Origin of the sequence: Paenibacillus sp. MCAF9, assembly GCF_052114265.1 — a bacterium.
Classification (GTDB): Bacteria; Bacillota; Bacilli; order Paenibacillales; family Paenibacillaceae; genus Pristimantibacillus.
Genome location: NZ_JBFREL010000010.1, coordinates 1 through 203,121, shown reverse-complemented (window position 1 = coordinate 203,121; position 203,121 = coordinate 1). Strand labels below are relative to the sequence as shown.

The 203,121-nt window shown below is 44.9% G+C and carries 167 protein-coding genes, 1 pseudogene and 1 riboswitch; of the genes and pseudogenes, 114 read left to right on the top strand and 54 right to left on the bottom strand.

The window, feature by feature from the left end:
* Positions 1–179: 179 nt before the first annotated feature.
* The 3 genes from AB4Z45_RS18235 (at position 180) to AB4Z45_RS18225 (ending at position 3,088) form a co-directional block, all read left to right on the top strand.
* Positions 180–1,208, top strand: coding sequence for a methionine ABC transporter ATP-binding protein (locus AB4Z45_RS18235; protein ID WP_441910634.1), 1,029 nt, complete (start codon positions 180–182; stop codon positions 1,206–1,208).
* On the top strand, positions 1,198–1,872 hold the full coding sequence (locus AB4Z45_RS18230) for a methionine ABC transporter permease (RefSeq protein ID WP_441910633.1): 675 nt from the start codon (positions 1,198–1,200) through the stop codon (positions 1,870–1,872). The genes AB4Z45_RS18235 and AB4Z45_RS18230 overlap by 11 nt, the downstream gene beginning before the upstream one ends.
* A 226-nt stretch (positions 1,873–2,098) precedes the next feature.
* Positions 2,099–3,088: a cache domain-containing protein gene (locus AB4Z45_RS18225; protein ID WP_076268552.1), complete on the top strand. Its 990-nt coding sequence runs from the start codon at positions 2,099–2,101 to the stop codon at positions 3,086–3,088.
* Here AB4Z45_RS18225 and AB4Z45_RS18220 read toward each other — a convergent pair.
* Positions 3,076–4,863, bottom strand: a complete 1,788-nt coding sequence (locus AB4Z45_RS18220; protein ID WP_076268551.1) for a sensor histidine kinase — start codon at positions 4,861–4,863, stop codon at positions 3,076–3,078. The genes AB4Z45_RS18225 and AB4Z45_RS18220 overlap by 13 nt on opposite strands.
* Positions 4,844–6,100: a response regulator transcription factor gene (locus AB4Z45_RS18215; protein WP_441910632.1), complete on the bottom strand. Its 1,257-nt coding sequence runs from the start codon at positions 6,098–6,100 to the stop codon at positions 4,844–4,846. Before AB4Z45_RS18215 ends, AB4Z45_RS18220 begins: the two co-directional genes overlap by 20 nt.
* A 317-nt stretch (positions 6,101–6,417) precedes the next feature.
* On the opposite strand from AB4Z45_RS18215, the gene AB4Z45_RS18210 reads away from it, so the two are divergent.
* The 13 genes from AB4Z45_RS18210 (at position 6,418) to AB4Z45_RS18150 (ending at position 28,606) form a co-directional block, all read left to right on the top strand.
* On the top strand, positions 6,418–7,347 hold the full coding sequence (locus AB4Z45_RS18210) for a carbohydrate ABC transporter permease (RefSeq protein WP_441881097.1): 930 nt from the start codon (positions 6,418–6,420) through the stop codon (positions 7,345–7,347).
* Positions 7,348–7,358: 11 nt separating this feature from the next.
* A complete protein-coding gene (locus AB4Z45_RS18205; protein ID WP_441881096.1) occupies positions 7,359–8,243 on the top strand; it encodes a carbohydrate ABC transporter permease in 885 nt (294 codons plus the stop codon).
* 150 nt (positions 8,244–8,393) lie between these two features.
* Complete coding sequence (locus AB4Z45_RS18200; protein WP_441910631.1) at positions 8,394–9,857, top strand: ABC transporter substrate-binding protein; 1,464 nt, start codon at positions 8,394–8,396, stop codon at positions 9,855–9,857.
* Between the two features lie 132 nt (positions 9,858–9,989).
* Entirely contained in the window at positions 9,990–11,099 is a 1,110-nt protein-coding gene (locus AB4Z45_RS18195) for a hypothetical protein (RefSeq protein ID WP_441910630.1), read from the top strand.
* 52 nt (positions 11,100–11,151) lie between these two features.
* Positions 11,152–15,774 (top strand): S-layer homology domain-containing protein, encoded by a 4,623-nt coding sequence (locus tag AB4Z45_RS18190; protein WP_441910629.1) that lies wholly within the window; start codon positions 11,152–11,154, stop codon positions 15,772–15,774.
* A 290-nt stretch (positions 15,775–16,064) separates the two neighbouring features.
* Positions 16,065–18,098 (top strand): hypothetical protein, encoded by a 2,034-nt coding sequence (locus AB4Z45_RS18185; protein WP_441910628.1) that lies wholly within the window; start codon positions 16,065–16,067, stop codon positions 18,096–18,098.
* A 64-nt stretch (positions 18,099–18,162) separates the two neighbouring features.
* The gene (locus AB4Z45_RS18180) at positions 18,163–18,810 is read left to right on the top strand and encodes a hypothetical protein (protein ID WP_441910627.1); all 648 of its coding nucleotides are present in this window, start codon (positions 18,163–18,165) and stop codon (positions 18,808–18,810) included.
* Between the two features lie 114 nt (positions 18,811–18,924).
* Positions 18,925–21,150 carry a GH92 family glycosyl hydrolase gene (locus AB4Z45_RS18175; protein ID WP_441910626.1) on the top strand — a complete coding sequence of 742 codons (2,226 nt, stop codon included), beginning with the start codon at positions 18,925–18,927 and terminating at the stop codon, positions 21,148–21,150.
* Positions 21,137–23,191: a hypothetical protein gene (locus tag AB4Z45_RS18170; RefSeq protein WP_441910625.1), complete on the top strand. Its 2,055-nt coding sequence runs from the start codon at positions 21,137–21,139 to the stop codon at positions 23,189–23,191. Before AB4Z45_RS18175 ends, AB4Z45_RS18170 begins: the two co-directional genes overlap by 14 nt.
* Before the next feature lie 287 nt (positions 23,192–23,478).
* Positions 23,479–24,402: a PLP-dependent cysteine synthase family protein gene (locus AB4Z45_RS18165; RefSeq protein WP_441910624.1), complete on the top strand. Its 924-nt coding sequence runs from the start codon at positions 23,479–23,481 to the stop codon at positions 24,400–24,402.
* 1 nt (position 24,403) lies between these two features.
* The gene (locus tag AB4Z45_RS18160) at positions 24,404–25,540 is read left to right on the top strand and encodes a bifunctional cystathionine gamma-lyase/homocysteine desulfhydrase (protein WP_441910648.1); all 1,137 of its coding nucleotides are present in this window, start codon (positions 24,404–24,406) and stop codon (positions 25,538–25,540) included.
* 86 nt (positions 25,541–25,626) lie between these two features.
* Entirely contained in the window at positions 25,627–26,754 is a 1,128-nt protein-coding gene (locus AB4Z45_RS18155) for a copper amine oxidase N-terminal domain-containing protein (protein WP_441910623.1), read from the top strand.
* A 271-nt stretch (positions 26,755–27,025) separates the two neighbouring features.
* Positions 27,026–28,606, top strand: coding sequence for an ATP-binding protein (locus AB4Z45_RS18150; RefSeq protein ID WP_441910622.1), 1,581 nt, complete (start codon positions 27,026–27,028; stop codon positions 28,604–28,606).
* Positions 28,607–28,671: 65 nt separating this feature from the next.
* On the opposite strand, the gene AB4Z45_RS18145 is transcribed toward AB4Z45_RS18150, so the two are convergent.
* Together AB4Z45_RS18145 and AB4Z45_RS18140 are read right to left on the bottom strand one after the other, a co-directional pair.
* The gene (locus AB4Z45_RS18145) at positions 28,672–29,493 is read right to left on the bottom strand and encodes a hypothetical protein (RefSeq protein WP_441910621.1); all 822 of its coding nucleotides are present in this window, start codon (positions 29,491–29,493) and stop codon (positions 28,672–28,674) included.
* A gap of 185 nt (positions 29,494–29,678) precedes the next feature.
* Positions 29,679–30,476, bottom strand: a complete 798-nt coding sequence (locus tag AB4Z45_RS18140; protein ID WP_441910620.1) for an AraC family transcriptional regulator — start codon at positions 30,474–30,476, stop codon at positions 29,679–29,681.
* A gap of 117 nt (positions 30,477–30,593) precedes the next feature.
* On the opposite strand from AB4Z45_RS18140, the gene AB4Z45_RS18135 reads away from it, so the two are divergent.
* From AB4Z45_RS18135 to AB4Z45_RS18110, 6 genes are all read left to right on the top strand, one after another.
* Positions 30,594–31,043 carry an SRPBCC family protein gene (locus AB4Z45_RS18135; protein WP_430055861.1) on the top strand — a complete coding sequence of 150 codons (450 nt, stop codon included), beginning with the start codon at positions 30,594–30,596 and terminating at the stop codon, positions 31,041–31,043.
* Positions 31,044–31,512: 469 nt separating this feature from the next.
* Positions 31,513–32,292 carry a Cof-type HAD-IIB family hydrolase gene (locus tag AB4Z45_RS18130; RefSeq protein ID WP_430055858.1) on the top strand — a complete coding sequence of 260 codons (780 nt, stop codon included), beginning with the start codon at positions 31,513–31,515 and terminating at the stop codon, positions 32,290–32,292.
* 282 nt (positions 32,293–32,574) lie between these two features.
* Positions 32,575–34,338 carry an ABC transporter ATP-binding protein gene (locus tag AB4Z45_RS18125; RefSeq protein ID WP_441910619.1) on the top strand — a complete coding sequence of 588 codons (1,764 nt, stop codon included), beginning with the start codon at positions 32,575–32,577 and terminating at the stop codon, positions 34,336–34,338.
* The gene (locus AB4Z45_RS18120) at positions 34,335–36,125 is read left to right on the top strand and encodes an ABC transporter ATP-binding protein (protein ID WP_441910618.1); all 1,791 of its coding nucleotides are present in this window, start codon (positions 34,335–34,337) and stop codon (positions 36,123–36,125) included. The genes AB4Z45_RS18125 and AB4Z45_RS18120 overlap by 4 nt, the downstream gene beginning before the upstream one ends.
* A gap of 13 nt (positions 36,126–36,138) precedes the next feature.
* Positions 36,139–36,675 (top strand): GNAT family N-acetyltransferase, encoded by a 537-nt coding sequence (locus AB4Z45_RS18115; protein ID WP_441910617.1) that lies wholly within the window; start codon positions 36,139–36,141, stop codon positions 36,673–36,675.
* Between the two features lie 105 nt (positions 36,676–36,780).
* Positions 36,781–37,164: a GNAT family N-acetyltransferase gene (locus tag AB4Z45_RS18110; RefSeq protein ID WP_076268532.1), complete on the top strand. Its 384-nt coding sequence runs from the start codon at positions 36,781–36,783 to the stop codon at positions 37,162–37,164.
* A gap of 228 nt (positions 37,165–37,392) precedes the next feature.
* Here the strand turns inward: AB4Z45_RS18110 and AB4Z45_RS18105 are convergent, their stop codons facing one another.
* Genes AB4Z45_RS18105 through AB4Z45_RS18095 form a run of 3 tightly spaced genes read right to left on the bottom strand, consistent with a single transcriptional unit; the run spans position 37,393 to position 40,645 of the window.
* Positions 37,393–37,914, bottom strand: coding sequence for a GNAT family N-acetyltransferase (locus AB4Z45_RS18105; protein WP_441910616.1), 522 nt, complete (start codon positions 37,912–37,914; stop codon positions 37,393–37,395).
* A 17-nt stretch (positions 37,915–37,931) separates the two neighbouring features.
* The gene (locus tag AB4Z45_RS18100; RefSeq protein ID WP_441910615.1) at positions 37,932–40,091 is read right to left on the bottom strand and encodes an ABC transporter transmembrane domain-containing protein; all 2,160 of its coding nucleotides are present in this window, start codon (positions 40,089–40,091) and stop codon (positions 37,932–37,934) included.
* A 23-nt stretch (positions 40,092–40,114) separates the two neighbouring features.
* A complete protein-coding gene (locus tag AB4Z45_RS18095) occupies positions 40,115–40,645 on the bottom strand; it encodes a hypothetical protein (RefSeq protein WP_441910614.1) in 531 nt (176 codons plus the stop codon).
* 175 nt (positions 40,646–40,820) lie between these two features.
* On the opposite strand from AB4Z45_RS18095, the gene AB4Z45_RS18090 reads away from it, so the two are divergent.
* The 10 genes from AB4Z45_RS18090 (at position 40,821) to AB4Z45_RS18045 (ending at position 52,259) form a co-directional block, all read left to right on the top strand.
* Positions 40,821–41,639, top strand: a complete 819-nt coding sequence (locus tag AB4Z45_RS18090; protein ID WP_441910613.1) for a protein-glutamine gamma-glutamyltransferase — start codon at positions 40,821–40,823, stop codon at positions 41,637–41,639.
* Positions 41,640–41,787: 148 nt separating this feature from the next.
* Positions 41,788–42,468, top strand: a complete 681-nt coding sequence (locus AB4Z45_RS18085; protein ID WP_076268528.1) for a response regulator transcription factor — start codon at positions 41,788–41,790, stop codon at positions 42,466–42,468.
* A complete protein-coding gene (locus AB4Z45_RS18080) occupies positions 42,465–43,841 on the top strand; it encodes a sensor histidine kinase (RefSeq protein ID WP_441910612.1) in 1,377 nt (458 codons plus the stop codon). Before AB4Z45_RS18085 ends, AB4Z45_RS18080 begins: the two co-directional genes overlap by 4 nt.
* A 225-nt stretch (positions 43,842–44,066) precedes the next feature.
* Positions 44,067–44,933 (top strand): AraC family transcriptional regulator, encoded by an 867-nt coding sequence (locus tag AB4Z45_RS18075; RefSeq protein WP_076268526.1) that lies wholly within the window; start codon positions 44,067–44,069, stop codon positions 44,931–44,933.
* Between the two features lie 143 nt (positions 44,934–45,076).
* Positions 45,077–46,030, top strand: a complete 954-nt coding sequence (locus AB4Z45_RS18070) for an ABC transporter permease (RefSeq protein WP_441910611.1) — start codon at positions 45,077–45,079, stop codon at positions 46,028–46,030.
* Between the two features lie 22 nt (positions 46,031–46,052).
* Positions 46,053–46,946, top strand: a complete 894-nt coding sequence (locus tag AB4Z45_RS18065; RefSeq protein WP_076268524.1) for a carbohydrate ABC transporter permease — start codon at positions 46,053–46,055, stop codon at positions 46,944–46,946.
* A 59-nt stretch (positions 46,947–47,005) separates the two neighbouring features.
* On the top strand, positions 47,006–48,655 hold the full coding sequence (locus tag AB4Z45_RS18060; protein ID WP_441910610.1) for an extracellular solute-binding protein: 1,650 nt from the start codon (positions 47,006–47,008) through the stop codon (positions 48,653–48,655).
* Positions 48,656–48,804: 149 nt separating this feature from the next.
* Positions 48,805–49,800, top strand: a complete 996-nt coding sequence (locus tag AB4Z45_RS18055) for an N-acetylglucosamine kinase (RefSeq protein WP_441910609.1) — start codon at positions 48,805–48,807, stop codon at positions 49,798–49,800.
* The gene (locus AB4Z45_RS18050) at positions 49,785–51,089 is read left to right on the top strand and encodes a 6-phospho-beta-glucosidase (protein WP_441910608.1); all 1,305 of its coding nucleotides are present in this window, start codon (positions 49,785–49,787) and stop codon (positions 51,087–51,089) included. Before AB4Z45_RS18055 ends, AB4Z45_RS18050 begins: the two co-directional genes overlap by 16 nt.
* A gap of 183 nt (positions 51,090–51,272) precedes the next feature.
* A complete protein-coding gene (locus AB4Z45_RS18045; protein WP_441910607.1) occupies positions 51,273–52,259 on the top strand; it encodes an oxidoreductase in 987 nt (328 codons plus the stop codon).
* 70 nt (positions 52,260–52,329) lie between these two features.
* Here the strand turns inward: AB4Z45_RS18045 and AB4Z45_RS18040 are convergent, their stop codons facing one another.
* A complete protein-coding gene (locus tag AB4Z45_RS18040) occupies positions 52,330–52,752 on the bottom strand; it encodes a DUF4395 domain-containing protein (RefSeq protein ID WP_076268519.1) in 423 nt (140 codons plus the stop codon).
* Between the two features lie 202 nt (positions 52,753–52,954).
* Here AB4Z45_RS18040 and AB4Z45_RS18035 point away from each other — a divergent pair, with 202 nt between their 5' ends.
* The 11 genes from AB4Z45_RS18035 (at position 52,955) to AB4Z45_RS17985 (ending at position 68,039) form a co-directional block, all read left to right on the top strand.
* Complete coding sequence (locus AB4Z45_RS18035) at positions 52,955–55,570, top strand: SLC13 family permease (RefSeq protein ID WP_441910606.1); 2,616 nt, start codon at positions 52,955–52,957, stop codon at positions 55,568–55,570.
* 26 nt (positions 55,571–55,596) lie between these two features.
* Positions 55,597–57,360, top strand: coding sequence for a CHASE2 domain-containing protein (locus tag AB4Z45_RS18030; RefSeq protein WP_441910605.1), 1,764 nt, complete (start codon positions 55,597–55,599; stop codon positions 57,358–57,360).
* Positions 57,357–59,774, top strand: coding sequence for a FecR family protein (locus tag AB4Z45_RS18025; protein ID WP_441910604.1), 2,418 nt, complete (start codon positions 57,357–57,359; stop codon positions 59,772–59,774). Before AB4Z45_RS18030 ends, AB4Z45_RS18025 begins: the two co-directional genes overlap by 4 nt.
* Positions 59,775–59,794: 20 nt before the next feature.
* A complete protein-coding gene (locus tag AB4Z45_RS18020) occupies positions 59,795–61,258 on the top strand; it encodes a stalk domain-containing protein (RefSeq protein WP_441910603.1) in 1,464 nt (487 codons plus the stop codon).
* Positions 61,259–61,299: 41 nt separating this feature from the next.
* Entirely contained in the window at positions 61,300–62,121 is an 822-nt protein-coding gene (locus AB4Z45_RS18015) for a class I SAM-dependent methyltransferase (protein WP_441910602.1), read from the top strand.
* A gap of 145 nt (positions 62,122–62,266) precedes the next feature.
* The gene (locus AB4Z45_RS18010) at positions 62,267–62,866 is read left to right on the top strand and encodes a TetR/AcrR family transcriptional regulator (RefSeq protein ID WP_441910601.1); all 600 of its coding nucleotides are present in this window, start codon (positions 62,267–62,269) and stop codon (positions 62,864–62,866) included.
* 231 nt (positions 62,867–63,097) lie between these two features.
* Positions 63,098–63,874 (top strand): ABC transporter ATP-binding protein, encoded by a 777-nt coding sequence (locus AB4Z45_RS18005; protein WP_441910600.1) that lies wholly within the window; start codon positions 63,098–63,100, stop codon positions 63,872–63,874.
* A 47-nt stretch (positions 63,875–63,921) separates the two neighbouring features.
* Positions 63,922–64,947 carry an aliphatic sulfonate ABC transporter substrate-binding protein gene (locus AB4Z45_RS18000; RefSeq protein WP_441910599.1) on the top strand — a complete coding sequence of 342 codons (1,026 nt, stop codon included), beginning with the start codon at positions 63,922–63,924 and terminating at the stop codon, positions 64,945–64,947.
* A 79-nt stretch (positions 64,948–65,026) separates the two neighbouring features.
* Positions 65,027–65,827, top strand: coding sequence for an ABC transporter permease (locus AB4Z45_RS17995; protein ID WP_430056209.1), 801 nt, complete (start codon positions 65,027–65,029; stop codon positions 65,825–65,827).
* On the top strand, positions 65,827–66,648 hold the full coding sequence (locus AB4Z45_RS17990; RefSeq protein WP_441910598.1) for an ABC transporter permease: 822 nt from the start codon (positions 65,827–65,829) through the stop codon (positions 66,646–66,648). The genes AB4Z45_RS17995 and AB4Z45_RS17990 overlap by 1 nt, the downstream gene beginning before the upstream one ends.
* A gap of 35 nt (positions 66,649–66,683) precedes the next feature.
* Positions 66,684–68,039, top strand: coding sequence for an LLM class flavin-dependent oxidoreductase (locus AB4Z45_RS17985; RefSeq protein ID WP_441910597.1), 1,356 nt, complete (start codon positions 66,684–66,686; stop codon positions 68,037–68,039).
* A gap of 421 nt (positions 68,040–68,460) precedes the next feature.
* Here AB4Z45_RS17985 and AB4Z45_RS17980 read toward each other — a convergent pair whose 3' ends face one another.
* Positions 68,461–68,658, bottom strand: coding sequence for a sporulation protein Cse60 (locus AB4Z45_RS17980; protein WP_076268509.1), 198 nt, complete (start codon positions 68,656–68,658; stop codon positions 68,461–68,463).
* A gap of 544 nt (positions 68,659–69,202) precedes the next feature.
* On the opposite strand from AB4Z45_RS17980, the gene AB4Z45_RS17975 reads away from it, so the two are divergent.
* Together AB4Z45_RS17975 and AB4Z45_RS17970 are read left to right on the top strand one after the other, a co-directional pair.
* The gene (locus tag AB4Z45_RS17975) at positions 69,203–70,552 is read left to right on the top strand and encodes an asparaginase (protein ID WP_441910596.1); all 1,350 of its coding nucleotides are present in this window, start codon (positions 69,203–69,205) and stop codon (positions 70,550–70,552) included.
* A 20-nt stretch (positions 70,553–70,572) separates the two neighbouring features.
* Positions 70,573–72,807, top strand: coding sequence for an asparaginase domain-containing protein (locus tag AB4Z45_RS17970; protein WP_441910595.1), 2,235 nt, complete (start codon positions 70,573–70,575; stop codon positions 72,805–72,807).
* 173 nt (positions 72,808–72,980) lie between these two features.
* Here the strand turns inward: AB4Z45_RS17970 and AB4Z45_RS17965 are convergent, their stop codons facing one another.
* Together AB4Z45_RS17965 and AB4Z45_RS17960 are read right to left on the bottom strand one after the other, a co-directional pair.
* Positions 72,981–74,465 (bottom strand): glycoside hydrolase family 43 protein, encoded by a 1,485-nt coding sequence (locus tag AB4Z45_RS17965; RefSeq protein ID WP_441910646.1) that lies wholly within the window; start codon positions 74,463–74,465, stop codon positions 72,981–72,983.
* 143 nt (positions 74,466–74,608) lie between these two features.
* Positions 74,609–75,310, bottom strand: a complete 702-nt coding sequence (locus AB4Z45_RS17960; RefSeq protein WP_441910594.1) for a peptidylprolyl isomerase — start codon at positions 75,308–75,310, stop codon at positions 74,609–74,611.
* Between the two features lie 400 nt (positions 75,311–75,710).
* On the opposite strand from AB4Z45_RS17960, the gene AB4Z45_RS17955 reads away from it, so the two are divergent.
* Complete coding sequence (locus AB4Z45_RS17955; RefSeq protein ID WP_441910645.1) at positions 75,711–77,000, top strand: histidine--tRNA ligase; 1,290 nt, start codon at positions 75,711–75,713, stop codon at positions 76,998–77,000.
* Positions 77,001–77,105: 105 nt separating this feature from the next.
* On the opposite strand, the gene AB4Z45_RS17950 is transcribed toward AB4Z45_RS17955, so the two are convergent.
* From AB4Z45_RS17950 to AB4Z45_RS17930, 5 genes are all read right to left on the bottom strand, one after another.
* Positions 77,106–77,603 (bottom strand): MerR family transcriptional regulator, encoded by a 498-nt coding sequence (locus tag AB4Z45_RS17950; RefSeq protein WP_441910593.1) that lies wholly within the window; start codon positions 77,601–77,603, stop codon positions 77,106–77,108.
* Between the two features lie 248 nt (positions 77,604–77,851).
* Positions 77,852–78,328, bottom strand: coding sequence for a glutathione peroxidase (locus AB4Z45_RS17945; protein ID WP_339206340.1), 477 nt, complete (start codon positions 78,326–78,328; stop codon positions 77,852–77,854).
* Between the two features lie 179 nt (positions 78,329–78,507).
* A complete protein-coding gene (locus AB4Z45_RS17940) occupies positions 78,508–78,999 on the bottom strand; it encodes a hypothetical protein (protein WP_441910592.1) in 492 nt (163 codons plus the stop codon).
* Positions 79,000–79,087: 88 nt separating this feature from the next.
* Positions 79,088–80,065: an aldo/keto reductase gene (locus tag AB4Z45_RS17935; protein WP_441910591.1), complete on the bottom strand. Its 978-nt coding sequence runs from the start codon at positions 80,063–80,065 to the stop codon at positions 79,088–79,090.
* Positions 80,066–80,118: 53 nt separating this feature from the next.
* Positions 80,119–80,568 carry a MarR family winged helix-turn-helix transcriptional regulator gene (locus AB4Z45_RS17930; protein ID WP_076268501.1) on the bottom strand — a complete coding sequence of 150 codons (450 nt, stop codon included), beginning with the start codon at positions 80,566–80,568 and terminating at the stop codon, positions 80,119–80,121.
* Positions 80,569–80,772: 204 nt separating this feature from the next.
* Between AB4Z45_RS17930 and AB4Z45_RS17925 the strand changes: the two genes are divergently transcribed.
* Positions 80,773–81,009 (top strand): DUF6953 family protein, encoded by a 237-nt coding sequence (locus AB4Z45_RS17925; RefSeq protein ID WP_441910590.1) that lies wholly within the window; start codon positions 80,773–80,775, stop codon positions 81,007–81,009.
* Positions 81,010–81,233: 224 nt separating this feature from the next.
* Positions 81,234–81,599: an IDEAL domain-containing protein gene (locus tag AB4Z45_RS17920; protein WP_076268500.1), complete on the top strand. Its 366-nt coding sequence runs from the start codon at positions 81,234–81,236 to the stop codon at positions 81,597–81,599.
* 128 nt (positions 81,600–81,727) lie between these two features.
* On the opposite strand, the gene AB4Z45_RS17915 is transcribed toward AB4Z45_RS17920, so the two are convergent.
* The 3 genes from AB4Z45_RS17915 to AB4Z45_RS17905 are packed head-to-tail and all read right to left on the bottom strand — an operon-like array spanning position 81,728 to position 84,977.
* Entirely contained in the window at positions 81,728–82,717 is a 990-nt protein-coding gene (locus AB4Z45_RS17915) for a 2,3-diaminopropionate biosynthesis protein SbnB (RefSeq protein ID WP_441910589.1), read from the bottom strand.
* A 48-nt stretch (positions 82,718–82,765) separates the two neighbouring features.
* Complete coding sequence (gene sbnA, locus AB4Z45_RS17910) at positions 82,766–83,713, bottom strand: 2,3-diaminopropionate biosynthesis protein SbnA (RefSeq protein WP_441910588.1); 948 nt, start codon at positions 83,711–83,713, stop codon at positions 82,766–82,768.
* Between the two features lie 13 nt (positions 83,714–83,726).
* On the bottom strand, positions 83,727–84,977 hold the full coding sequence (locus AB4Z45_RS17905; RefSeq protein WP_441910587.1) for a hypothetical protein: 1,251 nt from the start codon (positions 84,975–84,977) through the stop codon (positions 83,727–83,729).
* 191 nt (positions 84,978–85,168) lie between these two features.
* Between AB4Z45_RS17905 and AB4Z45_RS17900 the strand changes: the two genes are divergently transcribed.
* On the top strand, positions 85,169–85,966 hold the full coding sequence (locus AB4Z45_RS17900) for a YheC/YheD family protein (protein ID WP_441910586.1): 798 nt from the start codon (positions 85,169–85,171) through the stop codon (positions 85,964–85,966).
* 206 nt (positions 85,967–86,172) lie between these two features.
* Here AB4Z45_RS17900 and AB4Z45_RS17895 read toward each other — a convergent pair whose 3' ends face one another.
* Positions 86,173–87,843, bottom strand: a complete 1,671-nt coding sequence (locus AB4Z45_RS17895; RefSeq protein ID WP_441910585.1) for a PucR family transcriptional regulator — start codon at positions 87,841–87,843, stop codon at positions 86,173–86,175.
* 218 nt (positions 87,844–88,061) lie between these two features.
* On the opposite strand from AB4Z45_RS17895, the gene AB4Z45_RS17890 reads away from it, so the two are divergent.
* The 8 genes from AB4Z45_RS17890 (at position 88,062) to AB4Z45_RS17855 (ending at position 98,255) form a co-directional block, all read left to right on the top strand.
* A complete protein-coding gene (locus tag AB4Z45_RS17890; protein WP_339206353.1) occupies positions 88,062–88,823 on the top strand; it encodes an ABC transporter ATP-binding protein in 762 nt (253 codons plus the stop codon).
* Between the two features lie 41 nt (positions 88,824–88,864).
* Positions 88,865–89,719 carry an ABC transporter permease gene (locus tag AB4Z45_RS17885; protein ID WP_441878021.1) on the top strand — a complete coding sequence of 285 codons (855 nt, stop codon included), beginning with the start codon at positions 88,865–88,867 and terminating at the stop codon, positions 89,717–89,719.
* A 57-nt stretch (positions 89,720–89,776) separates the two neighbouring features.
* Positions 89,777–90,862: an ABC transporter substrate-binding protein gene (locus AB4Z45_RS17880; RefSeq protein WP_441910584.1), complete on the top strand. Its 1,086-nt coding sequence runs from the start codon at positions 89,777–89,779 to the stop codon at positions 90,860–90,862.
* A 186-nt stretch (positions 90,863–91,048) separates the two neighbouring features.
* Positions 91,049–92,422 (top strand): allantoinase, encoded by a 1,374-nt coding sequence (locus tag AB4Z45_RS17875; protein ID WP_441910583.1) that lies wholly within the window; start codon positions 91,049–91,051, stop codon positions 92,420–92,422.
* A gap of 28 nt (positions 92,423–92,450) precedes the next feature.
* Positions 92,451–93,737 carry an allantoate deiminase gene (gene allC, locus AB4Z45_RS17870; RefSeq protein ID WP_441910582.1) on the top strand — a complete coding sequence of 429 codons (1,287 nt, stop codon included), beginning with the start codon at positions 92,451–92,453 and terminating at the stop codon, positions 93,735–93,737.
* Positions 93,734–94,960: a pyridoxal-phosphate-dependent aminotransferase family protein gene (locus AB4Z45_RS17865; protein ID WP_441910581.1), complete on the top strand. Its 1,227-nt coding sequence runs from the start codon at positions 93,734–93,736 to the stop codon at positions 94,958–94,960. Before allC ends, AB4Z45_RS17865 begins: the two co-directional genes overlap by 4 nt.
* A 129-nt stretch (positions 94,961–95,089) precedes the next feature.
* The gene (locus tag AB4Z45_RS17860; protein ID WP_441910580.1) at positions 95,090–95,962 is read left to right on the top strand and encodes a hypothetical protein; all 873 of its coding nucleotides are present in this window, start codon (positions 95,090–95,092) and stop codon (positions 95,960–95,962) included.
* Between the two features lie 286 nt (positions 95,963–96,248).
* A complete protein-coding gene (locus AB4Z45_RS17855; RefSeq protein WP_441910579.1) occupies positions 96,249–98,255 on the top strand; it encodes a copper amine oxidase in 2,007 nt (668 codons plus the stop codon).
* A 72-nt stretch (positions 98,256–98,327) separates the two neighbouring features.
* On the opposite strand, the gene AB4Z45_RS17850 is transcribed toward AB4Z45_RS17855, so the two are convergent.
* The 3 genes from AB4Z45_RS17850 to AB4Z45_RS17840 form a co-directional block, all read right to left on the bottom strand.
* Positions 98,328–100,466, bottom strand: a complete 2,139-nt coding sequence (locus tag AB4Z45_RS17850) for a sensor histidine kinase (protein ID WP_441910578.1) — start codon at positions 100,464–100,466, stop codon at positions 98,328–98,330.
* On the bottom strand, positions 100,444–101,160 hold the full coding sequence (locus AB4Z45_RS17845) for a winged helix-turn-helix domain-containing protein (RefSeq protein WP_441910577.1): 717 nt from the start codon (positions 101,158–101,160) through the stop codon (positions 100,444–100,446). Before AB4Z45_RS17845 ends, AB4Z45_RS17850 begins: the two co-directional genes overlap by 23 nt.
* A gap of 185 nt (positions 101,161–101,345) precedes the next feature.
* The gene (locus AB4Z45_RS17840; protein WP_441910576.1) at positions 101,346–101,960 is read right to left on the bottom strand and encodes a PH domain-containing protein; all 615 of its coding nucleotides are present in this window, start codon (positions 101,958–101,960) and stop codon (positions 101,346–101,348) included.
* 273 nt (positions 101,961–102,233) lie between these two features.
* Between AB4Z45_RS17840 and AB4Z45_RS17835 the strand changes: the two genes are divergently transcribed.
* The gene (locus AB4Z45_RS17835; protein WP_441910575.1) at positions 102,234–103,673 is read left to right on the top strand and encodes an amino acid permease; all 1,440 of its coding nucleotides are present in this window, start codon (positions 102,234–102,236) and stop codon (positions 103,671–103,673) included.
* Between the two features lie 76 nt (positions 103,674–103,749).
* On the opposite strand, the gene ytxJ is transcribed toward AB4Z45_RS17835, so the two are convergent.
* The gene (gene ytxJ, locus AB4Z45_RS17830; RefSeq protein WP_076268487.1) at positions 103,750–104,088 is read right to left on the bottom strand and encodes a bacillithiol system redox-active protein YtxJ; all 339 of its coding nucleotides are present in this window, start codon (positions 104,086–104,088) and stop codon (positions 103,750–103,752) included.
* A gap of 243 nt (positions 104,089–104,331) precedes the next feature.
* Between ytxJ and AB4Z45_RS17825 the strand changes: the two genes are divergently transcribed.
* Both AB4Z45_RS17825 and AB4Z45_RS17820 read left to right on the top strand, forming a co-directional pair.
* Positions 104,332–104,907, top strand: coding sequence for a TetR/AcrR family transcriptional regulator (locus AB4Z45_RS17825; protein ID WP_441910574.1), 576 nt, complete (start codon positions 104,332–104,334; stop codon positions 104,905–104,907).
* 76 nt (positions 104,908–104,983) lie between these two features.
* On the top strand, positions 104,984–107,221 hold the full coding sequence (locus AB4Z45_RS17820; RefSeq protein WP_441910573.1) for a YhgE/Pip family protein: 2,238 nt from the start codon (positions 104,984–104,986) through the stop codon (positions 107,219–107,221).
* A gap of 232 nt (positions 107,222–107,453) precedes the next feature.
* Here AB4Z45_RS17820 and AB4Z45_RS17815 read toward each other — a convergent pair whose 3' ends face one another.
* The 7 genes and pseudogenes from AB4Z45_RS17815 to AB4Z45_RS17785 all read right to left on the bottom strand — a co-directional run bounded on the left by AB4Z45_RS17815 (position 107,454) and on the right by AB4Z45_RS17785 (position 114,616).
* A complete protein-coding gene (locus AB4Z45_RS17815) occupies positions 107,454–107,714 on the bottom strand; it encodes an HPr family phosphocarrier protein (protein WP_339206371.1) in 261 nt (86 codons plus the stop codon).
* Complete coding sequence (gene ptsP, locus AB4Z45_RS17810) at positions 107,707–109,440, bottom strand: phosphoenolpyruvate--protein phosphotransferase (RefSeq protein ID WP_441910572.1); 1,734 nt, start codon at positions 109,438–109,440, stop codon at positions 107,707–107,709. Before ptsP ends, AB4Z45_RS17815 begins: the two co-directional genes overlap by 8 nt.
* Positions 109,441–109,445: 5 nt before the next feature.
* Complete coding sequence (locus tag AB4Z45_RS17805) at positions 109,446–110,618, bottom strand: mannitol-1-phosphate 5-dehydrogenase (RefSeq protein WP_441910571.1); 1,173 nt, start codon at positions 110,616–110,618, stop codon at positions 109,446–109,448.
* Complete coding sequence (locus AB4Z45_RS17800) at positions 110,615–111,052, bottom strand: PTS sugar transporter subunit IIA (protein WP_441910570.1); 438 nt, start codon at positions 111,050–111,052, stop codon at positions 110,615–110,617. Before AB4Z45_RS17800 ends, AB4Z45_RS17805 begins: the two co-directional genes overlap by 4 nt.
* 2 nt (positions 111,053–111,054) lie before the next feature.
* Positions 111,055–112,755 (bottom strand): BglG family transcription antiterminator, encoded by a 1,701-nt coding sequence (locus tag AB4Z45_RS17795; protein WP_441910569.1) that lies wholly within the window; start codon positions 112,753–112,755, stop codon positions 111,055–111,057.
* A gap of 183 nt (positions 112,756–112,938) precedes the next feature.
* Positions 112,939–113,085: pseudogene (locus tag AB4Z45_RS17790) on the bottom strand (HTH domain-containing protein); the annotation flags it as partial.
* Positions 113,086–113,179: 94 nt separating this feature from the next.
* Positions 113,180–114,616, bottom strand: coding sequence for a PTS mannitol transporter subunit IICB (locus AB4Z45_RS17785; protein ID WP_441910568.1), 1,437 nt, complete (start codon positions 114,614–114,616; stop codon positions 113,180–113,182).
* Between the two features lie 201 nt (positions 114,617–114,817).
* Here AB4Z45_RS17785 and AB4Z45_RS17780 point away from each other — a divergent pair, with 201 nt between their 5' ends.
* The 28 genes from AB4Z45_RS17780 to AB4Z45_RS17645 all read left to right on the top strand — a co-directional run bounded on the left by AB4Z45_RS17780 (position 114,818) and on the right by AB4Z45_RS17645 (position 146,529).
* On the top strand, positions 114,818–115,927 hold the full coding sequence (locus AB4Z45_RS17780; RefSeq protein ID WP_441910567.1) for an ABC transporter ATP-binding protein: 1,110 nt from the start codon (positions 114,818–114,820) through the stop codon (positions 115,925–115,927).
* The gene (locus tag AB4Z45_RS17775) at positions 115,917–116,735 is read left to right on the top strand and encodes an ABC transporter permease (protein ID WP_076268478.1); all 819 of its coding nucleotides are present in this window, start codon (positions 115,917–115,919) and stop codon (positions 116,733–116,735) included. Before AB4Z45_RS17780 ends, AB4Z45_RS17775 begins: the two co-directional genes overlap by 11 nt.
* Positions 116,719–117,519 carry an ABC transporter permease gene (locus AB4Z45_RS17770; RefSeq protein ID WP_441910566.1) on the top strand — a complete coding sequence of 267 codons (801 nt, stop codon included), beginning with the start codon at positions 116,719–116,721 and terminating at the stop codon, positions 117,517–117,519. Before AB4Z45_RS17775 ends, AB4Z45_RS17770 begins: the two co-directional genes overlap by 17 nt.
* Positions 117,519–118,592 (top strand): ABC transporter substrate-binding protein, encoded by a 1,074-nt coding sequence (locus tag AB4Z45_RS17765; protein WP_441910565.1) that lies wholly within the window; start codon positions 117,519–117,521, stop codon positions 118,590–118,592. Before AB4Z45_RS17770 ends, AB4Z45_RS17765 begins: the two co-directional genes overlap by 1 nt.
* 95 nt (positions 118,593–118,687) lie before the next feature.
* The gene (locus AB4Z45_RS17760) at positions 118,688–119,617 is read left to right on the top strand and encodes a DMT family transporter (RefSeq protein WP_441910564.1); all 930 of its coding nucleotides are present in this window, start codon (positions 118,688–118,690) and stop codon (positions 119,615–119,617) included.
* A gap of 326 nt (positions 119,618–119,943) precedes the next feature.
* The gene (locus tag AB4Z45_RS17755) at positions 119,944–121,203 is read left to right on the top strand and encodes a Glu/Leu/Phe/Val family dehydrogenase (RefSeq protein WP_076268474.1); all 1,260 of its coding nucleotides are present in this window, start codon (positions 119,944–119,946) and stop codon (positions 121,201–121,203) included.
* 33 nt (positions 121,204–121,236) lie between these two features.
* Entirely contained in the window at positions 121,237–122,214 is a 978-nt protein-coding gene (locus tag AB4Z45_RS17750; protein ID WP_076268473.1) for a diaminopimelate dehydrogenase, read from the top strand.
* Between the two features lie 195 nt (positions 122,215–122,409).
* Complete coding sequence (locus tag AB4Z45_RS17745; RefSeq protein ID WP_441910563.1) at positions 122,410–123,195, top strand: tyrosine-protein phosphatase; 786 nt, start codon at positions 122,410–122,412, stop codon at positions 123,193–123,195.
* A gap of 120 nt (positions 123,196–123,315) precedes the next feature.
* A complete protein-coding gene (locus tag AB4Z45_RS17740) occupies positions 123,316–125,424 on the top strand; it encodes an S-layer homology domain-containing protein (protein ID WP_441910562.1) in 2,109 nt (702 codons plus the stop codon).
* Between the two features lie 160 nt (positions 125,425–125,584).
* Positions 125,585–126,352, top strand: a complete 768-nt coding sequence (locus AB4Z45_RS17735) for a YveK family protein (RefSeq protein ID WP_339206390.1) — start codon at positions 125,585–125,587, stop codon at positions 126,350–126,352.
* Positions 126,333–127,025, top strand: a complete 693-nt coding sequence (locus AB4Z45_RS17730) for a CpsD/CapB family tyrosine-protein kinase (protein ID WP_076268469.1) — start codon at positions 126,333–126,335, stop codon at positions 127,023–127,025. Before AB4Z45_RS17735 ends, AB4Z45_RS17730 begins: the two co-directional genes overlap by 20 nt.
* 41 nt (positions 127,026–127,066) lie before the next feature.
* Positions 127,067–128,890, top strand: a complete 1,824-nt coding sequence (locus tag AB4Z45_RS17725; RefSeq protein WP_076268468.1) for a polysaccharide biosynthesis protein — start codon at positions 127,067–127,069, stop codon at positions 128,888–128,890.
* Positions 128,891–128,922: 32 nt separating this feature from the next.
* Complete coding sequence (locus tag AB4Z45_RS17720; RefSeq protein WP_441910561.1) at positions 128,923–129,558, top strand: hypothetical protein; 636 nt, start codon at positions 128,923–128,925, stop codon at positions 129,556–129,558.
* Between the two features lie 41 nt (positions 129,559–129,599).
* Positions 129,600–130,484, top strand: coding sequence for a UTP--glucose-1-phosphate uridylyltransferase GalU (gene galU / locus AB4Z45_RS17715; RefSeq protein ID WP_441910560.1), 885 nt, complete (start codon positions 129,600–129,602; stop codon positions 130,482–130,484).
* Between the two features lie 31 nt (positions 130,485–130,515).
* Complete coding sequence (locus tag AB4Z45_RS17710; RefSeq protein WP_441910559.1) at positions 130,516–131,121, top strand: sugar transferase; 606 nt, start codon at positions 130,516–130,518, stop codon at positions 131,119–131,121.
* Between the two features lie 23 nt (positions 131,122–131,144).
* Positions 131,145–132,044 (top strand): NAD-dependent epimerase/dehydratase family protein, encoded by a 900-nt coding sequence (locus AB4Z45_RS17705; protein WP_441910558.1) that lies wholly within the window; start codon positions 131,145–131,147, stop codon positions 132,042–132,044.
* Positions 132,041–133,243 carry a glycosyltransferase family 4 protein gene (locus tag AB4Z45_RS17700; protein WP_441910557.1) on the top strand — a complete coding sequence of 401 codons (1,203 nt, stop codon included), beginning with the start codon at positions 132,041–132,043 and terminating at the stop codon, positions 133,241–133,243. The genes AB4Z45_RS17705 and AB4Z45_RS17700 overlap by 4 nt, the downstream gene beginning before the upstream one ends.
* Before the next feature lie 3 nt (positions 133,244–133,246).
* Positions 133,247–134,266 carry a polysaccharide biosynthesis protein gene (locus AB4Z45_RS17695; protein ID WP_441910643.1) on the top strand — a complete coding sequence of 340 codons (1,020 nt, stop codon included), beginning with the start codon at positions 133,247–133,249 and terminating at the stop codon, positions 134,264–134,266.
* A complete protein-coding gene (locus AB4Z45_RS17690; RefSeq protein WP_441910556.1) occupies positions 134,266–135,375 on the top strand; it encodes a polysaccharide biosynthesis C-terminal domain-containing protein in 1,110 nt (369 codons plus the stop codon). Before AB4Z45_RS17695 ends, AB4Z45_RS17690 begins: the two co-directional genes overlap by 1 nt.
* A gap of 5 nt (positions 135,376–135,380) precedes the next feature.
* Positions 135,381–136,508, top strand: coding sequence for a non-hydrolyzing UDP-N-acetylglucosamine 2-epimerase (gene wecB / locus AB4Z45_RS17685; protein ID WP_441910555.1), 1,128 nt, complete (start codon positions 135,381–135,383; stop codon positions 136,506–136,508).
* Positions 136,509–136,544: 36 nt separating this feature from the next.
* A complete protein-coding gene (locus AB4Z45_RS17680) occupies positions 136,545–137,588 on the top strand; it encodes a hypothetical protein (RefSeq protein WP_441910554.1) in 1,044 nt (347 codons plus the stop codon).
* A gap of 42 nt (positions 137,589–137,630) precedes the next feature.
* Positions 137,631–138,836 carry a glycosyltransferase gene (locus AB4Z45_RS17675; protein WP_441910553.1) on the top strand — a complete coding sequence of 402 codons (1,206 nt, stop codon included), beginning with the start codon at positions 137,631–137,633 and terminating at the stop codon, positions 138,834–138,836.
* Positions 138,837–138,917: 81 nt separating this feature from the next.
* Positions 138,918–140,183, top strand: a complete 1,266-nt coding sequence (locus AB4Z45_RS17670; protein WP_441910552.1) for an O-antigen ligase family protein — start codon at positions 138,918–138,920, stop codon at positions 140,181–140,183.
* 59 nt (positions 140,184–140,242) lie between these two features.
* Positions 140,243–141,463 (top strand): glycosyltransferase family 4 protein, encoded by a 1,221-nt coding sequence (locus tag AB4Z45_RS17665; protein ID WP_441910551.1) that lies wholly within the window; start codon positions 140,243–140,245, stop codon positions 141,461–141,463.
* A gap of 41 nt (positions 141,464–141,504) precedes the next feature.
* Positions 141,505–142,767: a polysaccharide pyruvyl transferase family protein gene (locus AB4Z45_RS17660; protein WP_441910550.1), complete on the top strand. Its 1,263-nt coding sequence runs from the start codon at positions 141,505–141,507 to the stop codon at positions 142,765–142,767.
* A 3-nt stretch (positions 142,768–142,770) separates the two neighbouring features.
* Positions 142,771–144,189: a lipopolysaccharide biosynthesis protein gene (locus AB4Z45_RS17655; RefSeq protein ID WP_441910549.1), complete on the top strand. Its 1,419-nt coding sequence runs from the start codon at positions 142,771–142,773 to the stop codon at positions 144,187–144,189.
* 183 nt (positions 144,190–144,372) lie between these two features.
* Positions 144,373–144,457, top strand: a riboswitch (cyclic di-GMP riboswitch).
* Between the two features lie 353 nt (positions 144,458–144,810).
* Entirely contained in the window at positions 144,811–145,545 is a 735-nt protein-coding gene (locus AB4Z45_RS17650) for a hypothetical protein (protein WP_441910548.1), read from the top strand.
* Positions 145,546–145,569: 24 nt separating this feature from the next.
* Positions 145,570–146,529, top strand: a complete 960-nt coding sequence (locus tag AB4Z45_RS17645) for a copper amine oxidase N-terminal domain-containing protein (RefSeq protein WP_441910547.1) — start codon at positions 145,570–145,572, stop codon at positions 146,527–146,529.
* A gap of 99 nt (positions 146,530–146,628) precedes the next feature.
* Here the strand turns inward: AB4Z45_RS17645 and AB4Z45_RS17640 are convergent, their stop codons facing one another.
* The gene (locus tag AB4Z45_RS17640; protein WP_441910546.1) at positions 146,629–151,791 is read right to left on the bottom strand and encodes an S-layer homology domain-containing protein; all 5,163 of its coding nucleotides are present in this window, start codon (positions 151,789–151,791) and stop codon (positions 146,629–146,631) included.
* Between the two features lie 151 nt (positions 151,792–151,942).
* Here AB4Z45_RS17640 and AB4Z45_RS17635 point away from each other — a divergent pair, with 151 nt between their 5' ends.
* Positions 151,943–153,448, top strand: coding sequence for an alpha/beta fold hydrolase (locus AB4Z45_RS17635; protein WP_441910545.1), 1,506 nt, complete (start codon positions 151,943–151,945; stop codon positions 153,446–153,448).
* On the top strand, positions 153,444–153,683 hold the full coding sequence (locus AB4Z45_RS17630) for an aspartyl-phosphate phosphatase Spo0E family protein (RefSeq protein ID WP_441910641.1): 240 nt from the start codon (positions 153,444–153,446) through the stop codon (positions 153,681–153,683). The genes AB4Z45_RS17635 and AB4Z45_RS17630 overlap by 5 nt, the downstream gene beginning before the upstream one ends.
* Here AB4Z45_RS17630 and AB4Z45_RS17625 read toward each other — a convergent pair.
* A complete protein-coding gene (locus tag AB4Z45_RS17625) occupies positions 153,676–153,807 on the bottom strand; it encodes a hypothetical protein (RefSeq protein ID WP_256710911.1) in 132 nt (43 codons plus the stop codon). The two genes, AB4Z45_RS17630 and AB4Z45_RS17625, sit on opposite strands and share 8 nt — an antisense overlap.
* A 293-nt stretch (positions 153,808–154,100) precedes the next feature.
* On the opposite strand from AB4Z45_RS17625, the gene AB4Z45_RS17620 reads away from it, so the two are divergent.
* Complete coding sequence (locus tag AB4Z45_RS17620; protein WP_441910639.1) at positions 154,101–154,640, top strand: VanZ family protein; 540 nt, start codon at positions 154,101–154,103, stop codon at positions 154,638–154,640.
* Between the two features lie 94 nt (positions 154,641–154,734).
* On the top strand, positions 154,735–155,916 hold the full coding sequence (locus AB4Z45_RS17615) for an acyltransferase family protein (protein WP_441910544.1): 1,182 nt from the start codon (positions 154,735–154,737) through the stop codon (positions 155,914–155,916).
* A gap of 133 nt (positions 155,917–156,049) precedes the next feature.
* On the opposite strand, the gene AB4Z45_RS17610 is transcribed toward AB4Z45_RS17615, so the two are convergent.
* Positions 156,050–156,934: an AraC family transcriptional regulator gene (locus AB4Z45_RS17610; protein ID WP_441910543.1), complete on the bottom strand. Its 885-nt coding sequence runs from the start codon at positions 156,932–156,934 to the stop codon at positions 156,050–156,052.
* Positions 156,935–157,096: 162 nt separating this feature from the next.
* Between AB4Z45_RS17610 and AB4Z45_RS17605 the strand changes: the two genes are divergently transcribed.
* The 5 genes from AB4Z45_RS17605 (at position 157,097) to AB4Z45_RS17585 (ending at position 164,361) form a co-directional block, all read left to right on the top strand.
* The gene (locus AB4Z45_RS17605; RefSeq protein ID WP_441910542.1) at positions 157,097–158,506 is read left to right on the top strand and encodes an MATE family efflux transporter; all 1,410 of its coding nucleotides are present in this window, start codon (positions 157,097–157,099) and stop codon (positions 158,504–158,506) included.
* Between the two features lie 101 nt (positions 158,507–158,607).
* Complete coding sequence (gene infC, locus AB4Z45_RS17600; protein ID WP_441910637.1) at positions 158,608–159,096, top strand: translation initiation factor IF-3; 489 nt, start codon at positions 158,608–158,610, stop codon at positions 159,094–159,096.
* Positions 159,097–159,361: 265 nt separating this feature from the next.
* Positions 159,362–161,716 (top strand): FdhF/YdeP family oxidoreductase, encoded by a 2,355-nt coding sequence (locus AB4Z45_RS17595; protein WP_441910541.1) that lies wholly within the window; start codon positions 159,362–159,364, stop codon positions 161,714–161,716.
* A 57-nt stretch (positions 161,717–161,773) separates the two neighbouring features.
* Complete coding sequence (gene fdhD / locus AB4Z45_RS17590) at positions 161,774–162,583, top strand: formate dehydrogenase accessory sulfurtransferase FdhD (RefSeq protein WP_441910540.1); 810 nt, start codon at positions 161,774–161,776, stop codon at positions 162,581–162,583.
* Positions 162,584–162,642: 59 nt separating this feature from the next.
* Positions 162,643–164,361 carry an ABC transporter ATP-binding protein gene (locus AB4Z45_RS17585; RefSeq protein WP_441910636.1) on the top strand — a complete coding sequence of 573 codons (1,719 nt, stop codon included), beginning with the start codon at positions 162,643–162,645 and terminating at the stop codon, positions 164,359–164,361.
* A 218-nt stretch (positions 164,362–164,579) separates the two neighbouring features.
* On the opposite strand, the gene AB4Z45_RS17580 is transcribed toward AB4Z45_RS17585, so the two are convergent.
* Positions 164,580–165,227, bottom strand: coding sequence for a YitT family protein (locus AB4Z45_RS17580; protein ID WP_441910539.1), 648 nt, complete (start codon positions 165,225–165,227; stop codon positions 164,580–164,582).
* A 151-nt stretch (positions 165,228–165,378) separates the two neighbouring features.
* Between AB4Z45_RS17580 and AB4Z45_RS17575 the strand changes: the two genes are divergently transcribed.
* From AB4Z45_RS17575 to AB4Z45_RS17550, 6 genes are all read left to right on the top strand, one after another.
* A complete protein-coding gene (locus tag AB4Z45_RS17575) occupies positions 165,379–165,816 on the top strand; it encodes an Lrp/AsnC family transcriptional regulator (RefSeq protein WP_076268444.1) in 438 nt (145 codons plus the stop codon).
* A gap of 30 nt (positions 165,817–165,846) precedes the next feature.
* Positions 165,847–166,950 carry a threonine aldolase family protein gene (locus AB4Z45_RS17570; RefSeq protein ID WP_441910538.1) on the top strand — a complete coding sequence of 368 codons (1,104 nt, stop codon included), beginning with the start codon at positions 165,847–165,849 and terminating at the stop codon, positions 166,948–166,950.
* Positions 166,951–167,075: 125 nt separating this feature from the next.
* Positions 167,076–167,504 (top strand): HIT family protein, encoded by a 429-nt coding sequence (locus tag AB4Z45_RS17565; RefSeq protein WP_441910537.1) that lies wholly within the window; start codon positions 167,076–167,078, stop codon positions 167,502–167,504.
* A 162-nt stretch (positions 167,505–167,666) separates the two neighbouring features.
* Entirely contained in the window at positions 167,667–168,035 is a 369-nt protein-coding gene (locus AB4Z45_RS17560; RefSeq protein ID WP_441910536.1) for a hypothetical protein, read from the top strand.
* A gap of 117 nt (positions 168,036–168,152) precedes the next feature.
* Entirely contained in the window at positions 168,153–168,488 is a 336-nt protein-coding gene (locus AB4Z45_RS17555) for a hypothetical protein (protein WP_441910535.1), read from the top strand.
* Positions 168,489–168,522: 34 nt separating this feature from the next.
* Positions 168,523–168,933, top strand: a complete 411-nt coding sequence (locus tag AB4Z45_RS17550; protein WP_441910534.1) for a VOC family protein — start codon at positions 168,523–168,525, stop codon at positions 168,931–168,933.
* A gap of 215 nt (positions 168,934–169,148) precedes the next feature.
* Here AB4Z45_RS17550 and AB4Z45_RS17545 read toward each other — a convergent pair whose 3' ends face one another.
* Positions 169,149–170,258 carry an ATP-binding protein gene (locus AB4Z45_RS17545; RefSeq protein ID WP_441910533.1) on the bottom strand — a complete coding sequence of 370 codons (1,110 nt, stop codon included), beginning with the start codon at positions 170,256–170,258 and terminating at the stop codon, positions 169,149–169,151.
* 152 nt (positions 170,259–170,410) lie between these two features.
* On the opposite strand from AB4Z45_RS17545, the gene AB4Z45_RS17540 reads away from it, so the two are divergent.
* Complete coding sequence (locus tag AB4Z45_RS17540; protein ID WP_441910532.1) at positions 170,411–171,316, top strand: DUF4275 family protein; 906 nt, start codon at positions 170,411–170,413, stop codon at positions 171,314–171,316.
* Here the strand turns inward: AB4Z45_RS17540 and AB4Z45_RS17535 are convergent.
* The 9 genes from AB4Z45_RS17535 to AB4Z45_RS17495 form a co-directional block, all read right to left on the bottom strand.
* The gene (locus tag AB4Z45_RS17535) at positions 171,294–172,046 is read right to left on the bottom strand and encodes a DUF6843 domain-containing protein (protein WP_441910531.1); all 753 of its coding nucleotides are present in this window, start codon (positions 172,044–172,046) and stop codon (positions 171,294–171,296) included. The genes AB4Z45_RS17540 and AB4Z45_RS17535 overlap by 23 nt on opposite strands.
* A 552-nt stretch (positions 172,047–172,598) precedes the next feature.
* Positions 172,599–173,339 carry an ABC transporter permease gene (locus AB4Z45_RS17530; RefSeq protein WP_076268437.1) on the bottom strand — a complete coding sequence of 247 codons (741 nt, stop codon included), beginning with the start codon at positions 173,337–173,339 and terminating at the stop codon, positions 172,599–172,601.
* Position 173,340: 1 nt separating this feature from the next.
* Complete coding sequence (locus AB4Z45_RS17525; RefSeq protein WP_441910530.1) at positions 173,341–174,069, bottom strand: ABC transporter permease; 729 nt, start codon at positions 174,067–174,069, stop codon at positions 173,341–173,343.
* Positions 174,066–174,977 (bottom strand): ATP-binding cassette domain-containing protein, encoded by a 912-nt coding sequence (locus AB4Z45_RS17520; protein ID WP_441910529.1) that lies wholly within the window; start codon positions 174,975–174,977, stop codon positions 174,066–174,068. Before AB4Z45_RS17520 ends, AB4Z45_RS17525 begins: the two co-directional genes overlap by 4 nt.
* Before the next feature lie 84 nt (positions 174,978–175,061).
* Positions 175,062–176,420: a HAMP domain-containing sensor histidine kinase gene (locus AB4Z45_RS17515; RefSeq protein ID WP_441910528.1), complete on the bottom strand. Its 1,359-nt coding sequence runs from the start codon at positions 176,418–176,420 to the stop codon at positions 175,062–175,064.
* A 26-nt stretch (positions 176,421–176,446) separates the two neighbouring features.
* Complete coding sequence (locus AB4Z45_RS17510; protein WP_076268628.1) at positions 176,447–177,121, bottom strand: response regulator transcription factor; 675 nt, start codon at positions 177,119–177,121, stop codon at positions 176,447–176,449.
* A 191-nt stretch (positions 177,122–177,312) separates the two neighbouring features.
* Entirely contained in the window at positions 177,313–178,536 is a 1,224-nt protein-coding gene (locus AB4Z45_RS17505) for a cation:proton antiporter (RefSeq protein ID WP_076268433.1), read from the bottom strand.
* Positions 178,537–178,538: 2 nt separating this feature from the next.
* On the bottom strand, positions 178,539–179,030 hold the full coding sequence (locus tag AB4Z45_RS17500; protein WP_339206454.1) for a cation:proton antiporter regulatory subunit: 492 nt from the start codon (positions 179,028–179,030) through the stop codon (positions 178,539–178,541).
* Between the two features lie 48 nt (positions 179,031–179,078).
* Entirely contained in the window at positions 179,079–179,441 is a 363-nt protein-coding gene (locus AB4Z45_RS17495; protein ID WP_430055634.1) for a hypothetical protein, read from the bottom strand.
* A 213-nt stretch (positions 179,442–179,654) separates the two neighbouring features.
* Here AB4Z45_RS17495 and AB4Z45_RS17490 point away from each other — a divergent pair, with 213 nt between their 5' ends.
* Positions 179,655–180,116, top strand: a complete 462-nt coding sequence (locus AB4Z45_RS17490; RefSeq protein ID WP_441910527.1) for a cupin domain-containing protein — start codon at positions 179,655–179,657, stop codon at positions 180,114–180,116.
* 76 nt (positions 180,117–180,192) lie between these two features.
* Here the strand turns inward: AB4Z45_RS17490 and AB4Z45_RS17485 are convergent, their stop codons facing one another.
* Positions 180,193–181,740, bottom strand: coding sequence for an HD-GYP domain-containing protein (locus AB4Z45_RS17485; protein WP_441910526.1), 1,548 nt, complete (start codon positions 181,738–181,740; stop codon positions 180,193–180,195).
* 138 nt (positions 181,741–181,878) lie between these two features.
* Here AB4Z45_RS17485 and AB4Z45_RS17480 point away from each other — a divergent pair, with 138 nt between their 5' ends.
* Positions 181,879–183,075 (top strand): MFS transporter, encoded by a 1,197-nt coding sequence (locus AB4Z45_RS17480; RefSeq protein WP_441910525.1) that lies wholly within the window; start codon positions 181,879–181,881, stop codon positions 183,073–183,075.
* Positions 183,076–183,108: 33 nt separating this feature from the next.
* On the opposite strand, the gene AB4Z45_RS17475 is transcribed toward AB4Z45_RS17480, so the two are convergent.
* Positions 183,109–184,770 (bottom strand): PAS domain S-box protein, encoded by a 1,662-nt coding sequence (locus AB4Z45_RS17475; RefSeq protein ID WP_441910524.1) that lies wholly within the window; start codon positions 184,768–184,770, stop codon positions 183,109–183,111.
* A gap of 282 nt (positions 184,771–185,052) precedes the next feature.
* Between AB4Z45_RS17475 and deoC the strand changes: the two genes are divergently transcribed.
* On the top strand, positions 185,053–185,742 hold the full coding sequence (gene deoC / locus AB4Z45_RS17470) for a deoxyribose-phosphate aldolase (protein ID WP_441910523.1): 690 nt from the start codon (positions 185,053–185,055) through the stop codon (positions 185,740–185,742).
* A 144-nt stretch (positions 185,743–185,886) separates the two neighbouring features.
* Here the strand turns inward: deoC and AB4Z45_RS17465 are convergent, their stop codons facing one another.
* Together AB4Z45_RS17465 and AB4Z45_RS17460 are read right to left on the bottom strand one after the other, a co-directional pair.
* Positions 185,887–186,759 carry an aldose epimerase family protein gene (locus AB4Z45_RS17465; RefSeq protein ID WP_441910522.1) on the bottom strand — a complete coding sequence of 291 codons (873 nt, stop codon included), beginning with the start codon at positions 186,757–186,759 and terminating at the stop codon, positions 185,887–185,889.
* A gap of 397 nt (positions 186,760–187,156) precedes the next feature.
* Positions 187,157–188,293 (bottom strand): peptidylprolyl isomerase, encoded by a 1,137-nt coding sequence (locus tag AB4Z45_RS17460; RefSeq protein ID WP_441910521.1) that lies wholly within the window; start codon positions 188,291–188,293, stop codon positions 187,157–187,159.
* 291 nt (positions 188,294–188,584) lie between these two features.
* Between AB4Z45_RS17460 and AB4Z45_RS17455 the strand changes: the two genes are divergently transcribed.
* The 6 genes from AB4Z45_RS17455 (at position 188,585) to AB4Z45_RS17430 (ending at position 199,327) form a co-directional block, all read left to right on the top strand.
* Positions 188,585–190,030, top strand: coding sequence for an HD-GYP domain-containing protein (locus tag AB4Z45_RS17455; protein WP_441910520.1), 1,446 nt, complete (start codon positions 188,585–188,587; stop codon positions 190,028–190,030).
* A 109-nt stretch (positions 190,031–190,139) separates the two neighbouring features.
* Positions 190,140–191,135 carry an L-glyceraldehyde 3-phosphate reductase gene (gene mgrA, locus AB4Z45_RS17450; protein WP_441910519.1) on the top strand — a complete coding sequence of 332 codons (996 nt, stop codon included), beginning with the start codon at positions 190,140–190,142 and terminating at the stop codon, positions 191,133–191,135.
* A 167-nt stretch (positions 191,136–191,302) separates the two neighbouring features.
* Entirely contained in the window at positions 191,303–195,151 is a 3,849-nt protein-coding gene (locus AB4Z45_RS17445) for a response regulator (RefSeq protein ID WP_441910635.1), read from the top strand.
* A 102-nt stretch (positions 195,152–195,253) separates the two neighbouring features.
* A complete protein-coding gene (locus AB4Z45_RS17440) occupies positions 195,254–195,982 on the top strand; it encodes a response regulator transcription factor (protein WP_076268413.1) in 729 nt (242 codons plus the stop codon).
* A gap of 230 nt (positions 195,983–196,212) precedes the next feature.
* Positions 196,213–197,526, top strand: coding sequence for a putative bifunctional diguanylate cyclase/phosphodiesterase (locus AB4Z45_RS17435; protein WP_441910518.1), 1,314 nt, complete (start codon positions 196,213–196,215; stop codon positions 197,524–197,526).
* Position 197,527: 1 nt separating this feature from the next.
* Entirely contained in the window at positions 197,528–199,327 is a 1,800-nt protein-coding gene (locus AB4Z45_RS17430; RefSeq protein WP_441910517.1) for a methyl-accepting chemotaxis protein, read from the top strand.
* A gap of 128 nt (positions 199,328–199,455) precedes the next feature.
* Here AB4Z45_RS17430 and AB4Z45_RS17425 read toward each other — a convergent pair whose 3' ends face one another.
* From AB4Z45_RS17425 to AB4Z45_RS17410, 4 genes are all read right to left on the bottom strand, one after another.
* Positions 199,456–199,674 (bottom strand): hypothetical protein, encoded by a 219-nt coding sequence (locus AB4Z45_RS17425; protein WP_076268411.1) that lies wholly within the window; start codon positions 199,672–199,674, stop codon positions 199,456–199,458.
* A 189-nt stretch (positions 199,675–199,863) separates the two neighbouring features.
* Positions 199,864–200,544, bottom strand: coding sequence for a TraX family protein (locus AB4Z45_RS17420; RefSeq protein ID WP_441910516.1), 681 nt, complete (start codon positions 200,542–200,544; stop codon positions 199,864–199,866).
* A 114-nt stretch (positions 200,545–200,658) separates the two neighbouring features.
* Positions 200,659–201,555 carry a manganese catalase family protein gene (locus tag AB4Z45_RS17415; RefSeq protein WP_076268410.1) on the bottom strand — a complete coding sequence of 299 codons (897 nt, stop codon included), beginning with the start codon at positions 201,553–201,555 and terminating at the stop codon, positions 200,659–200,661.
* A 126-nt stretch (positions 201,556–201,681) separates the two neighbouring features.
* The gene (locus AB4Z45_RS17410) at positions 201,682–202,356 is read right to left on the bottom strand and encodes a hypothetical protein (protein WP_441910515.1); all 675 of its coding nucleotides are present in this window, start codon (positions 202,354–202,356) and stop codon (positions 201,682–201,684) included.
* A 164-nt stretch (positions 202,357–202,520) separates the two neighbouring features.
* Here AB4Z45_RS17410 and AB4Z45_RS17405 point away from each other — a divergent pair, with 164 nt between their 5' ends.
* On the top strand, positions 202,521–202,934 hold the full coding sequence (locus tag AB4Z45_RS17405) for a hypothetical protein (protein WP_441910514.1): 414 nt from the start codon (positions 202,521–202,523) through the stop codon (positions 202,932–202,934).
* An 82-nt stretch (positions 202,935–203,016) separates the two neighbouring features.
* On the opposite strand, the gene AB4Z45_RS17400 is transcribed toward AB4Z45_RS17405, so the two are convergent.
* Complete coding sequence (locus AB4Z45_RS17400; protein WP_441880815.1) at positions 203,017–203,109, bottom strand: IS3 family transposase; 93 nt, start codon at positions 203,107–203,109, stop codon at positions 203,017–203,019.
* Positions 203,110–203,121: the final 12 nt, after the last annotated feature.

Below are 203,121 nucleotides of genomic sequence, written 5' to 3'. Positions count from 1 at the left end.
CTGATGAAGAAAGCAACCATAGACCAAAAGAAAAAAATAGCCGTACAGGAATAGACCACCCTGTACGGCTATTTTTCATATTTTGCAATATTTCTGTTCAAAGCGAGCTATCCCTTCAGTGAGCTTAACGCTTTTGGGACAGCCCCTTTTTAACATTTTAGCAGAGGCGGGGTTGTACAGTGATCTGGATCGAAAATGTCAGCAAAACGTATCAACAGGGCAAACAGAACATCCATGCGATTAAGGACGCGAATCTGCATATTCGTAAAGGGGAAATTTTCGGCATTATCGGCTACAGCGGAGCAGGCAAAAGCACGCTTCTGCGCTGCATCAACTATTTGGAGCGGCCGACTGCTGGCAGTATACGTATAAACAACACGGATCTGGCATCGCTTAGCGAGCAGGAGCTGCGCATTATGCGGCGGAAAATCGGAATGATTTTTCAAAACTTCAACTTGCTTATGTCGAGTACCGTCTATGAGAATATAGCCTCTCCGCTCGTGCTTGCAGGTGCTCCAAAGAAACAAATTGAAGCAAGGGTAAGTGAGCTTCTGAAGCTTGTGGATCTTGAGGATAAACGTGACAGCTACCCCGCTCAATTGTCTGGAGGACAGAAGCAGCGTGTGGCGATTGCAAGGGCGCTTGCCAACGAGCCGGAAATCTTGTTATGCGATGAAGCGACATCGGCGCTTGATCCGCAGACGACCGATTCGATCCTGCATTTGCTGCTCGACATTCATCGTTCCTATGGAATTACGATTGTGCTTATCACCCATGAGATGTATGTGTTGAAAAAGATATGTGATCGAGCAGCCGTTATGGAGAGCGGCATCATTGTAGAGCAGGGCTCTATTTTGGAGCTGTTTACGAAACCGCAAACGGATACGACCAAAAAATTTACGAAAAGCGTGTTTGATGCGGATTTGCCGCAGGAGCTGCTTAACAAAGCTAACCACCCCGCAGAGCCAAAACATCTGCTTCGCATCTCCTTCATTGGGGAAACGGTAAGCGAGCCTATACTCGCAGATTTGACGCTGCGCTATCAGCTTCGGCCAAGCATTTTGTACGGGAATATAACGAAAATTAAAGATACCGTGTTTGGTTTTCTCTTAATTAGTTTGCCGGGCGAATCGACTGCCATAGAAGAAGGAATTGCATACATGGTACAAAACGGAATGCAGGTGGAGGTGCTTAAGCATGCTGGATAGCTTCTTCAGAAGCCTCGCCGAGAACCATGATCTATACACAGAAGCGCTAGGGGAAACGGCGGCGATGGTTGTCTATTCCTTGTTTTTCTCCACTATTATTGGCTTGTTTCTGGGCATTTGCCTAGTCGTGCTGCGCCCAAATCATATTTATGAGAACAAGGTGCTCTATCATCTGTTAAACACAGTCATCAATGTGCTGCGGTCTGTCCCGTTCATCATTATTTTAATAGCGATCATTCCCATTACGAAATGGATTGTGCATACGACAATCGGAGTGAGGGGAGCAATCGTTCCGCTTGTCTTTTATACTGCGCCTTATATTGCGAGGCTTATCGAATCGGCTTTGCTGGAGGTGAATCCCGGTGTTATTGAAGCATTTCAAGCGATGGGAGCCTCGCGCCGGCAAATCATTTGGCGGGTTATTTTGAAGGAAGCAAGACCTGGGATCGTGCTTGGTTTAACCATCGCAACGATTGGATTAATCGGCGCAACAGCGATGGCGGGTGTACTTGGCGCAGGCGGTTTAGGCGATGTGGCGATTAGATACGGCTACCAGCGCTGGGAGCCCGACGTGATGTACGTTTGTGTCATTATTCTTATTTTACTCGTACAGCTGATGCAGTCAGCGGGCAATCGCATATCGAAGAAGCTGCGCAAGCACTAGTTGAAACGTTATAGCGGCCTGCCCGCATTCTGCGAATGAACTCCTGAGATAATCGGGAGTTTTTTTTCGTTTATCCTTCGATCCTGCGATTGCAAACCATTTCGCAGCTTTAACGGCTTTTTTATAAGCAGCTTGTATGGTACTATCGATGGGCAATAAAAGAAAGCGCTTCATTATAGCTTGCGTTAAAATAGAAATAAGGACAACTGGGGAACGAGGGGATACGGTGTTCAGATCGCTTGATAAGAAAATGAAAATTATTTTGCTATCGGTCATTGTTTTATATGTGATCTTATCCAGCATGCTCGTATTTCGGACCATGGAGAACAAAAGCTCGGAAATGCAGCGTCAGCTTTCCCTTCAATATACAGGCCAGCAGCACAAAAACGCCCAGCTGTTTATGAAATGGATGGAGGAAATGGCTAGTTTGGTGACAAACAATACAGCCGTTCATGCTTCCCTCACAAGCAGCGAATATGACAATACCATTCCGCCGATATTGGACGGCATGATTTCATCCAACCTCTATATTTTAGATATGGTGATGTACGGGAATAGCGGCAGCGTGTACGCATCAAGCAACGTATCAGCGATACGCTCGTTCCAAGAGACTCAGAAGCTTCCCGAATATACGAAGTTTTTAAGCTCAGATTTAACGTCCGAATGGATTGTACAAGCTTCGAGCTCGCTCGTGTACAAGAACACAGATCCACGCAGAAAGCTGGTTTATGTGGCCAAAATCATCGATACAAATGAGAAGATAACGGGCCTGCTTCTCATGAATGTGGATTTGAAAAAGATGAGCAGCTTCTATCATGCCGACGATCCTGAATTGTATGGCCGTCATCCTACCTATATTATTACGCATGATCATGCGATTTTGAATGCAAATGGCTTGCAGGAAGAGCCTAACGATGTGATTTGGGAAACGCTGCAGGAGGATACACAAGAAGAAGCAAATGAGGAAATGACGATCAATCAGACGGAAGAGGGCATTGTTTTGTTATATCGCTTGTATCATTCCGATGATCGAATCGCGATTCTAATCTCAGGCGAGCCGATCAAAAGCGAACTCCGACTGCTAAGAAATACGCTGATCGGAGTTGGCGCTTTTATTTTGGCACTATTTTTTATACTGATTAAGCGGCTGTCTCGCAGCATTCTAGATCCATTAAAGGATTTGTACAAAAAAATGCGCAGACATCATGAGATTTGATCTAGGCTGAGGCGAATCCGAATAAGGGCAGTCGTTCCTTTTCCGGGTTCGCTCGTTATCGTGAGTCCCGATTCCTTGCCGTATTCGAGCTTAATCCTCTCGTCAACGTTTCTCAGGCCGTAACCGCTTTGAAACAACACATTTTTGTCGGTGCTTTGAATGTTGGATTTGCTTTTAAACCCTACCCCGTCATCCTTAATTTCAAAATACAGATAGGTTTCGTCTCGCCAGCTCTTAACCTCGACTAATCCTTTTCCTTGTTTCTCACTCATGCCATGTTTAATGGCGTTCTCCACTAATGGCTGAAGAATAAGCTTCAAGATGCGAATTTTCCGAAGCGGCTCCGGAATATCGTAGGTGACATCATATTTGTCTGGAAAACGCATCAGCTCAACGGTTACAAAGCTTTTTACCAGCCGAATCTCTTCCTCAACGGGTATATGCTTGTCCCCTTTATGAAGGCTGATTCGGAAGAAGGTTGCTAACGCAGAGATCATTCTCTCGATTTCAGGTTGTTTTTTCAGCCTGGCCGTCCAAGTGATCGCATCGAGCGTATTGTACAAAAAATGCGGATTGATTTGCGATTGCAAAGCGGTTAGCTCCATCACTCGCTGCTTTTCCTTTTCCTCATTGTTCTCATGAATGAGGTTGTTAATTCGGTCGATCATCGTGTAATAGCTGTTTTCCAGCTCACTGATTTCGTCGCTCGGCTTGTTTCGATCATTCATAAGCTGCAGCCCGGACTTTCCTATCGCACCCAGCTTCTTTGTCAAATTGAAAACAGGTTCGGTAATTTTGGACGCCAAATAAAAAGATAGAGCTAAGAGACCAACAAAAACGAGCAAAGCGAAATACAGCGCATTGCGGTTTCCTTCCGTAATCGCAGCAAACAATTGTGGCCGCGATACAACGGAAACAAGCTTCCAGCTGACGCCGAATCGGTTCAGGCGGTCGCTCAGCGGATACGTGCTCAAAACATAGTTTTCATGCCCCGATGATACGTTTCGATAACCTGCCGTTTCGCCGGGATGGAACGAATCCGATTCCAGAAGAGTATTGCCGACCACCCGTTTATCGGGATGTGATATCACTTCATTAGTGACCGAGGCGATATAGGAATAGCCTAACCCCTCAAACGCTGGCTTATAAAGATTAAACAGCGAAGATTCCTTCACATAGACGAGTATTGTTCCAATGTTTTGGCCTGTATTGAAATTGCGATATTTTTGTCCGAAAACGATATAGGCGTCACCTTTAGCGTTATGCTTCACCTTACCGATAACAGGTAAAATAGACTCCTCGATTTTGGATAGCAGCAGGTCATCCGGATCTTCAAAAATTTCTGTATCGGCGACATATCGGTAACGGGTGCCTTCATTTGTAATGATCACCACGTCGCCGATCAGCTCGTTTTTGGCGACGATGCCTTCCATCAGCGAACGAATACGCGTTTTTTTCTCATCCTCTGCAATGGACAAGTCGCCGATTAGGCGGTAAATGTCTGTATTGACGAGGAAACGGAGCGAAAGCATTTGGATATCATCGACGATCAGCTCTAAGCTGAGTCCGATCTCTTTTTGAATATTGCCAATGTGATTGTACAAATTGTTTTTGAGATACGTGTGCGCGTAAATGTTGAACACACCCAGCATCAAAGTGAGATGCAGCGTCAATCCGGCGATGATGACAAAGACGATTCGGGTTCTAATGTTCATTTTACGCAAAATAGAGGACGACTTGTCGCTGCGATCCTGCTTATTGTTGATATTTGGCATATTCGCTAGGAGACATCCCGGTCATTTTGCGGAAAATTTGGCTAAAATATTTGGAATCGCCGAAGCCGACATGCAGACCGACCTCATAAACGCGGTAGGAGGAGTAGCGCAGCAAACGCTTAGCCTCATCGATGCGATATTCCGTCAGGCACTCATAAAACGTTTTGTTCAGATCCTTCCTAAACAAATGCATCAGATGAGTTGGGCTGACATGAACCTTCTCGGCAACCATGTCGGCTGTAATGTTATCTGCAAAATGAAGTCTAATATAGGCGAGCGCGTCCCGAACCTCGCGTCTTGAGCCTGAACGTTCATTTTCTGATTCGAATAAAACGCCGCCTAATCCAGAGATGGATTTGCGTGCCGCCTCGCGTGCTTTCACAAAAGCAGTGTGTATGCCCGCATAGCGGTCAGCTGCTTCAGTGAAGCCTACCGTCAATTGGAAGCCGGCGGAGTCTTTTATTTCTTTAATGACAGCGTAACCAAAAGTGTACATGGTGGATGCGAAATCGGTGATCGGCAGGCTCGAAGCCGCGATGACTGTCCATTCTGTCGGTGCACTTTGCAAAACAGCTATAGTACTCACTGAATGGTTGTTTAAGATCTGGCGAATTTGCTGTTCAATTGCCGACCATTTGGATTGATCAACAAAATCTATCGCTGTAACGGTGTCTGGAATGATAGAGATTACAGCAGCAATCAGTTTATCCTCAGGCGCAATCGCGATACTCAGCCAATCATATTTCTCCTGAATCAATGTGGTGTCAGAGAGTCGCCCGTAAAATAAATCAAGCCAAAATTGCGAGGAGATGGCGTTCTCTTCTTTTTTATATTTTTGAAATTGCATGCGGTTTGCTCGTTTTTCAATCGTTTGCCGCCCAATTTGCTGGACCGTTTCTGCCAGCTCATCGATATTTACCGGCTTAAGCAGATAACTGGCTGCGCCATGGCGAAGCGCCTCCTGGGCGTATTGAAATTCATCGTATCCACTGAGCACAATAACGCCGCAATGCAGATTATGCTCTTTTATTTTCTCCAAAAACTCCAGCCCGTTCATATAAGGCATACGCACATCAGTCACAATGACATCGGGCTGATGAAGCAGTGCGAGCTCCAGCCCTTCCACGCCATTGCTTGCATCTCCAATAATCTCTACCCCATATTCGGCCCAATCGATGGTCTCGCGGATTCCTGTGCGAACTAAATATTCGTCGTCGACGATAAGCGCTTTCAACATGGTGTCCGACTCCCCCATAACCCATTGTTGTCGATCCATTTTATTATAATCTATCGTCCTTATTTCGTCAGTGCCATGGAAGGTTCCGACAGAATAATCCACCCTTTCGCAGGATAACAACCTACTGGCAAATCTTTTTACTGTGCTGCCATGAGCTAAAGCAGCGATTGCCATGAAGAAGGGAGAACAACGTTAGCAGCAATCGGCGCTTATAATTCACACCATGTCAAACCATTTCGCAGGGTTGAAGGATGTCGCTCTTCGCAAGGAAGCGTTATCATTTTAATTAAATACATCATTTAGGAAAGGAAGCCAACATGAGCGTAAACGCCGGTACACCCACGTATACTCCTAAGCAGAAAAAATCGACTTTTTTTATGTATTGGATGAAGGAATGGTCCTCGTGGCTTTTAATTATTCCCACGCTGCTTTTTTTCTTTTTCTTTTCATGGCAGCCGTTATTGTCAGGCATTTGGTTATCCTTTTTTAAGACAAAGGGATTTAAAGCGGAATCATTTATCGGGCTGCAAAATTATATCGATGTCATCACCAATTCGGTATTCCAGCAAACCTTGATCAATACGTTTATGTACGTTTTTTGGTCTCTTGTTATTGGATTTGTCATTCCGATCGTCGTTGCTGTCATGATTAATGAAATGCGGCATTGGAGCTCTTTTTTCCGGTTTTCGGCTTTTTTTCCAAGCATGATTCCGGGAATTGCAGCATCGATGCTGTGGATGTTCCTCTTTGAGCCGAGCGAGAACGGTTTGGTCAATAAAATAATCGGCATGGTCGGCATTCATCCGCAGGGGTGGCTGCAGGACCCAAGCTTGACGATTATTACGATCGTGCTCACGATCACATGGAGAAGCTTCGGGGCAACAACGCTGCTATTTCTAGCCAGTTTGCAGGGTGTGAATAGTGAGCTGTACGAGGCGGCTTCAATTGATGGCGCAGGCATATGGCGAAAATTTTGGAACATTACGCTACCGCAAATTTCACCTTTAATCGGCTTAACGCTGATTTTGCAAATTAGCGGCGTTTTCCAAATTTTCAATGAGCCTCTCGTTTTGACAGAGGGCGGACCTAATAATTCGTCTATGACTCTGCAGCTGCAAAGCTACTTCTATGCCTTCCGATATTTCGAGGCGGGCCATTCGGTGGCACTCGGCGTCATTACCTTTATGATTTTGATGGTTATGACCGTCTACTATTTCAAATTGCAGAAAAAATGGGACAAGGAGTAAGGAGTGAGTAAATGAAAACGGCTAAGTCATCAGGAATTATTGGGGATCTGGAATACAAAATACCTAAAGTTAAAATTATGTATTGGCTATTTTTTGCGATCATGACGATCATTTCACTCGTATGCCTTCTGCCTCCTGTCTGGGTTATTTTGTCCAGCTTCAAGGATGTGAAGGAGTTTTACGAAATTCCGCCTACCATTATTCCACGGTCGTTTCACATCGAGAAGCTTTGGGACACATGGAATGAGTTCAAGTTTATGCGTTATTATGTGAATACGTCCTATGTGACAATCGGAACGCTTGTATTTACAGTGTTGTTTAATGGATTGGCAGGTTACTTTTTCTCCAAGCTGAAGCCAAAAGGAAGCGCCTTTTTCTTTTTGCTCATTCTTTGGACAGTGCTGCTGCCGAGTACAGTCGGAATTGTTCCTTTGTTCGGCAATATTGTCGATTTTCCACTGTTCCATATTAACTTTACGAATACGTATTGGCCTTTATGGTTTTTGGCGGCGGTCAATCCCGTAGTCATTCTTATTTTCAAAAACTTTTTCGACACGATTCCAGCTTCCTTGGTCGAATCTGCCCATATTGACGGAGCTTCCAAGCTAAGTATTTTTTTGCGGATTATTTTGCCTTTGAGTGGACCCGTGCTCATCACGATCTCGATCTTAACGATCAACGGCGTATGGAATGACTTTTTCTGGCCGTATATGATTTTGAAAGACCAGTCGCAGTGGACGGTCATCGTCGCTATTTTCAACTTAAAAGCTACGCTGCCTGCGGATATCCAGTTCCTTGGCTTAACGTTTGCCATCGTTCCGCCGGTTCTACTATTTCTAGTCTTCCAGCGCTATATTATGCAGGGCTATTCGATTGCCGGAAGCATCAAAGGTTAAGGAAGCGCGCAGAATATTAAACGGTTTCGCAGATTTGTGCCCTACTGAATGCGATAATGAGTGTGATAGCATTTAGTTGCCGGCAAAATAAGAAAGCGCTTCAAAAGCTCGTAAAGTCATCATTCCAAATAGAAGGCTGGGGGATTGCAAATGAATTTGAAAAAAAGGAACACTTGGCAGCTTACGTTTATAATGTTGTGCGTGTTTGTCCTCGTTATCGCAGGCTGCGGCAAAAATAGCGGCAATAACGCTGTGGAGCCGACGGCAAGCAGCAACAGCGGCGAAAATAATCCAGCGACGGAAGCGCCTTCCGAAGCGGAACCTACAACGATCAAGGTCAGCAATTGGCCGAAGCCGAATGAGGAAGCTCAGGTCAAAATTTACGCCGATTATGTGGCCAAAATGAAAGAGAAATATCCGCTTATTACAGTGGATAAGGATGAATGGGGCTATGATGTAAGCTCGTTCCTTCCGAAAGCGGCAAGCGGTGAGCTTCCTACCGTGTATGAAACCTTTTTTACTGAAGCAGACAAAATTATCAAGGCTAATTATGCCGCTGATATTACGGATATTATGACTAAAAATGAGTTTGACAAAGCGCTTAACCCGGATTTGCTCAAGCTGGTGCAAAAAGACGGCAAATATTACGGCATTCCAAAAGACGGTTACGTGATGGGCCTTATGTACAACGTAAACCTGTTCAAGCAAGCCGGCCTTGTAGATGACAAAGGGGTGCCGAATTTCCCGAAAACCTATGAGGAGCTTGCGCAAACCGCTAAAACGATCAAAGAGAAAACAGGAAAGTCCGGCTTTTTCTTCCCAACCAAAAACAATCAAGGCGGCTGGATGTTCATGAATATCGCATGGGCATATGGCGCTGATTTTGAACAGCAGGTAGATGGCAAATGGAAAGCTGTATTTAATTCCCCAGAGGCTGCTGAAGCGCTTCAGTACGTAAAGGATTTGAAATGGAAATATGACGTGCTTCCTGCAAACAATCTAGTTGATGTAGGTACTGATTTATTCCAAATGTTCGGAACAGAGCAAGTGGCGATGAGCTTTGGCATATCCGATTGGGGTAATGCAATTGTTCAAAACATGAAAATGCCAAAGGATAATCTGGCTATGTCTGCACTGCCGACAGGACCAAAAGGAAATGCGACGCTTCTAGGCGGCGGACTGTACATGTTTGCGCCGGATGCAACGCCTGAGCAATTGGATTCAGCCTTCAAATGGCTGGATGTGAAGGGCTTCTCGCCGCAAACGAGTGAAGAGTCGCTGCTTGGACTTGAAACGCAATCCAAAACAGCTAACGAGCAAGGTTTAATCGTGGGCCCGCACGGACTTCGCGTATGGGTGAACGAGGATCGTATTAAAGCAGAGCAAGCAATTCTTGATAAATACACCAATGTAAATATGGATATGTTCAATGATTACATGACGAATGGTTCGGTTGGTCTTCGCCCCGAGGTGCCAGTCAATGCGCAAGAGCTTTACAAAACGCTTGATGTGGCTATCCAAGCTGTATTAACGAACAAGAATGCAGATCCGAAAGCACTGCTTGAGAAAGCGGCTGCCGATTTCCAAAAGGACTATCTCGATAAAGTGCAATAAGCATCGGAAGTTTTCGGTGAACTCTAAATCCCCAAGGGCAGTCAGCCTTGGGGATTTACAATCAATAGGGCAGCGGCGGAGCCTCTGCGAATGGCAAAGGACACCATGTGGTGTGGAAGGAGAATGGATGTCGTGAGGAAGCAGAAGGATATGGCGATAAAGGGGCTGCGTGCGAAACAAAAGCAGTTTTTCATTTTGTTTTTATTGATAACGCTTACAGCAGTTTTCTTCTTGGTCGGCGCTTCGCAAAAACGATCGAGCATGGCTTCCGAGCCCTTAATCGTTAACGGCCATGCAGCTTCAGCAGAACAATTCGGAATGTATTTAGGGCTGAAAAAAGCGCTCGTAGCTGATTATTTCAAGCAAACCTACGGAGCTGAATATACGGATCAGTTCTGGACGACTTCCTACTCCGGCGAATTGCCTTTGCAGAGGTTAATCGAGGAAGCTAAAGCGGAGCTGACGAAAACGATAGCTTTGCAGCAGCTGGCGAAGAAGAGTGGGATTGCTGTGGATGGCAGCTACGAATCGTTTCTTAGCGGGATGGAAGCTGAGAATAGCAGGCGCAGCAAGGCTGCAGCAGACGGTGAAATCGTATATGGACCCACTTCCTTCGAAATCGAAGCGTATTACAGCTATTACATGAGCAATTTGGAAAGCGCGACACTTGAAGCAATGCAAAAAAGCGGCAAGCTCTCTGTTCCAGATGACAAAGTAAAACAGGCATATGAAACGGATAAGCAGACGAAGTATTCGCTCCCGGGGTATGTAAAGCTTAAATGGGCGGTGCTGCCTTATGGAGAAGGAGCCGCTTTGCGTAATAAGAACGAGGCTCTCCGCGTTATGGAACAGTTGAAAAAAGCAGCTGTAGACCAAGCAAGCTTCATCGATTCTGCCAAGCAGCTTGCGATAGAGGTGATGGATGCAAGCTTAACGAGTGCAACTCGTCGTACCGCGGCTCTAGAGAGTCCAATAGCGGTGCAGCAAGCAGAGCGAATCCAGGCAGATCAATTGAGCGATATTTTCGAAGAGAACGGGGAGCTGCATCTACTGTATTGCATTTCTAAAGGAAAGCCCATTCTCCAATCCTATGAGAAAGTGAAAGACGCGATCGCAAGCCAGTTGTTGTCTGAACAATTTCGCGAAATCTCTCAGCAGGAATCAACACTAGCGATGGTTGAATGGGATAACGAGCGTGCAGCACGCCTTGCACGAAGCTGGTTAGGCATAACGAAATTATAGCTTTTCACTAATAAATGAATTTCTATTATTTTTTAAGAGGGAGCCATGAAAAATGTTGAAGAAGTGGATGAATGCGATGCTGGTCCTCACGCTGCTCAGCATGCTGGCATTGCCAGCTGCGAGCGTATCTGCGCATGATGCAGTATCGATTGAAGATGCGTTAACGGATAACGCCAAGATGTTTGCGAGTTCGCCGTACTGGACATTTGACAATTCGAATCCTCAGTTTTTTGGAGGCGATGAGTCTAGAGCGGTTAGAACGTCAACGACGACGCAGTATGCAGTATATAAGCTGGATGGCATTCAGTCCTTTGCCTTGCAAGCTTATTATTTCTCCGGATCAACTGCGGTCATTACGTTCTATGGCTCAGGGGACGGTTCTGCTTGGACAGAAATTCCTTCTCAATATTCAGATCCTGTAGGAACAGGCTCCGGCTGGTATGGAACGGAATACAGCTCCTCTGGAGCACTGCCAAGCGGAATCGATTATTTGAAAATTGAAGTGAGCGGAGACATCGATACTTGGCTTATGCAGCTTGGATCGATTACGGTTTCCAATCTGTCAACGGCACCTCAGACGATTGACGATAAGCTTGATGACATTTCCAAGCTTGCTTCGTTTACGGCTAATTGGTCAATAGACAACACGAATCCGGCTTTTTTTGGCGGGGATGCTTCTAGAATCGTGAGAACGGCCGTATCGGATGAGTCAGTCGTTTATCATCTGCATGGCATTAAGCATTTTGCAGCAAGGCTTCACTCCTTCGCAGGTTCAACGGGCGTTATTACGTTTTATGGCTCGCCGGATGGCGCGGTGTGGACAGAGCTTGCTGCTGTGCATGATACGCCTGAATCGACCGGGGACGGGGCTTGGTCAGGGGCTACATATACGCCGGCTGATCCGCTGCCCGCAGACATTAATTATTTGAAAGTAGAATTATCTGGCGATCTGGCGAATTGGCTCATGCAGCTGGGCTCTGTAACGCTTGCGAATGTGGTGCCTGGAAACGGCGGCGGCACAGGTGGCGATGGCGATTATTTCGTAGATGCCGCGGCTGGCAGCGACAGCAATGACGGCAAATCGCAAAGCACGGCATGGAAATCGTTTGCGAATGTCAATAATACGACTTTTGCAGCGGGTGACCGCATTTTGCTTAAAAAAGGCAGCGTATGGAACGAGCGGCTGTATCCCAAGGGCAGCGGGACAGCGGAAGCGCCGATAACGATTACGTCTTACGGCAGCGGCAGCAAGCCAATCATTAACGGCGGCGGCATGGCCGGGGGCGCTGTATATCTTCGTAATTCTTCTAACGTTGTTATTCAAAGTTTGGAAGTAACCAATTACGCCGCTGAACGCGGAACGACGTACCGAGAGGGCATTCTTGTTGAAAATGCAAACGCGGGTACGCTGACAAACATTCAGATTTTGGATAACTATGTGCATGACGTATCCAGCAGCTTCAGATATCCGACCGAATCAGGAGCAGAGGGCGGACCACATGCCTTTGGGGGCATTTCCGTATATGTAGGCGGCACCACCGCAACGGATAAGTTCGATCAAGTGCTCATTCAAGGAAATACGGTGGAGCGTATTGGACGAACGGGCATTGTCGTATGGGATCAGCGCTGGAATGGGCAGAATTTCGCTTCAACTGGCGTGAAAATCCGTCAAAACTATGTGAAGCAAGCCGACAGCGACGGCATTCTTACTTTCGGCGTCGATGGCGCGTTAATTGAACATAATGTGGCAGAAGGCGGCGGCAATTACTCTGAGGTTGGTGAGTTTAACGGTTCGGCTGCAATTTGGCCGACTCGAGGCAAAAACAATGTGGTGCAATTTAACGAATCCTTTAATACGAATAAGCCGGAAGGCGACGGTCAAGGCTTCAATTTAGATATTGATACGAACAACAGCGTCGTTCAATACAACTACAGCCATGACAATAAAGGCGGCTTTATTCTCTTTGTGGATGCGCGCTTAACACCGGGCGTGCTGGTCGGCTCTTCAAACAACGTGGTTAGATACAACATCAGCCAAAACGACCTGACTCATACGTTTAACTTTGCGGGCGGAGTTTCGCCTAATACGCAAATTTACAACAACAGCATTTATATCGGAACAGGTCAAAATACGAAAATTATGGATCATGAGTGGAATGAAGCAGGGGACCTGCAGGCGGCTTTTTCATTCAAAAACAATCTTATTTATAATCTTGGAACAGGCGATTATCATGTGCCGGGCATGAATGGCGTTTTTGACCATAACTTGTTTTATGGCAATCATCCGATTAATGAGCCTGCTGACCCGAACAAAGTTACGGCTAACCCGATGCTCGTTTATCAAGGCGGCGGCAGCAAAGGCTGGAACACGGTTGATGGTTACAAGCTAAGAGCCGGCTCTCCTGCTTTGGGTGCTGGCACGCTCATTGCTGACAATGGCGGTTTTGATTATTGGGGTAATCCGGTATCGGGCACGGAAGCTCCGAATATTGGCGCTTATAATGGAGCAGGCTTAAATCCGGCGACGCTGCCGGAGCCGCCTGTCGATGATTTGAGATTGTATTTCCAAGGCTTGAAGGTCATACCGATAATTACCGACGATGGCGGCAGCAAGTCGCTCCGTCTTCAGTTCGTAAACAGCTCTGAAAAAGACAGCTTAACGGTTGGAAAGATTGCTTGGGAGGTTGGCAAAGGTTCGGGTCTCGGCACAATCAGCGGCACGGATACGAAAGTCCCTATCGTCGCGCCAAGCGGGCAATCGACGTATGTTATTCCTTTGCCGGGCTTGGCTGAAGGGGTTAAATATCCACTTGATTTGAAGGTTGAAATTGCCGGATATGAGAACATTCATATCACAAAAGAGATTGATTTTAACCGTATATTGCATGAAACGGACAGCCGCCAGCCTATAACGATTGATTTGGCGAATGGCAGCAATGTGATCACAGGTTTTCAAGGCGACGATGACTTAAGCGGTACAGCCAAGCTGCGCTGGGATGAAGGCTTTTTCTATCTCTCAGCAAGCATTAAAGATGATGTGTTTAACCATGCAGCCTCCGGCAGCTCGATTTGGCAAAACGATGGTATTCAGTTCAGCGTAGCGCCTGGCGTTCCCGGCGAGAGCCAGTCCTGGTATGAATACGGCATTTCGCAGACGCCGGACGGGCCGCAAATTTATCGCTGGCTTACGATGCAAGGCAAAGCAACAGGTTCGGTAACGAAAGGGACGCTTAACGTAACGCGAAATGAAGAAACAAAGGTAACTTCCTATGAGCTGAAGCTTCCTTGGAGCGAGCTTTATCCGATCCAAGCCGCTGCGAATCAAGCATTAAGCTTCTCGATGCTGGTCAACGATAATGATGGCGCAGGCCGTAAAGGATATATCGAGTGGGGCTCGGGAATTGGCGGAGTGAAGGACCCAGCGCTATTCCGTACCTTCCAGCTGCTGGCTAAAGCAACGGTCACTCCACCGACACCAGGGGGAAGCACAGGCGGCAGCGGCAGCAATGGCAGCTTGAACACGATTGATAAGGGCATCATTACAGCAAAAGGAGCTAGTATCGACAAGGGGATTGCTCAAATCAATATTTCCAACGAGGAGCTTAACAAAGCACTCGAAGGGGCGAAAGACGGGCAATTGGTCATTAATGTGGTACCGTCTGGAGCAGATATGAAGGGTGCTTCCATTCACATTTCCGCAGCAGCGTTAAAGGATGGGAAAGCCGGGGCAAAAGAATTGATCGTCACCGCAAATGGCGCATCGCTTTCCATTCCAGTAGAAGCTCTCTTGCGCAGCCTGCCGGCTGGCTCGAAGCAGGTGGAGATCTCAATTGTCCAGCAAGGAGATGCCTCGCTTCCGCAAAGCTTGCAGCAAAAATGGAAAGGCAATCCGATTTACGATTTCACCGTTAAAGCTGATGGAGCAGCGGTCCGCAAGTTTGATTCGAAGTCGCCAATGACAGCGACAATGAAATACGAGCTGAAGCCAGAAGAGCAGGCTCATCAGGTTGTTGTATATACGATTCTAGAAGATGGCCGTGTAGAAGCGGTGAAACAAGTAAAATACGATTCCGTTACGGGGGCGGTAACTTTCCAGACTAATCTTTCTAGCCGTTACGCAGCTGCCTATGCGAATGTACATTTTACAGACGTCAAAGCTGCATCGCGGACGATTATTGAAGCTTTAGCAGCTCGTGAAATGGTGAAAGGCGTGGGGGAGAGCAGGTTTGAGCCTAACCGTTCCATTACCCGCGGCGAGTTTGTTCAGCTTCTCGTCAATGCTCTCGATTTGGCACCTGCTGCTGCAGGGTCTAGCAGCTTTACGGATGTCCGTAAGGAAGCATGGTATTACGCTGCGGTTTCCACGGTCCAGGCGCTGGGTATTGTAAACGGAAAAGGAGACGGCTCGTTCGGCGTATCGGATGTCATTACCCGTGAGGAAATGGCTGTCATTGCTTTCCGCGCAATAGAGGCGGTTGTGAAGCTGCCAAAAACGGCTGGCGAATCGGATATTTTTAAGGACCAGAGCCAAATAAGCGGTTACGCTTTGGAGGGAATTATTGCTTTGCAGCAGGCGGGATTCATCAAAGGGTACGAGGATGGATCATACAAACCAAAAGGCTTGTCTACCCGCGCGGAAGCAGCAGCAGTTATTTTCCGGTTGATGGGGTTATAGGTTTGTTGAAAGGACTGCACTCTTGTTGAAAACAGGAGGGTGGTCCTTTTTTCTATAGTAAAATCGGCTGGTTGCTGGAAATTTGGAAGGAGAACAAGGATTTTGAAGGAAATTAAGCAAAAAAGGAAGCCTACTTAACCATTTCGCAGCATTGACCCCTAATCAAATAAAATGGAATCGCTTACATTTGTAGTGCGTACGAAAGTGAATTTGCTTTCAGAACGCTATTATGCAGAAAAGGAGGACAGGGATAAACGTTCTTTATACCGACTATTGAGGAGGAAAAAGAAATGTTGTTGATTAAGCAGGCTCGAAGATTAGGAACAATGGCTTTGATCGCTATTCTGCTTATACCTTGGTTATGGCTGCCGAGTGCAACCGACAGGGTTTATGCGGCAAACGCAACGTATTATGTAGACTCTGCTGCAGGAAGTGATACGGCTAGCGGCACAAGCACGGGAACCGCATGGCGGACATTAGCGAAAGTGAATGCGGTGATGTTCCAGGCTGGGGACAAAATTTTGTTCAAAAGAGGGGGCAGCTGGAACGGACAGCTGCATCCGCTAGGTTCAGGAAGCTCCGGCAATCCCATTACGATCGACGCATATGGCACAGGCAATCGTCCGTTGATTAACGGCGGCAGTATCGCTTCTGGAGCAGCGGTATACCTCGTTAATCAGCAATATTGGGTTATTCAAAATTTGGAAATAACGAACAATTCGGGATTAGACAATTCTGGCACAGCAACGACAGGAGGCGTCCCCCGGCATGGCATTTACATTGAATCAAATGGGGGAGGCAAGCTCAATTATTTTCGAATCGCCAATAACTACGTGCATGATGTGAATGGATGCTTCAACTGCGGAGCGGTCGCCCCGCATACAAACGGCGGAATAAGCATGTTTGCTGGCGGAAACACAGACGGCTTCAACGATGTAATTGTGGAGAACAACACGGTGGATCATGTCGGTCGAAATGGCATCAACATTTGGGATGCCAGCTATCATGTTGGGGATCAGACAGTCGTTGTTGCTTCGCAGCTTAGCACCGGTTTAAAGGTACAAAATAATAGCGTATCTTATACAGATGGCGATGGCATTCTTGTTTTTGGTTTTAAGGATTCTATTATTCAATACAATGTGGCAAACGGAGCGGGGCAAAAGATGATTGCGGGCTTTAATATGAATGCAAGCGCCGGAATTTGGCCTACCCGTTCCATTGGTACGATTGTGCAATATAACGAGGCTTACGGCACTCGAACGACAGATACGGACGGGCAGGGTTTTGACGTCGATCTGGGTCATTATGGAGCGATTGTCCAACATAATTACAGTCATGACAACGAAGGCGGGTTCATACTGTTGATGGGCCCTTATACGAACACGAGTACAATTCGCTATAACCTAAGTGTTAATGATGCGTATGGCGGAGAAAAGGGGGTCATTACCTTCTCATATGGTGTTCCAGAGGGAACTAACATCTACAACAACACGATCTATATTGGTTCGGGGCTGAAAAATCCGATCTATTGCGATGGCTGTGATGCGAATACGCCGGGGACATGGAGCTTTAGAAACAATGTCATTTACAACATGGGTACAGGTACTTATTCGTATCCAAGCGTAGGAGCGACTATAGATTACAATTTGTTTTACGGCAATCATCCTGCCAGTGAACCGGCAGATGCCCATAAGCTGACCTCTGATCCGCTGTTTGTGAGTGCGGGCGGCAGTGCGCCGGGCTTAAGCTCAGCAGATGGTTATAAGCTTGAAAGCGGATCTCCAGCGGCTGGAAGCGGGCTGCCCGTTGCCGGCAATGGCGGTAAGGATTATTTCGGAAACATCGTGTCAAATACAGCTGTTCCAAGCCGAGGTTTCCATGAAGCCGGTACGTTTACAGCGCCTACTCAATTAATAGATGATGCAATGGATTGGAGCGTTTCGAGCTCGCACTCAACCAACATGACGTTTGATGCAACAAATCCCTCTTATTTTAACGGGGATACTTCACGTTTTAAACGCAGTTCAACTGCAACGGGCTACGTTGTATACAACTATGCAGATATGGTGCAATTCTCAGCAAGCATTTATGAATTTAATATTAACCTCGCTAAGGTGAAGTTTTATTCTTCTTCGAATGGCACAACTTGGACGCTTGTTACAAGCGCCTATACGACGCCTGTGGCAACTGGTGCGGGCTGGGCGGCAACGCAGTATACGCCAACAGCTAATTTGCCTGCTGGCACCAATTACTTAAAGGTGGAGTTTTCGGATACTTCATCCGCATGGGGAACGCAGCTCGGCCAGATTGTCATTTCGAAGTAGCTTTGCAGCGTGAAGGGCAGCTTTTCCTGCTGCTCTTCCATTTCTTTGAGAAAGGCGTGACAATATGCTTGTTAAACGCTTCATTGGTTTGTTGCTATTTCTAGCTGTCCTATTTCTTGTGAGCTGCTCTGAAAATACCGTGGCTGAGACGGACTTGTCTAATATAAATGTACAAGAAATTGTGGCTACGGTTAATGGAGAACCGATTCGATACGGTGAGCTTTCGATTATGATGCAGCGCAAACGAAGTGATGCTGTTCGATATTTTTATGACAATTATCAAGCAGAGGATAGTGCGAATTATTGGACTACTATTTATGGCAAAGAGAAACCAATGGATTGGCTTAAAGCCGCAGCACTAGATGAAGCCGTGCAAATAAAAATGCAGCAAATCATTGCGAAAAACGAGGGTATTGTTCAGCGTATTGATTATATAGATTTTCGAGAGAATTGGGTGCTGGAAAATAACCGCCGCAAAAAAGCAGCAGAGCAGAAGCAGCTCATCTACGGCCCTCTGCAATACGAGGAGAATGCTTACTATGAGTATGTCTTTAGCAATATGGTGCTTCAGTACAAAGAAAAGCAGAGGGAGCGTTCAGGCTTGACGGTTGATGAAGCGGAACGGTTGTACAAAGGGCAGCTGGAGCAAAAGCTAAGCACCGCAGTGGAAGTCATTGTGCACGCTGTCTACGATCACATCCAAAATCCATAGCCCAGCAAACGATTTCGCAGGGTTGTCGGATGTTATCCTACGATATAAAGCGCTATCATAAGATGAAAATGGCAGGCCAAATCAGCATTAGCCAACTACCCGGAGGTCGTTTTCATGAACTATTTGTCTTATGTTAATCCGCTGCAAGGAACGGATTCTGTGTATACGTTCTCGAACGGAAATACGCTCCCGCTCGTTTCAAGACCTTGGGGTACTGCTTCATGGAGTCCGCAATCCCATGAGGACGGAGCGGGGTGGTTTTACCATCCCTCCCACCGCAGATTTCAAGGCCTGCGGCTAACGCATCAGCCTAGCCCGTGGATAAGGGATTACGGGCATCTTGTTCTCATGCCGCAGAGCGGGCCCATTTATTTAGATGCGGATTCCCGTGCTTCCTCCTATAGACCAGATGAAATGGTCGTGCAGCCGCATTATTTTCGAATTCGGCTTCCTCGTTACGAAGCATCGCTGGAGCTGGTTCCGGGAATGAGGAGTGCGCGCCTTACATTTACTTTCGACAGAAGAGAGGACTGCAGAGTTATTGTGTCTCCTTTTGAAGGGGAATCCTCAATTTTAATTGATAGCGCCAATCGTCGCGTGACGGGCTTTACTCGTGCTCATCACGGGGAAGTACATGAGAATTTTGCGATGTACTTTGTTATGGACTTTGATTGTGATTTGAAGGATGAGCAAAGCGGTACATTTAATGGGGATTTTACTGTGCGCGAGCAGCTGGCAGGAGCGGGAGAACGAGTAGGCGCTTTCGCTGGACTTGCTGTCCCTGCGTCTGGGATCGTCAATGTTCGCTTGGGCACTTCCTTCATCAGCCATGAGCAGGCGGTTTGGAATATGCAGCAGGAGCTGGGGGATTTAAGCTTTGCGCAATTACAGGAACAAGCTGCACAGGATTGGGAACAACGGCTGAGCACAATAAAGGTGGAAAGTGAAGATGAGGATGAGATGAGCACCTTCTATACATGCTTATATCGCACCTGTCTTTTTCCTCGTACATGGCATGAATACAGCCCTAATGGGGAACAAGTACATTTTAGTGCTTATGACGGTAACGTTCATAAAGGCCCTATGTATATGGATATTGGTTTTTGGGATATCTATCGTACGAGCCTTCCGCTGTACAGCCTTTTATTTCCCACGCTGCTGGGTGAAATGACAGAAGCATGGGTTCATATTTATAAGGAAAGCGGCTGGATGCCCAAATGGATTTCGCCTGCGGAACGAAGTGCCATGCCGGGTACATTAATCGATGCTGCAATAGCGGATGCTTATGTGAAAGGCATTCAAGGGTTCGATGTGCAAGCGGCCTACGAGGGGCTGCGCAAGCATGCCACACTCGCATCAAGTGATGGAAAGCATGGACGAAAAGGATTGGCAGCTTATATGGAATATGGCTATCTGCCGGATAATCTTTTTCACGAAAGCGTGAGCAACGCCTTGGATTATTATTACGGTGACTTCTGCATTGCTCAGATAGCGAAAGGCCTCGGCAAAGAGGAGGATTATCGTTTCTTTATGGAGAGAGCGGCGAACTATAACAAGCTGTTTGATGCTGGCGAGGGTTTCATGAAAGGCCGCAATGAGCAAGGGCAGTGGCAGGAGCGCTTCGATCCTTTGCAGTGGGGCAACCCGTTTTGCGAAGGCGGGGCTTGGCAGTGCAGCTGGTCTGTACCGCATGATATAGCTGGGTTAGCAGAGCTGATGGGCGGAAATGATGCTTTTGCGAAAAAGCTCGATGAACTAATGACGATGCCTCCTCTGTTCAAAACGGGCACGTACGGCACGGAAATTCATGAAATGTCGGAAATGGCTGCGATAGATTTCGGCCAGTTTGCCATTAGCAATCAGCCTAGCTTCCATATTCCCTATATTTATACCGTAATCGGCAAGCCGTCTCGAACGCAGTATTGGGTAAGAAAAGCGATGAGTGAGTTATTCAGCAGCAGGCCTGATGGGCTGCCTGGCGATGAGGATAATGGGAGCCTCAGCTCGTGGTATATATGGAGTGCGCTTGGCATGTATCCATTCTGTCCCGGAACTCCGGAATATGTCATGGGCAGCCCCTTGTTCCGCAAAGTGACCATTCAATTGGAGAACGGCAAGGAGCTTGTCATTGAAGCGGAGAACAACGGTGCCGAAAATGTATATTGGGATAAACTGAGTGTAAACAACGAACCGTGGCATAAGCTGTCGATCAGTCATGACCAGCTTGCGGCTGGAGCGGAGCTTCAATTCCATATGGTGGACGCGCCTTCTGGAGAAGTAACACTAAGCAATGCTTTGCCATACTCATTGAAAAATGAGGCTGCTCATGAGCCCAAATAATTTGATTTTTGCTCCTGGTCGTTATGTCCCTATTAGCCTATTTACCAGTCTTGACGGTACCTCGTCGTTCGCAGATATAAAGGTGAACCCGAAGCTTTTAGCAGCTCTTACGAAAAGAGAAGCAACGATTAAAGCGGCTCGTTATACGGATAAAAAGGTTGATTATTTGGAAGTAGAGCAGGTGGATATGAATCGCGGAATTGTTCGCATACCATCAGAGACAGCGGGTATTTATACCATTGTCACAGAGAAGCTGAATAATGATTTTCCGATTGTGACGAATTGGAATGCCGCATTAAATGGCGGCAGAGGCGGTCCGCAGGCAGGCGGCACCGATGGAATCGGCGTTCTTCGACTGCATGAGGAAACGGGCGAACGTGAAGTCGAATTGCCGCTGCAGGACAATGATATCGCCAGTCCTTATTATTACCGGACGGATGCTTATGCTTTGTTCGCAGGGGAAAAGGGCGGCGAGCATCAAAGGACGCCAGCCTATGAACGCTATATTGGCGAGACGTATAGCGTGGTTCGCGTCACGGATGAAGTAGCTTTGAAGCTATCGGATGAAGTGATGAAACTTACGGGTTATCCAGTCATTTTCCGCCATCCGGGGACGGCACTTGACGAGCTAGAAGGAGTACCTGCCTTTCAGCTTGTACATGGACGTATTGCGGGTCAAGGCGAGCATCGCAGTATGGTTAGCTACATCCTTCCTCCGGAGTGGTCTCGTACACCTGAAGCAAGGTATCCTGCTTTATTCAGCGGGTTTTATGATCAGAATGAAAATGTGTTCGCAAACGTTGGGCCAGCTCTTCTAAACGTGCTTGGCCTGACGTTATTGGACACAGGGAAAGGTGCAGTCGGCATCATATGGAACGGCGGGGGTTCGTTCGGTACGAGAACGATGCACGGCTCTGTGTATGAGAACTTGGACGATCTGTTCCTGACCGCTATAGAGCAGTTCGCCGTTGATGGGAATGCCATTGTGACGGTTGGCGGCTCACGCGGAGGCATAACAAGCTTAATTGCGGCGGGTAATCCGAATAGCAGCGTGTACTCCGTTCGTTATGCCATCTGCTATAATGTGCCGCTCGCTTTTGGAAAACCCTTTAAGGAAATGCTTAATCCTACCTGTCCGGTATGCTGGCGCGCGGTTTGCGAGGATACGGGCTATAAATACGCGTGGCAGCCTGGCTGGCAGGATGCGGACGGCCGCAGCGCAGTCAATCTATTCTTCACAACGCTGCTTGGTACTGATGATATGGAGCTTATTGCGAGCGAGCGAAGCCCTGCGTCGAATCAAATCATACATGCCTTGAAGTCCAAAGGGACTAAGGTCTGGCTGACACACGGAACGCATGACGCGTATACCTCAAGCTGGCTGTCCTTTGAGTGGGCTGATCGCGCCCGCAGGCATGGCGTGGACGTTAGGCATGAAATCGGCTACCGTTACGGACATAACAATTGTACAGACCCATTCCAAAGCGCAAAAACCTGCTTAACAGCTCTTCTGAATCAAGTAGATTTGCCAATAGAGGGGATATGGCATTATCGCAGAGCTAGCGAGGTGCAGGAAGAGTGGGAGCGATCGGAGCTATTCGAGCCGACACATCAGCCGGTATTTGTGGAAGCGCCTAAAATTGCGGTTGTGGGATTGCCTATTCTTCTTATCGTCTATGGCGAGCCGGGCATGGAATACGAGTTGATTTTGCATCCTTCGAGCGAGGTGGAATGGGCGGAGCCTGTTGTTCTCATGGCAGGTACGATGAGCCAGTTGGAAGGCTATCGCACGACATTTTCCTTTGAGAAAACCGTTCAGACCGTGTCAGAGCAGATTAGGCCTGGGTTGTATGAATACCGTTTGCTTTTTAGAAGAAATGGCTCGGAGAAGTGGGAGAACACGGCTGTATATTGCCCGCATCCCGGCTTTGAAGGACAGGCGACGCTTACGGTAACAAAGGACATTCCGAACTTCGCAAGCAATGAGTGGCTTGAACAGACGACAAAACATGCAATTGGTTGGGGACTAAGCGAGGCTTAATGATAAGGGGATGCTCCTTAAGTAGACTTTTCTGCTTGAGGAGCATCCCTTTTTTAAAATATAAGAATTTATAAGTTTTTTAGCTAATATAGGGTTTATATTTCTCCGTCAAAGCTGCTTCAGCATCCAGAGGACGCTGAAGGCGTTTTTGCTTGTAGGCTTGAATAACGCCTAAAAGTAGGCTTGCGGGACATAAACACAAAGAGAAGCAGCTTCATATGATGAAGAGTATAGCCCGAGTAAAGGATGCGCGTAGGAGGAAATAGGAGTCGTGGGAGGGATTGCAAATGGCGTTGTATCACAATATCCACGCACTAATTGGCAATACGCCGCTAGTTGAGCTTACAGGTTTTGCGCTGCCGGAAGGTGTAACGCTTTATGCGAAGCTTGAGTATAAAAATCCGGGAGGAAGCGTCAAGGATCGGCTTGGCGTCGAGCTGTTGAATGCTGCATTCGCAAACGGGCAGCTGAAACCCGGAGGAACCGTTATCGAAGCGACAGCAGGCAATACGGGAATAGGTCTGGCATTGGCGGCGATCGGACGGGGAGTATCGACGATCTTTGTTGTCCCCCATAAGTTCAGCATAGAGAAGCAGCAATTGATGAGGGCGCTTGGCGCACAAGTTGTAAATACGCCAACAGAGCTTGGCATAGCAGGCGCGGTGCAGAAGGCGGAAGAGCTGATGAAGGAAATACCCGGTTCCTATTCGCCAAGGCAATTTTCTAATGCAGCAAATCCGTTAACCTATTACAAAACGTTAGGCCCCGAGCTATGGCATGATTTGAATGGTACGGTTGATGTGTTTGTTGCCGGAGCGGGAACGGGGGGCACCTTCATGGGAACAGCGCAGTATTTGAAGGAGCAGAGCCCAAAGGTGAAGACGGTTATTGTTGAGCCGGAAGGCTCCATACTTGGCGGTGGAGCACTAGGGCCGCATAGGATAGAGGGAATTGGCGTGGAGAAGCTGGCTCCATTTATGGATAGCAGCTATTTCGATGCCATTCATACGATAAAGGATGAGGATGCTTTTGCAAGGGTGAAGGAGCTGGCGCAGCTCGAAGGAATGCTTGTCGGCAGCTCATCGGGCGCCGCTCTGCATGCTGCGCTGCTTGAAGCGGAAGCAGCTGCGCCCGGCAGCCGAATCGTTACTATTTTTCCAGATGGCAGTGAGCGGTACTTAAGCAAACAGATTTACAACGGAGGTGCTTAAGCTGAGGCGAAAAACAAAGCTCATTCATGGAGGCAGCCCTTTTGACCCTTTTACAGGTGCAGTCAGTGTTCCCATTTACCAAGTGAGCACCTATAAACAGGACGACATCGGCGTTCATAAAGGCTATGAATACTCACGTACGGGCAATCCAACGCGTCATGCACTGGAGCAGTATATTGCTGATTTAGAGGAAGGTGCAAGAGGTTTTGCTTTTAGCTCAGGCATGGCAGCGATTAATGCTGTATTTTCGTTGCTGAGCGCTGGAGATCATATTATTTTGACGGATGATGTGTATGGGGGAACGTATCGCATTGTGACGAAGGTGCTCAGCCGACTGGGGATTGAAGCGACCTTTGCGGATACGACGAGCCTAGAAGATATGGAGAAGGCGCTTCAGGCGAATACAAAAGCATTGTTTGTGGAAACACCGACAAATCCGCTGCTTAAAGTAACGGACATTGCAGGTGTAGCCGCTTGGGCCAAAGCGAGGCAGCTGCTATTCATTGTGGACAATACGTTCAGCACGCCATATTGGCAAACCCCGATAACGCTAGGCGCTGATATCGTGCTGCATTCCGCTACCAAATATATTGGCGGGCATAGCGATGTTGTCGCTGGCCTGGCTGTTGTGAGCAACGATAAGCTGGGAGAAGAGCTGCATTTTGTGCAAAATGCGACGGGAGGCGTGCTTGGCCCTCAGGATTCGTGGCTGCTCATCCGCGGATTGAAGACACTTGGCCTGCGCATGGAAGCTCATGAAGAAAATGCTGAAGCAATCGTTGCTTATTTATCGCGTTTGGAAACCATTCAAAACATCTATTACCCGGGGCTGCCGAGCCATCCGCAGCATGAGCTTGCGAAGAGGCAGGCACGCGGCTTTGGCGGCATTATATCATTTGACGTAGGCAGCGCAGAGAAAGCGTCTGCGATGATCAAAAAGTTGAAATATTTTACGCTTGCCGAGAGCTTAGGTGCTGTAGAGAGTCTTATTTCCGTTCCCGCGAGAATGACGCATGCATCTATACCAAGCGAGCGGCGGAAGCAGCTTGGCATTACGGATGGTTTAGTGCGAATATCAGTCGGGATTGAAGATAGCGAGGATCTGCTTGAAGATCTAGAGCAGAGCCTTAAGTCATGAAAAATTAGCCGATTGCAACTTATATTCATCTTTGTTCGTTAGTTTGGGTACGCACCAAAAGACTAACAACAAAGGATGGTAGACAAATGGTCTTTAAACAATTGTTAAATAAAAACCTCATGATAGCATCTCTTTCGTCCGCTTTATTTCTTAGTGCAGCAGCTAGCGGAGCAACCGCTTATGGCGCTTCAGCCGTTTCGCCTGCTCCTCTTCAATTTCAAATAGGAAGCACCAAATCGATTGATTACCGCGGAGAGCATAAGCTTGCGGTGGCGCCTTATTTACAGAACGGCATTGCGATGGTCCCTGTCAGGGCGCTGGCTGAGGGATTGCAAGCAAACATTCAATTGGATGCGGCAGCGAAACAAATTATTTTAACCCGTGCTGGACTTGCAGTGACTCTCACTCAGAATAGCGATGCGGTAGTTGGGAGCTTCATTAAGAACGTGAAGCTGCCTGCCAAAGTTGTTGTTATTAAAGGCACGACCTTCATACCGGCAAAAATGGTAGCACAGCTGTTAGGAGCAAAAACGAGCTGGGACGCGAAGCAGAAAAAAGTTACCGTACAAACGAGTGAGGCTGCGCTATCGCTCCATTATAACTTTGACCAGGGCGAGGAAGGCTGGAATGGAGCTTTTGCCGATTTGCCAGTAGACTACAATCCGGATATTTACGAGCTGCAATACGCTAGAGAACTGCTTCCCCTTGCGAATAACAAGACCAATTACGCACTGAAGCTTAAAGGGATGAATCGCAGCGATGATTTGTTCATGTTCGCGACGAAGAAGATCGATGGGCTGAAGCCAAATACGGTATATCAAGCATCATTATCCTTTAAGCTGTATACGGATCAATCGGGCGGCATGATGGGGGTTGGCGGCGCTCCTGGAGAGGCTGTCAGCATTAAAGCAGGATTTGTAAGCAAAGAGCCTCAAGCTGTCAAGGTTGATAGCGGTGGCGATCATTACTATCGAATGAATTTGGATAAAGGCAATCAGAAGACCGAAGGCAAAGATATGAAGATCGTTGGAAACATGGTGCAGCCGGATGATTCGCTGAAAGGCTTTCAGCCAGTCGCCATGGATTATACGGCAACATTGCAAACCAACGAGAAGGGTGAGCTTTATGTTATTGTGGGCAGCGACTCCGGCTATGAGGGTCTGACAACTTTGTACCTCGACGACATGAAAATTGAGCTTTCGCCAAAGGGCTAATCAAAACATTGCATAACATTGAAAAAAGCGATTTCTTAATGGTTCTTAACTATTAAGCATCGCTTTTTTTTATTTTAGGATTGATTTGGTGTAAATTTCGAACATTGGAATGTCGCTTTTTGGGGTCTCGACGCTGATTTTGGAGATTGTTGTAGATAATAAGTGATTTTTAATGAATTTGGGAAGGAATATGCCAGGTTAAACTAGAATATTGGATAATGTCCAACAAAATGGAAGCTAGCTGTCCTGGAAAGGTTAATTGGTATACCATATGATAAATAACGATTTAATCATAGAATCACATCGAAAATGCGAGCAATATGGACTTAATCGTGATGAACTGCCTATATTTACCCAGCGGTTTACGGATGCGGAGCTTAAAGCTCAGCAGGGCCATTATAAAGAAACGATTGAAGTTATCAGCGTGTTTGTAGAAAAATTTTTATCGACCGTTGCAGATGACCCTTTTTTCCTTGCCATATCAGACAATGAGGGGTATATCCTTGAGTTCAGAGGAAATGCTTCTATTATTAATCAGGTGCGCCAGCTAGGTATTGTTGAAGGCGTGCGATACTGCGAAGAGATCGGTACGAGCTCGGTTGATCTATGTTTGCGTGAACAGCTGCCTATTCAGCTCGTAGGCGAAGATCATTATCAGAAAGTACTACATCAGCAAGCTTGTTATACAGCTCCTTTTTTTATGGAGGACAGCGGTCAACTGCTTGGTTCGATTTCGATCATGACGGAAATTCAGTTTGCCCATCCTCATTTGCTTGCACTTTTATGCACAATCGTTGATTCTATCGAGCGAGAGCTGCTGCTTCGTAAACACAATACACAGCTTCAAATCTTAAATCAGGTTCTTCTGGAAACGAATTATTATGGTGTCATTATTGCCGATGCGCAGGGTGCAATTGTAGAAATAAACAAATACTGCGCTGCGATATTGAACAGTTCGGATCATGAAAAAAATGGCTGCTTAGGCACAAGTGTATTTGAAGTCGGCATCATTGGTACTTATTTTGAACGCGTTATGAAACGCAGTGAGTCCTGTGTAGGGATCGAGCTATCTATTCTGGTTGAAGAGAAGCTGCGCTACTACATGCTGGATGTGGTTCCTATCTACGATAGCGAGCGCCAGCTTACGCGGGTTGTAGCCAGCTTGCGGGATATTACGGAAATGAAGATCGCGGAAGAACTTCTTCGCAATAGTGAGAAGCTTGTGTTTGCAGGCCAGCTGGCTGTCAGCATCGCGCATGAGATTCGAAACCCTATGACTACAGTTAAAGGCATGCTTCAATTATCCAGCAAAACGACGAATCCCCATCATTACAACTTGATGATGTCAGAGCTGGAGCGGATGAATGCGATTGTGGGCGAATATTTAATATTGGGAAGACCGCAAGCGATTCAGTATAAGGAAGAAGATTGTGATGTTATTTTACAAGAGGTCATATCGGTGTTCGAGCTTCAATTTGAGATGAACGGCATTCAAATACGGAGCGCAAAAGTAGGCGAGACAAAAATTCTATGCGACCGCGATCAAGTCAAACAGGTATTTTTAAATATTTTGAAAAATTGCATGGAAGCTCTGCCCTTCGGCGGAGAAGTTAACATTAAGCTCGATGTGGTGGACAATTATCAACGCATTCAATTTATCGATAACGGCGTAGGTATGACGGATGAAGTGATGCGGCGTATTGGACAACCGTTCCATACGACAAGACGGGACGGGAACGGCTTAGGCATGATGATTGTAGATAAAATAGTATCGTCGCATGGGGGACGATTATCGTTGTCCAGCGAGCTTGGTGTAGGTACTATTGTTGAGGTATGGCTCCCTACTGTATAAAGATGACGAATCATAGATGGAAGCGCGTTTCGGATGCCGAGACGCGCTTTTTTGCTGTGCTTTGCTTACTTGATAGCTGCTATTTGCGCGTCGACTTTAGCTATAATGCTCATCGTCTGCTGCTCATAAGTATATGTTTTTTGTTTCTGCTCGTTAATTTGCTTTGTGTAAGCGAGCATGCGAGTAAAAGAGCTTGAGGTTGCTGTTGAATCGCCTTTTTTCAACACTTGATTCAAAATGGATGTCTCCGTCGTGAACTGTTTCTTTATACTGCTGATGGTGCTCTTGGATGCTTTGATTTTCACCTTAAGCGGGTCGATGCCGCTCAGCAGCTCGCGCAAATCTTTTATCGTTTTGGCGGTGCTCGCTTTGGCTGTTCTAAGCGCCGTTTCTTTGCTGCGTATATCTAGCTTGGCGAGCTGAACGGCAGCTTTAGTCGTTTCGACCTGCGGCTTCAGCGCATTCGTAAGCCACTTATCCTTGAACGATTTGGCGAGGCTCAGCTGTTGATTCAAGGAATCATAAAGGTTGAATAGGGCTTCGTACTTCTTTTTGGTTTGCACGACAGCTGCCTCTAGCTGAACCAGCTTCTCCGCACCAACTTCTTTAATCCGCTTGCGAGTAGCGAGAACGGTCTCCTCGTTCTGGTAATGGAGCTTGTCTATCCGCACATCCCAATCAAGGGTCAGCTTCTGAATTTCTTGCAATTCCGTGTATTGAGACGTTAACTTGGCAGAGGTACCTTTATCCGTGGTTCCTTTCATCTTGTCAAAAGCTGTTTTGGCAGTCACGCTGAATTCAAACGGTGCGGCAGCAATGGTAGCTGGACTGAAAAACGCAAGCAAGAGCGCAAACAAAACTACGGTTAATTTGGAAGCAGATGGCATGATCGATAAAACCTCCTTTGGTTTTGGGCAAACAACGCAAAAAAAGCACCTGCAAGATAGGCGGTATACGCCTTCTCTTACGGGTGCTTCCATCGTAAGCCGTGCTTATTTTATTAATTTTTATAAATATACAGGATCATTTAAGCCTCAGTCAAATTGGCTAAGCAGCAGGTGAACTACAAAGCTTATCGCTTTGCATATTCATCAGGCGTTTTCCCAATAATGGATTTAAAGTCCTTAATAAAATGTGATTGATCATAATAGCCAAGCTCTGCTGAGAGCTTAAGTGAATCATAATGAGTGCTCTTATCGATCGCTTCCGCCGCATTTTGCAGCCGGTACAGCTTAATCACCCACTTTGGCGTTATTCCGACATATTGGCTGAAGAGACGCTGAAGCTTCCTTTTGTTAATATTGAAGGTTTCGCATAGCTGCTCTACCTTGGTCAGTTCTTGATCCTCGTGTATTCGTGAGATGATCTGATTGACGAGTGTAATCGACTCATCCGGCTGCGGGAGTTGACGTAGAAGTAAGGCTTCGGTAAGTGCGATCATGCCAGCAGGATCTGCTGCCAACCTTAGCTGCTGCTCGTACGCGATAGCTTCCGTCCCAAAAACAGTCTGAATCGACAACGCTTGGTCCGTAAGCTCTGCTAAAGGCGAGTTTAGAAAAGGATAAAAACCGCCAGGCTGAAACTTAATTCCGAATACTCGTCCTTTGCCTTCAATTTTTTTCGTATACATTTGACTGGCAACGCCATAAATGCCGCTTTGGTGGTCTTCGATAACGAGATTGACGCAAGGATTCGGCACGACATCCTGAAAATAAGGAGCATGGCCTTCTAAATCCCAGTTTATTATCCAGTAATGCTTAATGAATGTAAGGAGTGGATCGGAAGGAGCATAACGGGAAAGCTGAAATTTTTTCTCGCTCTCACTCCGCTGTAAAATACCCAAACTGCGTTTTTGGTCGATAGTGTTCATTACTATATCACTCCTATTAATCAATTTGTCGCGTTTTTACAATACGATCCTAGCAGATAGTTTTATACTACGAGTAGAAAGCATCAACCATTTTAAATAGAAAAAGGAGTGCAACACATGGAGTTTAAATATGAGTTTTATATTGGTGCAGCGCCCGAGAAGGTATGGGATGCATTCGTATCGCCTGAGGGAACGCGTCAAACATTTTTTGGCTGTATTATTGAATCAACTTTCGAAGTAGGCTCATCGCTTAAATATGTTGGGCCAGGTACGGAAGGCGATGAAACCGTTCATATTTATGGTACTATTTTAGCATATGAGCCAAGCAAAATACTTAGCTTTTTGGAGCATCCAGGTCCTTCTTATCGGTCGAATCATGCAGAGTTGGAGTCAAGGATCACTTTTACGCTAGAAGAGGTTGGGGCTACGACGAAGCTGACTTTGGTTAATGACCAATTTACTGAAGACCATCCTTCGATTCCAACGACGGATAGTCAGTGGTGGATGATTCTAAGCAATTTGAAAACCTTTGTTGAGACGGGCAAGGGATTGGATTATGGTTGGTAACGATATTGAAAAATTTAGTAGCATCAGCAGCCGCTGGTGCTATTTTTTTGTTGAATTCGGTAAACGCTTGTCGAAACTCTCAACAGCAATAAGGTCAACGGACATGGGATGCGTTATTTTGCGGAATTCCCCTCTAATTGCTTAGCTTACGGACATATAGGCCCTTATTTGGGTTAAAAAGCTGATTTGACACCCCAATCCGCCCGATTAGCGTATCGTATGTCCGTTACCCCGCCACTTTTGCCTTTATTTCATGAAATAGCGGATCCTATGTCCGTTAGATGATAAGTGGCATGCTGCACCACTGCACACTGCACACTGCACGCTGCGCGCTGTGAGGCATGTCTTTCAATGGCGGGTAGAGCTTGCAAAATAAGGCGAAAGATTTCTTTTCATGGCTTAATTCTTTATACTGTATAAAAAGGACAGGCGTCATACGTCTGCGACTACGGATAGGAGAGAGCAGAGAATGGGGTATAAAATCGTTTTTTTTGATATCGATGGCACGCTGATTAATGAGCATAAGGAAATTCCGGCAGATACGATCAAAGCTATTGCGGAGCTGAAGGAAAGTGGAGTGGAGCCGGTTATTGCAACAGGAAGAGCGCCTTACTTTATAAAGCCGCTTGCTGAGCAGCTCGGCATCGAGTCATTCGTATGTCTAAACGGCGGATATGTTGTGTACAAAGGAACTCCGCTATATAGACGAGAGATCGAAAAAGGCCGTTTGGAGCGACTTGTAAAGGTTGCAGCTGAGCATAACCATGGACTCGTATTTGAAGGGGAGCATAACTTTTTTGCGGACAAAGAGGATCATCCCTTTATTATAGATTCGGTAAATTCATTAAAGGTAGATCTGCCAGGCTATAATCCGGAATTTTGGAAAACGGACGATATCTTCCAAGTGTTTCTACACTGTGAGAGCCACGACGAGCATCTGTATGATGGATTGCATGATGAGCTGAAGCTTATTCGCTGGCACCCTCAAGCGATTGATGTTCTTCCCGCAGGCGGTTCCAAAGCTCAAGGAATTGAGGCATTGCTCGAGAAACTCGGCTATACGACTGCCGATGCGGTCGCTTTTGGCGATGGCTTGAATGATATTGAAATGCTGGAGACAGTAGGCCTAGGCATCGCAATGGGCAACTCGCATCCAGACCTGCTGCCATTCGCAGATTATGTGACAACGCATGTGGATGATCAGGGGATTCGCAACGGGTTAATCAAAGCTGGCTTGTTAAAGGGATAAGACTAAGATTGTGTGAATATATGCAAAAATAGAAGTAAACAAAAAAAGCTGGCGCGTACTTATAGCGTTAGCTTTTTCTTATTAGTAGCCACTTGAATCTACATCCTCAGATAGAAACGGCGGAATCCTTTGGCTTCCTTTTTAGCCCCTTACCTGTTATAACCTTTAATAATCGCTTTCTGTGCTAAGCGGCTATAACTGTTCTTTACCTTGCCACCAGTCCTCTCCTCATTTTAAGATAAATATGAAATATATGGATGGTGTGTTTGGAGGCAATAGAAAATGAATATCCCCATTAAACAATATTGGAGACTGTTAAGCACTTATTTAAAGCATGAGCGGCACAAGCTCGTTCTGCTCTCTGTACTGCTGCTTGCCAGCATTGGTTTGCAGCTTTGGAATCCGCAAATCATACGGCATTTTATTGATAGCGCGCTGCAGCCTGGCATTCAGATTAATGATCTTATCGGTAGCGCTTTGCTGTTCATTACGGTTGCGCTTATGCATCAGCTCGCTAGCGTTTCCTCAGGCTATATTGGAGAACAAGTCGGCTGGACAGCAACGAATGAGCTAAGAGGTGATTTGGCGAAGCATTGCTTGCACCTCGATCAGAGCTTTCATAAGGAGAGAACGAGCGGTGAATTAATTCAGCGGATCGATGGCGATGTGAATGAGCTGTCGCATTTTTTCTCCAATTTCATATTTGTGTTGGTTGCGAATCTGCTGCTCATAGCAGGTGTACTCGTATTGATGTTCCGCGAGGATTGGCGCTTAGGGGCAGGCATGACGGTTTTCGTCGTACTGACGATATTCGTGCTTCAACGAATACGAACGGCTTTTTCGCCTTTTTGGGTGAAATCAAGCGAAGTACAAGCGGAGTTTTATGGGTTTGTTGGCGAGCATTTGGTGGGAACAGAGGATACACGCGCAAATGGAGCAAGCGAATTTGTGATGAGGCGATTTCATGGACTGCTCCGCAAAATATTTCCGATTACGCTGAAAGCAAGCATAGGCGGATATTCGATGTGGGTATCCACTATTTTTGTATTTACGCTTGGCCGATCACTTGCATTATTATATTGCGCATATTTGTGGACAACGGGTTCGATGAGCCTCGGCACGATTTATTTGGTCTTTACGTATACCGAGCTGCTCAATCATCCGCTTGAGCAAATCCGTACACAAATTCAAGATTTACAACGGGCGGATGCTAGTATTGTAAGGGTTAGCGGGCTATTCGCTACGGAGTCTAAGCTAAAAGAGAAAGAGATAGCGGCTGATATGCCTGAAGGCGCGCTTTCAGTAAGCTTTTCGAATGTCGCATTCGCTTACACAGATGAGGACGGGGACGGGGAGCGAGTGCTCCACGATGTCAATTTTAAACTTCAGCCCGGTCGAGTGCTCGGTTTGCTTGGACGAACGGGGAGCGGTAAAAGTACCTTGGCCAGACTGCTTGTTCGTTTCTATGATGTGAAAGCAGGGTCTATTGAGCTGGGCGGTACAGATATTAGGGATTATACGCTGGCTGATTTGAGAGGCCGAATCGCGATGGTATCTCAAAATATTCAGCTGTTTCAAGCGACCGTGCGAGATAATCTCACGCTTTACGATCCAACGATTTCGGATGAACGGCTGCATGATGTATTAGAAGATTTAGGGCTGGGTGCCTGGTTAGCTTCGCTTCGCGAAGGGCTTGATACTCAGCTGGCCTCAGGAGGAAGCGGTTTGTCGGCTGGAGAAGCGCAGCTGCTTGCATTTGCTCGTGCTTTTCTCTCTAACCCGGGTCTCGTCATTCTTGATGAGGCGACTTCAAGGCTCGATCCTGCTACGGAAGCGCATATTGAGAGGGCAATCGATAAGCTGCTAGAAGGGCGCACTGCCATTATTATTGCCCACCGGCTTGCCACAATTAAACGAGCGGATGACATCCTAATTTTAGATGCTGGAACGCCCGTGGAATCCGGCAATCGATCGCAATTAGCGGCTGATCCAAGCTCAAGGCTATACCAATTACTGCAAACCGGCGCTGTGGAGGTGCTTGTATGAACAGCAAAGAAATGACAACGGTGCAAGCGATGTGGCGGCTTATTTGCTATCGCCCGGTTCTCTATTCTGCCAATGCTATCCTTTGGGCGACCATTCATCTATTCCCGCTGCTGCCCGGCTTAATCATTCAGCAATTTTTTGATTCGCTCACAGGTCATGCCAGCTGGTCGCTTAGCGCATCAAATCTAGCCATCTTGTTAATGGCTGTAGCTGTCGCGAGAATCGTTACGATCTATGCGGGTGCTTTGACGGATACGATCCACCGCTTTAGCATGGGCTCTTTGCTTCGGTGGAACATGCTGCGCTGGATTTTGCGTCAGCCGGCAGCGGCGGCCATTCCGATCTCGCCAGGCGAGGCCGTTACACAATTTCGAGACGATGCCAATCAAGCAGAGGATGCCATCAGCTGGACGCTTGATTTCATTGGCAAATTGTTATTTGCGGCAGCGGCAATCTTCATTTTACTGCGGGTTAACGTCAGCATTACTTGTTATGTATTTCTGCCGCTTGTACTCGTTGTATCGGTCACCCAGCTTGCTTCCAAGCGCCTGCAGGCCTACCGTGCCACCAGCCGCGATGCGACGGGCAAAGTCACGGGTATGGTCGGTGAAATGTTCAGCTCGGTGCAGGCCATTCAACTTGCTGGCGCGGAGAAACGGTTTATCGACAGACTTCGCTTATTGAATAAACAGCGCAGGCAGGCTGCGCTTAAGGATCGATTATTCACATCTATACTTGATTCGGTATTTTCTAATATCGTGAATATAGGAACAGGATTTATTTTGCTGCTGGGCGCTTCTGCAATGCAGCGCTCGGAGCTGAGCGTCGGTGACTTTGCATTATTCGTTTATTATTTAACGTTCGTGACCGATTTCACAGCGTTTTTTGGCAGATTTTTAGCTACGCTGCAGCAAACAGGCATTTCGTTTAAGCGAATGGTGCAGCTGTTGCAAGGCGCATCAACCGAAAAGCTTACCGAGCATACCCGCTTGCAGCTGGGCGGTGCATTTCCTGAAAACGATCGCGCTTCAAAGGAGCATGAGGAGGCTCCATTTCGTACGCTTTCAGTACGGGGACTCAGCTATCGGTATAAGGATTCCGGCAGAGGAATTGAAGATATAAGCATGGAGCTGACAAGAGGCAGCTTCACCGTTGTAACGGGGCGGATAGGTTCTGGCAAAACAACGCTGCTCCGCTCTGTGCTTGGGCTGCTGCCTCCTCAGGCGGGAGAAATTTGGTGGAATGACGAGCGCGTAGCAGATCCGGATTCTTTTTTTGTTCCGCCGCGCAGCGCCTATACCTCGCAGGTTCCTAATTTGTTTAGCGAAACGCTTGAAACGAATATTTTCCTTGGTATGCCAGATGTACCAAGCCGCACGCAGAAAGCCATTCACACCGCTGTGCTGGACAAAGATATTTTGCAGCTTGAGCATGGACTCGAAACGATGATTGGGCAACGCGGCGTGAAGCTGTCTGGCGGTCAAGCACAACGTACAGCGGCTGCCCGCATGTTCGTTCGTGAGCCGGAGCTGCTCGTATTTGACGACTTATCGAGCGCGCTGGATGTGACGACAGAGAAGCTGCTTTGGGAACGAGTGGAACAGACGCCGCATGCGGCATGCCTGATTGTTTCCCACCGCAAAGCCGCTTTGCAACGTGCCGATCATATTATCGTCATGAAAAATGGGAAAATAGAAGCGCAAGGCAGTCTACAGCATTTGCTTGCGGTTTCAGCGGAAATGAGATTGTTATGGGAAGAAGAAAATATGGAAGCAGCAGAAGAGTAAGGGGATGATCAAAATGCGTGAAGACATGCAAATAAGAGCGATGGAAAGTGATGATGTCAATGTCATTTTTCATGCGATTGAACATCAAGATATTAGTAAGCGATTAGATTATATTGCAAGATGCTGGGAAGAAAATAAAACGGGACAGCGCGTCACCCTTGTCGCTTTCTACGAGGGTCAGTTCGCTGGATGGCTGCATCTGCTGTCACAATCGTATTACCCTTATTTTCAGCAAAAAAACATTCCTGAAATAAACAATTTTGATGTAATCCCAGCCTTGCGGCGCAAGGGGATTGGAAATGCTTTGATGGATGGCATTGAGCAGATTGCATTTGAAAAATACGGAATTGTTGGCATCGGTGTAGGGCTCTACCCTAGCTATGGCAGTGCACAGCGCATTTACGCTCGCAGAGGCTATATTCCTGACGGTAGAGGGATTTCGTACGAGAACGTTATTGTAAAGCCCGGCAGCATGGTTCGTCTCGATGATGAACTGGTGTTGTACATGGTGAAGGAAGCGCCTAATTCCTCTTCGGAAAATAGCAAATAGATTGCCCATACGATTCATTGTTCCTCTATCGGGGTAAGAAGTAGTAGACCGATAGCTTGACCACAAGAAGCTATAACTAACAGCTTTCTAGGAGGTGCAGCAACAATGGATACAGATAGAGACTTGTATGGCGAAGTAGAAGAGGAAATATTGGCACAAAAGCAAGGAAACAGCTACGTTCTGACAACAACCAAAGGAACGATCGGTAAGATCACTTACACGATGGTCGACGTAGACACCTGGGTCATTGACCACACATATGTGGATGGCGATTATCGTGGCCAGCATTTGGGGCGGCAGCTGCTTGACTTTGTAGTAGAAGAGGCTAGGGAGAAGGGGAGGCGGATTATTCCTTCTTGCTCCTATGCGTTAGCCGAGTTCAAGCGGAATCCCGCATATGAGGATGTATGGGATAAAACAAACACGGAATATTCCGATTCGTACAGCTCCAGCGGAGCGGGTGCAGCAAGCGGCGGTTTGTCCAACTAATAAGCAATAAAAAAGAGCTGTCTACCTACAAAGGTGGATGGCTCTTTTGCTGCCTATAACGATTACTTCGCAGTAGTTACTCGAGCTTGTTCATTCAGCTTAAGCAGGTTTGAAAATTGAAGAGGTTTGCGGTCGTTTTTATTGTTTAGATCTACTCTTGGTGGATACATATATAGGCCTCCTTTGCTAATACGATAGTTTCACAGTAACATATGGAATAAAGTGGAGTCAATTGTCATTTTTTGTTCGATTTAAGTAGTGAAGAAGTTGGTTGAAATCAGTGGAATAGGCATTTTCTATTTCATGGTACCCATCTCTTTGTCCTACTATAGTCGCAAATTTGGAATAAAGTCTGTTCAGATAGGCATGGCTTGCAAGCGCGTGAAATTCAAATGTCCTGACCTTCGGATTCTCAGCGGCGATATGGTTTGCTAGAAAACGAAAGCCGTTAATGAACAATCGGCCGCTTCGATAGGCGTCGTTTATAATGACGGAATCTACGAAAGCAATTTCCCCTTCGCGAACAGGCTCATATTCCGTAGACAAATATCTATAATGCGCCCATCCAATCGTGTCGCCCTCCAGGCTCAGGATTAGCATTACTTTGGATTGCTGTATAGACTGTAAAATATGATATAAGGTATCCGGAAGCGAAAACTTGCTGCTGAAATCGGTGCGATGCCTGATGAAATATAGGGCATACTGTGCTAAATCAGCATCATTCTTACAAACGCGGTACTGCGCAAGCATCGATAAGCAGCCTCCTTCTATTTTCGTTCCTTCAGCGTTTGCCTGACTCGGTTATTGATTTCAGGATGTTTAGATAACACGTAATGAAGCCCTTTCCTCTGCAAGGTAAGGAACACGCAAGGCGTAATGGCTGTGATATCGGCTGTGCGCGGCACATTGTTAAGCAAAGCAATTTCGCCAAAATGGTCTCCGTCCTCTAATATGGCAAGTCGAAGCTTTCCATCAATCGCATTTGCGTCCTTGCGTGATACTTCAACCCGGCCGCGTGCAATCAAGTAAAATTTCTCACCCTGATCACCGGCATGAATAACAGGTTGGCCTGCGCTAAATGTCTCCGTGTTGAACAGACTTCTAATTTCTTTCAGTACTTCGTTATCAATACCTTGAAAGAAAGGAAGCTTTGCGAGCCTTTCCTCATCAATATCAGCTTCCTGCCCGCTATTTGAAATCAGCATACCATTCTGCTTTTCCCATAATTGTTTATAATAGCCTCCGCGTGCAAGCATTTCTTCGTGAGTCCCAATGTCGACCAGCTCACCTTTATCAAACACAAAAATGCAATCTGCACCTGTTATAGAAGATAAACGATGAGTAACGGTTATTACGGTTCGATTGCGTGACAAATCCCTAAATGTCCGGTTAATAGATGCCTCAGCTATCGGGTCTAGCGCAGAGGTAGCTTCATCCAACAATAATAGTTGGGGATCTTTTAATATCGCGCGAGCAATGGCGAGCCGCTGCCGCTGCCCTCCAGACAAATTAGACCCATCATCCAGCACCAGCGTATCGTAACCATTTGGCAGCGTCATGATGAACACATGAATTTCAGCTTGTTTGGCAGCTTCTATGATTTCTTCCCTCGTTGCCGTTGGTTTGCTGATGCGAATATTGTCCATAATGGAACCTCGAAAGAGAAAGTTATCTTGAAATACAACGCCGAGCTGATCTCGGTAAGAGCTTCGACTTAGTTCCTGCATGGGAATACTATTGATTTCGAGTTGACCTGCACTTGGGTCATAGAAGCCCAGCACCAGCTGTACGAGCGTGCTCTTGCCAGAGCCGCTAGAGCCTACGAATGCAGCTGTTGTTCCAGCTTTAATATGTAAATTAATTTTTTTAAGTGCTTCCTGCTCCTCGTTATAGCGAAAGGAAACGTCTGAAAAGCGAATATCCGGCAAATGATTTAGGGGGCTCGTCATAAGTGCTTTGCCCGTTGTTTCCTTAGGCGCTTGCAGCAGCTTGTTCATTCGCTCAATGCTGACGGAAGCATCCGTAAAGACTGGAATCGTTGCGGTTAAATTAAAAACGGAATTTCCCATTGAAGTATACATCGTAAAAAAGGCAACCAAAGCCCCGATCGTAATATGCCCGTGAAGTGCGAGATAAGAGCCAAGCCCAATAATGGATAAATTGATCAGGAGTAAGCTGATCAGCGGAATTCGCTCCAGCTGAGCGTTAATTACATTTTTTCGATAGTGAATGAGGTACATCGTTTGCAGTCTGCCCACAAATTTATGTGTCATCGCCTGCTGAAGATTAAAACCTTTGACTACTTTTTGCGCTCTAATGTTTTCCTGTATGTCGCCTGTTAAATGATCGAGTTGCTCCTTATGAGCGACGTTAATGGCTTGAGCGCGAGCGCCCAGCAAGTAAGGACCGGCAAAAATAAGGGCTGCCCCAAACAATATGGCTAGTGCCATGCTCCACTGCAAATAAAATAAAACCGCGGTGCTAATGACTACAACGGAAAAAGATTGTATTCCTACCGTCAGAATTGCATTCATTGCTCGCTCAATGGCAGGAAGATCGACTGTGAAATAGGAGAGCAGCTCACTTGAGCGCGTCTTCTGGAAGAAAGCGAGGTTCACTTGCTGCATATGCTCAAATAATTGCTTGCGCAAATCCTGCTGCACCCTTGCACTCAGCTTGGCAAGAGCATAATCGCTGAAAACGCCAGCGCTGAGGCAGAAGATGCCGCTAGCCGCCAGAATGATGATGATAAGTGAAAAGGCATGCAGGTCCTTAGGAAGGATGGCTTTGTCGATTAGAAATTGAAAGCTCAGTGGCGCTAGTGACATGAAGATGAGATCCAAAAATAGCGTAACGAAAAAAAATATAGCCAGAGGCTTGTAGGCACGCATATAGCCTGCTAAGTGCTTAAGAACAATAAATACCATGACGGATTGTGCTCCTTCTGAGCTTAGAAATAAATTTCATGAGGGTATTTCATCACATCATCGTGCCATTGGGTGAAATCCATTACATACTCTTCAATAACGCCATGATCCGTATCCTGAACCGCCACTTTCCTGGCTGACTTCGCGCAAAGGCGCTGAAGATTCGGCTGTGCGGGTATCCAGAACCGAAGCTCTGTAACAGGCTGTTTCAACTGGGCTAAGTATTGAGCGAGAAACTGTGAAGCCTGGAGAAACAATCGGGTGCTTCGATAGCTTTCCTTAATAAAAACCGTCTGAATCTGAACGATATGCTCATTTTCATAGTTTTGATCTCCGGTGCCGTGTATGTACCCTATTGCGCCTATGATTTCATCATCGGGATTGCGAAATAGAATAGATTCTTTATCCATAAACAGAGGGCTTGAAAGATAGCTGAGAGAGACCGGAAAGGAATAGGGCAGGTTTAGCTGCACGAAATGCTCCAGCAAAAAAGTGATGTAGGCCTCTTGATACTTGGCAGTAGAGCAAATATTGAAATAATAGCTCATAGGCATAATTACCTTCCTTCAAAATACTAGCCAAATTATACCATGATCTGACAATGAACAGAAGATTGATTGTATATTCGACAACATTTGCAGCGCTCTTATTCCACATCTATGCTCACATTTTTTCAATTTACACGTACAATAACCTAATCGATTTGGAATGAAATGGAGGGAAACTAAGGTGATACTTGTTGCGGGTAGTCCTACGTTTTCGATTAATCCTTTGACGTTATCGGAGATTGAACGAAAAATACTGCAAGAGAAGCAGAAGAGCCAGGTTGTCTATCGCTATCCATCGGTTGATGCGCTCGAATTTGAGCTGAAAACGCGCATGCATACGGTTGAAGCAGCCAAAGCGCTTTATGCCAGTGGAGTGAGCTTTGCGACCTTTGCAGGGTCAAAATGCAATGAGCAATACTGGACGCGTACGGAAAACGGCGGCTTTCAGCTAAAGGGAGGCGTACTGCCTTCGGTTGGCATTAACGATATTTTTGAAAATGGACATTTGTACGGCTTTGAATGCGCAGGCGCCATTATCATTATCTTTTATAAGGCAGTGCTTGATACGGTTGGCGATGCCGTGTTCAACGCTTATTTTAAAAACCTGTTCTTAAGAGACTGGCAATACGACCGTGATTTAAGCTTAATAACTACCTATGATAAAAATGAAGCCTACTCCGGCGACGCGCTCTACTTCAAGAATCCTCAGCATGATCCGGATACACCGGAATGGCAAGGTGAGAATGTCATCATGCTGGATGATGATTTGTATTTCGGCCATGGCATCGGCATTGAATCCGGCCAAGATATTATTAATGCTCTGAATCGCATGCGCTTTGAGAATGCCTCTATATCTGCGTACTTGCAGGATATTGTGGTCCATCCAGATTATGAATACTTGCGCGGCTTAAACGTTAGGGACGTTTGGTGGGACGGGGCAAGCGGTTCCGAACAGCTTGGCATTGCGGCAAGAATAGGCACGGGTTCGGCTATTTATTAAAATGATTCGTGTCTTTGGAAATGGTGAAAAGACACCTGTAGGAGATGCGTTTGCTGCCTCTCGAATACAGGTGTTTTCGCTTCGTGTGCATGGAGGAGTATAATGGAAACAGCTATGATAAATATGATCATTTGTAGGGAGCAAGCCAATGAGAATGCATGTGTTAATTGTAGATGATGATCCTTCCATTCGGGAACTTTTGCGTTTTGTTTTGGGCAAAGACGGCTATGTCGTTCTCGAAGCGGAAAATGGACAAGCAGCGTCCATCTTGCTTGAGAATGAACAGGTGCATCTTGCTGTCGTCGATATTATGATGCCCGGTAAAAATGGGTACGAGCTGTGCCGCGAAATCAGAGAGCATTATGACATTCCCGTTATGATGCTGACTGCAAGAGCGGAGATGGAGGACAAGGAGCAAGGGTTTGACTCCGGGACGGACGATTATTTAGTTAAGCCGTTTGAGCCAAAGGAGCTTTTGTTTCGCATAAAAGCGCTGCTGCGCCGCTATCGGCTTGTATCCTCTGAGGTTATCAAGCTCGGGAACGTCTCCATTGATCGAAGAGGGTATGAAATTAAAATAGGCGATGAAGTGATAACCCTGCCGCTGCGGGAATTCGAGCTGCTGTCACAGCTTGCAAGCCACCCGGGCCGCATTTATACACGGGAACAGCTCATTCAGCTCATCTGGAGCGCGGATTTTAAAGGAGACAGCCGCACGGTTGACGTTCATATCAAACGGCTGCGCGAGCGCTTCGCGGATTGTCAGGACGATTTCACGATAACAACGATCAGGGGTCTCGGCTATAAGCTGGAGGTGCATGAGGGATGAAGTCGCTGTATGTTCGAATTGTGTTCACGTTTGTGATGGTCGCTATGATTAGCCTCATTCTAGGCTTGCTATTTACGGGGCTGTACTACCAAAATAATCAGCAATCCAGCAATGAGCAAAAAATGATCGCGATCGCTCAAAACATCAGCACCCAATATGAGCAAAATCCGCAAATGGATCTGGACAGCTATCTGACGCATATTGCAGCACTTGGCTTTCAAATTTATTTGGTTCGTGACCATTTGCAAGGACAAGCCTATGGCTCGCCGTTCAAGCATGGAAAGCTGAGCGAGCAGCAAATGCAATCGGTGCTGGACGGAGCTATTTATCGGGGGCTGGAGGAGCAGAAGGGACGGCTTGAGCTGTTCTCTTATTTCAAAAATAGTGTTTTGAACACAGCAGGTATGAGAGTTCAGACGCAGGATGGATATGCAGCGCTGTTTATCCGCCCTGACTTGCAGCAGCAAATTGGCGAAATACGTATTATTGCAGCGATATTAATCGGCGCTACCTTCGTCATTAGCTTGCTGTTAATTGTGTTCCTGTCGCGCCTCATTGTGAAGCCGGTCAATGAGCTTACCAGAGCAACGAAAAAGATCGTTGCAGGTGATTTTGAAGCGGGGCTGCAGCTCTCGCGCAAGGATGAGATCGGCGAGCTGGCACGCAACTTCTCGGTGATGTCGGTGGCGATTAAGCAGCTGGATCAGATGCGGCAAGAATTTGTGGCGAATGTTTCGCATGAATTTCAGACGCCGCTTACATCCATGCAGGGATTAGCCCGGGCTGTGCTCGATAAGGAAACGACGCCGGAGCAGACGGACAGCTATATGGCCATTATAGAAAAAGAAAGCAAGCGTCTATCCCGCATGAGCAAGCAGCTTCTAACACTTGCTGCGCTCGACAAGGATAATAAGCCGCTCCATAAGACAAGCTTTCGTTTAGACGAACAGCTGCGCCAGCTGTTAATTACACTCGAGTGGCAATGGTCGGAGAAAAATTTACATTTGGAGCTTGAGCTGCCGGATACGACGATCCATGCTGATCAAGAATTGCTCTATGAGGTGTGGTTAAACCTGATTGCCAATAGCATTAAGTTTTCGGATGCAGGCAAGCCGATCAGCATTAAAATAGTGGAAAGCGACGTCATTACAGTTGTCATCGAAGATCAGGGAACAGGCATATCGGAGGATGATCTCCCATTCATTTTTGACCGTTTCTATAAGGCAGACAAAGCTCGCAATGATGCTGCTTCAGGCAGCGGGCTTGGACTCTCTATCGTGCAGAAATTGGTGGCTTTGCATCAAGGCAGTATCGATATTCAAAGCAAGCTGGCAGTTGGAACAACGGTTACCGTTACCCTTCCGCGAGCATAAGTTTTTATGTCATTATCGTTGTCAATATAGAAAATGCCTCATTCCTTTGAATATAAGGGGAATGAGGTATTTTTATTTTGTAAATATGTATCTTTTATGTGAGGTTATTCGGTTGCGAATCTTGTAACATGTATAAAAAAAGGTTTTTAATTGTTTAATCTTATGTTAGTTTTATGTCATTTACATGCTTTGTGAAGCTCATTTTCATGCCGAGGAGTGGTTTTTATGACAGAGTTGTTAAATATGGATATTCCGAAAGAAAAGCTCATATTGGCTAAGCATTATCCCATTCAAGTATTGGAAACGATAGGCGTCAATGCGACCTATCAGAAGCTTCATTGGCATGATGTGCTTGAAATCAATTTAATTAAATCAGGAACCGGCTATTACATCATTAACGGGCAAACATTTGAGTTTCAAGAGGGTGATATTTTGCTTATTAACTCGAATGATTTGCACTGCGCTTACGAAACCAAGGATTTGGTCATGCAAGTGATCTGCTTTGATGCTTCTTGGCTGCTAAATATTGTCCGTTATGATTCAGAAATTTTGCATCCCTATAAGGAAATGGGGGTCCATTTCACTAATTTGCTGGACCGCAATGAGCCTCATATGAACGAGCTTAGAAGCCTGCTTCTTGAAATTCAGGATGAACATGATCAGGAGCAAACCTCTTACGGTTCTTTGGTTTATTCAAATTTAATCCGCTTTCATGCATGCGTAAATCGTTACTTCCGCAGAGAGGGGTTAAATCGGGGAAAGGACAGCATCGGCGCAAGGCAGCTGGACAAAATGCGCAAGGTCATTTACGACATGCAAAAAAACTTTGCATATCCATGGACGCTTGAGGAACTCGCAGGACTTGTTTACTTAAGCCCCTCCCGTTTTAGCGATATTTTCCGGCGTACAGTAGGGACGCCTCCGCTGCTTTATTTGATTCATATTCGCTTAGAGCATGCCGTCATGCTGCTCGAAACCAGCGATATGAAAATTACAGAAATCGCACTGGAATGCGGTTTTCGCAGCTTATCTAATTTCAACCGTTTATTTAAGAAGCATATCGGCTCCTGCCCGAAAATCGCAAGAGGCTAAATCATATGGAAACAGTAAGATAGTGTTAGTTATCAATCGTTTAAGAGGAGAATCAACACAGCGGAAAAGATAAAATAAACACATGACGAATGGATAACGCATTTATGTTACTTTAACTAACATTAGAAAAAAAGGGGGGGAGCATGCTGCAAACAGATCTACAAACCAAACAGCATGTGTACAAGCAGCCCGGGCAGACGAAACGCTTTATCAAACAATGGGATATTCAGCTCATGGTTATACCAGCGTTGCTCTTCATTTTTGTCTTTAACTACATTCCCATGTATGGGGTGCTGATGTCCTTTCAGGATTACAGCATTTTCAAAGGGTTCATGCACAGTCCGTGGGTAGGGTTTAAACATTTTGAAATGTTTTTTAATGCCCCCGAGTTTTGGGTGGTTATGCGAAATACACTCGTCATCAGTTTGCTGAAGCTGGGCATTGGATTTCCAGCGCCAATCCTACTGGCACTGATGCTGAATGAGATTAATAACCGTACGTTTAAACGAATTATTCAGACGGTTAGCTATTTGCCTCATTTCTTGTCATGGGTTATCGTATCGGGCTTCGTTATATCGATGTTATCCACCGATAACGGCAGCTTAAATATGCTGCTGGAATCCATGAATCTCATTAAAGAGCCAATCAACTTCTTATCCTTGCCGGAGTATTTCTGGGCGATCCTTGTCACAACCGGTGTTTGGAAGGAAATTGGCTTTGCTTCTATCGTTTACTTAGCTGCTATTGCAGGCATTAACCCGCATTTGTATGAGGCGGCTTCAATTGATGGAGCCAGCAGAGTGAGACAAATTGTTACGATTACGATTCCATCGATTATGCCCGTTGTTGTTGTGTTCTCGATATTAGCAATTGGCAACCTGTTGAATGCCGGATTTGAAGATATTTTGCTGCTAGCTGGGAACCCGGTGCTGCGCGACGTAAGTGATGTTATCGATACTTATGTGTATAGGCTGGGTATTCAAAATTCCCGTTTCTCTTATGCAACGGCTGCCGGTCTATTCAAAGCAATTATTAGCGTCGGCTTATTAGCAGGAGCAAACTATTTGGCTCGCCGGTCAGGCAACAGCTTGTGGTAAAGAGAGAAAGGACGGCGAAACGATGAAATTATCCTTTGGCGACAAAACATTTATGGCAGTCAACTATTTTCTATTGTTTGTGTTAGGCTTCACAGCCTTCTATCCATTCTGGAATGCTGCAGTGATATCCTTTAATGCGGGAACCGATACGATGCTTGGTGGAATCACATTTTGGCCGCGCGTCTTCTCGCTAGACAATTATGAGGTCGTTTTCAAGGACAAACGACTTATAGATGGATTTATTATTTCTATTCTTCGTACGGTCATAGGTACGCTCCTATCCATTGCAGCAACAGCGATTTTTGCTTACGGAATGAGTAAGCGGAATCTAGTTGGACGAAAGTATTACATGATCTTTTGCGTGTTGACCATGTACTTTAGCGGCGGCTTAATTCCAAGCTACCTGCTCATTCGTGAGCTTCATTTGATGAATTCGTTCTGGGTTATGATCATACCGGGAATTATCAGCGTATGGAACATGATCATATTCCGGACCTTCTTCCTTGGCATACCGAATGGACTCGAGGAATCGGCACAAATTGACGGCTCCAGCAACTGGGGCATCCTGTTTCGCATTGTACTTCCTCTATCGGGGCCTGTCATTGCAACGCTTTCGTTGTTCACGGCGGTGTATCACTGGAATGATTGGTTTTCACCGAGTCTTTATATTTCGGATATTAACCTATTGCCGATTCAAACGAAGCTGCAGCAAATATTGAACTCCAATATTATGCTGGAGCAAATGTCCCAAATGGATTCAGCGGCACAAGGCCGAATGAGTGCAATGAAAGCGGTAACTTCAAAGTCGTTATCCATGGCAACCATGATGGTGGCGACCGTTCCGATTTTATGTGTGTATCCTTTTGTACAAAAGTATTTCGTGAAGGGTGTTCTCGTTGGTTCTTTGAAGGAATAACCAAGGGTTTAAAGCGTCAGCTTTAACCATAGATAGACAAGCAGAAGGGAGTTTAAGCGATGGCTAAATTCAGTAAAGCTTTTCATGCAGCATTGTCAATCACACTTGTCGTTGTACTTGCACTAACAGGATGTTCAAGCAATAATGGGGCGAATTCCGGGGTAAAGGAAGGAACCGACAACAAGCCGGATTCAAGCAAAGCTGCGTTTGTGCTGGGGGATCAACCGCTCGAGTTTTCTTTTTACGGCCATTATGATTGGTATACGATGCCTCCTTGGGGCGACGATTTATCGACGAAATGGATTAAGGAGAATAAGAAAGTAAATGTGGTGCCAATCAGCTCAGGAGGCAATGCAAAACAAAAGTTCAACACGATGATTGTAGCGGGAGAGCTGCCTGATGTGATCTGGATGGAGCGCAACGCAGACGTAGAGAAGCTGCGCTCGGAAGGAATGCTCGTTGCTTTTGACGATTACTTAGATAAATATCCGAATTTGAAGAAATGGGCTGGTGAGGCTACGCTTGATATGCTTCGCTCATCCGACGGCAAGCTGTATCAGTTTCCGAACTGGTATACGACGCAGCCTAATGGCAATGCAGGTTATTTGGTAAACAAGAAGATCCATGGTGAGCTTGGCAAGCCGAGCTTGGAAACAACGGATGATCTTTATGCTTACTTGAAGCTGGTGAAAGAGAAATATCCGGATGTAGTCCCTCTGGAAGTAGGCCAAAGCGCTTCGGGTATCGATATTATGGCATCCGCTTTTGCTGAAAACCGTCCTTATACGTACAATGCAATGATGGCTGTACCGTCAGGAGATAAGCTGGTATCGATCTTTACAGATCCTGTCTACCGGGAATCGATTCAATACGCAAGCAGATTATACCGTGAAAGACTGATTTCGCAGGATAGCTTTACGCAAAAGGCGGAGCAGGTCGAGCAGAAGATTGTAACGGGAAAAATAGCGGTTTACGCGGCTTCCAGCCCGACGGAGTATGGTGCGAAGGGCAATGCGCTATTGGCGGCCAAGGACCCAAGTGCGGGGTATTTCATCACATGGCCGGTTCATAAAGCGGGACTTGATAAAAACAAAATATTCCCTGGCGATTACAAGCAGCTAGGCTGGAACGTCAGTGTCATTACAAAAGCGGCCAAAAACCCAGAAGCGATCTTCGCATTTTTGGATTGGTTCACGGGTCCAGAAGGACAGCGCCTAAGTATGTGGGGACCAGAGGGGATTTATTGGGACGGAGTGGATGCTGATGAAGCGCCATTGTTCACCGATAAGTTTGTAAATGACGTGGAAGAGCGCGAGGCATTAATGGCTTCAATCGTTAACTTTCAATGGGTAGGAAATACGGTATATGTAGACAACTCGAAGATGAAGTTTGAATCCACGCTGCCTGTGGAGAAACGGAGCTGGGAAACGTACTGGCAATCGGAAATTACGTGGAAAACGCAGCTCGATACGACAGAGTTCGTTAACTTGGACCCTGCTGGAGATACAGATGAGGGAATCGTTGGTTCAAGCGTATTTTCAATCTATGAGAAGTCGAGAGCAAAAGCAATTATGAATGCATCCTCCGATGCGGAAGTTAATCAAATTTTGGATAAGGCTGAAGCCGATGCACAGCAAGCTGGTTATGAGAAGCTTTTGAAATACAAGACAGAGAAGTGGCAAGAGAACGTAAGCAAATTAAAAAAATAGTGTTTTTAATTACAGGCTAGCTGGCTTCAACTGCAGCAGTGGGATTGGAGGCTATATTCTCTATTGTTCATGCTAAAGCGATTAGTTTGCATGCATGGCGAGAAGAGAATAGCCTTCAAAACCAAGTATTCGCATGGGAGAGAATATAATTGACATATTATTTGGGTGTGGATGGTGGAGGCAGTAAAACGATCGCAGTTGTATGTGACGATATGGGGAGGGTTGTGGGCGCTAGTGAGAGCGGCTGCGGCAATCATCAATTAGGAGTAGAGCTTGCTAGAAGCAATATTCAGGCTGCTGTTATCCATGCCATGATGCATGCGAAGGTAACTGAGGAGCAAATTGCGTATGCGGTATTTGGTTTGGCGGGAGCAGATCGCGAGGCTGACTTTCAAATATTAAGGCCGATGATCGCGAAGCTTGGGTTTGAAAACTACGAGATCGTTTGCGATACGGTAATCGGTCTGAGGGCCGGTACAAAGCAGCCGGATGGGGTTGTTGTCATTTGCGGCAGCGGGACAAACAGCTTTGGCGTTAATCGCTATGGCGAGAGCTTGCAATGCGGCGGATTCGGTTATGCTTTCGGTGATTTTGGCGGAGGAAGCTTGCTGGCAGTGGAGGTTTTTCGTTCAGTTATACGCTCATGGGAGGGCAGAGGGCAAGCTACCTTGCTTACGGATCTGACCCTTGAACAACTAGGCTACGACACCGTTGAAAATATGTTCCACGACTACTTGAATCAGGGCAGGATGATTCCTCACCAGCTTGCGAAGCTGCTGTTTGAAGCGGCGGAGCAAAAGGATGAGGTAGCTTGCAGCATTCTGCAGAGGCAGGGTGAGGAGCTTGGCATGACGGCGAGTGCTGTCATTTCGAAGCTGAATATGAATCATGATGTATTTGATCTCGTTATGGTTGGCAGTGTGCTGACCCGCGGCGACAGCCGCTACGTTGCGCCTTATTTGGAGGAGCATGTGAAACGGGCAGCTCCAAATTGCAGCTTGACCGTGTTGACGATGGAGCCTGTGGCAGGCGCAATTTTATTAGCTATGGATAAAACGACTTCTTCTATTGAAGAGTCTGTATATGCTTGTTTACAACAATGTTTATCAGTGAAGGAGGCGCAAGCAGAATGGGTGATCGATTAAAGGTAGTCGTTATTGGCGGAGGATCTTCTTATACGCCAGAGTTAATTGAAGGTTTTATATTAAATTATGCGACCTTTCCTGTGGCGGAAATTGTGCTAGTAGACATACCGGAGGGACGGAATAAGCTGGCTATTGTCGGTCAGCTTGCCAAACGCATGATTGAGAAATCAGGCTTGCCTATTAAGCTGGATTTGACGCTGGATCGACGTTCGGTGCTGGCGGATGCTGACTTTGTAACGACGCAAATGCGTGTCGGCCGATTGGAAGCGCGCGGCTGGGATGAGTCTATTCCGCTCAAATACAATATGATTGGGCAGGAGACGACGGGTGCAGGCGGGATGATGAAAGCTCTGCGCACCATTCCTGTTCTTCTTGAAATCTGCAAGGATATGGAGGAGCTTTGCCCAGAGGCATGGCTGCTTAATTTCACCAACCCGGCGGGCATGGTTACAGAGGCTATCCATAAGCATTCACGCATCAAATCGATTGGGCTATGCAACTCTCCAATAGCTGCATATAAATGGCTGTCATCGTTGTACCAAGTACCGATAGAGCAAATCCAATGCGAATTCGCTGGGCTTAATCACCTGCACTGGATTAGCTCCATTACTGTTAATGGCGAATCCAAGCTGGATGAGCTCTTGAATAACCAAGACGGGTACTCCGCCAAAAATGTACCTCAATACGCTTGGAATGGCAGTTTGCTTCGTTCATTGCGAGCAATTCCGTCCTATTATTTAAAATATTTTTATTTGCAGCGCGAAATCTTGGCCGAGCAGCAAGCAGCGGCTGCCAAAGGTGAAACGCGGGCGGAGACGGTTCAGCGGCTTGAGGACGAGCTGTTCGAAATTTACAAGGACCCGAATCTGTCTGAGAAACCAAAGCAGCTTGAACAGCGCGGCGGTGCTTATTATTCGGAGGCGGCTGTAAAGCTGATGAACTCGCTATATAACGACAGCGGTGATATTCAAACGTTAAACGTGCCAAATCAAGGGGTGCTGGACTTTCTGCCGGATGACGCTTGTATTGAAGTAAACTGTGTCGTTACGAAGGAAGGTCCAATTCCGCAGCCTGTAGCTATTGTGCCAGCGGCGGCGAAAGGACTCATTCATGCTGTGAAAGTGTATGAGCAGCTGGCTATTGAGGCAGCTGTATCCGGCAATAGGGATACGGCATTGCTGGCACTCGCGCATCACCCGCTCGTTGATTCAACGAATGACGCGCAGCGTATGCTGGATGAAATGCTGGAGCAGAACAAAGCGTATTTGCCGCAGTTTTTTGCAGAGTAAGCAGAATATGAATGAACGAAGACGTCTTCGCCAAATAGGGTGAGAGACGTCTTTTTTTGCGTTTAGCAAGCTCAGTCGCAATCGCCCGCAATAACTGTTACATTAGAATTAAAATATGAGTTAGGCATAGGTTCCGTATAATTTCAGCTTGTTTATAAGCCTATATAATGGAGGGTTGCGTATATGTCATCTTTTAAAGCGCTTGTGATTAACAAAGTAGAAAATGAGATTATCGCAAACACGCAGCAGTTGGACTTAAACGATTTGCCGCAGGGTGAATTGCTTATTAAGGTTGCGTATTCCAGTGTGAATTACAAAGATGCGTTAGCTTGTTTGCCTAATGGCGGTATTGTAAAAAGCTATCCTTTTGTACCGGGTATTGATTTGGCGGGTACGGTTGTATCGAGTGAAGATGAGAGATTCCAAGAGGGCGACGAAATTGTGGTCACGGGATTTGGGCTCGGCGTCAATCATTTCGGCGGTTTTAGCGAATATGCCCGTGTGCCTGCGGAATGGACAATTAAGCTGCCGCAAGGTTTGTCGATGAAGGAAGCCATGATACTGGGGACGGCAGGTTTTACTGCGGCATTGTCCGTATATGAGCTTGTGCAAAATGGCATTCGGCCTGAGGTTGGTCCTATTCTCGTTACTGGTGCAACTGGAGGAGTAGGCAGTATTGCTGCTGCAATTGCGGCTAAGCTTGGGTATGAGGTGGCAGCGAGCACGGGGAAGCTGGATAAGCAGCAGTATTTGCTTGATTTAGGCGTGAAGCGAATTCTGCCTAGAGAAGAGCTTCTATCTGGTTCCAAGCAGCCTCTGGACAAGCAGATATGGGCAGGAGCTATTGATTGTGTGGGCGGGGAGACATTAACCGCGGTGCTGTCTCAATTAAAATATGGCGGCGCCGTAGCGGCGAGCGGTTTGACAGGCGGAGCGGGCCTTTCAATGACCGTATACCCTTTTATCATAAGAGGAGTACGGCTGATCGGTATTGATTCTGTCATGGCAGGGATGGAGATTCGCAGCAAAATATGGGCGCTATTGGCTGATGCCTATAAGCCAAGTATGCTGGGCGAACTATTCTCGGAAATTAGTCTGGACCAGGTGAGCGACCAGGTAGCTACTCTCTTGAATGGGCAAGCCAAAGGCAGAGCCATTGTAAAGCTATAATGATAAAAAAGAGCAATTGCCCTCATGCAGGCAATTGCCCTCATGCAGGCAATTGCTCTTTTTGTTAAAGCTAACCGCGTTTTAATCTCCGTGCGCGGAATTGCTTGTATTGAAAATAGATCGTGCAGCCGATGCAAAATCCGAGAATGGCGGCTAGCGCAGCAGCTCCCATCATTCCAGCAAATATATAACCAGCTGCAGACCAGCCGAGCATAAAGCTAAGCAGCGAGAAGGTGAGGAAACCTACACCTAGAGAGTTGTTGAAGCGCTGCAGCTCAGCTGCTTCTGTTTGTGCGGAAGAAATTCGTCCGTTTAGGAAGGGGCGAGCCGCAATAATGAATAAATTAGCTTTGGGACCGAAAATAAGTCCAATTATTTGAATAATCCAAAGTGCTGCAATAAGCCAAGGCAACTGCAGGCCTATCGCAAGAAGAAGTACGGCAACGATACCGACTTGATTACTTCGAACAAATGGAATGGGAATTTCCTTCATTATAAAAACCAACTTTCCGTATTGGATTTATATAATTTAATAGTAGATAATTTAAGCTCTTTTGGCAATAACCAAATGATTAATCGATCAAAAATATTATGAAATGACAACTTTCGATAACTACCAATTTTTTTCAATATTCATATATAATAGATTAATAATACTAAAGAACTAATTTCTTTGATAAGAGGTAGATAGATTAGTGAAGCTCACAGGTATCGATATGTTTAAAGGGCTCTCTAATGTAGAGCTTGCGAAGCTGCTGGGGATGCTTGATAAACAACAGATTCCTGCGGGAACGAGGTTGTTCCATCAAGGCGAGCATGGCGATCAAATGTTCATCATAGAAAGCGGCACGATTGAGCTATTCTCAAAAACGGATGACAGCGTTCGGCGTTCGCTTGCCGTGCTTGGGCCAGGCGAGGTTTTTGGTGAAATGGCTCTGCTTACTGGGGAAGCGCGGTCTGCTGAGGCCGTAGCTGCGGAGGATGCTGTACTGCATATCATTGACAGCAGGATGTTTGACCGCCTTGTTGCTGAGAATGCAATTTTCTCATCCTATTTCATCAAGCTGCTTTCGCAACGTTTGATCGCAACGAATGCGAAGCTTCAAGCATCTAAGAAAACGGAATCCGAGCGAATTGCGTATGAGCTTGGACAATTGCGCGAGCTAACGGCTCGTTTTCTGCAGTGGTGCGCACATGTTCCTCTTATTAGCAGAGGGCTTGTGGAGCACACCTATGGCATGACGATGCAAAGGGAGCTCTCAGACAATCTCTTCCTTCGGGAGTGCTTTCAAGATGATCCGTTAACATCGGAATGGTTGACTCTTGCAAGCGGTATTAAGCCAGTTCTTAATGATATAAGCAAGGAACGGTATGGGTACGAGGAAATGGCTGGCTGGCTGGAAAAAGCGACCTCGTGGTATGTTTCTCAAGGCAACTGGGTGGCATTCATCATGATCCAAGCGGATAAAGGGAACTGGCCAGCAGCGCTAGACACGTATGCTCGCATAGAAGGAGAGGTTACGGATCATCAGCGCGCAGAGCTTTTTCGTACCATTAGCCGCTGCCCTAGAGATATACTCGCAGGAAATTACACGGTGCTGCAAACCTATCTTCCTTACTGTGAGAAAAATGCGCCGGAAATTGGGCTTGCTGTTATAGAAGCCTCTTTAAATCAGCCTAACAAATTTCAATCGCATGAGCTTTTGTTTTTGTACGAGTGCGGAACGGAGCTTAGCAGACGTGTGGGCAGAAACAATCAAGCGCTGGATTATTTAAAGCTGGCGGATACATTAGCTAGCACTTTATCCTTCAATAAAGTTGAATTGCCGGATGCTGATCGGGCGTATGGATTAGCCAAACAAAAGCTGGCTCGAAAACGCAGCGAGGTGCTCGTGAAAGGCGCCGGACGTTTGTTGAAGGGGAATCGTGCTGCTGAAGCAGGGGCTGTCATGGCGGCGCTGCTCTGCATCATACTTTCTTTCCTATTAGATCCTATTGGCGGTTTATCTGAGGCGGGCATGCGGTTTATCGGAATTGCGCTAGCTGCAGTCATTATGTGGATTGTTCCGATTATGCCGGATTACATTGTGGCGCTTGGCATGATTATGCTGTGGGTGCTGGGGGGCGTTGCCTCTCCGGAAACGGCACTCTCGGGATTTGCGTCAAGCTCGTGGCTCTTCATGATTTCTATTATGGCGATAAGTGCGGTAATAACAAAATCAGGCATTTCTTACCGCTTTGCGCTCCATGCTTTAAAAAGATTTCCTGCCCATTACCGCGGACAGCTTTGGGGCATTATTGCAGGCGGGGTCCTGCTTAATCCGCTGCTTCCTTCATCCTCTGCCAAGGTATCGCTTGGCGTTCCGATGGCACAGACGCTCGCCGAATCGCTCGGCTTTGAAGAGAGGAGCAAGGGAGCCGCTGGCCTTGGGCTGATGGCTATGATTTTCTTTGGCTTTACCGCGCCTTTTGTTATGACAGGCTCATACACCAATATTATGGCTTATGGCCTTGCTTCTAAAGAGCAATCGGTATCGTGGCTGCAATGGTTATTGTATGCGCTGCCGGGGTTTGTTATTTTTGGCACTGTATTGATTATCGTATTGCTTTTTATGTTCCGTAAGATCGAGCCTGCCAAAGTTGTCACAAGCGAAGTGCTGAGTGAACAGCTAAAGCTTCTTGGCCCGCTAACAAAAGATGAGCGAGTATCGCTCTGGACGATTATATGCTGCATTGGGCTTATGGTGCTTCAACCGTTTCACGGGATTGAGAGTACATGGATTATGTTGATGGGTTTTGCGGTTTTAGTTATTAGCGGCGTGCTCGATAAACAGACGATTTCTACCGGAATAGATTGGACTTTTTTATTGTTTCTCGGGGCTGCATTCAGCTTTGCGGGCGTCGCCGAGCAGCTAGGGATTGCTGAGCTGTTATCCTCCTTTCTTGGAGAGCATATGTCTGTTTTTGTCAGCACGCCTGCCTTATTCCTTGTTGCAGTCATTCTCGTTTCCTTTATCGTTACGCTAGTCATTCGAGATGATCCAGCTGTTATTTTACTTATCACCGCTATTGTTCCTTTAGGAGAAACAGTAGGCATTCATCCTTGGGTGCTCGTGTTTGTCATATTGCTTGCAACAGATCCGTTTTTCTTTGCTTATCAGTCCCCTACCTATTTAACTGCCTATTACAGCTCGGAGGGGAAAGCGTTTACCCATCGTCAAGCCGGAAAGCTTGCACTCGGTTATGCGTTTGCAGTTCTGCTTATAGCTGTGCTCTGTGTTCCATATTGGAAGTGGCTTCATCTCATTTGACGGAAAAGAAGGGAAAGGAGGATATTATGAAAATAAAGCTTATACATATTATGGCCCTGCTTGCTGTACTGGCTATTTTCTTCCTGTATAGAGGAACATTTGATCGAATGGACTATTTTTTCCAAGATCGTTTTATGCAAAAGGAAAGCCCTGTCGAAACTCAAATTGCCATTATCGCTATTGACGATGAAAGTGTGAGTGAATTTGGGAGCTGGCCTTGGAATCGAAATGTTCATGCTCAATTGGTCGATATGCTCTCCGAAGGAAAACCGGCAGTTATTGCGTTTGACGTCACTTTTCCTGCACCGTCGGCAGATGATCCATCATCGGATGAAGCGCTAATCAGCGCAGTGAAAAATGCGGGCAATGTCGTATTTCCCGTATATGGAACATTTGAAGCTTCAGCCAAGCAGGGCGCAATCGACGCACTTGAAATATCCGAGCCGTTTCCGGCACTTAAGGAAGCGGCAGCGGCGGTTGGACATATCAACACGATACCGGATCGCGACCACGTTGTACGCAACTCTTTATATCGTTTTATGTATGAAGGCGAGCAGGTCGAAAGCTTTTCTTGGACAATTTATAAAATGTACATGGAGCGCCTCGGCAAAAGTGTAAGTGCGGATATGCTTCCGCTTGATGCATTTGGACAGTTTCATATTCCCTATACGGAGCGGCCGGGGCAATATGAAGCGATTCCTTACGCTGCTGTACTAAACGGAGATGTGCCTGCGGAGTATTTTCAGGATCGCATTGTGCTCATTGGACCGTATGCCACGGGCTTTAAGGATGAGTACCTGACGCCATTGCAGGTGAAAAAAATGATGTACGGGGTGGAAATACACTCGAACATTATACAGGCTCTGCTCGAAAATGATCTTAAGCATGAGCTTAATTGGAAATGGAATGCGTTGATTTTGCTCCTTGCGGCTTCGCTTGCCTACTTTTTATTCCGGAAGTGGAATATGCTTATCTCATTTTTGGCGGTTGCGGTTATTCTCGTTGCGTTTGTAGTAGGAAGCAGCTACTTGTACAGTCAGGGAATCATTATATCAATCGGCTATGTGGTGCCGCTGCTAATTATTAGTTGCATCATCGTCGTTGGGTTCCATTACGTAGAGGAATTGCTGGAGCGGCGCAGGGTGACGGATATATTCGGCAGATACGTGGCGCCCGAGGTCGTTAACCAGATTTTGAAAAATGGTGAAGAGGGCCTAAAGCTGGGCGGAACGCGCCGTGAGTTAACTGTGCTTTTTGTCGATATTCGCGGCTTTACGCCTCTCTCAGAGAAGGCGGAGCCGGAGGAAATCGTTGAAATATTAAATGAATACTTGGATCTTGCCGCCAACTGCATCTTTAAATTCGAAGGTACGCTGGATAAGTTTATCGGCGATGCAGCCATGGCAATCTTCAATGCGCCGCTGCTTCTTGAAGACCATCCAATGCGAGCGGTGGAAGCGGCGTGGGCAATGAAAGAGGGCTCAGCCGCATTGGAGCGCAAGTTAATTGAACGATTTGGCTTTGGTGTGAAGTTTGGTCTGGGCATTCATACGGGGCCTGCCGTCTTTGGCAACATAGGTTCGAAGAGCAGGATGGACTACACCGCTATTGGAGACACGGTTAATACGACAGCTAGGCTGGAGAGCAATGCAAAGCCCGGACAAATCATTATGAGCGATGCGGTCTATCAGGTGGTTAAAGATCGTGTTATTGCGAACGCTCTTGGCGAGATCAAGGTAAAAGGAAAAGAACAGGGCATTTCAATCTATGAATTGGAGGGACTAAAATGAAGACGTTAAAGCTAGTTTTTGTGACTTTGCTAGTCATGGCCATTATTATGCCGACATCTGTTTTTGCAAAGGATACGGAAAAGGCCGGGAAAATAACGGCCATTTCAGGCAAAGCGGAAGTGAAAAAGAGCGGCGGGTCCAAGAAATTTAATGCTTTTAAAGGAATGGCTATAACGAAAGGCGATACGATATTAACCGGCAGTGACGGGAAAGTAACGATGGACCTGGACAGCGATAAAGAGGTCACGATTGGCACGGATACCACGCTTGTTGTGAGTGAGCTTGTCAAAAGCGCAAAGGCACTGGGCGGCAAAACGAGCCTGAGCCTGCTAAAGGGAAAGGTTCTTGTCACGATTAAGAAGAAGCTTGACGGCGATTCTAGGTTTGAGATCGAGACGCCAACTGCCATTATGGGCGTTATGGGGACGCAGTTTACTGTTGCGTATGAGAATAACGAGAGCTACTTGGGTGTATTTGAAGGCGCTGTAAAAACGAAGCACGGTCCAGGGCTAACGGAGGAGACGACTGTTAATCCCAATGAACAGCTGCCACTGAATAAAGATGGGGCAGGAGTAAAGGAAAAGCTGAATTATCTCGATCTTCCGTTGGTCGGCCTGGAGCATTATCTTCTGCTGCTTCAAAAGGACGGCAAAGCGGATAAGGCATTAATTGAGCAAGTTAAATCACTTATTGAAAAGAAAAAGCAAGAGGAAGCGGCGGCAGCTGCAGGCGGTAGTGGAGGTTCACAATCCAATTCTACTATTGTATATGAGGACAATGTCGGAACAGGCGGCAGCAGCGGTGGAGGCGGCAGCCCGGTCGCGACGCCAACGCCAACGCCAACAGCGTCACCGACGCCAACACCAACGGCGTCACCGACGCCAACACCAACGGCGTCACCGACGCCAACACCAACAGCGTCACCGACGCCAACACCAACACCAACGCCAGAACCTGTGCCGCCAACGTTAGATTTAACGATGTTTTATAATCATTTAGAATCGTATATGAAAAATGATAAAACGTTTATTTTGCCATTTACGACAACACTTGCTCTTAATGATTCTAGTACAAATATCGTCAAATTTGAGGTGCGTCAGGATGACGCTGGTGAATTTGAAAGTCTAGATATCGTTGAGACGGTTGATATACATCCATTTGAACCTAATCAGCTGGTGGTTAAATTAAAAGAAGCTGTGCAGTACGGATCAATAATTCGTATAAAGGTCTATGAAAATAAATTAAAAAATTCGGAAACCAATGATGTGCAGACGAATGAACAAGTTACAGCAAGAGGAGAAATGGAGCAAGGGTTTCAATTTATAAATAACAGTGAGTACCCGCCAATTGAATTTATTTTAGGGAAAACCGATTACTACACAAATATATCCTTTAAAACTTTTGGTTATGGAATGCCTGAATGGCCTTCTGAGGGGAACTCCCCTTACATCAGAATAACTAGAGTTTGCCCAGTTGAAGGAACGGAGGAGTGTTATCCGTTTTTTGAATATAACCTTAGCGGTGCTTTACAATTTAGCGTAACGGGTCCTGATACGGCAATGGTCATGTTAAAAGGAAATTATTTTGCCGAAGGCAATTTACGGCCTGGAGCATATCGCTTAAGTGTTTCTTTAAAAAATGGCAGTAATGGTCAGGTTGAAAACTTTCTAGAGCTTGATATTACGGTACGGGTAGCTAATCCTCCGAAGGCTTTAACCAAAGCGGCATTTATGGAGGATGAGTATACGTTAGTGCTTCCTTTTACTACGAGCCTTGCTTTTGGGAATTATTTTCCAAAAGATGGTTTAATAATTTATAAATGCGACGCGGTAGAGCTTCCAGAGGACAGAACATGTAGAAATGCGGAGCTGCCCCTCCTCAACATAACGGATATTGAGAGTGTTGCTGTTGACCAAGATAATCAAACGCAGCTCATTGTAAAGCTTAAAGATCCCATTGCATACAACTCAAATATTGACGTGTATGTAAAACCGAATGCTTGGAAGAACCCAGTTAATGATGATTTTCAAGAAAACGAGCAGCATTTCTCTTTAAATAGCAAAGTAACTGCCTTTCCTGATTACGTAGATTTTGAGAACAGGCCCGATATAGTAAAGGATAAGGAGCTTTTCATCTACACACATGGTTATGAACTGGGAGAGATAATAATTAATGGATATTTTTGTGCGGAAGAGGCATCTTGCTTTTGGTTTGAAGATATGCCGCTAGATAGCGATGCATATGAGCTCGAGAATGATGGTGAATATACAAAACTCATACTTAAAGGATCTTATTTCAGTATGGAACTAGCAAGAGGCGAGGGAAATATTACAATACCCATTATGAAAAAAGAGGAACAAATTGACGAGATAATTATACCCTTCAATATTATAAGACCAATAACTATAGATTAAATATCGAAAGGAGCAATGCTATGAAAAGCAATATTAAATGGCTAGCAGCAAGCACGGCGCTTGCAACGATGCTAGTTTCGTTTCATGCAACAGCATTCGCGGCGAATGAGCAGCCAGTAGAAATAAGAGAGACGGAGAACGTCGCTAAAGTTGCCAATGTCATCGAGAAAGCAAGCCAACCTTGGGGGCTGGCTTCTGCCCCTGACGGCAGCATCATTGTTGTAGGCACGGGCAGCAATCAGATTAGCAAATGGCAAAATGGGAAGCTTACTCCTGTTACGACAAAGACGGAAGCGGGCTATTTCGATGGGACGATTGCCAATTCAACGTTCAATCAACCGTCTTCTACTGTAGTGAACAGCAAGGGTGTCATTTATGTAAGTGACACCGACAATCACGTTGTGCGCAGAATTGTAAACGATCGAGTATACACGGCTGCGGGCAATGGCAAGCCAGGAAATAAAGACGGCAAATTTGGCGATGCGCAGTTTAACTCCCCAACGGGACTAGCAATAGACAGCAAAGACAATGTTTATGTAGCAGACTCCCTAAACCATGTCATTCGTGTCATTACTCCCGAAGGCGTAACATCTACCTTTGCTGGAATTGCTGGCGAAACAGGCGGGTACAAGGACGGAAGTGCAGCGCAAGCTTTGTTTAATGAACCGATGGGACTTGTGTTCGACGATAAGGGCGGCTTGTACGTAGCTGACAGCGGCAATCATCTTATTCGTTATATTTTTGATGGCAAGGTCAAGACGGTAGCTGGAAAACCGACAGCTGTCGATGCGCTTACCGGTTATATGGCAGGCGGCTATGGCAATGGCATAAGCGCTGAAGCGCGGTTTAATCGGCCGCGCGGGCTGGCATTTGCCGATGGGGTTTTGTTTGTTGCAGACAGCTTGAATAACCGAATTCGCGCTCTGCAAGCGGATGGAAAAGTCATTTCAATTGCAGGCCAAGGCGCGCCTGGCGATAAAGTTGGAGAGGTTGAACAAGCGCAGTTCAATCAACCGTCTTCCTTGCTGTATTTGAACGGAAAACTGTACGTAGCCGACACGTTAAACAATAGCGTTAAGGTGCTGGCGGTGAACCCTAAGGCTCTCAATCCTATTCGTACGAAAGAAGAATTGATTGCAGGTACGGAGCTGCTGCCGGCGAGCAAAGACATTCAAGTATGGCTGGATAACAAGCAAGTTAAATTCACTGCTTTGCAAAAGCCTTTTAAGAGCGGAGAAAAAACATATCTTCCTGTGAGAGCTGTCTTTGGTGCATGGGGAGCGAATATCAAGTGGAATGCTGCGGCCAAGGAAGTGCAGCTGACCAAAAACAACTGGAAGCTTTCACTAAAAGTAAACGCGAAGCATACGGTTATTGTTGAAAAAGGCACTTTATTCGTAGATGCACAATATTTAGCTGATGTCGCTTCATTTTTGTTTGCTTTTGATAGTGAATACAATGCTATTATTATGAGTAGTGAGTAATAAGTAGCAAAATTCCCTATCGCTGGAATGGAGGCTGTACAATGACTTTGGAAAACCGCTCGCAAAATAATGTAGACCGTTTCTCAGGCTTTCAAAACGATTACGACCAGCATCGTCCGAAAGCTCCTGCCGCAGTTGTAAATATTTTGACAAGCTATTTGGGAAGAGTGCCAAGCGTTGTGGCGGATGTTGGATGCGGAACGGGGCTGTCCTCCTTTATATGGCTCGGGCATGCGGAGCGAATTGTAGGCTTTGAGCCAAATGACGATATGAGAAGCAAAGCGCTGGCTCATTTGTCTAAGCTCCCGGAGGATCAATCCATTTCCTTCATCAAAGGGTATTCTGACCAGCTTAATTTAGATGCGGGCAGTGTTGATGTGGTAACCTGCTCGCAGTCATTTCATTGGATGGAGCCCGTCAGCACGCTCTCTGAATTTGCCCGCGTTCTGAAGCCGGAAGGTGTATTTGCCGCCTATGATTGCGATTGGCCTCCTACGCTGCACTGGGCTGTCGAATTAGAATATAAGCAGCTTATGGATCGTTCTGAGGAGATTATTGCTGCTCATATCCCAGAGAAGGATCAAGCCAGCAAACGAGATAAGGAACAGCATTTAACACAAATTCATAACAGTGGTCTCTTCCGTTTCTCCAAAGAAATCGTGTTCCATAACATGGAGCGCTGCGACGCAGAGCGTTATATGGGTCTGGCTATTAGCCAAGGCGGCATTCAAGCGGTCTTCAAGCTTGGCTCGAAGGCGCTGGAAGAGCAATTGCAAAGCTATCGCAGCAGTGTAGAGCGTTATTTTGCAGGAAGAACGCTTGATGTCATGTTCAGCTACCGCATGCGGATAGGTGTAAAATAGAGCAGCTTTAACGCTTAAATGGTGCAGAAGGCAGTTTTGTCGTGAGGACAAGGTTGCCTTCTTTTTTTTATTGCTAAAATGACCGCAAAACGTATTTGCATGTATAATGCAGGTTAAGTGTGATTTATTGTAAGGAGGACTTAGCTTGTCACCTAGAAATGTAGAAAAAGATAAAATGATGCGTGAAAAAAAGATGCAGCATATTCTCGACTGTGCCCTGAAGGTTATGGCGATTAATGGTTTTCAATTAACGAGCATTCAAGATATAGCGAAAGAAGCAAAGGTTAGTGTGGGTAATGTCTATCACTACTATGCTTCCAAAGAAGAGATATTCAGCGAGGTGCTGCGCTCGGGGCAGACGAATTATGGGAAGTATGTAACCGATTTAGCGGCCATGGAAATGGAACCGATCGCTAAGCTTAGGGTAATGCTTACCTCTTGGCTCTCATTGGAGACAAACTGGGCGTTTACGATTCTTATGCATACGGCAAGGTTATCGGGGTCTACTCCGCCAGACATTAAGAAGGCGATCACAGACCGTTTTACAGTAAACCTAGGCCCTGTCGCTGATATTATGAGTGACGGCATACGTAGGGGAATCATCATTGATGAAGATCCCTTGCAGCTTGCTTTTTATTTTGTAAGCCTTATTCAAGGCCTGACACTCCAGCGCCCGCCCGATTATGAGGTGAAGGTGGAGATGAATGTTGAGGCGATTATTCGATTATTTGAGATCAAAAAATAGCTTTTTTAGGCATGCGAAAAAAATGTTGACAAAGTTGAAATGATGCCGCAAAATAAGCAACATAACAAACCGAATGAACATTCAAATTGTAGATTGGTTTGACATAGGGGCGAATCGACCAGACCACTGGAGATTTAACGTTAGTTATTATACGCGTTAAGTCTTTTTATTTTACCATAATACCAAGTAATCGGGTATTAATAATGCAATATTGAATTGGAGGGGCAGCTTATGGCGGCGGAGATGCTCGTAGTACATGAACTTAATAAGACATTTGCAACACCCTCGGGAGATGTCATTGCGCTTGATCGCATTGGGCTTCAGGTGAAACAAGGGGAATTTATTACGATTATTGGACCGAGCGGCTGCGGCAAAAGCACATTGCTCAAAATTGTAGCGGGGCTCGATACCGGTTATGAAGGCACGGTTTTGTTGAATGGAAAACCGATTGAAGGACCGAGCATAGAAAAAGGATTTATTTTTCAAGAACCGAGGCTGTTCCCTTGGTTGACGGTAGAGAAAAATATAGCCGCAAATTTGTCGCTTCGCAAGCCGGAGGTTCGTAAACGAGTAGATGAGCTCATCGAGCTTGTAAGGCTGAAGGGCTTCGAACAGTCTTATCCTCGCGAGTTATCTGGAGGCATGGCGCAGCGTGTAGCTATTGCAAGAGCGCTGCTTCGCAGTCCTGATATATTGCTGCTGGATGAGCCGTTTGGCGCATTGGATGCTTTTACTCGGTCGCATATGCAAGAGGTGCTGCTTGATATTTGGCAGAGAAACAAAACGACGATGTTGTTTGTGACACATGATTTGGATGAGGCGGTATTTCTGGGCGAGCGAGTCGTCATTATGAATCCGCGTCCGGGTCATATTCGAAAAATATTGCCGATTGATTTGTTGTATCCTCGGAAACGAGCAGGCCATGCTTTTCAAGAGATGCGGCACAAGGTGCTGGGTGAGTTTGAGAAGGTTGAGGGGCCGGAAATCGATCAAGGCGCGGATATTTAATGAACTATTTCTCACCAAAAATATAGATCGTCGAGGAGAGAATGAAGATGAACAGATTACGCCTTCTTACGGCAGCAATTATTGTATTAGCGGTATTTATTAGCGGCTGCGCGGCTTCTGGCAACGGAAATTCAGACAAGAAAGAAACAGGCAACGCGGGCAACAAAGCAGCAAAAAGCTATGACGGAGTTACTGTAAAGATCGGGTATCAGGGCAGCGGCGGCTTAATGGGCAAAGCGATTGAGGAGAAATGGTTTGAAGATGAATTTGGCGAGCTTGGCGTGAAAGTGGAGTACGCGGAATTTCAGAGTGGCCCTCCAATGACAGAGGCGATTGCTTCTAACCGTCTTGATTTCGCTGGGCTTGGCAACATGCCGATCATTGCAGCACAAGCTGCGGACATTAAATTCACAGTCATTTCTCAGGCGCTCGAAGGCAAAAACAATGTCGCGATCATCGTGCCTAAAGATAGCCCGTTTCAAACGGTTGCTGACTTAAAAGGCAAGAAGGTAGCTGTTGCCAAGGGGAGTAACGCATTTAACTTCCTTTACCGCGGCCTTGAAGGTGCGGGGCTTAAAGCATCGGATTTGGAAATTATCCAACTGCAGCCGGATGAAGCGCAGCCTGCTTTTGAGACGGGGAAGGTTGACGCATGGGCGACATGGGAGCCGAACATTACGCTGAACACACTGCAGGATAAAGCGAAGGTGCTTGCGGACGGCGAACAGCTGGGCGTGCTTTCTCCTTCCTTCAACATTGTTAGAAAACAATTTGCTGATGACTATCCTGAGCTCGTTACCCTGTATCTGAAAGTATGGAACAAAGCGCTTGCTTGGGAAAATGATAATCGTGCCGAATCCACCGAGCGTTATGCGGCAGAGCGTAAAGTGCCTGCGGCATTAATTGAAGCGATCTTCAATCGCTCCAGGACAATTAATATCCCTGTATCGGACGAAATTATTGCAGAGCAGCAAAAGACGGCGGACTTCCAGTTCGACATTAAAGTCATTCGCAAGAAAATCGACGTGTCCACCGTATTTGATAACAAATTTATTGAAGATGCGTTGAAATAATACACTGAACAAGAGGAATGGGGCGTTTCTTATGGTTGGAGCTGGCTCAGAAAGCGCATTGCATAAGCCCATCAAAGTAATGAAGAGGCGGCCAAGGAGCCGTCTCTCTATTCAAACTGTTAATCTGCTGCTCAGTTTGCTGCTTCCAGTCGGCTTATTAGCTATCTGGCAAATTGCTGGAATGATGGGGAAGCTTAATCCAACGCTGCTGCCAACACCAGGCTTAATTGTGGAGGAATTCGTTCATTTAACTTTATCTGGTGAGCTGGTTTATCATCTCGGTATTTCAGCTCGGCGTGCGCTGCTTGGATTTTTGCTGGGCGGAGGATTAGGTTTAGCTGCGGGATTATGGGTAGGGTTCTCCTATAAGACGGAAAGGCTCATTGATCCTTCCTTGCAAATGCTTCGTACTTTGCCCCATTTGGCCGTAGCTCCGTTGTTTATTTTGTGGTTTGGCTTTGATGAGACATCTAAAGTGTTATTGATTGCAAAAGGTGCTTTTTTCCCACTGTACGTCAATACCTTTCTTGGTATTCGTTCCGTAGATGGCAAACTGTTTGACGTTGCCCGTGTGCTGCAGTTTAGCCGCTGGCAAATGATTGCGAAGCTTGTTCTTCCGGCATCGCTTCCTAATATCTTTCTCGGCGTGCGACTTTCTATCGGTGTGGCATGGCTTGGGCTTGTTGTAGCGGAAATGATGGGTTCGAGCTCAGGAATTGGTTTTCTGATTAATGATGCGCGTTATCTTATGATTACTTCGGTTGTATTTGTAGGCATTATTATTTTTGCCGCAGTCGGTAAGCTGACGGATTCGCTTGTTAAGCTGCTTGAGAAGAGGCTGCTAAATTGGCAGGACAGCTACAAAGGAGGCAGCAAGTAATGAGCGAACGAACCGCTTCGCGTGAAATGGGCGCAAAGGCAGCTGGTCGGGACTGGTTAAGCGTTATTCCAAAGCCGCTTCATGGCTGGATTGTTCCGGCTTTAATTGTAATTGTCTGGCAGGCGGTCAGCGGGCTTGGTTTGTTGTCTGAAACACTGCTGCCGGCCCCGTCAAATATTGTGAAGAGCTTTGTGTCATTGTGTGAATCGGGAGAGATGGGGAAGCATCTCGGTATTAGCATGTACCGCGCTGGTTTTGGGTTTCTTCTTGGCGGAGCGCTCGGGCTGCTGCTTGGTTTATCGGCGGGTCTTGGCAAAGTGATGGAGAGGACGCTTGATCCTTCGCTGCAAATGCTGAGAACTGTGCCGCTGCTTTCCGTTATTCCGTTGTTTATTTTGTGGTTTGGGATCGGAGAGTTTTCGAAGGTGCTGCTTATTGGGCTTGGCGCTTTTTTCCCGGTTTATGTGAACACATTTCTTGGTATTCGAAATACGGATGTGAAGCTGTATGAGGTTTCGCGTATTTTCCAATATACGAAGCTTCAGCAGGTAACAAGGCTTATTATACCAGCGGCCTTGCCGAATATTTTATTGGGCGTACGGCTATCGCTTGGCGCTTCATGGCTGCTGCTTGTCGTTGCAGAAATGATGGGGACGAGTGCAGGTATCGGTTATATGATTCAGGATGCAAGAGCATACTCGCAAACGGAAATTGTTTTTGTAGGCATAATTTTGTTCGCTGTATTTGGCAAGTTGTCGGATTCGGCCATTCGGCTGCTAGAAACCAAATGGCTTCGCTGGCGAGATACGTATAAAGGATGAGAAAATGAATCGTTTAGAGAGGCGGTTAACGGATTATGGGGAAACGGCAGGAGCAGCTCCATCTCGGAGCATTTATTTATTATACAGGGCATCATCATGCAGGCTGGCGTCATCCGGAGTCGGGTGTTGAAGGAATGTTTGATGTGAAGTTTTATCAGAAGCTTGCGCAAACCGCGGAGCGCGGCAAGTTCGACATGCTCTTCTTCGCAGATCTGCTTTATGCCACTAATGTGGGGCAAGCGGTAGCGGGCATGCTGGAGCCTCTTACGCTATTGTCCGCCTTATCGGCTGTTACGGAGAAAATCGGGCTGACCGCAACCGTCTCAACCACATACAACACCCCCTTTAATGTCGCACGAAAGTTTTCTTCGCTTGATCATATTAGCGGCGGGCGGGCAGGGTGGAATATTGTAACCTCGCAGCTTGATCTGGAAGCTCACAATTACGGGCAGCCAAAACATCCCGAGCACGGCCTGCGTTACAAGATGGCTCGTGAATTTGTGGATGCCACAACCCGATTGTGGGATAGCTGGGAGGATGGCGCGCTTGTGCTTGACCGGGTGTCGGGTCAGTTTGCCGATGAGTCTAAAGTAAGGCCGGTTGATTACAGCGGTGAATGGTACTCCACGAAAGGGCCGCTGAATGTGCCGAGATCTCCTCAAGGTTATCCGGTGCTAATTCAGGCAGGCTCATCAGGTCCAGGTCAAGACTTTGCGGCCAGCATTGGCGAAGTTATATTTACGGCGCAGCAATCGCTGGAAGCGGCAAAAATCTTTTATGAGAGTGTGAACAGCAAGCTTGGAGATTATGGCAGGGAACGCGGCAGTCTAAAAATCATGCCAGGCCTCTCCCCGATTCTTGGTGCGACGGAAGAGGAAGCGAAGCAGCGTTATCAAGAGCTGCAGGAGCTCATTCCTGCCGCCCATATTGTCGGCTTCTTATCCGGATTCCTCGGCGTAGATTTAAGCAGCTATTCGCTTGATGATCAGCTGCCGGATATTCCTGATCCTGTTGAAGCATCCAACGGCATGAAGAGCCGTGTTCAGCTTATTATGGATATGGCGCGCAAAGATAGGCTGTCGATGCGAGAGCTTGGAAGCAGGATGCTTGGAGCGAGGGGACATTTGCAGTTTGTTGGTACGCCCGAACAGCTGGCTGACCTTATCGAGCTGTGGTTTGAGGACTATGGCTGCGATGGCTTCAATATCATGGCTCCTGTTCTTCCTGGAGGGCTCGACGATTTCGTTCATTATGTCGTGCCGATTTTGCAGCAGCGCGGACTGTTTCGTGAAGATTACACGGGAGATACCCTTCGTGACCATCTTGGACTTGAGCGTCCAAGCGAAGGGCATTTCCGCAAAAAACGTCCTGTGGTACAAGAACAAGCGTAACAAGATCTGAGCGGCTATAGTGAAAAAAACGCAAAGAAGCAAGCAGCTGGCGCCATGATTAGGCGACGGCTGCTTGCTTCTTTGCCGTTGTTGCAGGGAAGGGGGGACTAAGGTTTTGTGAATATTCCGCTCTTTAATAAACACCATCGATTATAAGTAAAATATTTCATGGCAAACCTCCACCTTAAAAATAAGTGATAACGGTTCCAAGACAGCAGCCTCTATTTTATGAAAAATGAATAGGTGACATAGCCGATAGCGATAGCTACCAAACCAAATGCTGCCGTGGAGGAAAGGATACGGAAAAATATTTCCCACTTATCTCTTTTTGTGTTTCGAATGTCCTTGTCCTCATTCCCCTGCGTCTCATGATGCTTTAGATTATCTTGACGAGGCTTAATGATGGGATCACCCGCTTTCTTTATTCCTTCTCTTTGCTTTGCTTATAAACGACAAGTATAGTGCTGCGCTGATAAGTGTTGCCTGAAGTGGCTGTTTTGATCATGGAGCCGTAGCAAATATTAATGACTTGATCGTCGCTCAGTTCTGCCAAAAACTCATTTGCTCTTTTTTCAGCAAAAACAGAATCCGTATCAATAAATTCTTTTACTTGAATCATATTCGTTGTGTCCTCCCTTACCAAATAAATATGCAGATAGGCACCCCGCGTCGATAGCAGAATGCCTTCTGACGTCCACCATAGCATTGCGTACTATAAGTGTCAACAGGGAGATTTAATGATCCATTTTAGACGAAGAAAATAGGGGCAGCTTCGCTAAAATAACGAAGCTGCCCCTATTCGGCTGCATGGGCTGTTTAGCTTTTTTTCCAGACGCCGCCATTTAAATATCTGCTTGCCGCTCTTCAGCGTGACCTTGCTCCAGCGTGTGCTGGATTGTTCGAATAGCTCTTTGTAAGAAACTGATTTATAGAATCCTTTTTTATACTGAGCATTAATCTAGCAACCTCGTTAATTCATGTAAATAAAACTAACATATGTTTTCTTCAATTTAGTAAGGATATGAGCACAAATGAGTGAAAAGTAGAGTTAAACTTCGATGGTTACGCTTTTTTGTCTACTTTAATGATTTGTTAACTTATATAACATGAAATAGACTGGTGTAGAAGAAAGAGAGAATTATATCGCATAGGAGGAGTTAAACATGACACAAGTTGTAAAGAGCGAGATAGCGAAAAAGATTTTAATTCCACTGCTTGTACTTTCATTGCTTGCAGCGATGGTAGGGGTACTGACAAAAACGGATTTTGTACGCGCGGAGGAAGCGCCGCAGCTGCCGACATTTGATATTCCGGCCCTATCCGCTGAACATCAAGCTTCAAGTCTTCCTAATGTTATTGTTGTTGCAACAGGAGGAACGATTGCGGGTAAGGCAAGCAATAATGATCCTACTAACTTCCAGAGCTATGCGGCTGGTACTTATAAAATGGCAGATATGGTTGCTCAGCTGCCTGGGAAAAATAAAATAGCTGATGTTTCTACCTATCAATTCGGCAACAAGGGTTCGAGCGGCTATAGTATTAGAGATCTTTATGATCTATCGCTTGCGGTAGACGAAGCTCTTAAGACTTATGATAGTGCAGTTGTAACGACGGGTACGGATACGATGGAAGAAATCGCGTATTTCCTCGATCTAACCGTTCGCAGTGAAAAGCCTGTTGTTGTTACAGGCTCTATGCGTCCATGGGATGTTATTGGAACGGACGCGCCTGCCAATCTCTATCAAGCTATTAAACTAGCTGGCAGCGGTAAAACAAAATGGTTTGGCACAGTGGTCATGTTGAATGATGTCATTTATGCGGCGCGTGAGGTTACGAAGTCAAATTCTCACCGTACCGATACTTTTGATGCTCCGATGTTTGGTGCGCTAGGTTATGTGGATGACCCGGCTGTTCGTATTTATCGTGCTCCTGCTAGAGCGGCAAAAGCAGGAACGCCGGCATGGGCTTCACCATTCGATTTGAAAACCATCTCCAAAGATAGTCTTCCGATAGTAGAAATCGTATACAGCTATCAAGAAGCAGGAGGCGGCGCTATTCGCGGCTTGGTGGAAGATGGCGCGAAGGGAATTGTAACCGCTGGAACAGGTGCTGGCGGCATTTCGTCGAAGCTAAGTGCTGCGCGTTCCGCGGCCATTAAGGATAAAGGTGTCGTATTTGTATCGACAACAAGAACAGGCTCAGGCTCTATCTATGATAGCGGCAGCGGAAGTGTTATTGGCGGAGACAACTTGAACGCGGCGCATGCTCGTATGATGTTGTTGCTGTCCCTAGCATTTACAAACGATGTAAACAAGATTAGAAGCTGGTTCACGACTTTTGGTACACAGGATGTAGAAATTTCAGTTGATGAGAATACGGTATTAAGCACGACAGTAGAAGAGCCAATCGAAGAGCCTGTTGTGACGGAACCGGTCGTTGTTGTTCCTACACCGGAAGCAGAAGTTCCAGCTGTTACAGAAACAACGCCTGAAACAGCGCCAGTGACGCCATAATTAGGGGGAGGAGTACGGTTATGACCATAAGAAGTGAATCAACTACAACAAAGAAAGTTTTCATTCCCCTCCTCATTGTGGCTCTCCTCAGTACGATACTGACTGGCTATGCCAGCTCAGTTCGTGCCGAGACCGCAGCACCTCAGCTGCCTACCTTTGATATCCCGGCATTATCCGAGGAGCATAAAGCTTCTCCATTGCCAAATGTCATTGTAGTGGCGACTGGCGGGACGATTGCTGGTAAAGCGAGCAATAATGATCCTACTAATTTCCAAAGCTATGCTGCAGGAACGTATAAAATGGCGGATATGGTAGCTCAGCTGCCTGGGAAAAATAAAATAGCGGATGTCTCTACTTATCAATTCGGCAACAAGGGCTCGAGCGGCTACAGTATGAAGGACCTGTATGATCTCTCCCTTGCGGTGGATGCTGCGCTTGAAATTTATGATAGTGCAGTTGTTACGACAGGTACGGATACGATGGAGGAAATCGCTTATTTTCTCGATCTAACTGTTCAAAGCGAGAAGCCGGTAGTTGTCACCGGTTCAATGCGGCCTTGGGATGTCATTGGAACGGATGCTCCAGCCAACCTGTATCAAGCGATTAAGGTAGCGGGGAGCGGCAAAACAAAGTGGTTCGGCACGGTCGTTATGCTAAACGATGTCATTCATGCGGCACGCGAAGTAACAAAGAGCAATTCGCACCGGACGGATACGTTTGAGACACCGATGTTCGGCGTGCTTGGTTACGTTGATGATGCTGCGGTACGTATGTATCGTCTGAATGCTAGAGCGCTCAAAGCTGGACAAGCGGATTGGAAAACGCCGTTTGCATTGAAAAATATTTCGAAGGACAATTTGCCTATCGTTGAAATCGTTTATAGCTACCAAGAAGCCGGCGGCGGTGCCATTCGTGCTTTAGTAGCTGATGGAGCCAAAGGGATTGTAACAGCCGGCACTGGGGCGGCTGGCATTTCGTCGAAGATGAGCGCGGCGCGGTCCGCAGCAATTAAGGATCATGGCGTTACATTCGTATCGACGACCAGAACAGGTTCTGGAACGATTACTGGCGGCGGAAACGGCATTATTGCCGGAGATAATTTAAACCCGCAGCATGCACGCATCATGCTTATGCTTTCGCTGGCATTCTCGAATGATTTTGCTACAGTGAAGAACTGGTTTGAAACGGTAGGGACACAAGATATTAAGGTTGATGTGCCTGAAACGCCTGTAACGCCTGTAACGCCTACACCTACACCGACTCCAACTCCTCCAGTAGAAGGCGGTACAGGTGGTTCGGGTGGCAATGTACCAAATAAAGGACAGGTTTCGATTGGTGCAGGCAGCGCAGGTACGCTTGGCTTGGATGATAGTGTTACTGTATCTATTCCAGCAGGTGCGACGAAGGAGCAAATGCTGCTTTCTATTGAGAAACTGACTGAGACGGGCGGCATTGTTGAGCCATCGAGCAAGCGAGTATCTTCTATTTTTGAAATACTCAAGTCAATATCAGCTGATTTCTTCGTTCCAGTCACGCTGACCTTTAAGTTTGATACCGCTTTGATCAAGAGTGGTCAGACGGCGTCCGTATTCTATTACGATGAAGTGAAGAAGCAATGGGTAGAGATGGGTGGTACGGTAAAGGATAACTTTATTACTGTACAATCTGATCATTTTACTAAGTTTGCTGTATTCGCTGTAGACAAGAAAGCTGAAGAAGTGCCTTCTTTTACAGATATATCAAAGCACTGGGCAGAGGCCGCTATTAAAGAGGCGGTCGCATCTGGAATTGTGAAGGGATATGAAGACGGTACTTTTAAACCGAATAAAACCGTAACGCGTGCGGAATTTTCCGTTATGCTGATGGGTGCGTTGAAAGCGGATGGTGCAGGCTCGGCGCTTGCCTTTGCTGATAATGATAAAATCGCGGCTTGGGCAAAGGAAGCTGTTGCACAAGCGGTCAAAGCGGACATTATTAGCGGCTATCCAGATGGAACCTTCCGTCCGGGCGCAAACATTTTGCGTATGGAAATGGTGTCAATGATTGCAAGCGGTGCTGGATTAACGTTAGATCCGAATGCGACAACGAGCTTTGCTGATAACAAGGATATCCCGGTATGGGCGAAGGGTGCGGTTAAAGCAGTTAGCGATAAAGGCATCATTCAGGGCCGTACGGGCAATATCTTTGCGCCAAAGGCTACAGCAACGCGGGCAGACGCGATTACGGTTATTATGAATATGCTTAAAAACAAATAATGGCTTAACAGAAAAAGAGCGGTTTTTAAAGGTTGATTAGAACCTTTAAGAACCGCTTTTTTTACGCCATATCCTAATACACGCCATGCGACTCTTTCTATCACCCGACGGAGATGATGATTGGGGATCAGGCCAAAGAATCAGGTTAGTGACGAGGCGAAGTAATATAAAAGCTACTCTTTGGAGACGTGGCTGCCCCAAACGGCAGCTCCTTCTTTGGATAGTGCGCTGAATGTCATCACATAGCTGAGTGTGCCTTCATTCCACTGACGGAGTAAAACGCCGTGATACAGCGAACCATCAATTGTAAGATCGATAGTAGCAGCGCCAGTGGTTCTCCATGAGCCGCTTACGCTTCCAGAGATCGTGCCGTCTTTGTTGAGAGAAAGCAGTGCTGCTGGTTTCACATCAGCCGTAATGTCTTTGCCATGGTTCACGTATTTGTATTCGCCGATGATTTGCTCGGTTTTTACGCTCTCTGCGGTTTCGCCTGCATAACGATGAGGCGCGACGACAGGCCAGCCTTCCGTGTTCATAAGCATTTGATGAACTCTTATCTCGTGGCTTTCTCCGCGAGATGGAAAACGAGTGTGGAAAATAATAAATATTTTACCCGTGTCAGGATCGGTGTAAGTGGAGTTATGACCAGGTGAAGTGTAACCCGTCCCAATATTAGCAATTTCTCCGTCGACATTGTCCATTCGGAAGTTTCCCATGAGCTTCACTCCATAAGGCGCAATAGAAGCATCATCAAACAGCGTGCCGAAGGCGCCAAATGCGTCAATCATTTCCTTGCCCTCTGAATCGAGGAACGGGCCGTCGGGATTTTTTGAGCGTGCCACACGAATGTTGTATCCGCCTGTGGAGTCTAGTCCGCCATAGGAAAGGTATAAATAGTAATAGTCCGTTTCTTTGTTGTACATCATATAAGGCGCCTCGATGCGGCTGTGGTTGTTGCCGAGCAGTCGTTTGCCGTAGCCTTGATCGGGATAGGGCAGACCTGTTTTTGGATTCATTTTCATAATAAAAATACCGCCGGAGTATGAGCCATAAACCATCCACAGAATGCCGTCTTTATCATAAAACAAATTTGGATCGACTACGTTTGGATGCACTGCCGCGTCATACAACGTTCCATCCTCGCTCAAATCATTCCACATGCCCGATTTGAGAATCGTGCCCTTATTTTTATAAGGCCCTTCAACCTGATCGGCAACCGCATAACCAAGCACCGACCGAGGCGAGTCGCCCTTGCACATGCTGTAATACATATAAAATTTGCCGTCCGGCAATTGGATGACATCGCCTGCCCAGAACGTATCAGTCTCGGCCCAAGCTAGCTCCTCGCTCATTTCTGTCAGTACATCCGGTATGATGGGATTCCCTTCATAGACACTGGAGTTCAGCTGCTCCCAGGTCATGAGGTCCTTCGACTTCGCCGCAGCAAGATGCGAGCCGAAAATATAGAAGGTATCACGAACTTTGATAATCGACGGATCATGAACGGAGGCGTTAGTGAATAGAGGCTCCTCCACTGTAACCGCTTCCGTTTTTGGTTGGTTTGAAGGATCACTAGCTGCGGATGGTTGATTGCTCTCCGCTGGTGGAGCTGCATTTCCGGCGTTATTTCCGCTGCAAGCGCTCAAAAATGTCATCATGCATACCGTTAACAAAATGATGGTTTGTTTTCTCAAGCAGAAATCCTCCTAGGTTAACGTTAAGTAGTTACTAAAAATATTAATTGATTAATAAATGTATTATACCCTAGGAGATAAAAAAAGAGAAGGGCTCAGCCCTTCTCTTATTTCGTCTTAACTGGTTCTTCGAACGTCATGCCAAGCGTGTCTACAGTTACTTTTTTCATCGAAATTGGCGTTTCCGGCTTATCGCCCGGGCCAACCTTCTGATTGGCAACCTCATCGACCGCCTCGATGCCTTCGGTTACTTTTCCGAAAGCTGCGTATTCATTATCGAGTGAAGATGCATCAGCATGCATGATGAAAAATTGCGAGCCTCCAGAATCTGGATCATTCGTACGAGCCATGGAGATAACACCGCGAGTATGCTTCAGCTTGTTCTCGAAACCATTGCTGTTAAATTCGCCTGGAATGCTGTATCCTGGACCGCCGGTGCCAGTACCTTCTGGATCTCCGCCTTGAATCATAAACCCTGGAATCACGCGGTGAAAAATAACGCCATCATAGAAGCCTTTATTAATAAGAGAAATAAAGTTGTTTACGGTATTAGGTGCAACCTCTGGGTAAAGCTCAAGCTTAATGATTTTGTCATTGCTAAGTTCAATCGTTACAACAGGATGCTTGTCCGAGCCGAGAAGCTCAGGGCCTTCCTCAGCAGGTGCTTCAGTAGGGGGAGTTGTGCTTGTGTTGCCACTGCCTGATCCTGTTTTCTCATTACTCCCGTTTGCGCCGCAGCCTGATGCTACAATGAGCAGAGTTAGTGCGAGAAGAAGCATGATCCCAAGACGTTTGTTCTTAAACAGCATTTCAATATCCTCCTTAAATTTGCGAATGCAATGACCTTGAGACGATCAGGTTTGCGCAGCATTCACCTTTTATATCCAACTTGTATAATATCATATTGCGTGATTTAAATGCGAATTCATCGTTATATCATTGTGTTGATTGTCTCTAATAAGTTAAGGTCTTGCGCGACAAGCGCTGATTCGCTATAATCACATTAATTCAGTCGAAGGGATTGGGTCTTATGTACACATTCCAATTGAATCAGCTTCATCATTTCACCAAGCGTTAGCACCCCTGATCAACATTCAGGGTGGGCTAGCGCTTCTCGCGTTGGCCTCCCTGCAGCATACGATGCGCGCAGGACCAAGAGGTCCTGCGCGTTTTTTTTATTCCAATAATGCAGTGAGAGGAATGATCGTGATGCAAAATGTAAAGGGAACCTATGATTATTACGGCAGGGAGCAAGCGCTTAGAAGAAAGATTCAGGAGACTCTGCGGGAAAAGTTTGAGCTGTATGACTTTGATGAGATGGTGTCTACCGAGCTGACTGATCTTGCTTTCTTGACATCCAAATATGCAGGCGGCGATGAGATTGTTAAGGAAATGTACCAGCTTACAGATCAGCGAAAACGACGATTAGGCTTGCGCTATGATTTGACGATCCCTTTTGCCAAGGTGATGGCATTAAATCCAAGTATTGAATTGCCTTTCAAGCGATATGAAATGGGGAAGGTATTCCGTGATGGTCCCGTTAAACGCGGGCGGCTGCGAGAATTTTTGCAATGTGATGTGGATGTTGTTGGGGTGAAGGGGCCGGAAGCTGAGGTGGAATTGATGCAGCTGGCTGTCGATGTGTTTCGCACCCTAGAGCTGGATATCCAATTGAAATGGAATAATAGGCGGTTTCTTGGCGAAATGCTTGCAGCAATTGGCGTCCAGGGAGAGGATTCGTTGTCGGTTATGCTGACTTTGGATAAGCTCGCAAAAATCGGAATAGACAGTGTGAAGGCGGAGCTTGCTGAGAAGGGTTTGGCTGACGGGGTCATCGCTGCGATTTTAGAGTTGATGGAGCTGGAGGAGCCTACGCTAGAGACGTTGATAGATAAATATGACCTGCAATATAGTGCTGGGGCGCAGGAAGTAATCGAGGTTCGTGATATTTTGCGCAAGCTTGGACTAGAGTATGTTTGCGTGTTTGACCCTTTTCTCTCACGCGGGTTATCTTTCTATACAGGTACGGTTTATGAAATATTTGATGCTTCGAACGGCTTCGCATCGAGCCTTGGCGGCGGCGGTCGGTATGATGCCATTATTGGACAGCTTATAGGCAGGGATGATGCTGAGTACGCAGCGGTCGGCTTGTCATTTGGAATGGAGTCAATTATGGCTTTGCTTGAAGAACGTTACGCAGCTGCAGCGAAGGCGTCGGTTAACGTAGTGCTCATTCCCGTAAGCGTTACGGCGGCAGAACTGCTGCAAACCGCAGCGGAGCTGCGTGCGAGTGGCATTCGAGTGAAGCTCGATTCTAGCGGTCGAAAGCTGAAAAATATACTTGCATCGGTAGCGAACAGCGGCATACGTTACGCTCTTCTGGTGGGAGAGGCGGAATGGAAGGCGGGCTTAGTACGCTTGAAGGATATGGAGGAGCGGGTCGAAAGGGAAATGAGTGTCGACGAAGCCATTTATATTTTAGAAAAGGTAAGTGGATGAGGATCGATAAGTTAAATAGTTTGATATTGGAGCAGCCAAGTTGTACTCGTTTTCTTTAACTTGGCTGCCCGTCATGAGACATTACGAGAGCTAGAGGATTAGTCGTTATAGGAAAGGGAATAGGATGCTGAACAGCTTACGTCGTTTGGTGCGATCCTTTGCTGGGAGCGATGCGGCGGCAATATGCTGCTGAGGGTATTGCAGTGCGTCCATGCTTGCGGTTAGCTGAGTCAGAACGAGCCTAAGTTCGTCGAGCTCCTGCCGGTGGCTCAGCAGCTGGTAAGTGACGACTTCATCCGCTTTCTGGGATAGGGAAGCTTCCAGACGGCTCAGTCGATGGAGCAGTTCCTCGCGATCCTCGTATACAGGTGCGGATGCCTGCAGATCTTGCGGAACGGGAGAAAGGTTAATGTCTTGCAGACTGCCCCCTTCCTCCAATTTTTGCTTAATCAGCTGCAGGTTTTGAAGAGCCGTCTCATCAAAGGTATAGTGACCGAGCGTATCCTTGCCGAAAGAAGAGGGGAACTGGGATATCCAACGTCTGACTGTTGTTTCACTGACAGCAAGAAGCTGAGCGGCTTCTTTGGTTTTTAACAACGCCATTGTCATCACCTCGCTTATTAATTACTAGAGTTATTCGTGCCGAAAACATGCTCTCCTGCACGGCTGACAAAGGTAGTGGTTAATCGCTAAAAGAAGTGATCATCCGATTGATTTTTCATGCTCGCAGCAGTAGCGCGAATATTGCGGCAATTAAAAAAGAAGCTTTCTTATCCACGCTCTGAGTGGGGAAGAAGGCTTCTTTATTTGCGGGATATATTAACTGAAGCGGTTAAGACCTAAACAGAGCTTTACAGCAGCTTCTGTACATATCGTTCGATTTTCTCAGGCGTATCCTTTGATCCAAAGCGCTTTAATACCTTGCCGTTCTGGTCGACAAGAAATTTGGTGAAATTCCATTTGATCGACCTTGTGCCGAGGAAGCCGCGCGCTTCATTCGTCAAGTGTTGGAATAAAGGGTGCGCAGTGCTGCCGTTTACATCCACTTTGGAGAATAAAGGGAACGATACTCCGAAATTGATTTCGCATGCTTCTGCAACCTTGCTGTCATCGCTAAGCTCTTGATTGGCGAATTGCGAGGAGGGGAAGCCTAGTACAGAAAAGCCTTGTTTATTATAGGTGTCATGAAGTTTTTGAAGTCCTTTGAACTGCGGGGCGAAGCCGCATTTGGTAGCTGTATTCACGATGAGCATGACCTTGCCTTTATAAGGGGCTAGAGTCTGATTTTCGCCTCTAATGGTCTTTACTTCAATATTGTACAAGGACATAGGAACAACCTCCATCAACCGATTTTATATTTTTTATAATTTAATTGTACTCAATCTATATAGGGGTGTCAAATGAAATAAATAGAGGTGAGTTAGCTTATAGCCAGAGGCTGCTTTTATTGGTCTGTAAATGAATAAGAGGCCGCCCCTATTTGCTAGGGACAGCCTCTGGCTTGCTTTTAATAAAGAACTTTATATGCACCCGACTGAAGTAGCAAGGCTCCTGCTGCGGCTTCGTTATCGGTGTCAGCCACTAGCAAGTAGTAGCCTTGATCGATAGCTTCTTTGCACGGTTCGATGAATTTGTCTTCTATGCCAATATCATGGAGCACGTCTTTAGTATCAGGCTCATTATCAAGCTTCACAGCGCCTGCGGCTATGCCGGTAGGGCCGCCGCTTATGCCAGTGCTTCCAGCGGTATAACCTGAACCTGCTGCAAATGGAGCGGCGCTAAGCGGAGTGATTGTTCCGGATTGGTTCACCTCTTGCGCTTCTCGAATTTCATAAACTTCCTCAATAGGGATGCTTGAATCGGAAACAAGAAGCGGAGCCGATTCCTTGTTCTTCAGAACGATTCTAAGATTATGTCTATTTGTTCTCGCTGCTTGAAACCGTTTGATCGCTTCCAAGACACCTTCTTCTTTGTCAAATACTCCAATGGCTGTCGTCATAGGGGAGTTCTCCTCTCGTATCTAAGCTAGAATGAGGTTACATGTACTTATATACCCTGCATTCCTTGCTTTGAATCGATAGGCTGGATTAGCGAGCTGCAAGTGCTGAAGCTTCGCTAATTTCGTTAATTTCATCTATTGTCAGCTTAAAACGCATAGCTTTCACGTTTTGCTCGGCGTGGTGAATTTTTGATGCTCCGGGAATCGCGAATACAGTATCTCCATGAGCATGGATGAGCCAATTTAACGCGATTTGTGTTGCAGTAGCCTCATAACGAGCAGCTACCTGTTCAAGCGAATCAATAAGCGGTTTAGAACGTTTTAGGCCGTTTGCTTGAAAAGCGGAGCTCCATTTGCGCGGGCCGCTAATGGCTTTGATCAGAGAAGGATCATGATGAAACTTCCCGCTTAATATACCCTGTTCAAGCGGAGAATAAGCAATGATTGCACAACCGAGTTCTTGCGCCGTCTCGAGAATGCCATTTTTCTCGATGCGGCGGTCAAGCAGGCTGTATTTTACTTGATTGGAGGCGAGCTGCAAGCCATGCTCCCGTAGAACGCGATCGGCCTCGCGCATTTGTTTAGCGGAGAAATTGCTTACACCTATATTTTTGATTTTTCCGGCAGCGGCCAGCTTCGCCATTTCCTTCATCTCACTGCCCACTGAAGAGAAGGAGAAAGGCTGGTGCACCTGATAGAGGTCGATTGTACGCCCCTCAAGCTGTTTAATTCTCACATCAATTGTACGGCCAATGTTGCTGGCGGTACGCATTGCCGGCCACCACTTGGTCGCAATATAGACCTTATCCTCTGCTGGCAAGGCTTCGTGCAAAGCGCTGGCGAGCAGCTGCTCGGATTGGCCGTTTCCATAAATTTCAGCGGTGTCAAACCAGTTAATGCCGCCTTCGTAGCTTGTTTTTACGATATCATTAATGATTTCACCCTTCAGAGCGGGCCAAAACTTTCCGACGAGCCCTTTGCCATTGCTGAATTGCCAGCAGCCAAGGCCAAGCGGAGATAACTGCAAACTCGTTTGGCCAAATCGCCTAACCGTAGATAATGTCATGGCTTGCTCCCTTCAGAACATCAGAATAAGTAATGGGCAGCTGTCTTTTTCCGTTATGCTCTAGCTGATCCTTGCTGTATTCGGTCTAGGAACTGATGCATTTGTTCCAGCAATGCAGCACCTTCTTCAGGTGTACCGTCAAGCTTGCATGCGAGCTGATGAGGAATGTCGACGGCTTGTTCCTTTAACGCTCGGCCTTGCTCTGTGAGTTCCACGAGTACGCTGCGTTCATCGTTGCGGTCACGCGTACGCGTAATATGTCCTGCAGCCTCCAGCTTCTTAAGAAGCGGGGTCAACGTGCCTGAGTCCAGATAAAGCTTATTGCCAAGCGCGGTTACCGTGACATGGTCCTGCTCCCATAGGGCGAGCATTGTAACGTATTGCGTGTAGGTAAGGTCGATCTTCTCGAGCATTGGGCGATACAGCTTAGTAATCTCGCGAGAGCAGGCATAGAAAGCGAAGCATATTTGATTGTCCAGTTTTAAAATTTCGTTGCTGTCCATGTTGTTGTCCTCCGTGGGAAGGTGAATTTGTTTGTTTAAAAGGCAATGAGCTAATGTTCTAAGTTTAACAAAATTAAATTGTGATAAATATAATATAGAGGAATGGACAATACACTGTCAATGCGCACAGCGGCTTCTTATATTGTAGAGGGAGGATGAAGTGTGCTATAGTTACAGCGTTTATTTAATGAAGGAGTGAGAGCGATGTCGCATACTGCTAATGAGGTTGCAGAATGGATGCTGAACGAATTGAAGGAAAAAGGGATTTTGCATCAAAGCGCCGCAGTTGAGCATATAAAAAGCCATTTTGGCGAATCGTTTATATATGTGAATGAGCACGGCAACGCTTCAATCGACAAAGAAGTGAAAAAAATGTTCCGTAAGCTCCATAAGGGAAAGGCCGCTTGGGAGAGAGACGGGTTCTTCTGGGGCTGGAGCTAAACCGCATATTATTGTAGTGGGAAGCTGGGCGTTAAAGCCAAAACGTCCATTTCTCATGAACAACTTGACAAAGGTAACTGTAATTATTAAACTTACAGTATGGAAGTCACCAATAGGACGTAGCTTAATCATAAAAGAAACGTCTACTTTTTTAAAGCAAGTGTACCAAAAAAAGTTACAGTTAACGGGGTATTCTTACTATTAGGGATAGGTGGTGTTTGGAGATGAAATTCAACATAAGCGATTGGGTACAAGGTAAAACAAAAGATGGCGAGCTCATTCATGGTTTTGTCGAAACCATCGATATTTTGCAAGGATTTGTAACCGTGAGCGTTGTAAAGTCTGATAACGTAGAGGTTATAGGGAAAACTGTAGCCGTTCGTTCATCATGGCTCAAAAACGTATCCGAAATTACTATAAATGATGCGCAGGTTTTTCAAAATGCAATTGACTTAGCTTTAGATACATGGGACGAGGCTTGGTTTATGGAGCTGACCAATGCGAAGAAAGCTAGCGAAGAAGCAGCTGAGGCTGGAGAGCGTTCGAAGGTATATTCATTTCCAGTCAATCGACTTGGTCAATCTGCTTAATCAGAGCAGGCTTGCCTCATATCACATCATAGCACCAACAAAAGAAGGATGATGCCATGCGTAACGCTGGTGTCATCCTTTTTAGTATACCTGAGAAGCGACATATAGCCATTTTGCCGCTGGGGGCATTATTTGAGTTGCAGACCGATTCCAAGCGCTTGCGCTCGCTGGACGAAATAATCGGCTATCGCCATATCAAACACGGCCATGCCCATCGGACAAAATAATATAGGCTCCGAATCGGAGATGCTGGCAAGCGCTCCGCGGCAAATCACATCGGTTAGGGAGCTGGTTTGTGCTTCTGTTAAGCCGCTCTCAAGATGCAGCAGCTCAATGTCAGTGTTTTCGCGGCAAACCTCATTCCAATCGTCGACGATAATCGCGTTAATGCCGCTTATAGCTGCTGCTGTATAATCCCGTAAAGAAACATCGAGCAAAAGAGTGCCTTCAGCGGGAGGAGTATCGATATAACGCTGAGAGCTTACTGTGCAATTAATAATGAGATTGCACTCGTTATATAACTGCTGCCAGCTGCTGGCGAGACGCGTACGATGGCGCAGTGCAGCGTCCACAGCAGGGAGGTCAGGGTTATCCAGCTCGCATCCGCGTATATCATACACCTGTATATCCTCTAAATGCTCCCCGAATAAGCGGCAGCACATATCATAATGAAGGCGGCCTACAGGCCCGAAGCCGAGGATTCCAACCTTTAAGCGTTTTGATGCGGTACGTGTTTTTAGATAATGACGGATGAATAAACCGCTGACTGCAGCTGTCCGGGCAGCGCTCGGCAGCGGGGTGCCCAGCATGGCGTAAGGAATGCCTGTTTCTGCGTTGTTGAGCAGTGTGACGCTGTGTGCCCTTGGCAAACCGGCGTCGATATTGCCTGGGAAGCTGGCGATCCACTTCATGCCGGCAGTCTTTACCGATCCGCCGATGTAAGCCGGCATAGCTATGATACGATTAGCTGGATTGCGGTAACGCAGGTAGGGCTTTATCGGCTGTGCATAATCGCCTGAATCGATAATTTGCACCGCAACCTCTATGCTGTCAACAAGCTCTTCCCAGTGCAATCCGATCGTGCGAATATGTTCATCGCCGAGATATAGCACGGTCATGTTCCTCTCGTTTTTGGATTAGGGAGTGTGCTGGATTTCAGAGCGAATTCAGCCGAATTGCTGCTTTACCCACTCATCGTTGAATACAGTATCCATGTATCGCTCTCCGCGATCATGTATAATAACGACGCATATGGCATCATCTGGAAGCTCGTGCTCGATCGATTTTAAGGCATGGATAATCGCGCCAGAGGAAGGTCCTGCCAAAATTGATTCCTGCGCAACGAGCAGTCTGCAGCCATCGACCATATCTTTATCGGCTACCTTTATAGCTTGATCCATAAACCTCGTCTGGGCAAAGGGCGGTATGATTCCTGTTCCAAGTCCTGGGAAGAGGCGGTTGCCGTTCACTCCTCCGAAAATAACGCTGCCTGCCGCATCGACAGCTACCACTTTCGTAGATAGCTTATGCTCGCGCACATATTGCGAGCAGCCTAACATGGTGCCGCAGGTGCTGACGCCGCCGACAACAAAATCGACATGGCCCAGCTCTTCAACAATTTCGTGCATCGTACCTTCATAGTGAGACAAATAGTTGTTTTTATTCGCATATTGATTCGGCCAGAAGCTATTGGGAATGCGCTCTAATAATTGCTGTACTCGATTTAACCTTGCGGGCAGAAACTCACCTGTCTCAATATCAGGCTCTTCAACCAGTTCGATCTCTGCGCCATAAGCACGCATGATGCGGATATTTTGCTGCGTCGCCTTCGGATCAATGACGCTTACGAATTTCATGCCGAGATAGGAGCTGATGGCAGCGAGACTAATTGCCATATTCCCTGAGCTGGACTCAATGATGACGGAGCCGGGCCCGATCAAGCCTTCATCCCATGCTCTATTAATAATACGGGCGGCGGAGCGGTCTTTCGCGCTGCCTCCCGGGTTTAGCAATTCAAGCTTTGCGAATACTTTAATGCCGCGATCGTTCGCAAACAGCTTCGAGAGCTGAACAAGCGGCGTATTCCCGATGATGGACAACAAATTTCTCTCCAAAGGCCAGCACCCCTTAAAAATAAATTTTTTTGGATTTCACCGTCCCGCGTTCAAGTTGTTCATTTTCCGCTGCGCGTGTTACCGTAATGCCCTTAAGCATGCGATTTTGAATCATTTGTCCAATGTCCCCAATTTTATGCTCGATAGCATGCTTAATATGGACAAGCATTTCATCTTTCAGCGATTTGCTTTGAATATGAACATGCAGCTTATTCTCGCGGAGCCTTACTCGAAGCTGAGCGTCATGGATGTATTGGTGCACGACACTTTCGATATCGTATAGGCTGATTTTTTCCCCATGCTTCAGATCTGTACCGATTCGCTTGGAGATACAGCTGAAGCATTGCCGCTGCTTGCCGTCTATGCAGATGGTTTGAAAATCACGCACGACGTCGTAGGTGACATATCTCATGGCAGGGAACAATGAACGTACAAAAGAGGTCAATACGAGAACGGCTTCGTTCTCTTTCAGCGGTTCAAAGCTGTCGTCGATTTGCTCCGCCGGTATTGCCTCGGCATAGATGCCATCAGCGATAACATATAGCCCAAGCTCATGTGAATAGGAGGCGATCGCTCCAACTTCAATCGAGCCATACGTGTCTAAAATATGCTGCGGCTCGATTCCAAACCGTTCGGCCATGTTGTGCTGCCACTGGAGCGGGGCGATTTCGCCGACCACTATTATTTTTTTGATGCCAAACTGCTTTGGTTCCTCCGCGTGAGAGACGATAGCATCCAAAATCGACGGCATCGTATAAAGAAGCTCTGGCCGATAAGATTCCAGCCTCGCAATATGCTCTTCAATCGGGAGCGAAAACGACAGGGAGTCCGCTTCCAAGCCAAGCCGGTCAAAGATGGTCAGCGCTGTATTTGCTGCATGCCCTGTACCCATGTCGGCTAATGCTCTGCGAATAGGAACGGGAGGCTCAGCGTCAGTACTGGCTGTACTGGCGCTGGCGGTCAGCCAATCCTGAAAGCAGGCTGTTTTTGCATCGATATAACTCTCGTCATCTTCCTTTGAATAATAAATCGCCTTACGAACGCCTGATGAAGTGCCTGAGGTTCTGTAAACGGACAAACCTTCCTCTTCTCGAGCTCTCCCCGTAAAATAATGCTGCTCCAAAATGTCCGACGTGATGAGCGGAAGATCAGACAACTGGCAAACTTGCGGATCTATTCCATCCTGTTGAAGAAGGGTGTTGTACCAGGGGTGATGCTGGACGATTCGCTTGATATGCGGATGAAGCAGAGTTATTGGTGACATTTGGTGTTGAGCCTCCTGTAGGACAAATATCTCGAATGAATGCGTTAATTAAGCATATGTCGTTTGTGCCTCTAGGTTCTGATTATGGGGACAAACGCCTACATCCATTTCGTTCAAGCTTCGTATGCTAATAAGAGTGAATTATGAGGCAGTAGTATTTTGCGAGAGAGAGGGTGGCTGCTATATCGTTTATGAAAAAACATCGTCGTACGGTTGCGGATAAGTGGGCCAAATCGGAAGTGATGAGACGCGACTCGGTGTTAAAGAATCATTTGCCGGAAGCGGAGATGATGACAAGGAAGAGCCTGCGTAAAATGTTGAAACAGTGGGGGATGGTGTATGTAAAGCCGATCAGAGGTGGACAGGGAAGAGGTGTGATGAGGGTAGAGCTTGACGAGGAGGGTTTTCGGCCCTATTCGTACCAGCTTGGCGAGAAAAGATTGGCTTTTTTCACCTATAAAGCGGCTTATCGCTCTATTTTGAGAGATTCGAAAAGGAAGGCTTACCTAGTGCAAAAAGGGATTCGCTTGCTGAGGCATAAGGGGCGTCCGTTTGATATAAGGCTCGTGGTGCAGCAGTCTCCGCACGGGGTTTGGGAGGCGACGGGAACTTTGGGCAGGGTAGCTCATCCTCGGAAAATTGTAACGAATGGCAGTCAGGGAGGGACAATCTATCCAACGGGGTATTTGCTGAAGCGATATATGAGTGCACCAGTGAGGCGGCGAATGTTGAATGGGATGGATAAGCTTGGCGTTCTCACCGCGATGAAGCTCCACCAGACGTATCCCGGCATTAAGGAATTAGGTGTTGATCTTGCGCTTGATCGCGAGCTTAAGCCATGGATACTTGAAGTTAATACGCTGCCTGATCCATGCCCGTTCTTGCTGCTTGACGACCAATCGATGCTTCGTAAAATCGTACGCTACGGCAAGGCGTACGGAAAAACCTACAAGCTGAACTGTAAAAAGGCGAAGCGCGGGGTTAGGTAGAGCGGTGCGGTGGGCAAGCTCGACTAACCGCTTTAAGGGCGCGGATGCTCTTGCAGCACCTAAGTGCCAGAGTTAGCACCTAATAAGCACATATATATGCTTATTAGGTGCATTTGGCATACGAGGCAGCTTAAAAACTTGCTGGTAAGCACAAATATGCTCTTACAGCGTGGAAAGTAATACGAGTCCAGTGCTCAAGTTTGCACTTAGTCTGTCATGAACATCAACTGCATCGAAAATGCGGTGCGGAAGCGAAGGCTCTCCACGGGATCGCGCAAATCGCGGCCGGTGAGCCTTTCGCATTTTTCGAGGCGATAGGTGACGGTGTTGCGATGCACGAACAGCTGCTTTGCCGTTTCGGCAAGCTGACAATGCGTATCGTAGAAAGTGCTGAGCGTCTTCATTAAATCGCTGCGCTCCTTGCCTTCAATGCTTAATAAATCCTTGAACGTCTCCTCGTAATATTCCTTGAGCTCCTCCTTCGGGATCATCCGCAGCAAGTTGCTGAAATCTTTGGCACGGTAAGGTTGAACAAACTGCTTCTTTCGCGCGTCGTAACCTGTTTGGAGAGCTTCGATCGCTTCCTTATAGGATAAAGGGACATGTGTAAGCTGTGATACTGGATTCCCGATGCCAATCGAGATGGGGATGCCGTGCTGCTCGCTTAGGCAAAGCACCATTTGCTTCAGCTGCCCTAAAAACTTATCTTCGGTGCCTTTGGCAGCATCTTGATTTGCCTTAAGCGCGATAAGGAAGCAGAAGTATTCGTTTTTCGTAAAAAGTACAAAACGCAAATCAAGCTTCGAAAATTCGCTTTTCAGCACATTGTAATGGCGGTCGCGCTCGGATATAAAGCGGCCATCGGATTCGAGTGCGCTGGGCGGACGAAAAGAATCAAAAGAGGTATCGCGCTTGGCGACAATGCTGACGTAAACGGGATGATTCAACAAATCATAGTTTTTGCTGCGATGAATAAGCTCTTGCTCAGAGGTAATGAGGCCATCAACAAAGTCGGAGAAAAACTCATTTTTATAACGCCGCGACCGCTCTTTGACCGCTTGCTTCTTGATAAGCTCAAGTCCGATAACGTTGGCGGCTTGTTCCATTGCATGTTTCGTTAAGTTGCTGAAGTGTTTGCTGCTGTCGCTCGTCAAAGCGACCAACAATCCTTCTAGTTGAAAGGTAACAATGGGGTACAGCTCAACGGCTGTAAAAGGTGCGCCAATGAAAGCTTGAGAAGTAAATGGGATGCTGTAAGAGCTGTGCAACGAGGGTGAGATCAGCTCTGCTTGAAGATCGGACGACAATGCAACATACAAATCCGTTGTCATAGCGTTTGAACGATGTAGAAGTCCGCCATGTGGATTGATCAGCATAACCGGGGAGTCGATAAGAAGCGACAACGCTTCGATGACGTCGACGGTGCTTTTGCCCTGCATGATCATTTGTGAAAACTGTTTATGTGTCGTCAATGCATAATGCAGCTCATCCGTGCGCTTCTCTAAAATATGGCTAAGCGAATCGTTGCATATATCACCCAGCGAATGCGCCAGAGACAGCTCGATAATCGGGAAATGCAGCTTTTCCGCACACTGAAGCACGTCGCTTGGCACCTCCTGCAAAAAACGTTTGGTCTTAATCGCTAGGCCGGCACATCCGAACTCAGCCATGCTTTTGACGAGTGAGAGCAGAGCCTCTGGTTGATCCTTCATCGCATAACCGGTCGTGAGAAGCAATTCCTGCGGTTTCAAATAGTTAATAATATCTGGAGCGTCCATGATGTTGACTGATTGGACGCTATTTGTCATGCCATCATGTCCGGCAAGTATTTTTGCATTCGCATATACCGGGAGAGATAAAAGTTCTTTTAGGAGCATAACCACACCGCCAATGCTTTTTATGTTAGATTATATGACACAATATATCATCTATGCAGCGGGGTGTAAATATATGATTGTGCGGATTATGCAAGGAATATAGGATATTTTTAGCTACTATGCACAATGACAATGACATGGATTCGGATTATGATGTAGCTACAAAACAAATTTGTGTTATATAACCTGACAACAACAAGGGATTGGGGTTGGTACAAATGAAATTAGTGGTGAATCAGGTTGGGAAAAGCTTTGGAAGCAGAACGATTTTGAAAAATGTAGATCTTACAGTTAACTCGCATGAGTTTATTTGCATACTTGGCCATAGCGGATGCGGCAAATCGACGCTGTTAAATATGATTGCGGGTTACCTTCTGCCTGATGATGGTGCGATTACCGTAGATGGAGAAGAAATTAAGGGGCCTTCCAAGTCAAGAGGAATGGTATTTCAGGATCATGCCTTATTCCCTTGGATGACCATAAAGGACAACATTGCCTTCGGCCCAGAAGTGCAGAAGATGCCAAAAGCACAGGCAAAGGAAACCGCAATGGAGTTTCTGAAGCTGGTAGGGCTAGAACAATACGCCGGACATTATCCTGGTGAATTGTCGGGGGGCATGAAGCAGCGGGTAGGCATTGCAAGGGCGCTTGCGAGCAAACCGGATATTTTGCTAATGGATGAGCCGTTTGGCGCACTGGACGTACTGACGCGAGAGACGATGCGAGTAGAGCTGCAAAAGATTTGCAGTCAGCTCAAACCAACAATCCTGTTCGTGACACACAGCATAAGCGAAGCGGTTTATCTCGCGGATCGTGTTGTCGTGATGAAGCATGGTGAAATTGCAGAAATTTTTGAGGTCGGAATTAAACATCCGCGATCTTCTCATTCTGCTGGTTTTGGCGAAATGATGAGCCGCATTGAACGGGTTCTTATGGATGAGGAGCATCTGGAGCTAGCGCAAGCAAAGGTGGGGTCATAATGAACGGAGCCAAATTATCTACCGTGAAGGACACAGGAAGCATGCAGGCTTCACGGACGGGGACAACGGTAATAAGCAAGCAGGCGCGAGGCAAACGGCCATCGGCAATGAATCAGTTTTTTCAGAAATATAACATCCTCCCATCCATAATGTTTTTCGTTTTTTGGGAGCTGTTCTCTAGAGTGAATGAAACGGCAAAGTTTTTTAATCCGAACTTTCTTCCTGCACCGACCGTGCTGCTATCGGAGGGCTGGGAGCTCGCGAAGACGGGGATTATTACAGACAGCTTGATCTCTAGTACGATTCGAATTGCACTTGGGTTTGTTATCGGAAGCGCGGTGGCGGTAGGGGTTGGCGTCATCATGAGCAAGTTCAAAACGGTTGAACGGTGGTTTTCGCCCATTCTCAACTTAGTTGGCCCGATTCCGACCTTGGCGTTGCTGCCCTTGTTTATTATCTGGTTCGGGATCGGCGAGTTTCCGAAGGTTCTGCTTATTGCGTGGACAACGTTTATCCCGGTGCTGGTGTACACGCTGGACGGCTTTAAGTCGGTGCCTTCCACGCTGATCCGATCTGCGCTCAGCTTGGGTGCGACGGAGCGGCAAATTTTCACGAGAGTGATGCTGCCGTCAGCCATTCCGAATTTCCTCGTTGGCGCGCAGGTGAGTCTGGGCTTATCGTTCTCAGCGCTCATCGTCTCCGAGATGATGGGGGCCAAATCAGGGCTTGGCTACATCATCGTAGATGCGAGAAATTATTTTAAAATATCGAATATGTTCATTGCCATCATTCTGATTGGCCTAGAATATAGCTTGTTCTCTTACCTGCTGAAGCTGGTTGAGAAGAGGGTAATGGCTTGGCGTAAAGGCGGACTTCGAGATGCCATCGAGAAGTAACGCTACATACGAAGCTGAAGCAGTACAACTAAAAAGAGATAAGTGGAGGGAATACCAATGAAAAAATCGGGAAAATGGTTTAAATCTGCAATTGTCCTTACGTCGTTAACTTTTGTGCTTGCTGCGTGCGGCGGCAACGAGAAGGCGCCAGCAAATGCAAATGCAAATGCAAATGCAAATGCGCCGGCATCCACAGAGCTTGAGATGAAAGATCTAACGCTAGTTGGTGTTCGTGATGCACAAATCTCATCGCAGCAAATTATTGCCGACAAGCTTGGTTATTTCAAGGAAGAAGGGCTTAATGTAACGAGTCAACTGATCGAGAGCGGGCCGGATATCGGACCGATGGTTGCTGGCGGCAGCGCACCTGTAAGTATTCAAACGAACTTTATGGATATTATTTTGAAATCAACAGACATTCCGGTCAAAATCATTGCGCCGCTCGCACAAATTGCTGGCACGCAAGCGGTTGTAGGTTCAAGCAAGCTTGAGCTGAAGAGCGCGAAGGATCTTGAAGGCAAAACGATTGGTATTCCAAGCGGAGCTGACGTTACGATTGCAATCAATAACATGGCTAAAGAGCTTGGCGTAGACGCAAGCAAAATCAAATATGTAAATCTTGCACCGAGCGACGCGGTTGTCGCTTTGGAGAAGGGTGACATCGATGCGCTGGCTGCTTGGGAGCCGTTCATTACGAAGGCGATTCAAGGCGGCGGCAAGTTCCTCTTCAGCGGCACGAAGAGCGAGCTTCCTGACAAGCAGGGTGATGTGAATTGGATGAGCGTGCATACGACGATCCAAGTTTCAGATGATTTCCTTAAGAAAAACCCGAACACTTTAAAAGCTGTCCTGCGCGCTTTGAAGAAAGCGACGGATTATATCAATGACAACCGTGAGGAAGCGATTAAAACATTAGCGCCTGAGCTGCACCTTAGTGAGGAGGAGCTGACTCAAATCATGTCACGGAATGTGTATTCGATGGAAGTTGGCGATACTTATGTGTTTGGAAGCAACGGGCCTGCTGTCGGCGAGTATCTGAAATCGGTCGGCAACATCAAATCGATTCCTGCTCCAGCTACCTATCATGATCTGAGCCTGCTGAAAGAGGTAGATGCAAGCTTGATTGTGACTGAGCTGAAATAGAAGTAGAGTGCGGCTAAAAGATGCTCATCTCCTTTAAAATTAGTTTTACACAAATAGGTAGTTAATAGGGCCGCGGACCTCGTTGTCCGCGGTTTATTTCATTAGCAGCGCAGCTGCTTCGCGATTTGGCAGATTCGGCTCATAAACGGCATAAAAGTGACTGGGCAATGAAAGGCGGAGGGTGAGATGGTCGGACGAGAGAAACTGGATGTATTGATCAAAAACGGCAACGTCGTATTGAAGGATGAAGTGCGGATGCTGGGCATAGGAATCAAAGCGGGACGTATTGTTGTGCTTGGCGAGAATCTCGATGATATAGAGGCGAATTCGGTAGTGGATGCAGCGGGCTTAATCATTATGGCTGGCATGATTGATGTACACGTCCATCTGAATGAGCCGGGCTTGGGAGAGTGGGAAGGCTTTGAGACGGGGTCTGCTGCTCTCGCGGCTGGCGGCTGTACTACCTATGTGGATATGCCGCTAAATGGCATTCCGCCTACAGTTACTGTGGATGCTATGCACCAGAAGCTGGCGGCTGCAGAGGGGCGGTCCTATGTTGATTATGCCATCTGGGGCGGTTTGGTGCCTGGCAAGTTGCATGAGCTTGCGCCTTTGGCTGAAGCCGGAGTGGTTGGTTTTAAAGCATTCATGTCATCGCCAGGTGATCCGAGTGAGGATGCGTTTCGAGAGGTGGATGATTATACGCTGCTCGAAGGCATGAAGATCATCGCGGGTCTCGGCAAGGTGCTAGCTCTTCATGCCGAAAGCGAGCCGATTGTTGCTAAGCTTGGTCAAGCGATGTGGGCGGAAGGGCGATTGACGCCTGCTGACTATGTGACCTCGCGGCCTATTATTGCTGAGCTGGAGGCTATCAATCGGGCACTCTTTTATGCGGAGCAAACGGGCTGTGCGCTTCATTTTGTTCATATTAGCAGCGAGGCGGGCATTAATCTGATTACGGCTGCGCGTGAGCGCGGGATGAACGTTACGGTTGAAACCTGTCCGCATTATTTAGCTTTAACGGCGGCTGATTTGGATCGTAAGGGAGCGGTGGCGAAATGCTCTCCGCCGCTGCGAGATGCCGAGGAGCGGGCGAAGCTGTGGAATGCCGTTGCCGAAGGGCGAGTGGATATGATTTCGTCGGATCATTCGCCTTGTCCAGCCTCGATGAAGGAGGCGGACAACTTCTTTGATGCTTGGGGCGGTATCGCCGGAGCGCAAAGCTCGGTAGAGCTCATTGTGGGAGAAGGCCATGTGAAGCGGGGGCTGCCGCTCACGCTGATCAGCGAGCTGCTGGCAAGCGGGCCGGCAAGACGATTTGGACTGCAAGATTCGAAGGGTGAAATACGCATTGGTGCAGACGCTGACCTTGTGCTGATTGATTTAAACAAGTCTTATACGCTGGAAGTGGAGCAGCTGTATCAACGTCATAAGCATAGTCCATATGTCGGTGAAGAGCTTCATTGCAAAATAAAGGCTACCTATGTAAGGGGTCGCCTTGTCTATGAAGAATCGGAAGGGCTAAGCGAGAGTATGCAAGGCGAGTGGATTAGGCACTAGGCTTAAGTTAATGGAAGGAGGAGCAGCTATGATGCGAAGTGTACTTTCCCATCCGAGAGAGAAGGAACGGCTATTATCGTATTTCGAGACGCAGGTTATGCAAGTGTTAGATTGGCTGGCAACATATAGCCCGGATGAAGAAGGCGGCATAACGCGGCTGCTTTATACCGAGGGATGGCTGGAGACGCAGCAAGCGCTTGCGCTCAAAATGGAGAGCTGCGGTCTAACGACGGAGTTTGATAACGTTGGCAACTTATTCGGAAAATTACAAGGCGACGATCCGGATGCGCCTTCTATTATAACGGGCTCACATATTGATACGGTTATTCAAGGCGGGCATTATGACGGAGCCTATGGCATTGCGGCGGGTTTGCTTGCACTTGATTATTTGCAAAAGCAATTCGGCAAACCGAAGCGAACGCTGGAGCTTGTATCCCTCTGCGAAGAGGAAGGCAGCCGATTTCCGATGGCTTACTGGGGATCGGGCAGCATCGCCGGCAAACGAAACTTTGAGCAAATTGTCCATTTGCAGGATGCTCAAGATGTATTTTTTGCGGATGCGATGCAGCAATGCGGCTTTGGCGAAGGGACGGGCAGGGATAGCCGACGACATGATGTTGGCGCGTTTATTGAGATCCATATCGAGCAAGGGGCGGTGCTGGAGCAGGAAGGCGTCGCTATCGGTGTAGTGGAAACAATTGCCGGCCAGCGAAGACTGAAGTTTGAAGTCATTGGCGAATCGAATCATGCGGGAACAACTCCGATGCATATGCGCAGGGATGCGCTTGAAGGGGCTAGTGCGATGATTGGGGCGCTGCGTCAAGAGGCCATGCGGCTTGGATCGCCATTAGTGGCGACCGCTGGCAGGCTGCAGGTGTTTCCCAATGTACCGAATGTCGTTCCAGGAAAGGTTGTATTTACTGTAGATGCGCGACATGCCAATGAACAGGCTCTCGATAGCTTTTGCCGCTGGGTCATGCAGCGTTTTACGGCATTGGCCGGTGAGAGGCAGCTGCAGATTCAAGGGACGGAGTGGTTTAGGGAAGAACCGGTTCCGATGAATAATGTGCTTAAACAGCATATGGATCATATTTGTGGTGAAATGGGCATTTCTTCGAAAAGAATGGTTAGCGGAGCGGGGCATGATGCACAAATGTTTGAGCATATTTGTCCGACTGCGATGTTATTTGTTCCAAGTAGACGAGGCATATCGCATTCACCGGAGGAGTATACAGAGCCGCGTGAGCTTGCGGTTGGTGTACTCGTGCTGACAGAGCTGCTGTATCGACTAGGCTATGAGGGGGAAGAGGTATGAAGCTATACAAAGATTTGGCGCCGTCACCGCGTACGATTATGACACCAGGCCCAGTCGAGGTGGATCCGCGGGTGCTGCGGGCGATGTCTTATCCGATATTGGGACAATTTGACCCAGAGTTTACGGCATTAATGAATGAAACAATGGAGATGCTGCGCCAATTATTTAAGACTGATAATGAATGGGCATTCCCTGTGGATGGGACGTCGAGGTCGGGTATAGAGGCTGTTCTCGTAGGCTTGATCGAGCCTGGCGATAAGGTGCTGGTACCAATTTATGGACGCTTCGGCCATTTGCTGACCGAGATTGCGAAGCGCTGCGGTGCTGAGGTAGTAACGTTGGAGAAAGATTGGGGCAGTGTATTTTTAACGGAGGAAATAGTTAATGCCATAAAGAAGCATCGGCCTGATGTCGTAGCTCTTGTGCATGGCGAGACATCAACGGGAAGAATGCAGCCGCTCGAAGGCATCGGGCAAGCGTGCAGGGAAGTGAATGCGCTCTTCGTTGTGGACGCTGTTGCGACAATTGGCGGTATTGAGGTAGCGACTGACCGGCTGCTCATCGATGCGGTAATTGGCGGCACGCAGAAGTGTTTATCCGTACCGGCAGGCATGGCGCCGATTACGTACAATAAACGCGCAGAGGTGAAGCTGCTCAGCCGCAAAAAGGTTGAAAGAGGGCTGCTTCTCGCTGACGACGAGCATGACCCGCTGCTGCGCCCAATACAAAGCAACTATTTGGATTTGAGTCAGCTGCAGGATTATTGGAGTCCGGCTCGGCTGAATCATCATACGGAAGCGACGTCCATGCTTTATGCGCTTCGTGAAGGGCTGCGGCTCGTGCTGGAAGAGGGGCTGGAGGCGCGTTTTGCACGGCATCGTGAGCAAGAAGGAGCGTTGATTGCTGGTTTGGAGGCAATGGGCTTGCGTCTCTACGGCGACCCCGCCTGCAAAATGACCGTCGTTACTTGTATTGAAATTCCGGCTGGCATAGACGGAGAATCTGTACGTTCGATGCTGCTTGATCATTACGGCATCGAGATCGCCAGCTCCTTCGGTCCCTTGAAGGGGAAAATATGGCGCATCGGCACGATGGGCTACAGCTGCAGCAAGCGCAACGTGCTGCTTACGCTCGGCGCGCTGGAAGCCGTTCTGCTGCGACATGGCCATCAGTTGGAAGCGGGCCTGGCACTGCAGGCGGCTATGGATGTTTATGGGATGTAGAATGTAGGACATGAGATGTAGCTACATTTTATAAAGACTTTACTTTAACTTTACTTTGCTATGGCTTTAGATTTACCCCGTACCTATACAATGACCACATAGTGATGTTATCGAAGTGGGGGAATGGGTATGGCGAAGCACAAGTGGGCAGTAATGATGACGATGCTGATGATTGCTTTTGTGACGGCGTTTCTGCTGCAAGAGGTGGATTGGTCTAATGCATCGGGAGATTTGTCAGACCCCCTTCTTGATCCTTATGCGTTGTCATTGGGTCATCGGCATTCGGGAGCTGGCATGGAAACGGCGACGGAGAAAGCTGTGAAGATGAACGTTGCATGGCCGCAAGGGACGCCTTCCGCGGGTGTCTCTTCGATGCTTTCCGTCTCTATTGATGACGGAAATGGGGCAGCCGTTGAAGCTTATGAGATTACAAACGAGAAGCTTATGCATCTTATTGTTGTGAGCGGGGATTTGCAGCATTTTCAGCATGTTCATCCTGTGTATAATGGCGGTGGACAATTCGAGGTTCCAATTTCATTGCCTTCGGGAGGCGGATACAAGCTGTATGCGGATTTTTTGCCGAAGGGGATGAATGAGCTTACGCGCATAGGAGAGGTAGAAGTGCAGGGCGCAGCTTCCAAGGCAACCGTCTTGGTGCCAAGCGAAGATCTGGCAGCAAATGTTGATGGTATGAGAGTGGAGCTTGCGTTTGCTGAACCCATTTTACCTCAGAGGATGTTAACGATGACTTATACGTTTACTGATGAGAAGACGGGGGAGCCGATTAAGGATCTAGAGCTTTATCTTGGCGCAGTAGGTCATGTTGTGGCGATTGATCAGTCTACGCAGCAATTCATTCATATCCATCCGCTTAACTGGGCATCATCGGGTCCGCAGGCCGTTTTTGGCGTTAGTTTTCCGGTAGAAGGGCTGTACAAAGTGTGGGGCCAATTTCAAAGAAAAGGTCAAACCATTGTAGTGCCGTTCGTCATCCAAGTGTAAATAAGCGATTTTTTATAAAAGTCTAGCTGCATGAGCGATCTCCTGTTTCCTGATGGAAGCGGGAGATTGCTGTTTATGCGGACAGGCTTTTTTTGCTAAAAAGCTTTACCGAAATGGGGGCAATTTATTAAGTTTCTTTTACCTTGATGACCGTGATTCATTACCTTCAAATGTTAGAGTATATAACATAACCAATGGAAAATGAGGGATGCGATGAGAGAGACGTGAGGAGCTACTGGCAGGTTTAGTAAAGAAATAGTAGAGAAATAATAATTGGAGGGAAACGATGAGAAAGAAAAAATTGTTTGTATCCGTTATTGCAGCGTCCGTTGTCATTGCTTCTATTAATATCTTTCCAGGGGCGCTTGGTCTAGGTCGATTAAGCGCTGCAGAGATTGATAAGATCGTCTACCATCCGCTTAATCCGCTAAGCCCGCAGGAAATAGAAGAAGCAGCGAATATAATTAAATCATCGCAATATGGCAGTGAGGATATGTATTTCTCAGAAATTAAGCTGGAGGAGCCTGATAAACAGCGGGTATGGGCTTGGGATGATGCTGGCGGTTCTAAGCTGCCAAGGGAAGCAACTTTCACGCTTATAAAGGGAAATAAGCCGTATGAAGGAACAGTCAATTTGGATACAGATAAAGTGGTGTACTGGAAAGAAGTGAAGGAAGGATGGCCTTTCTACACAGAATGGGGCCAGACGGAAGCGATAGTTGAAAAAGATAAGGAAGCTGTAGCTGCTCTAGCAAGGCATGGCATAACGGATCTAAGCAAGGTGTCATTCGCAGATGGGCCGCTTGGCGATTACGGTCCAGAGCTTACGCCGCCAGGCTCGCGCTTAGCAATGTCAGTTCCGCGTCCGAAGATTGAAGGTGCGGTTAACAACTTTGCGCATCCGATGGATGGTCTAGCTTTCCTCGTTGATTTGAATGCGAAGAAAGTGTTGAAAATTTACGAGTCAGGCAATCCTCCAGTTTCGAAAGACCCTAATGATTATACGAAGGTAATTAAGACGAAACGGACTGACGAGATCAAGCCTCTCATTATCAGCCAGCCTCAAGGTGCGAGCTTCTCGGTCAAAGGCACGATGGTGGATTGGCAGAACTGGAAGTTCCATTTCCGCCTAGACCCGCGTGTAGGGCCTATCGTATCCACTGTATCTTACACAGAGAATGGGAATAAGCGCAAAATTATGTATGAAGGCGGTCTTGGTGGCATGATGGTGCCGTACGGCGATCCAGATGCGGCGTGGCTGTACAAAATATTTATGGATGCCGGTGAATATGGCGTTGGTTTGTCGACAAGGCCGCTTAATATAGGGTCCGATGTTCCAAAAAATGCGACGATGTTTGATGCGGCCCTTAACGGCACAGACGGAAAAGCGCAAATCATTAAAAACTCTTTTGCTTTGTTTGAAAGATACGCAGATCCGGAATGGTCACACAATGGCGATGCAAGAGAGCGTCGTGAACTCGTTCTTCGAGCTATAGCTACGATTGGCAATTATGATTATGTCTTGGATTGGGTGTTTTTACAAAATGGTTCGATTAAGCTTATGGCTGGTGCAACGGGACTCGCTCAGGTAAAAGCGGTCGATTCGAAAACAATGGCGGATAAAACCGCTGAAAAGGATACGCGCAATGGTAAACTCGTAGATGCGAATATTGTGGCGCCTACGCATCAGCATATTTTCAGCTACAGGCTGGATCTGGATGTGGATGGAGAATCGAACTCCGTAGGGGAAATTTTGCCGAAAGCTATCTCGGTGAAAAATCCGGAATTTGCACGGAGCGAGATGATAACGGTGGAGAAGACGTACAAAGTTGAACAGGACGCGATTCAGAAGTTTGATGCAGACAAAATTGTGCTAGTGACGAATACATCCAAACAAAATAAGCTGGGCTATGCAACAGGTTATCAGGTTATGCCTTACGCAGGGGGCACTCATCCATTCATGGAGGAGCCGCTCTTCACGAAAACGGACTATGTATTGAAACGTGCGGAATTTATAAATAATCATATTTGGGTAACGCCCTACATGAAAGATGAGCTTTATTCTGAAGGCAAATATACCACACATAACAAAGACACTGGACTTGGCCTATGGACACAGCAAAATCGCAGTATTGAGAACAAGGATACGGTCGTATGGCTGACGACAGGGACGACGCATGTCATGCGGGCAGAAGAATTCCCGATCATGCCTACGGAATGGGTAACGGCGATGATTAAACCTTTCAACTTCTTTAATGAAACGCCTACGCTTGATTTGAATAAGACAGAGTAGCATTATAATTAAAACGAGCCTGTTCATTTGCCGCAAAGGGCGAATGAGCAGGCTCTTATTATTATGGAGTCGTTAGTTGGATAGAGGAAGAGTTAATGAGAAAACACAACCATGGCCTTCTTCTGCGTTTGGTATAACGGTTAGCTGGCCTCCATGAATGTCGGCGATTTCTTTGGCGATGGATAAGCCGAGACCGCTGCCGGGGATACCGCTGTTTCTTGACTTATCTACACGGTAGAAGGAATTGAAGATATAAGGCAATGCGTCATCGGGTATGCCTGATCCGATATCGATAACTCGAAAGATTGCAGTATGACTAGTGAGTTCATACGTAAAAGTAATGGGGCTGCTGCCGGTAGAATATTTCAACGCGTTATCTATGAGATTGTCGATTACGCGGCTAATTAGGTGTGTGTCGCCACGCAATCGCCCGCCGCTGGCATGCTTTCTTGTATGGAAGGGGCGCTGCTCCAGCTTCATGAAGGGTTCCCATTTGCTGACCATCGCATGAAAGAAAGAATCTGCTGCGAAAGAAGTGAACTTAGCTTCAAGCTGTCTCGTTTCCAGTAAGCTTAGCTCATTTAAGTTGCGAACGAACTGATTAATCGTCTGAATGTCCTCATAAATTCTGCGCAAAAAGATACCAGTATCTTCTCCGCTAATGGTGCCATCGTTAATAGCCTCGATATAACCGCGTATCAACGTTATCGGCGTTTTTAAATCATGTGAAATATTCATGAGCAGCTCCTTGCGCCAATGCTCTAGTCGAAGCAGCTCATCGACACGTGCTTCCAATTCATTATTCATATCACGAAGCTCTTCCGTTCGCAGCTCGACCTTGTACTCAAGCTGATGATTTAATTCGGTCTGCTCCTCCATGAGCTCCTGAATTTTGTGTGACATTCGGTTGAACGCGCGCAGCAGTTGGTTGAATTCGAGTGACCATGTGTCTTCTAGTGAGGAGGTGAACTGTCCCTCACTCATCTCAGCGAATGCTTCGGCAAGCATATTGACGGGCCGTGAAATCTTAAATCGTAAATAGAAAGAGAGCAGAACGCTCAAGCATACCGCGACTAAGCCGAGCAAGGAAAGTTGGACGATAAGCTTGTCGCTCGTCTGGGCAGAAAGCATAAGGGTGGCTGAGTGGATCGGTTCAAGCAGTTTATGTTCAGGGATGATATAGCCAAGTGTCCAATTTGTTGATGGGATAGAGCGGCTGAAGACGACCTTCTGCTGACCGTCTAGCTGCATGCTGCGGAAGCTGTTTAACGTATCATTACTGAAGAGCTGGGCTAAATCGAGCTGTTGAATCTCGTTGGCGCCATGCTGCTGGGCAGCGATAAGCTCGTGATCCGTATCTAGCAGCAATGCAATGCCGTTCTCGTCGGCGAATCTAGTATCCAGCACATTATTTACGAAACGCTCAATCGTCACGTCTGCCGCTACGACTCCTTTGAGGACTCGATTCTCATCATAGACAGGCGTCGTAGCTGTGAACATCCAGCCTCTTGGCGTGATGTCGAGGTAGGGCTTCGTCCATGCTACCCGGTTCGATTTTGGCCTGACGTTAAGCGCATCGGAATAAAAGTTGTATGAAGTTAGAAGATGAATAGGTTTCGAGGGAGCATCGGAATCTTGAGCAATAAATTCCGGATAATAATAGGAACCGGATTTGGGATGAATATAGTAAATCGAAACGATGTTTTGCTTCCGTGACGATTCAGATTTAAAAAGTGGAAATAAAGCCTTGCTGCGTGCTAAATCATAAGCCTGCTCCGGTGTTGGATATTGCAGCGGGTTGTCTGTTCGGATAGAAACGACCCCCATGCCATCAGGCTGCTTCTCTATAAATCGCTTTTGCGCTAAATCATACTTGAAAGCGAGCGGCCGAACCTCAGCATGATTTTCCGTGGAAAAAATAGACTCTGCGAGTGCTTTGGCCAGCAAAACGGCATCCTCGACAAGGCGCAGCTCGGTATCGATCGCCCGGACCTGTTCTTCAATGTTGGCTTCGTACATGCTGAAATAATTTTTCTCAATCATGGCGGTATTCAGCTCATTGAAATGATTGAGCTGTGAAGATACGGTTTGTCCGGCGAATACGGATAAAAGCAATAGCGGGATGAGGGAGACGGTCAGCATAGCCGCAAGCATCTGGAAAGCGAAGGTGCGCGGCTGGAGGAGAGACTTAATGTTCTTTAATCGGTTCATCGAATTTATATCCAATACCGCGTATCGTAATGATGCGCGAAGGAGTGGAAGGGACTTGTTCTATTTTTTTGCGCAAATGCCCGATATGTACCTGCAAAGTTTTGGTGTCGAGGCTGCTCTCGTAGCCCCATATATGACTGAGTAATCGTTCTGTTGTAAGCACCTGCCGCGCGTTTTGCATCAGGTAGGCGAGCAGTTGAAATTCTTTGGTGGACAACTCGATTCGCTTGCCTTCGACGTAAACCTCATGTGCATCGATGCGAAGCTCGACATGTGCAGAGGAAATGACAGAAGAGGGAATGATGTCAGATTGCCGATGGTTGACGATTCGATTTCGACGGAGCTGCGCTTTGATGCGGGCGATTAGTTCTATTGGGCTGAAAGGTTTGCTGACGTAATCATCCGCACCGACGCTCAAGCCAACAACCTTATCGATTTCAGTATCCTTGCAAGTGAGGAATACGATCGGGACATCGGTTGTTTGTCGTAGCCTTGCACATAGCTCGTAACCCTCCATATCAGGAAGCAAAACGTCCAGCACGATCAGTGAAGGCTGTTCGTTCTCCGTTAATTCAATCGCTTGCTTGCCTGTCGTTGCGTTCAGATGGCGGAAACCATCCTTGGATAAATACATGCCCACGAGCTCGCCGATTCTAACTTCGTCGTCAACGGTTAATATGAGTTCACCTGGCAAGTTGAATCACCTCTTCACATGTGATATGTATGGCAACCATTTCTTTAAATATATACTCGAATGATGGGTTTGCGCAATATTTGTGTTAGATAATATTACATTAAAGTGATGTAATTGGTATGAAAAAAGCAGATCGGCTCAAATGAGCGGATCTGCTTTGTGATGATAAGGTTTAAACGTCCGAATTAATTATTGATATAACGCTCAAAAATAGCGCCAAAATCCTTGATGCGATATTGCTTGTGCGTATTTACAAGCCAGTTGAACGCGGATTTGTTCAGTCCGTCGAACTGTTCGACGACATTGAAGTCGCCTTTATGGATTTGCTGCAACGTTGTGGATGCGAGATCCAGGCTGCGTCTTGCATATTCAAGCGAGATTTCATTCTCGCGTGTAATTTCTGAAATTTTGATAAGTGCTTTATAAAGGTCCTTCAGCTCTTCGATATGCTTCTTGTTGACATCAATGGAGAATGGCACTGAGCCAATCGTGAACTTGATTTCAACATCGAGATCGACTGTTCCAGCTGTTTCTAATGCTACTTGTGAAATTTGATTAGCACTGTAAGAGTATCGTTTCAATGTCCGTTTTTTGCTCATAGCGCTTTTGCCGTCAAGATGTATGAGTGCTAGGTTCGTGAAGCAATATTCGTCGGTTTTTGACTTAATGAGAAAATAAATCTTCTCATTATCCTCGTGCATGACGTAATCGTCAGAATCGGCTTTGCTGAAATCTGCGGGCTTGATGATCGCGCCAATATCACTTATTCCTAGGGCATCTGCTGCTAATTTACCAAACATTTTACCATTCCTTTCATGATTGCGTGGAATTCACACCTTCCCATTATATATTAAAATATGGAAATTATGATAGTCCATTTGTCGTATTTTGACGCAGTGTGATACTGGATAATCATCTAGTTTATTAGCGGCTTATTCACAAACTTTTGCATCGTTTATTTAGAAGGTCTTATCTTAAAATTCTTCAATCTAGCGTCTTGTTAAATTTTTTATCGGATGGATAAAATACGGGAAATTCAACAAACTGAGGAGATGGAAAGGAGGAACGTGACAATGAGTGAGCAACGAGAGGATTCAAACACGCTGCGCAGAGGTCTGAAGGCTCGGCATATGACTATGATATCGCTTGGAGGTTCTATCGGCACGGGGTTGTTTCTTGCGAGCGGCGGTGCCATTCACTCTGCTGGGCCGGGAGGAGCGGTGCTTGCTTATTCGCTGATTGGCATTATGGTATATTTTCTGATGACAAGCTTAGGGGAAATGGCTACCTATATGCCTGTGTCTGGAACGTTCAGCACCTATGCAGCACGTTTTGTTGATCCTTCGCTTGGTTTTGCGCTTGGCTGGAACTATTGGTACAACTGGGCGATTACGATTGCAGCGGAGCTGTCTGCAGCCACGCTTATTATGAAGTTTTGGTTTCCGAACAGTCCGTCTATTTTGTGGAGCGGTCTATTTCTATTGCTAATGCTTAGCCTTAACCTTCTGTCTGTTAAGGGTTACGGTGAATCGGAATACTGGCTTGCCATGATCAAAATTGTAACGGTAATCGTGTTTATCGCTATCGGCTTGATGATGGTGATCGGCATTTGGAATGGGAAAGCGGTTGGCATAAGCAATCTGACGGACAATCCGTTTCCTGCTGGTTTTTTAGCTACGTTAGGCGTATTTATGGCAGCTGGCTTCTCTTTTCAAGGAACGGAGCTAATTGGAGTAACGGCTGGAGAGAGTGAGAATCCTCGCGAGAATATCCCGCGTGCCATCCGTTCTATTTTTTGGAGAATCCTCTTGTTCTACATATTGGCGATATTGCTAATTGGCATGTTGATCCCTTATTCAAACGCGCAGCTCGCGAGCGGAGACATTTCGACGAGTCCCTTTACGATCATTTTCGAGAGAGCAGGTCTTGCCGTAGCGGCTTCGATTATGAATGCAGTCATATTGACCTCGGTATTGTCAGCAGGCAATTCCGGTATGTATGCCTCTACGCGGATGCTTTGGGTGCTGGCGAAGGAGGGGAAGGCTCCTCGATTTCTGGCAAAACTGAACGTGCGTGGGGTTCCTGTAGCGGCGCTCCTTGCGACGGGTGCTCTTGGCATGCTCGCTTTCTTAGCTTCCTTCTTCGGTGACGGCGTCGTCTACGTATGGCTGCTGAATGCTTCGGGGATGTCTGGCTTTATCGTTTGGCTTGGCATTGCAATTAGCCATTACCGCTTTCGCAGAGCCTATGTATCACAAGGCCGCAAGCTTGAGGATCTGGCCTATTTGGCGAAATGGTTTCCGTTTGGTCCTATTCTCGCTACGCTGCTCTGTATTGTTGTGATTGGCGGTCAGTTTATCGGCGCGCTCAAGGATGGCTGTATTGATTGGGCCTATATCTTCGCCTCCTACATCGGCATTCCCCTTTTCCTTGCCATCTTTATCGGACACAAATGGAAGTATCGTACTCGAATGCTGACGCTGGCAGAATGTAAGCTAGATCCGGAGGATTAGTATGAAAAAAAAGCTCCCAACCGTTATGCGCTGAGGCATATGGCTGGAAGCTATTTTTTAAAAAATTTATAAAAAATTAGTCGAGCACCGCTGTAATATGAGCTTTAGTAATCGACCAGTGGGACGTCGTCCACACTTTTTCTTTTTTCTCGATAAAAATAATTTGCGGGGACTCATGCTTAACGGAAGTATCTTCAGCGATTTGGTTGGAAACCGGACGCGATTCGATGACTTTTACAAGCACGTATTCCACATCTTCTCTTGGTTTCCCATCAAGATATTGATTGAACTCTTGGTAAGCGTTAGCGCTGACCGGGCAAGTGGTGCTGTGCTTGAATATAACGAGTGGACGAGTAGCTGAAGCCTCATAGACGTTGTTCCATTCTTCAATGGACGTGATTTCTTTGTATGACATAAGGGGAACACTCCTTTTAATCTGCTGTGCAGAAATTAATTAAAACCGTACATATAGTATAGCGCTTTTTGACGAGTAAAGTCATTTTTTTGTCGTTATGCCCTGAGCCATATTGCTATTGTATGAATCGGGTATTGCAATCGGAATTGGAGCGTGCTATGATAACGGAAGTCGAAATGACCGTTTTAGTTTTTTGGTCATTTTTTAAAAGGATAAAGGAATGAAATGCTCGGAGGTGAAGGAATGGCCATTGATCGACGACAGCAGATTGTGAATGCTGCGGGGAAGTCGTTCGCGCTGTTTGGGTATAAGGCGACGACCATGGATCAGGTAGCGAAAATTGCGAATGTGGGCAAAGGGACGATCTACACGTTCTTTACGAATAAAGAAGAGTTGTTCCACGAAATTATGAAGAAGCTTATTATTGAAATGAAGCAGGTTGCAGAAAAGGTTGTTGATCCTAATCGGTTATTCTTCGATAATTTGAACGCTGCGCTCGAGCAGCTGCTCGATTTTCGCGAGGAACATGAGCTTGCACTTAAGCTATCGCATGAGGTACGCGAGATTGGTACGCCCATGGCGCTGGAGGGTATACAGCAAATAGAGAAGGCAGTCGTTGGTTATATTCAACATCAAATCCAGCTGGCGATCGATAAAGGCGAGATTAAGCCTTGTGATCCAGAAATGACTGCGTTTGTTATGCTCCGCTTGTATATGGCGCTTACGGTAGAATGGAAAAAAACGCATGAACCGCTGGACAAACAGCAAGTAGCGGAAAAATTGCGATTCTATATGCAAGTAGGATTGGCTCCGGAATAACCTGGATGCCTTTTTTTACACAAAGAAATGACCGAATGAGAGAAATGGTCAATCAGTAACTGGGAGAGTGGACGATTTGAAGTTCAAAGGTTTAAAGCAGTTTGGTAAAGAATTGTCCGGAATCGGCCGCAACAAAATGTTGTTGATATCGGTAATTGGCGTGCTGATGATTCCCGTTATGTACTCATCGATGTTTCTAGGGGCGTTTTGGGACCCGTACGGAAATTTGGATAAGATGCCGGTAGCTGTCGTTAATGCGGATAAAGGGTATGAATTTAACGGCGAGATGATGCATATTGGCGATGATTTTGAGGCAGAGCTAAAGGAAAATGAAAAATTTGAATGGCACTTCGTAAGTAAAGAGGAAGCCGAGGCGGGAATGGAAGATCATAGCTACTATTTGGCCATTGAGATTCCTTCTGACTTCTCGGAGAAAACAACCACTTTAACTTCAGATAAGCCAACGCCAGCTAAGCTAACGTATTTAGCTAATGAGAGCTATAACTTTTTAGCTTCTCAGATTGGCAGCAAAGCAGTCGACACCATGAAAATGGAGCTTAATAAAGAAGTGACGTCGGCTTATACGCGCACTGTATTTGAGCAAATGGAGGAGCTCGTGGACGGCATAAGCAAAGCGAGCGACGGTGCAGGTGAAATTGCTGATGGGACGACGAAGGCGAAGGACGGAGCCGTACTCATCGAGAAAAACTTAGCGAAGCTGGTCAGCGGATCGCTTACGCTCAAAGAGGGAGTCGCTAAGCTGAACGATGGCGGCAAGGTGCTTGGCAAAGGCAGTGCCGAGCTTAGCACGGGCACGTCTGGCTTGGCTAGCGGCTTGGAGCAGCTGCTGGCAGCGCAGAAGGAGCTTGGCGCGGGAGCAGCATCGCTCGGTGAAGGCGCGGGCTTGCTTGGAGCCGGAGCAGTGAAGCTTAGCGACGGCTTGTCGCAATTAGCCGGAGCGAGTGGACAGCTGGCGGGAGGCGCGTCGGACGCGCAGCAGGCTGCGGGGCAGCTAGCGGGCGGTCTTAAGGAATCAGCTGCGGGCGAGGAGCAGCTGAAGGCAGGAGCGTCGCAGCTGGCGAATGGGCTGGCGCAGCTGGGTCAGGCGAATCCAGAGCTGGCGGAGAGCGAAAGCTTTGCGTCTTTGCTCAAAGCGAGCCGAGAGCTTGCGGCGGGTCTGGAGAAGTCTTCAGAAGGACAGAAGCAGCTAAGAGACGGGGCGTCTAAGCTGAGCGACGGCCTAGTCAAGGTATCTGATGGACTAGGAACCTTCGATAAGAAGGTCGAGGAAGCAGCGGCCGGCGGCAAGCAGCTTGGTGCAGGCGCAGAGCAGGTAGTCGCTGGTGCGAAGAAATTTTCAACCGGCATGAATCAGTTCGGCGCGAAGCTTGCTGAAGCAAGTGCCGGCGGAACAAAGATTGCAGCAGGTGCCAAACAGCTGAACAGCGGGGCAGCAACGCTTACGTCTGGACTTTCACAGTTGTCCTCAAGCATTACGCCATTCGTTAATGGTTCGGTAGAGCTGGAGGATGGTGCGCAGCAAGTAGCTTCAGGTTTGTTGAAGCTGGAGGATGGCACGCAGGAGTTGTCTGGCAAGCTGAATGAAGCGTCGGATAAGACGTCTGATCTAAAGCTGACCGATACGATGGTGGATATGTTCTCCGATCCAGTGAAGCTTGATGTAGAGAAAGTAACGAAGGTAGATAACTACGGTACGGGTCTTGCGCCGTATTTCCTATCGCTTGGATTATATGTCGGAGCTATGCTATTAACGATTGTATATTCGGTTCGTGAGCCGGCTGTTCGTCCAGTTAACGGCTGGAGCTGGTTTTTGAGTAAAGCACTCACTTTAGCGCTAATCGGTACCATTCAGGCATTGATTGCGGATGCTGCTCTTATTTATGTGCTGAAGCTGGAAGTGCAAAGCATGGGCTTGTTCGTCATGTACTCCATACTAACCAGCATTACATTTATGATGATTATTCAATTCCTAGTTGCTTCAATGGGCAATCCGGGGCGGTTTATCGCAGTAATTTTGCTTATTTTCCAATTAACGAGCTCTGCGGGCACATTCCCTATCGAGCTTGTACCTGGATGGCTGCAAAAAGTATCGCCGTTCCTGCCAATGACTTACTCGGTCAAAGGCTTTAGAGATATTATCTCAAGCGGAGATTTCAGCTCGATGGCTGGATATGTTGCAATTATGGTGGGCATTGCTATTCTGTTCGCAGTGCTTTCTTATCTGTACTTTACTTTGTCCCATCGGAAAACGAAGGACGATCAGTTGGAACCAGCAGTTCCGGCATCTGTTTAATTTAAAAAAAGGGCTAGTCTCGGATAATCCGTGACACAGCCCAATATGCAAAGACGCTCTCAAAACCACAATGAAAAGGGGATGAGGGCGTCTTTTTTTGTATGCAAATGTAGAACAAGGAAGTGAGGTGAGCCGGACTAACTCCGCACAGTCATATACAAAAACGGCTGACCATCTTGGAAGCGATCAATTAAGATGATCTCTTCTCATTCGGCCAGCCGTTAATTATCTGCTATTCGTGAATTTCAGTGAGCAATTGACCAAGCGTCTCGAGCGCTTGCTCTTCCTGTTCGCCGTCAATTTCCAAAGTGACTTCTTCATTCATCGCAATACCAAGTGTCAGCATGCTAAGCGAGCTTTTGCCGTTTACTTTTTTGCCTTTGGCAATGACGCTGATTTTACAAGGAAAGGTGTTTGCTGTTTGGACGAAGGTTTTAGTTGGGCGTACATGAAAGCCCGTCGGATTGATGATAGTGTAAGTTTTGCTAATCATGATGAATCACTCCGTTTCTTGTGCGTTCTACGAATTGTGTAATTTCCTGAGTGCTCCGCATAGTCAGTGCTTGATTGGCATGAACCGACCATTCGGACTGGTCGAGCTGTCCGATCAGCTCTCTTGCTTGCAGAATCGAACCTGCGCTCATGCTGAATTCATGCAGGCCAAGGCCGAGAAGCAAAGGGATTGCCGTCTGATCGCCTGCCATCTCGCCGCACATGCCCACCCATTTGCCTTCCTTCTCAGCCGCTTGAATAACGAAGCTGATAAGGCGAAGCAAGGATGGATGCCATGGCTGGTAAAGGTACGATACCGTTTCGTTCATACGGTCTGCCGCCATTGTATATTGAATCAAATCATTAGTGCCGATGCTGAAGAAATCAACTTCAGGAGCGAAAAGATCAGCAGCGACTGCCGCGGCTGGAATTTCGACCATCATGCCAATTTCAATATGCTCGGCAAGCTGTACGCCTTCGGCGATGAGCTTCTGCTTTTCTTCATCAAGCAGCTTCTTTGCCTCGAGGAGCTCCTCTAATACAGCAATCATCGGGAACATGATTTTCAAATTGCCGTAGCGGCTGGCACGGAGAAGTGCCCGCAGCTGTGTACGGAACAAGTCCTGTCTATCGAGACATAGGCGCAGCGCGCGCTGTCCTAAGAATGGGTTGCTTTCCTTTGGCAGCTCCATGTAGGGGAGCTCCTTGTCTCCGCCTATATCAAGCGTCCTGATGACGACTGGCTTAGGGTTCATTTTCTCAAGTGCATATTTATAGCTGGTGAATTGCTCCTCCTCAGTTGGGAGGGAGCTGCGCCCCATATATAGAAATTCGGTACGAAAAAGTCCAATTCCTTCGGCGCCGTTGTCGATTGCCCGCTGAATATCTTCCAAGCTGCCGATGTTGGCTGCCAGCTCTACTTGCTTGCCATCCTTGGATAAAGTGAGCTTATCCTTCAGCTTGCTTAATTCCGCTCTGCGCAGATCATCCTTTTGTTTCTTTTCTAGATAGGCTGCCAGCTCTTCTTCCGTAGGCTCAATTAGGACAATGCCTTCAGCCGCATCAACGATAATAACGGCTTGTTCTTTCATATCGTGAACCGCTTGACCGATCCCTACGATTGCTGGTATTTCCAATGACCGCGCCATAATGGCAGAATGCGAGGTGCGGCTGCCTATCTCTGTGACAAAACCGCGTACGAAGTTCAAATTAAGCTGAGCGGTATCTGAAGGCGTCAGATCGCGCGCAACGATAATACACTCCTCCGACAGATTGGCTAGGTCAGTATGCGGAACGCCGCGCAAATGACTCATGATACGTCCGGATACGTCCTCAATATCAACAGCGCGCCCTCTTAGCAGTTCATCGGTCATCGATTGCAGAAGGTCGATAAAATATTTAGATATCTCATGGAGCGCAAATTGAGCATCTATGGATTCTTCGGCTATTTTTTGCTCAATCGCTTCAATGAAATCAGGATCTTCCAAAATCATCAGATGACCTTCGAATATTTCGGCCTTGTCTGCTCCGAGGCGCTCCTCTGTTTTTGCGCGAATCGCTTCAACCTCTTCACGGGTGCTTGCTACAGCACGGCGGAACGTTTCTATTTCCTGCGCACTGTCTTGCACAGATTGCTCAGTCGGTATGAAACGCTCGGATGCGAGATGGAAGACCGGGGCAATGGCGATACCCGGTGATGCTGCTATCCCTTTAAGTGTTAGTGTCATTAACTTTAGACTCCTTTCGCCGCAGATTGAAGTGATTGCTCCAGCTTGCGGTATTGCTCTGCCGCTTGTATGTGAAGCGGATGCTGCTCATCTAAACCTGTATATTTTGTTATCGTAGATTGAAGGCCTATTTCCTTAATGGAAGCTTGCAGCTCGGCAGCCTCGGGATCATCTGCAGCATTAAAATGTAAAGCCGCTGCCATGGCCGTGGTCAAATGGATGGCAGGCATGCCGTATTTATAAGCTAATGAGGCCGGTCTAACTAGACGGTCATTCGGAGAAATCTTGCGAATAGGCGAGCGGCCGATTCGAACTACCTCGTCTACCAAGTAAGGATTAACAAAGCGCTCCAAAATTTGCTCAACATAAAGCGCATGCTCTTTCTCATCGAATTGATACGTTTGGATAAGCGCAGCTCCTGATTCCTGCAATGCGCCTCGTACCTCTGCCAATATATCTTTGTTGTTCATCGCTTCTTGAATCGTCTCGCAGCCTTTAAGGAATCCGTGATACGCTGCAACGCAATGCCCTGTATTAACAGTGAACAGCTTGCGCTCGATATACGGCTCCAGTTGATCGACGTAGTGTACTCCGTCAATTTCCTTAAGTGAATTAAGCAATGGGGAACGCTCTACAGTCCACTCATAGAAAGGTTCGACCATAACTTCAAGCGGGTCTTCATTTTGCTGCAGCGGAACGATACGGTCAACGGCGGCGTCAGGGAAAACGATATGCTGATCGGCTTTCGCCTGTACATCCGCAGATAGATGGCCATATACGAATTGCTTCAAAATCGTGCTGCCGCCAAGGGCATTCTCGCACGCAATAACAGGAAGAGCGGCTTTGCTGCCCTCGATTCTAAGCTCAATTCCTTTAGCAACTGCAGCGGCAATGTGCTTCAGTACCGATACGCCAACAGCGGTTGTGACGATATCCGCTTCTGCGATAGTTTTAGCGACTAAATCTATATTTTTACCGTCAATAGCCGTTATATGGTCAACTAGATACGTGTCGCCTTGCTCGTTTGCAATCTTAACCGCATATTGCCCTTTTTCCTGCAGCTGCGAGACAAGCGTATCATTTACATCAACAAAACATACCTCGTAGCCCGCGTTATGCAGCAGCAAACCGATAAAACCTCTGCCTATGTTGCCTGCGCCGAAGTGAACGGCCTTCATGATTCCATCCCCGATTCAAAGATAGAAATCAATTCTTGCTCCGACGAAGCGTTCAAGATGCGCTGCATATCTTCTTCCTCAGACACGAGCACAGCAACATTGGTCAAAATATCAAGGTGATCGTCGCCGACAGCCGCTAGGCCGATAATTAATTGTGCAGGCTCTTCGCCGCCGAAGTCTACGCCTGCCGGTACGGTAATGATGGCCATGCCTGTGGATTTAATAAGTGCTTTCGATTCATTCGTGCCATGAGGCATGGCAAGCCCTCCGCCAATGTAGGTGGATAGAGACTCCTCGCGCTCAATCATTTTGTCGATATACGACTGCGGAGCATGCCCTGCGTCAACAAGCATTTGTCCAACCATGCGGATCGCTTCGTATTTGTCCTTAAGGCTAACGTTTAATTTTACTTTCTCTGTAGATAGAATGGTCATGATTATTCTCTCCAATCCAATTTGGTTTTTATATATTGTTCCAGCTTCTTTGAAATAAACAGCTTAATGCTTGCCGCATCATCATGCGCTAATAAAGCAAGCAGATCCGGCAGCAGCAGCATTGCGCTAATTTCACTTAGCAGCTCAAGGCTATAGGAATCAAGCTTGAGAGGGCCGAGCATCATCAACAGGTGCTTGGCCTGCGCATCTTCATCCTCGCCTAGCTGCAAAGTTCGATCATATCGATATAAAGCAAGCAGAGGCTCTTTAATCCATTCGCTGCGTGTATGAAGCAGAGCAAGCTCGGTATCTGGTATGACTAGACTTCCTTGCAGTTCTCTTGCGAGTAGCTGATCGGCTATTTTTTCGCGATTTGCATCGATATATGGCTTTCCGATTAAGGAAAGCATGCTCGGCAGCTGGTGATCCAATCGATCTTGATCTGGCAACAGCGTTAAATCATGCACATGGAAGCCGTCAAGCAGCTGAAGAACGATGCCGGAATACAGCTGAAGCTGAAGCAAACGATCCAGAGGTGACTGGCCTGCCGTATCTTCGTTTGCTGATAGGGAGGGAGCGGCCTTCTTCAAGGTTGTGCCCTCTATATAGCTGCGAAGCTTATTGGTTTCTTCCGGCGTGAGCAGAGGACTCAGCTTAATATAGCGATCCGGCTCTAGCGGCAAATCAACAGTTGAAATGATCAAATCATAGCGGCTCGGCGGAAGCCTTGTCGCTTCATACCATGAATAATGACCGATCAGGTCGATTTGCGGCAGTACGTTAGCAATTTTGACAGCTAAAAGCTTGGATGAACCGATGCCGCTCGTGCAAACGAGGACAGCTCTTATTTTTCTTGGAAAAGGCTTTAACCGCTCAAGGGAAGCTCCGAAATGCATAACGATATAACCGATCTCCTCATCTGGCACTTGTAGAAGCGGATAAACCTGTTGTACAGCGCTTTGAACAATGGAAAACAATATAGCGTAATCTTTTTTGATCGGCACTAACATCGGATTGCGGATGGCGAAGCCGTCCTTAATGCGCTGAAAGGCTGGTTTTATATGCTGAATGAGTCCTTCCTCTAGCGATCGATCCTCCATGAGCGACATGTTAAGCTGATCCTCGACATAACGGATGAGCAGCCTGACACCTTCAATGGCCTTCATATCTTCATGATGAATCAACAGACCGTTATCTAGAAAAGCTTCGCTATTCAGCAGTTGTGAAAGATACGTTTTTTCTTCTATTGGGAGCTGTAGATTGAGTGCAACCAGCAGGCTTCGCAGCAATGGAATGATTTCATCAGAATGACGATATTCGCTTGCTGAGACAAAGCAATTGTTCTCTATTCGGGTTAACGCAACCGACAGCTTAATAAGCAATCTTGTATAGTTAGATTCGGACAATGTGTGCGGCCATTCGTCGTTTAGTTCCCATAACGCATGCTCGAGCCGTTTAAAGTTTTCTTTGCCGATCATGTCGAGCAGCTGTGCTGTGATCGGGTTTGAGACTGTAAGGTTCTTGAATTGACCGAATAAATCGGAATCGTCGAGATGATTTATGGCAAGCAAGCTAATCGAATGACGCTTATCTTCTTCAGATCCAATAATTTCAACGCCATACCCTCTTCTGCGAACAAGGGTCATCCCATGTTTATTGATCAGTTCCTCCAGCTCATCGAGATCATGGCTGATGGTCGGCATCGTTACGCGCAGCTCATGGGCGAGTGCAAACAGCTTTATCGGCTCGTCATGCTCAAGCAGCCTGCAGAGAATAACGATTTTTCGTTCTTCAGCCGAATATTCAAAGTAATCAGACGGCTCAAACGATTGTTTGAATCGTTCAAGAGTATCCGAGTCTGCTTCTACTTGAATACCAAGCCCTGCTATTTTGTGAAGTGCAATGCCGTTTGCGGCAAGTAACGATTCGATATCGACAAGCTCGCGATGGATCGTCCTTGTGCTCGTACCGACAATGGACGCGATATCGGCTGCGGTAATTTCTTGCTTTTGACTCAGCAGCAGTTCGATAATTCGACGTTGCCTAGTTGAGGCTTTGATAGGCTATCCTCCTTAGCAGAAGAATGGACTTAACGCCGACAGTAAACTGTCAGCGTTAAGTATGAATTCATGAACTTAGTCTTTGTACGAGCAAGTCATACTCTGGACTTTTAAGGAAATTATCAATGGAAATATGCTCTGCGTTTGGCGCCTTTAGGCGTGCGCGGTCAGTCAATGTTTTATGGGTGATCACGATGTCGGCATCGCCTGGAATATCGTTGATCGCCGTGTTGATAACGGTAATCGGCAGCTCAGCTGCATTTATTTTTTTGCGCAATATGGAAGCGCCCATCGCGCTTGAGCCCATACCTGCATCGCAGGAAAATACAATTTTGTTCACTTGCTCTTTCGTTAGTTGTACTTGTTCTACGGAAGGTGAAGCAGCATTGCCTTTGGACTCAGCTTTCATTTGCTGAACTTTTTGTGCAGCGAGCTCAAGCTCGTTGTCGTTATCTCCTGCCTGCTTGCTTGTTTTCAGAAGTACGGCAGAGACAAGGAATGAAACGATTGTTGCGACGACTACGCCGCTTAGCATTGCTAGTAGTCCGCCTTTTGGCGTCATGGTGATATAGGCGATAATGCTGCCCGGTGATGGCGCGGCGACAAGACCAGCTCCGAAGATGGAGAAGGTGAATGTACCAGCAACACCCCCAGCGATAGCTGCGATAATCAAACGCGGATTCATTAGAATATACGGGAAGTAAATCTCGTGTATACCGCCGAAGAAATGAATGACAACAGCGCCTGGCGCCGATTGCTTAACCATTCCTTTTCCGAATACCCAATAAGCAAGCAGAATGCCAAGACCAGGTCCTGGGTTGGATTCCAGCATGTAAATGATGGATTTGCCGGCTTGTGATGCTTGATCCAGCGCGAGCGGACCTAGTATGCCGTGGTTAATCGCGTTGTTGAGAAACAGTACTTTAGCTGGCTCGATCAAAATGTTCGCAAGCGGCAGGAAACCTGTGTTGATCAGCCACTCTACACCTGAAGCAAGTACTTTGCTTAATGCGGCTACGACAGGCCCGATTCCTTTGAAGGCAATCAGTGCAAGACCGCCGCCAATAATGCCGGACGAGAAATTGTTGATGAGCATTTCAAAGCCCGAAGGAATCTTTCCTTCAATAGATTGATCGAATTTCTTCAGCACCCATGCGGCTAGCGGTCCAACGATCATGGCTCCGAGGAACATTGGAATGTCCGCCCCTGCAATAACGCCGAGTGTGACGATTGCGCCAACTACGCCTCCGCGTACGCCGTGAATCATTTGACCACCGGTATAGCCGATGAGTATAGGGAGCAAGTAGGTAATCATCGGTCCAACAAGTGTTGCTAGGCTTTCGTTCGGAAACCAGCCTGTTGGAATAAATAGTGCCGTAATGAGTCCCCATGCAATAAAAGCGCCAATATTCGGCATGACCATGCCGCTTAGAAAACGACCAAATCGTTGTACGGAAACTTTAACTCCGCCGGATACCGGTTGTTCGGATGTCAGTTTACTCATGCTTAAACCTCCAATTTATAATAATGTTCACTAAATGAACCTGAATTAATCGTAATGTATAGCGCTTTCATATTCAATGAATTGAAAAACAGGTTGCGTCATGAGCATTGTTGACATCATTTTTCCTTTTAGTATTGCTGATTTTCGGGGATGCTGTATAATCACTATTGTTTCTTCTAAAACTGCAAAGGGGAATGCGATATGCAAGACCAAACGATTATTCGTTTTGAACATGTGACAAAACAATATGCTCATAATGCTGCTGCTGTCCTCAAAGACGTCAGCTTTACAATAGAGCGAGGCAAATTTTATACGCTGCTTGGTCCGTCCGGCTGCGGCAAGACGACGGTGCTCCGGCTAATAGCTGGCTTTACCGAACCCTCAGAGGGTCAAATCTATTTCCATAATAAAGTGATAAACCGGGTTCCAGCGAATGAACGCCAAGTGAATACGGTTTTCCAGGATTACGCTCTCTTTCCTCATCTTAATGTGTTCGAGAATGTTGCCTTTGGCCTGCGAATCAAGAAGATGAAAAACGCGGATGTGACGAATAAAGTGAAGGATGCGCTTCGTTTCGTCAACTTGGACGGTTACGAATCACGGGAGATTTCGGAGATGTCCGGCGGTCAGCGGCAGCGTGTTGCCATCGCGCGGGCGATCGTGAACGAGCCGGAAATTATTTTGCTGGACGAGCCGTTATCAGCGCTTGACCTTAAGCTTCGCACGGAAATGCAGTACGAGCTGCGCGAGCTGCAGCGCCGACTTGGCATCACATTTATATTTGTAACGCATGACCAAGAGGAAGCGCTGGCGATGTCTGACGAAATTTTTGTTATTAATGAAGGAAAAATTCAACAAAGCGGGACGCCAACAGATATTTACGATGAGCCGATCAATCGCTTTGTTGCGGATTTTATTGGTGAATCCAATATTGTACCAGGCCGAATGGCACGCAACTTCGAGGTGGAGTTCGCTGGTCGTTCATTTGAATGCGTCGATCAAGGGCTCACGCCAAATGAGGCTGTTGATATTGTAATCAGGCCAGAGGATTTGGAAATAACTTCTTCAGAGAACGGTAAGCTGCAAGTGCGTGTAGATTCACAATTGTTCCGCGGCGTACATTACGAGATTTGTTGTTACGATGAATCAGGAAATGAGTGGCTTGTCCATTCCACTCGCAAAGCTACAGTAGGGGAGCAGATCGGATTAACCTTTGACCCAGAAGCCATCCATGTTATGAGACTAGGTGAAACGGAAGAAGAATTCGATAAGCGTCTTGAAGCATACAGCGAGGCCGCAGATGTCGAATAAATCACGCAGTTTTTATCTCATACCGTATATGGCTTGGATCGTGTTATTTGTTATAGCGCCGATCGTGTTAATTGCCTATTACTCCTTCTTTGATGTAGAGGGCAACTTCACGCTGGACAATTATGTGAAGTTCTTTACGCCGGTTTATATGAAAATGACGCTTAGCTCCTTCTGGTACGCGTTTCTGATTACCGCAATATCATTGCTTGTCGCGTATCCGGCTGCTTATTTATTGACAAAAACGAAGCATAAACAGCTCTGGCTGCTGCTTATTATACTGCCCAGCTGGATCAATTTGCTGTTAAAGGCTTATGCGTTTATTGGCTTGTTCGGTACATACGGCTTTGCAAACTCCGTACTGGAAGCGATCGGCATTCCGAAACAGCAAATTTTGTTTACGGACTTTAGCTTTATTTTCGTATCTGTTTATATTTTTATTCCTTTTATGATTTTGCCGATCTTCAATGCATTGGAGGAAATGAATCCGACGCTTGTGTATGCGGCGCGTGATCTGGGCGCATCCGCGTGGACGACGTTTCGGCGTGTTATATTTCCACTAACGATCAGTGGTGTGAAGTCCGGCTGTATGGCTGTATTTATACCTGCATTATCTCTGTTCATGATTACGAGGCTTATTGCCGGCAATCGGGTTATTACGCTAGGTACGGCAATTGAGCAGCATTTTCTCGTGACGCAGGACTGGGGTATGGGTTCGACGATTGCTGTGTTCTTGATTCTAGCAATGGCGGCGATGATGCTGTTGACCGGCAACCGAAAGCGAGGTGCGGCAGATGCGCGTAAAAAATAAATGGTCGAACATCTATCTCGTACTCGTGTTCGCAGTACTCTATGCGCCTATTTTCTATTTAATGTTTTATTCGTTCAATAGCGGCGGCTCGATGCGTAATTTCGAAAGCTTCACGCTTGACTATTACAAAGAGGTTTTCGCGGATACTCGTTTGCTCATCATTGTCCTGAACACGTTCGTTATTGCGCTGCTGTCCGCTGCAATTTCGACGATTCTTGGTGTTATTGGTGCGATAGCTATTCATCACATTCGCAGCAATCGACCGAAACAATCGCTTTTGACGCTCAATAATGTATTGATCGTAAGTCCCGATGTTATTATCGGTGCGTCCTTTCTTATCCTATTTACGATGATTGGCATCAAGCTGGGCTTTGTGTCCGTCTTGCTGTCGCATATTGCGTTCAGTGTTCCGATTGTCGTTATTATGGTGCTGCCGAAGCTGCAGGAAATGAGCTCAACGTTGATTGATGCGGCGCATGATCTTGGTGCCAGCTCGTGGCAGGTGCTGACGCGCGTTGTGCTTCCATTCATCAGACCGGGCATATTCGCAGGGTTCTTCATGGCGCTGACGTATTCGCTAGATGACTTTGCGGTAACGTTCTTTGTAACCGGCAATGGCTTCTCGACGCTCTCTGTTGAGATTTACTCACGAGCGCGCCAAGGCGTGTCGTTATCGATCAATGCGTTGTCGACACTTATTTTCTTATTTACGATCATTCTTGTCGTTGGTTATTACTTCATTAATCAACGAAACATGAAGCCGTCAAGCAAGGAGGGGCACTAATGACACAGCTTGTGCGTATGTTCGTAATCGTGTTTGTTGTTTCATTTGGCCTCATCTACCTGACTTCGTATTTGAATGATAGTGAAGGCTACAGCGGAAGCAATACACTGACGATTTACAATTGGGGCGATTATGTTGATCCCGAGCTGCTTGACCGCTTTGAAGAGGAGACAGGCATAAAGGTCATTTACCAAACCTTCGATTCGAATGAAGCGATGATGACCAAGATTGGACAAGGCGGTACGACGTTTGATGTGAGCATTCCCTCTGAATATGCGATTAGCAAGATGAAAGAGGATGGTTTGCTCTTAAAGCTCGATCATTCGAAGCTTCCAAATTTAAAATATATCGATCCGCGGTTCATGAATTTATCATTTGATCCGGATAACGCTTACTCCATTCCTTATTTTTGGGGGACTGTCGGAATTGTGTTCAATCCAGAGCTAGTCGGGGACCTGACTTTCTCCAGTTGGAATGATCTATGGGATAAAAGCCTGCGCAACCAGATCCTGCTGCTGGACGGCGCGCGCGAGGTTATGGGCATGGGGCTTAACTCTTTAGGTTATTCGCTGAATGATACGGAAGAGGCTCATTTGCAGGAGGCGAAAGCGAAGCTGCTCCAGATGACGCCTAACGTGAAGGCGATTGTCGGAGACGAAATCAAGATGCTGCTTGCAAACGAAGAAGCTGCGGTCGGTCTTGTTTGGTCGGGTGATGCATCGGAAATTATGGATGAGAACGATAAGCTTGATTATATCGTGCCAGAGGAAGGCTCAAATCTTTGGTTTGATAATATGGTTATTCCGAAGACGGCCAAAAATATCGAAGGCGCGCATCAATTTATCAACTTCATGCTCGACCCTGAAGTGGCTGCTCAGAACGCGGAATATGTTGGTTACTCGACTCCGAATGAAGCGGCGCTGGCGCTGCTGCCTGAGGAGATTGCGACCGATGAGCGTTTTTACCCAGATGAAGAGCTGACTGAAAGGCTTGAGGTTTACGACAACCTCGGCAAAAGAATGCTGGCCCACTATAACGAGTTGTTCCTTGAGTTTAAAATGCATAAGAAATAAACAAAAGAGATAGCATTTTTCTAATGATTCCCATGCTATGCTGGATGAGAGATTTCCAGATGAGGCGGCAAATGTGAATAGATGGGGCGGAGAGCATGAATAGCAGATGGATGAATTACGGCGGTCTTATACTAATCGCTGTTGTGTGGGGAGCGAACTTCGGCATATCGCGGTTAGCTATGGAGTCGTTTAATCCCATCGTTTTCTCGTTTTTGAGATTTGGATTGGCTATTCCGTTTTTCTTTCTCATTCTTAAGCTAAGAGAGGGCAGTGTGGGCATTCCATGGCGAATCGTGCCGAAGCTTGCTCTCATTGGGCTGGTTGGCATTACACTGCTCGAAATTACGGTGATGTACTCGATTAAATATACGACCTTAGCCAATGCGTCGCTGCTGAACGTAGCGCCGTGGCCGATCTTCGCTGCATTGTTTGCTCCTTTATTCATGCGCGAAGCTATCACGAAAAGGCTCATTATTGGCGGAGCGATATCCATTGTTGGAGTATGCTTTGTCATACTGGGCGGCGGTGAAAGCTTCAGTCTCTCATCTGACAATATGATCGGCAACTTGATGGCGCTTGGAGTCAGCATTGTCGGTCCGTTATTTAATCTGAGCTCCATGTCGCTTATGAAGCATTACTCTGCTCTGCGTGTAAGCACGTGGACGATAGCTTTTGGGTCGTTGTTTATGCTGCCGCTCACCTTTGGGGCTTGGGGGCAAACCGATTGGTCAGCTCTTCAGGCGGGGCATTATTTATCCATTGGCTATAATGTATTGATTTGCACCGTTGTCGCTTTTGTCGTTTGGAATGCATGTATGTTCAAGGTTGGCGCAACGCGCTCTAACTTTTTCCGTTATGCAGTTCCGGCGGCGGCTGTTGTAGCTGGGTATGCGATGTTCGATGAGAAGATCGCGCTGCTGCAAATGTGCGGCGCATGCTGTATGGCCGCAGGACTGATATGGATCAGCATCGAGAGCAAACCACGAAGCAAATCGTCAGTGAAGACGGTAGAGACGAATGGTTAATTCTTGTGATTCATAATTGTGGTTGATAGTTTATGAGATTGAATTCTAATTGTATAAAAATGTATCATGTGAGGGTTTCGTACTAAGTTAGACTAACTTAGTGCGAAACCCTTTTATTTTTTACATAAAAAGGATTATTAAAGAACAGTGTGTGTTATGGTAACTCCCACCACATGAAACCTAACATGACAATGGATAAAAATGTAGAATTTTTGCACTAAATAACGAAATTTTTCTTTTAAAATAGTGATGAAAAAGGTAAAATCAAAAAAGCGGCTAATCCATGGAATGGGAGTCGGACTCTACGAAGAAGGACTGAACTTAAAATGACAGTGAGTATAGTAGAAGAAACGTTAAATCCGTACCAAATCGCACAACAGCAAATCGATACTGCAGCGGCCCATCTACAATTGCCTAAGCATGTTACAGACATCTTGAAGCAGCCGAAGCGCGTGCTGTCGGTTAACTTCCCAGTTCGTATGGATGATGGCTCAATTCGAGTGTTCGAAGGTTACCGTTCCCAACATAATGACGCGATTGGACCGACTAAGGGCGGCATTCGCTTTCACCCTGATGTAACGCTTGATGAAGTAAAAGCACTTTCCATGTGGATGAGCTTTAAATGCGGCGTTGTTGGCCTTCCATACGGCGGCGGCAAGGGCGGAGTTATTTGTGATCCACATCTTCTTAGCAAAGGCGAGCTAGAGCGTGTTAGCCGTGCTTTCATGGAAGCTATCGCTGATTTTGTAGGTCCTGACAAAGATATTCCTGCACCGGACGTATACACGACTCCGCAGATCATGGGTTGGATGATGGATACGTACAGCAGACTAAAAGGCGTTAACTCACCTGGCGTTATTACAGGTAAACCGCTTATTCTTGGCGGATCCCAAGGTCGTAATGAAGCAACAGCACAAGGCTGTGTGTACACGATCCTGGCAGCACTTCAAGATAAGAATATTCCTATTGAAACGGCTACTGCAGCGATTCAAGGTTACGGCAACGCTGGTCGCATTGCTGCTCGTTTGCTTAGCGAAGCAGGCATTAAAGTTGTAGCAGTCAGCGACTCTAGAGGCGGAATTTACGATCCGAATGGATTGGATATCGAACAGATCTCCATACTAAAGGATACGACTTCCATCCGTGAGTATGGCGAGAAGTACTATATTTCTAATGAAGATTTGCTTGAGCTTGATGTTGATGTTTTGGTGCCAGCTGCTCTAGAAAACGTAATTACTGCTAAAAATGCAGATCGCATTAAAGCAAAAATCGTTGCTGAAGCTGCGAACGGACCAACAACACCAGAAGCGGATCGCGTACTTTGGAGCCACGGCATCACAGTTATTCCAGACGTACTTGCAAATGCAGGCGGCGTTACGGTTTCGTACTTCGAGTGGGTACAAAACTTGGCTAACTACTACTGGAGCGAAGCAGAGGTTCTTGAGAAGCTTGAGACGAATATGATTCTTTCTTACGTAGCTGTTCGTGATCTTGCTAAGGAACATGACACTGACCTTCGTACAGCTGCTTATATGATTTCGATCAAACGGATCGCAGCAGCAATGGAAGCTAGAGGCTGGATCTAATATATTTATAAAACAAGAAGAGGTGGCGGCGTCATGACAGAACAGATTCGCATCGGTATTGTTGGTTACGGCAATCTTGGACGCGGCGTAGAGCTTGCAATTAGACAAAGTGCGGATATGAGACTGGATGCGATCTTTACTCGCAGAGACCCAGCATCTATTCCGTCTGAAACAAAAGCATATAAAATTGAAGACGCTGAGCGCTTTGTCGATGATATCGACGTTATGATTCTTTGCGGCGGCTCAGCAACGGATTTGCCAGAGCAGGTTCCAGCTTTTGCCCGCTTGTTCCATACGGTTGACAGCTTCGATACGCATGCGCGTATTCCTGAATTTTTTGATCAGGTAGATGCAGTTGCCAAAACGAGCAATAAAGTAAGCGTAATATCCACAGGCTGGGACCCAGGCTTGTTCTCATTGAATCGTTTGCTTGCTGAGGCAATATTGCCAGAAGGCAAGGAATATACATTCTGGGGCAAAGGTGTAAGCCAAGGCCATTCAGATGCGATTCGCCGCGTGAAAGGTGTAAAGAACGGCGTTCAGTACACTATTCCTAGTGAAGAGGCAGTAGCGCGAGTTCGTAACGGTGAAAATCCAGAGCTTACAACGCGTGAGAAGCACGTCCGTGATTGCTACATCGTAGCAGAAGAGGGCGCTGATCAAGACGCGATTGCTGAGGAAATCCGTACGATGCCGAACTATTTCTCCGATTATAATACGACTGTTCATTTCATTGATGAAGCGACATTGAAAGCCGAGCATTCCACAATGCCTCATGGTGGTATGGTGCTTCGCAGTGGCAAAACAGGCGAGAACAGCACTCAAATTATCGAGTTCGGTTTGAAGCTTGACAGCAACCCTGAATTCACGGCTAGCGTGCTCGTTGCTTATGCTAGAGCAGCTTATAAATTTGCTCGTGAAGGACAGTCTGGAGCCAAAACCGTATTCGACATTCCATACGGCTACCTTTCACCAAAATCCGCAGCAGAACTGCGTAAAGAGCTTCTATAGTTCTGAAACTTTTCTGAACATTCCCCTCCATTTTACAATTTTTTACTTACACTTTTGGAAATAGTAGGATATAATGAAAAAGTGAGAGTAATTACTGTCGAATTATAGGGAGAAGTGCTGAAAGATCCATTTTCCTATGGTAGAATAGGTTCAAACCTACCTAACAGGTAAATTCTACTAGGAAGTGAACTCAGCATGATAGACATCCATACGCATATTTTACCTGGATTGGATGATGGTGCGGCAAGTTTCGATGATACTCTGAATATGGCCCGGGCAGCTGTATCAGAGGGAATTACAACGATCATCGCCACTCCGCACCATGCCAATGGAACCTATACCAATACAGCAATCGACGTAGCTAAGCACACTCACACTATTAACGAAAGGTTAATAGCTGCGGGTGTGCCTATTGCTATACATACAGGTCAAGAAATTCGCGTTCATGATGATCTGCTCGATGCTTGGTATAGAAAAGAATTGCTTCCCTTAGCCGGCTCTAGATATGTATTGATTGAGATGCCGTCCTCCCGTATTCCGAAGGCGATGATTGAGCTCGTGCATGAGCTTAATGTATTGAAGTTGAAACCGATTATCGCTCACCCAGAAAGAAATGCAGAAGTTGTGAAGCACCCAGATCGATTAGCTGAGCTTATTGAAGCAGGCGCATTCGCACAGGTTACGACCCACTCACTGCTTGGGGGATTTGGTAAGCGCATTGAACAGTCCGCATGGTCATTATTGAAGGCGGGCCATATTCATTTTGTATCTTCCGATGCTCATCATATTGAGCGCCGCGGTTTTCGTCTGGGCGAAGCCTATGCGTCCATTGAGAGGCGGATGGGAGAACAGTGGGTTACCTATTTGCAATCCAACGCTCAGTCTGTGCTAGACGACAAACCTATACATAACCAGCCTATTACTATAGTTTCTTCAGACGGGGTTTTGCGTCGTTTTATTTCCTATTTCTACAAAAAATAGTGCGCGCTAGAATGATTGGAAGTTGAAGAAAGCGCATACTAAAAATGATTTTATTGGCGTTATTAGTCATTCATCTATTAGATGAGTGCAACTATTATCATATAATTAGGAGTGAAGAAAGTGACATTAAGAAAAAAATTAGCAGTTTCTACAATTGCGGCAAGCGTAGCCCTTACGGCTTTCGCTGGAATTCCGCTAAGTAGCAAAGGTTTGGCAGAGAAGCTTGGAGTAAATGGGGTTGTTTATGCATCTTCTTCATTGGCGGATTCCGCTCTTGTGATTGAAGCGAAGAAACTAGATGACGCACTCAAAGCGACAAATGGTTGGGCTAATGTAAGAGCGCTGCAAGATGCACTTAACGGCTTAGAGATCCATCAAAAAGGCGATATCGTAAATCCGATTGTAAATAAAATTATTGTATCGGATGAAGAAGAAACAGAATTGGAAGGCCTTTTCTTGGATGCTGTAGAGTGGTCTTACGGCCCAACGGTAAAAGGACTTGAAGAATTGCATGCAAAGTATGGTACGCTGCTCCAAACCTTTGCTGATCGTGGAAAGGTGTCTGATCTTTCAATCGATGATATTGCACTGTATTTCTTCGATGTTCAGAAAGAATTAGTTAAGCAAGTAGGCGCCAAGGATTTTGATGGTTTGCTCGCTCTTTTGACTGATAAAGACAGTGTTAAGCAATTAATGCAAAGCGTACTGAACGAATTGTCGACTAAACAATATAAAGCGCAAATATTGCTTACAAATTTCGGTATTACTAAAGATGATGTCATTGGCGTGTTGTCACGTGCAAGAGAAGCTGTAGGCAAAGATGCTACATTCGTTGCTGCGGCAGGATCTTTGTTCAAAGCTTATCAATATTTGAACCCGACTACACCTCCAATCACTCCGGGTGGTCCAGGTGGCACAGTAACACCAGCTACACCGCTTCCTGAATCAACTGACAAATTGCTAAACGATTTGAAAGCAGCGCTAGATAAAGCGACTGAAGCTGAAAAAGCTGCTATTGTGACTAAATTTGTTGCTGATGCAAAAGCAGAAATTGCTAAGCTTGCAGCAATCAGCGCAGCTTCAAGTGTTACTACAGTAAATGGACAAGCTGTTCTTCAATTGGATGAGAAAAGTGTATTGTCAGCAATTGCCGGCATTAACACTGTTGCTTCTAAGGTTAAAGAACTAGCACCAGCTTCTGCACTTGCCAAGACTGCTTTGAAAATCGATCTTGGTACAGTATCGCAAAAGGATGTTGTTTTGAACCTTTCCGATGCAGTGGTTAAAGCTGCAGCAGCTGGAAACGTATCCGGCGCAACATTTACGATTGGCAAATTTGAAGTGACTGTTCCTGTAGGCGGTTCATTCTCTTCTGCAATTGGTCTTACTATTAAGAAAAGCGATGTATCAGCTGACGTTGTAGGCACGCTGAAATCAGTGTCTGAAGTTTATGACTTCAATCTAACGGTTGGCGGTACTGCAAAAACTTCATTCGATCAACCGATCGTAATCAGCATTCCGCTGGGCGATACAACTGGTCTAGATAAAGAGCTTCTTTCCGTAGCGAAAATCGTTGATGGCAAGCTAGTATTCCACGGTGGACGTGTATCTGGCAACTCTATTATCGAATCACGTGATTCGTTCTCCTCTTATGTTGTTGTAGAAAACAAAGTTTCGTTCAAAGACATTGCTTCTGTAGAAGCATGGGCTGGCCGCGAAATTAGCGTTGTAGCAGCAAAAGGCGCAATCGAAGGAAAATCAGAAGGTCAATTTGCACCGAAAGATAAAGTAACTCGCGCTGAATTCGCGAAAATGCTTATCCGTGCTCTTGATCTTGAGAATGGCTCAGCTACAGAAGGTTTTGCTGATGTCGATTCAGCTGCTTGGTATGCACCATACGTAGCTGCTGCGGCACAACTCAAAATCATTAACGGCCGTTCAGATACTAAATTTGATCCAAATGCAACGATTACTCGTGCTGAGATGGCAACGATGATCGCTCGCGCATTGAAAGTATCGCAAGGCGCTTCTAACGTAGCTGATGTAAATGCTGCACTAAAAGACTTTGCGGACGCTGGAAAAATTAATGCGTCATTAAAAGATGGCGTTGCATTTGCGGCAACTCACAAAATCGTAGTTGGAAATGCAGGCAAGTTCTTGCCAAATAACAATGCGACTCGTGCAGAGGCAGCAGTAATTATTTACCGTGCACTAAACTTCGACAATTAAGTAAAAATATATACAAAATCTTCCTCTCATGTGGATGAGAGGAAGATTTTTTTCGGGAATATATAGGATATTGTAAGATTATAGATTATTATGTAGTAAGGTATAGTTCTTGAGGATTATATTCTCATTCTAAATAACTATATCCCATGGAGGAATATGCATGTCTAACGAACTAGACTTACGACAGTATATGGCAATCATAAAGAAGAGATTGGCGCTAATATTAGTATTTGTTTTCCTCTGTACAGCAGCTGCGGCCGTTATTAGTATGTTTTTTAAAGACCCGGTCTATGAGGCATCTACTAAAATAATCGTAAATCAAACGACGACACAAATGGCAACCGGCCAGCTTGATCTTAATCAAATCAACTCCAATATCAAAATGATTGATACGTACAAAGAGATTATTAAAACACCGGCTATATTGGATAAAGTGGCTGAGCAATATCCACAGCTTGGGTTAACTGCGACTGAGCTATCACGTAAAATCCAGGTTAGCTCTGTAAATAATACACAGGTCATGACATTAGTCGTGCAAGATGTGGATTATAAGCAAGCAGCACAAGTTGTCAATGCGGTGTCAAATGTTTTCCGCGAAGAAATCCAGCATATTTTTAAAGTGGAGAATGTATCGATTCTGAATGAAGCTGTGGTCGATGCGCAGCCAAGTCCGGTTTCACCGAACGTTCCTCTTAATGTCGCGATCGCGTTTATCGTATCTTTAATGATTGCTGTAGGTATTACATTCTTACTTGAGTATATGGATGACACGATTAAAACCGAAGCAGATGTGCTGCAGTTTTTGGGTCAGCCCACGCTTGCTATGATCTCAAGAATGAATACGGAGGATGCTAATTCTAGCCAAACCAGCAAAACAACTCAAACTTACAAGGCAGGTGAATTAGAGGGTGTCTCGATTGAAAAATAAGCGTCAGATCATTACGCTAACGAATCCCCGTTCTCCCATATCAGAATCCTATCGCGCTCTGAGGACGAACATAGAGTTCTCATCAATAGATGAGAAATTGCAGGTGTTAATGGTCTCTTCAGCAGGCCCTGGTGAGGGGAAGTCGACAACGATAACGAATCTGGCGGTCACTTTCGCGCAATCAGAGAAGAAAGTTGTTCTTATTGATGCCGATCTTCGTAAGCCTACTGCCCATCATACATTTTCTATCTCTAATCGTTATGGGTTGTCGTCCATTATTTCACAGCAGTGCTCGCTCGAGGAAGGAATACAAGTTACAGACATTCCTAATCTAGATGTGATTACATCAGGCGCCATACCGCCAAACCCGGCAGAGATGATGGGTTCAAAGCGGATGACGGCAACAATTGAGCAGCTTAGACAAATGTATGACATTGTGCTCATTGATACGCCGCCGCTGCTTGCAGTAACGGATGCACAAATTGTAGCTACGAAAAGTGATGGCGTAATTCTTGTTGTTGATCAAGGGAAAGTAAAGCGGGATATTGCCAGCAAAGCTGTAAAAAACCTTGAGAGTGTAAATGCGCGAATTTTGGGAGTAGTGCTGAATAATGTGAAACGTAAGGCAAATGAAGAGGCTTACTACTATTATTATGGTGTTCAAGAAAAATGAAAAAATACAAGTAGATGTCTTTTGGCGGAGGGATGAGTTAGTTGAGTAATAGAAATAGAATGCTGGTCATACTGGTGGTAGATATTTGTATTATATGGATAGCGATTGGGGTATCCTATCTCTTTCGTTTTAACGGAAACATCCCTCCCATCTACGTGAGACAAATGCTTGAATTCGCATGTTTAACCACCATTATTTGTGGCAGCAGCTTAGCTTTTTTTCGAATGTACAGACGAATGTGGCAATATGCCAGTATTGGTGAAATTATTGAGCTGGCCAAAGCCATAGTGATTGGACTTGTTTTATCGTACGGAGCAACTTATGCATTAAATGGGGAACGAGTCCCTATCTCCATTAGCTCTCGAACACTTGAACTCATGCTCCTATTAATGGGAGGCTCACGGTTCCTCTGGCGCTTAATCCGAGTAAATAGAACCAAAAAGACCGCTTTGACAAACAATGTACTTGTTGTTGGCGCTGGAGATTGTGGGGCGTTAATTGCAAAGGAAATCATGACAAGCAACAGCTTTTTAGGCAATCGTATAGTAGGGTTTATTGATGATGATCCACATAAACGCAATATGCAGGTAGTCGGTTTATCAGTTCTGGGAACTAGGGTGAACATTGAAGAGATCGTACATAAACATCACATCCATGACATTATTATCGCGATGCCGTCTGCAAAGCGAGTGCATATAACGGAAATTATTAATATTTGCAAGCTGACCGGAGCAAAGGTCAAGATTATCCCTTCTATTAATGATTTTATCAAAGGGCGCCTTGCGGTGAAGGCATTACGCAATGTTGAAGTAGAAGATTTGCTGGGTAGAGAACCTGTTATGACAGATTTAGAGGGTATAGCCAATTATGTATCCGATAAAGTTGTTCTAGTAACAGGTGCTGGAGGATCGATTGGTTCAGAGCTATGCAGGCAGATTTCTTCATTTAGACCTAAAACCTTGCTTCTGCTTGGACACGGTGAGAATAGTATCTATACGATTGAGATGGAGCTTAAGACGAAATTCCCAAATGTGCATTTGGAAACGGTAATAGCGGACATTCAAGATCGAAGCCGTTTAGATGATGTATTCCGTAGGTTTAGGCCGCAAGTTGTATTCCATGCAGCAGCCCATAAGCATGTGCCGCTTATGGAACGAAATCCATCAGAGGCAGTTAAGAACAATGTATTCGGTACGAGGAACGTAGCTGATTGCGCGGATAAATATAAAGCGGAACGGTTCGTCATGATCTCCTCCGATAAAGCGGTTAATCCATCAAGCATTATGGGGGCTACCAAGAGAATTGCAGAGATGTACATACAGAGTATTAATACAATAAGTGAGACCCAGTTCGTGGCAGTACGTTTCGGTAATGTACTAGGAAGCCGTGGAAGCGTTATTCCAAGGTTCAAGCAGCAAATTGCTGCAGGCGGTCCGGTTACTGTTACACATCCCGACATGGTCAGATATTTCATGACGATTCCTGAAGCAGTACAGCTCGTTATTCAAGCGGGATCATTTGCAAAAGGTGGAGAAATATTTGTTCTAGATATGGGAGAACCGGTTCGTATTCTTGATCTAGCGCAGGATCTCATTCGGTTATCAGGTTACGAACCGAATATAGATATCGAAATAAACTTTAGCGGTATGCGCGAAGGCGAGAAGCTATTCGAGGAGCTGCTAACGGATGAAGAAGCAGTGTCATCCACACAACATGAGCGGATTTACATAGGCAAGCCAACACAAATCAATAGAGTAGAACTCGAGCTTCAATTCAAACGAATCGAGAAAGCTATTGGAGATAATCAAACGACAATTAAAGATGTTATCGAGCATCTTGTTCCTTTTTATTCACATGTATCTTAGCAGACAGATTACCATAATGGAGGAGATTACACATGCGTAAGAAAAAGTGGAAGAAGATATTAATTTGGGTCGCATCAATCATTGTCATACTAGGAGTAGGGGGCTTATTTGCAGCTAATTATGCTGTGGATAAGCTTATTTCTACGTTGGCTGCTGACCTTGAGGGTGATTTGTTGAATGAAGTGACAACTCCGGAGACGAAGACAGATGAGCAGGGTACGGATACGACGGGGAAGGATTATCCTTCTTCAACGGTTGATAATGATGAAACGACAGATAGTTCAAATGGAACTAAAGATAAGCCAACGACAGATAATACAAAGAATAGTGGATCTAATGATTCAAACGTATCTAAAGAAGAAGATAAGCCTAAAGACGGTTATAGCGGCGAGGTTTCTATAGACAAAGCTAAAGATCTACAGGAAAAAATAACGGTATCTGAAAAAGCGAAGGTTTCATCCGTATTACTAAAAGAGCTTAGTATGTCTGATATTAAAGAGCTACAAGCTTTAGCAAGCGGTGGAATGAACCTAGAAGAAAAGAAAAAGGCACGGAGTATTATTCTCGATAAACTATCTGCTGAGCAATATGATGAGTTGATTCAGGTAGCTAAGAAGTATGGGATGAGTCAAGGAAAGACTTATGATGAGGTTGTTAAGGAAAAATAAGTCACAAAGATATACGTTATAAACTCTAGGAGGTAGGCGATATGAAAGTTCGTAAGGCTATCATTCCAGCGGCTGGACTTGGAACAAGATTTCTACCAGCGACTAAGGCGATGCCAAAAGAAATGCTGCCAATCGTCGATAAGCCAACTATTCAATACATTGTAGAAGAAGCAATAGAGTCAGGAATCGAAGATATCATTATTGTTACTGGTAAGGGAAAAAGAGCGATTGAAGATCATTTCGATAACTCATTCGAATTGGAGCAAAGCTTATTTGAAAAAGGGAAGTTTGAGTTGTTAAGTGAAGTGCAAAAGTCTTCCAAAATGGTAGATATACATTATATTCGTCAAAAGGAAGCAAAAGGGCTAGGTCATGCCATTTGGTGTGCCCGTAAATTCATAGGTGATGAGCCTTTTGCTGTTTTACTCGGCGATGATATCGTACAAGCAGATAAGCCTTGTTTAAAACAGATGATTGAGCAGTATGATCGTTATAAATCATCGATTATAGGTGTACAGAGCATCTCTGAGAATGATGTATCTAGATATGGGATTGTAGACGGGAAAGAAATTCACGATCGACTTTATAGTGTGAATAACCTAGTAGAGAAGCCTAAGAAGGAAGAGGCCCCTTCTAATATAGCAATAATGGGACGTTATATTCTTAGTCCAAAGATCTTTGGAATACTACATAATCAACAACCTGGGGCCGGTGGCGAGATTCAATTAACAGATGCCATTGCCGAGTTGAATCGAGTAGAAGCTGTGTATGCTTATGATTTTGAAGGTGTTAGATATGATGTCGGTGAGAAGCTGGGGTTTATCAAGACTCAACTGGAATTTGCTTTGCAACGTGAGGACTTAAAAGACGATTTATTTAAATACTTACAGATGGTTATTGATCAACAAAAACAGAAAGTTAACTAATCATTTGATATACAACAGTGGAGGTACATAAATGTATATTCATTTAAAACGCTATGTTGACTTTATTATAGCTTTTGTATCAGTAATAATAATATGGCCTTTATTGGTTCTCATTGCTATATGCATTCAGTTAGACTCTAGAGGGCCGGTTTTTTTTAAACAAAAGAGAATAGGGATCAACAAGTCACACTTTTACATATTAAAATTCAGAACTATGAGAACTGATACGCCTAAGGATACGCCAACGCATTTACTTATGAATCCTGATATAGCAATTACTAGAGTAGGTAAACTTCTTAGAAAAACAAGTCTTGATGAGCTTCCACAAATTTTTAATATACTTAGGGGTGAAATGAGTATTGTTGGTCCTCGTCCAGCGTTATGGAATCAATATGATCTTATTGTAGAACGTGATCTGTATCGGGCTAATGATGTTTATCCAGGATTAACAGGATGGGCTCAGGTTAATGGAAGAGATGAACTTCCAGTAAGCGTTAAAGCGAAATATGATGGAGAATATGTAGAGCAAATCAGCCTATCTTTTGATATCAAGGTTTTTATCAAAACAATAATAAGCGTTATTAGGAGCGAAGGAGTAAGAGAAGGGATGTCTCAATCGTCTAATAAGGGAATATAGCTTTTTTTGAAAGGGTGGAAAGATTGCTTTATATAACTGGAATAACAGGTCATTCAGGAAATTGGTTTCTGGAAAAGTTAGAGAGTGAAAAATATAATGGGAAAATACGTTGTATAGTAAGAAAAAATAGCGTTGTAGAAAGATTGAAGAATTCCAGTCTTGATATTGAAATTGTATATTGTGATCTTAATGACATCGAGCAACTTAGAAAATCAATGTTAAATGTGACTACGGTAGTTCATATAGCATCCATTTTTCATTCTGAGCGAGTCGTGAGCGCAGCTTTAGAAAATAATGTAGAATGGCTGATATTAGTACATACAACTGGGAGATATTCTAGTTATAAGAGCGCGTCAGAAGAATATATCAGAATTGAAGATTCTATTATGAAGAAGCGTGAAAAAATTGGAATTACTATATTACGACCAACAATGATTTATGGATCTTCAAATGACAGAAATATGTATAAACTAATAGGTTATCTAAGTAAATTCAAATTTTTCCCTATGTTCGGTAAGGGAGAAAATTTAATGCAGCCTGTTCACGCTAAAGATTTAGGCTATGCATATTTCGATGTGTTAGTGAATCGTTCTAAGACATTTAATAAGGAGTATAGTTTATCAGGAAAAGATTCATTAAAATATATCAATCTAATTCGATGTGTTTCTCATGTTATAAATAAAAAAAACATTATTGTGAAAATACCTCTATCGATTTCTATTGTTGCAGCAAGAGTTTATAATAAATTATTTAAAAATGCAGTTATTTCTGTCGAACAAGTTCTGAGAATGCAAGAGGATAAAGCTTTTGATCATGAAGCTGCCTTGAGAGATTTTAACTATACACCAATATCTTTTGAGGAAGGGATAAAGGGGGAAGTGGAAGAGTTTAAACGTAGCAGTAAAAAGAGGGAAATAATATGAAATTGCTAATAGTTTGCCAATACTTTCATCCGGAACAATTTAGAGTAAGTGATATTTGCTTTGAGTTAGTAAAGGAAGGACATCAAGTTACTGTACTGACGGGACTTCCGAACTATCCTCAGGGAATAGTAGATAATAAATATAGATTTTTAAGAAACCGTAGAGAACGAATAAATGGTGTAAAGGTTATACGTTCATGGCTTATTGGTAGAGGTACTGGAACAATACGATTAGCTTTAAATTATGTTAGTTTTGCTCTGAGTGCCACTGTTAAAGCATTGTTTCTTGAAAAGAAACAAGATGCGATAATTGTATACCAACTTTCCCCAGTAACAATGGCATTACCTGCAATCTTACTTAAAAAAATAACAAAGAAACCATTAATCATATATTGTCATGATCTTTGGCCTGAAAGTGTTGCATCGGCAGGGATCTCAGAAAATAGTAAAGTTTATACTTTGTTACTAAAGCTAAGTAAATGGATATATACAAATGCAGATGAGATATTCACAAGCTCAAGGCTCTTTCACGAGTATTTTCAAAATACGTTGTTTATTAATAAAAAAATCACACACCTACCTGTATACGCGGAGGCACTATTTGAAGATATAGAACCACTATTGAAAAAAGAGCATTTTATTGATCTATTATTTGCAGGAAATATTGGTGAAATGCAGAGTGTTGAAACGATTATTTATGCAGCAAATGAATTGAAAGAACTCGAAAATATCAGATTTCATATAGTAGGTGATGGTTCATCTCGTCAGAAGTGTGAACAACTAGCTAAACAATTAGGAATAAAAAATGTTATATTTTATGGTCAACATACAATAGACAAGATGCCTCAATTTTATAAGTTGGCAGATGCTTTTTTAATTACTTTAAAAGCAAATAAGGTAATTTCCTATACACTTCCGAACAAAGTACAATCCTATATGGCTGCAGGTAGACCAATCATAGGTGCTATAGATGGTGAAACTCAAATTGTACTAAACGAAGCTAATTGTGGTTATTGTTCTTCAGCTGAGGACTACCTTAAATTAGCTGAAAATATTAAGAAGTTTGCTGATTCTTCTAAAGAAGATCATGTTATGCTCGCCAATAATGCAAAGCAATATTATAAAGATAACTTTTCAAAAGAAATTTATATGAACCGATTAAATCGTTTATTAAATCGATTATTAGAAAAGAGGATGTAAATGATGTTTACAGAAAAGACTCTATTAATTACAGGAGGTACTGGATCATTTGGTAACGCAGTATTAAAAAGATTTCTTGATACTGATATACGTGAAATCCGAATTTTTTCTCGAGATGAAAAGAAGCAGGATGATATGAGAAAGCTTTATAAAAATAATAAATTAAAATTTTATATTGGGGATGTAAGAGATCTGGCTAGTGTGAAAAATGCAATGCATGATGTGGATTTTGTATTTCATGCAGCAGCATTAAAACAAGTCCCTTCGTGTGAATTTTTCCCATTAGAAGCGGTGAAGACAAATGTATTAGGAACGGAGAATGTTCTAAATGCCTCTATTGAAGCTGGAGTGCAAAAAGTAATCTGCCTTTCCACAGATAAAGCTGCTTATCCAATAAATGCAATGGGCATATCTAAGGCGATGATGGAGAAGGTGTATATTGCTAAATCTAAGACAGTTTCACCAACAAAGACTCTTATTAGTGGGTCAAGGTATGGGAATGTTATGGCATCCCGTGGATCTGTGATACCTTTGTTTATTGAACAGATAAAAAGCGGCCAAGCTCTTACGATAACGGATCCTAATATGACAAGGTTCCTTATGAGTCTTGAAGAAGCAGTAGAACTTGTCATATTTGCATTTAATAATGCACAAGCAGGAGATATTATGGTGCAGAAAGCTCCAGCATCAACAATCGGTGATCTTGCACAGGCTGTTAGAGAGTTATTTCAAGCAGATAATGAAATTGTAATAATTGGTACTCGACACGGAGAGAAATTATATGAAACATTACTTACAAAAGAAGAGCATATAGTTTCCGAAGATTTCGGGAATTTCTATAGAGTGCCTGCTGACCAAAGAGATCTGAATTATGACAAGTATTTTATTGAAGGTGATGAACAGTTAGCTTCAGAAGATGAATATAACTCACATAATACTCAAAGACTCAATATTGAACAAATAAAAGAAAAACTTTTAGCACTCGAATATGTTCAAGAAGAGTTGAAAGGCTGGAATAGATAATGAAGATACTTGTTACAGGTTCCAGCGGTTTTGTAGGTAAAAATTTAATCTATGAACTTAAAAATAAGGGTTACTCAGATATATTAGAAGTCAGTAGATTAACAGATAAAGCATTATTAAACGAGTACACAAAAGAATGTGAGTTTGTATTCCATCTTGCCGGAGTGAACAGACCCCATGATGAGAAAGAATTCATGGAAGGGAATTTCAACTTTACATCGGAGCTTGTAGAATTACTAAAGAAGCATAGTAACAAGGCACCTATACTTATTACATCCTCTATCCAAGCTGAAAAAAGTAATCTTTATGGCGTGAGCAAGAAAGCAGGAGAGGATTTATTGTTCCAATATAGCGAAGAAACAGGAGTAAGATCTATCGTTTATAGACTGCCCAACTTATTTGGAAAATGGAGTAGACCAAACTATAACTCAGTAGTGGCGACATTCTGTTATAACATTGCAAGAAATTTGAGTGTTCAAATTAATGATTCTGAATCAGTTATTACATTGAGTTATATAGATGATGTAGTAGCTGAGTTTATTAGAGCTATGGAAGGTAATGAAAATAAAAACGGTGTGTTTAGTTCAGTTCCGGTCACATATAGTCTAACAGTAGGCGAGTTAGCACATAAACTTTATTCATTTAAAAATAATAGGGAAACATTGATTATGCCTTCGTTAGAGAGCCAGCTAGATAAAGCTCTATATGGTACATATTTATCTTATCTAGAAGAAGATAATTTCTCTTACAAACTAAAGAAAAACGTTGATAAAAGAGGTTGGCTGGCCGAGTTTATTAAGTCAGATAGCATGGGACAAATATTTATATCAAAAACTAAACCAGGTATTACGAGAGGCAATCACTGGCACCATACTAAGGTGGAGAAGTTTCTTGTTATTCAAGGTGAAGCAATTATTAAGTTTAGGAAGATTGATACTGATGAGATATTGCATTATAAAGTGAATGGGGAAATTCCAGAAGTCGTAGATATTCCGGTTGGATATACTCATTCTATTACAAATACCGGTGATGAAGAAGTGATTACTCTTTTTTGGGCATGTGAGATATTTAATCCTGATAAACCCGATACTTATTTTGTGGAGGTATAGAGAATATGAGTAAATTAAAGGTGATGACTGTTGTTGGAACAAGGCCAGAAATAATCCGATTATCAGAAGTAATTAAAGCAAATGATAAATATTTCAATCATATATTAGTACATACAGGCCAGAATTGGGATTATACTCTTAATGAAGTGTTCTTTAATGAATTAGAACTTCGAGAACCGGATCATTATTTAAATGCAGTAGGTGATCATCTTGGTGAGACTATGGGAAACATTATTGCCAAGTCATTTGAAGTATTATCAAAAGAAAAACCAGATGCTTTATTAATATTAGGAGATACTAACTCTGCGTTATGTGCGATTTCTGCTAAGAGGTTAAAGATACCGATCTTCCATATGGAAGCCGGCAATAGATGTTTTGATCAAAATGTTCCGGAAGAGATTAACAGGAAAATTGTGGATCATATATCTGATATAAACCTACCATACACTGAGCATAGTAGAAGATATCTGCTTTCCGAAGGGATAAGAAAAGAGCATATTTTTGTTACAGGCTCTCCAATGACGGAAGTGCTCCGTAAGAATCTAGAAAAGATACAATTTAGCAAAGTGCTTCAGGAACTTGATCTTAAAGAAGAAAAATATATATTAGTTTCAGCTCATAGAGAAGAGAATATAGACAATGAAGAGAATTTCACTTCACTTATGAAGGCTCTTAATAATATTGCTGTTAGTTATCAAATTCCTATAATATACTCTACTCACCCTAGGAGCTGGAAAAAAATTGAGGAGAGACACTTTGAATTTCATCCTTTAGTTAGGCAATTAAAGCCTTTTGGTTTCTTTGATTATAATAAATTGCAATTAAATTCATTCTGTACTTTGTCGGACAGTGGTACGTTATCTGAAGAGTCAGCCATCCTCGGATTTCCTGGCGTATTAATCAGAACATCTACTGAGCGTCCAGAGGTATTAGATAAAGGTAGCGTTGTAATTGGAGGAGTTACGGAGAATGAAATCGAACAAGCGGTAGCTCTAAGTAGAGCAATGTGGGACAATCAGGAAAAAATGCTCATGGCTCATGATTATGTAGATGATAACGTTTCAGCAAAAGTAGTTAAGATTATTCAGAGCTTTACAAAGATAGTGGATAAAGTAGTGTGGAGAAAAGAATAGACTTTTGGATAATCTAATGAATATATAGGAGGCATTATGAAAATAGCACTTATTTGTCCTTCAAACACGCTACATATGCCTTATGTGGAAAATTACGAAAAATTGCTAAGAAAAAAAAATGTTAGTTATACAATAATAAACTGGGATAGGTTTCAGATAGAAGAGGTCAACGAAAATTTCAAATATAGAGATGAAAAAATAGGTCACCAAAGGAATTACTATGATTATTATAAATATAAAAAATTTGTTGAAAAAAAAATGAAAGAAAATTCATTCGATAAAGTAATTATCTTTGGATTGCAACTTTGTTATTTTCTTAAAAGTATATTAATACAGAAATATAAAAATAAATATATTGTAGATATTAGAGACTATAATAAAATTATTAATATATTTAATGTAAAAAATCTAATTGATAATTCCGATTTTACAGTGATTTCTTCCTCTGGGTATAAACGATGGCTTCCAATTAGTGAGAAGTATGTGGTAAACCATAATACACAGGTGAGCAAGTTAAATGAATTGAAAGTAATAAAACCTATATTTAATAGAGAATTAATAAATATATCATATATAGGTGCTATAAGAGATTATAGTATGAATATTTCTCTTATTAGATCAATGAAACACAACAAAACTGTAAATTTGTATTACCATGGTGAAGGCATAATTAATGATGATTTAAAAAAATATATACTAAAGAATGAAATAAAAAATACATATCTTACTGGTAGATATTATAAAGAAAATGAAGAGGAGCTATATCTTAACAGTGACTTAGTAAATGTACTTGTAAGTAATAACGGTATAAATAATAAGACGCTCCTTCCAAATCGTCTATATAATTCTGCTCAATATAAAAAACAAGTCATTACATTAGATGGAACATATTTAGCAGAACAAGTTAAAAGATATAATTTGGGGTTAGTTGTTAGATCTTTTAATAGAATTGAGGATGAAATAAATAAATATATAAAAGAATATAGCGATGATGTGTACTGTGAAGGTAGAAAACTCTTTTTTGAACAGGTAATATTCGAAAATGAATATTTTAATGCAAAAGTAATCGATTTTATTTAACATAGTAAATACATTAGTGTTTTTTTGGAAAGGAGTGTAATTATGAAAATACTATATATATCTTCATTATGTTCTATTCAAAGATCAAAAGAAATGAATATGTATTTCAAAGAGAAGTTATTAAATATGCAAGCACAAAAGTTTCATAAGTTAATGATACAAGGGATGGTTAATAATGGATGTAAAATAGAGCACTTAACAACTTGCTCTCATTTATCAAGATTCATTAATAAAAGATATATAAAAAGTAGTGTCAATAATTGTGGCGGAATAAAATTTTATAACCTCCCTGTGTTATCGATACCGCTAGTTCAATTCATTTTTGCAAGTTTCTCAACTTTTCTATTCGTATTTTATTGGATCATTAAGAATATATCAAAGGAAAAGATAATTATATTTGATATTATTGAAGTCTTTCACACATTTGGTGGTTTAATAGCTGCTAAAATACTCAAAGTAAAAACAGTAGCGATTGTAACAGATTTACCTGGAAATCTTGTTGGAGCAAACAGTAGTGATAAACCAATTAAAAACTTAGTCATTAATGTTTACAAGTTATTTGCAAATAAAATTACGAATATGCATAGTGTGTATATTGTAATAACAAAGCAAATGAATGAGGTTGTTAATAAACGGAATAGGCCTAACGTTATAATAGAGGGTATTGTTGACAAGAAAATGAATTATGAAGATAACACAGTAGAATTTAAGTATGAAAAGAAAGTAATCTTATTCGCAGGAATGTTAGAAGAAATACATGGTATAAAAATGCTGGTTGAAGCTTTTAATAAAACATTAAATGTCGATTACGAACTTCATATATATGGAAAAGGAAGTGCTGAGGAATTTATTATTAGTATGGCAGAAGTTGATAAAAGAATAAAATACTTTGGACTAGTGTCAAATGAAGTAGTAGTGAAAGAAGAAATAAAGGCAACGTTACTCATTAATCCTAGGTTAACGAATCAATATTTCACACAATATTCATTTCCATCTAAAAACATGGAATATATGGCATCAGGTACACCATTACTAACTACAGCTCTTCCTGGTATGCCAGAAGAGTATTATAGTTATGTTTATATCATTAATAATGAAACTGTGGAAGGTTTGAGAGGGGCTATAGAATCAATATTATCAAAACCACAAGACGAATTACATCAAGTGGGTCTTAATGCAAAAAAATTTGTTCTAAGTAATAAAGATTACGATATTCAAAGTAAAAAAATTATACAATTAATAAAATAATAGGAAATATGACGTTCATATTAACTATTTTATTAATATTAGGATAAATAAAGAGATAATTGTTTTGTAAAGGAGTTTAATGTGAATCACTCACTAGAGACTACATTGAAAAATGTGAATATTAAAACTATAAATTATTTAATTGTTTTTTTTGTATTATACTTGTCCTCTTCATTTTATGCATTATCAATTCCAGGGTTTATTAATATTATATTAATGGCACTAATCTGTATTTTATCTATTTTTGTCAACTTTAAAGACATTATCATTAAGGTCAATTCATTATTTTTTTTCATTTTCATAGTAACAAATAGTGCAATAACTTACTGGATTAATGACGAGGATGTTTATAATTATGCAATTTTTTTGATATTTTTTCTAGCTGCATACTTAATATATTTAACAGTAAGTATGAAGGAATTCATTCTCATATATAGCGATATAATGTATTTTTTATGTACATTTTCAATTTTTACATTTATCATTTTGTTTGTTGCACCTTCTATATTTAATTTTTTTCCAGAAGTCCATAATTCCGCAAACTTAAAAGTTAGCAATGTTTTCTTTTCAGTTGTACATAAATCAGATTACTTTAATAGTAATTTCGGAATGTTTTGGGAGCCTGGAGCATTTCAGACTTTTATTAATTTGGCGCTATTTATTGAGTTATTTGTACATAAAGAGACTAGAGTTAATCGTATGATCATTTATCTAATAACGGTGTTCACTACTTTTTCTACAACAGGTTATATTGGAGCTTTTTTGTTAATAGTGCTCTTTCTTTTAAGAAAAAAATCAAATATTAAAGAAGAACTTAAAAAACGTAGGAAAATAATAGTACTTATTATTATTTTAGTAGTTATAATTATTTTGGTATTCGGCATACTACCAGATCATATAAAATTCAAAGTGTTCGGCAAGTTGGAAATTTTGATTAAACCACAGAGTGAAACAGTAAATGCTGACTATTCTTCAACCATTGTGAGACTAAAGTCAATAAACTATCCGCTTGAGGCATTCATTAAAAACCCGATGTTTGGAGTGGGATTTGATAAATTATATAAATCAGCAATAGATAATGCTTATTTTATGGTGACTTCTACCCCAGTGAATTGGTTCGCGTTATTCGGTATATTTGCCGGAGCAACATTTAATATTTGCTTATTTAAATGGACCAATTTAGTAAGAGGAGGAATTCTTTTTAAAATTTGCTTATGTGCTTTTTTATTAATAATTATTGCAAGTGAAAATTATAATAGAAATGCATTCTTTTTATTGTTTCTATTTTATAGTTTCGATATTAAGTTACCCAATAATACACTTAATAAACCAGTGGTAAACATATAGTTCTGACAGTTGGACAAGAATGCTTTCAATATAATTATTACATTGAGGGAGTTAAATAATTGAAGAATATATTACTAGTGCATCATTGGGGTTCAATTGGAGGAGCTGGTATAAGCTTATTACATATTGTTAGAGCAATTGATAAAAGCCGATTTAAAATCACTGTCTTATGTCCGGATTTTCCGAATAGTGAGATGATAAGGTTATTAGAAAAAGAAAAATGTGAAGTAATAGTTTCTCGGACATCTCCTAAAATATTTGCTCACTATAATGGAGGAATACCTAATGCAATTTCACTAAGTACAATTAGAAATGGAATTGAAATTTTAAATGATATCAAACGAATTAATAAATATATTAAAGACATTGATCCTGATATAGTTGCGGTAAATTCCATGACATTGTTTTGGATTGGTAGATTAGCTAAAAAAATGAATAAGAAGACTGTATGTTTTCATAGAGAAACATACCAAAAGGGATTGTTCGGAACTAGATCGAAAATTATAAAATATGGATTATCCAAGTGGTTTGATAAAATTGCATTTATATCTTGGAACGATTTCTATGAAACAGGAAGTACACAGGCAAGTAAGAAGGTTATTTATGATAGAGTAGATGTATCTTCCTTTAATAATAAATATGAAAAGAAAAATGCGAAAGAATTATTAGGCCTAGATCAAAATAAGAAGTATGTTCTTTATTTAGGTGGCTTGTCGGCACTTAAAGGTTCAGATGTAATTATGGAGGCTATGGTGTATGTAGATGATTTAGATGTTAGTTTAATTTTTCTTGAAAATATTAAATATATTGAAAAGTTGTCTTTTAAGGACAGTCATAGAATTCAAGATAAGATAAAGTACATTTTTCAAATGGGGATTAAAATTAAGACATTAAACATATATTCTAAAAATAATTTAGAGAATAAAATTCTATTTATGAACAAAACAGCATCGCCTGAATTGTATTATCAAGCATGTGATCTAGTAGTATTTCCTTCAACAAAGGCTCATCAATCGAGACCAATATATGAGGCAGGTATAGCTAAAATTCCTATTTTAATTACAGATTTTCATCAAACAAAAGAATTTGCTGACAATGAAATAACTGCTATTACATTTGAAAATAAGAATAGTAATGAATTAGCGAAAAAAATAGTTGGAATTACTTCTGGTGAAATAGACGTTAATACAATAGTTGATAATAATTATCAAAAATCAATGCAAAACCATGATTTAAATACATTGAGAGTTGAGTTAAATGATTTTTTTGAAATTGAATAAATGAGTTTTGGTAACTTAATATATTAAGGCGGAGAATAATCATGAAGAAAGCGGTTTTAGTAAGTTTTTTTAAAAGCAATAATTTGGGTGACTTGGCATTAAGTAGCGCCATTGAGCACCTAATAAGTGATAAGGGTTATAATATTATAAAGTATGATTTTCCATCGATGACGCGAATACAAGATAATACGATAAAGACTCCTGTATATGTACAAGAGAGTAACCCAGCAGGGAAGAAATCTATCTTAAGAACTATGCTTCGTAAGATAAGGAAAGCTTTATTTTTTTTATTTGGCGAAGTGAAAATAGTGAGATTATGGTATTATTTTGAAAACTTATTGAACTTTGAAAAAAGAAAAGTAATAAATCAAGATATGAAAACTACTGATATATTGGTAATAGGTGGAGGGAATATGGTCATGGATATTATTCCTTCTTGGCCTATAATTTTTAAGTATTATTGTTTGTTAGCAAAAAAGTATAAGAAGGATGTATACATAGTTTATATAGGAGCTGGACCTATAAACTATAAACAAAGTAAAGAAATCTACAGTCAAATGTTTAAACAAGCTAAAAAAATTACAGTAAGAGATCCATTATCTAGAGAGGTCTGTGCCGAGTTAATAAGTAATAGACACATTTTAGAAACTATAGATCCTGTTTTTTCGCTTCCCGTAAATCTTTTGGAATATAGAATATCTAATATCAAAGTGCAGAAAGAGGATTCTAAACTTAAGATTGGTATATGTATTCTTGGAATATCATGTTTTAATACACAACATATTTATGAAAGTTATGTAGAGGGACTTTTGAAATTAATCAAGCGTTTATCATTATTACTATCGGGAAAAGTAGAGTTTATATTGTTTTCTACAGAGACAACTGACTATATAGCTGTGTATGAATTAAAAAATAAGTTAGGATCTGCATTTTTAAAAGATGCAAGTATAATTCATCTAAATCAAGTAGATGAAGTTATAAGCTTGTTTAAAGAGTTGAATTTTTTAATAGGTGGTCGTATGCATTCGTTAATATTTGCACAAATATGTTTATTGCCCTTTATTGGGGTTGTTTGGCAAAGTAAAATCAAAGGATTTGGATATGTTACTAAATCAAATCATAGAATTTACGAGATAGGTAGTCTTAATATGAATATAGACTTAATTTGTGATGAGATAATAGAGAGTTTATCAAATTTAGAGTTGATAAGGGATATGAGTGAAACAAATAAAGTACTTAATAAGAAAGTTCAAGAAGGTAACGTTGTGCAGGCATATATTAACGAGATTAAAGGAATTTTATAAAAAATGAATAGTTATAATAAGTTAGCAAAAAATTCTGCTATATTTGCTATAGGTAATTTTAGTTCAAAGTTTATTTCTTTAATAATGCTCCCATTCTACACCAGTCAGTTATCGCAGTCGGATTATGGACAAATTGATGTTATTATAACAACCATTGCGTTGTTGATGCCAGTTTTTACGGTGAATATAGTAGAGGCCATTATAAGATTTAGTTTAGATAAGAAACACTATAATTATGGAGAAGTATTAACAAATAGTATAGTTATTATAATAATAGGTTTTATTTCATTGATTACTGCCTACCCTCTAATAACAAAGATAAACTTTATTGAGCAATACGGTTATATATTCTATTCTGTATTTCTGCTACAAGCAATACATACTTCAGTAAAACAATTTGCAAGAGCGATTAATTATAATAAAGTGTTTATGGCAAGTGATATAATATTTACATTTGTTTTTGTCGCATTTAATTTATTATTTATTCTTCTTTTGAACCTAGGAGTTCAAGGATATCTAATTTCATTAATTATCGCATATGCTATTGATCTTTTTTTTCTAATAATAAAGACAAACGCAATTAAGTATATTAAATTGAAATATATAGATAAAGGTAAAATGAAACTAATGTTTGTTTATTGTATCCCACTGATACCAAATAATATAATGTGGTGGGTAATGAATATTTCAGATAGGTACACAATAGTATATTATTTAGGGCTAAGTGCTAATGGTCTATATGCAGTAGCAAGTAAACTTCCATCCATAATTGCTAATTTTCATACCATTTTTTTCAATGCTTGGCAAGTATCTGCTATAGAAGAGAATGAAAGTTCTAATAAAAATGATTTCCATTCTAATATTTTCAATCTATTTTTCTTTCTAATGATACTATTTGCATCGTTATATATGATTTTTAATAAGATTGTTATAGATATTCTTGTGTCAGTTGAATTTTCTTCTGTTTGGAAGTATACTCCAATATTAGTTTTAGCAGTTGTATTTTCTAGTTTTTCTGCATTCATTGGTACGAATTACGTTGCTATGAAAAAAACCAAGGGTGCGTTATATACTTCCTTAATTGGTGCGACAGTAAATATATTACTAAATTTTTTATTAATACCTCATTTCGGTTTATATGGCGCAGCTATATCCACAATGGTAAGTTTTGCTATTATGTGGGTAATAAGAGTTATTGATACGAGAAAGTTTGTGAGTATTGCGTACCCAAGATTAAAGATGACATTAGCTTTGACACTAATCGGAATACAATTAATCATAAGCTATTTGAGTATAAGTATTATAGTGAAATCTTTAATTAATTGTATAATATTTGTTGTAATTATTTTTATTAGTCTAGAATACACAAAAAAACCGATTGTAGTATTGTATAGCAAATACCTTAGACGAAAAAGTATTTAAATGGTTATTATATTCTTGTTTAAAAACATTAATCGAAAAACACTTAAACTGAAATCAGTTAGTAATTGAATCACTGAATTTTTTAATTTTGTTGATTGATTCTATTTGTTTGACTTACAACAAACCCTATACACCCCCCAACAAATTTGTTACCATACCATTAAACAAAACAACCGCATAACCACACGATAAAGGCAAAACCATTGAAAAGTGGTGACGCAAAGCTACAGGGGCTTATCTTTGAAAAGACTGCCAGCCAGCTACCGAATATCGTGCCTCCCGCGTGGTTTATGTGGAAACATGGAGGTTATTATTATGTTCATGCGCGCAAACGTTGTACGTGAATGGCATCAGCTCTGTATGGGATTCAATGAATTGCTGTGGGAAGATTGCTTAGATGAGAAAAAGCGCATGGAAATTTATTTGAGGATTGTTTATCACAAAAATAAACTAGCAGCTGTCTCATGAACTAGCACGTGGCGTCGTTAACAGATCTGAAAACGCTATATCCGCAAGCTGACGCCCCGTCACTATGAAGCGTCAGCTTTTTTATTTTAAAATTTAAAAAGGAGATTCATATGCAATCATTGCTTCTTTAGTGGCTCATATGAAACCAAAACAATGAAAAAAACGAACAAAACACTTTTGATTATCGCAGGCGCTCTTGTTGTTATCGGTATTGTCATTTATGGAAGCATGAGTCTCTATTCGAAGTTAAATCAGGTAGATGAACTGAATGGGCGTCTTGAAGAAGCTGCAGATAGCAATGCAGGACAAGAGTCACCGAAGATTACGGAGCAGCCCAATGAACAATCTACTAATCAGACAGATCAGACTTCAGAACCTGATGCTACTCCATCACAAGAGTCTGATCTAGTTCCAACGACGCAGCCAGATGAAGTCCTTAAACCTAGTCCGAGCGCAACTTTGCCGCCAGATGAAGCGTCTAATAATGTAGACAAGGGACAAAAGCCGGATAAGGGATCTTCAAACTCCGAAAATAAGTCCCAAAAGAAAAAAGAGATTGATGCATCGGTTACAGCAAAGCTGGAAAAACTGAAATCTTCGTGTCAAGCAACTAGCAATAGCTTGGTTAAGCAGATTGCTAAAGAGCTCAGCGGGGATGAAGAAGCCACGCTTGCTACTATTCAAAGTAAATACCTGAATAAGGTATTTTCTGCGGAAGCCGATTGTGATGCCAGGTTCAATCAATTAATAAGCAATGCCAAGAGCGAGTATAAAGCAGCCGATCTAGGTGAGCAAAGCTTTCCGGATTGGAGCGCGCAATACGAGAGTGCGAAGGCTGGTGCTAGAGCCAATGCGCTTGCAGTAATTGCAAACTCGCTAAACAAGTAAGCTTTACTATTCTGAGGAGGCTCTATGAAAAAGTCACGTATTCTATCTATTTTTCTGGTTGTAATGATGTTGTCATCTGTACTTGCAACCGCTGCATCCGCAGCAACCGAAACAATTAAGACAAAGACACAGCCCATTAAGCTGCAATTTGATGGACAAGCGCTTAAACTGCCCGATGGACAATATTCATTTATTCATCAAGGAAGTACATACGTACCGATTCGTTATATTTCTTACGCGCTGCTAAAAACAGTAAATTGGGATGGTGCGAAAGCGACGATCTCCGAGCCAACAGAGAAAGAGCTTGCTGCGCTGAAGAAACAATTGCAGAGTGCCGCTACGGGCAGCCAGAAGCCGCAAACGAGCGTTACAATTGCAATACAGCCAGTTAATGCAACTCTTGTGTTTAATGGAAAGACGAAGGCATTGCCGGCTAGTCAATCCCTCTATGCCTATAAAGGCTCGATCTATGTGCCCATTCGTTTCTTGTCAGAATCAGTAGGCACGCAGATTAGCTACGATCCGGCGACGAAAACAGTTAGCGGTGAGTCAGCGGCATATCGAGCTGAGCAAGGTGGCGGCGGAGTAGTCCTTCCAGGCACGGGTGGCGGAACTGGAGGCTCTGGTGGTACAGGCGGCACGGGTAATGCCGGTGGTGGTAGCGTACCAGTTAAACCGACGTACGAGCAAATTACGGCAGAAGCAGAGAACAAGCTTGCTGCGCTGAAAGAGAGCTGCAAGGTAACTCTTATGGATATTGGATTGCAGTATGTAGCGGCAACGGATAAGACGGTTCAAGCTCAGCTTAAAGCTAAAGGACTTCAAGAAGTAGACAATTGCTCTGCAAAATTTGAAGTTATCATGACAGATACGAAAGCTAAGTTGACGGCGAATGGGTATAGCACAGACGTTCTTGCTTCCTACAGAGAAGCGTTTAACAAAGAGCTTGAAGCAGGAAGAGCTATTGCAGAGGGTTTGATGTAGCATTGCTTCTATACGGATATAGTTTTAATTAGCCTAAAAGAACAGAAAAGAGGCAGTAGTGAAGTCTAATTGACTTCTCTACTGCCTCTTTAGTTTGTGTTATTGACCCGTGTAAATGCGGTAGATAAGTGCTGCCGCTTCCGCTTTGGTCGTGGTTTGGTTCGGCTTATAAGTACCGTCTTGGTAGCCTGTTACTAGCTTCTGCTGCTTAAGAAGTGCAACGCCATCTTTTGCCCAGCTGGCAATAGATGAGCTGTCCTTGAAGCCTTTAAGCTGTTCAGTGCTTGCGCTAGTTAGCTTCTTGCTGTTGAAAGTTGTAAGTGCTCTGGATAAGAGTGTAGCAATTTCTTGACGAGTAATTTCTGCTTTTGGTTCAAAGGCAGTTGCCGATTTACCTTGAATTAGGCCTTGTTCGTAAGCCACAGCGATTTCATCGATATACTCGCTATCCTTAGCTACGTCTTTGAATGGGAGGCTTAGGCCGGTCCCATCAAGACCGTAAGAGCGAACGAGCCATGCAGCGAATTGCTCGCGTGTTACTTTTTTGCTTGGACTAAATGTAGTCGTTTGATCAAGTACACCTTTGTTAAGAAGGCTATTTACAGCTGTCGCTGCCCAGTGTGTTGTTGCAATATCCGTGAACGTTTGGCCAGCCTTCATAACTGTGTATTTACTAAAATGTCCACGATTTACGTTAACGGTTTTTGTAATCGGATCATAAAGACCGCCTACGGGCTCCCAAGTTAACGTTTTTTCATTCAACAAGTAAACGGTAAGGTTAGCTAGATCCGCTTCCGAGTATTTAGTCGTATCAATATTGGATACATCAAATGATACTGGAATTGGTTTGTTGAATGCTTCTACCTTCTTGCCATTTACCGATGCATTAAACTCCATAACAGGTATGTTTGCTACTTGCTTGGCTGAAGTTGGAGCAGTTACGGTTAAATTATGCAAGACTTCTGCTGCTAGTGAGATCGTTTGGCCGCTAGCTACGTTTCCGAATGTTTCTGGTTCAACAGTGAAGCCGACGTTGCCCATTGAGAGCTTAAGTCCCGCAAGACCGCTATCCTTCACAGCTTGGTAAATCTCAGAAGGCAGCTCAGCAGCGAGTTTAGTGACGTTCTCGCTTTGTTTTGGAATATTAATGGTTACAACTGGATTGATGCTCGTTGCTTTGTCTGCTCCGACTGCGCCTGTAAGGTCTCTCATCGTTTCATCCAAAGCTTTTTTCGTTGTTTCTAGCTGTTGTTCGATTTTCTTCGCGTCAAGCGATGTCGTAAGCGCATTGCCATGTACTTTGACATCCTTGTTATCCAGAGTGACGGTTGCAGCTTTTTCTACTGCTTTTTTACTAAGTGAAACAAGTGAATCTTTAAGTGCATCGATCTGTGCTGCATCTATGTTACCTAGGTTTTTTAGAACAGAAGCAGTGTCCTTGATGATAGCTTTAGCTAGTTCGATCGCTTTCGGACCATTCTCAACTTGTTCAAAAGCATATTTTGTATTGTTAACCATCTCTGTAATAGTTGCCGCTACTTTAGCTTTCTCACTAGCTGTTTGCATAGATTCAAGCAGTTTAGATGCCGAAGCAAGCGTTGCTGATACATTCTGAACAGACTTTTCAGCTTCTTTGCTATCCTTGACATCCTTTACTGAGTTAACAAGAGCGTTAATGAGATCCGCTGCTTTGTCAGCTTTGTCTTTATCGGACTTGCTGTTCTCTAGCAGATCTTGTAAACCTTTATCTACATTTACTGGTGTTGGAGACGGTGTTGGGATAACTCCTGGTCCAGTTCCCGGTCCAGGTCCCGTGTCTGGAGTTGGTGTTGGTTTCGTTTCCGGTTCTGTAACTTCTTCACCAACAGTGCTAACTTTAATTTTTTTATTTAAGGTGAAGGTTCTGCCTTCTAGTGTAACGGATGCGGTTACCGTATATTCGCCGTCCTCTTCAATATAAATCCATTCAGGAAGGTTTCTAGAATCTGAGTTGTCAAAAATAACTATTCCTCTGCTATTTTTAACAACAATTTTTGATTTCTCTGGTAAAATATCCTTTGAACCTAAGCTCGAGCCATTATTAAATATAATGAATTCAGGAATACTGTACCGTTGAATCTCATCATCTTTATCATTAACCAATCCTATTTTTAGAAATCTTTGGTTGTCGGTGACCGTTAACTTACCTGTACTGTCTAGCCCGAATATATCAATTCCTTTAAGAGTAGATGTTGTAATTTCCGTTTTGGAACCAGCTTTCAGCTCTTCCTTTTTAAGATGCACTTCATATTGATATTGCTTTGAGCCGTCAAAGCCGTTTATAGTGATATTGACGTTGCCGGGTGTCAAATTAATTGTGTTATTGTTAATGCTGGAGTATGCATAGCTTCTCAGCTTGCTTTGTTTTTCTGTAATATAGTCAACATATTCAATGGTAGCATCTCCAAGGACTTTTACTTGAGCAAGCGTGCTTGAGTCGTATGGAACGTCAAGAGTATTCACATCTTGATCAAACACAACATTTTCTAAATAAATGATGTTGCCTTCGTAGGTTCTTGCTACTACGTTATAAGTACTCTTTGTTGCATAGAAACGGTTCTGTCCTTCCTGGTTATTGTCGATAACAGAAGGAATATATGAGACACCAGGAATTTCCTTACGTGCGATGATCACTTCGTCCATTTGCTTAGTTAGATTTACAGTAGATACCTGTTGCATAGGAATCCTTGCATCAAGTACAACATTAAAGTCTTTGCCTGGTTCGGTCTTCACGGAGCCGAGCATATAATAACCAAATGGTGAGCCACTATTGTTGCTATGCATGTTCACTCGGCGGACAAAATCCAAGCTTACAACAGACGGAGCGGAAACGATCATATAGCTGACTGTTTCATTTTCAAATAGATAATCCTGTTGCTGGTAAACGCTGTCGCCAGTCTGAATACTTGCAAATACGTGAGCGTTCTTCATAGGTACTCCACCAGCTACATTAATCTTGTCGCTTGTTTCAGGCTTATCTAGCCCAGAAACACGTATGATTGCTTGATTTTTAGGATCTATGGCCATTAGATCAACTGTTTTATCTAAATAACCAGTCTTGCTAAACGTTAGTTCATTATGTGAACCTAAATAAAGGTTTGATAAGACTATGAGACCATTGGGATCTGACTTACTTGAATGCTCTTCACCATATAGAAACAGTGAAACACCTTCAACAGGTGTGCCGACCTCGCCTGATTTGTGTTCGCGTACAGTAAAGGACAACTTTTCTACTTCTTGAGTTGTGATATAAGGCTTGTTGACCATATCCACAAGTTCGCCGTTCTGGTCGCGAATTTCCACACTAAACTCGTGCTTTGGCATTACAGTAATCGTATTGCTGCTAAGCTCATTCCATGTTGATTGATTATTTCTTTGCATAATTTTTATCGAATAGGTTCCTGTTTCTGTTGGAAGAAACTCGGTGTTATAGAGTCTAGTTAGTTTTCCGCCTTGCAGTTCGTGAGACCAATTCAGATAATTATATTCAAGATATGTTTTATCATCTTTGTAGATTATTGTCTTGATTTCACTGTTTGGGTCAACGATATGACCATTCTCGTCCTTTAAGTGTGCAATGAGTTTGAAGGTTTCACCTAGAATAAGATCAGTACGATCTTCTAAAACTCCTCTCTTTTCTATGCCAGCATTTACTTTTGCGGCAATGCTTTTACCGGATTTGAACGAATAAATATTATCCGTTGGTGTAAAGTAGGAATCAAGAATAACCTCGTCATTATTACTGTTAATCCCAGCGTTTAGCTTGTAAATTTGTTTATTCTTCTCTACATATAGCTGATTGTTGCTCGCTAAATTAAAGGTTTTCTCTTGATAATTGTATTTGTTGTTTAAATAGGCAATTCGAAGAGAAACTTTGTCATCAGCGGTTTTATGCTCAGCCGCGATACTAATTGCAGAGAAAGCTTCTTTTTGCAGTTGATCTGAAAACGTATGAGTAGCTTGATCTGTGTCTAAAACATTATTTACAACTGCTTTATCACCGTTAGGAAGATTAAGGACAGCAATAAATTGATAGGCTTTTCCCTTGGCTACATATAGTGAATCTATATTAGAGAGAGATTGTGAGTAATATCGATTAAGTTGTTTGAACCCGCTATTATTCATGAGGCTCAACGTTTCTATTGCTACCGGCTGATTGTCCCAGCTATAAGCAAAAGATTGTTTGCTGTAATCAGCAGCATTGAGGATGATTATTTTGCGTTGCTCCACTGAAGCAGTAATGAGCTCGTCGCTGCTTAAGCTGTACAAATAAGCATCATTATTGGAATTGGACTGGACGTTGGCCTGGAAATTTCCGAATTTTCCATTTGTTAAATAAACGGAAACGCCTTGAACTTGAAACTGTGCTATATTACCACCTTGGCTATCATTAAATGATCCATACACGTAGTTTTCTTGAAGAAGCTTACTGTTCTTATCCAAGAAACGAAGCTCGGCTACTTTGTAGTTCGGATAGCGATTATCTAGAACGTCTTGAAGATAGACGGTACCAACTGTGTAGGTATCTTTATTTTGATCGACCTGTAAGAAGAGTACCGGGTTGAAATAATTTGGTTGGATAATAGAGGATCCGATTAAAGGGAACTGCCCCTCAGCGTTCGTTGTATGGGTAGCATGGTTAAGGACGCTAACTTGCTTCCCGGCAACCGGCTTACCATATTCATCAAGCAGCGTTACCATAACTTTATCGTCATCCGAACGAATGGTGTCATTGATGGCAATAGTGGATTTGGTATCGCCTTTTGGCGTGCGCTCAATCTTGAAGCTGTAGCTAGAAGGTAAAATGTTTACGGTTTGCTCCCATGCAAGAGGCTTTACATCACTGTGGAAAGCGGCTTTTAGTGTATAGGATGCGCCAGGCTTCAGACTGGAAAATTCCAGTCCAGAGAAGGGGATGGAATACGTCGAACCAGAAACCGTAACCTCATTCTCCTGGATTTGTTTTGTGATAGCACTACCGACTTTTTTATCCTCGGCATCGATCAACGTAAACTCGATGGATTTTCCACCCATCATTGCTTCGAAATCTTCTTTCTCAACATCGATTGTACTATTTAGTACGACATTTTTGGTGCCGTCCAGCTGTGTAGTCGTCGAGATGATTTCTACAGAGCTTGCTGCCATAACGGTAAAAGCATTACCTAAAGCAAGCAGCATTGTCAGCAGCAGCAGAAAGCCGCTTTTGAACATCTTGTTTTGCATGTTTTTTGTCTCCCCTTACAAGAATTTGTTGTAAAATGTAAAAAAATGACTCATTTCACTAGCAAAGCCACTACCATAGTACTAAAATTTGCATTACACTAGCATTACAGACTAACCTAAAATCATACAGTAGTGGTAATGTAGGGGGACTATGGACATATTTAATTTGTTCTACCAATTCAATCAGTGCATTTCTGATCCTGATGCTGAAGTTGTAGTACTCTTACACGGTCTAGGTCTAAATGCTCGTGTGTGGGAGCCGCTGGCTGCGGTGCTAACTGAACGGTATCATGTTGTGCGGTATGATTTGCGCGGGCATGGGGAGCGATCGCATGACGGTTCTCCGTTAACATGGGAGCTGCTTTGCAATGATCTTGATGGCATTTTCCACTTATATAGCATAACGGAAGCACATTTGGTCGGTCATGGACTTGGCGGTAATCTTGCTGCAAGGTATGGAATGAGCCGCCCGGAGCGAGTGAAGTCGTTTGTTCTTATTTCGACGATTGGGTTTTATCCTCCGGAGGCAATGGAGCGTTCGGTTGAGCTGCGCCGGAGCTATGCTGAGAACGGTGTGGCAGCTGCACTGGCGGAACAGATGGCTAGTTTAGTAACCTGTCTGCCTCAGGATAGGGAAGAGACAAGATGGGTAAAAGAGGCGTACTTGCAGTGCGACATGGATGTGTACTTTAAATTAATTGAGCTCTTTGCAGCCGAGAATCCTTTGGATGACTTATCCGCAATTAATAAGCCTTGCCTCGTTATGGCGGGGGACAAAGATACGATTTATCCATCCTATATGTCGAAGATTACGGCGCAGTTTATTCCGCATGCGTTCTCGGTAACGGTGCCTGATGCAGCTAGCTTGGTGTTTATAGATAATCAGACCTATGCCGCTCAGAAGATGTTAGATTTCCTCTCCAACCCTTTAAGTGGCACGGAGAGCAATCATGTCGGTGATCCGCTGCTTGGGTTAATGAGGATCGATGCCATTAAAATGTTTGGCGATTCCTATAAGAGTACTCCAAGCAAGGAAATGATGCTCGAGGTCAAGCTAATTGGGGCGTTTCGTGTATTTATTAATGGCCAGGAAATACCGAGTGGCTGGCAGCAGCGTAATGCGAAGAGATTGCTTGTTTATTTAATGTTTTACCCGAATCCGACCCGAGAACAGTTATGCGATGCGTTATGGCCACTTGCAGAGATTAGCAAAGCAAGTAATTTGCTGCGAGTTAGTCTTTCTCATTTAAAGGGATTGTTCGATACGGCGGGGACGAATCCGATTGTTGCTAATCGCAGCCATGTTAAGCTGAACGCGGTTGTCGTGTGTGACTTGCTGAAATGGATTCAGTCGCTTGAAGAGGCTCATATGGAGAAAAGAGCATTAAGGAAATTTATTCTTATTAAAGAATTGCTTGTCTATCCTGTAGAAGAAATGCTCGCAGGCTTGTACGATAATTGGGCGGTTCAGGAACGAAGCAGGCTGGAATACATGCTGCTGGGACTTGTTGAATCACTCGCGGATAGCTATAAAAAAGATGGCGATTTTGCAGCGGCTAGTCAAGTGATGAGAAGGATAAGCAATATGTATAGCGAGGAACTAAATGGTGATGCCGTTCGTAATACGCATGCTCAGGGAGAGGTGAGGGACCATTAATAGAGATACTGTTCTACACAAAATAAAGCTAGAGCAGACGATTGAGCTGCTGCGGCAGGAAATGATCGATAAGCTATTAGTGTGCCAGTCTTATCAAGCTGACGAAGTGTTGGGAGCAAGCAGGGCGCTTGATCTTGTTCTTAATTGCTATGACTGCGTAAGATTTGAGAGAGGCTGCATGAATGAGGAAAATTGTGCATCACGTACATTATTAGATGACGATAGCTCTATTTAAAAATACGTTTACGTTTATTTTGTTTGTATTTATACCAGTAGCTGCCGTTCTCATCCTTGAAAATCCGAATTCCAAACCATTTCAATGGCGTTGATAGCTCAGTGAACATTAAATAACTAGACATGTCTATCGCCCTCATTTCACTTCTTTTTAGTTATAATACCAAACTTTAGGCTTATTGACTATATTGAAATAGGACTTTTATATCATTTATTCTGATAAATGATGGATTATATTTCTTTATTTATCAGTTGAAAATTTCAGCGCCGCCGGCTGCTTCACTTTTGCGAGCAAGCCGTTTTTTGGCATGCCTAATTTAGCACTCCTATGCTCGCATTTTGTTTGAGTGTTTTTTTCAAGTATGATAGAGGGATAATAAATTGGAAGCTGGTTGCTTTACAGGAGGTGCAATTGAATATGTATAGACCTGCTAGATGGAAGCCGACTATTCTGTGGGGGCTATTATTAGTAGGGTGGCTTGGGCTTTTATTCCTATTTTCATCCCAAACCTATGAGCAACAAAGTATTCAGCCGTTTTTGCGCAGTCACTTTACATACGATCAGCTCGTGAGATGGCTGCCGGATGTTACGATTACCTATCGAACGAGCATCGTTAATTCACATGATCGGCCTTATAGCTTTATCGAATTTTTGTTTCGAAAGGGCGCGCATTTGTTTGTGTATGCGACTTTTGCTGCGTTGATGTTTATGTTTCTGCGAGTACTGACCCGCGGACGCTGGTTCCTTTCCATTATACTTACACTGATGGTTGCCATTGCTGTTCCGGCTATGGATGAGTGGAATCAATTAGGCTCTGATGAGCGTACGGGTAACGCAACTGATGTCGTTCTTGATTTTGTAGGGGGATGTGCGGGACTACTTATCTGCTTGTGTATTTTAGGATTGGTGAAGCTGTGGCGTTCAAGGTCAAGGAATAGATCTCAATACCGTTTGTAAGTGATGCAAAAATAGTTGCGGACAAAGCAGGCTGCTATCCATTATAATCGTCTTTGACATTGTATAGATTCGGTAAATGTGGGGGAATTGCAGCTTGCAGCGCTATGAGGAATTAGATTCACTTAGGGGATTGGCGGCATTAGCCGTAATGATTGGTCATTTCTTATTGGTATTTGCGCCTATTGCGCAAAATACGTCGGACCTCAGCTTTTTTGATTACCCGCTTAACCTGTTTAAATACACACCGCTGCATGCGATATGGGGCGGTCATGAAGCGGTCATTATGTTTTTTCTGCTCAGCGGGTTTGTACTTTCCTTGCCGTTTTTCAGCAACCGCCAGCAATCCTATTCAAAATATGTAATTAAGCGGATTTGCCGTATTTACATTCCTTTTCTCGTCGCATTATTGATCGCCATATTAATGAGGGAAATCGTCTATGTATCGAAGCTGACGAATTTGACGAGCTATTATAACAATCTGTGGGTGAACCCCCCTAATGTGACCTCAATCATTCATCATTTGCTGTTTGTAGGAAACTACAATACGACGAGGTATGATCCGATTTTGTGGACACTCGTTCATGAAATGCGTATCTCGTTATTGTTCCCGTTTATTATGTTCATCATTGTAAAAAGCAGCTGGAAGGTAGGGCTGCCGCTGGCACTTGTCTTATCCATTGGCGCTGAAATTATGCTTGAAAATTTTGAAACGAAATATATGACGAACTTTGTGATCTCGCTGCATTATGCCTCTTTCTTCATTATAGGGGCGCTGCTGGCCAAATATCAGAAAGAGCTGAAGTCAGCATTTTCACGATTGCATGGCTGGCGGGTCATGCTGATGCTTGTTATCGGACTGTGTTTTTATTCGTTCAAATGGATCGGTTATGGCGAGGACTTTCATGACATGCTCATGCCGCACAGCGGCGATTGGATGACGGCTATCGGCGCTTCGATCTTCATTATTGCAGCGCTGTCATCCGTTCGTTTATCGAGGCAGCTGCAGCGAAAGCCGTTATTGTTTTTGGGTAAAATCTCATATAGTCTCTATTTGTACCATATGATCATCCTGTTGTCGCTCATCCATCTGCTTAATGGCGAGCTGGAAACCACGTTTATTGTAATACTCGCCTTTGTTGCTTCATTCGGAGCCGGGGCGCTAAGCTACTATTTCATAGAGCTGCCATCCATTCGGTTAGGCAAGTGGCTTACAGGCTGGGGCAAGAAGCAAAGTACAGCTGCTGTAAGCGGTAGTGATGTATCATCCGGTGCTTGATCAATAGGGCATTAGGAAGGAACGGTTCCCTTAGTGGGAGCCGTTCCTTTTTTATGAGCAAGCAGGCAAGTGACTAATGTCGAAGGAAGAGCCTGATGTTCGGTGTAATGTTTTGGCGGAAATGCACCCAACCTTACCCATGAGAAAATCGTTGTCTATATTTGCGCGGCGATATGCTCTCGTATTTGGCAAAGCAAGAGGTGAAATAGGCAGCGTGATTAAAGCCGACCTGTTCTCCTATACGGGCGATAGGCAGATCCGTTTGAAGCAGCAGCAGCTTTGCTTGTTCAATCCGGAAACGCATGAGGTAATCGAACGGCGCGCAGCCAAACTCTTTCTGCATGCATCTTGCGATATAAACGGGATGAAAGTTAATGCTGTCTCCCAGCTCCTGCGCGGTTATGCTATCACGATAATGCTCTCGCAAATAGGAAGCTGCCTGCTCTGCGCACAAAATAGAGGGAGAAGGTCCCTCCGCTTCCATCGATGCGGATAAATGCTCGATAACCTCTTGGAATACAAGCTGCTGCTTCCATTTTACGCTGGGAATATGATCATTCATATTAAGCTGAACCAACTGGCGCAGCAGACTGTCCATCTTGGAGGGCTGCAGCAGTTTAGCAAACTGGGGAAGCTGTTTGGCAAAGGTTTGTGCCGTATAAATGTTGGTGCTCTGTATTCTTGTTTTGGAACTGTCAGGCGGTACCTCAGGCATGGATTGATCTGTTATACTCCAGATCCCAGTCGTCTGAAAATGAATCCAGTAATAAGCGGTCTGCTCCTCGCATGCACGCGTTGCGTAATGATGGGCATCCGGCCTGAGAATAAGAGCGTGCCCTGCGCTTACTTCATAATGCTGATCTTCTTCTCCCATGTATAAGCAGCCCCGCGTTACAACAAGCAAATCAAACACATTAATGTTGCATCTGCTTGGATGCTTACGGCCAGAAGGGGCAACCGTATAACCCCCAATGATATAATGCGGCAGCGGTGGAATCGTCATATGAATGATGGTCATGTTAGGATTTTCTCCTTCAAAAATTGAAGTTTGAATCGTTATAGTTTCAGTTGTAAAAGTGATACATCAAGCTCAGTATAGCATCTATAATTTGATATGACGATTGATGATAAGACAACGGATACGGCCGCTATTAGGCAGCCGATGCAGGAGGACAACAGGATGGCTTTATCTAACAAAAAGATTTCGCTCTGGATGCTGGCATGGCCAATATTTATAGAGCTGTTTTTACAATTTTTGCTCGGTGCGGCGGATACGCTGATGGTGAGCCGGATATCGGATGATGCCGTAGCGGTAGTAGGCTTCTCTAACCAGCTGTTTCAAGCGTTGACGACTTTATTTATAACGGTCGCGAGTGGAGCGGGCATACTCATTGCGCAAAAAATAGGCTCCAAAAATGGCGAGGATGCTCGCACCATCGCGATAATGGCGGTGAAAGTAAGTGCCATCATTGGGCTTTTGCTTAGCGGGCTGCTCATCCTCATTCCAGGCGAGATCGCTGCGGTGCTGCAGCTTCCAGAAAATTTGATTCCACTGGCAAAGACGTATATCTCGATAGTCGGCGGCGGGATGGTATTGATTGCGTTGATGTCGGCGCTTAGCACATCGATTCGGAATACGGGAAATACAAAGGGACCTATGTATACGGCAATTGGAATGAACGTTGTGCATGTTTTTTTCAACTATGCGTTCATCTTCGGGGCATTCGGTTTTCCAAAATGGGGCTTGATGGGCGTAGCCATCTCAACCGTATTATGCCGCTTACTCGCTACGATTGTGTTGTTCATTATGTTCCTTAGCTCTTTTGAACGTACAATTGCTCTTCGTGACTTTAATGTATTTAATCGTAAGCTGTTCGGCGAAATTCTCCGTATTGGATGGCCGCTTGGCGTGAATATGTCTTGCTGGGTGTTTACACAGCTGCTTATTTTCACCTTTTTGGCTATTCTCGGCTCGAATGAGCTGGCGGCAAGGACGTATATGAATACGTTGGAATCGTTTTGCTTCATGCTTGGTTATTCGATTGCACTGGCAGTGCAAATTCAGATTGCCCATCTATTTGGAGCGGGCAAAGTGAAAGAGGCGTACCATATCGCCTTCCGAGCGATGTGGATTGGGCTAGCGGTGGTGACGGTTAACGCGTTTCTTATCTATTTGTTTGGCAAGCAGCTGCTAGGCATGTTTACGGAGAACAAAGAAATCGTGGCGCTAGGCGTGTCTCTGCTCGGAATGAATCTACTGCTGCAGCCGGGCAAAATGATCAATATGGCGCTCGGCAACTCATTAAATGCGGTAGGCGATACCCGTTTTACGATGTGGACTTCGGTATTCTCGATGTGGCTGATTGCAACAGGATTAGCTTATTTTGTGGGAATTCAACTTGGCTGGGGCTTGATCGGGATATATGCCTGCATGATCTTAGATGAGTACATCCGCGGTATATTGTCGTTAATTCGCTGGAGAGGCCAAAAGTTTCTGCGCAGAGCAGAGCGGGATGAGGCAGAAGCGAAGAGAAGTGCAGAGAGCGGCATTGGTGGGAAAACACTTAAACAAACCGCGCTGGACATCTAATAAAAGCGTATAATAGAGGAAGGAATAGACAGCGGCTTCGCAAGTGAAGGCTGCTGTTTTCCGTATTCATGGCAAGGGAGCGATTAACGGATATGGCATCGATGGTTATTATGAATGAAAAAATACGCGCCTCCGAGGTGCACTTGACTGGCTTGCGAGGCGAGGATTTAGGCATTGTCTCGCGTGATGAAGCGCTGGCAAAAGCAAAGGAATTGAAAGTGGATTTGGTCTGTACCTCGCTTATGAGCAGTCCTCCGCCATGCAAGTTGGTAGCCAAAGGGCAAGCGAAGAAACAGGCTGACCAAGAGAAGCGCGGGGCAAAGGTAAAGGAGCAGCCTAGCAAAATAAAAGAGCTCCGCTTGACCGCGCATATAGAGGATCATGATTATGATACGAAGCTGCGGCAGGCAGTGAAGCTTCTTGGTTCAGGCAACGGCGTGCAGCTCGTTGTAAAAATTCAAGGCAAGGAAGGTCCAAAAGCGAAGGAGCTGCTGGAGCGCATGCTGAAGGATCTAGAGGAGAGCGGCAAGAAACAATCCGGCATACAAGTAAGCGGGAAGCAAGCGGCGGTGCAGGTGCTGCCTTTATAAAGGTAGGTTGAAGGTGACAGGTAAGCAGCGCTGTAACTATTGCCTATAAAGCCTTTCTAAAGGTGGCGACAACAGGGGTTAACAGGAGGAGGCAACAGCTTTCTCCTAAAGCTGCATATAGGTTAGCTGATAGGGTGATTGATGCGAAGGCTTCTTGGCTTGCATCTATTTTCAAAATTGAAATGTATGCGCTTACTCATTTGTGGTAGCTTAGTAAGTAGAATGGCAATCGTTCCATAATGATCATTAACGGGGTGAATCATTAATGAAGAAAACTTTGCATACAGGACCGATCAAGCTGCCGAAGCTGCCAGACCCTAAGCTGTGGGTGAGCAAAGCACCGTTTGGGCTAGGACGGATTAAGCCGCATCATATTCGTGATACGCTCAAGGTAGCGTGGGATAACCGAGACAGCTTGCCGTATGCGTATCGGATTTTGACGCAGGGTGTATGTGATGGCTGTGCGCTTGGCGTGTCCGGTTTATATGATCAGACGCTGGACGGTCCTCATATTTGTACGACGAGATTGAACGTCCTGCGGCTGAATACGATGCCTGCTATCAAAGGCGATGTGCTGCATGGCGATATTGAGGAGCTGCGAAAGCTCGATAGCACGCAATTGCGCAAGCTGGGAAGGCTGCCGTACCCGCTTATAAGAAGCAAGGGAGAAAGAAGCTTTCGCAGAATTTCGTGGGATGAGGCGCTGGACCGCATTGCTGCCAAAGCGAGGGCGATAGACCCGAAGCAGATGGCTTTCTACTTAACTGCGCGCGGGATAACGAATGAATCCTATTATGTGGCTGCAAAGGCGGCTCGGCTCATTGGGACAAATAACATCGATAACGCCTCTCGGATTTGCCATTCTCCATCCAAAACAGCGATGAAGCGCTCAATTGGGGTAGGCGCCTCTACCTGCAATTATAAGGACTGGATCGGTACGGATGTGCTCGTTTTTTGGGGCAGTGTGGCAGCGAACAATCAGCCTGTATCGACTAAGTATATGTACGCAGCTAAGCGCAAGGGTACCAAAATCATCGTGATCAACCCCTATCGCGAGCCGGCAATGGAGGGCTACTGGATACCGTCTATACCGGAATCAGCTCTCTTTGGCACGAAGCTGGCAGACGATTTCTATCAGGTGAATATCGGCGGTGACATTGCTTTCATGCACGGCGTTATGAAAAGCTGGTTTGAGATGGAGGAGGAGCAGCCAGGCTCAGCGATCGATCATGCTTTTGTAAACGCGCATACGAAGGGGTACGAGGAGTTGAAGGCTCATATTCAGCAGCAGGACTGGGAGCTGCTGGAGAAATCATCTGGGCTGACGAGAGAGCGGATGCAGGCTTTCGCTGCTTTGCTTGCCGAGGCGAAGTCAGGCGTATTCGTATGGAGCATGGGTCTGACGCAGCATCGATTCGGAACGGACAATATTTCGCAGGTTGCCAATCTTGCGCTGCTCCGTGGTTTTCTCGGGCGGGAGCATTGCGGCTTGATGCCGATTCGCGGCCATAGCGGCGTTCAAGGCTCAGGCGAAATGGGGGCTGACCCTTTTAGTCTGCCTGGCGGTGAGTTCAAAGGTGCGGATATCCGCCGTTTAGAGGAGCTTTGGGGCTTCAAGCTGCCGGATTGGCAAGGAGACATTGTAGGCGTATCGCTTGAAAACGCAATGTTGAAAGAGCATGCCGATCGTAAGCTGAAGCTGTTCTATACATCAGGCGGCAATTTTATCGAGACGATGCCTGATCCTGAGTTTGTGAAGCGCTGCTTAGAGAGCGTCGAATTGCGGGTGCATCAGGATATCGTGCTGAACAGCTCGACACTTGTAGATGCGCAGGAGGAGGTTATCGTACTGCCTGCCATGACAAGGTATGAACAGCCAGGCGGAGGTACGTCAACTTCTACGGAACGAATGGTATATTTTTCGCCAACTATTGAAGGGCCGAGGATCGAGGAAGCGCGTGCGGAGTGGCAAATCTATGCGGATTTAGCTGCACGGATTAAGCCGGAGCTCAAAGCGGCTATCGCGTTCAAAGATGCTGCTGCTGTGAGGGAAGAGATTGCGATGGCTTCACCGAACTATGAGGGCGTAGAGCTGCTTCGGAACCAAGGAGACGTATTCCAATGGGGCGGGGCGTGGCTGTGCGAGGGTGGTTTTTGTCCAACTTCTGACGGGAAGGGCAGTCTGCTGCCCATTGAATTGCCAGAGCTTCGTATACCGGAAGGGCATTTCTATGCAACGACAAGGCGCGGAAAGCAGTTTAACTCTATGATTTATGGCGAGAAGGATGCATTTAACGATGCAGGGCGCTACGACGTGCTGATGAATGAGACGAATTTATCGGAGCTTGCGATCGCCGAAGGAGATGCGATTGTTGTATATAACCGAAGCGGGAGCTTCCATGGCAGGGCGAAACCAGCGGATATTGCGCCAGGCAATATCGAGTTGTATTGGCCGGAAGGGAATAGTCTATTTCCAAAAGGAGTATATGAGCCGTTTGCAGGCATACCAGAGTATAATGCTTCCGTTATCGTAGAGAAGGCTGAAACCTATCATGCCTTTAAGGATACCAAGTATATGGAGAAGCGGATTGTGGAGCTGGAAATCGAGCCGCCGGCGTAGAACTGCTGTGGTCGTAATGATGCATAAGCAAGCTGAGCGTGGAAGGGGAGTATTCGAATGGATCTTTCGAACACGACAAAATGGCGCATACTCAAATACGATAGCAGCGGCCACTGGGAGAAGGATGACGACATCGCTGCGGAATATCCGCTTACTCTGAAGCTAGGCGGTGAGGAATTTGCAACGATGGTATGCTCGCCATCACATTTGCAGGAGCTGGTCATTGGTTTCCTCGCTTCCGAAGGAGTTATACGTGCTGCCGGTCAGGTGAAATCGCTGCGGATTGAAGAGGATACTGGTTTTGCCTATGTTGAGCTAGAGCATAAGCATACGTTAAGTCAGGATCATTACGCGAAACGTTTTATCGGATCATGCTGCGGCAAGAGTAGGCAGTTTTATTTTCACAATGATATGCTGACGGCCAAAACGATCATGTCCCGCACAAAAATATCGGCTGAGCAATGTATTCGCTTTATGCGCGAGCTTCAGGAGGCATCCTCGGAATTTCGCAGCACGGGCGGTGTTCATAATGCAGCCATTGGAACGCCATCGGAGCTGCTTGCTGTAAGAACGGATATTGGGCGCCACAATGCGCTCGATAAGCTGTTCGGCTATTGTTTGCTGCACCGTGTTCGGACTTCGGATAAAGTGATTGCATTCAGCGGCAGGCTCTCCTCGGAGGCGGTGCTGAAAGCGGCCAAAATCGGCTGCGGCATCATGCTCAGCAAGTCGGCGCCTACTGATCTTGCTCTTCGTTTGGCAGAGGATTTAGGCATTACCTGTGTGGGTTTTATTAGAGGCGGAGAGATGAATGTATATACCCATCATGACCGAATCGATTTCGGCGATGGATTGACAGCATGGTAGTGATTGTATATCATTTTAAATGAAAATGATTATCACCATGTGAGAAGAAGGAGTTTATGATGCTTTTACGCTTTTTTGCTTATTACAAGCCTTACAAGAAGCTTTTTCTGCTTGATTTCTGTTGTGCAGTAGTGCTGGCGATTCTTGAGCTGTGCTTCCCCTTGGCAGTCAGCTATGTAATAGATACGCTGTTGCCTGACGAGAACTGGGGGCTTATCGTTACAGCCTGTGCTATCTTGCTTCTGATTTATATTATTAATACGATTTTGTCCTATGTAGTCACCTATTGGGGCCATATGCTTGGTATTAATATTGAGACGGACATGCGGAAGAAGCTGTTCGACCACGTACAGAAGCTGTCCTTCCGTTTCTTCGATAACACGAAGACCGGTCATCTAATCTCGCGTCTGACGAATGATTTATTCGAGATTGGCGAGGTGGCCCATCATGGACCAGAGGATATGTTCATTGCTGCGATGACGCTCGTCGGAGCCTTCGGCATTATGGCGTATATTAATTTGGAATTAGCCATTCTTACTTTTGTTATTGTGCCAATTATTATCTGGCTCGTTCTGATGTTCAACGGTAAAATGACGAAAGCTGCGAATCGGTTGTTCTCGGATATGGCCGATTTTAATGCTCGGGTTGAGGATACGGTTGGCGGGATTCGTGTTGTTCAAGCTTTCTCGAACGAAAGCCATGAGAAAAAGCTATTCAAGGTGAACAACCTGCGTTTCCGTGAAGCGAAGCTCATTTCCTACAAAATCATTGGTTTGAACTCTTCGATTACCTACATGCTGATGAGACTTGTATCTGTATTCGTATTGATTGCAGGCACTTGGTTCGTTATTAAAGGTGATCTGAAGTACGGCGAATTTATTAGCTTTGTTTTGCTTACGAACATCTTCTTTAAACCGATTGAAAAAATCAATGCAGTTATCGAAAGTTACCCAAAAGGCATTGCCGGCTTTAAACGTTATGTGCAGCTGCTGGAGACAGCGCCTGATGTTGCGGATAAACCCAATGCGAAAGAGGTTAACCGCCTAAACGGGAATATTGAATATCGGAATGTTACGTTTGGTTATGAAGGCGAAGCGAAGGTGCTTCAAAATATCGATCTTACTATTCGTGCAGGTGAGACAATTGCCTTTGTTGGACCTTCTGGCGCCGGCAAAACGACGCTTTGCAGCTTGCTGCCGCGTTTCTATGAAATTGAAGGCGGAAGCATCTCCGTCGATGGCTATGATACTCGCGATTTGAAGCTGGATTCGCTCCGGAAGCAGATCGGTATCGTACAGCAGGATGTGTTCCTGTTTGCAGGTACGATTAGAGAAAACATCAGTTACGGCAAGCTTGGCGCATCGGATACAGATATTTGGGAAGCCGCGCGCAGAGCGAAGCTGGAAGAATTCATCCACGCGCAGCCGGACGGACTGGAAACGGTAGTAGGCGAACGCGGCGTTAAGCTTTCTGGCGGACAGAAGCAGCGGCTTGCGATTGCGCGGATGTTCCTCAAAAACCCGCCTATTCTTATTCTCGACGAGGCAACTTCGGCGCTCGACACTGAAACGGAAGCAGCAATCCAGCAGTCGCTGGCTGAACTGTCCGTAGGCCGCACAACGCTCGTTATTGCACATCGCCTCGCTACGATTAAAAATGCAGATCGCATTGTTGTTGTAACGGAGCAAGGAATTACCGAGCAAGGCCGTCATGAAGAGCTTGTATCGGCGGGTGGCATTTACAGCCGCTTGCATAAAGCACAGTTTGGCAATAGATAATCTGAATTTGAATGAAGGCTGCCGATATCGATGAATCGGCAGCTTTTTTTTTATTAACAAAGCAGCCGAGGCTGTTTATCACAAGCAGCTGGAAGGGGACAGACAGGCACTGCTACGCATTAAACTCACATATTAATCCTACACACATTAATCCCACACATACGCCAATACAACGTACTCCACTCCCTGCTAAAAGAACACTAAAGGCAAGATCTTGTTTAAATGGTATTCGCAGCGCCTGACAATACTTCTTGTTTCTCTTTCTCTGGACCTGTTTTCCTTCTCTTATAAAACGACAAGAAGGCCGATGTAACCGCAATTGATAAGGCAGAGTACAATCCGCTTTTAAGCGAAAATACGGATAGGCTAGTGAGGACAACTAAAAAATCGAATGCGAAGTTGGTAATGCCTGGGTTGACGCCATGTTTTTTGTGCAAATAGATGGCCAGTATCGTCGCGCCTCCGAGTGAAGCACCGTTGCGGAACAAGGCGGTGATGCCTGCTCCGATGAATAATCCTCCGACGATCGCTCCGATTAGCGGCGGAATCGTAAAGGCAGGCAAGATATCGTTTATTGCACTTAATGAGGAGAGCAGCGCGATCGCACCAATGGTTTTGAAGGTAAAGGATTTGCCCATGTAAAAGTAGGAGAAAATTAGAAATGGAAGATTGAGCAATAAAAACAAATAGTGGAATGAGACTTGCAGCTGGGGTGATAAGCTTAAAGAGAGTCCTGCTGTTCCTCCAGTTACGATATGTGAATGCTTTAAAATAACTAATCCGCCGGCAGTAACGAAGCAGCCCACTGCAATATGGAGCCATTTGCTGATAATTTCCTTCATTTTGTAATCCAATATGCGTAACATCTCACATGCACCGCCTGCTTAAGTTTGTTACTATAAGAATACAAAACAGCATCAATCGTATATATGATAAACAGAATGAAATTGATGTGAAATTATATAACATTGAACGAATTTTTATTGTTTTTCCTGCAAAATGAAGGAGGTTGTGATCATGGATCAATTGGACCGAATGCTTCTCCAATTGCTGCAGGAGGATGGCCGAGTCACGGTGAGCGAGCTGTCCAAACGATTGTCTCTCAGCCGCCCCAGCATATCTGAGCGTCTGCTGCGCTTGCAGGAGAAAGGCATCATTACTGGATTCGGTGCTCGAGTATCGCCTGCTGCTATCGGCAGAAACATACAGGTCATCATTCAAATGAGCGAATTGAAAGTATTTCCGATGGAGTTTGAGAAGCGCATCATGAACGATGATGAGATTATAGAATGCCACCGGGTAACAGGAACGGTCAGCTATGTTCTGAAAGCAGCGATAACGGGGATGGATGGTCTAAGCGAGCTTGTAGAGAGGCTTATGCCTTTCGGCAATGTCAACACGTCGGTCATTCTCTCTTCTCCTGTTATGAACAAAACCATACTGCCTAAGGAATAAACGATTAACGGAGCAAAGGGGACTTATAGGATGGAACAAACGAAAACATTAATTGAAGCATATAATCAAGCCAGCTATCCGTTAATTGGTCATGGAAAGCGGAATGTACAAGTTCTGAAAGAAGCGCTAGAGCAGTGGGACGCAGAGCAGGATAGCGATATGTACGGAAATGGAGCGATAATTGAGAATTTTGAGGAAAAAATGGCTAAACTGCTAGGCAAGGAATCGGCTGTATTTTTCCCCAGCGGTACAATGGCTCAGCAAATTGCGCTTCGTATATGGTGTGACGAGAAGGGGAATAAGAAGGTCGGTTATCATCCCTTAAGCCATCTAGAAATTCATGAGAAAGACGGCATGAAAGAGCTGCATCATCTTGAAGCTGTCCTGCTGGCGGATGTAGAAAGGCCTGTCCTCCTTCATGATTTGATTGGTCTAGAGGAAAACATCGCTTGTTTGCTGCTGGAGCTGCCGCAGCGCGAAATTGGCGGACAGCTGCCGGAATTTGAAGAGCTTAAGGCTATGTCGGCATTTTGTCGTGAGAGAGGAATTAAGCTTCATCTGGATGGTGCGAGGCTGTTCGAGATACTTCCGTATTATGAAAAGTCTGCTCAAGAGGTGTGCGAACTCTTCGACAGTGTATATATTTCGTTCTATAAAGGAATTGGCGGTATTGCAGGAGCGATATTAGCCGGAGATCGCAGCTTTACAGAGAAATCGAAAATTTGGAAAAGACGCCACGGCGGTGATCTCATCAGCTTATATCCTTATATTATTGCTGCTGATTATTACATGGAGCGGCGCCTTCCGCATATGAAGAAGTATTTCAGGGAAGCGCAGGAGCTTGCTGCTTTGTATAACGGATGCGATGGTGTTAAGACCATTCCAGAGGTGCCTGTTTCCAATATGTTTCATGTTCATACCGCAGCAAAGAAGGAACAGCTTGATTCAATCCTAATCGATATCGCAGCGAAAACAGGCATAGGCTTGTCGCAGTCTGTCCGTGATAAAGGCGAGGAAGGCTCCTATTTTGAGGTTAATATTGGCGATCGGTATGATGCGGCCCTTAAAGAAACGCTTATTGAAGCTTTTCGATTGCTGGACAATAAGCTGCAGCAGAAAGGGGAGAGGGAATAGCATAAAAACTTTTAACTCGATTATGTCTGCACAACATGCTAAGTTTTAAATAGTGGAAAATGAGATAATTTCTGATAAAATTCTCGTTTGTTTCATTAGGCATAAGTGCAGAGGGGGAAATGAGGATGGAAAAGAAGCCGTGTTTAGGTTGTCAGCTGGCCAATCATGAATTAGAGACTCAAACTGTATACGAAAATGAATGGGTGACTTGTCTTCTAGATATAGCACCGCTTAATGAGGGTCATCTGCTCATACTCCCTAAGCGGCATTTTCATGATGTCGATGATTTAGATGAGTTAACCGCTAATGAGATTATGAAAACATCTGCGATGCTGGCAAGGGTGCTAAAGGTGCATTTTCAGCCAGACGGTATAACGATTATTCAAAATGGCGGAAAATTCAACGATTTGACGCATTATCATATGCATGTGTTCCCTCGGTATGATTCGGACGGGTTTGCTTGGGTGGAGCCAGTTGATTATACACATGCAAAGGAGCGTTTAAGCGAAACACGAGAGAAGCTGCTAGTGGCAATCCATGATGTTAGCACATAATGTGAAATGACGCTAAAGAAGGAGTGATCCATTCTGAAAAAAATCATTTTACTCATTGTTTGCTGTTTCCTCGTATTTGGTGGTTCTTATGTCTACTCGAAAGCGAAGCCGCCTTTAACAGCACAGGCGTTCTCTTCAACAAACGATAGACAAATTGTTTTAGTGATAGTCGGCAATAAAAGTGTAATTGGATCTATCGATATTAATGAAGTATTAATAAATGATGGCGCCGTGCCTGAGCGAGTCAAAATACAAGTTAGCAGTCCTGCTAAAGGTTTTATTGTAACCGACCGCTTCGATGAGACGGAAGAAAAGGATTACTCATTTAAGGATCTGAATGAAGTGACCATTCCAACAGGAACATCCCCGCAGGCACAGACGGCCAAAGAGAATAAAGGCAAGGTCACAGATGCGGATCATACCTATGCCCTAACAATAGGGGATAAGCAAACGATTGAATCGGTCACGATCAAATATAACCACCTTGGGATTTCGCATAAAACAACGGTAACGACGATAAAGGTTCAATGAGCTATACTACGTACAACATAAAGAATGATTAACGAGGTTAGTTTTTGATGAGGCTAAACGTTGGATAGCAATAGGGGTTCCAATTTATAAAATAGTACAGAGGAGGTATGCATTCATATGAAATATTCCTTTTGTGCAGGGGCGGCATCTGTGGGATGTATCATGTTGAGCTGCCTTTTATTGTTTTGGAACCCTTACACGGAAATACCGGTGAGTGATAAAACGATTCTTATCGTGTTTATGATGTTGATCCTTCCAGCTTTTATAGGAATTTTAGCTGCCATTTTGAGAAACCGAATGTTAATGCTAGTGGTACTCATCTGGTCGCTGCCGTATGGCATTTATTTATCTGTAGCATCTATACCGAGTATTTGGAATCTCTATGCAGCGGTACTCATTTTATATGTCATTTCCCTAATAAGGAAAGAAACCGCATATAAAGGGGCATTATAAAGCAAAAAAAGACATGAAAGGACGAGACGAAACAATGGAGAAAGCAAATCAAAAAATTAAAACATTTTTTATGTTTGAAGGCAGAGCGGAGGAGGCTATGAACTTCTACACTTCATTATTCGATCAATCCGAAATCATAAGCATCAAGCGATACGGAGCGAATGAGACAGGCCCTGAGGGAACCGTAATGAAAGCTACATTTTCTCTAAAAGGACAACAGTTTATGTGTATCGATAGCGGCGTCAACCATGGCTTTACGTTCACACCTTCAATATCTTTGTTCGTTACCTGCGATACGGAAGAGGAAATAGATCGAGCTTTTGAAAGCTTATCGCAAGACGGCAGCATACTCATGCCGCTGGCCGCTTATCCGTTTAGTGAGAAGTTTGGCTGGGTTTCAGATAAGTTCGGCGTTTCATGGCAATTAAGTCTTGAGAAAAGCTGAAGCAGGCAAGAGAACGATTCGAAGAACGTAGAGTTGAAATTCAACATATTCTGTACCCTGAACGATACATATGTGCGCATTTTAATTCTGAAGTCATGTTTCCCCGAAGAAGTTGATGTTTACATTCCAACTCTTGAATAGTGCTGATGCAGAAGATAGTGGACATATTCCACCGTCTTCTGCATCTCGCTAGCGCAGCTTCAAGTTTGAAGCAGCTATAGCATCTCAACCTTTAGGTCAGGGAAACGACCTTGCAGATCTGCTAAACGATCTAGTAGTGCAGCCTTATCAAATGGATATTTAAAAATGTCCGGATTCGGCTTAAAGGTAATGCTTGTGCCTGTTTCCTTCGTCATGCCTAAGACAAGCAGTTCACTTTGCGGTATGCCATGTTTAAAGTCTTGACGAAATACTTTTCCATCACGGCGAACCTCTACAGAAAGCTGTTCAGACAAAGCGTTAACTACAGGCATGTTTATGCCTTTTAACCCTTCGGAAGCTACAACGGATGCGCTTTTATTGTAATGCCCAAGCTCCGTAAGCACGGTTTGTACTGGAGTTGTCTTCGACTGAGGGAAGGCTTGAATCGGAATGCCTCGACCATTATCAGAGACGGTAATGCTTGTATCGCTGTGAAGGACGATGTATAGCTCCGTACTATAGCCTGCTTGGTGCTCCAACACCGAGTTATCAATGACGGACCATAAAAGATGATTCGGATCGTACCCCTCTTTATTTTCGCCTAAATACTCTTCAACGTTATTTCTAGCCTCAGTAAGCTCCATATAATGGCTCGTATCGAGCAGATCAGTAATAGCGGTCAACAAAAGCAGCAGCGGAAGCGTTCGATGAGCAGGCAGAGAATACTTGCCTCCACGTTCCTCTTGAACCAAAAGGTCAGCCCCGAGTAAGGCTTTGGTATGGTGGTAAAGCTGCCCCGTAGTTCCCAGGTTTAGTCGTTCTACGATATCTGAGCCGGAGAGAGGCTCCAGCAATACAGCAAGCAGGATGTCGAGCCGCTGCTTATTTCCGAGTGCTGCCAAGATTTTCGCTACTTTATCGGTGTCAAGACCGAGTAAGTGATGGACTTCTTGCTGCCTAGGGTCCCATCTGAAGCCATTGTGCCCGCGATATTGCCCGGAATAAAAGAGGCTGCCTAAATCATGCGGGACTTCATCGTTTAATGAGTTCTCATTTAAATTCATAGTTAATGCTTGTTTTGGAGAAGGACGAGTATTAATGACCTGAGTTAACATTTGTTTGAGCTCGTTCATCTCTTTGGTAAGTAAATCGAGCTCAGTTCCGTAGTCTCTAGAAGCTGTCAAACGGCATCACCTCTTAATATTATTGTTTTACGTAATTACGTTATACAATAAATTTAACATAAGTTCAGTCAATTGTAAACAATGACCAAAAACTTTGTGGTACGATGAAGAAATATTTTGATAGCAGGCCTAACACTTAAGGGGGTAAGGGATTGTTTTCGAAAAAGAGGCATGTGAGGATAGATTGGGAATGCTCTATTGAGGACGAAACAGATGCTCGCGTCTGTGTTAATGTCACATTTCCAGATTACTCCCGGTGGGTAGCTAATTTTTATACGGTAAAATGTATCGAATCCATCCGCAACGATCATTTGAGCAGCGGGGACAATACGTTCGTCTGGTTAGAAGAAAATTTGATTATTGTCGATAAAGTAAGTCGAGCACATATTGAGAAAATTATTGATGAGAGTATTGAACAGAATACATTCGAGTATTTGTTTAAATATTTCGGGTCGGTTAAGGCACCGAATGTTAGACAATATCCAGACGGTTTCTTCGAAAGCAGGTCCCCAATTGATCCGATTATAATCGGCAGCCAAGCGAGCACACTCCGGGAAATGTTGGAGCATGCCAGTGATGAACTAAAAGAGGGGATTAAACAGTTTCTGTTTGGCGAACGGCAGGTGAGGATCGAGCATCTAAAGCTAGTACCTAAGCTTGAAGCTAAGTCTATGATTGTGGCTGAGGCAGAGCTTGAGGGTCGTGACATGAAGCGCGAGTGGGAAGACGTTTTTGCAGAGGGTTTGGATGCCCAAGAAAAGACGAATATTTATATGGAACAATACTTATGGCATGTTTTCAGCTATGCAAAAAAACCATGCTTAAGCGATGAACAAGCGGTCGAAGCATTCCGTAATGAGCCTAAAAAGGCATGTTATGTCATTTATCAGCAGCATGGTTTAGTGTTGTTTATAGAAGATGCAGCGCGTTTAATGCCTGAGGATGTGGAAGGCGAACAGGACATCTATATTGTAGATGAGCATTTCAAGTGGACCTATGTGGTAACCCATGAGTCTGAATTAGGGCCTTATTTTGTTAAGGCACAGTATACTCGCTAATCGTTACTCCAGGATCGGAGCCGTATTTCATGGTTTCGCCAGAGATCGAAATTTTCTTTACTTCATTGCCCAGTTCATCTACTAATACATGCCTAATGCCTCGCACAGGCCGAGGACTGGACGTTTTATAGATACCATTTTCCGAAATGTTAATTACTTCATATCCTTTTTTCTTAGAGATAGGTGGAGAGCTTGAATCGCCAAAATGAATGACAACAGTGCCATGAAAGCTTTGTGGAATGTGATGGATAACTGGTCTGCTCTTCTCAACCTCTGAGACCAGCATATTGATCGGCAGGTATATGATTACAAGTGAAGCAAGCAAGAAAATGACATAGCCCTTCTCTTTTATAGCAACAAGAGAACCTACAGAGAATACGATTGCAGAGCTGGCAAATAGTAAAATAAACAGTCCGAACTCAGGAGAAAAGAGATTCTGTATTCCCCATATTCCTAAGCCCATCATAACGGTAACGGAAGCTGCGGCAATGATACTTAGAACAATTAGCAGGGCAGTGCGCAGAAAAATAGCCGACTTCCTCCATCGGAACATCAGGGTGTAAAACGGGAGAATAAGGAATAGATACGAAGGAAGCGTCCAGCCGATAAGCTTGCTCGCATCACTTCCGAGGCTCTGATCGTACACGAGCGCCAAATAACCTAAATAAGCGAGTACGCCTGCAAAATAGCTGGCTATAGCAACTAAAACGTAAAATAGCTTTTGTTTCATGGGGACAACACCTCTTCTGTGAGTATGGAAGCTCTGTACCCCTAAAGCATAACGTTATACCGAATATCGCAATAGTTCTATCTTTTGTAGTACCGACCTCACGAAGTGCTTGGAGCAAGTACTTCTCCAATAACTATTAGCCGCAAATAAGGAGGAAGTAACATGAAACGTATCCTTTCAGGAATAAAACCAAGTGGGGAGCTTTGCGGATAGAGATCAAAATCAACAGGAAAATCTCCAGCTAATTTTGCGATTATGCCCGTATATTCTGAATTAGAAGGAATTTGTCCCGTTAAATCAATGGAAATGGGCTGTTTCCTAAAATACTGCCTAGATTAGCGGGAAGATTTCCTGTTAAATTGGTTTTTATCAGAAAAGAGCGAATGATAGCGGGAGAAATTCCTGTTAGTTTGCTTCTCAAGGAGCCGATAAGGCAGGACGATGTCTAGAATGAGTTGATTGGGATGAGTGAGTTACCAATACAGTAATGAAAAACGGTCAATCCCGCCTTTGCAGTGGGATTGACCGTTTTTTCGTTTGTAACTAAGCGGCTTACACTTCTTTGCGAGTGAAATAAAGTAGGCCAATTGCAAAAAACAAAACAAAGCTGCTCGTTATCGTAATGAGCAAGTTTTCTAATGGGAGCGCAAAAGCGCCGAAATTGTCGCCTTCGAAGCTTAGCATCGCCAGCATTGGTTGTGCCCATGGGTAGAAGGGCGCGAAGCGTTCAGAATTAACGATAAGCATATTAGGCAGCGTAAGCATCACATTAATGACGAGTGGAGCGGCAAAGCTGCTCCAGCTTACAGATACGAGCAGTTGAAGCGCAGCAAGCGGGAGACAGGCAAGCCAGCCGCTGCCAACTCCTTTCAGGAGCATTGCCCACGGAAGCGGGCCGTCAATGCCTTGATAGGTCGCTGCAATGATAACTGCTCCAAGAAATAGCAGCTGCGTTATGGCAAGGAGAACAGCAACTACACTGAATTTGGCGAAGTAGAGTCCGATTCTAGACACAGGCAGCGTAAGCAGCTGCTTCCAGCCTCCTCCTACATGCTCGTATCTGCATACGAAAGCGGACAGAATGCCCGTTAATATTGGTAAGAACAGCATAGCATGGAACGAAGCCATCGAAGCAATGAGTAAGGCATATTGTGCGGACGCATCCGGCGAATCAAACGATATTAACATGCCGAGAGCAAGTGACAGCAGCGAGCTGAGCGGGATGAGTATCCAAATAAACGTTTTGAATAACTTAATCCGTTCCGCAGCAACTAAACGTAGGAAACCCATCATTTCAATTCACATCCTTTTTGATGAAATGAAAGGCGCCAACAAGTAGAAGAATGCACCCGAGCAGAAAGCCTCCACCAACGAATAGCTCTCGCTGCGAATCCATATAACCTAGCATCGGCCAGTTTAACGGCAGCAGCTTTGACCAATCCTTTGAAATCAGGCCTGTGAATATGGAGCTGATCGCGATCAACACGCCAAACGTAATAGGAATGGCTTGATTTTTCATGGTCATGCATAGCCATACAAACAGCGCAAGCGCCGGGAGCGATGCGATAAACGGCAGGAAGCAAAGCCGCAAAATATCGATTACTGGCATCTCTTTAAGCCCGAATCGCAACGATAAACCAAGCGCAGCGGTACCTATCGCCAGCAAAACACATGATGAGAGCAGCAGCAGGAAGCTTAATGCGAATTTGGAGCGGAACACGGCGCCCTTGGATATAGGAAGGGCGAGCAGCTGCTTCCACGCATTTGTGTTATGTTCGATATTTGCTAGCAGGGAAGAGACAAGTGTCACTCCAAGGAATAGCGAGATTGGAACAAACATTTGGATGTCCTGAAGCAAGACCTCCCAGAGTCTCCCTGCATATCTGTTCGTTAAATAATCATAACGAAGTCCGTAATTAAGAGCTTGCATAGCGATCAATCCGATAGGGCCAATAAAGATAAGAAACCATAGCCCTTTGCCGCGTATTTTCAAAAAATCAGCTGAAAGTGCTTTGAGCATCATAGCTTACCCTCCCCGACAATTTGCAGGAAGAGATCCTCCAGTGATTTGCGTTTCTCCTCGACACGGTAGATAGAGTGGTCTCGCTCTACGAGATTTTTGACAATGCGTGCAAGGGCAGGGTTATCGGTATGCTCCAGCATAATGGCGGAACCATTTTGTACAGCGCCCACACCTTGCCGCTGCAAGGCAGCAAGTGCTAGCTCTGGCTCAGACACGACCAGCGATATTGTACCTTGTGCCTGTGCATGCAAATGGCTAATCGTATCTTGGAAGACAAGCTCCCCCTGACGAATAATACCGACGGTTCCTGCTGTAAGCTCGACCTCGCTTAACAAATGGCTGGATATAAGTACGGTAATGCCATGCTGCTTAGGCATTTCTTTAATTAATTCACGAATTTCCAATATGCCGGATGGATCTAGTCCATTTGTCGGCTCGTCGAGCAGCAGCAGCTCCGGGCTGCCAAGCAATGCGCTTGCTATACCTAGTCGCTGCTTCATTCCAAGCGAGAAGCCTTTCACTGGACGTCGCGCTTCCTTGGCCAGTCCAACGATGTCGAGCACTTCAGCAATTTTGGAGACAGGAGCACCGAGTATGCGGCGAATAGCTTCTAGGTTGTCGACGGCGCTTAAATGACCATAATACGAAGGGTATTCGACGAGCGAGCCGACCCGGCGCAATATAGATAACCTTTCCTTATTCAAAGATTTCCCGAAAATATGAACCGATCCGCCCGAGGGCTGGATTAATCCGAGCAGCATGCGGATTGTCGTCGTTTTACCAGCGCCATTCGGCCCAAGAAAGCCATATATATCTCCTTTTGCAATTTTCAAATTTAGATTGGACACCGCATAACGCCCTTTATAACGTTTGCTTAGTCCCTTCGTTTCGATTACCCATTCATTCACGTTAATCACCTCAGTACTTACATTAACGGGTGAAGGTTAAACGAAGAGCTGCCCAAGTTTAAATTTTGTTTAAAAAAATTAAATTCAATTTGAATAAATGTATATGGTCGTTCCGCTAGCTAGGGTATCCCTATGCCATTCGAGCTTCATTTCTTTCAGAAGATAATCGACAATGGCTAGCCCAATGCCTGCACCTTTGCCCGTCGGAGCAGCCTCTAGCCCGTTGCCATGATCGCGAATAACGAGCGCAGATTGGCCTAGGTAATACTCAACAGTAATGCCGATGTATTTGCCGCCGATCGCATGCCTCGCCACATTTTGAAATAAATTATCCAGCACGCGGCGGAAACCTGCCTTATCGACAACACGGAGCATAGCGCCATCAGGCAGCTCCACATCAGCGACGATACCTTCCTGTTCCCAAAGGGGATACCAAGACGCGGCGCTCTCACGAACTAATCGCAGCAGATCCAGTGGCTCCAGCTTAAGCGGATAGCGGCCGCTTGTCATGAGCGTGTAGGAAAGCAAATTTTCAATGAGGCTGTCTAAGCTGATTATTTTTTGCTCCATCTGCTTCACAGCTGCTTGCGCATTCAAGCTTAATGGTTCCTTATGCAAGGAATACAGATGGCTGTTCATGACAGTTAATGGTGTCCTCAGATCATGCGACAAGCTGGCGATGAGCTGCTTGCGAAGCTCCTCCTCTGCACGCTCGCGCTCCTTGCTCTCCTTAAGCTGTTCAACCATCTCATTAAAAGCTGTCTCCAGCTGCCCAATCTCATCATTTTTCTTAATAAGGATTGGCATCGGAAGACCGTTGTCGCCATGCAGCGTCATCGCTGATTGCAGACTGAGCAGACGTTTGCGAATATGCCGGAAGAAGAGCAGGGATATCAAGAAGAAAAAGGCGAACATAATAAACAGAAACGCCAAATAAAAGGGTGTGCCTGAACTGATTGGCTTATTAACCTGAATGATGGAGCGCTGCAGCTGCATCACCATAAACCCAGACTCCTTGTGGTCTGCGCCAAGGAACGACACGACCGTAAAGGGATCGCTGTCGATGCTTGCTTTCATAAATTGAATGGAGCTGGCAGGTGTCCACCTGCTTGGAAGCTGCTCTTGTATAGGAAGCTGCAGCCTTGTTGATCCAGCAGAGTCAACCCAGAAGAGGGAAGCCTCGGGGTAAGTTTGCTTTAGCTCGCGCAATCTTTTGTCGATTTGAGCGGGATCCTTCTCCGTTAACTCAGCGGCCTGCTTATGCCATATTGCAGTTAATTCTTTTCCGCTGCCATACTTTAAATAGTCCATATTAGCGGTTTGCGTATTTTCTTGAATGAGTATATAAAGAATAGAAGCTACCGGAAATATGATTGGAATAAACAGAAAAGCAAACAAAATGATAAGCAGGTAGCGAGACAATAAGGTTTGGCGAAACTTCATGCCTCCAGCATGTGGTTTGGGCTTCTTCATGCGCGCACTCGATAGCCAATGCCGCGTACCGTCTCAATAATTTCAGGTGCAGCTGGGTTTCGTTCGATTTTTTCCCTCAAATAGCGGATATGAACCATCAACGTTTTATCTCCATCAATAAAGGATTCTCCCCATACGGCCTCATAGATTTGCTCTTTCGTAAGCAGTTGTCCCAAATGGCGAAGCAGATAGCTGAAAATGTGAAACTGCTTGCCTGTCAGCATAATTTCTTCCCCGGTCTCGCGGTTTTCCACCCGGTTTTGCTGCTCATAGACTAATAGATGCTTAATAGCCAAAGGCTCAGCAAGGCGTGCGCCTGACCTGCGAAGGAGCACTTCGATGCGTGCGGTCAGCTCGTCGGGATGGAATGGCTTGGTGAGGTAGTCGTCAGCGAACTGCAGCCCTTGCAGCTTATCATCGATGGAAGTGCGCGCTGAAAGCATAAGAATCGGGACATCCGGCGCTGCTTTTTTCAGCCGTTGTCCAATAGTAAAACCATCGAGCCCCGGCAGCATAACGTCTAGGATGACGAGTCTGCAGCCTGCAGCGGCCTCGAGCGCATGCTCGCCATTTTTTAACCATTCAACCTTATAGCCCTGCTCTTGCAAATGCTGTGAGACAAAGCTTCCAATTTCGATATCATCTTCAATATATAGCAGTGATGCCGTCATTTTTATAAATTCCTTTCATTCCTTCATTTTTATCCCTTATTTTAAGTGGTCTGCTTCGATTATACGGCAGAGCTTGGCGGAATGCATACCATTAAGCAACGTTTGATGTGGATCAGCAATAGGAATTTATTTGAAAATAAAGAAAGGGACCTAGCCGACAATGGCTAGATCCCTTTATATTCATTGCTTGGTCAGCCCTTGCTTCCAGGCTCCCGTGCTTTCTTTCCTTTTTCCCACCTAAATACTTTGTTTAACACTTTGAATACCCACTTTGACTCCTTAGTCAGAAGTGGTCCCAATATCGCCAGAATGAGTACATACAAGGCAGCGAATGGCTGCAGGAGCTCAAGCAAGCCGCCTGCTTTGCCGAGGTTCGCCATAATGATGGAGAACTCGCCGCGAGATACGATGGTCAAACCTATATTAGCCGATGCCTTCGGCGTTAAGCCAGCACTTTTACCGGCTAACATGCCTGCCAAGAAGTTGCCGAATAGTGTAACGGCAACCGCACCAAGTGACAGCCATACGGCTCCGCCAAGTGCGAATGGGTCGATGGTCAGTCCGAAGCTGAAGAAAAATAAAGCGCCGAAGAAGTCACGGAAAGGCAAAATCATATGCTCAATTCGCTTCATGTGAACAGTCTCAGCTAGTACTAAGCCTACAAGCAAAGCGCCGATCGCTTCAGCTACGTGAATCGTTTCAGAGAAGCCTGCTACGAGGAACAAGAAGCCGAATACGAGCAGCAGAAAAAGCTCGTTCGAGCGAATATTGAGAATTTTGTTCAGAAGCGGTGCAGCCTTCCTGCCGATAATCAAGAAGAGCAGCATGAATCCTAATGCATAGGAAGCAGACAGGAGTACTCCGCCTAAAGATGACGAATCACTGAGCACGAGTCCGGAGAGCACGGAAATATATACAGCAAGGAAGATATCCTCGAACATAATGATGCCGAGAATCATTTCTGTCTCCGGGTTGGCAGTCCTCTTCAAATCGACGAGCACCTTTGCGACGATAGCACTCGATGAGATCGTTGTAATGCCGGCGATGACCATTGTTTCCGCTACAGGGAAGTCGTTGATCCAGCCAAATAATAAGCCAAGTGAAAAGTTGATCAGAATATAGATCGTTCCGCCTACCGCTATTGAGCGACCCGATTTCATTAATCGACCCACAGAAAACTCCAGACCTAAATAGAACAGGAGGAACAGCACACCTAGCCGCCCCATGAATTCAATTAGTTCTGCACTATGAATAAACCTAAAGTCCAGTATGCCTACGTGCGGAGCATGTGGACCTACGGCCATGCCGATTAAAATATAAAACGGGATGACGGAAAATCGAATTTTTGCAGCTAACAGCCCGACTAAGGCGATGAGTATAACAGCAAGACCGATCTCCAGCACCATGTGATCCATAATTAACGGCTCCCATTTTGCAGCATCAGCTTAAGTAGCTTCAGATGCTGGCGTTCACCTGCAACGATGAGGGTAGTATCTGCTTTGAATATATAGTCGGGGCCGGGATTAATATGTTTTGCTTCCTTCTCAACCGCAGCGATAATGGTCGCTCCAGTCGTTTGGCGAATATCGGCCTGGCCGATTGTTCTGCCAATGCATGCGGCGTTTGGTTCAATCTTGTACCACTCAATCGTTAAATCATCGAGTGCGACTTCAATCGTTTCAAGCGCTTTCGGCTTGTAAGTCATACCGCCAATGATGGCAGCGACTTGTCTTGCTTCTTCATCCTCTAGGGTAACCATGGAAATGCTATCATCTGGATCCTCATAGTCAAAGTGATACATCTCACGGCGTCCGTCATCATGAATAATAATGACAAACTTATCGCCGCTCCTCGTCATAACTTGGTACTTTCGGCCAATGCCGGGCAGATCGGATTCTCTAATATTCATTGTGTATGCCTCCTCATTTGTTGTTAGTATACGAACAAAATGAGAGCATTAACCAACGAAATGGGAAGTGAATTTAATCGGAGTCATGAGCAGATCGCGCAATCTCTGTCGATAAGTAGTGACGAGTGCGGATAGGGTTGTGGAACGCCAATAAATAAGCATGAGAGCATGCATATAGGCGGCAACGAGTGCGTTTTCAGGTAAAAATGTTGTGGCAGTGGTGCTCTGTTTGCGTACGGTTGACGTCGCATATTTGGCTGCCGCAGTAATGCGGCTTGCACCAGCTGTTAACTCAAACATATTGCCTGCTTGGTAGGCGAACAGCGCTGCGAGCAGCAGCGGAACAATAAGGAACAAGTTCATTAAATGCTTGCGGCTAATAGGGCTGAAATCATGTATGCCATTGTTCATCTGTCCACCTCCAAAAGATTTCGTTAATATAAGTATAACTTATAAATTGAAATTTAAAAAGGCGATGTTACATATTAACAAAGAAAAAAAGATTATTGCCCTCTATTCCCAGATGTTTAATGAATTGACGATAAACCATAAGCGTTATAAAATAAGTAAACGATTTTTTTAAGGCGAAATAGAACGTAAAAGAGAGAAAGAAGGTTGAAATGGATGGGAGCAGAAGTGAAACAATTGTCACCGCTCGTACAAACGCTTGGTTTGAAGGAGCATATCGAGGGTGGATGGTACAAAGAAATTTGGAAAGCTGGTTTCACAATACCGCAGGAGGTGCTTGGAGCTCCTTATTCAGGACCACGCTTCGCAGCTTCATCGATTTATTTTATGCTGCACCCAGGTGAGTTTTCAGATTGGCATAAAGTTTATTCAGACGAGCTGTGGATGTGGCATTCGGGCAGTCCATTGATGCTGACACTTGGCGGTACCGAAGATGCGCCGGAAACTAGGAAAGAAATTATTGTTGGACCTGATGTACTGGCAGGTCATCAGCCGCAAGCATTAGTGCCGGCTAACGAATGGCAAATGTCCCACCTGCTAGGGGACGAGCCTGTACTCGTTTCATGCGTTGTAGCTCCGGGTTTCCATTACGATGACTTTCAGCTCATAAAAAAATAAATTTCTTTTATGAAGTAAACGATTAAGAGCCATCCGAGCAGGGACACTCCCTTGCCGGATGGCTCTTATATTGCAATTAATAGGCTTCTTCCTCAACCTTCTGTTTCTCTAAATGAATGGATTCAATAAACAGCGTTGTAAGCTTAGGGTCCCATTGTGTGCCTTTGCCGTCTTCAAGGATGGAGAGTGCGCGCTCATACGTCATCCCCTTCCGGTATGGCCGATCGGAGGTCATCGCGTCGAAGGCATCAGCAATAGCGATTGCACGGCCAAACAAAGGAATATCCGTACCTGCAAGACCATCGGGATAACCTTTGCCATCATAACGCTCATGATGGGAGCGTACCCCTGGCAGCAAGGCAGCCATCGCATCCGCAGGCTCAATTTGCTTCAATATATTTTCTCCGAGTACAGGGTGGAGCTTGATTTGATCAAATTCTTCGTCGGTCAGCTTACCTTCTTTGAACAAAACATCGTCACGAACACCGATTTTTCCGATATCATGAAGGAGTGCTGTTTTGTGCAGCAGATCAATCTGCTGCTCAGACCATCCGTCGAGGCGGGCGATTTGAACAGAAAAGTGGGCTACTCTCGTTGAATGGCCTGCTGTATAGGCATCGCGCGCGTCGAGTGCTGCCGCGAGTGTCATAAAATAGCTCTGAAGCAGCTGATTGTTGCGCTGCTCACGTTCCTTTAGGCCGTTAACCATATGGTTGAAACCAGCAATAAGCTTGGAGAATTCATCGGAATACACATCTGCTGCGCTCTCTTCAAAGTTGCCAGATTCAACGCTGATCATGCCGGCTTGGATCGTTTGTATCGGATCTTCGATGCTGCGCGAGAGCAATGAAGCTCCTAAAAGTGAGTAGAGAACGCCGATAATAAGAATAATGCCCGCCCATTGCCAATAAGCTAAGCTGCTGCCTGCTTGCGAGCTATCAAGCCTTATTTGCGAAGCTAGTCCGAATAACAATAAGGGCAGCGCTCCAATTAGAAAAGCACTCAGTCGAAACTTCGTGCGGATGGATACAAGCACTTTGCCGCTCAGAGTAATTTCTTCTTTATATCGTTCACGATGTTGATTGCTGATATGTATGATAAGAGGCCGAATGGCTTTGGTCGTCAAGAAAAATTCAATCATGGCGTGCATGCTGGCAATCATGAAACATACAGCGACAGCGATCCCGATATAAAAATAGGGAATGCTTATAAAGCCGAGCTTAATAAAAAGGAAGGCTAAACTGACAGCTGGGATTACGATGCCGAGAAAATGCGGACCAAACGTACGCTTAACTGATAATATCGGAAACGTATGTGTCTGGAGATAAGCTGTTTTTAGCTGATCAGAAGTTGGCTGCTGTCCTTGAAAGAGGAGTTGAATGGGTCTGAGATGCCGATAGAAGACGAAAAGTTCACAAACAAGCATAATAATAAGAGATATAATCATGAGAGCGCCTATCGCTACGCTTTCATTAGAAGGAATCGACAATGTAGAAAATACGATAACTCCCCCAACTCCGACTACGGCGAGTGTAGATCCGAAGAGATAGTTGCGCAGGAGCTGGTAAAGGAAAGAGGCATATACAGGGTCTATCTTTCGTTTTTCCTTCGTTGATGTATTCATATGCCGAGACCTCATTTCCACAGTTTCTTCCATACTAGTTCACAGTACCTATAGTATAGATCGGCATTTTTAAATTTGGATATTAGCGATATGGGAGAATTAGGAACGACTATTAGCAACAAGAGAGGAATTAATAAGGTGAAGGAATCACTCTGGACCAAACCGTTTGTTTTGTTGATTTTGTCTAATTTATTTTTGTTCTTATCGCTAGAGATGCTGCTGCCTACACTTCCGATGTTTGCGGCAAATAAAGGCGGATCGGATGCTGAAATCGGACTCATTATTGGTTTATTTACTTTTTCAGCTGTTTTATTAAGACCTTTTGTTGGTATGGCTTCAGATAAGTTTGGCAAAAAGCTGCTGCTTCTCGTTGGTGTAGCCATTTGCTTAATCGGTACGGCTAGCTATTACGCAGCAGTGACGATTACGATGATGCTTATGCTGCGTATCGTACATGGTGTAGGCTTCGGTATTTCAACGACCTTGTACGGAACGGTTGCTTCAGATATCATACCTGCCTCCCGCAGAGGAGAGGGCATGGGGTTTTTCGGTACAGGAAATGCGGTAGCCATTTCGCTCGGGCCCTTCCTTGGCATATGGCTGATGGAGGAGTTTGGCTTCTCCGTACTGTTTATCGTCGGTGCATGTATACTGCTGATTGCGATGGTTTGTACGGCCTTCGTCAAAGGTGACACCAAGGAGGAGAGGGCAAAGGCGCAAATAGCGTCCGCCACGGAAACCTCGTTCATGCTGCAGTTTATTGAGCCGAAAGCACTTATGCCTTCTTTATTAGGACTACTTGTAGGTTTGTCTCTGGGCGGTGTTATCAGCTTTATCACATTGTTCGGCAAAGAAACAGGCGTACAAAATATAGGGTTCTTCTTCCTTGTACTTGCTATAAGCGAATTTTTAATACGTTTTATCAGCGGACGGATTTTCGATTCGAAGGGGAGATTTTGGGTACTGTTTCCAGCGGCAATATCTTGTATCGTGGGCTGCATAATCCTTTATATGACGAAATCTACTGGAACATTGCTGCTTGCTGCGGTGTTTTATGGAGCGGGCTTCGGGGCTATTTTCCCTGGCTTGCAGGCTTGGGTAATTGACAGGGTGGAGCCGCAGCGAAGAGGAGTAGCGACTGCAACTTTTTATAATGCATTCGATATCGGAATCGGAAGCGGAGCCATGCTGCTTGGTCTAGTCGCGACATGGTCGAATTATGCGACGATGTATCTCGTATCCAGTTTGTTCTTCGTCATTTACTTAGTTGTATATTTTGTATATGAGAAGCAGCTTAAGCAAGCGGGTTTGGCGGAAATAGTAAAGCGATCGTAGCCGAGAAAAAACAGCAGCGACGATCGCGTGGAATTAGTGTGATACGTATCGATCTTTTCCTTCGCGCTTCGCCTGGTACAGCGCTTTGTCCGCATGGGTAAACAGCTCATCTTGCTTTGCGGAGCAGCCGGGATTCCATGTGGCTGAGCCCAAGCTTATCGTAACCTGCTGGCAGCCGGATAATTCTGCATGCGGTATTTTTAATTGTCTGACCGCTTCCAGAAGCCTAGATGCAATATTGGCGGCGCGCTCTTCACTCGTTTGAGGTAAAATAAATCCGAATTCCTCGCCCCCATAGCGGGCGACAATATCAAGCGGACGCTTCAGGGCGCTCCGCAATGCGGCGGCGATTTGTCTGAGACATTCGTCGCCTTTTTGATGCCCGAACGTATCATTGAATAATTTGAAGTTGTCGATATCGCCCAGCATGAGAGTGATCGGCATATGGTGATGCTGCGCTTCCAGCCATTCTTTGTTCCAAGTTTCATCAAACACTCGCCGATTTGCAATATTGGTCAACTCATCCACATGCGAGAGCTTATGTAATAATTGATATTTCTCAATCATTTTCAACTCATTTTCTTTGCGAGGGGTTACGTCTCTGGAGACAGAAACGATCGTCTGCGTGCGGTCACCATCATGGTAAATGACGCGGGAGGTCGTTTCGAGCCAGCGATAGATGCCTTCTTTGCGCCGCATGCGATAAGTAATGGTATTGGCTTCAACGTTGCTGTAAATGAGCTCTTGATTCTCAAGCATTCTCCCTCTGTCATCAGGATGATACAAAACAAACGGTGACGATCCAATCAGCTCATCATCGCGAAAGCCTAGCAGCATATAGCAAGCAGGGGATACATAAGTAAATAGCCCATCTCGATCATGCTTGGAGATCATGTCGCTTGAATTCTCAGCAAGCAGCCGGAAGCTCTTCTCGCTCTCCAGCAGCTTGTCAGCGATTCGCTTCCGCTCTGTAATTTGGCGAAAATGAACGGAGAGTCCAAATTCGGACGGGTATAAATTCGACTCAAACCAATTATTAAGCCGTGGAATAAATTGCTCGTACATGCGGTGTTGATTGGTTTCCATAGACAACCTATATTCTAGATGGCTTATGGACTCTGCGAGCCAAGGGAATAGCTCCCATATGCTATAACCAATCAGTTGTTCCTTGTTTCGCTTAAATAGTTCCTGAGTCGCATTGTTCGTATAGATAAACCTAAATTCATGATCCAGTGAGAAAAATGCATCTGAGATACTCTCCAAAATAGTGGAGATACGCATCGTAAGCTGCCTTACTTCCGACACGGCTTGCGTCTTCTCTGTAATGTCCATCATTTGCGATATAAAATGACGGGGGACGCCATGCCTATCATATACAAGGGATACGGAAAGAAGCACGGTTACAATGTCGCCGGTCTTTTTGAAGTATCTCTTCTCCATTTGAAAGGTGTCGATTTCGCCCTCGAGCAGCTGTTTCACGTAGCGGTAATCCTCTTCCAAGTCATCCGGATGGGTAATTTGGCCAAACGTAAGCTTGATAAGCTCTTTCTCCTCATAACCCAGCATCGTTTGAGCGGAAGGGTTGGCTACGATAAAACGACCATCTAAATCTACTAATGCCATGCCTATTGAGGCATAATGAAAAGCGCTGCCGAATAAATCAGCTTCGCGCTTTGATTTCGAAAACAAGGTCAAGCTGCGCACCTCTCTGCGGTTCAGACTGGATAAGTTTGTTAGTACATAGTAAAGAATAGAACACAACCATCCGTTTGTCCACATGACTTCTGTAGGAAAGATCGTCTGCAAAAAAGTAAGCATGTGGTATTTTCGGCGCTATATTATTGTTGTTTTGAACAAAGCTTCGTATAATGAAACGTATCATGCGTATCTCGCCCATTCGTTTGGATAGGATAGGGATGAGGCGTACAGGCAGAGCAATGTTTGGAGCAATCAAAATGATAGAGGAGGAGCAGCAAAATGAGCAACGATATGAATTTATCGCCGGCTGATATAGCGGCGATGATCGATCATACAATACTTAAAGCCGATGCAACAAAGGATGAGGTACTTCAAATTTGCCGCGAGGCTAAGCAGTATCAATTTGCAACGGTTTGCGTAAATGCAGGCTGGGTAGCAACAGCTGCTGAAGAACTAAAGGGATCGGGAGTAGGCATAACGACAGTCGTTGGTTTCCCATTAGGAGCGACGATGACGGCATCTAAGGCAGCAGAAGCGAAGTTTGCTATTGAAGCTGGAGCAACGGAAGTGGATATGGTATTAAACATCGGCTTGATGAAATCAGGCGATCTTGAAGGCGTTAAGCGTGATGTTGAGGGTGTAGCTGCGGCGGTTAAAGGACAAGCCCTGCTTAAAGTTATTCTTGAAACGGGACTTTTAACGGATGAAGAAAAGGTTGTCGCATGTGAAATTTGCAAACAGGCTGGCGCAGATTTCGTGAAGACATCGACGGGTTTTGGCAAGGGAGGCGCTACGGTAGAGGATATCGCGCTGATGCGCCGTACGGTAGGTCCTGACCTCGGTGTGAAAGCTTCCGGCGGCGTACGCGACCGGGAGACTGCTCTGCAAATGTTCGCAGCGGGCGCTACGCGTATTGGAGCAAGCTCTGGCATCGCTATCGTTACAGGCGGTCAAGGCGAAGGCTATTAGTTCGTTGCTCCTAAAAAGAAAAGAGGGAAGCCTTGCACCATGGAACCGAACCCATGGCTTGCAAGGCTTCCCTCTTTTTTTTGCTTAATGATTCCAATGCTACACAAGCTTAATGGCTGAATCGTTCGTCCAAAGAGACGAGACTTAACGTTCGCAGCTAATCGTCATGTTGGCATGCAGCTCTTCACCAGCGTTCAGCATGACAAGCTCCTCTTGACGGTTAAGCTCGCCATTCTCAGCCATCCATGGCTCTACACATACGAAAGGCCGATCCTTAACGGACCAAAGGACCATATATTTGAAAATGTCATCGTAAGTTAGACGAACGCGAGCGCCTTGCAAAGCGACGAAGGAGATTTCGCTCTTCTTCGCATCGAGCAGGCATACGGATTCAACAAGTCCTTCCAAGTCGATAACACCATCAAATGGTTTCTCTACATTATCGTTATAATCGACATAGCGGGTAGCATCGCTTTCATAAGCGATCTTCTTACCCGAATCAATGGCGAAATAAGGATGGAAGCCCGCATAAAAAGGCATCGCAGCAGCTTCGCTTAGATTGCGGTACAGCTGACGCGTATGTAATTGACCATCCTGCAGTACATAGGTAAACAACAATTCGAATGCAAAAGGGTAGGAGCGCAGCGTTTCTTCATTGCTTTGCAGGCGGATTGTAATCGAAGCCTCACCATCCGATTTTGTACTGACAACATCCCATACAGCAGTACGGGCAACGCCGTGATTAGCCATCGTGTACGATTGACCGTTCCACTCATAAGTTTGGTTAGCAAGCTGCCCGCTAATTGGGAACAGGATCGGATTGCCTCCGCGGATATTGGCGGTTGGGTTCTCAAACGTCGATTTGTCCAAATAAAAGAGCTCTAATCCATGCAGCTGGCAGCCGATAACGATACCGCCGCGCTCTGGACATACGATGATGCGGGATTGCGTGCTTTCTTCCGTTAATTCATACAAGGTATACGTATCCTTATAGCTGCGTACTTCGTAGTTGCTCACTTGTTTCCCTCCAATAATAGGTACATGGCATATTTCACCATCATATCATAATCGCAATACACGCTACCTCACTATTTATGTCCTAAATCACGCCTACAGAGTCATTTCGCCCTCCCCGTCATCCGTATGACTATCCCTAACCGATCGATCGCCTGTTTTAAAATGGTCGAATCTAGTAAAACAATCATCTACGCCAATTGATAGTCATAGAATAATATATATTAACTTCAGAAGAATGACATAAAATTGAAGAGGCTCATCTGTCCTTCTGAAGCCAAAGCCTCCCTGAAGCCCATCCCTCCGGGCGAAAGGGGGGCTTTTTATTGCGAAAAAGGACTGTGCCCACAGGTTATAAATAACCTATGAAGCACAGTCCCTTTAAAAAAAGCATTAGCTATTATTCAGCTTTTGGAGCGTCAGTAGCTGCTGGAGTCAGTGTGTTCGTGATTTTTGCTTTTGCACGAATTTCGGTCATCCAAGCTTCGGATAGCTCATTTGCTTCTGTAGCAACAAGCTGGTTCTTAATTTCTTCTTTTTTCTCTTCGAACGTTGGAACAACAGCAGCTTTCTCAGCTGTTTTCTTAATAATGTGGAAGCCGTTTTCGGTTTGAACAACACCGCTGATTTCATTAATTTTTAGAGCAAAAGCAGCAGCTTCAAACTCAGGAACCATTTTTCCTTTTCCGAATAGGCCAAGATCTCCGCCATTATCTTTCGAACCTGGGTCGATCGATTTCGCTTTTGCAATTGCAGCGAAGTCGCCGCCTTGCTTAAGCTCAGCTAGAATAGCGTCAGCCTCTTCTTTTGTAGCTACCAAAATGTGTGAAGCTTGAATTTGCTCAGGCGTGCCAAGCGCAGCTTTGTTTGTATCATAGAACTGTTGAATTTCTTCTGCAGTTACATCTGTTTTTGGCTCCAAAACTTTACGAATCGTTAGATTGATTTTTGTATCGCTTTTCAAGTTTTCAAGCGTCATGTTGTACTGAGCAAGTGCATTATTGAACTGCTCGTCCGTACCGAAGCTCTTCTTGATCAGCGCAATTTCAGCATCCACGTCAGCGTCTGTAACTTTGACGTTATTTGCTTCTGCTTCTTGGAAGATCAGCTCTTGTGTAATGATGTTCTCAAGTGTAGCCGGACCGCCTGCTTTAACTAGCTCATCGTAAAGTCTGTCTTTCCCTATGTTGACACCGTTGACAGTTGCCACGGTTTCATTGCTTGATCCAAATGGCGGTTTAATTAATACGACGATCAGCAAAATAGCCAGTACTGCTGAGACGATCAACCATGCTTTACCGCTTCCGCCTTTGGGAGCCTGATGAACGCTCTCCGAATTTAGGGCAGCAGCACGAACCTCGTCGTTTGATGCTTCAGGAAGCTCTTCGTTTAATTCTTGTTGAAGCTCCTCTTCGATAGCTGTATCTTGATCCGAAAGCTTGTCCTGCTCTTCTGTCTGTTCGAGCTCGTAACGTTCTTCCTTCGCAGTCAATTCGTTTTCTGCGTCTTTGTTTGGCTGCGATTCCTTGTTATTCATTCCATAAACTCCCTTCAATTTACCTGTCTTCAACTACTATAACAAAACAAGATTGAAAAAACCTTAATCTAAAATAAAAATATATGTTGTCGGCTCGAATTATCCGTATTTCCGCGAAATTTCACTATTTATAGGTTGACTGCGTGATGATATGATAGTAAAAGACGAATATCCAACATTATCCTACAAGTTTCATGTTGGTTTTTGATGGAGCTTTACATTTTGCGCCTCCCACAGGCGGTATGTTTACCAGCAAATACATATAAAGAACGACATCTAGGAGGAATAAGCTTGCGCAAAAATATGTGGGTATACACACGTTTAGTTTTATTAATGCTTTTGCCGTTGGCAGGCTATTTCGCGTTGCGAGGTTCGGAGCTTGATAAGAGCATTAACGCACCTCAAGAGCATTTTTATATCGTCAGTCTCGTAGCATTGATCTCACTGATCCTTGCTATTGCTGTAGGATTCGTCGCGATTACCCTTCGCAATATTAAGATTAGTTTCCTATCGTTATCTTATGTATCATTATCTGCATTGTTTGTTCTGCATGGCTTATCTACCCCTGGTTTTTTAACGCATCACTCAAGTACTGCAGGCAGCACTGCTCAGCTTAGCGTTATACTGGCCGTTGTATGGTTGTGGTTGTCCTCTATATCTGTAGATCGTCCTCTCATCAAATGGTTTGCGCAGCTGCAGCGAATGCTTTTGCCCTTATGGATATCCTTGCTTCTTGCCCTTTGCACCATCCTTTGGTTTTACCCGAATCTTATTCTGTTTCTACATTTTAAGGAATTGCCGATGAAATGGGCCGCAAGCCTATTTACGATCGCTTTGAATGGCTGGACAATATATCGGTATTTGCAAGCGTACATATCCTCTCGTTTTCCATTGCAGCTCGCCATCGTGTACAGCTCAGGATGGATGATTATTGCACAGCTGATTATCGTTAGTGGCGAGGCTTGGAATATAAGCTGGTGGCTTTACCATTTCCTATTGCTTGCTTCTGTTATCGTCATGGTTGGGGGTATAGTGAATCAATATGTCAGCTCCAAGTCCATTACAGCCTCTATTAAGCTGATGTTCCGCGCCAATCCGCGCGATTGGATTAATACCTATATGTCTTCAAGCGTTCGAGAGCTGGTGATGACAACGGAAGCACGTGATTCTTACACAGCAGGCCATAACTATCGGGTAGCTCTCTATGCTTTGAAGCTGGGCGAGGAGCTCTCGCTCAGCTCAGCTGAATTAAGGGCGATTGCGCAAGGCGGATTAGTTCATGACGTCGGCAAATTGCGAATACCGGATACGATTTTGAACAAGCCAGGCAAGCTTACACCAGAGGAACGTGAAATTATTGAGGTGCATCCTATATCGGGCTACGATTTGTGCAAAAGATTAGGTTTTATGCCGGAGGAGCTTTCTGTTATAAGGTCTCATCATGAGAAGTGGGACGGCAGCGGCTATCCTGATCAGCTTGCAGGTGAACAGATACCGCTGCTTGCACGGGTCACTGCCGTAGCGGATGTTTATGATGCCTTGACTTCGTCACGTTCTTACCGAAAGGCGATGTCGCATGAGGCGGCTATGGAAATTATTCTAAAGGAGAGCGGGCGACATTTCGACCCCGTGTGCGTTCAGGCATGGGAGCGCCTTGTTCGGGAGCAAACGAGCTTTTTCGAGGAAACCGTCCGCAACAGTCCGCATTTGAAGCTGGAGAAAAGGCTGATCAAATAGTTGCATTTCCAATTGGCAAGCTGCAGTTGTACAATATACGGGAAGCAGCTTGTTGTTGATTAATAAGCACAATAAGCGATTCCAATAACGGTTTGGGGGAATATTGAACATGACTTATTTAGCGGCTAATAATCGGTATGAGAGCATGAAGTATAACCGTGTCGGACGAAGCGGCTTAAAGCTGCCGGCAATTTCCTTAGGATTGTGGCATAATTTCGGCGGCATTGACCGTCATGAGAATGGGCGTGCCATGGTACGCCGCGCATTTGATTTAGGCATTACGCACTTCGATCTTGCGAATAACTATGGACCGCCTGCGGGCTCAGCGGAAGAAATGTTTGGCCAAATCCTAAAACAAGATTTTGCAGCATATCGAGATGAGCTTATTATATCAACCAAAGCTGGCTACTATATGTGGGAAGGCCCTTATGGCGAATGGGGCTCGCGCAAATATTTGATTTCCAGCTTGGATCAGAGCTTGAAGCGGATGAACCTTGATTATGTCGATATTTTTTATCACCATCGTCCAGATCCGGATACGCCGCTTGAAGAAACGATGGGGGCTCTTGATCATATTGTGCGCCAAGGAAAAGCGCTGTATGTCGGCGTTTCGAATTACAATCCAGAGCAAACAGCTAAAGCGGCCGCTATTCTGAAGGATCTAGGTACGCCTTTCCTTATTCATCAGCCATCCTATTCGATGTTCAATCGCTGGATCGAGAACGGCTTGCAGGATGTATTGGATGAAGAAGGCATTGGCTCGATCGTATTTTCTCCGCTTGCTGGAGGCTTGCTGACGAATCGTTATTTGAACGGTGTTCCTGCCGATTCACGCGCTGGAGGACCAAGTGTGTTTCTGAAGGCGGATCATATTACAGACAGCACATTGAATAAAATTAAGCAGTTGAATGAGATTGCACAGCATCGCGGACAATCGCTTGCCCAAATGTCTCTTGCTTGGGTACTCCGAGGCGGAAGAGTAACTTCGGCTTTGATCGGAGCAAGCCGTGTTGAACAAATTGATGATAATGTTGCAGCACTACGCCGTCTTGATTTCAGCGACGAGGAGCTTAGCCGTATTGAATCGGTGCTTGCAGCCGAATAGCTTAGTATAAATGATAATGAGACGCTAGAGCAGCTAGCCGCAGTGTTGCGGCATGCAGATTCTAGCGTTTTTTTATTATCCAAATAATAGTTGAAAGAGATATAATAGTGTCAAAGTCAGGCAGATTTGGCTCATGCGTAGCGAAAGGTGGAAGTGGTTTGAAAAAAATGTCGTTGCGTACAAAAGGTTTGATCCTGATTGTTCTCATTTCTTTTTTCCCGCTGTTAATTGCCGGAATAGGCAACTATTCTGCGGTCAAGGATGCAATGCTTAAATCCGAAATCGAGAAAACAAGCAGTATGCAAAACAAACGTGCAAACGAATTGGCGTCATGGATGGCTATCCGCAAGGCGGAGGTTATTGTGATGAGCCGAACAGAGGTTGTCCGTTTTGGCACAGATGAGGAGCGTCTTCATTATTTTGGACGCGAGCTCGTTCGCGGGGGCTTTATCTATCACTCGATTGGGTATATTGATGAATCGGGCATAAGCCTGCGTACCGATGGTATTAGAAGAGATATGAGCATGGAGTCATTTTTTCAGGAGTCGATTACAGGCAAAGTGGTCATTACGGACCCATTTAAGCCTTCTTTTTCTGATGCTACGCAATCATTTATTGTTGTACCTGTATATGGAGCTACGAATGAACTCAAAGGAGTTGTGTATGCCTCTATTGTCATGGCGACACTCCGGCCATTCATTGAATTTACAGGAGATCAAACAATTTTACGCTTATTCAATGATGAAGGCGGCATCATCTATAGCTCTGATAACCAAGAGATCATTAGCAAGGGCTTATTTCATGAGCAGTCTTCCTTGTCTCCGATTGCGGAGAAGATGCTTGGCTCCTATGAGGGTGTTTCGGAAATCAATATAGCGGGAAGGTCGTACGCGGTTTTTCATACGAAGGTGAGTGAAACGCCATGGCGTTTTGCATTGCAAGAGCCAATGTCCAAGCTGGAAGAAGAGGTAAAGCCGATCTTTTGGCGTATTTTCACGACGATTGCCGTCTCAGAAGTGATTATTGTAATCTTTTTCTTTCTCTACTTCGAACGTATTGTGAAGCGGTTAGAACGTATTTTGGGCGTTACGGAGCAGGCTGCAGCGGGGAGCTTCGAGGCTGAGCATCTTGAAGCTGAGCCGTATGACGAGATCGGTCAGCTTGGTCATTCTGTGAACGGCATGATGGAGCATTTGCAAGAAATGTTCGATCGCCTTGAGGCAATCATTAATCAGAATCAATATGCATTTATCGTGCTTGACGATCAGTATAAGGTCACTTATTTGAATAAAACAGCAGAAGAGATGCTGGGCTATAAGACTTCGGAGCTGGCTGGAAGCGCTACACCGCTGTTGTTCATGGATCTAGATGAGGTTCGCTTGGAAGCTGAGAAGCTTACCGAACAGCTTGGCAGAACGATTCAGCCTGGTCTTGAGGTATTCAAGGAGCTCCGCAGCGCCAGCTTCTCCTATGAGAGGGAATGGACCTTTATTCATAAAAACGGAACAAGAATTCCAACGCTGCACAGCTCGAATGGTTTGCGTGACCGCAATGGACGATTCTCTGGAGTTGTAGGCATGGTGCTCGATATTTCCGACCGCAAGCATGTAGAGAAGGCACGCAACCGTTTGCTTGACATCGTAGAATCAGCCAAGGATTTAATAGCCTCAGTCAGCTCACGCGGCAAACTCGTTTATATGAATGGGGCAGGCAGAGAAATGCTGGGCTTGCAAAGCAAAGCGGATGAGGTGCATATGGTAGAGGAATATTCTCAACCAGAAATGTATTCGGAGCTTGTGAGGGGAGCAGCGCTCGCCAAAGAGTTTGGTTACTGGGAAAGCGACGCGCAGCTGATGAAGCGAAATGGCGAGCCGCTGTACGTATCCATGGTCATCGTTCCGCATAAGGATGAAGACACGGGCGAATTGTTTTTCTCCTGCATAGCAAGAGATATTTCGGAGCAGAAGATGGTGCAGGAGAAGCTTGTTCGGGCCACACTCGAAGCGGAGGAAGCGAATCAAGCGAAAAGCCGATTCCTGGCACTCATGAGCCATGAGATACGCACGCCGCTTAATGGCATTATCGGCTTGACGCAATTAATGCGCAAGACAGGACTGTCTTCGTCACAGAAGGATTATATGGACAAGATGAATACATCCTCAGAGACGCTGCTGCGAATTATTAATGATATTTTGGATTTCTCCAAAATTGAAGCAGGCAAGGTCGACATCGAACGTCAGCCGTTCCAGCCTGAGGAGCTGATGCACCGGATCACCGATCAATTAAGCGTATTTATGGGCGGTAAAGAGCAGTTTGAATTTATTATTGATACGCCAGAGGAATTGCCGCAAACGATAATTGGCGATGCGCTGCGTCTTGAGCAGGTGCTGCTCAATTTGTGCATGAATGCGATCAAATTTACGAATAGAGGAAAAGTAAGGCTAAAGCTGGAGATAGTGGAGCAGACCGATAAAGGGGTAAACGTGAAGTTTACCATCTCGGATACAGGGATTGGGATGAGCGAGGCGCAGGTCCAGAAGCTCTTTAAACCGTTTACGCAAGCGGATGGATCAACAACACGGAAGTTTGGTGGAACGGGGCTTGGACTTGTCATATCCAAATCATTTGTTGAATTAATGGGAGGCAATMTGAAGGTTACCAGCAAAGCGCTTGTTGGAAGCGAGTTTTACTTTACGCTGCCATTCACTATTATTCATAAGTATACAGAACCGCGTTTGCAGGTTCATAAGGATTTATTGGAGCAGCCCGTGTGGATCGTAGAGGATGATGACGAGATGCGGGAGCACTGGAGCGATATTGTCGAATCGTTTGGCTTGACACCTATTCCATTTCATTCTTGGAAAATGGCTAGAGATCGCCTGCGCCGCATTGGAGCTGGCGCACTGCCGAAGCTTATCGTACTGGATATGGAGATGCCGGATATGTACGGTGCAGAAACCTGGCTTGAATTCCATCGTGATGCGGAACTAGCCGGTGTGAAAACCATTGCTATGACGACCTCTTATGGACGCGACGAAATGATGCAGCTTCCTACTGAGCAAAGACCGGTCACATTGTTAATTAAGCCTATCATGAGGACGGCTATGCTTCGTGCAATTGAAAGTGTTCTCGATCATAAAGGTACGGATGGGAAGGAACAAGAAATCGAGTCAGTAGCCACGATTCAACAAAATGTGACAAATACGCGGATTTTGTTAGCAGAGGACAATAAAATTAATCAGCTGGTTGCAATCGAAATTTTGAAGGAGCGGGGCTACGAGGTCGGCTTAGCTGAGAATGGCGAAGAAGTGCTGATTAAGCTGGGTGAAGAGCGCTGGGATCTTATATTAATGGATATTCATATGCCGGTAATGGATGGATCGGAAGCGGTTCGCATCATTCGCAAACAAGCCAAATATGATCATATTCCGATTATTGCCGTGACGGCAAACGTGCTTCGCAATGATCACGAGCGTTATTTGAAGCTGGGGATGAACGATGTGGTAACGAAGCCTATTTCCTCCGAGCGAATTCATAATGTCATTTCCTATTGGTTGAAGGAAATCAGCGGTTCGACTATTCAGCCGGTCGTCAAATCTGGGCTAAATGATCGTACACGTACATTAGAACCAGCAAATATAGATAGTTTGCCGTCTATTGACGGCATGGACGTTGAAAGCGCACTGGCAAGAGTGAATGGAAAACTGCCGATCTTGCTGCATATGATGGAGCAATTTATGCTTGATTACGATTCATTTGCAGACCAGCTGCGAATGATGATTAAGCAATCGGAGCTAACAATTGTCAAACGAATGGCTCACACACTTAAGGGGGCTGCCGGTTATTTATCCGCCTACGAATTGTTAGAGGCGGCTTGTGAGGTTGAGCGAATCGTGAAGCTGCCGGAGCTAGAATCAGACAATTTGCAAAAAGCTATTATTCAGTTAGAGGTGACGTTAAAGCGGCTTTTGGATGGGCTTCGGAAAGCGAAAGATGTATTCGACAATAAAACCTAACAAATTTCTAACAACTTGTTGTTCCTTTAATAACGTTAAGGTATAGTAGAGATACAAAAAATATTCGACAGAAATCTTCAATCCTCAAAAAGGGTGACGACAATGTATAAGGTTTTAGTTATTGAAGATGACGTCATGATGAGTGATATGCTGTCTATGTATTTATCCGAGGAAGGCTATTCTGTCATGCAAGCTTATAGAGCGGATGATGGATTAAGACTCGCATCAGAGTTTAATCCGGACTTGGTGCTGCTTGATTTAATCTTGCCCGATCTGGACGGAATGGAAGTGTGTGCGCTAATTAGAAAGCGCTCTAACGTACCGATTATGATTCTATCCATGAAGAGTGAAGTGTCAGAAAGAGTTCAGGCTTTAAAAGCTGGAGCGGATGATTACATGTGCAAACCATTCAGCATGCACGAAATGACAGCTAGGGTAGAGGCGTTAATTCGTCGATCGAATACGATGCAGACAGAGACAGCGCAGCAGGTTTCAGCAGCAGTGGAAGCGACCGAAGAGGGGGAGCTCATTCAGCTTGATTTTGAGAGACGCCTATTGCTGGTTCGCGGGAAGTTAGTTGAAACAACCTTCTCGGAATATGAGCTGATGAAATTATTTCTTGCACATCCGGGCAAGGTGTTTAGCAGGGAAGAACTTATAAATACGATCCGCGGCTTTGATTCCTTCGTAACAGACCGTGCCATAGACGTACATATCGTCAACCTTCGCAAGAAGATTGAACAGAACCCGAAGGAACCGCGGCTCATTCGAACGGTTTGGGGATTCGGCTATAAGTATACCGCTCAGCATACGAGCAAGAATCAAAGCTGAATAAGCTATTATGTAAGAAGAATCACTCTATAACATGGAGTGATTCTTTTTTTTGCCCATTTGCCAGCAATACTATCAATATTCGCCGCCATTCTCCTAATTGTAAGGTTGTTAGAACGGGTATTAAATTATCTAACAATGTTCTAAATATTGCTCATTAATTTTTCTAATAGTTGTATGACAAAATGAGTGTATATAACTGAAATGGAAAAGGATGGTGGTCGAACAACATGGATGCGTTGACCGGTTTGCCTTGTCGCAAGGAGGCTTTTGCACAGCTGGAATTGGCCGTAAATGTCGTACGTGCAGCAGGCAAGCGGATGGTGGTGGCGTTGGTGGATTTGGATAAATTTTATCGCTTAAATGAAACCAAAGGAACAGAATTTGGCAACCATGTACTCCTCATGATGGGGCAGCGTCTGGCTGAAGCTAGAAAGGCTGCTACAACGGTGAGTAGAGTTGGTGGAAACAGATTTATGGTAGCTATGCCTGTAGAACATGATGAATGTCAAAGCATGCAAGCTGTGGAGGCTATCAAAAACGCGATTGAACGTCCCATCGAGATTGACGGAGGTGAGCTATATTTGACCTCGAGTATTGGGGCAACGTTGTACCCGAAGGATGGACGAACAAGCGAACAGCTTATATGCCGAGCGGAGTCGGCCCTATACCAATCAAAAGAGCAGGGCGGCAATCGAGCAAGATTTTATAATTTGGAAGATACTAATAAGCTTAACCGACGCATCGCTATCGAAGCGGCATTAAGACCGGCATTATATTTACAGCAATTTCACCTCAGCTATCAACCAATCTATCGCATGGAGGACGGCAAGCTTAAAGGATTTGAAGCGCTGCTGCGCTGGCAGCATCCTGAGCTTGGCGATATTTCACCTACAGAATTTATACCTATAGCTGAGCATAGCGGTCTCATTGTACCTATTGGAGAATGGGTGCTTAGAGAATCGTGCAAAACGCTCGCGAACATGAGCAAATATGGTTTAAATAGTCTTAACATGTCCATTAATATATCTTCTCTTCAGCTGCAAGATTCGACCTTTTCACAAACGGTGCTGCATGTGTTAAAGGAGTATGAGCTTGCGCCCTCCTCATTTGAGCTTGAAATAACGGAAAGCGGTATGCTTCATACTTCAACTACAGCCATATCTACACTTAGCCGGCTTCGAGCAGCTGGCGTTCGAATCATATTAGACGATTTTGGAACAGGCTTCTCTTCCCTCACCAACTTGAATCAATTGCCGATTCATTGCCTTAAGATCGATAAGTCATTCATTAGAAACATTGATCTGCAAAGCGCGGATCGCATTATCGTTGAAGGCATCATTAATCTCGTTCATAAGCTTGGTCTTGAAGTGATTGCCAAGGGTGTAGAGTACAAGGAACAATACGAATTATTAGGAGAATGGGGTTGCAATTATGTACAGGGATTCCTTCTGGGCAAACCACAGGAACCTGACGTGCTTGATATATCCATGATACGACGTTCGGAATACACAGCAAAGAAGATGACTAAAGGAGAACTGTAAAGTGAGTCTATTGAACAAGCTAAAAAATCTTCGATCGATCAAACCTACGATTCGTATAAAGCTAATGGCGTTATGCTTGTCGCTTCTTTTAATTCCTAGCATTCTAGTTAGTACTTTAAGTTACAATACTGCTGTTAGCGAACTGGACAAGGGCGGCGAAAAGCTGCTTCAAAATAGCGTTAAAAGCACCATTGGTTTAATTGCATTGCTCGACACACAGGTGAAAGCAGGAGCGATTGACCGCGCCAAAGCAGAGGAGTTCGTCAAAGTCACTATGCTTGGGCCAAAGAATGAGGCAGGCAAACGGCCTATCAATAAAAGCATTGATCTCGGCGAAAATGGTTATGTTTTTGCATTAGACAAAGACTCACTCACGATTGCCCATCCCACGATGGAGGGCAGCAGTCTTGCTGGACTTAAGTACAGCGATGGAGAACCAGTGCTCGATTCTGAATGGGGTCTCCCTGTTTCGGATGCCTTCATGAAGAAAGCGGAGTCGGGTGGCGGTTTTGTTTATTATACTTGGGCGCTTCCGGGTACAGAGAATGAACTGGCGTCGAAAATTACTTACCTAGAGAAGGACCCTCACTGGGGCTGGATTATTGCCGCGGGTACATATATGCAGGATTTTAATAAGGGTGCTGAACAGATTGTGACGGTGACAATCGTTACCTTATTAATTACGATAGCGGTCGGTATGGCAGCAACAATACTGTTTACGATCCGCATGACACGGCCAATCAAGCAGGTTTCTGCGCTTTCGATGGAGGTTGCAAAAGGTAATCTTCAAATAGATCCAATTATTTGCCATTACCGAGATGAGACAGGTGTACTTGCTGTAAGTTTTAATGAAATGGTAATGCAGCTTAAAACGCTTGTGTACGAGGTGGGGAGCAGCGTGGATCAGGTAGCTGCTTCCTCGGAGGAGCTTATGGCTAGCGGAGAACAAACCAGCCATGCAAGCGAGCATATCGCATATACGATTCAGAAGGTAGCAGATGGGGCAGAGAAGCAATCGGCTAGTGCTGAGCAGAGCTTTCAGGTTATACATGAAATGTCGGCAAGCGTTCAGCAAATTGCTGTCAGCACGGAGCAAGCGTCACATGCAGCCAAAAAAACTTCCCGCCAGGCAACAGAAGGAAACGAGACGCTGCAGCAGGCAGTTGTTCAAATGGAATCGATACAGCTATCCTTTAATAGTTTGGCTGCAGCCGTACAAGGACTTGGGAATCGATCCACTGAAATCGTTAGAATGGTGCAGGTTATATCAGACATTTCTGCTCAGACGAATCTGCTTGCACTGAACGCTTCTATAGAAGCGGCCAGAGCGGGCGAGCATGGCAAAGGCTTTGCGGTTGTAGCTGGCGAGGTTCGCAAGCTGGCAGAGCAAACGAAGGAATCAAGCGATCATATTACGAAGATTGTTATGGCTGTTGGCACGGAGACGGAACGTGTGGTGCTGGCGATGAATGATGCGGGCACTGTCGTATCCGGCGGCATCCAAGCAGTTGAAGGAGCAGGCCGCATATTTGGCTTTATACGGGACGAGGTTATGCAGGTTGCTGAGCAAATTGATGAGGTTTCACAAGCAGCAAATGGCATTGCAGCAGGTACGGAGCAAGTGATGCTGACCATTAAAGAGGTCGTTGATATCGCGGTTGAAGGAGCTTCTGGTACGCAATCTGTAGCTGCAGCGGCGCAGCAGCAGACGGCCTCGATGGAAGAAATTGCAGCGGCATCAGCTATGCTTGCCAATATGGCAGAGCATTTGCAGAAGGAAATTATGAAATTTAAGGTTTAGCTTAAAGGAGAATGAATAATGCCCTAGCAGCGATATGCTGTTGGGGCTTTTTTTAGGCGAATGGGATTGATAAAAACACAAAAAGACCTGACGGGCACTTTGCCTGCAGGTCTTTCTTTACGAGTTATCTAACATACTTCAAGGTAGAGCTTTGTGCCGTCGTTATACTGAAAAATAGCGACATCACGCACCATTTCAACAGATTTGATTCTTCTCCACTTTTTGCGGAAGTCAAAATCGAGTTCTAGTTCGTACAATTTATGATGAAGCAGATCTATGGATGCGGATTGTTCATTAGGGTAATAGACTGGGACAGAACGACTTTTAAAGGTAACGATTTTCATCATTTCCTATAACACCTCCGATCAATTTCCTCCATTCTAACGTAAATATTTTAGCCCCTTATGAATATGTGGTCAGAATTTTGTTTACTTTATTTACACTTTTCTAACATGTTCGACAATTACTGCACATGCTTAAGAGGTGTCGCAGCTGCAATCTCATGTATGAAAGCCATAGAAAAACTGGCGGAATGATCAACTGAATGATAGCTTGCGAAATATTTCCTTAAAGCTTTCGCTGCTGGTTGCATAATAAATGATTGCGATGAGCGTCAAATGAAGCGGATAAAAGCTGCGCCAAACGAAGCGCGGTACTTTGATGGTTTCGAGGCTGCGCATGAAATCAGGCACATAGACCATAAGAATAGTAGCAAATATGCTAAAAGGCTGTATGAACCATTCCTTTATAAAGATGCTTACCACTTCCAAGGAGAAGTGAAACACAACAAAGGATTGATTATGAGCATAACGATAAATGAGTACGAGCAGTGCAGCATATGCGCCATAGCTGAAGGGCATAAACTCGAGAAGTCCAGCGAGTGAAAGGCAAAGCAGAACTTGAAGAAGCGGCTTGCCATTCCATTTGTCTAGAAGGCGCAGAAGCAGCAGGCAGACGAATAAAGTGCCTACCGTATTGACTTCAAGCCGGTAAAAGGCAAATTGATAAGGCAGCTGCGATAAAAGCGCGATCCATGCTACCCGTTTCAGATAACGATCCAAATTGCTCGTTCGGTAATAACCGAGGACAATCGCGAGCGCATAGAAGGGGAGTGCCAGCCGTCCAATGATTCTCCAAACGACGTTCTCAGGGAACCATAACAGACCAATATGATCAATAAGCATAGTAAGCATAGCCAAAACTTGAATCGCAATCACCTTCGTTCCCTCGCCTTTTGTTTAGTATAGCATAGGAAAACGAGGGAATAGGAGCAGGAAGACCTCCAAGCCGCTTTGCGCGCATGAGGAGGTCTTCCTTGAATCATGACATGGTTATAGTCCGGCGTTTTTCTGCAGCCGACGGGCAATTTCAATAAAATCCTCTTGCGAGATGCCTGGAGCAAACTCTTCTGGAAGCTCGCTCAAATCAGGCATAGGTGCGCCTTGCGGTGCGCCCTGAATGACCTCAAGCTCAGCGCCGGTAAGCGGATTTTGTCCATTCCAAATGAGGACAATATCCTTGTAGTCGTTCTGGCTAAATGTATACAGCTTGTTGCCAAGCCCCATTGCTTCGTATTTCCGAGCCGTTTCGAAGCTGTTGTTGCTAAGGTCGGGAATAGGGATAAGCTTCTTCACATCAACACCCGTTGCGATTTCGAGCGCTTTGGCATAGGCAAGCACATGGACGCCGCCGCGAACGAGCAAATATCCGATCATCGCCCTTGCTGTAGGATGATCCGTCATCTCAAATACTCGCATTTTATGCGTTCGTGCTCCGCACTCCAAGAAGAAATTATGCAGCAAATCAAGCACGAGATTGCCGCTGCTAAATACATTATCGCCAGTCCATGCGCGTCCCATCGAATCACCTGGCAGCGAGGTTTGACCGGTTTGTATAAAAAAATAGCTGTTGCGCTTATTTATGCCTTCCTTTAGTGGGGCAGAATTAGGATCACCGGGACTTGTTGTCCCTGTTAACACCATATTAATAGCTGTCGAAACAAGCTCCACATGGCCAAATTCCTCTGCTGTTATGCTGGATACGAGGTCGTAGAACGGTTTAAGCTTCTTTTTCTCACGGAAATTAAAGGACTGATACATATAGTTGTTTAAGGTGGACATTTCACCAAATTTTCCTCCAAGCAGCTCCTGCACCGCTGCCGCGGCGTTCGCATCCGCGTAAGGTGATGGCGGGAGTTCTATCTGAAGCCGATTTATCCGTTCAATCATGAGTCTACTCCCCTCATTTCATCGACGTTTCATTCTATGCATATGTATGACAGCTTTCGCAGTCATAGACCGTCGATGTCAAAAGGGACATGCTTTTGTCGAATGAATCCAAGCCAAACTTGATACTTAGAGCAGTGTGATGACAAGAAGCTCATACAGAACGAGTGGCAGCACCGCATTGTACGGGTTCATGAAAGCGCGCGGGTCTCGCATCGTACATTGCAAATAAAGAATGCAGTGATCGATATGCATAAGCTTACCTTCAAATACATGTCCATCGATGGTCTGGACGCAAACGTATTTATGCATATGACCGCCGCACATGTTCATAATCCTATCGCGTACCTCCATCACCATTGCCGTGTGCTGCGCTTCGGCTTCATAGATCACTGGAGCGGGTTTCTCCATGCCTGCCATGTTGCTCATATTGGGCATGCCGCCCATACTGCCGACGTTCGGCATACTGCCCATGTTGCTCATATTGGGCATGCCGCTCATACTGCCGACGTTTGGCATATTGCCCATGTTGCTCATATTGCCCATGTTGCTCATATTGGACATGCTGCCCATATTGCCTGCTTTCGGCATACTGCCCATGTTGCTCATATTGGGCATGCCGCTCATACTGCCGACGTTTGGCATATTGCCCATGTTGCTCATATTGGAGGACATGCTTCCCATATTCCCCGTATTCGGCATACTGCTCATGGTGTTCATGTTAGGCATGCTGCCCATGTTGCCGGGGGTTGGCACATTGCCCATATTGCCAATATTGCCCATGCTCATCATATTTTCTGCCAAGCCAAAGACCTCCATTCGTATGGTATGTCATATAGGTATGCAGGAAGCGAGCGGGTCATACAAAAATGGAAGGTTAAATTCAACATATGGAGGGCGATACCCGTCCATGCAAATCTCTTAAATTTACATAGAATAGAGTATGTTCGATAGGGAGGTGGAATAATATGTCTGCTAAATCAATACTGAAAGTTAGCAATGTGAAAGCTGCTCGCAAAACAAAAAGCCGAGCTCGTATTTCTTCTGAAAGCATAAGCCCAGTGGAGCAAAAAAGCTGCGGCCGCAGAGAAGACCCGGCAGTTGAAGCGATGCAAGAAGCAGGAGCTGAGCTAAGTGATATTTTTAAACAGCTGAAAGATGAGCGCACTGCTGCCAAACTTGTGAGAGCGATACGATGTCGTGATGCAAGAGCCGTTCAAAGCTTGATTGATTGCCATTGCCGTGTAGTTAGCTTCTTCTGCACGCGTGACAAGGACTGTGTAAGAATTTTCTGTGCGTTCGGAAGAAATCAAGATGTAACCGTCTCATTTGATATTTGCGTCAAAAGAGAAGTAGATGAATGCCGTCGTCAATTCTGGTAATTTCAATTTAATAAGAAGGGCTGTCAATAATTTTATGTTGAACTGCACCCCGTCAAGTAGACAATACAAATAATAAAACCTGTTAAACGGCCTTAGTCCTAAACTCCATTGGACTGAGGCCGTTTAGTTTTGCCTGTAATCGTTCGTTGTTGTAAAAGTGGATGTAGGCTTCAATGTCCCGTTCAAG

Excerpts from the sequence above, each read along its gene's own strand:
- AB4Z45_RS18230 (WP_441910633.1), top strand. The coding sequence starts at position 1,198 with ATGCTGGATAGCTTCTTCAGAAGCCTCGCCGAGAACCATGATCTATAC.
- AB4Z45_RS18220 (WP_076268551.1), bottom strand. The coding sequence starts at position 4,863 with ATGCCAAATATCAACAATAAGCAGGATCGCAGCGACAAGTCGTCCTCT.
- AB4Z45_RS18215 (WP_441910632.1), bottom strand. The coding sequence starts at position 6,100 with ATGTTGAAAGCGCTTATCGTCGACGACGAATATTTAGTTCGCACAGGA.
- AB4Z45_RS18210 (WP_441881097.1), top strand. The coding sequence starts at position 6,418 with ATGAGCGTAAACGCCGGTACACCCACGTATACTCCTAAGCAGAAAAAA.
- AB4Z45_RS18205 (WP_441881096.1), top strand. The coding sequence starts at position 7,359 with ATGAAAACGGCTAAGTCATCAGGAATTATTGGGGATCTGGAATACAAA.
- AB4Z45_RS18200 (WP_441910631.1), top strand. The coding sequence starts at position 8,394 with ATGAATTTGAAAAAAAGGAACACTTGGCAGCTTACGTTTATAATGTTG.
- AB4Z45_RS18190 (WP_441910629.1), top strand. The coding sequence starts at position 11,152 with ATGTTGAAGAAGTGGATGAATGCGATGCTGGTCCTCACGCTGCTCAGC.
- AB4Z45_RS18185 (WP_441910628.1), top strand. The coding sequence starts at position 16,065 with ATGTTGTTGATTAAGCAGGCTCGAAGATTAGGAACAATGGCTTTGATC.
- AB4Z45_RS18180 (WP_441910627.1), top strand. The coding sequence starts at position 18,163 with ATGCTTGTTAAACGCTTCATTGGTTTGTTGCTATTTCTAGCTGTCCTA.
- AB4Z45_RS18175 (WP_441910626.1), top strand. The coding sequence starts at position 18,925 with ATGAACTATTTGTCTTATGTTAATCCGCTGCAAGGAACGGATTCTGTG.
- AB4Z45_RS18170 (WP_441910625.1), top strand. The coding sequence starts at position 21,137 with ATGAGCCCAAATAATTTGATTTTTGCTCCTGGTCGTTATGTCCCTATT.
- AB4Z45_RS18165 (WP_441910624.1), top strand. The coding sequence starts at position 23,479 with ATGGCGTTGTATCACAATATCCACGCACTAATTGGCAATACGCCGCTA.
- AB4Z45_RS18155 (WP_441910623.1), top strand. The coding sequence starts at position 25,627 with ATGGTCTTTAAACAATTGTTAAATAAAAACCTCATGATAGCATCTCTT.
- AB4Z45_RS18150 (WP_441910622.1), top strand. The coding sequence starts at position 27,026 with ATGATAAATAACGATTTAATCATAGAATCACATCGAAAATGCGAGCAA.
- AB4Z45_RS18145 (WP_441910621.1), bottom strand. The coding sequence starts at position 29,493 with ATGCCATCTGCTTCCAAATTAACCGTAGTTTTGTTTGCGCTCTTGCTT.
- AB4Z45_RS18140 (WP_441910620.1), bottom strand. The coding sequence starts at position 30,476 with ATGAACACTATCGACCAAAAACGCAGTTTGGGTATTTTACAGCGGAGT.
- AB4Z45_RS18135 (WP_430055861.1), top strand. The coding sequence starts at position 30,594 with ATGGAGTTTAAATATGAGTTTTATATTGGTGCAGCGCCCGAGAAGGTA.
- AB4Z45_RS18130 (WP_430055858.1), top strand. The coding sequence starts at position 31,513 with ATGGGGTATAAAATCGTTTTTTTTGATATCGATGGCACGCTGATTAAT.
- AB4Z45_RS18125 (WP_441910619.1), top strand. The coding sequence starts at position 32,575 with ATGAATATCCCCATTAAACAATATTGGAGACTGTTAAGCACTTATTTA.
- AB4Z45_RS18120 (WP_441910618.1), top strand. The coding sequence starts at position 34,335 with ATGAACAGCAAAGAAATGACAACGGTGCAAGCGATGTGGCGGCTTATT.
- AB4Z45_RS18115 (WP_441910617.1), top strand. The coding sequence starts at position 36,139 with ATGCGTGAAGACATGCAAATAAGAGCGATGGAAAGTGATGATGTCAAT.
- AB4Z45_RS18110 (WP_076268532.1), top strand. The coding sequence starts at position 36,781 with ATGGATACAGATAGAGACTTGTATGGCGAAGTAGAAGAGGAAATATTG.
- AB4Z45_RS18105 (WP_441910616.1), bottom strand. The coding sequence starts at position 37,914 with ATGCTTGCGCAGTACCGCGTTTGTAAGAATGATGCTGATTTAGCACAG.
- AB4Z45_RS18100 (WP_441910615.1), bottom strand. The coding sequence starts at position 40,091 with ATGGTATTTATTGTTCTTAAGCACTTAGCAGGCTATATGCGTGCCTAC.
- AB4Z45_RS18095 (WP_441910614.1), bottom strand. The coding sequence starts at position 40,645 with ATGCCTATGAGCTATTATTTCAATATTTGCTCTACTGCCAAGTATCAA.
- AB4Z45_RS18085 (WP_076268528.1), top strand. The coding sequence starts at position 41,788 with ATGAGAATGCATGTGTTAATTGTAGATGATGATCCTTCCATTCGGGAA.
- AB4Z45_RS18080 (WP_441910612.1), top strand. The coding sequence starts at position 42,465 with ATGAAGTCGCTGTATGTTCGAATTGTGTTCACGTTTGTGATGGTCGCT.
- AB4Z45_RS18075 (WP_076268526.1), top strand. The coding sequence starts at position 44,067 with ATGACAGAGTTGTTAAATATGGATATTCCGAAAGAAAAGCTCATATTG.
- AB4Z45_RS18070 (WP_441910611.1), top strand. The coding sequence starts at position 45,077 with ATGCTGCAAACAGATCTACAAACCAAACAGCATGTGTACAAGCAGCCC.
- AB4Z45_RS18065 (WP_076268524.1), top strand. The coding sequence starts at position 46,053 with ATGAAATTATCCTTTGGCGACAAAACATTTATGGCAGTCAACTATTTT.
- AB4Z45_RS18060 (WP_441910610.1), top strand. The coding sequence starts at position 47,006 with ATGGCTAAATTCAGTAAAGCTTTTCATGCAGCATTGTCAATCACACTT.
- AB4Z45_RS18050 (WP_441910608.1), top strand. The coding sequence starts at position 49,785 with ATGGGTGATCGATTAAAGGTAGTCGTTATTGGCGGAGGATCTTCTTAT.
- AB4Z45_RS18045 (WP_441910607.1), top strand. The coding sequence starts at position 51,273 with ATGTCATCTTTTAAAGCGCTTGTGATTAACAAAGTAGAAAATGAGATT.
- AB4Z45_RS18040 (WP_076268519.1), bottom strand. The coding sequence starts at position 52,752 with ATGAAGGAAATTCCCATTCCATTTGTTCGAAGTAATCAAGTCGGTATC.
- AB4Z45_RS18030 (WP_441910605.1), top strand. The coding sequence starts at position 55,597 with ATGAAAATAAAGCTTATACATATTATGGCCCTGCTTGCTGTACTGGCT.
- AB4Z45_RS18025 (WP_441910604.1), top strand. The coding sequence starts at position 57,357 with ATGAAGACGTTAAAGCTAGTTTTTGTGACTTTGCTAGTCATGGCCATT.
- AB4Z45_RS18020 (WP_441910603.1), top strand. The coding sequence starts at position 59,795 with ATGAAAAGCAATATTAAATGGCTAGCAGCAAGCACGGCGCTTGCAACG.
- AB4Z45_RS18015 (WP_441910602.1), top strand. The coding sequence starts at position 61,300 with ATGACTTTGGAAAACCGCTCGCAAAATAATGTAGACCGTTTCTCAGGC.
- AB4Z45_RS18005 (WP_441910600.1), top strand. The coding sequence starts at position 63,098 with ATGGCGGCGGAGATGCTCGTAGTACATGAACTTAATAAGACATTTGCA.
- AB4Z45_RS18000 (WP_441910599.1), top strand. The coding sequence starts at position 63,922 with ATGAACAGATTACGCCTTCTTACGGCAGCAATTATTGTATTAGCGGTA.
- AB4Z45_RS17995 (WP_430056209.1), top strand. The coding sequence starts at position 65,027 with ATGAAGAGGCGGCCAAGGAGCCGTCTCTCTATTCAAACTGTTAATCTG.
- AB4Z45_RS17990 (WP_441910598.1), top strand. The coding sequence starts at position 65,827 with ATGAGCGAACGAACCGCTTCGCGTGAAATGGGCGCAAAGGCAGCTGGT.
- AB4Z45_RS17985 (WP_441910597.1), top strand. The coding sequence starts at position 66,684 with ATGGGGAAACGGCAGGAGCAGCTCCATCTCGGAGCATTTATTTATTAT.
- AB4Z45_RS17980 (WP_076268509.1), bottom strand. The coding sequence starts at position 68,658 with ATGATTCAAGTAAAAGAATTTATTGATACGGATTCTGTTTTTGCTGAA.
- AB4Z45_RS17975 (WP_441910596.1), top strand. The coding sequence starts at position 69,203 with ATGACACAAGTTGTAAAGAGCGAGATAGCGAAAAAGATTTTAATTCCA.
- AB4Z45_RS17970 (WP_441910595.1), top strand. The coding sequence starts at position 70,573 with ATGACCATAAGAAGTGAATCAACTACAACAAAGAAAGTTTTCATTCCC.
- AB4Z45_RS17965 (WP_441910646.1), bottom strand. The coding sequence starts at position 74,465 with ATGATGACATTTTTGAGCGCTTGCAGCGGAAATAACGCCGGAAATGCA.
- AB4Z45_RS17960 (WP_441910594.1), bottom strand. The coding sequence starts at position 75,310 with ATGCTGTTTAAGAACAAACGTCTTGGGATCATGCTTCTTCTCGCACTA.
- AB4Z45_RS17955 (WP_441910645.1), top strand. The coding sequence starts at position 75,711 with ATGCAAAATGTAAAGGGAACCTATGATTATTACGGCAGGGAGCAAGCG.
- AB4Z45_RS17950 (WP_441910593.1), bottom strand. The coding sequence starts at position 77,603 with ATGGCGTTGTTAAAAACCAAAGAAGCCGCTCAGCTTCTTGCTGTCAGT.
- AB4Z45_RS17945 (WP_339206340.1), bottom strand. The coding sequence starts at position 78,328 with ATGTCCTTGTACAATATTGAAGTAAAGACCATTAGAGGCGAAAATCAG.
- AB4Z45_RS17940 (WP_441910592.1), bottom strand. The coding sequence starts at position 78,999 with ATGACGACAGCCATTGGAGTATTTGACAAAGAAGAAGGTGTCTTGGAA.
- AB4Z45_RS17935 (WP_441910591.1), bottom strand. The coding sequence starts at position 80,065 with ATGACATTATCTACGGTTAGGCGATTTGGCCAAACGAGTTTGCAGTTA.
- AB4Z45_RS17930 (WP_076268501.1), bottom strand. The coding sequence starts at position 80,568 with ATGGACAGCAACGAAATTTTAAAACTGGACAATCAAATATGCTTCGCT.
- AB4Z45_RS17925 (WP_441910590.1), top strand. The coding sequence starts at position 80,773 with ATGTCGCATACTGCTAATGAGGTTGCAGAATGGATGCTGAACGAATTG.
- AB4Z45_RS17920 (WP_076268500.1), top strand. The coding sequence starts at position 81,234 with ATGAAATTCAACATAAGCGATTGGGTACAAGGTAAAACAAAAGATGGC.
- AB4Z45_RS17915 (WP_441910589.1), bottom strand. The coding sequence starts at position 82,717 with ATGACCGTGCTATATCTCGGCGATGAACATATTCGCACGATCGGATTG.
- AB4Z45_RS17905 (WP_441910587.1), bottom strand. The coding sequence starts at position 84,977 with ATGTCACCAATAACTCTGCTTCATCCGCATATCAAGCGAATCGTCCAG.
- AB4Z45_RS17900 (WP_441910586.1), top strand. The coding sequence starts at position 85,169 with ATGAAAAAACATCGTCGTACGGTTGCGGATAAGTGGGCCAAATCGGAA.
- AB4Z45_RS17895 (WP_441910585.1), bottom strand. The coding sequence starts at position 87,843 with ATGCTCCTAAAAGAACTTTTATCTCTCCCGGTATATGCGAATGCAAAA.
- AB4Z45_RS17890 (WP_339206353.1), top strand. The coding sequence starts at position 88,062 with ATGAAATTAGTGGTGAATCAGGTTGGGAAAAGCTTTGGAAGCAGAACG.
- AB4Z45_RS17885 (WP_441878021.1), top strand. The coding sequence starts at position 88,865 with ATGCAGGCTTCACGGACGGGGACAACGGTAATAAGCAAGCAGGCGCGA.
- AB4Z45_RS17880 (WP_441910584.1), top strand. The coding sequence starts at position 89,777 with ATGAAAAAATCGGGAAAATGGTTTAAATCTGCAATTGTCCTTACGTCG.
- AB4Z45_RS17875 (WP_441910583.1), top strand. The coding sequence starts at position 91,049 with ATGGTCGGACGAGAGAAACTGGATGTATTGATCAAAAACGGCAACGTC.
- allC (WP_441910582.1), top strand. The coding sequence starts at position 92,451 with ATGATGCGAAGTGTACTTTCCCATCCGAGAGAGAAGGAACGGCTATTA.
- AB4Z45_RS17865 (WP_441910581.1), top strand. The coding sequence starts at position 93,734 with ATGAAGCTATACAAAGATTTGGCGCCGTCACCGCGTACGATTATGACA.
- AB4Z45_RS17860 (WP_441910580.1), top strand. The coding sequence starts at position 95,090 with ATGGCGAAGCACAAGTGGGCAGTAATGATGACGATGCTGATGATTGCT.
- AB4Z45_RS17855 (WP_441910579.1), top strand. The coding sequence starts at position 96,249 with ATGAGAAAGAAAAAATTGTTTGTATCCGTTATTGCAGCGTCCGTTGTC.
- AB4Z45_RS17850 (WP_441910578.1), bottom strand. The coding sequence starts at position 100,466 with ATGAACCGATTAAAGAACATTAAGTCTCTCCTCCAGCCGCGCACCTTC.
- AB4Z45_RS17840 (WP_441910576.1), bottom strand. The coding sequence starts at position 101,960 with ATGTTTGGTAAATTAGCAGCAGATGCCCTAGGAATAAGTGATATTGGC.
- AB4Z45_RS17835 (WP_441910575.1), top strand. The coding sequence starts at position 102,234 with ATGAGTGAGCAACGAGAGGATTCAAACACGCTGCGCAGAGGTCTGAAG.
- ytxJ (WP_076268487.1), bottom strand. The coding sequence starts at position 104,088 with ATGTCATACAAAGAAATCACGTCCATTGAAGAATGGAACAACGTCTAT.
- AB4Z45_RS17825 (WP_441910574.1), top strand. The coding sequence starts at position 104,332 with ATGGCCATTGATCGACGACAGCAGATTGTGAATGCTGCGGGGAAGTCG.
- AB4Z45_RS17815 (WP_339206371.1), bottom strand. The coding sequence starts at position 107,714 with ATGATTAGCAAAACTTACACTATCATCAATCCGACGGGCTTTCATGTA.
- ptsP (WP_441910572.1), bottom strand. The coding sequence starts at position 109,440 with ATGACACTAACACTTAAAGGGATAGCAGCATCACCGGGTATCGCCATT.
- AB4Z45_RS17805 (WP_441910571.1), bottom strand. The coding sequence starts at position 110,618 with ATGAAGGCCGTTCACTTCGGCGCAGGCAACATAGGCAGAGGTTTTATC.
- AB4Z45_RS17800 (WP_441910570.1), bottom strand. The coding sequence starts at position 111,052 with ATGACCATTCTATCTACAGAGAAAGTAAAATTAAACGTTAGCCTTAAG.
- AB4Z45_RS17795 (WP_441910569.1), bottom strand. The coding sequence starts at position 112,755 with ATGCCGACCATCAGCCATGATCTCGATGAGCTGGAGGAACTGATCAAT.
- AB4Z45_RS17785 (WP_441910568.1), bottom strand. The coding sequence starts at position 114,616 with ATGAGTAAACTGACATCCGAACAACCGGTATCCGGCGGAGTTAAAGTT.
- AB4Z45_RS17780 (WP_441910567.1), top strand. The coding sequence starts at position 114,818 with ATGCAAGACCAAACGATTATTCGTTTTGAACATGTGACAAAACAATAT.
- AB4Z45_RS17775 (WP_076268478.1), top strand. The coding sequence starts at position 115,917 with ATGTCGAATAAATCACGCAGTTTTTATCTCATACCGTATATGGCTTGG.
- AB4Z45_RS17770 (WP_441910566.1), top strand. The coding sequence starts at position 116,719 with ATGCGCGTAAAAAATAAATGGTCGAACATCTATCTCGTACTCGTGTTC.
- AB4Z45_RS17765 (WP_441910565.1), top strand. The coding sequence starts at position 117,519 with ATGACACAGCTTGTGCGTATGTTCGTAATCGTGTTTGTTGTTTCATTT.
- AB4Z45_RS17760 (WP_441910564.1), top strand. The coding sequence starts at position 118,688 with ATGAATAGCAGATGGATGAATTACGGCGGTCTTATACTAATCGCTGTT.
- AB4Z45_RS17755 (WP_076268474.1), top strand. The coding sequence starts at position 119,944 with ATGACAGTGAGTATAGTAGAAGAAACGTTAAATCCGTACCAAATCGCA.
- AB4Z45_RS17750 (WP_076268473.1), top strand. The coding sequence starts at position 121,237 with ATGACAGAACAGATTCGCATCGGTATTGTTGGTTACGGCAATCTTGGA.
- AB4Z45_RS17745 (WP_441910563.1), top strand. The coding sequence starts at position 122,410 with ATGATAGACATCCATACGCATATTTTACCTGGATTGGATGATGGTGCG.
- AB4Z45_RS17735 (WP_339206390.1), top strand. The coding sequence starts at position 125,585 with ATGTCTAACGAACTAGACTTACGACAGTATATGGCAATCATAAAGAAG.
- AB4Z45_RS17720 (WP_441910561.1), top strand. The coding sequence starts at position 128,923 with ATGCGTAAGAAAAAGTGGAAGAAGATATTAATTTGGGTCGCATCAATC.
- galU (WP_441910560.1), top strand. The coding sequence starts at position 129,600 with ATGAAAGTTCGTAAGGCTATCATTCCAGCGGCTGGACTTGGAACAAGA.
- AB4Z45_RS17710 (WP_441910559.1), top strand. The coding sequence starts at position 130,516 with ATGTATATTCATTTAAAACGCTATGTTGACTTTATTATAGCTTTTGTA.
- AB4Z45_RS17700 (WP_441910557.1), top strand. The coding sequence starts at position 132,041 with ATGAAATTGCTAATAGTTTGCCAATACTTTCATCCGGAACAATTTAGA.
- AB4Z45_RS17695 (WP_441910643.1), top strand. The coding sequence starts at position 133,247 with ATGTTTACAGAAAAGACTCTATTAATTACAGGAGGTACTGGATCATTT.
- AB4Z45_RS17690 (WP_441910556.1), top strand. The coding sequence starts at position 134,266 with ATGAAGATACTTGTTACAGGTTCCAGCGGTTTTGTAGGTAAAAATTTA.
- wecB (WP_441910555.1), top strand. The coding sequence starts at position 135,381 with ATGAGTAAATTAAAGGTGATGACTGTTGTTGGAACAAGGCCAGAAATA.
- AB4Z45_RS17680 (WP_441910554.1), top strand. The coding sequence starts at position 136,545 with ATGAAAATAGCACTTATTTGTCCTTCAAACACGCTACATATGCCTTAT.
- AB4Z45_RS17675 (WP_441910553.1), top strand. The coding sequence starts at position 137,631 with ATGAAAATACTATATATATCTTCATTATGTTCTATTCAAAGATCAAAA.
- AB4Z45_RS17660 (WP_441910550.1), top strand. The coding sequence starts at position 141,505 with ATGAAGAAAGCGGTTTTAGTAAGTTTTTTTAAAAGCAATAATTTGGGT.
- AB4Z45_RS17655 (WP_441910549.1), top strand. The coding sequence starts at position 142,771 with ATGAATAGTTATAATAAGTTAGCAAAAAATTCTGCTATATTTGCTATA.
- AB4Z45_RS17650 (WP_441910548.1), top strand. The coding sequence starts at position 144,811 with ATGAAAAAAACGAACAAAACACTTTTGATTATCGCAGGCGCTCTTGTT.
- AB4Z45_RS17645 (WP_441910547.1), top strand. The coding sequence starts at position 145,570 with ATGAAAAAGTCACGTATTCTATCTATTTTTCTGGTTGTAATGATGTTG.
- AB4Z45_RS17640 (WP_441910546.1), bottom strand. The coding sequence starts at position 151,791 with ATGCAAAACAAGATGTTCAAAAGCGGCTTTCTGCTGCTGCTGACAATG.
- AB4Z45_RS17635 (WP_441910545.1), top strand. The coding sequence starts at position 151,943 with ATGGACATATTTAATTTGTTCTACCAATTCAATCAGTGCATTTCTGAT.
- AB4Z45_RS17625 (WP_256710911.1), bottom strand. The coding sequence starts at position 153,807 with ATGTCTAGTTATTTAATGTTCACTGAGCTATCAACGCCATTGAAATGG.
- AB4Z45_RS17620 (WP_441910639.1), top strand. The coding sequence starts at position 154,101 with ATGTATAGACCTGCTAGATGGAAGCCGACTATTCTGTGGGGGCTATTA.
- AB4Z45_RS17610 (WP_441910543.1), bottom strand. The coding sequence starts at position 156,934 with ATGACCATCATTCATATGACGATTCCACCGCTGCCGCATTATATCATT.
- AB4Z45_RS17605 (WP_441910542.1), top strand. The coding sequence starts at position 157,097 with ATGGCTTTATCTAACAAAAAGATTTCGCTCTGGATGCTGGCATGGCCA.
- infC (WP_441910637.1), top strand. The coding sequence starts at position 158,608 with ATGGTTATTATGAATGAAAAAATACGCGCCTCCGAGGTGCACTTGACT.
- AB4Z45_RS17595 (WP_441910541.1), top strand. The coding sequence starts at position 159,362 with ATGAAGAAAACTTTGCATACAGGACCGATCAAGCTGCCGAAGCTGCCA.
- fdhD (WP_441910540.1), top strand. The coding sequence starts at position 161,774 with ATGGATCTTTCGAACACGACAAAATGGCGCATACTCAAATACGATAGC.
- AB4Z45_RS17585 (WP_441910636.1), top strand. The coding sequence starts at position 162,643 with ATGCTTTTACGCTTTTTTGCTTATTACAAGCCTTACAAGAAGCTTTTT.
- AB4Z45_RS17580 (WP_441910539.1), bottom strand. The coding sequence starts at position 165,227 with ATGTTACGCATATTGGATTACAAAATGAAGGAAATTATCAGCAAATGG.
- AB4Z45_RS17575 (WP_076268444.1), top strand. The coding sequence starts at position 165,379 with ATGGATCAATTGGACCGAATGCTTCTCCAATTGCTGCAGGAGGATGGC.
- AB4Z45_RS17570 (WP_441910538.1), top strand. The coding sequence starts at position 165,847 with ATGGAACAAACGAAAACATTAATTGAAGCATATAATCAAGCCAGCTAT.
- AB4Z45_RS17565 (WP_441910537.1), top strand. The coding sequence starts at position 167,076 with ATGGAAAAGAAGCCGTGTTTAGGTTGTCAGCTGGCCAATCATGAATTA.
- AB4Z45_RS17555 (WP_441910535.1), top strand. The coding sequence starts at position 168,153 with ATGAAATATTCCTTTTGTGCAGGGGCGGCATCTGTGGGATGTATCATG.
- AB4Z45_RS17550 (WP_441910534.1), top strand. The coding sequence starts at position 168,523 with ATGGAGAAAGCAAATCAAAAAATTAAAACATTTTTTATGTTTGAAGGC.
- AB4Z45_RS17535 (WP_441910531.1), bottom strand. The coding sequence starts at position 172,046 with ATGAAACAAAAGCTATTTTACGTTTTAGTTGCTATAGCCAGCTATTTT.
- AB4Z45_RS17530 (WP_076268437.1), bottom strand. The coding sequence starts at position 173,339 with ATGATGGGTTTCCTACGTTTAGTTGCTGCGGAACGGATTAAGTTATTC.
- AB4Z45_RS17525 (WP_441910530.1), bottom strand. The coding sequence starts at position 174,069 with ATGATGCTCAAAGCACTTTCAGCTGATTTTTTGAAAATACGCGGCAAA.
- AB4Z45_RS17515 (WP_441910528.1), bottom strand. The coding sequence starts at position 176,420 with ATGAAGTTTCGCCAAACCTTATTGTCTCGCTACCTGCTTATCATTTTG.
- AB4Z45_RS17510 (WP_076268628.1), bottom strand. The coding sequence starts at position 177,121 with ATGACGGCATCACTGCTATATATTGAAGATGATATCGAAATTGGAAGC.
- AB4Z45_RS17505 (WP_076268433.1), bottom strand. The coding sequence starts at position 178,536 with ATGGATCACATGGTGCTGGAGATCGGTCTTGCTGTTATACTCATCGCC.
- AB4Z45_RS17500 (WP_339206454.1), bottom strand. The coding sequence starts at position 179,030 with ATGAATATTAGAGAATCCGATCTGCCCGGCATTGGCCGAAAGTACCAA.
- AB4Z45_RS17495 (WP_430055634.1), bottom strand. The coding sequence starts at position 179,441 with ATGAACAATGGCATACATGATTTCAGCCCTATTAGCCGCAAGCATTTA.
- AB4Z45_RS17490 (WP_441910527.1), top strand. The coding sequence starts at position 179,655 with ATGGGAGCAGAAGTGAAACAATTGTCACCGCTCGTACAAACGCTTGGT.
- AB4Z45_RS17485 (WP_441910526.1), bottom strand. The coding sequence starts at position 181,740 with ATGAATACATCAACGAAGGAAAAACGAAAGATAGACCCTGTATATGCC.
- deoC (WP_441910523.1), top strand. The coding sequence starts at position 185,053 with ATGAGCAACGATATGAATTTATCGCCGGCTGATATAGCGGCGATGATC.
- AB4Z45_RS17460 (WP_441910521.1), bottom strand. The coding sequence starts at position 188,293 with ATGAATAACAAGGAATCGCAGCCAAACAAAGACGCAGAAAACGAATTG.
- mgrA (WP_441910519.1), top strand. The coding sequence starts at position 190,140 with ATGACTTATTTAGCGGCTAATAATCGGTATGAGAGCATGAAGTATAAC.
- AB4Z45_RS17440 (WP_076268413.1), top strand. The coding sequence starts at position 195,254 with ATGTATAAGGTTTTAGTTATTGAAGATGACGTCATGATGAGTGATATG.
- AB4Z45_RS17435 (WP_441910518.1), top strand. The coding sequence starts at position 196,213 with ATGGATGCGTTGACCGGTTTGCCTTGTCGCAAGGAGGCTTTTGCACAG.
- AB4Z45_RS17425 (WP_076268411.1), bottom strand. The coding sequence starts at position 199,674 with ATGATGAAAATCGTTACCTTTAAAAGTCGTTCTGTCCCAGTCTATTAC.
- AB4Z45_RS17415 (WP_076268410.1), bottom strand. The coding sequence starts at position 201,555 with ATGATTGAACGGATAAATCGGCTTCAGATAGAACTCCCGCCATCACCT.
- AB4Z45_RS17405 (WP_441910514.1), top strand. The coding sequence starts at position 202,521 with ATGTCTGCTAAATCAATACTGAAAGTTAGCAATGTGAAAGCTGCTCGC.